Origin of the sequence: Blautia glucerasea, from assembly GCF_020537505.1 — a bacterium.
Taxonomy (GTDB): Bacteria; Bacillota; Clostridia; order Lachnospirales; family Lachnospiraceae; genus Blautia_A.
The window spans coordinates 1-230686 of record NZ_JAJBMO010000002.1 but is presented as its reverse complement, the minus strand read 5'-3'; the positions used below and the strand labels follow the sequence as shown (position 1 = coordinate 230686).

At 44.0% G+C, this 230686-nt stretch carries 233 protein-coding genes, 5 pseudogenes and 1 riboswitch (1 of these 239 cut by a window edge); of the genes and pseudogenes, 182 read left to right on the top strand and 56 right to left on the bottom strand.

Translation table 11 applies throughout. The features are described from left to right. The 3 genes from LIQ05_RS02635 to ruvA all read left to right on the top strand — a co-directional run. A protein-coding gene (locus tag LIQ05_RS02635) for a putative ABC transporter permease (protein WP_226818365.1) crosses the window boundary here: on the top strand, positions 1 to 443 show its 3' portion. Its footprint begins 844 nt before the window's first position; the window shows 443 of its 1287 coding nt (coding positions 845-1287); its start codon lies off the left edge, out of view; it ends in the stop codon at positions 441 to 443. Positions 444 to 542: 99 nt separating this feature from the next. Further along, the gene (locus LIQ05_RS02630) at positions 543 to 1139 is read left to right on the top strand and encodes a YibE/F family protein (RefSeq protein ID WP_226818363.1); all 597 of its coding nucleotides are present in this window, start codon (positions 543 to 545) and stop codon (positions 1137 to 1139) included. A gap of 232 nt (positions 1140 to 1371) precedes the next feature. Next, positions 1372 to 1986 carry a Holliday junction branch migration protein RuvA gene (ruvA, locus tag LIQ05_RS02625; protein ID WP_226818362.1) on the top strand — a complete coding sequence of 205 codons (615 nt, stop codon included), beginning with the start codon at positions 1372 to 1374 and terminating at the stop codon, positions 1984 to 1986. On the opposite strand, the gene LIQ05_RS20540 is transcribed toward ruvA, so the two are convergent. Then, entirely contained in the window at positions 1983 to 2123 is a 141-nt protein-coding gene (locus tag LIQ05_RS20540; RefSeq protein ID WP_416385974.1) for a DUF6783 domain-containing protein, read from the bottom strand. The two genes, ruvA and LIQ05_RS20540, sit on opposite strands and share 4 nt — an antisense overlap. Here LIQ05_RS20540 and ruvB point away from each other — a divergent pair. From ruvB to LIQ05_RS02580, 9 genes are all read left to right on the top strand, one after another. After that, entirely contained in the window at positions 2107 to 3108 is a 1002-nt protein-coding gene (gene ruvB / locus LIQ05_RS02620; protein ID WP_173715981.1) for a Holliday junction branch migration DNA helicase RuvB, read from the top strand. The two genes, LIQ05_RS20540 and ruvB, sit on opposite strands and share 17 nt — an antisense overlap. Positions 3109 to 3301: 193 nt before the next feature. After that, on the top strand, positions 3302 to 3709 hold the full coding sequence (zapA, locus tag LIQ05_RS02615; RefSeq protein WP_226818360.1) for a cell division protein ZapA: 408 nt from the start codon (positions 3302 to 3304) through the stop codon (positions 3707 to 3709). Between the two features lie 137 nt (positions 3710 to 3846). After that, positions 3847 to 6045 carry a peptidase U32 family protein gene (locus tag LIQ05_RS02610; RefSeq protein ID WP_226818358.1) on the top strand — a complete coding sequence of 733 codons (2199 nt, stop codon included), beginning with the start codon at positions 3847 to 3849 and terminating at the stop codon, positions 6043 to 6045. A gap of 6 nt (positions 6046 to 6051) precedes the next feature. After that, positions 6052 to 7425, top strand: a complete 1374-nt coding sequence (locus tag LIQ05_RS02605; RefSeq protein ID WP_226818355.1) for an FtsW/RodA/SpoVE family cell cycle protein — start codon at positions 6052 to 6054, stop codon at positions 7423 to 7425. Continuing rightward, positions 7349 to 8830 (top strand): peptidoglycan D,D-transpeptidase FtsI family protein, encoded by a 1482-nt coding sequence (locus LIQ05_RS02600; RefSeq protein ID WP_226818353.1) that lies wholly within the window; start codon positions 7349 to 7351, stop codon positions 8828 to 8830. Before LIQ05_RS02605 ends, LIQ05_RS02600 begins: the two co-directional genes overlap by 77 nt. A 172-nt stretch (positions 8831 to 9002) precedes the next feature. Next, entirely contained in the window at positions 9003 to 9458 is a 456-nt protein-coding gene (locus LIQ05_RS02595) for an NUDIX hydrolase (RefSeq protein WP_226818350.1), read from the top strand. A 136-nt stretch (positions 9459 to 9594) separates the two neighbouring features. Continuing rightward, a complete protein-coding gene (locus LIQ05_RS02590; RefSeq protein WP_226818346.1) occupies positions 9595 to 9906 on the top strand; it encodes a hypothetical protein in 312 nt (103 codons plus the stop codon). A 4-nt stretch (positions 9907 to 9910) separates the two neighbouring features. Continuing rightward, positions 9911 to 10996, top strand: coding sequence for a DUF2953 domain-containing protein (locus LIQ05_RS02585; protein ID WP_226818344.1), 1086 nt, complete (start codon positions 9911 to 9913; stop codon positions 10994 to 10996). 2 nt (positions 10997 to 10998) lie between these two features. Further along, positions 10999 to 11376: a GerW family sporulation protein gene (locus LIQ05_RS02580; protein WP_226818341.1), complete on the top strand. Its 378-nt coding sequence runs from the start codon at positions 10999 to 11001 to the stop codon at positions 11374 to 11376. 300 nt (positions 11377 to 11676) lie between these two features. On the opposite strand, the gene rpmB is transcribed toward LIQ05_RS02580, so the two are convergent. Further along, positions 11677 to 11862 (bottom strand): 50S ribosomal protein L28, encoded by a 186-nt coding sequence (rpmB, locus tag LIQ05_RS02575; protein WP_118578056.1) that lies wholly within the window; start codon positions 11860 to 11862, stop codon positions 11677 to 11679. Positions 11863 to 12075: 213 nt separating this feature from the next. Here rpmB and LIQ05_RS02570 point away from each other — a divergent pair, with 213 nt between their 5' ends. From LIQ05_RS02570 to LIQ05_RS02540, 7 genes are all read left to right on the top strand, one after another. Then, entirely contained in the window at positions 12076 to 12435 is a 360-nt protein-coding gene (locus tag LIQ05_RS02570) for an Asp23/Gls24 family envelope stress response protein (RefSeq protein ID WP_226818338.1), read from the top strand. Between the two features lie 60 nt (positions 12436 to 12495). Continuing rightward, complete coding sequence (locus tag LIQ05_RS02565; RefSeq protein WP_264292704.1) at positions 12496 to 14142, top strand: DAK2 domain-containing protein; 1647 nt, start codon at positions 12496 to 12498, stop codon at positions 14140 to 14142. 167 nt (positions 14143 to 14309) lie between these two features. Then, positions 14310 to 16364 (top strand): ATP-dependent DNA helicase RecG, encoded by a 2055-nt coding sequence (gene recG, locus LIQ05_RS02560; RefSeq protein ID WP_226818335.1) that lies wholly within the window; start codon positions 14310 to 14312, stop codon positions 16362 to 16364. A 274-nt stretch (positions 16365 to 16638) separates the two neighbouring features. Next, complete coding sequence (locus LIQ05_RS02555; RefSeq protein WP_226818333.1) at positions 16639 to 17118, top strand: DUF6465 family protein; 480 nt, start codon at positions 16639 to 16641, stop codon at positions 17116 to 17118. A gap of 172 nt (positions 17119 to 17290) precedes the next feature. Continuing rightward, positions 17291 to 17467 (top strand): hypothetical protein, encoded by a 177-nt coding sequence (locus tag LIQ05_RS02550; RefSeq protein WP_226818328.1) that lies wholly within the window; start codon positions 17291 to 17293, stop codon positions 17465 to 17467. 64 nt (positions 17468 to 17531) lie between these two features. Beyond that, complete coding sequence (locus tag LIQ05_RS02545; protein WP_226818325.1) at positions 17532 to 18662, top strand: hypothetical protein; 1131 nt, start codon at positions 17532 to 17534, stop codon at positions 18660 to 18662. Between the two features lie 133 nt (positions 18663 to 18795). After that, the gene (locus tag LIQ05_RS02540) at positions 18796 to 18939 is read left to right on the top strand and encodes a hypothetical protein (protein WP_182457014.1); all 144 of its coding nucleotides are present in this window, start codon (positions 18796 to 18798) and stop codon (positions 18937 to 18939) included. Between the two features lie 27 nt (positions 18940 to 18966). Here LIQ05_RS02540 and LIQ05_RS02535 read toward each other — a convergent pair whose 3' ends face one another. The 3 genes from LIQ05_RS02535 to LIQ05_RS02525 all read right to left on the bottom strand — a co-directional run bounded on the left by LIQ05_RS02535 (position 18967) and on the right by LIQ05_RS02525 (position 22302). Beyond that, positions 18967 to 20973, bottom strand: a complete 2007-nt coding sequence (locus LIQ05_RS02535) for a recombinase family protein (RefSeq protein ID WP_226818323.1) — start codon at positions 20971 to 20973, stop codon at positions 18967 to 18969. Positions 20974 to 21159: 186 nt separating this feature from the next. Beyond that, positions 21160 to 21519 carry an SWIM zinc finger family protein gene (locus tag LIQ05_RS02530; protein WP_226818320.1) on the bottom strand — a complete coding sequence of 120 codons (360 nt, stop codon included), beginning with the start codon at positions 21517 to 21519 and terminating at the stop codon, positions 21160 to 21162. Positions 21520 to 21777: 258 nt separating this feature from the next. Next, entirely contained in the window at positions 21778 to 22302 is a 525-nt protein-coding gene (locus LIQ05_RS02525; protein ID WP_226818316.1) for a helix-turn-helix domain-containing protein, read from the bottom strand. A gap of 180 nt (positions 22303 to 22482) precedes the next feature. Here LIQ05_RS02525 and LIQ05_RS02520 point away from each other — a divergent pair, with 180 nt between their 5' ends. The 64 genes from LIQ05_RS02520 (at position 22483) to LIQ05_RS02210 (ending at position 65085) form a co-directional block, all read left to right on the top strand. Then, entirely contained in the window at positions 22483 to 22677 is a 195-nt protein-coding gene (locus LIQ05_RS02520; protein WP_118563254.1) for a hypothetical protein, read from the top strand. A 208-nt stretch (positions 22678 to 22885) separates the two neighbouring features. Beyond that, on the top strand, positions 22886 to 23635 hold the full coding sequence (locus LIQ05_RS02515; RefSeq protein WP_226818313.1) for a hypothetical protein: 750 nt from the start codon (positions 22886 to 22888) through the stop codon (positions 23633 to 23635). 4 nt (positions 23636 to 23639) lie between these two features. After that, entirely contained in the window at positions 23640 to 23927 is a 288-nt protein-coding gene (locus LIQ05_RS02510) for a hypothetical protein (protein ID WP_226818310.1), read from the top strand. Between the two features lie 4 nt (positions 23928 to 23931). After that, the gene (locus LIQ05_RS02505) at positions 23932 to 24171 is read left to right on the top strand and encodes a hypothetical protein (protein ID WP_226818307.1); all 240 of its coding nucleotides are present in this window, start codon (positions 23932 to 23934) and stop codon (positions 24169 to 24171) included. Further along, entirely contained in the window at positions 24168 to 25139 is a 972-nt protein-coding gene (locus LIQ05_RS02500; protein WP_226818304.1) for a hypothetical protein, read from the top strand. Before LIQ05_RS02505 ends, LIQ05_RS02500 begins: the two co-directional genes overlap by 4 nt. Before the next feature lie 63 nt (positions 25140 to 25202). Beyond that, the gene (locus tag LIQ05_RS02495; protein WP_226818302.1) at positions 25203 to 25715 is read left to right on the top strand and encodes a hypothetical protein; all 513 of its coding nucleotides are present in this window, start codon (positions 25203 to 25205) and stop codon (positions 25713 to 25715) included. 12 nt (positions 25716 to 25727) lie between these two features. Then, the gene (locus LIQ05_RS02490) at positions 25728 to 25901 is read left to right on the top strand and encodes a hypothetical protein (protein WP_226818299.1); all 174 of its coding nucleotides are present in this window, start codon (positions 25728 to 25730) and stop codon (positions 25899 to 25901) included. A 438-nt stretch (positions 25902 to 26339) separates the two neighbouring features. Next, positions 26340 to 26597: a hypothetical protein gene (locus LIQ05_RS02485; RefSeq protein WP_117469500.1), complete on the top strand. Its 258-nt coding sequence runs from the start codon at positions 26340 to 26342 to the stop codon at positions 26595 to 26597. Positions 26598 to 26662: 65 nt separating this feature from the next. Continuing rightward, the gene (locus tag LIQ05_RS02480; protein WP_226818296.1) at positions 26663 to 27697 is read left to right on the top strand and encodes a hypothetical protein; all 1035 of its coding nucleotides are present in this window, start codon (positions 26663 to 26665) and stop codon (positions 27695 to 27697) included. A gap of 13 nt (positions 27698 to 27710) precedes the next feature. Then, on the top strand, positions 27711 to 28784 hold the full coding sequence (locus LIQ05_RS02475; protein ID WP_226818292.1) for a phage replisome organizer N-terminal domain-containing protein: 1074 nt from the start codon (positions 27711 to 27713) through the stop codon (positions 28782 to 28784). Continuing rightward, a complete protein-coding gene (locus tag LIQ05_RS02470) occupies positions 28669 to 29532 on the top strand; it encodes an ATP-binding protein (RefSeq protein ID WP_114002380.1) in 864 nt (287 codons plus the stop codon). Before LIQ05_RS02475 ends, LIQ05_RS02470 begins: the two co-directional genes overlap by 116 nt. Continuing rightward, a complete protein-coding gene (locus LIQ05_RS02465; RefSeq protein WP_114002379.1) occupies positions 29529 to 29858 on the top strand; it encodes a hypothetical protein in 330 nt (109 codons plus the stop codon). Before LIQ05_RS02470 ends, LIQ05_RS02465 begins: the two co-directional genes overlap by 4 nt. Then, entirely contained in the window at positions 29851 to 30543 is a 693-nt protein-coding gene (locus LIQ05_RS02460) for a DUF2786 domain-containing protein (protein ID WP_226818289.1), read from the top strand. The genes LIQ05_RS02465 and LIQ05_RS02460 overlap by 8 nt, the downstream gene beginning before the upstream one ends. Positions 30544 to 30568: 25 nt before the next feature. After that, positions 30569 to 31186 (top strand): hypothetical protein, encoded by a 618-nt coding sequence (locus tag LIQ05_RS02455; protein ID WP_226818287.1) that lies wholly within the window; start codon positions 30569 to 30571, stop codon positions 31184 to 31186. Next, a complete protein-coding gene (locus LIQ05_RS02450) occupies positions 31183 to 31614 on the top strand; it encodes a single-stranded DNA-binding protein (RefSeq protein WP_117469505.1) in 432 nt (143 codons plus the stop codon). The genes LIQ05_RS02455 and LIQ05_RS02450 overlap by 4 nt, the downstream gene beginning before the upstream one ends. After that, positions 31614 to 31808 carry a hypothetical protein gene (locus LIQ05_RS02445; RefSeq protein WP_226818285.1) on the top strand — a complete coding sequence of 65 codons (195 nt, stop codon included), beginning with the start codon at positions 31614 to 31616 and terminating at the stop codon, positions 31806 to 31808. The genes LIQ05_RS02450 and LIQ05_RS02445 overlap by 1 nt, the downstream gene beginning before the upstream one ends. Before the next feature lie 16 nt (positions 31809 to 31824). Continuing rightward, the gene (locus tag LIQ05_RS02440; protein ID WP_226818283.1) at positions 31825 to 32088 is read left to right on the top strand and encodes a hypothetical protein; all 264 of its coding nucleotides are present in this window, start codon (positions 31825 to 31827) and stop codon (positions 32086 to 32088) included. Continuing rightward, entirely contained in the window at positions 32063 to 32878 is an 816-nt protein-coding gene (locus LIQ05_RS02435; protein ID WP_226818281.1) for a hypothetical protein, read from the top strand. The genes LIQ05_RS02440 and LIQ05_RS02435 overlap by 26 nt, the downstream gene beginning before the upstream one ends. After that, positions 32875 to 33051, top strand: a complete 177-nt coding sequence (locus LIQ05_RS02430; RefSeq protein WP_226818279.1) for a hypothetical protein — start codon at positions 32875 to 32877, stop codon at positions 33049 to 33051. Before LIQ05_RS02435 ends, LIQ05_RS02430 begins: the two co-directional genes overlap by 4 nt. Beyond that, the gene (locus LIQ05_RS02425) at positions 33027 to 33248 is read left to right on the top strand and encodes a hypothetical protein (RefSeq protein ID WP_114002373.1); all 222 of its coding nucleotides are present in this window, start codon (positions 33027 to 33029) and stop codon (positions 33246 to 33248) included. The genes LIQ05_RS02430 and LIQ05_RS02425 overlap by 25 nt, the downstream gene beginning before the upstream one ends. Next, positions 33238 to 34185, top strand: a complete 948-nt coding sequence (locus LIQ05_RS02420) for a radical SAM protein (RefSeq protein ID WP_226818277.1) — start codon at positions 33238 to 33240, stop codon at positions 34183 to 34185. Before LIQ05_RS02425 ends, LIQ05_RS02420 begins: the two co-directional genes overlap by 11 nt. A gap of 7 nt (positions 34186 to 34192) precedes the next feature. Next, on the top strand, positions 34193 to 34336 hold the full coding sequence (locus LIQ05_RS02415) for a hypothetical protein (RefSeq protein WP_226818275.1): 144 nt from the start codon (positions 34193 to 34195) through the stop codon (positions 34334 to 34336). Next, positions 34333 to 34518, top strand: coding sequence for a phage N-6-adenine-methyltransferase (locus tag LIQ05_RS19635; protein ID WP_264292700.1), 186 nt, complete (start codon positions 34333 to 34335; stop codon positions 34516 to 34518). The genes LIQ05_RS02415 and LIQ05_RS19635 overlap by 4 nt, the downstream gene beginning before the upstream one ends. A gap of 43 nt (positions 34519 to 34561) precedes the next feature. Continuing rightward, entirely contained in the window at positions 34562 to 34768 is a 207-nt protein-coding gene (locus LIQ05_RS20535; protein WP_320051478.1) for a DNA N-6-adenine-methyltransferase, read from the top strand. A gap of 3 nt (positions 34769 to 34771) precedes the next feature. Then, a complete protein-coding gene (locus LIQ05_RS02405; protein WP_226818273.1) occupies positions 34772 to 35047 on the top strand; it encodes a hypothetical protein in 276 nt (91 codons plus the stop codon). Continuing rightward, positions 35044 to 35397 (top strand): Lar family restriction alleviation protein, encoded by a 354-nt coding sequence (locus LIQ05_RS02400; protein WP_226818271.1) that lies wholly within the window; start codon positions 35044 to 35046, stop codon positions 35395 to 35397. Before LIQ05_RS02405 ends, LIQ05_RS02400 begins: the two co-directional genes overlap by 4 nt. Beyond that, positions 35360 to 35596: a hypothetical protein gene (locus tag LIQ05_RS02395; RefSeq protein WP_226818268.1), complete on the top strand. Its 237-nt coding sequence runs from the start codon at positions 35360 to 35362 to the stop codon at positions 35594 to 35596. Before LIQ05_RS02400 ends, LIQ05_RS02395 begins: the two co-directional genes overlap by 38 nt. Positions 35597 to 35600: 4 nt before the next feature. Next, positions 35601 to 35819 carry a hypothetical protein gene (locus tag LIQ05_RS02390; RefSeq protein ID WP_117469511.1) on the top strand — a complete coding sequence of 73 codons (219 nt, stop codon included), beginning with the start codon at positions 35601 to 35603 and terminating at the stop codon, positions 35817 to 35819. After that, positions 35788 to 35973, top strand: a complete 186-nt coding sequence (locus LIQ05_RS02385) for a hypothetical protein (protein ID WP_226818266.1) — start codon at positions 35788 to 35790, stop codon at positions 35971 to 35973. Before LIQ05_RS02390 ends, LIQ05_RS02385 begins: the two co-directional genes overlap by 32 nt. A gap of 115 nt (positions 35974 to 36088) precedes the next feature. Further along, the gene (locus LIQ05_RS02380; protein WP_117503467.1) at positions 36089 to 36538 is read left to right on the top strand and encodes a hypothetical protein; all 450 of its coding nucleotides are present in this window, start codon (positions 36089 to 36091) and stop codon (positions 36536 to 36538) included. Positions 36539 to 36823: 285 nt separating this feature from the next. Next, positions 36824 to 37384 carry a site-specific integrase gene (locus tag LIQ05_RS02375; protein ID WP_114002367.1) on the top strand — a complete coding sequence of 187 codons (561 nt, stop codon included), beginning with the start codon at positions 36824 to 36826 and terminating at the stop codon, positions 37382 to 37384. A 358-nt stretch (positions 37385 to 37742) separates the two neighbouring features. Beyond that, positions 37743 to 38303, top strand: coding sequence for a hypothetical protein (locus tag LIQ05_RS02370; protein WP_226818264.1), 561 nt, complete (start codon positions 37743 to 37745; stop codon positions 38301 to 38303). Next, complete coding sequence (locus LIQ05_RS02365; RefSeq protein WP_114002365.1) at positions 38290 to 40143, top strand: phage terminase large subunit family protein; 1854 nt, start codon at positions 38290 to 38292, stop codon at positions 40141 to 40143. The genes LIQ05_RS02370 and LIQ05_RS02365 overlap by 14 nt, the downstream gene beginning before the upstream one ends. A gap of 15 nt (positions 40144 to 40158) precedes the next feature. Beyond that, entirely contained in the window at positions 40159 to 40398 is a 240-nt protein-coding gene (locus tag LIQ05_RS02360; protein WP_114002364.1) for a DUF6148 family protein, read from the top strand. 16 nt (positions 40399 to 40414) lie between these two features. Next, a complete protein-coding gene (locus tag LIQ05_RS02355; protein ID WP_114002363.1) occupies positions 40415 to 42031 on the top strand; it encodes a phage portal protein in 1617 nt (538 codons plus the stop codon). Next, a complete protein-coding gene (locus tag LIQ05_RS02350) occupies positions 42015 to 43241 on the top strand; it encodes a head maturation protease, ClpP-related (RefSeq protein WP_114002362.1) in 1227 nt (408 codons plus the stop codon). The genes LIQ05_RS02355 and LIQ05_RS02350 overlap by 17 nt, the downstream gene beginning before the upstream one ends. Position 43242: 1 nt before the next feature. After that, positions 43243 to 43632 carry a head decoration protein gene (locus tag LIQ05_RS02345; protein ID WP_114002361.1) on the top strand — a complete coding sequence of 130 codons (390 nt, stop codon included), beginning with the start codon at positions 43243 to 43245 and terminating at the stop codon, positions 43630 to 43632. 15 nt (positions 43633 to 43647) lie between these two features. Further along, complete coding sequence (locus LIQ05_RS02340) at positions 43648 to 44679, top strand: major capsid protein (protein ID WP_114002360.1); 1032 nt, start codon at positions 43648 to 43650, stop codon at positions 44677 to 44679. Positions 44680 to 44697: 18 nt separating this feature from the next. Beyond that, positions 44698 to 45096, top strand: a complete 399-nt coding sequence (locus tag LIQ05_RS02335) for a hypothetical protein (protein WP_114002359.1) — start codon at positions 44698 to 44700, stop codon at positions 45094 to 45096. An 11-nt stretch (positions 45097 to 45107) separates the two neighbouring features. Beyond that, a complete protein-coding gene (locus LIQ05_RS02330; RefSeq protein WP_114002358.1) occupies positions 45108 to 45434 on the top strand; it encodes a hypothetical protein in 327 nt (108 codons plus the stop codon). After that, a complete protein-coding gene (locus LIQ05_RS02325) occupies positions 45431 to 46018 on the top strand; it encodes a phage tail protein (RefSeq protein ID WP_114002357.1) in 588 nt (195 codons plus the stop codon). Before LIQ05_RS02330 ends, LIQ05_RS02325 begins: the two co-directional genes overlap by 4 nt. 3 nt (positions 46019 to 46021) lie before the next feature. Continuing rightward, positions 46022 to 46489: a hypothetical protein gene (locus LIQ05_RS02320; protein WP_114002356.1), complete on the top strand. Its 468-nt coding sequence runs from the start codon at positions 46022 to 46024 to the stop codon at positions 46487 to 46489. Next, positions 46482 to 46745: a hypothetical protein gene (locus LIQ05_RS02315; RefSeq protein ID WP_114002355.1), complete on the top strand. Its 264-nt coding sequence runs from the start codon at positions 46482 to 46484 to the stop codon at positions 46743 to 46745. Before LIQ05_RS02320 ends, LIQ05_RS02315 begins: the two co-directional genes overlap by 8 nt. A 140-nt stretch (positions 46746 to 46885) precedes the next feature. Continuing rightward, complete coding sequence (locus LIQ05_RS02310) at positions 46886 to 48223, top strand: phage tail sheath family protein (protein ID WP_181824098.1); 1338 nt, start codon at positions 46886 to 46888, stop codon at positions 48221 to 48223. After that, the gene (locus LIQ05_RS02305; protein WP_114002353.1) at positions 48223 to 48738 is read left to right on the top strand and encodes a phage major tail tube protein; all 516 of its coding nucleotides are present in this window, start codon (positions 48223 to 48225) and stop codon (positions 48736 to 48738) included. The genes LIQ05_RS02310 and LIQ05_RS02305 overlap by 1 nt, the downstream gene beginning before the upstream one ends. A gap of 19 nt (positions 48739 to 48757) precedes the next feature. Next, on the top strand, positions 48758 to 49162 hold the full coding sequence (locus LIQ05_RS02300) for a phage tail assembly protein (RefSeq protein ID WP_022118243.1): 405 nt from the start codon (positions 48758 to 48760) through the stop codon (positions 49160 to 49162). A 129-nt stretch (positions 49163 to 49291) separates the two neighbouring features. Beyond that, entirely contained in the window at positions 49292 to 53425 is a 4134-nt protein-coding gene (locus tag LIQ05_RS02295) for a phage tail tape measure protein (RefSeq protein WP_226818262.1), read from the top strand. A gap of 15 nt (positions 53426 to 53440) precedes the next feature. Continuing rightward, the gene (locus LIQ05_RS02290) at positions 53441 to 53650 is read left to right on the top strand and encodes a tail protein X (RefSeq protein WP_022119241.1); all 210 of its coding nucleotides are present in this window, start codon (positions 53441 to 53443) and stop codon (positions 53648 to 53650) included. A 3-nt stretch (positions 53651 to 53653) separates the two neighbouring features. Then, positions 53654 to 54919, top strand: a complete 1266-nt coding sequence (locus LIQ05_RS02285) for a LysM peptidoglycan-binding domain-containing protein (protein ID WP_226818260.1) — start codon at positions 53654 to 53656, stop codon at positions 54917 to 54919. 13 nt (positions 54920 to 54932) lie between these two features. Continuing rightward, positions 54933 to 55424, top strand: a complete 492-nt coding sequence (locus LIQ05_RS02280) for a hypothetical protein (protein ID WP_114002351.1) — start codon at positions 54933 to 54935, stop codon at positions 55422 to 55424. 17 nt (positions 55425 to 55441) lie between these two features. Then, positions 55442 to 55831 carry a phage tail protein gene (locus LIQ05_RS02275; RefSeq protein ID WP_022118181.1) on the top strand — a complete coding sequence of 130 codons (390 nt, stop codon included), beginning with the start codon at positions 55442 to 55444 and terminating at the stop codon, positions 55829 to 55831. 13 nt (positions 55832 to 55844) lie between these two features. Beyond that, positions 55845 to 56153 carry a hypothetical protein gene (locus LIQ05_RS02270; protein ID WP_022118182.1) on the top strand — a complete coding sequence of 103 codons (309 nt, stop codon included), beginning with the start codon at positions 55845 to 55847 and terminating at the stop codon, positions 56151 to 56153. Next, the gene (locus tag LIQ05_RS02265; RefSeq protein ID WP_114002350.1) at positions 56146 to 57303 is read left to right on the top strand and encodes a baseplate J/gp47 family protein; all 1158 of its coding nucleotides are present in this window, start codon (positions 56146 to 56148) and stop codon (positions 57301 to 57303) included. The genes LIQ05_RS02270 and LIQ05_RS02265 overlap by 8 nt, the downstream gene beginning before the upstream one ends. Beyond that, positions 57296 to 58201, top strand: coding sequence for a phage tail protein (locus LIQ05_RS02260; RefSeq protein WP_114002349.1), 906 nt, complete (start codon positions 57296 to 57298; stop codon positions 58199 to 58201). Before LIQ05_RS02265 ends, LIQ05_RS02260 begins: the two co-directional genes overlap by 8 nt. 17 nt (positions 58202 to 58218) lie before the next feature. Beyond that, positions 58219 to 58551 (top strand): hypothetical protein, encoded by a 333-nt coding sequence (locus tag LIQ05_RS02255; RefSeq protein WP_114002348.1) that lies wholly within the window; start codon positions 58219 to 58221, stop codon positions 58549 to 58551. 16 nt (positions 58552 to 58567) lie between these two features. Continuing rightward, positions 58568 to 59059, top strand: coding sequence for a hypothetical protein (locus tag LIQ05_RS02250; RefSeq protein WP_114002347.1), 492 nt, complete (start codon positions 58568 to 58570; stop codon positions 59057 to 59059). Then, entirely contained in the window at positions 59059 to 59232 is a 174-nt protein-coding gene (locus LIQ05_RS02245; RefSeq protein WP_181824097.1) for a hypothetical protein, read from the top strand. Before LIQ05_RS02250 ends, LIQ05_RS02245 begins: the two co-directional genes overlap by 1 nt. Beyond that, a complete protein-coding gene (locus LIQ05_RS02240; protein ID WP_114002346.1) occupies positions 59229 to 59588 on the top strand; it encodes a hypothetical protein in 360 nt (119 codons plus the stop codon). Before LIQ05_RS02245 ends, LIQ05_RS02240 begins: the two co-directional genes overlap by 4 nt. After that, on the top strand, positions 59581 to 60642 hold the full coding sequence (locus LIQ05_RS02235) for a hypothetical protein (RefSeq protein WP_226818258.1): 1062 nt from the start codon (positions 59581 to 59583) through the stop codon (positions 60640 to 60642). The genes LIQ05_RS02240 and LIQ05_RS02235 overlap by 8 nt, the downstream gene beginning before the upstream one ends. A 69-nt stretch (positions 60643 to 60711) precedes the next feature. Next, positions 60712 to 61131 (top strand): diversity-generating retroelement protein Avd, encoded by a 420-nt coding sequence (gene avd / locus LIQ05_RS02230; RefSeq protein WP_226818256.1) that lies wholly within the window; start codon positions 60712 to 60714, stop codon positions 61129 to 61131. Positions 61132 to 61485: 354 nt separating this feature from the next. Next, complete coding sequence (locus tag LIQ05_RS02225) at positions 61486 to 62613, top strand: reverse transcriptase/maturase family protein (protein ID WP_226818254.1); 1128 nt, start codon at positions 61486 to 61488, stop codon at positions 62611 to 62613. A 55-nt stretch (positions 62614 to 62668) separates the two neighbouring features. Next, positions 62669 to 62932, top strand: a complete 264-nt coding sequence (locus LIQ05_RS02220; RefSeq protein ID WP_226818253.1) for a hemolysin XhlA family protein — start codon at positions 62669 to 62671, stop codon at positions 62930 to 62932. A 38-nt stretch (positions 62933 to 62970) separates the two neighbouring features. Beyond that, on the top strand, positions 62971 to 63294 hold the full coding sequence (locus LIQ05_RS02215) for a hypothetical protein (protein WP_022119801.1): 324 nt from the start codon (positions 62971 to 62973) through the stop codon (positions 63292 to 63294). A 3-nt stretch (positions 63295 to 63297) separates the two neighbouring features. Beyond that, positions 63298 to 65085, top strand: coding sequence for a glucosaminidase domain-containing protein (locus LIQ05_RS02210; RefSeq protein ID WP_226818251.1), 1788 nt, complete (start codon positions 63298 to 63300; stop codon positions 65083 to 65085). Positions 65086 to 65377: 292 nt separating this feature from the next. Here LIQ05_RS02210 and LIQ05_RS02205 read toward each other — a convergent pair whose 3' ends face one another. From LIQ05_RS02205 to LIQ05_RS02195, 3 genes are all read right to left on the bottom strand, one after another. Further along, positions 65378 to 65548 (bottom strand): hypothetical protein, encoded by a 171-nt coding sequence (locus LIQ05_RS02205; RefSeq protein ID WP_226818249.1) that lies wholly within the window; start codon positions 65546 to 65548, stop codon positions 65378 to 65380. A 103-nt stretch (positions 65549 to 65651) separates the two neighbouring features. Then, positions 65652 to 66104 (bottom strand): hypothetical protein, encoded by a 453-nt coding sequence (locus tag LIQ05_RS02200; RefSeq protein ID WP_114002340.1) that lies wholly within the window; start codon positions 66102 to 66104, stop codon positions 65652 to 65654. A gap of 151 nt (positions 66105 to 66255) precedes the next feature. Beyond that, positions 66256 to 66492: a hypothetical protein gene (locus tag LIQ05_RS02195; protein ID WP_022119795.1), complete on the bottom strand. Its 237-nt coding sequence runs from the start codon at positions 66490 to 66492 to the stop codon at positions 66256 to 66258. Positions 66493 to 66683: 191 nt separating this feature from the next. Between LIQ05_RS02195 and LIQ05_RS02190 the strand changes: the two genes are divergently transcribed. From LIQ05_RS02190 to LIQ05_RS02155, 8 genes are all read left to right on the top strand, one after another. After that, the gene (locus LIQ05_RS02190; RefSeq protein ID WP_022119794.1) at positions 66684 to 66902 is read left to right on the top strand and encodes a helix-turn-helix domain-containing protein; all 219 of its coding nucleotides are present in this window, start codon (positions 66684 to 66686) and stop codon (positions 66900 to 66902) included. Positions 66903 to 66932: 30 nt separating this feature from the next. Continuing rightward, the gene (gene miaB, locus LIQ05_RS02185) at positions 66933 to 68414 is read left to right on the top strand and encodes a tRNA (N6-isopentenyl adenosine(37)-C2)-methylthiotransferase MiaB (RefSeq protein WP_226818247.1); all 1482 of its coding nucleotides are present in this window, start codon (positions 66933 to 66935) and stop codon (positions 68412 to 68414) included. 69 nt (positions 68415 to 68483) lie between these two features. Further along, on the top strand, positions 68484 to 69572 hold the full coding sequence (locus LIQ05_RS02180; protein ID WP_226818245.1) for a GGDEF domain-containing protein: 1089 nt from the start codon (positions 68484 to 68486) through the stop codon (positions 69570 to 69572). A gap of 363 nt (positions 69573 to 69935) precedes the next feature. Next, a complete protein-coding gene (locus LIQ05_RS02175) occupies positions 69936 to 71300 on the top strand; it encodes a GGDEF domain-containing protein (protein WP_226818243.1) in 1365 nt (454 codons plus the stop codon). Then, positions 71297 to 74914 (top strand): ATP-binding protein, encoded by a 3618-nt coding sequence (locus LIQ05_RS02170; RefSeq protein WP_226818241.1) that lies wholly within the window; start codon positions 71297 to 71299, stop codon positions 74912 to 74914. Before LIQ05_RS02175 ends, LIQ05_RS02170 begins: the two co-directional genes overlap by 4 nt. Before the next feature lie 122 nt (positions 74915 to 75036). Beyond that, complete coding sequence (locus tag LIQ05_RS02165; RefSeq protein ID WP_416385973.1) at positions 75037 to 76431, top strand: MATE family efflux transporter; 1395 nt, start codon at positions 75037 to 75039, stop codon at positions 76429 to 76431. A gap of 281 nt (positions 76432 to 76712) precedes the next feature. Beyond that, a complete protein-coding gene (locus LIQ05_RS02160) occupies positions 76713 to 78572 on the top strand; it encodes an ABC transporter ATP-binding protein (RefSeq protein ID WP_320051479.1) in 1860 nt (619 codons plus the stop codon). After that, complete coding sequence (locus LIQ05_RS02155; protein WP_226818237.1) at positions 78572 to 80497, top strand: ABC transporter ATP-binding protein; 1926 nt, start codon at positions 78572 to 78574, stop codon at positions 80495 to 80497. The genes LIQ05_RS02160 and LIQ05_RS02155 overlap by 1 nt, the downstream gene beginning before the upstream one ends. Positions 80498 to 80742: 245 nt before the next feature. On the opposite strand, the gene LIQ05_RS02150 is transcribed toward LIQ05_RS02155, so the two are convergent. Together LIQ05_RS02150 and LIQ05_RS02145 are read right to left on the bottom strand one after the other, a co-directional pair. Next, positions 80743 to 81999 (bottom strand): M56 family metallopeptidase, encoded by a 1257-nt coding sequence (locus LIQ05_RS02150; RefSeq protein WP_226818235.1) that lies wholly within the window; start codon positions 81997 to 81999, stop codon positions 80743 to 80745. A 48-nt stretch (positions 82000 to 82047) separates the two neighbouring features. Beyond that, positions 82048 to 82449, bottom strand: a complete 402-nt coding sequence (locus tag LIQ05_RS02145; protein ID WP_226818233.1) for a hypothetical protein — start codon at positions 82447 to 82449, stop codon at positions 82048 to 82050. A 339-nt stretch (positions 82450 to 82788) separates the two neighbouring features. Between LIQ05_RS02145 and LIQ05_RS02140 the strand changes: the two genes are divergently transcribed. Then, positions 82789 to 83841, top strand: a complete 1053-nt coding sequence (locus LIQ05_RS02140) for a 5'-3' exonuclease (protein WP_226818231.1) — start codon at positions 82789 to 82791, stop codon at positions 83839 to 83841. 187 nt (positions 83842 to 84028) lie between these two features. Here LIQ05_RS02140 and nrdG read toward each other — a convergent pair whose 3' ends face one another. The 3 genes from nrdG to LIQ05_RS02125 form a co-directional block, all read right to left on the bottom strand. Beyond that, on the bottom strand, positions 84029 to 84538 hold the full coding sequence (gene nrdG / locus LIQ05_RS02135; RefSeq protein WP_226818230.1) for an anaerobic ribonucleoside-triphosphate reductase activating protein: 510 nt from the start codon (positions 84536 to 84538) through the stop codon (positions 84029 to 84031). A 119-nt stretch (positions 84539 to 84657) separates the two neighbouring features. Further along, a complete protein-coding gene (gene nrdD, locus LIQ05_RS02130; protein WP_226818228.1) occupies positions 84658 to 86847 on the bottom strand; it encodes an anaerobic ribonucleoside-triphosphate reductase in 2190 nt (729 codons plus the stop codon). Positions 86848 to 87310: 463 nt separating this feature from the next. Further along, positions 87311 to 88123 carry a carbohydrate ABC transporter permease gene (locus LIQ05_RS02125; protein WP_226818226.1) on the bottom strand — a complete coding sequence of 271 codons (813 nt, stop codon included), beginning with the start codon at positions 88121 to 88123 and terminating at the stop codon, positions 87311 to 87313. Between the two features lie 290 nt (positions 88124 to 88413). Here LIQ05_RS02125 and LIQ05_RS02120 point away from each other — a divergent pair, with 290 nt between their 5' ends. From LIQ05_RS02120 to LIQ05_RS02105, 4 genes are all read left to right on the top strand, one after another. After that, positions 88414 to 88671, top strand: coding sequence for a hypothetical protein (locus tag LIQ05_RS02120; RefSeq protein ID WP_226818224.1), 258 nt, complete (start codon positions 88414 to 88416; stop codon positions 88669 to 88671). A 126-nt stretch (positions 88672 to 88797) separates the two neighbouring features. Further along, the gene (locus LIQ05_RS02115; RefSeq protein WP_226818223.1) at positions 88798 to 89727 is read left to right on the top strand and encodes an AEC family transporter; all 930 of its coding nucleotides are present in this window, start codon (positions 88798 to 88800) and stop codon (positions 89725 to 89727) included. Between the two features lie 418 nt (positions 89728 to 90145). Further along, positions 90146 to 92224, top strand: coding sequence for a hypothetical protein (locus tag LIQ05_RS02110; protein WP_226818221.1), 2079 nt, complete (start codon positions 90146 to 90148; stop codon positions 92222 to 92224). Positions 92225 to 92399: 175 nt separating this feature from the next. Beyond that, positions 92400 to 92972 (top strand): hypothetical protein, encoded by a 573-nt coding sequence (locus LIQ05_RS02105; protein ID WP_226818219.1) that lies wholly within the window; start codon positions 92400 to 92402, stop codon positions 92970 to 92972. A 27-nt stretch (positions 92973 to 92999) separates the two neighbouring features. Here LIQ05_RS02105 and LIQ05_RS02100 read toward each other — a convergent pair whose 3' ends face one another. After that, positions 93000 to 93842 carry an AraC family transcriptional regulator gene (locus LIQ05_RS02100; RefSeq protein ID WP_226818217.1) on the bottom strand — a complete coding sequence of 281 codons (843 nt, stop codon included), beginning with the start codon at positions 93840 to 93842 and terminating at the stop codon, positions 93000 to 93002. Positions 93843 to 94122: 280 nt separating this feature from the next. On the opposite strand from LIQ05_RS02100, the gene gnpA reads away from it, so the two are divergent. After that, entirely contained in the window at positions 94123 to 96285 is a 2163-nt protein-coding gene (gene gnpA, locus LIQ05_RS02095) for a 1,3-beta-galactosyl-N-acetylhexosamine phosphorylase (RefSeq protein ID WP_226818215.1), read from the top strand. 127 nt (positions 96286 to 96412) lie between these two features. Beyond that, complete coding sequence (locus LIQ05_RS02090) at positions 96413 to 98473, top strand: hybrid sensor histidine kinase/response regulator (RefSeq protein WP_226818213.1); 2061 nt, start codon at positions 96413 to 96415, stop codon at positions 98471 to 98473. A gap of 426 nt (positions 98474 to 98899) precedes the next feature. Here LIQ05_RS02090 and LIQ05_RS02085 read toward each other — a convergent pair whose 3' ends face one another. Together LIQ05_RS02085 and LIQ05_RS02080 are read right to left on the bottom strand one after the other, a co-directional pair. Further along, positions 98900 to 100219 (bottom strand): sensor histidine kinase, encoded by a 1320-nt coding sequence (locus tag LIQ05_RS02085; RefSeq protein WP_226818211.1) that lies wholly within the window; start codon positions 100217 to 100219, stop codon positions 98900 to 98902. 1 nt (position 100220) lies between these two features. Then, complete coding sequence (locus LIQ05_RS02080; RefSeq protein ID WP_226818209.1) at positions 100221 to 100937, bottom strand: LytR/AlgR family response regulator transcription factor; 717 nt, start codon at positions 100935 to 100937, stop codon at positions 100221 to 100223. A 289-nt stretch (positions 100938 to 101226) separates the two neighbouring features. Here LIQ05_RS02080 and LIQ05_RS02075 point away from each other — a divergent pair, with 289 nt between their 5' ends. From LIQ05_RS02075 to LIQ05_RS01990, 18 genes are all read left to right on the top strand, one after another. Further along, positions 101227 to 101595 carry a response regulator gene (locus LIQ05_RS02075; RefSeq protein ID WP_226818207.1) on the top strand — a complete coding sequence of 123 codons (369 nt, stop codon included), beginning with the start codon at positions 101227 to 101229 and terminating at the stop codon, positions 101593 to 101595. A gap of 30 nt (positions 101596 to 101625) precedes the next feature. Further along, positions 101626 to 103080: a GGDEF domain-containing protein gene (locus tag LIQ05_RS02070; RefSeq protein ID WP_226818205.1), complete on the top strand. Its 1455-nt coding sequence runs from the start codon at positions 101626 to 101628 to the stop codon at positions 103078 to 103080. 60 nt (positions 103081 to 103140) lie between these two features. Continuing rightward, on the top strand, positions 103141 to 103926 hold the full coding sequence (locus LIQ05_RS02065) for a hypothetical protein (RefSeq protein WP_226818203.1): 786 nt from the start codon (positions 103141 to 103143) through the stop codon (positions 103924 to 103926). Continuing rightward, complete coding sequence (locus LIQ05_RS02060) at positions 103917 to 105191, top strand: glycosyltransferase (protein WP_226818201.1); 1275 nt, start codon at positions 103917 to 103919, stop codon at positions 105189 to 105191. Before LIQ05_RS02065 ends, LIQ05_RS02060 begins: the two co-directional genes overlap by 10 nt. Further along, on the top strand, positions 105188 to 106885 hold the full coding sequence (locus LIQ05_RS02055; protein ID WP_226818199.1) for a leucine-rich repeat protein: 1698 nt from the start codon (positions 105188 to 105190) through the stop codon (positions 106883 to 106885). The genes LIQ05_RS02060 and LIQ05_RS02055 overlap by 4 nt, the downstream gene beginning before the upstream one ends. After that, positions 106872 to 107993 carry a DHHW family protein gene (locus LIQ05_RS02050; RefSeq protein ID WP_226818197.1) on the top strand — a complete coding sequence of 374 codons (1122 nt, stop codon included), beginning with the start codon at positions 106872 to 106874 and terminating at the stop codon, positions 107991 to 107993. Before LIQ05_RS02055 ends, LIQ05_RS02050 begins: the two co-directional genes overlap by 14 nt. Beyond that, positions 107993 to 108586, top strand: a complete 594-nt coding sequence (locus LIQ05_RS02045) for a hypothetical protein (protein ID WP_226818196.1) — start codon at positions 107993 to 107995, stop codon at positions 108584 to 108586. Before LIQ05_RS02050 ends, LIQ05_RS02045 begins: the two co-directional genes overlap by 1 nt. Beyond that, positions 108550 to 109224: a polyphosphate polymerase domain-containing protein gene (locus LIQ05_RS02040; RefSeq protein WP_226818194.1), complete on the top strand. Its 675-nt coding sequence runs from the start codon at positions 108550 to 108552 to the stop codon at positions 109222 to 109224. The genes LIQ05_RS02045 and LIQ05_RS02040 overlap by 37 nt, the downstream gene beginning before the upstream one ends. 66 nt (positions 109225 to 109290) lie before the next feature. Continuing rightward, a complete protein-coding gene (locus LIQ05_RS02035; protein ID WP_182437323.1) occupies positions 109291 to 109971 on the top strand; it encodes a DUF4956 domain-containing protein in 681 nt (226 codons plus the stop codon). Between the two features lie 28 nt (positions 109972 to 109999). Then, positions 110000 to 111418: a CotH kinase family protein gene (locus LIQ05_RS02030; protein WP_226818192.1), complete on the top strand. Its 1419-nt coding sequence runs from the start codon at positions 110000 to 110002 to the stop codon at positions 111416 to 111418. Between the two features lie 2 nt (positions 111419 to 111420). After that, on the top strand, positions 111421 to 112521 hold the full coding sequence (gene wecB / locus LIQ05_RS02025; RefSeq protein ID WP_226818190.1) for a non-hydrolyzing UDP-N-acetylglucosamine 2-epimerase: 1101 nt from the start codon (positions 111421 to 111423) through the stop codon (positions 112519 to 112521). A 91-nt stretch (positions 112522 to 112612) separates the two neighbouring features. Further along, positions 112613 to 113656 (top strand): hypothetical protein, encoded by a 1044-nt coding sequence (locus tag LIQ05_RS02020; protein ID WP_226818188.1) that lies wholly within the window; start codon positions 112613 to 112615, stop codon positions 113654 to 113656. Between the two features lie 282 nt (positions 113657 to 113938). Next, positions 113939 to 114325 carry an MmcQ/YjbR family DNA-binding protein gene (locus LIQ05_RS02015; RefSeq protein ID WP_416385972.1) on the top strand — a complete coding sequence of 129 codons (387 nt, stop codon included), beginning with the start codon at positions 113939 to 113941 and terminating at the stop codon, positions 114323 to 114325. Between the two features lie 137 nt (positions 114326 to 114462). Beyond that, positions 114463 to 116349 carry a beta-N-acetylhexosaminidase gene (locus LIQ05_RS02010; protein WP_226818184.1) on the top strand — a complete coding sequence of 629 codons (1887 nt, stop codon included), beginning with the start codon at positions 114463 to 114465 and terminating at the stop codon, positions 116347 to 116349. Between the two features lie 410 nt (positions 116350 to 116759). After that, a complete protein-coding gene (locus LIQ05_RS02005; protein WP_021925437.1) occupies positions 116760 to 117584 on the top strand; it encodes an AraC family transcriptional regulator in 825 nt (274 codons plus the stop codon). Positions 117585 to 117602: 18 nt separating this feature from the next. Beyond that, on the top strand, positions 117603 to 119093 hold the full coding sequence (gene galT / locus LIQ05_RS02000; protein ID WP_226818182.1) for a UDP-glucose--hexose-1-phosphate uridylyltransferase: 1491 nt from the start codon (positions 117603 to 117605) through the stop codon (positions 119091 to 119093). Between the two features lie 346 nt (positions 119094 to 119439). After that, complete coding sequence (locus tag LIQ05_RS01995) at positions 119440 to 119997, top strand: RNA polymerase sigma factor (RefSeq protein ID WP_226818180.1); 558 nt, start codon at positions 119440 to 119442, stop codon at positions 119995 to 119997. Beyond that, the gene (locus LIQ05_RS01990) at positions 119994 to 121442 is read left to right on the top strand and encodes a DUF4179 domain-containing protein (protein ID WP_226818178.1); all 1449 of its coding nucleotides are present in this window, start codon (positions 119994 to 119996) and stop codon (positions 121440 to 121442) included. Before LIQ05_RS01995 ends, LIQ05_RS01990 begins: the two co-directional genes overlap by 4 nt. 94 nt (positions 121443 to 121536) lie before the next feature. Here LIQ05_RS01990 and LIQ05_RS01985 read toward each other — a convergent pair whose 3' ends face one another. Continuing rightward, positions 121537 to 122103, bottom strand: a complete 567-nt coding sequence (locus LIQ05_RS01985) for a folate family ECF transporter S component (RefSeq protein ID WP_118583984.1) — start codon at positions 122101 to 122103, stop codon at positions 121537 to 121539. Between the two features lie 71 nt (positions 122104 to 122174). Then, positions 122175 to 122272: riboswitch (THF riboswitch) on the bottom strand. A 194-nt stretch (positions 122273 to 122466) separates the two neighbouring features. On the opposite strand from LIQ05_RS01985, the gene galE reads away from it, so the two are divergent. From galE to LIQ05_RS01970, 3 genes are all read left to right on the top strand, one after another. Further along, entirely contained in the window at positions 122467 to 123483 is a 1017-nt protein-coding gene (gene galE / locus LIQ05_RS01980) for a UDP-glucose 4-epimerase GalE (RefSeq protein ID WP_226818176.1), read from the top strand. A 244-nt stretch (positions 123484 to 123727) separates the two neighbouring features. Beyond that, on the top strand, positions 123728 to 125098 hold the full coding sequence (locus LIQ05_RS01975) for an MFS transporter (RefSeq protein ID WP_226818175.1): 1371 nt from the start codon (positions 123728 to 123730) through the stop codon (positions 125096 to 125098). 60 nt (positions 125099 to 125158) lie between these two features. After that, complete coding sequence (locus LIQ05_RS01970) at positions 125159 to 126592, top strand: alpha-L-fucosidase (RefSeq protein ID WP_226818173.1); 1434 nt, start codon at positions 125159 to 125161, stop codon at positions 126590 to 126592. 115 nt (positions 126593 to 126707) lie between these two features. Here LIQ05_RS01970 and LIQ05_RS01965 read toward each other — a convergent pair whose 3' ends face one another. Beyond that, positions 126708 to 127598 carry a helix-turn-helix domain-containing protein gene (locus tag LIQ05_RS01965; RefSeq protein ID WP_148463279.1) on the bottom strand — a complete coding sequence of 297 codons (891 nt, stop codon included), beginning with the start codon at positions 127596 to 127598 and terminating at the stop codon, positions 126708 to 126710. A 218-nt stretch (positions 127599 to 127816) separates the two neighbouring features. Between LIQ05_RS01965 and LIQ05_RS01960 the strand changes: the two genes are divergently transcribed. The 32 genes and pseudogenes from LIQ05_RS01960 to LIQ05_RS20240 form a co-directional block, all read left to right on the top strand. Beyond that, entirely contained in the window at positions 127817 to 130882 is a 3066-nt protein-coding gene (locus tag LIQ05_RS01960; RefSeq protein ID WP_226818171.1) for a glycoside hydrolase family 2 TIM barrel-domain containing protein, read from the top strand. Between the two features lie 590 nt (positions 130883 to 131472). After that, complete coding sequence (locus tag LIQ05_RS01955; protein WP_226818169.1) at positions 131473 to 131646, top strand: hypothetical protein; 174 nt, start codon at positions 131473 to 131475, stop codon at positions 131644 to 131646. Positions 131647 to 132487: 841 nt separating this feature from the next. Then, complete coding sequence (locus LIQ05_RS01950) at positions 132488 to 132661, top strand: hypothetical protein (RefSeq protein WP_226818167.1); 174 nt, start codon at positions 132488 to 132490, stop codon at positions 132659 to 132661. After that, entirely contained in the window at positions 132637 to 133200 is a 564-nt protein-coding gene (locus LIQ05_RS01945; protein ID WP_226818165.1) for a hypothetical protein, read from the top strand. The genes LIQ05_RS01950 and LIQ05_RS01945 overlap by 25 nt, the downstream gene beginning before the upstream one ends. Before the next feature lie 112 nt (positions 133201 to 133312). After that, a complete protein-coding gene (locus tag LIQ05_RS01940; RefSeq protein ID WP_226818163.1) occupies positions 133313 to 134260 on the top strand; it encodes a ParM/StbA family protein in 948 nt (315 codons plus the stop codon). After that, a complete protein-coding gene (locus tag LIQ05_RS01935) occupies positions 134257 to 134604 on the top strand; it encodes a hypothetical protein (protein WP_226818161.1) in 348 nt (115 codons plus the stop codon). Before LIQ05_RS01940 ends, LIQ05_RS01935 begins: the two co-directional genes overlap by 4 nt. A 20-nt stretch (positions 134605 to 134624) precedes the next feature. Beyond that, positions 134625 to 134858 (top strand): hypothetical protein, encoded by a 234-nt coding sequence (locus LIQ05_RS01930; RefSeq protein WP_226818159.1) that lies wholly within the window; start codon positions 134625 to 134627, stop codon positions 134856 to 134858. Between the two features lie 22 nt (positions 134859 to 134880). Further along, positions 134881 to 135588 carry a sugar phosphate isomerase/epimerase family protein gene (locus LIQ05_RS01925; RefSeq protein ID WP_226818157.1) on the top strand — a complete coding sequence of 236 codons (708 nt, stop codon included), beginning with the start codon at positions 134881 to 134883 and terminating at the stop codon, positions 135586 to 135588. Positions 135589 to 135948: 360 nt separating this feature from the next. Beyond that, positions 135949 to 136410 (top strand): hypothetical protein, encoded by a 462-nt coding sequence (locus LIQ05_RS01920; protein ID WP_226818156.1) that lies wholly within the window; start codon positions 135949 to 135951, stop codon positions 136408 to 136410. Between the two features lie 24 nt (positions 136411 to 136434). Then, on the top strand, positions 136435 to 136719 hold the full coding sequence (locus tag LIQ05_RS01915; protein ID WP_147422319.1) for a hypothetical protein: 285 nt from the start codon (positions 136435 to 136437) through the stop codon (positions 136717 to 136719). A 138-nt stretch (positions 136720 to 136857) separates the two neighbouring features. Further along, a complete protein-coding gene (locus LIQ05_RS01910; RefSeq protein ID WP_118580693.1) occupies positions 136858 to 137421 on the top strand; it encodes an RNA polymerase sigma factor in 564 nt (187 codons plus the stop codon). Continuing rightward, entirely contained in the window at positions 137411 to 138481 is a 1071-nt protein-coding gene (locus tag LIQ05_RS01905; RefSeq protein WP_226818154.1) for a DUF4179 domain-containing protein, read from the top strand. Before LIQ05_RS01910 ends, LIQ05_RS01905 begins: the two co-directional genes overlap by 11 nt. A gap of 87 nt (positions 138482 to 138568) precedes the next feature. Beyond that, positions 138569 to 139084 (top strand): hypothetical protein, encoded by a 516-nt coding sequence (locus tag LIQ05_RS01900; RefSeq protein WP_226818152.1) that lies wholly within the window; start codon positions 138569 to 138571, stop codon positions 139082 to 139084. 72 nt (positions 139085 to 139156) lie between these two features. Further along, a complete protein-coding gene (locus LIQ05_RS01895; protein WP_173718738.1) occupies positions 139157 to 139414 on the top strand; it encodes a hypothetical protein in 258 nt (85 codons plus the stop codon). An 83-nt stretch (positions 139415 to 139497) separates the two neighbouring features. Next, complete coding sequence (locus tag LIQ05_RS01890) at positions 139498 to 139758, top strand: type II toxin-antitoxin system Phd/YefM family antitoxin (protein ID WP_173718739.1); 261 nt, start codon at positions 139498 to 139500, stop codon at positions 139756 to 139758. Beyond that, a complete protein-coding gene (locus LIQ05_RS20245) occupies positions 139748 to 139951 on the top strand; it encodes a type II toxin-antitoxin system RelE/ParE family toxin (RefSeq protein ID WP_173718740.1) in 204 nt (67 codons plus the stop codon). The genes LIQ05_RS01890 and LIQ05_RS20245 overlap by 11 nt, the downstream gene beginning before the upstream one ends. Before the next feature lie 429 nt (positions 139952 to 140380). Next, positions 140381 to 140932, top strand: coding sequence for a flavin reductase (locus tag LIQ05_RS01880; protein WP_226818150.1), 552 nt, complete (start codon positions 140381 to 140383; stop codon positions 140930 to 140932). A 90-nt stretch (positions 140933 to 141022) separates the two neighbouring features. Further along, a complete protein-coding gene (locus LIQ05_RS01875; protein WP_226818148.1) occupies positions 141023 to 141730 on the top strand; it encodes a hypothetical protein in 708 nt (235 codons plus the stop codon). A 1-nt stretch (position 141731) separates the two neighbouring features. Beyond that, on the top strand, positions 141732 to 142319 hold the full coding sequence (locus LIQ05_RS01870) for an SOS response-associated peptidase (RefSeq protein WP_118580718.1): 588 nt from the start codon (positions 141732 to 141734) through the stop codon (positions 142317 to 142319). Positions 142320 to 142633: 314 nt separating this feature from the next. Next, the gene (dinB, locus tag LIQ05_RS01865) at positions 142634 to 143884 is read left to right on the top strand and encodes a DNA polymerase IV (RefSeq protein ID WP_226818147.1); all 1251 of its coding nucleotides are present in this window, start codon (positions 142634 to 142636) and stop codon (positions 143882 to 143884) included. A 7-nt stretch (positions 143885 to 143891) separates the two neighbouring features. Then, the gene (locus LIQ05_RS01860) at positions 143892 to 144137 is read left to right on the top strand and encodes a hypothetical protein (protein WP_178730423.1); all 246 of its coding nucleotides are present in this window, start codon (positions 143892 to 143894) and stop codon (positions 144135 to 144137) included. Between the two features lie 317 nt (positions 144138 to 144454). Further along, complete coding sequence (locus LIQ05_RS01855) at positions 144455 to 144838, top strand: DUF4313 domain-containing protein (RefSeq protein WP_226818145.1); 384 nt, start codon at positions 144455 to 144457, stop codon at positions 144836 to 144838. Between the two features lie 235 nt (positions 144839 to 145073). After that, positions 145074 to 145196 (top strand): hypothetical protein, encoded by a 123-nt coding sequence (locus tag LIQ05_RS19625; protein WP_264292699.1) that lies wholly within the window; start codon positions 145074 to 145076, stop codon positions 145194 to 145196. Further along, the gene (locus LIQ05_RS01850) at positions 145186 to 145593 is read left to right on the top strand and encodes a hypothetical protein (protein ID WP_195380379.1); all 408 of its coding nucleotides are present in this window, start codon (positions 145186 to 145188) and stop codon (positions 145591 to 145593) included. The genes LIQ05_RS19625 and LIQ05_RS01850 overlap by 11 nt, the downstream gene beginning before the upstream one ends. Positions 145594 to 145611: 18 nt before the next feature. After that, a complete protein-coding gene (locus LIQ05_RS01845; RefSeq protein ID WP_226818143.1) occupies positions 145612 to 146307 on the top strand; it encodes a Cas9 inhibitor AcrIIA9 family protein in 696 nt (231 codons plus the stop codon). 4 nt (positions 146308 to 146311) lie between these two features. Further along, on the top strand, positions 146312 to 146839 hold the full coding sequence (locus tag LIQ05_RS01840) for a DUF7666 domain-containing protein (protein WP_195380377.1): 528 nt from the start codon (positions 146312 to 146314) through the stop codon (positions 146837 to 146839). Between the two features lie 53 nt (positions 146840 to 146892). Beyond that, entirely contained in the window at positions 146893 to 147855 is a 963-nt protein-coding gene (locus LIQ05_RS01835; RefSeq protein ID WP_195380376.1) for a DUF5688 family protein, read from the top strand. 93 nt (positions 147856 to 147948) lie between these two features. Beyond that, a pseudogene (locus LIQ05_RS01830) lies at positions 147949 to 148596 on the top strand (ATP-binding protein); the annotation flags it as partial. Between the two features lie 124 nt (positions 148597 to 148720). Continuing rightward, complete coding sequence (locus LIQ05_RS01825) at positions 148721 to 148837, top strand: helix-turn-helix transcriptional regulator (protein WP_117854322.1); 117 nt, start codon at positions 148721 to 148723, stop codon at positions 148835 to 148837. 288 nt (positions 148838 to 149125) lie between these two features. Continuing rightward, positions 149126 to 149251 (top strand): hypothetical protein, encoded by a 126-nt coding sequence (locus LIQ05_RS19620; RefSeq protein WP_262579799.1) that lies wholly within the window; start codon positions 149126 to 149128, stop codon positions 149249 to 149251. 101 nt (positions 149252 to 149352) lie between these two features. Then, the gene (locus LIQ05_RS01820) at positions 149353 to 149661 is read left to right on the top strand and encodes a nucleoside triphosphate pyrophosphohydrolase (RefSeq protein ID WP_117854323.1); all 309 of its coding nucleotides are present in this window, start codon (positions 149353 to 149355) and stop codon (positions 149659 to 149661) included. Positions 149662 to 149717: 56 nt separating this feature from the next. Next, positions 149718 to 149900 (top strand): annotated as a pseudogene (locus LIQ05_RS20240) (RNase III inhibitor); the annotation flags it as partial. 286 nt (positions 149901 to 150186) lie between these two features. Here the strand turns inward: LIQ05_RS20240 and LIQ05_RS01810 are convergent. After that, entirely contained in the window at positions 150187 to 151224 is a 1038-nt protein-coding gene (locus LIQ05_RS01810) for an AraC family transcriptional regulator (protein WP_226818141.1), read from the bottom strand. 214 nt (positions 151225 to 151438) lie between these two features. Between LIQ05_RS01810 and LIQ05_RS01805 the strand changes: the two genes are divergently transcribed. The 10 genes and pseudogenes from LIQ05_RS01805 (at position 151439) to LIQ05_RS01760 (ending at position 169834) form a co-directional block, all read left to right on the top strand. Next, positions 151439 to 152530, top strand: a complete 1092-nt coding sequence (locus tag LIQ05_RS01805) for an alpha/beta hydrolase (RefSeq protein ID WP_015522070.1) — start codon at positions 151439 to 151441, stop codon at positions 152528 to 152530. Between the two features lie 35 nt (positions 152531 to 152565). Then, complete coding sequence (locus LIQ05_RS01800; protein WP_226818139.1) at positions 152566 to 154830, top strand: glycoside hydrolase family 3 C-terminal domain-containing protein; 2265 nt, start codon at positions 152566 to 152568, stop codon at positions 154828 to 154830. 53 nt (positions 154831 to 154883) lie between these two features. Then, positions 154884 to 156236 carry an MFS transporter gene (locus LIQ05_RS01795; protein ID WP_173717353.1) on the top strand — a complete coding sequence of 451 codons (1353 nt, stop codon included), beginning with the start codon at positions 154884 to 154886 and terminating at the stop codon, positions 156234 to 156236. A 24-nt stretch (positions 156237 to 156260) separates the two neighbouring features. Further along, the gene (locus tag LIQ05_RS01790; RefSeq protein ID WP_226818137.1) at positions 156261 to 159056 is read left to right on the top strand and encodes an alpha-L-rhamnosidase; all 2796 of its coding nucleotides are present in this window, start codon (positions 156261 to 156263) and stop codon (positions 159054 to 159056) included. A 111-nt stretch (positions 159057 to 159167) separates the two neighbouring features. Beyond that, a pseudogene (locus LIQ05_RS01785) lies at positions 159168 to 160412 on the top strand (MFS transporter); the annotation flags it as partial. 18 nt (positions 160413 to 160430) lie between these two features. Further along, positions 160431 to 163061 carry an alpha-L-rhamnosidase gene (locus LIQ05_RS01780; protein WP_215706649.1) on the top strand — a complete coding sequence of 877 codons (2631 nt, stop codon included), beginning with the start codon at positions 160431 to 160433 and terminating at the stop codon, positions 163059 to 163061. A 109-nt stretch (positions 163062 to 163170) separates the two neighbouring features. Beyond that, positions 163171 to 163983 carry an SGNH/GDSL hydrolase family protein gene (locus LIQ05_RS01775; protein WP_082426248.1) on the top strand — a complete coding sequence of 271 codons (813 nt, stop codon included), beginning with the start codon at positions 163171 to 163173 and terminating at the stop codon, positions 163981 to 163983. A 103-nt stretch (positions 163984 to 164086) separates the two neighbouring features. Next, a complete protein-coding gene (locus tag LIQ05_RS01770) occupies positions 164087 to 165463 on the top strand; it encodes an MFS transporter (RefSeq protein WP_055267533.1) in 1377 nt (458 codons plus the stop codon). Positions 165464 to 165486: 23 nt separating this feature from the next. Beyond that, positions 165487 to 167741 (top strand): annotated as a pseudogene (locus tag LIQ05_RS01765) (beta-glucosidase family protein). 26 nt (positions 167742 to 167767) lie between these two features. Beyond that, the gene (locus LIQ05_RS01760) at positions 167768 to 169834 is read left to right on the top strand and encodes an FAD-dependent oxidoreductase (RefSeq protein ID WP_117854335.1); all 2067 of its coding nucleotides are present in this window, start codon (positions 167768 to 167770) and stop codon (positions 169832 to 169834) included. A gap of 251 nt (positions 169835 to 170085) precedes the next feature. On the opposite strand, the gene LIQ05_RS01755 is transcribed toward LIQ05_RS01760, so the two are convergent. Next, entirely contained in the window at positions 170086 to 170277 is a 192-nt protein-coding gene (locus LIQ05_RS01755; RefSeq protein WP_226818136.1) for a transposase, read from the bottom strand. A 193-nt stretch (positions 170278 to 170470) separates the two neighbouring features. On the opposite strand from LIQ05_RS01755, the gene LIQ05_RS01750 reads away from it, so the two are divergent. From LIQ05_RS01750 to LIQ05_RS01665, 18 genes are all read left to right on the top strand, one after another. Continuing rightward, entirely contained in the window at positions 170471 to 170668 is a 198-nt protein-coding gene (locus LIQ05_RS01750; RefSeq protein WP_117854336.1) for a helix-turn-helix domain-containing protein, read from the top strand. Positions 170669 to 170735: 67 nt separating this feature from the next. Continuing rightward, positions 170736 to 172025, top strand: a complete 1290-nt coding sequence (locus LIQ05_RS01745) for a tyrosine-type recombinase/integrase (protein WP_226818134.1) — start codon at positions 170736 to 170738, stop codon at positions 172023 to 172025. A 135-nt stretch (positions 172026 to 172160) separates the two neighbouring features. Further along, positions 172161 to 174770, top strand: coding sequence for a DNA mismatch repair protein MutS (gene mutS, locus LIQ05_RS01740; RefSeq protein ID WP_226818132.1), 2610 nt, complete (start codon positions 172161 to 172163; stop codon positions 174768 to 174770). A gap of 73 nt (positions 174771 to 174843) precedes the next feature. Beyond that, a complete protein-coding gene (mutL, locus tag LIQ05_RS01735) occupies positions 174844 to 177003 on the top strand; it encodes a DNA mismatch repair endonuclease MutL (RefSeq protein WP_226818130.1) in 2160 nt (719 codons plus the stop codon). Positions 177004 to 177074: 71 nt separating this feature from the next. Then, complete coding sequence (gene miaA / locus LIQ05_RS01730; RefSeq protein ID WP_226818128.1) at positions 177075 to 178022, top strand: tRNA (adenosine(37)-N6)-dimethylallyltransferase MiaA; 948 nt, start codon at positions 177075 to 177077, stop codon at positions 178020 to 178022. Positions 178023 to 178067: 45 nt separating this feature from the next. Next, complete coding sequence (locus LIQ05_RS01725; RefSeq protein WP_226818126.1) at positions 178068 to 179345, top strand: aminotransferase class I/II-fold pyridoxal phosphate-dependent enzyme; 1278 nt, start codon at positions 178068 to 178070, stop codon at positions 179343 to 179345. 5 nt (positions 179346 to 179350) lie between these two features. Beyond that, positions 179351 to 180541 (top strand): NAD(P)/FAD-dependent oxidoreductase, encoded by a 1191-nt coding sequence (locus LIQ05_RS01720; RefSeq protein WP_226818124.1) that lies wholly within the window; start codon positions 179351 to 179353, stop codon positions 180539 to 180541. A 121-nt stretch (positions 180542 to 180662) separates the two neighbouring features. After that, positions 180663 to 182261: an NAD(P)/FAD-dependent oxidoreductase gene (locus LIQ05_RS01715; RefSeq protein ID WP_226818122.1), complete on the top strand. Its 1599-nt coding sequence runs from the start codon at positions 180663 to 180665 to the stop codon at positions 182259 to 182261. Between the two features lie 183 nt (positions 182262 to 182444). Next, complete coding sequence (radC, locus tag LIQ05_RS01710; protein WP_226818504.1) at positions 182445 to 183146, top strand: RadC family protein; 702 nt, start codon at positions 182445 to 182447, stop codon at positions 183144 to 183146. 47 nt (positions 183147 to 183193) lie between these two features. Then, positions 183194 to 184207 carry a rod shape-determining protein gene (locus LIQ05_RS01705; protein WP_226818120.1) on the top strand — a complete coding sequence of 338 codons (1014 nt, stop codon included), beginning with the start codon at positions 183194 to 183196 and terminating at the stop codon, positions 184205 to 184207. Positions 184208 to 184228: 21 nt separating this feature from the next. Continuing rightward, positions 184229 to 185203 carry a rod shape-determining protein MreC gene (gene mreC / locus LIQ05_RS01700; RefSeq protein WP_226818118.1) on the top strand — a complete coding sequence of 325 codons (975 nt, stop codon included), beginning with the start codon at positions 184229 to 184231 and terminating at the stop codon, positions 185201 to 185203. Then, positions 185193 to 185720: a rod shape-determining protein MreD gene (mreD, locus tag LIQ05_RS01695; RefSeq protein ID WP_226818116.1), complete on the top strand. Its 528-nt coding sequence runs from the start codon at positions 185193 to 185195 to the stop codon at positions 185718 to 185720. The genes mreC and mreD overlap by 11 nt, the downstream gene beginning before the upstream one ends. After that, positions 185705 to 188602, top strand: coding sequence for a penicillin-binding transpeptidase domain-containing protein (locus LIQ05_RS01690; RefSeq protein WP_226818114.1), 2898 nt, complete (start codon positions 185705 to 185707; stop codon positions 188600 to 188602). The genes mreD and LIQ05_RS01690 overlap by 16 nt, the downstream gene beginning before the upstream one ends. A 94-nt stretch (positions 188603 to 188696) precedes the next feature. Next, on the top strand, positions 188697 to 189479 hold the full coding sequence (gene minD, locus LIQ05_RS01685; RefSeq protein ID WP_226818113.1) for a septum site-determining protein MinD: 783 nt from the start codon (positions 188697 to 188699) through the stop codon (positions 189477 to 189479). A gap of 108 nt (positions 189480 to 189587) precedes the next feature. Beyond that, entirely contained in the window at positions 189588 to 189830 is a 243-nt protein-coding gene (gene minE / locus LIQ05_RS01680; protein ID WP_226818111.1) for a cell division topological specificity factor MinE, read from the top strand. A gap of 4 nt (positions 189831 to 189834) precedes the next feature. Next, positions 189835 to 190995, top strand: coding sequence for an FtsW/RodA/SpoVE family cell cycle protein (locus LIQ05_RS01675; RefSeq protein WP_226818109.1), 1161 nt, complete (start codon positions 189835 to 189837; stop codon positions 190993 to 190995). Further along, the gene (locus LIQ05_RS01670; protein ID WP_226818107.1) at positions 190992 to 192047 is read left to right on the top strand and encodes a D-alanyl-D-alanine carboxypeptidase family protein; all 1056 of its coding nucleotides are present in this window, start codon (positions 190992 to 190994) and stop codon (positions 192045 to 192047) included. Before LIQ05_RS01675 ends, LIQ05_RS01670 begins: the two co-directional genes overlap by 4 nt. Before the next feature lie 218 nt (positions 192048 to 192265). Beyond that, a complete protein-coding gene (locus LIQ05_RS01665) occupies positions 192266 to 192685 on the top strand; it encodes a twitching motility protein PilT (protein WP_226818105.1) in 420 nt (139 codons plus the stop codon). Positions 192686 to 192864: 179 nt separating this feature from the next. Here the strand turns inward: LIQ05_RS01665 and LIQ05_RS01660 are convergent, their stop codons facing one another. From LIQ05_RS01660 to LIQ05_RS01610, 11 genes are all read right to left on the bottom strand, one after another. Continuing rightward, a complete protein-coding gene (locus LIQ05_RS01660; protein ID WP_226818103.1) occupies positions 192865 to 193920 on the bottom strand; it encodes a tyrosine-type recombinase/integrase in 1056 nt (351 codons plus the stop codon). Positions 193921 to 194183: 263 nt separating this feature from the next. Beyond that, positions 194184 to 194630, bottom strand: coding sequence for a D-aminoacyl-tRNA deacylase (gene dtd / locus LIQ05_RS01655; RefSeq protein ID WP_226818101.1), 447 nt, complete (start codon positions 194628 to 194630; stop codon positions 194184 to 194186). Between the two features lies 1 nt (position 194631). Next, positions 194632 to 196083, bottom strand: a complete 1452-nt coding sequence (locus LIQ05_RS01650) for an AI-2E family transporter (protein WP_226818100.1) — start codon at positions 196081 to 196083, stop codon at positions 194632 to 194634. Between the two features lie 217 nt (positions 196084 to 196300). Beyond that, entirely contained in the window at positions 196301 to 196939 is a 639-nt protein-coding gene (locus LIQ05_RS01645; RefSeq protein WP_226818098.1) for an AAA family ATPase, read from the bottom strand. Positions 196940 to 197033: 94 nt separating this feature from the next. Further along, entirely contained in the window at positions 197034 to 197948 is a 915-nt protein-coding gene (locus LIQ05_RS01640) for an RluA family pseudouridine synthase (protein WP_226818096.1), read from the bottom strand. 41 nt (positions 197949 to 197989) lie between these two features. Then, a complete protein-coding gene (gene lspA, locus LIQ05_RS01635; protein WP_226818094.1) occupies positions 197990 to 198538 on the bottom strand; it encodes a signal peptidase II in 549 nt (182 codons plus the stop codon). A 7-nt stretch (positions 198539 to 198545) separates the two neighbouring features. Further along, a complete protein-coding gene (gene aroB, locus LIQ05_RS01630) occupies positions 198546 to 199637 on the bottom strand; it encodes a 3-dehydroquinate synthase (protein WP_226818092.1) in 1092 nt (363 codons plus the stop codon). An 83-nt stretch (positions 199638 to 199720) separates the two neighbouring features. Then, positions 199721 to 200473, bottom strand: coding sequence for an RNA-binding protein (locus LIQ05_RS01625; RefSeq protein WP_226818090.1), 753 nt, complete (start codon positions 200471 to 200473; stop codon positions 199721 to 199723). Between the two features lie 5 nt (positions 200474 to 200478). Beyond that, positions 200479 to 201117, bottom strand: a complete 639-nt coding sequence (locus LIQ05_RS01620) for a cell division protein SepF (RefSeq protein WP_226818088.1) — start codon at positions 201115 to 201117, stop codon at positions 200479 to 200481. Between the two features lie 24 nt (positions 201118 to 201141). After that, a complete protein-coding gene (locus LIQ05_RS01615) occupies positions 201142 to 201837 on the bottom strand; it encodes a YggS family pyridoxal phosphate-dependent enzyme (RefSeq protein ID WP_226818086.1) in 696 nt (231 codons plus the stop codon). Positions 201838 to 201907: 70 nt separating this feature from the next. Beyond that, positions 201908 to 203302: an HlyD family efflux transporter periplasmic adaptor subunit gene (locus LIQ05_RS01610; protein ID WP_226818084.1), complete on the bottom strand. Its 1395-nt coding sequence runs from the start codon at positions 203300 to 203302 to the stop codon at positions 201908 to 201910. Positions 203303 to 203525: 223 nt separating this feature from the next. On the opposite strand from LIQ05_RS01610, the gene lexA reads away from it, so the two are divergent. Further along, positions 203526 to 204146, top strand: coding sequence for a transcriptional repressor LexA (gene lexA / locus LIQ05_RS01605; protein ID WP_226818082.1), 621 nt, complete (start codon positions 203526 to 203528; stop codon positions 204144 to 204146). Between the two features lie 72 nt (positions 204147 to 204218). Here the strand turns inward: lexA and rsfS are convergent, their stop codons facing one another. The 19 genes and pseudogenes from rsfS to LIQ05_RS01510 form a co-directional block, all read right to left on the bottom strand. Beyond that, positions 204219 to 204587 (bottom strand): ribosome silencing factor, encoded by a 369-nt coding sequence (rsfS, locus tag LIQ05_RS01600; protein ID WP_226818081.1) that lies wholly within the window; start codon positions 204585 to 204587, stop codon positions 204219 to 204221. 91 nt (positions 204588 to 204678) lie between these two features. Beyond that, the gene (gene yqeK, locus LIQ05_RS01595; RefSeq protein ID WP_226818079.1) at positions 204679 to 205284 is read right to left on the bottom strand and encodes a bis(5'-nucleosyl)-tetraphosphatase (symmetrical) YqeK; all 606 of its coding nucleotides are present in this window, start codon (positions 205282 to 205284) and stop codon (positions 204679 to 204681) included. Between the two features lie 2 nt (positions 205285 to 205286). After that, complete coding sequence (gene nadD / locus LIQ05_RS01590; RefSeq protein WP_264292702.1) at positions 205287 to 205886, bottom strand: nicotinate-nucleotide adenylyltransferase; 600 nt, start codon at positions 205884 to 205886, stop codon at positions 205287 to 205289. A 19-nt stretch (positions 205887 to 205905) separates the two neighbouring features. Further along, a complete protein-coding gene (gene yhbY, locus LIQ05_RS01585) occupies positions 205906 to 206199 on the bottom strand; it encodes a ribosome assembly RNA-binding protein YhbY (RefSeq protein WP_118580179.1) in 294 nt (97 codons plus the stop codon). A 28-nt stretch (positions 206200 to 206227) separates the two neighbouring features. Further along, complete coding sequence (gene obgE / locus LIQ05_RS01580) at positions 206228 to 207520, bottom strand: GTPase ObgE (RefSeq protein ID WP_226818075.1); 1293 nt, start codon at positions 207518 to 207520, stop codon at positions 206228 to 206230. 63 nt (positions 207521 to 207583) lie between these two features. Continuing rightward, the gene (gene rpmA, locus LIQ05_RS01575; protein ID WP_015542711.1) at positions 207584 to 207871 is read right to left on the bottom strand and encodes a 50S ribosomal protein L27; all 288 of its coding nucleotides are present in this window, start codon (positions 207869 to 207871) and stop codon (positions 207584 to 207586) included. Between the two features lie 5 nt (positions 207872 to 207876). Continuing rightward, positions 207877 to 208200, bottom strand: coding sequence for a ribosomal-processing cysteine protease Prp (locus LIQ05_RS01570; RefSeq protein WP_226818073.1), 324 nt, complete (start codon positions 208198 to 208200; stop codon positions 207877 to 207879). A 12-nt stretch (positions 208201 to 208212) separates the two neighbouring features. Beyond that, a complete protein-coding gene (rplU, locus tag LIQ05_RS01565) occupies positions 208213 to 208518 on the bottom strand; it encodes a 50S ribosomal protein L21 (protein ID WP_117853582.1) in 306 nt (101 codons plus the stop codon). A gap of 219 nt (positions 208519 to 208737) precedes the next feature. After that, the gene (locus LIQ05_RS01560) at positions 208738 to 209970 is read right to left on the bottom strand and encodes a ribonuclease E/G (RefSeq protein WP_226818072.1); all 1233 of its coding nucleotides are present in this window, start codon (positions 209968 to 209970) and stop codon (positions 208738 to 208740) included. 20 nt (positions 209971 to 209990) lie between these two features. Continuing rightward, positions 209991 to 210701: a TIGR03936 family radical SAM-associated protein gene (locus tag LIQ05_RS01555; RefSeq protein ID WP_226818071.1), complete on the bottom strand. Its 711-nt coding sequence runs from the start codon at positions 210699 to 210701 to the stop codon at positions 209991 to 209993. Continuing rightward, positions 210685 to 212556, bottom strand: coding sequence for a TIGR03960 family B12-binding radical SAM protein (locus LIQ05_RS01550; protein WP_226818070.1), 1872 nt, complete (start codon positions 212554 to 212556; stop codon positions 210685 to 210687). Before LIQ05_RS01550 ends, LIQ05_RS01555 begins: the two co-directional genes overlap by 17 nt. Before the next feature lie 663 nt (positions 212557 to 213219). Further along, on the bottom strand, positions 213220 to 214380 hold the full coding sequence (locus LIQ05_RS01545; RefSeq protein ID WP_226818069.1) for a hypothetical protein: 1161 nt from the start codon (positions 214378 to 214380) through the stop codon (positions 213220 to 213222). Positions 214381 to 214409: 29 nt separating this feature from the next. Next, a complete protein-coding gene (locus tag LIQ05_RS01540) occupies positions 214410 to 215513 on the bottom strand; it encodes a tyrosine-type recombinase/integrase (RefSeq protein ID WP_226818068.1) in 1104 nt (367 codons plus the stop codon). 335 nt (positions 215514 to 215848) lie between these two features. Next, positions 215849 to 217207, bottom strand: a complete 1359-nt coding sequence (locus LIQ05_RS01535; RefSeq protein ID WP_226818067.1) for a site-specific integrase — start codon at positions 217205 to 217207, stop codon at positions 215849 to 215851. Next, entirely contained in the window at positions 217185 to 218390 is a 1206-nt protein-coding gene (locus tag LIQ05_RS01530) for a tyrosine-type recombinase/integrase (protein ID WP_226818066.1), read from the bottom strand. Before LIQ05_RS01530 ends, LIQ05_RS01535 begins: the two co-directional genes overlap by 23 nt. Positions 218391 to 218544: 154 nt before the next feature. Next, positions 218545 to 219210 carry an RloB domain-containing protein gene (locus tag LIQ05_RS01525; protein WP_226818065.1) on the bottom strand — a complete coding sequence of 222 codons (666 nt, stop codon included), beginning with the start codon at positions 219208 to 219210 and terminating at the stop codon, positions 218545 to 218547. Continuing rightward, positions 219210 to 220508: an AAA family ATPase gene (locus LIQ05_RS01520; RefSeq protein ID WP_226818064.1), complete on the bottom strand. Its 1299-nt coding sequence runs from the start codon at positions 220506 to 220508 to the stop codon at positions 219210 to 219212. Before LIQ05_RS01520 ends, LIQ05_RS01525 begins: the two co-directional genes overlap by 1 nt. Positions 220509 to 220949: 441 nt before the next feature. Continuing rightward, positions 220950 to 221399: pseudogene (locus tag LIQ05_RS01515) on the bottom strand (transposase); the annotation flags it as partial. Further along, positions 221357 to 222112 (bottom strand): hypothetical protein, encoded by a 756-nt coding sequence (locus LIQ05_RS01510; RefSeq protein WP_226818063.1) that lies wholly within the window; start codon positions 222110 to 222112, stop codon positions 221357 to 221359. The gene LIQ05_RS01510 and the pseudogene LIQ05_RS01515, both read right to left, overlap by 43 nt. A 31-nt stretch (positions 222113 to 222143) precedes the next feature. Between LIQ05_RS01510 and LIQ05_RS01505 the strand changes: the two genes are divergently transcribed. Further along, positions 222144 to 223013 carry an AraC family transcriptional regulator gene (locus LIQ05_RS01505; RefSeq protein WP_195700260.1) on the top strand — a complete coding sequence of 290 codons (870 nt, stop codon included), beginning with the start codon at positions 222144 to 222146 and terminating at the stop codon, positions 223011 to 223013. A 448-nt stretch (positions 223014 to 223461) separates the two neighbouring features. Here LIQ05_RS01505 and LIQ05_RS01500 read toward each other — a convergent pair whose 3' ends face one another. Genes LIQ05_RS01500 through LIQ05_RS01475 form a run of 6 tightly spaced genes read right to left on the bottom strand, consistent with a single transcriptional unit; the run spans position 223462 to position 229802 of the window. Then, on the bottom strand, positions 223462 to 224175 hold the full coding sequence (locus LIQ05_RS01500; protein WP_330633928.1) for a 2Fe-2S iron-sulfur cluster-binding protein: 714 nt from the start codon (positions 224173 to 224175) through the stop codon (positions 223462 to 223464). Further along, complete coding sequence (locus LIQ05_RS01495) at positions 224172 to 225716, bottom strand: FAD-binding protein (protein ID WP_226818062.1); 1545 nt, start codon at positions 225714 to 225716, stop codon at positions 224172 to 224174. Before LIQ05_RS01495 ends, LIQ05_RS01500 begins: the two co-directional genes overlap by 4 nt. Further along, positions 225713 to 226252, bottom strand: a complete 540-nt coding sequence (locus LIQ05_RS01490; protein WP_009203875.1) for a hypothetical protein — start codon at positions 226250 to 226252, stop codon at positions 225713 to 225715. The genes LIQ05_RS01495 and LIQ05_RS01490 overlap by 4 nt, the downstream gene beginning before the upstream one ends. A gap of 10 nt (positions 226253 to 226262) precedes the next feature. After that, positions 226263 to 226781 (bottom strand): DUF6921 family protein, encoded by a 519-nt coding sequence (locus LIQ05_RS01485; protein WP_118608469.1) that lies wholly within the window; start codon positions 226779 to 226781, stop codon positions 226263 to 226265. Positions 226782 to 226797: 16 nt separating this feature from the next. Further along, positions 226798 to 229383: a heavy metal translocating P-type ATPase gene (locus tag LIQ05_RS01480; protein WP_226818061.1), complete on the bottom strand. Its 2586-nt coding sequence runs from the start codon at positions 229381 to 229383 to the stop codon at positions 226798 to 226800. A 59-nt stretch (positions 229384 to 229442) separates the two neighbouring features. After that, complete coding sequence (locus LIQ05_RS01475) at positions 229443 to 229802, bottom strand: ArsR/SmtB family transcription factor (RefSeq protein WP_015512809.1); 360 nt, start codon at positions 229800 to 229802, stop codon at positions 229443 to 229445. 477 nt (positions 229803 to 230279) lie between these two features. Here LIQ05_RS01475 and LIQ05_RS01470 point away from each other — a divergent pair, with 477 nt between their 5' ends. Then, positions 230280 to 230516 carry a DUF6061 family protein gene (locus tag LIQ05_RS01470; protein WP_005337274.1) on the top strand — a complete coding sequence of 79 codons (237 nt, stop codon included), beginning with the start codon at positions 230280 to 230282 and terminating at the stop codon, positions 230514 to 230516. Positions 230517 to 230686: the final 170 nt, after the last annotated feature.

Here is a 230686-nt window from a genome sequence, read left to right as displayed (position 1 = left end):
ATCGGAACCGCTCAGAGCAGTTTCTTTTCTGGATGGGAACTATCCTTGGCGGTGTATATGAATATATCTGCAGTGTTTTCACGGAAATTGTGTTTGGAACTGTATTCTGGGATTACAGCGATATTCCCTTTAACCTTGGGGGCAGAATCAATCTTCTTTACTGCTTTTTCTGGGGCTTTGCGGCAGTGGCGTGGTTTAAGATCTTTTACCCTGTGGTTTCCCGTCTGATCGAGAAGCTTCCGGTAAAACCAGGTAAGGTGATCACCTGGCTGCTCCTTATTTTCATGTTGGCAGATGGAATTGTTTCCAGTGCAGCTCTGGCACGCTATAATGCCAGAAGCAACGGCGTAGAGGCAGCTAACAGCTTTGAGAGCTGGGTGGATGAGCGCTTTGATGATGGGCGGATGGCGAAGATTTATCCAAAGGCGAAAAAGGTGGATTAAAAATCAGGGAAAACAGTTCTTTTAAAGTTTATTACGGAAAGACGGAGCTTGTTTCAGAATATGAGATGGAGGGAAGGTGGCAGTAATAAACGGCGAGAATTGTTAAAACAACGTAAACATTGTAAAGACATGATCGGCGGAACTACCAGGAAAACCATTGCAGCTACTGCTGGAACCGTGGCAGGTGTGGTGATCGCTGGAATTTCCGCCCGGCTGTTCAGCATGGCTTCTGGAATCACAGGCTATAATGTTTCCGATATTGAGACTTTGATGACCTTATGGAACACAAACGGAATCCAGGTAGGCGGCCTCCTTTTTTCAGGACTTCTTATTTCCTGTCTGGGAGCTGTGATGGATGTGGCAATGTCCGTTTGCAGCTCCATGTATGAAATCTATAACCAGAATCTGGCCATGAGCCGCGCCCGGCTTTTTAAAGCAGGAATGCACGTTGCCCGCGATATGATGGGAACTGACAGCAACACCCTGATTCTTGCCATTGCAGGAAGCAGTGTAAGCATGCTCCTTCTGGACTACGCCTATGACCTTCCTTACCAGCAGATCATCAACTCTAATAACATTGGAATCGCCATTATGCAGGGGCTGGCAGGAAGCTTTGGAATCGTGCTTTCGGTGCCGCTGACAGTTCTTATTTGTACAGTTCTTTATCACGGGAAAATCGTAAGAAAAAACTTCTAATTATTTTTACTACCGTTCGGGAAAAGATTAGTTTTAGCCGATTACCAGCGTTGGGACCAGTCATATTCCGCGCGGAGCGCCTGGGCGGTCCGCGTGGAATATGGCTGGTCCTAATTCGCCCCTTTTGAAAAAATACCCGAATGAATGTTTGCTTTTTTCAGCTGGATATGGTATGATGACAAAGAATTTCGAATATAAATTTTTACGATAGATAAAACAGGAGGCCTTCCCCATGCTCTCATTCATCCGAGGAACAGTAGCAGATCTTACAGAGAACTCTGCGATCATAGAATCCAACTGCATTGGATTTGAAATCAATATGACAGGCAATGCCCTGGCACAGCTGCATATTGGACAGGAAGTGAAGCTTCACACTTATTTTCAGGTAAGAGAAGATGCTATGGTTCTTTATGGCTTTTTCAGCAAAGATGATTTACAGGTATTTAAGCTTCTCCTTGGAGTGAATGGTGTGGGACCGAAGGCTGCATTGGGAGTTCTGGCAGGCATTACCGCAGATGAGCTGCGCTTCGCTGTCCTTTCCGATGATGTAAAGACCTTATCAAAAGCCCCTGGAATCGGCAAAAAAACAGCCCAGAAGCTGATCCTGGAGCTAAAAGACAAGCTAAGCCTGGAGGAAGCCTTCGAGCAGAAGCTTGCTAACGAGCAGGCCCAGGCTACTGTAGCAACGGCCGGAGCAGGCATGACAGAGGCCAGGCAGGAGGCTGTAGAAGCGCTGGTTGCACTTGGCTACAGCAGCACAGATGCTCTCCGGGCGGTGCAGAAGGTGACAGACGTGGATCCGACGGATGTAGAGGGAATTTTGAAGGCTGCGCTTAAGAATTTCTAGAGCGTGTCCGAAAAAGGCTTTCTGCAAAATCTCCCACAAAGCGGGGCGTGCAGATTACGGGAATGATTTTTTAGACACACTCTGGGAGTACTTAATTTATAAAATTTCAAGAGGTAAAAAATGGACAATCGTATCATAACCACGGACGTTATGGAAGAGGATTTTTCTTTGGAGGGGAATCTTCGCCCCCAGACCCTGGACGAGTATATTGGCCAGGAAAAAACCAAGAATACCTTAAAAGTATATATCGAAGCTGCCAAACAGCGCCACGATTCCCTGGACCATGTTCTTTTCTATGGTCCTCCAGGACTTGGAAAAACTACCCTTTCCGGTATTATTGCCAATGAAATGGGCGTTCATATGAAAGTAACCTCCGGTCCTGCAATCGAGAAACCTGGGGAAATGGCAGCAATTTTGAACAATCTTCAGGAAGGGGACATTCTCTTTGTAGATGAGATCCACCGTCTGAACAGACAGGTGGAAGAGGTGCTTTATCCGGCTATGGAGGATTTCGCCATTGATATTATGATCGGAAAGGGCGCTTCTGCCAGATCCATCCGGCTGGATCTGCCGAAATTTACTCTGGTAGGTGCCACTACCAGAGCCGGACTTCTTTCTGCACCGCTCCGTGACCGTTTCGGTGTGATCCATCATCTGGAATTTTACAGTAAGAAAGAACTAACCACTATTATTATGCGCTCCGCACAGGTGCTTGGAGTAGAAATAGATGTAAAAGGTGCTGGTGAGATTGCCATGCGCTCCCGGGGAACCCCTCGCCTGGCTAACCGTCTGCTAAAGCGTGTCCGTGATTTTGCCCAGGTAAAATACGACGGAAGGATCACCTATGATGTGGCATGCTTTGCCCTGAATCTTCTGGAAGTTGACCAGTACGGTCTTGATAAGCTGGATCGCCAGATCCTGACCACCCTGATCGTAAATTTCAAGGGTGGTCCGGTAGGTCTTGATACCCTGGCTGCAGCCATTGGGGAGGATTCCGGTACTCTGGAAGATGTTTACGAGCCCTACCTTTTAAAAAATGGCTTCCTGAACCGTACGCCGAGAGGCAGAATGGCCTCTGCTCTTGCCTATGAACACCTTGGTTTTCCTGTTCCGGAAATATAAAAGATAAACTTTTGTAAAAAATCCTATACTTTTCTACAATTTTCGATTATAATAGGAGTGCTTACATAAGTTATAATACGAAAAGAGAAAACAAACAGGCCAGGTTTGCCGGTTATTTGCGGAACTGTCCGTCGGTAATAAGGTAAGGAGAACCTGGGATTGTACAGTATAAAGATACAGGAGGCTTGAACGAATGGCGGTCAAGAATACAGCACAGGTGATCATCGGGGGGAAGATTATTACCCTTGGAGGATATGAATCAGAGGAATATTTCCAGCAGGTTGCATCATATATGAATAAGAAGATAGGAGAGCTGGAGACTGTGCCAGGATATGGCAGACAGCCTATGGAGACCAAGCATATGCTTCTCAGCCTGAATATTACAGATGATTACTTTAAGGCCCGGAAGCAGGTAGAGACCTATGAGCTTGATCTGCAGCAGAAGGATCAGGAGATGTATGACCTGAAGCATGAGCTGATCTCCCTTCGTATGCAGATCGAAGAAGCACAGAAGAACGAGCAGGAAGCTTTGGACGAGAAGAATCTTCTGGAAGGTAAAGTGAAGGAACTGGAAAAAGAACTGGATGAAATGCTGAAATAAAAGCAGGAGGGATTGCCTAGGTGATTCCTCTTTTCCTTTATAAGAGACTGTTATGCATAAAGGAACCAGTTGCGGACCAAGGCCGCTGTTTTCACCGCAGAAACTTAAGACTTTCATATAAAATTGGAGGACAAACTTTGAACCCTAATAATATAGAACTACTGGCTCCAGCCGGTTCCTACGAAGGCTTTGAGGCAGCCATTGGGGCAGGGGCGGATGCCGTCTATGTAGGTGGCGCAATGTTCGGAGCCAGGGCATATGCCCAGAATTTTAACGAAGAAGAGCTTCTTCACGCCATTGATGCAGCCCATATTCATGGCAGGAAGCTGTATCTTACTGTCAATACTCTACTGAAGAACAGAGAACTGAAAGAACAACTGGTTCCTTATTTGGAACCTTACTATAATGCCGGTCTTGATGCAGTGATCGTTCAGGACATGGGGGTATTTTCCCTTATTAAAAAGGAATTCCCGAAGCTTCATCTTCATGCCAGTACGCAGATGACCGTAACTGGCCCGGAAGGAATGAAATTTCTGGCTGACCAGGGAGCAACCCGCGTGGTTGCGGCAAGAGAGCTTTCTCTTGAAGAGCTTTCCCGTATGCACGAAGCCTGTCCTATTGAGATCGAAGCCTTTGTACACGGGGCTCTTTGCTACAGCTATTCCGGACAGTGTCTTATGAGCAGTCTCCTTGGCGGCAGAAGCGGAAATAGAGGCCGTTGTGCACAGCCTTGCCGTCTTCCCTATCAGGTGAAGCATTTCCAGACTAGGGATTATCAGAAGGGGGAGTTTTGTCCCCTGAGTCTGAAGGATATCTGCACCATTGAAATTTTGCCTGAAATCATAGACGCAGGTGTAACCTCCCTGAAAATAGAAGGCAGAATGAAGCAACCTGTTTACACAGCAGGTGTGACAGGAATGTACCGGAAGTATCTGGATCTTCTTTTCGAAAGAGGCCCTGAGAACTATCACGTAACCGGGAAAGATAAAAAATATCTTCTGGATCTGTTTAACCGGGGCGGTTCCTGTACAGGCTATTACCAGATGGGAAATGGTCCCAAGATGATGGCATTTACCAATGAAAAAAAGACTGGTGAGGTTTCCCTGAAACCGAAGCAGCTGAAGGTAAAGATAAAAGGTGAATTAAGTCTCACATCTGGTCTTCCTGCCCTTCTTCACGTATCCTGTAAGGATGCCGAGGCCATGGCGTACACAGGTGAGGTTCAGCTGGCTAAGAACCAGCCAGTAACCAGGGAACGGGTCCTTCAGCAGATGGACAAGCTTGGAAATACTGTATTTACATGGGAAAGCCTGGACATTCAGATGAATGATGCTGTTTTTGTTCCCATGAAGGTTTTGAATGAAATCCGTCATCAGGCTTTGGAAGAACTGACAAAGAATCTTCTAAAAAAATACAGAAGAAACGTGGGATTAGAGCGGATTGCACATGCCCCCCAGCCAAAGATTGGGGATATTGTGATCTGCGACAATGTTCCTCTTGGAAAAGAAGACTTTATTCCCGTTTACGCATCCTGTGAAAGTGAAGAAGCAGCAGAAATCCTTTGCCAGCAAAAGGAGATCCAGGGCATTTACCTGCCTTATGTTTTGATGGAGGACTATTTACAGAAGGGGCTTGCGAATGGAAAGGAAATGTATCTCTCCCTTCCTCACATCACCCGGGGCAATCCCCCAGAGGGATATCTGGAACAGGCTAAGAAGTGGCTGGAAGCTGGAATGACCGGATTTCTTGTGCGGAATCTGGAATCCTACAGCGTGCTGGCACAGATGGGACTGGCAGACAGATGTGTGCTGGATCATTCCCTGTATACCTGGAATGATGAAGCCATCCATTTCTGGAAAGACCAGAAGGTTCTTCGAAATACAGTCCCGTTGGAACTAAATGAGAAGGAGCTTCGCCACCGGGAAAATACAGGCAGTGAGATGGTAGTCTATGGGCGTTTGCCTCTTATGCACAGCGCCCAGTGTGTGCGCAAAAATACTTCTGGATGCAACCACCAGGAGGACAGGCTTGTGCTAAGGGATCGTTATGACAAGGAATTCCCGATAGTATGCTATTGCCGTCCGTGGAAAACAGGAAATACAAAGGAAACAGGTCCATGTTATAATATCATCTACAACAGCCTTCCCTATGGGCTTCTTAAGGAAGCAGGCAAGGTGAAAGAACTTGGCTTTTCATCTGTGCGTCTGTCCTTTACCATAGAAAGCGGGAAAGAGACGAAGAGAATTGTGGAAGACTTTGCAGCTGCATACCATGAAGGCCGGGTATCTGGTGAAGGTGAGTTTACAAAAGGTCATTTTAAAAGAGGAGCCGAGTAAAGGCGTATGATTAATATTGTTGTAGAATTATCCAAATATGTGATCCTGACGCTGATGATCGTGTATACAGTACTATGTTATTATCTGGTGTCAGGCAGGAATGCTTCAGGAAGAAAAGGGCTTTTGAGAAGCCAGATCACGTTAACTTTTTTCCTGGATTTTACAGCGTTTCTGGTAATATTTTTAAAAACCTTTGAGTTTAAGGTGGTAATCTTTTACGCTGGGATGATGACGTATTTTGCAATCATCCTGATCTTATACCGCAGGATCTATAAGAATGCTTCCCTGCTGCTGCTGAATAATATGTGCATGCTGCTCAGCGTTGGTTTTATTATGCTTTGCAGACTGGATATTGCTTCTGCAAACAAGCAGCTTCTGATCGTTGCATGCGGAAGTGCGGTGGCACTTGTGATCCCGGTTATGATCCGGAGAATGAAATTTCTCAAGGATCTTACCTGGGTTTATGCAGGACTGGGAGTGATCCTTCTTGGTGCAGTTCTGGTTCTTGCCCAGACCAGCTACGGTGCAAAGCTTTCCCTGATGGGAATCCAGCCCTCAGAAGTGATCAAGCTTACCTTTGTATTTTTTATGGCGTCTCTGCTTGCCAGAGAGGTGACTTTTAAGAAGGTGGTACTGGCCACGGTTGTGGCAGGGCTTCATGTGGGGATCCTGGTACTGTCAAGAGACCTTGGAAGTGCGGTAGTGTTCTTTGTAGTATATCTGGTGCTGATTTATGTATCTACCAGGAAGTCTGCATATCTTTGTATTGGACTTGCAGGCGGGGCAGTAGGCTCTGTAATGGCGTACCATCTGTTTGGGCATGTCAGACAGCGTGTCAGCGCATGGAAAGATCCTATGGCAGTTTACCAGAATGAGGGGTATCAGATCGTGCAGTCTTTATTTGCAATCGGTACTGGAGGCTGGTTTGGAATGGGACTTTGCCAGGGCTCACCAGAGAAGATCCCGGTTGTTAAGAACGACTTTATTTTTAGTGCGATCTGCGAGGAGCTTGGTGGGATTTTTGCCATTTGTCTGATCCTTGTGTGCATGAGCTTCTTTCTTACCATTGTACAGATTGCGTTGCAGATCAAGAATCCGTTTTATAAACTGATCGCCATTGGTCTTGGTACGGAATATGCATTCCAGGTATTTCTTACGATTGGAGGAGCTACAAAGTTTATCCCGATGACAGGTGTAACCCTTCCGCTCGTCAGCTACGGCGGAAGCTCCATCATGTGTATGATCCTGATGATTGCTATTATCCAGGGCTTATATATTTATAGAGAGGACGAGGACGAAGAAATTGAGAGACATCGACGAGAGGCAGCAAAGAGAGCGAGACAGAGAGCTGCTGAGGCAGCGGCAGAAAGAGATTACTAAAAAGCGCAAAGCCAGAAATAAAGAATATACCTTTGTTTCCATCTTCTTTGGAATCATCTTTATCAGTATGATCGGGTATCTGATTTATTTTGATGGCTTTAAAAGTGATGACTTTATCAACAGTCCCTATAATACCAGACAGGATTCTTTCTCTGACCGGGTGGTGCGGGGCAGGATCCTTTCTTCTGACGGCCAGGTTCTGGCCCAGACCAATGTAAGTGAAGACGGGACAGAGACACGTAATTATCCGTATTCCAATATGTTTTCCCATGTTGTAGGATTTGATTCCAATGGAAAGAGCGGTCTGGAATCAGAAGCGAACTTTACCCTTCTGACATCCCATTCCTTTTTCCTGACACAGATGAAGAATCAGTTCCTTAACGAGAAAAACACGGGAGATACCGTGATTTCTACCTTAAATGCCAATCTTCAGAGTGTTGCCTATAATGCTTTAGGGGACAGAAGAGGGGCAGTTGTAGTGATCGAACCGTCTACGGGCAGGAGGCTGGTAGAAGTGAGCAAGCCGGATTTTGATCCCAATACCATTGCGGATAATTGGGAGTATCTGGTAAATGATGAGAATGACAGCAGTCTTCTGAACAGGGCTACCAATGGCGCATATCCGCCTGGTTCTACATTTAAGGTAGTGACGGCTCTTGATTATTTCCGTAAGAAGGGGACTTTTGAGGGCTACAATTTTCTGTGCGAGGGAAGCATAACCCTGGAGGATCATACCATCCATTGTTATCACAATACCGTTCACGGACAGGAGGATTTCTATTCCGCTTTTGCCAATTCCTGTAACTGTGCTTTTGCGAATATTGGAGTGGATCTTGGCGGTGCATCTCTTCGCGAGACTGCGGAAGACCTTTTGTTTAATAAAAGTCTGCCGTTGAATTCCTACAGGACCAGCAGCTTCTCCCTGGATCGGAATTCCGTGACGCCTCTGGTCATGCAGACTTCCATTGGACAGGGAAATACCCTGGTTTCCCCCATGCATATGGCACTGATCACCTGTGCCATTGCAAATGACGGTGTGTTGATGAAACCTTATCTGATTGATGAGGTGGTAAATGACAATGGGGATTCTGTGAAGAAGACAGAACCGGCAGTTTATAAGAGACTGATGAGCTCCAATGAGGCAAATCTTCTTGGTAAGCTGATGAAACAGGTTGTAGATTCCGGTACCGCTTCCGCTCTTTCCGGAAGAAGCTATACAGTAGCCGGTAAGACCGGTTCCGCGGAGTTCGACGAGGAAGGACACAGCCATTCCTGGTTTATCGGTTATTCCAATGTGGATGATCCAGATCTGGTAGTAGCAGTGATCGTGGAGAACGGCGGTTCCGGCAGCGAAGCAGCGGTTCCTATTGCTGGACAGATTTTTGATGCTTATTATTCTAATTAACATATGACTGGAGTTCCCTTATATTCTGTGCATCGCGAAGCGTGTTACTGGTCAGGGCGTGGGCAGTAACCGGGATTTTAGATAGAATTGACATTCCCTGTTGCCAGTTTTCTGAAAAAGAGGTATACTATATACAGTTTAGAAAACACACGCATTACAGGAGGATTGCAGCATGATAGAAGCAACGAGCTGTGGCGGTGTGGTAATTCATCGAGGTAAGATTCTTGCACTATATAAATCTTACAAAAACCGTTACGAAGGCTGGGTTTTACCGAAGGGAACCGTAGAGCCTGGAGAGACTCATGAGCAGACCGCATTGCGGGAAGTGAAGGAGGAAGCTGATGTGAGAGCCTCCATTGTGAAGTATGTGGGCAAGAGCCAGTATAATTTCACAGTGCCGGAGGACATGGTCAACAAAGAGGTACATTGGTATCTTATGACGGCGGATAATTATCATAGCAAGCCTCAAAGAGAGGAATTTTTTGTGGATTCCGGATATTACAAGTTCCACGAGATTTACCATCTGCTTCGTTTTGCAAACGAGAAGCAGATTGTTGAGAAGGCGTATCAGGAATATCTGGAACTGCGAAGTGCCGGATTGTGGGACAAGCAGCAGAAATATTTCTGACTCATGGGGAGAGAATAAGGACTGCGTAGCTGATTTACGCAGCCTTTGTTGTATAACGATTTAGATTGTCCAAATGATGTTTAAAATTCCCAGGAAAGGGAAATCATTATTATAACAAAGGAGTGTTGTGTCCAATATGCTGAAATGGCGAGAAGACTATTATATAGGGGAAGGAATCAAGGATGCAGCAAAGGCACGAAGGCGAATTGATGCAGGAAAGATGGCTCTTGGTGTCTATCTTGTTACCCTGTCAGAGAATCCGGGGAACCTTCTGGAGATTGTGCCTTCCTATATGCTGATCCAGAAAAGTTATTATGCCAGATGCCCGGAAATCGTTGGCATGGCCAAGGGAAAAGATGAGGCCATTGACATGGCGGTAGATATTGTGAAGAATATTTATGGTGAGACTGGTGCATTTCAGGTAAAAGAATATTTTAAGAACAGGTGAGCGCATGTTACATATACTGTGGATCCTCATAAAATTTATATTGGTCGTACTGGGAATCCTGCTGGGACTTGCGCTCCTTGCGGTGCTTCTTTTGCTTTTCTGTCCGGTACGCTACCGGGCGCAGGCTGTGAAGGAGACAGACAGTTTCAAGGAAACAGAAGCGGAAGCCAGAGTCACCTGGCTGTTTCGGGCCATATGCGCCAGATTTTCCTTTCATAATGGGGAAGGAAAGCTGGTGATCACCCTCTTTGGGGTTTCCGTAGAATCCATAAAAGGCTGGCTGGGAAAATTAAAAGGCAATACCAGAAAGCGTTCAGGCAGCAGATACTCTGGAAGCGGACAAATGAAGAAATCTGTGCAGACGAAGGGAACACCCCAAAAAAATAGAAAAACGAAGCCGGCAGTGAAAGATTCTGCTGGTGATGCAAAAGCAGAGAAGGTGCAGCAGGAAAACAAACCGGCACAACCGCCAGCGCAGAAACAGGTGGAAACCGTACAACTGGAAAATACATCTATAGAATCTCAGACAATGGAGCAATCAGTGCCGGAGCAGGAGAAAGATACAGAAGCGAATCCAAAGCCTGGTTTATTTGCCCGTATCCGGGAAATACTAAGTAAAATAATCTGGCTCCCGGGAAATATCTGGAATAAGATTATTTCAATAATTAGAGGTATTATCGAGAAAATCAGAACGATAAAGAAAACACTTTCCAGCATAACAGGCAAACTTAACTGGTGGAATGCATTTCTCACCAATGAACGCACCAAGGCAGCTCTTTCCCTGGTGTGGAAAGATGCAAAAGGTCTGATCCATCACGTATTGCCAACAAAAGTGGAAGGTGCAGTTACCTTTGGCTGTGAAGATCCATCTATCACAGGCACAGTCTTAGCCATCCTTGGAATGACGTTTCCATTCCATAAGAACCGGATCCAGGTTACACCTCTTTTTGAAGGAGGGAACCAGCTGACAGGAAACGTATCCCTGAAAGGCCGTATCTATGGCATCATGTTCATAAAGGCAGCAATAGAGATTTACTTCAATAAAAATATAAAATACGTTATCAACCGATGGAAGCATAAGGAGGACTAAAAATGGAAAATGAAAACAACTTTAAAGAAACCGTAAGCTCCCTGTTTAAGGGAATGGATGGCTTTGTATCTGCCAAGACAGTAGTGGGAGATGCAATTCATGTAGGAGATACCATTATACTTCCACTGGTGGATGTATCCTTTGGTGTTGGCGCCGGTGCATTCGCAGGCGAGAAGAAAAATAACGGCGGCGGCGGTCTTGCCGGAAAGATGACCCCATGTGCAGTCCTGGTTATCCAGAACGGTACCACCAAGCTTGTAAACGTAAAGAACCAGGATGGTCTTACTAAAGTTCTGGATATGGTTCCTGACTTTGTAAACCGCTTTGCGCCTGGTGGAAGTGACACCGCAGAAGAAACTGTAAATTCTGAAGAGGAATAAGCATAAAATATAGTAAACCAAAGATGCGGGGCTCTATGAATCATGGGAAAAGCTCTTGGCTTTATGCTGTTCTTCATCGGACTAGGCATGGTAATCAGCTTACTTGTCTCCGAGACCACTGCACTTCTAATCACAGCAGCCCTATGTCTGCTGTGCGGCTATCACCTGTTTTGTAAATAAATGGGTATGAGAAGATTAGATTATCGGCTAATCCTCCCATACCCATTTTGTATTGTGCCACCATTATCAGTAACCAGAGCAAAAAAACAGCCCCCACAAAAATGTGAGGGCAGGTGTTTCTTAGGCTCTTTCAACGTTTCCGGATCTTAAGCAGGAAGTACATACGTACATTTTCTTAGCTCCGCCTTCAGTTTTAACTTTAACGGATTTCACGTTTGATTTCCACATCTTATTGGATCTTCTATGGGAATGACTCACATTATTTCCGAAATGAGCACCTTTTTCACAAATTGCGCATTTAGCCATGATAGCACCTCCTTGACGCTTTTTTTCAACAGTTCATATTTTAACAGATGGAAAACTATTTTGCAAGCAAAAAAAAGGAAAATTTTAAAACAATTTAAAATAAATTTGCTATTTGCTTAAATGCGTGCTAAAATTGGACATTGTGTAATGGAGAAAAAAAGGGTATAATATGGTATATACATTTTGAAAACCAAATTAATGGAGGTAAACCATATGAAAGGACGTATAGATTCAGGTCTTGGCCAGATCATTATTGATACGGATGTAATTGCGACTTATGCAGGAAGCGTTGCAGTAGAATGTTTCGGTATTATCGGTATGGCAGCTGTCAGCATGAAAGACGGTCTTGTGAAGCTGCTCCGAAGAGATTCCCTGCAGCATGGTATAAATGTTAAGATCACAGAGGATAATAAAATCCGCCTTGATTTCCACGTGATCGTGGCATACGGCGTGAATATCAGCACGATTGCAGATAATCTTGTAAACAATGTGAAATACAAAGTCGAGGCTTTTACAGGAATGGAGATTGAGAAGATCAACATTTGCGTAGAAGGCGTTCGTGCAATAGATTAGGATTAGAGGAGGAAACTTGTGGTGGATAGACAGACCATAGACGCCAAGATACTTTCCAGAATGTTCCTGGCAGGAGCCAAGAACCTGGAAGCGAAGAAAGAATGGATCAACGAGCTGAATGTATTCCCGGTTCCGGATGGAGATACCGGTACGAATATGACAATGACCATCATGTCAGCTGCAGCAGAGGTAAGCAGCCTGGCAGATCCGGATATGGAGACACTTGCCAAGGCCATTTCTTCCGGTTCCCTGCGTGGAGCCAGAGGCAACTCAGGAGTTATCCTTTCCCAGCTTCTCAGAGGCTTTACTAAGGGAACCAAGGGATATAAGGAGATGGATGCAGTTGTGATTGCAGCTGCTATGGAGAAGGCTGTAGAGACTGCATACAAGGCAGTTATGAAGCCGAAGGAAGGAACAATCCTTACGGTAGCGCGGGAGGCTGCTGTTAAAGCTGCGGAGATCGCGGAAGAGTCAGCCAACCTGGAGCTTTTCTTCCGCGCTGTTTTTGAGCACGCAGAGAAGACCCTTGCACGTACACCGGAGATGCTTCCAGTTCTGAAAGAAGCCGGTGTGGTAGACTCAGGCGGACAGGGTCTTCTGGAAGTTTTCCGCGGCGCATTTGACGGCTATCTTGGCAAAGAAATCGACTATTCCGCATTTGAGAAGGCTTCTTCCGGTCCTGCAGTCACCAAGATCTCCCAGCAGGCAGAAGCAGATATTAAATTCGGATACTGTACAGAGTTCATCATTCTTCTGGACAAACCACTTCCAGATGAAGAACTTCATAGCTTCAAGGAATTCCTGACATCCATTGGAGATTCCATTGTTCTGGTGGCAGACGATGAGATCGTAAAAGTACATGTACACACGAACCATCCTGGACAGGCCTTTGAGAAAGCCCTGACCTACGGTGCCCTTTCCCGTATGAAGATCGATAACATGCGTGAGGAGCATCAGGAGAAACTGATCAAGGATGCCGAGAAACTTGCCAGGGAGCAGGAAGAGCAGGAGAAGAAGGAAGCTGCAGAGAAAGCAGCTAAGGAGCGAAAGAAATACGGCTTTATCAGCGTTTCTGTTGGAGAGGGACTTTCCACACTATTTAAAGAGCTGAATGTAGATTACATCATTGAGGGCGGTCAGACCATGAACCCAAGTACGGAGGACATGCTCAATGCCATCGCTAAGGTAAATGCAGATACGATTTATATTTTCCCGAATAATAAGAATATTGTTCTTGCGGCAAATCAGGCAAGAGACCTTACCGAGGACAAAGAGATTGTGGTAGTTCCTACCAAGTCCATTCCTCAGGGAATTACAGCTTTGATCAGCTTCCAGCCGGAGCTGAACGGGGAAGAGAATCTGGAAGCCATGATGGAGGCTGTATCCATGGTGAAGACCGGACAGGTAACTTATGCAGTCCGCGACACCAGACTGGATGAGAAAGAGATCCATGAAGGCGACATTATGGGAATTGGCGATCATGGAATCCTTGCAGTAGGCAAGGGCCGTGAGAAGGTTGCCAAAGAGATGGTGGCGGCTATGGTTGATGAGGATTCTGAGGTGATCAGCATTTATTATGGTGCCGAGACTACAGAAGAAGACGCTGAGAATCTTGCAGCAGAGCTGGAAGAAGCATATCCGGATTGTGAAGTAGAGGTAAACATGGGCGGACAGCCAATCTACTATTACATTATTTCTGTTGAATAAATAATTCGGCTATAAAAAGAAAAGGGCGGGAGATTTCCGTCCTTTTTCTTTTTAGGGAGCAAGGAGTCAAAGTTCATGTTTGCATGAGGCTTTGACCGCTGCTACAATAACGGGCAAATTCGCAGAGAATGTTAAGTATTCGTTAAATCAGAAAGAGGGGAAAAACAGTGGCAAAACTTCTTCGGGAACTAAAAGGTGTAGGAGAAAAAACAGAAAAACTATTTCAGAAGATCGGTATCACCACAACCGACGATCTGCTTCACTATTATCCAAGAAATTATGACGCATATGAGGCTCCAGAGGAAATCGGTTCTCTGAAGGAAAATTCTGTGGCTGCCATCTGCGGCACCATTACCACTGGTGTTTACGTAAACAAGATCCGCAACCTTCAGGTAATTTCCATTACAGTGGCAGATACCACCGGCAGACTGCCTGTCGTGTGGTTTAATGCGCCCTATTTGAAAAATACATTAAAAAAAGGCAGCTGTTTCATCCTCCGGGGCAGGATCTCCAAAAAGAAAGGCCGGCTGGAGATGGAGCATCCGGAGATTTTTACGGCAGCAGCCTATGAAAAAATCCTTCACAGCATGCAGCCAATCTACGGACTTACGGCCGGTCTTACCAATAAGCTGATCGTCAGGCTGATGCACCAGATCCTGGATGAGCAGAGCCTGCAGACTGAATTTCTGCCAGATGAGATAAAGGAATTTTACCACCTTGCAGACGACAATTACGCCATTTCCACCATTCACTTTCCGGCAAATATGCAGGAGCTTCTTGTTGCCCGGAAACGCCTTGTATTTGATGAATTTCTGCTTTTTATCCTGGCAGTGCAGATTCTGAAGGGCAAGACAGAGGAAGCCCCTAATGCATTTCCCATGAAGCCGGTATGGACGACAGAGCAGATCATGGAAGGCTTGCCTTATCGTTTGACCAGGGCACAGCTGAATGCCTGGCATGAGATCGAACGGGATCTTTGCAGCCACTCCCTGATGTCCAGGCTGGTTCAGGGAGATGTAGGAAGCGGAAAGACCATTCTTGCTTTTCTGGCTATGGTCCTCACTGTGGAAAATGGCTATCAGGCAGCTTTGATGGTGCCTACGGAGGTTCTGGCAAACCAGCACTTTGAGGCCTTTACGAAATTAATGGAAGAGCAGGGAATCACTTCCTGTCATCCTGTTCTTCTCACTGGTTCTGCCACCCAGAAGGAGAAAAGGAGAATTTACGGGGAAATTGCGTCCGGGGAAGCAAATGTGATCATTGGTACCCACGCGCTGATCCAGGAAAAAGTAATGTACGAAAACCTGGGCCTTGTGATCACCGATGAGCAGCACCGTTTTGGTGTGAAGCAGAGGGAAGCCCTGACCACCAGAGGCAATGCGCCTCATGTACTGGTTATGAGTGCCACCCCTATCCCCAGAACCCTTGCTATCATTGTATACGGAGACCTGGATATTTCTATTATAGATGAGCTTCCAGCCCTGCGTCTTCCTATTAAGAACTGCGTAGTTGGCACTTCCTACCGACCAAAGGCTTATTCCTTTATAGAGCGCCAGGTGCGGGAGGGGCGCCAGGCCTACGTGATCTGTCCTATGGTAGAAGAAAGCGAGGGCGCAGATGGGGAAAATGTAACGGACTATACAGCACGCCTGAGGGAGATCTTTCCATTCGATATCACCATCGGCATGCTTCATGGAAAGATGAAGCCCAAGGAAAAAAATGCCATTATGGAACAGTTTGCCAAGGGAGAAATCCAGGTGCTGGTATCGACTACGGTAGTAGAGGTAGGGGTAAATGTGCCCAATGCCACTGTGATGATGGTAGAAAATGCAGAGCGGTTTGGACTTGCCCAGCTTCATCAGCTGAGGGGACGTGTTGGACGTGGAGAGTATCAGTCCTACTGTATTTTTATGCAGGGAAATGAAGAAGAGGAAACCTCTAAGCGACTGGAGATTTTGAATAAATCCAACGATGGATTTTTTATTGCAGGGGAGGACCTGAAGCTCCGGGGACCGGGAGATCTGTTTGGAATCCGTCAGAGCGGACAGCTGGAATTCCGGATCGGGAATATTTATCAGGACTCTGATGTGCTGAAGGCGGCCAGTGATGCAGCTGGCGGGCTGTTGGAGCTTGACCGTGAATTGCAGCTGCCACAGCATGAAAAATTGCGGGAAAGATTAAATACTTATATGAAATATGACCTTGAAAACCTTGGATTATAGGTTTTGCATGGAAATAGGCGACGAAAAAAATAAAGAAAATGCCTCCATTTTTGGTAATAACTGTGCAAAGAAACAAAAATGATCTGGATTTTCAGATTTGAAACTGGGGATTTCTAAAAATAAAATGGGTTTGTTTGTGTATTTTTACCTATGAAGCTGCAAAAAATGCTTGTCAAGGGGGATTTTACCAAAACTTGCAAAAAAAATTAATTCGTAGTATCCTAACGTAGAAGCAAGATCGAAGAATATTTTCACCGTCAAGGAGGCTATTATAATGGCTACAAAGAGAACTACAAAAAAGGCAGAAACTATGGCAGCCAAGAAGGCAGCTAAGAGTGTAGCAGAGGTTAAGGCTACAGCTGCAGCAGAAGTAAAGGCTGAGCCATCCAAGGCAGAGGCTGTTAAGACTGCTGTTGTTGAGACTGTAAAGGCAGCTACTGAGACAGTTAAAGAGGCTGTTAAAGAGACTGCTAAGGCTCCAGTTAAGGCTGCTGCTCCGAAGGCAGAGGCTAAGAAACCTGTTGCAAGAAGAACTAAGAAGGCAGCGGTTGCTGCTGAGGAAGTTTTCATTCAGTATGCAGGTAAGGAATTCACTACTAAGGATCTGGTGGCTGAGGTTAAGAAGGCTTGGACAGAGATGACAGGCAAGAAAGAGGAAGAGATCCAGGATATTAAAGTTTACGTTAAGACAGAAGAGAATAAGGCATATTATGTAGTAAACGGTGAAGCTGAGGGACATTACGTAGAACTGTAATTTCCCGTATATAAAGGGCTTCGGGAATCTGTGAAAGCAGGTCTCCGGGGCCCTTTTTTTGTTGCAGGGCGGCAAATAAATAGCTGGACAAAAGGTAGGAAATACGGTAAAATATTTAGATAGGATTAGCCCCGTAGACCTACAGGGGTTCTTTTTATGAAAGGAAAAAAATATGTTTAATGAAATTGATTTCAGTAAGATAGATACAAGCACCAATCCACCTCAGGACGATACAGACCGCCAGTATTATTATATGGCGAAGCTGGCCACTATGGTGACATTGAAGGAGCAGGAACTGGGACACCCCATCACCTATTGTCTCCAGACTTTTGGATGTCCGACTGTTTAAGAAAACAAGACGTTGCAATCTATTTGAAAATACAAGACTTTTCCGAAGAAAGGAAAAGTGAAAAATGAAAGAATTATCCTTCAAAATTCAGGGCGAATTTGTGTGCCACCTGGCCCGATCCTGGTTCTGGGACGAAAACCGCGAATACGAGAAGTGCGAAGAACTTCTTCTTTCCTGTCTTATGACGGACGAAATATCCGAAGAAGAAAAGAAGAAAATTGTCGTTGAAATCCTGGAAGGCCGGAAGATCCTTGTCGGCGTGAATGAACTTGAACTTGTCGAGGATGGCGAACGGATCCGACCGCTTGCGGATAAATTCAAAGAGTACCAGAAAAAAGAAATGATCCGAAAAATCGAAGAAGACATTCAACGCCGGCCGCTGGCTTATCTGGATCCGTATTCTTGTGACAAAAATATAAATGAATACAAACCGGTTGACAATCTGGTTTTCGACGATGAACGGGACGTTCAGGAAGCTTTCGGCCGCCACTTGACGCCATATCAGGAAGTCAGATTGTGGGCCTATTCTTCCGAAAATTTATGGTATCATGCCAGCCGCCTTCTTCCTGGATTCTGGGACGAAAAGGAACGAAAGTATCTGGATAATGGCCTTTATTTAATTGAGCGGCCGAAACTTGTCTATGAACTAATTGGCGGCCCGGTAACAGATCAGAACGAAGAAAAGTTGTTCACGCTGTTAAAAAATCACTTGAAATCGCTTGTAAATAATGGGTTCGCCACCGGCGAGAAGGCGAAAGAAATCATACACCGCAATATGAAGTATGACGCGGCCATGAAAGAAATTAACCAGGAGCGCCAGGAACAGACAGAAGAAAAACCGAATTCCGATCAGTTGAATAGAACCACATCCCCGGACGATTTTCTTTCCGAATATGGATTGATAGATCCTTCCGGCAATTATTACAGTTGTTCGTTTGCTGGACATCATACGAAAGCGCATTATATTTTAAAGGCCAGGGAAAGAAAGTTTTATGATTTCGACGAAGCCCTGGACAAATTATATTCCGACGGCTGGGCGATCATTCGGAACCCGGATCCGCGCGGAAGTGTATTCTTTGATTACAAGGCCGACAGGCGACCGACAAAACGCCAGATCGACACCGCTTTCGATCACATGATAAGATTTAATGAACGCACACTTCCAGGAATTAAAGAATATCTTGAAAACGAATGAACCGAAGCCGCCAGAAATGGCGGCTTTTCACTTTATAGTGTAAAAAGTAAAGAAAATGTATAATAAATACTTGACATATTACACTATAAAGTGTATAATGTAATCAGAAGTTAAGGAAAGGCGGAAATAAAAAATGACAGTAGCAGAGAAAAGAGCAAAGAAAGCATACAAGGAAGACTTAATCAAACAGGGCATTGATAAAGAGTTAGCCGAAATCATGGCGAAGACCTTCATCGAATACCAGATTGTCAGACCGGTTGTAAACGGTAACTGTTAAAAAAGAAGGGGCGAAAGCCCCTTCCCATCAATCTTTCCCGTTTGGCCCATGTTCGCAAGCGATTAACTGTTCGCCGCAGATCGGACACCGTTCAATTCCACATTTCCAATGGTGCCAGCGGCCGGCCTGGGCGGAACATTCAGGACACACAGCACCGGAGACGCCCTGGAACTTGTCGCCTGGATCCCCGACTTTGATCCGGCGGTATGGCTTGCCGGCAAAATCGAAGGTTCTTGTCCGACATCCGCACGTCGAACCGATACGGCCGCCGCACTTCTGGCAGACTGGAAGATTCGCTGGGGTTGAATATGTGAATTCATGGACAAGACCGTTCACGAACCGGATCGACTGGACGCGGCCTTCCAGAATTTCGATCCTGTCGATTATCTGATCGACAAAATCTTTCAGAATTTCGTTGTCCAGGTCAAGGGCCATCTGGATATAATCGACGTGTTTCTTCGAAACGATTCTTTGAGCGACTAGGAACGCCGACGCCTTCCTGATGAATTCCAGGTCGGCCAGATCGTCCTTGTCGCCCGTCGCCTGGCTGGCTTCAATCTGTTTTTCATATCCGGCGATCTTATTCACAAGATCCTTTTTCTTCTTCGCGAATTCTTCTTTCGTCATGGAATCAGGATCGTAAAGATAAAGATCCGTCAACCGGTCAATCGCGGTCTTACACTTGTCAAGTTCGCGTTTCAGAATGGAAAGCTGTTCGGCCGCCGTGTAATCGTCGTCGCCGTCTGAAAGGTCAATGTCCGGCAGATACGCGCCTTTTCCGACTTCCTGGAAGGCCAGGGCGTCAAACGTCCGGCGAAGGCTTTCTTTGCTGACCTTCATATTTTCGAATTCTGGCCCTTTCAATAGTTCCTTTTCCAACTGTTCCAGGGTTTTAATGTTCTTAAAATTCTTCTGGATCCGCGCCAGGTTCGCCACATAGTTAAAGATAAACGGGCCGATATAGCTTTCGTTTACTGTCTTTGAGTTGTCGCAATCCATCATTCGCGACCGCTGGGCGCAACGGTACATTGACGGCCGCCAGCCGTTCGCCCTGGCTCTATCCTTCGACGCGATCATATTCGCGCCGCACTTGCCGCACACCAGGCGACCGGAAAAGGTGTGAACGTACTTCCTGGCCCGAAGTTCGGACGTGTCGCGGCTGGTTCCGTTTTCATCCATGATCGCGTTGCAACGGTCGAACTGTTCTTTCGTGATAATGGCCGGATGATTATTTTCCCGGACGATCCATTCGCTTTCCGGCTTCAATGGGCCACGACCGGACTCACGCAAATTATACCGGTATGTCCCGATGTAGAACGGATTTCGGATAATATCGCGGATCAGCTTCGAAGTCCACTGGCCGCCGCGCTTCGACGCGATCTGATTGTGGTTCAGATACCGGGCGATCTTCGTTGTGGAACGAACCCGTTCGTATTCGTCAAAAATAAACTGGACGATCTTCGTTTCCTCTGGATCCGGTTCCGGGAATTTGATTTCCGGGTTCCAGCGATAGCCGACCGGCATACGCGCACCGTTCCACAATCCCTGTTCCGCGCGATCCAGCATGATTCCGGTTACACGTTCGGAAGTCATGTTTCGTTCAAGTTCGGCGAAAATCAGAATAATTTTCAACATAGCTTCGCCGATGGCGGTCGAAGTGTCGAACTGTTCGTTCATCGAAATAAAAGTGACCTTGTGGTCTTTTAATTCCTGGTACATCGCCGCGAAGTCCAGAAGGTTTCGGGACACACGATCCACTTTCCAGACGATCAAGTGGGAGAATTCCCCGTCCCGGACGCGCGACATCATTTCTTGAAAATGCGGCCGATCGGTATTCTTCGCCGAATAGCCGTCGTCTTCGAAAATCACAAAATCTTCAATCCCTAAAAATTTACAGTATTCCTTTAATTTTTTACGCTGAAAAGGAAGGCTGTCTTTATCAACCTGATACCTGGTCGAGACGCGGACGTATAGGGCCGCTTTCTTTTTCGACCAGAATTTCAGGATCTTTTTCTTGTTCCTGACATAAGCCATGAAAAGCCCCTTTCCCCAGGAACCGAAAAAAGGGTATAAAAAAGAAAGCCGATTGCATTTCCTGGCCTTCTCTGCTATAATATAGGGTGCTTATTTCCAATATCAGAAGACCTTTTTCGGTTGCCTGGTATTAAAGCCGGTCAGTGATTGCAGTCGTTGACCGGCTGTTTTTATTTTATTATAAAACTACTGAATCAGCCCTTTAATTAAGGCCAGCTTGTAAATGTGCTTACAAGGTAAATGATCGGCCTTGAACGTGCCGCACTGACACATTCCCAGACCACACCAGACTTCTTCCTGGTCGTCCGGCGCCTTCATCCTGGCGAAACACTTCTTTTCACTTTCAAAGTGAACGGAAATGTTTTCTTCTTTTGCCTGGCGAAGTTTTTCTTTCTGGCCCGGTCGCTGGTGGACTTCATCGGCCCACCGGTGAAATGGCGCTTCGTCGCGTTCCTTTCTCTTTTGGCGTTTCAAGTATATGTGGATCTTCCAGGCCCATACGGCAAGGAAGACAGCCACACCGCCGACTATTACTTTCAAAATCATAATTCCCTTTCTGCTATTTATTACCAGTATCTTATATAACTCACAAAAATTATAATAAACAAGCCCGGCCTTTCTGGAAAAGGGGTGGTGCTTATGACAATTAAATACATAGATTACAACGACCGGCGTATATATGCGATCTGCTATCCGGCATTTAAGACAGTGTATTATAATTCAAATTTCGCTGGAAGAACGAAAATATATTTGTTGATCTGGTAGTATAGCTTTATAAGCAGAAGGCCGGGCGCTTTTTAGCGCCTAGCCCGTTTCCTTATTCCGATCTGGCTCTTTGGCCGGGAATTCCTTTTCCAGTTCTTCGGGCGTTTTTGGAGCGTTCACAAACGCCTGGATCAAAGAATCTTCTGAAAATCCAGCGGCGAAGTTTTCCGGGAGTGCCGCCGCACTTGGATCGACATCGCTTTCCAGGATAGCCTTCGAAATATCAAGGAAAAATTCAATCAATTCATTTCTTTTTTCTGGTTTCAGATTTACGAACTTTTCGATCGCTATATAAGAAGCGTTCGACAAATTATATTCGCTTGCCAACTGATCCAGCACGTCGGACGGAGCCGGTTTAAACATTTCACCCTTACCGTATCGAAGCCAGTCTTCGCTTACGTTGAATTCTCTTATCATTAGAGAAATGACGGAATCAACAGGATTGCTTCTTCCTAATTCATATTGCGCGATGGTGTTCCCTTTAACACCGATTCTTTCGCCGAATCTTTGTTGTGTTAGATCTAATTCTTTTCTTATTTTTTTTATTCTGTCACCAATATTCAACTTTTTCACCTCGCTTTCTGACCTGATTATATATCCAAAATTTTGTAAAGTCAATCTTAAAATATCATAAATACAAAAAACTTCATAAATACAAAAATTAAAGGTTGACAAACTTGTATTTATGAAGTATCATGTTCATAGATACAAAAAACACAGCACACACAGAAAGGAAGTGATTTCATGGGTAAGACCAAAAAAGAGTCTTTAACTTCCGAACAGATCACAGACGCTAGACGTTTATGTGAAGTAATCAAAGGCGTTCCTGGTGGTAAACGCCCACTGTTCGAAATCGTCATGCTGGCGTATATGAACGGTATGGAAGCCGGCGCCGCTTATGCGAATGACTTAGCCAAAACTGCAATGGCGGTCAGATAAAGACCGCCAGCACTTCGACATATAGCCAGGAAGCCGACTGCAATCGGCGGCAGATGTTGGAAATAAGCGAAAGGGAAAATTGAATATGGATAACTTTAGAATCTATGACACAATGTTCCGGTTCAATAACGAAACCGAACGACCTTCGGGCGTATGGCGGCGGAACCAGAAATTCGTTCACGACGCGTATTTTTGGAAAATCCTTAATATGCTGAAAGACGAAGGCTTCGACGTACACCACGACGAAAGCGTTTCGAAGATAATTCGAAGGAATTACATCGAAGGAAAACGAAGGGACTTAAAATTCAAGGCCCAGCGATTCCCGGCCGGATTCGAAATTGTTTTCTATCAGGACATTGTCCACGAAAACCCACACGGCGGTTTTTATGATTTTGATAAACGGCGAAAAATGCCGTATCTGATCGGGCTTCAATATGAAAAATATATGAACCTGATTGTCAAGAAATTAAAAACCCTTGTGGAAGTCGAAGACAAATCCAGTATAAGGACAAAGACCGCGGAAGAATGGGTAAAAGCGCGATACGTTGAATCGTGCCACTATCCGCAAACCGACATGAATTTTGATCTTCACGCGCTGGACGGGCAAGGCCACGAAGGCCAGTATGGCCTGGATCGCGACGGAAAAGAAATTCACAACGGCGACGTTAAATACTTCCGTTACTGGTACGACGGCCGGGTGTATCGCGGCCGGGTATATTACGATCTCAACATGAACTGGATTGTTATTTTGAACAAAAAGGACACACGCGTTATTTCTTGTTGGGAATTATTCGACCTTGCGCCGGAAGACAATCTTCACCGGATGAAGGATCCGACGCGATCAGAAGGTTATAAAAAGCATATGGCCCACCTGGAAAAACTGAAAGCCGAAAAGACAAAGGAACTTGTGATTGAGTTAAAACGCCGCGGCTATGCGGTGAAGATAGAAAGGAAATAAGCAAATGACAAGAGAAAAATTCCGGTTCGCCGGACAGACCGTGAAGGTCAGAAACGAGATCCCGAAGTTCGGCGGCGCCGACTTCATAATCGAAGACTACTGGCAGAATGTAACCGGCGGCCTTTCCTGGATGGATAGCAACGGCAACCCGGCCGCGATGATGTACGCGATCCGCACCGGTTCCCAGGGCTTTGACGTCCCGATCGACAACGAAGTCGTTTATGGAAAGATCGGTTCACTGGGTTATCTGTTCCATGTGTCCGAACTGATTCTTCCGAAGGAAGGAGAATAAGAGCATGGCACAGGAAAAGGAAATCAAGAATTTTGTTTTCAACTACACCGACGGCACAAGCGAAACCGTCGAAAAGGGTTTCTTCTGCAAGATCAAGGATGAACCGAACGGCGAATCGACGTTAAGTTTTGAAATGGTCGGCGTATCTGGAAAAGACCTGACACAAATTGTTCTGGGTTGCGTCGAGTTGGGCGCGCGCCTGGGAATGTTCGACAAAAAGGAAAGTGAGGAAATAAGCGAATGAGTAACACAAAGGAAAGCGTTGTTTTGAAATATGACGACATGGGGATTCCATCCATCATGTTAAAGGTTGAGAACACGGCGAAGACGCCGGAAGAAGCCGACAGAATGTTCTTCGTCCGTGGCGTTGAGTATGACGCCGTATATCTTAGCCGCTTCGTGAATTGCGTCCAGAACGGCCGCGCGTATTCGTTGCCGCTGATGGATCCGAAGGTATCTATCGACATGGACGACGCGATCGCGGCTTGTAGAAAGAAGGGCGCCGGCTGGCACTTAATGACCGCCATCGAATGGAACTGGTTAAGAAAGCACACGAACCAGGATGTCCACGGGAACACCTGGAAAGGACATTATTACAATGACGAAACCGAAGTCGGAATCGAAGTCCCGAACACCTGGCGGACACTGACCGGATCCGGCCCGGCTTCCTGGTTCCATAACGGGAACAAAGAAACGGGCGTCGCTGATGTGGTCGGCCTGGTTTGGAAAATGATCGCCGGTATACGCTTAAAGAATGGCGTCTTCCAGTATATGCCAGACAATGACGCGGCACACCCGGAAGCCGACCTTTCCAAAAGAAGCCAGGAATTCAAGGAAGTTCACATTGACGATCTTCCGTTCCCGGATCCGGTAAAGATTGGCCCAGGCGAAGACGGCTTGATGATTACAACGTCCGGCGAAGTGGAAGGCTGGGACGCGGTGAGACGCCGCGACGTGGTTGTAGATCTTCCAGCGGACAAGATCCCGGAGATCTTAAAGGATTTAGGGATCATCACCGAAGGCATGGACAAAGACGACGCCTGGTTCGCGGCTGACGCAGACCTGGACGAAGCGGTGTGTTACGTCTCTGGCAGTTACCTCAGCACTTCGAGCGCTGGCCCTTCCGCGTTGTCCTTGTACGGCCCTCGTTCGCACGTCGGGTCGAACCTCGGCTTCTTCTCCGCTTGTTTAGGGGAACCTGTTATCCGGTAACTGAAATCTGTATTCCGCGCGATAGCGCGTTAATTGGCCCGTAAGGGCCGGAAAGGTGGAACCATGTATAAACCAACGATCAACACGTCCTACAAGGGCGTATGCAGATTATACGAAACGTGCGGCCGTTCTGATTACTGTTTACGCGCCGCCGAAGACATTCTTTTTATTCACGGCTTCGATATTAGAAAAACGCCTGGATATGAAGACCTTACATCCGATCAGAAAGAACTGTTCGCCGCCCATTGCGTAAAGTACATGAACAGTGTCGGAATGAACACGAAAATCACTATGTACCCGAAAGCGGTTCATTTCGTCCGCGAATATCAGTATTGTTCTTTCCCGGAATGGGACGAAGAAATTCAGAAAAACATTCGCTGGCAGATCGGCCGCGAATGGATCATCTTAAAAGCCAACGGCCGGACAAGGAAGTTCAAAAAGTACCTGGACGACGACAGAACCGAAGCCGACATCGACAAGACGGTCACGAAGGAATTTGAATATCTTCGCGTTGACTGGCGGCAGAATGGAACGAATGTCTGGTTCCACGTTACGGCCCCGGATGAATACTATTAAGGCGGTGAGAGTATGAAGAAAACAAACGAAGGCCAGAACGGCCAGGTTGAGAACTTAAAAAGCATTTTAGAGGGTTTCGGAATCAAAACGCCGAAGGAACTTGACGCCGCACTTTCGGAAACCCTGGACGCCCTGACAATCGGCATTATGACAGACCGCGCGATCGGGGCGAAAAATTCAGCATAAAGCAAAGGCGCAACGTCAAAGATTGGAACCCTGACACGTTGCGCCCGATGTTGGCCGCGTTTTGGACACAGCCTTTAATAATTATAGGGGAAACGTGAAGAAATGTCAATCGTTAGAAATACAAGGGAAGCCCCGTATTGCATAGACGGAATCACAAAGGCAACGGATCCATTCTGGAAAGTCTATTGTACTTGTGGTTTCACATTCCTTTCGTGCATTTCAAACGGCAAGTGTCCGAAATGTGGGCGCGTGGAAGGTAAACGAATGTTAGGCGATAGAACTTTCGAAGAAGTCGTCGCGGAACGCGGACAGCCGCGGCCGCTGGAAGAATAAATCAGAATAAATCAGAGTTTATCAGAGTAAATCCGACTTTATCAGAGTTTATCAGAGTTTATCAGAGTTTATCAGAGCAAATCAGAGAAAAAAGGCGGTGAAACTTTGAACAGACTAGGCTTTATCGTTTTGTCAATCCTTTCCCAGAACGGGGCGACGAACAAATTATCTTCAATGTCGGTTCAGGAGATTTCCGACACGGAAGAATTCGGCTATAAGCCGAACACAATTTTCAAAAAAATCAAGGAATTCGAAGACGCCGGATATATCGGCCGCGGCTTGAAAGAAGGCCGGGCGGACACGTTCTTCATCACGGACACCGGACGGGAATTCCTGGAAGGGGCGAAGCATGAAACGAAGTGACGCCAGAACAGAAACGACAACCGGACGGAAAACGTCCGATAATACCACGAAGGGAGAATCAGAACATGAAAAATAAAATTGCTTTTGTAGCGGTCGGCCAGGCCGGCGGCAACATTGGACAGCTTTTCGAAGATCGGGGCTTTAATGTCCTTTACATCAACACGTCCCAGGAAGACCTTGACACCCTGGAACACGCAAAATATAAATACCACATTCCGGGCGGTGAAGGTTGCAATAAGAACCGGCGGAAGGCGAAACAGCTTGTGATCGACGACTTCGACCGTATCGCGGCAGAGATTGAAACCAAAATCAAGGCGGATCTGACGTTCGTTATCTTCGCCAGCGGCGGCGGAACCGGTTCAGGAGCCGGCCCGATGTTGATTGACCTTTTAATCGACGAAGGCCGCGCCATCGGAGCGATCACGATTGTTCCGGGGCAGAATGAAAGCGTGAAGGCGCATATCAATTCTTACGACTGTTTTTCAGAGTTGACAGAAATCGCCGGAACGGCCGCTTGCTTCATCCTGGACAACGACCGGGCGGAAAAATTGTCAATCAATACTTCCTTCGTGGACGACTTCTGTTCGTTCCTGGAAGTGCCGGAGAAACACAAGAGCGTGAAGGGCAATATTGACAAGGCCGAAATCATGGAGACACTAAGCGCCCACGGAATGGCCCTTGTGACGTCCAGAAAGGCCAAAAACAGCGCCGAAACGATTAAGGCTATACAAGATAACCCTTACGCCCCTATCGAGGGCGACAGAGCCGTTAAATACATCACAGCGTCATTGTCGGACGGTGTAACCATGCCGGAACTGGAAAAAGCGATCGGAACCCCGATCGACACCTTCCAGACCTTCAATGACGAAGGAATCACAATTTGTTGTATTTCGGGGCTGACTTATCCACAATCACGTCTGGATATTGTGTATAAAAAAGTGGATGAAAACAAAGAGGTGATCGAAAAGAACCTGACAGCAACCAGAGAAACCCGGATGAAGAAATCAATTAACTTCCTGGACGATCTGGAGCCGCCGAAGAAGGCGGCGGAAGCCCCGAAACCAAAATCAAAACGGGACATTATGAGCAAGTATTTATAAAGGCGGTGTTTTTATGGCGGAAATTAACTGGATCAAACTTCGTGTAGATATGTTTGACGACGATAAAATCAAAATCATTCAATCCATGCCGGAAGGCGACGCGATACTGGTCGTGTGGATCCGTATTCTTGCGCTTGCCGGTAAATGCAACGCGAAGGGTCTTGTCTTGATCGAAGACGAATTCCCATATTCTGACGAAATGCTGGCGACTATTTTTAATAAGCCGCTGGCAACCGTCCGCCTGGCCCTTACGACCTTCGAGAAGTTCCACATGATCGAGAGAACCGAAAAAGGGATCTACATAACCAACTTCGAAGCGAACCAGAACAGCGAAGGCATGGAGAGAATCAGAGAACAAAACCGGATCAGACAGCAGAGACAGCGCGAAAAGAAACGCGCCCTTCTGGGAATGTCACAGCCGGAAGAAAAGTCAGAACCCCAGGAAGAACCGGCGGTTTTGCCGAAAGAAGAAGCTGAAATCGTGACCGATGGCGTGACGCGTCACGTTACATCACGCGTGACAAATCGTGAAATCACGGAACAGAATAAGAATAAGAATATAGATATATATAATATATCTTCTAACGAAGATATAGTCGAAACTTCGGGAAAAAAATCCGAAGTTCCTGACCGCGAACCGGAAAAACCGAAGAAAACGGATCGGTTATCTTATGACCTGATCGTGGAAGACTTTCGAAATACCTGTCCAGCCCTTCCAGGAATCCGCGGATTGAATGATACCAGGAAGGCGAAGATCCGTTCCCTGGTGAAAGAACTGGACAAACTGAAAATCTTTCCGGGGCTGGAACCCGAAAAAAAATTACACATCATTTTCCAGGCGGCACAGAACAGCGACTTTCTTTCCGGCAGAAATGGGAAATGGAACGGTTGTTCCTTCGACTGGCTGATAAATAAAACAAACGCCTTGAAGACGCTTGAAGGCACATATCAAAACAAAGGGGGATCCGCAAATGGAAGAATCAATCCAGGAGACAATGAACAAAATGTTTCCCGACCTGATGGCACGACGAGCGCGGCGCTTGAACGGTTCCGAAGAAACGCCGGACGATCAGACACCGAAATATAATTGCCCGATTTGCCATGATAGCGGCTGGGAAATGGTGACAGGCCCGGACGGGTACGAATTTTGTCGCCGGTGCAAATGCGGAATCTTCGAACGCCAGGCAATCGAAAGAAAGCTGTCCTTCGCCACTATCCCGAAGGAATTTGAAGGCCACACGGTCGAGAATTTCAAAACCGACTGTTATAGCACGAAGGAGAATCGCGAACTGGCCCAGATGGCGAAGGTTATCGCTTCCCGGTACGTGGAACAGTTCGACGAGATCCGGGAAACCGGCAAAGGCTTATATTTTTATTCACAGACAAAGGGATCCGGTAAAACCAGGCTGGCCGTGTCCATTGCAAACGACCTGATCCAGAAAAAGATCATCGCGGCAAAGTTCGCGACCACAATTCAAATTCTGGATCAGATAAAAGCAACCTGGGGCGGCGAATGGAAGAACGAAGAAACCGAACAGAAATTGATCCAGGAAATCGTTTCGGTTCCCGTCCTGGTGATCGACGACATCGGCGTCGAAGCCGTGAAACCCTGGATCAATGAGCGTTTTTATAATATCTTAAACGGACGCATGATCGAAAAGCGTGTGACAATTTTTACAAGTAATTGCCGCATGGAAGAATTGAATTTCGACGACAGAATCATAAACCGAATTATCAAAATGGCGTTGCCGGTGCAGTTCCCGGACGAATCAATCAGAACCGCAATCGCCAGGAAGGAGAACGACGACCTTCTGGATCGTCTTCTGGGGGCGTGATTATAGCGGTTGACTTCGACGGCGTGTTATCCAGTGCCGGAAAGTGGCCGGAAGTCGGGGAACCGAACGAAGCCCTGATGAACTGGCTTTCAGATCTTCGGACTGGCGGCCACAAGGTTATTTTGTGGACGTGCCGCGTCGGGGAAGCACTGGAAAGCGCGGTCGCCCAGTGCCGGGAACACGGGCTTGAATTCGACGCCGTGAACGATAATATACCAGAAATCGTTGAAATGTACGGCGTGAACAGCCGAAAAATAACGGCTGATTACTACATCGACGACAAAGCGGTCGTCGTTAAATTCGAGAAAGGGAAAGAACATGAATGAAGCAGATAACAAGATCATTGACAAGATCGAAAAGCTGATCGCCTTATCCAGTTCGGATAATGAGAACGAAGCGAAGGCCGCCATGTTAAAAGCACAAGAGTTAATGGCAAAGTACGAAATCGAAATGAGCCAGATCAACCCGGACAAGGCGAAGGAACGCCCGGTTGTGTCCTACACGTCACCGTCGTTCCGCGACGACTGGGTGGTCGATCTTGGCTGTCTGATTGCCGGGAATTTCAGGTGTCGGGCGGTTATTTCGTCAAGACGCAGATCCGGCGGCGCGTTCCGGCTTAAATTTTTCGGGTTCGACGAAGACGCACAGATCAGCATTAACATTTTTAATTATGCCGTGAAGGTGATCCGCCGGAGAATGGCGACACTTCGGGCGATTTATGCGGAAGCCGGCCGGGAGTTTGGCCGGAATGAAAAAATGAACTACGTCGAAGGCTTTAACGCCGGACTTCACCAGAATTTCGAAGACCAGAAGAAACAAAGCGAAACCTTCGCCCTGGCTTGCCTGGTTCCGGCAGAAGTGAACGCGTTTGTCGATGAAATCCCAGGAATGGAAGAATACCAGGAACGGGAATTTGAAAGAAGCAGTGAACACGATCTTCTTCGCCAGTATGGCTATATCGACGGGAAGAATTTTCAAAACGCCGGCGACAAGGAACGCCTGGCAGAATAGAAACGGGAAGGTGGTTGAATGAATTTTGTGGAATGTAAAGAAAAGTATTTTATCATTGTGGAAGGCGAGGAAAGAGCGATTATTCGAGGGACAGAGAAAGACGCTGAAAGAAAGCGAAAAAAACTTGCAAAGTACAGCAAGGGAAAGAAAATTTTTATCTTCAAAGCCGTCGAAAGAAACTGACCCGGAAGCGGAGATCTACGAAGCTATTAACCGGATTGAATTTCAGTTCGGAAAGGAAACCCACACGGTCGGCGAAGTGAACTTGTTATTCGCCTATGAAGTCGGCCTTGACATGTTCGCGGTCTATGTGATAGCCCTTTCGGAACATTACGGAGCGATTGTCTTCTACTTGCCGGAAGACCTGACAAGGGAGATCGCGCGGCACTTGCCGCCGGATGAAACATTCCAACGCTACATAGCGAATCTGATCGAACGCCAGGCCGGCCTTCGAAACATTAACACAGTTTTGAAGGGCTTCGGCATGGGTTGCGAAGCGGCCGCGGAAGCATTACTTGAACTATCCGCCGCGGTCGGAAAAGTCATGGACAAGCCGATTGACTACCGGGAAATGCCGAATAACTGGCTGAAAATGCACCACAAACCAATGAGACGAAAAGGAAAGGGGAGAAAAAGCAAATGAACAAATGGCTGGGATCTGGCAGACTTACGGACAATCCGGTTTTGAAATACGACAGCGACCGGGCCGTATTTGCCACATTTACGATTATGTGCGTCCGGGACGGTAAAATCCCGGACGGCGGCCAGGCGGTCGATTTTATCGACTGCAAGTGTACCGGACATAACGCGGAATTCGCGAAAAACTTTTTAAGAAAAGACAAGAAGGTCGAGATTGTCGGCCGTCTGGAATCCGGGCATTATACGGAGCCTGGCGGAAGAAAAATCTATACAAAGACTGTCCGCGTCTATGAAATCAACTTCGCCGAAACGAAGGCAGAGGAAGAAACACGAAGACAGACCAGGGAAAACGAACAGGTTCCACCGCCGGCGCCGGAAAATAGTTCGTTTATGGACATCCCGGAAGGGGACGGGGAATTCCCGTTCCGTTAATGGACGACTTAAAATACAACGGTTCCGGTTATCGTGACGTTACGGCGGAACGCGCGATCCGAAAGACCGATAAACAGCCGCAGGAAGTAACCGATCTTGTGGAGATATTCAGGAAAATTGCAGAATTACAAGGCTATGAGATCCACGGCCGGATCGGCTTCAAGAATAAGCACACCGGCATAATTTACAAATAGCCAGGAAGGAAAAAGAATGATGGTAAAAACAATTTGCACTTGCGACCGGTGCGGAAAGACGTTCGATGAAGTAAATTCAAAGACAATCAAAATAGTTCCGGCTAGAGCGGAGAGAAAAAAGAAAAGTCAGGAATCGAAGAAAAACGGCCTGTTTTGCGGTCTTTTCGACTTTATCAACAGATACACGGTAAAAGATTTTTGCCCGGAGTGTATCGAAGAAATTAAGGGCTTTATCCAGAAAGGAGCGATCGAGAGTGAAAACAGTCCTGATAAGCATTAAGGAAAAATGGTGGAAGAAAATTCTTTCCGGGGAAAAGGAACTGGAAATCCGCAAGAACAGACCGAAGGGGATTGAATATCCCTTCCGGGTGGTCTGCTATGTGACCGGCCGCGGAATCATGGGCGCGTTTACTTGCGACTATATCAAGAAAACCAACGATTACAAGGAACTTTCGGAATGTTCCGGCCTAGAACCTGGCGAATTATTCGAATACGCCAACGGGGCCAACGGGAAAACCGATACTTGTCTTTATGGCTGGCACGTCCAGGAAGGAACACCGGTCGAATTCGACCAGGCGTTCAAGATTGACACGGCCGGAGTTGTCAGGCCGCCGCAAAGTTGGTGTTATATCCAGGAATACACGGCGAACCTGGTCGCGTATAGCTTCGATGGCGAGACTTACGGAGCCACCTATAACAACACGAAAGAAGCCTTGAAGGACGCGATCGCGGAATTTGAGGAATTCAAGAAATATCCACCGAAAAGAGGGATTCCGAATAAGATCTTCGTCGGCCAGTGTGAATTTTATCGTCCGTCGCTTTCAAATTCTGGTTACGACGTGATCGAAGCGGTTCAGTGCCAGGCCCAGGACGAGGGCGGCGAGTGGGCCGACGATTACCTGGACGACGCCACAAAGGAACAGATCGAAGAACTGGAAAACGGCCTTGAAGCTGTCTTCCAGGATTGGATCCAGAAATATAATTTTTACCCGAATTTTTACACGATCCCGGCCGCGGATGTCTACACTTACGACGGCGAACAGCTTATCCAGGAAGGAGACGCGAAATGAAAGCCCTGGTTATAATGGCCGCCGCCGTGGTATTCCTAGCGTTTATCTTCGCACTGGCCGCGGCCGTGTCACGTAAAAGCGACGATGAAAAGAAGGACGAAGATCGGGAACAGGAAGAATGGATCTTGAAGGCCAGAAAGGAAAAGAAATGGAAAATCAACAGGAAAGAATAAATAAATTTATGTCCCTTATGACCGAAGCTAGCCAGGCGACCGGGATCACCTACGCAGTGGAACAGGGACAGGCGCTTGTCGTTTTTGACCTGGTAAAGAATGAACCGGTTGAACTGGAAATCGTTGTCGGAACCGAAGCAGTCCGCGAGAACGGACAGACATCGTTTACAACCTTCGATCGGTCGAATGTCGAGTAAAAAGAAAATCGGTCTGATTGATGTTGACGGACATAATTTCCCGAATATCCCATTGATGAAAATATCGGCATACCACAAGGCACGCGGCGACGATGTTTCGTGGTATCAGCCGTTATTTTCGGGACACATGGATCGGGTGTATATGTCAAAAGTATTCAGCTTTACACCGGATTATGAATATTATATCGACACCGACGAAGTAATAAAAGGCGGATCCGGTTATTGTATTTCTTTGAAGGACGGAAAAGAAGAATTCGACAAAACGAAGGACATTCCGCTTCCGCCGGAAATAGAACATATTTATCCAGATTATGGCCTTTACGGAATAACCGACACGGCTTACGGATTTCTTACAAGAGGATGTCCGCGCGGTTGCGACTTTTGCCATGTGGCCGCGAAAGAAGGAAAATGTTCGGTCAAGGTTGCTGATCTATCCGAATTCTGGCATGGACAGAAAAATATAATGCTATGCGATCCGAATATTTTAGCTTGTCGGGATTGGAAAGAATTATTGCAACAGCTAATAGACAGTAAGGCGAGGATAAATATAAACCAGGGCTTAGATATTCGGCTAATGACCGAAGAAAAGGCGGAAATGATCGGAAAACTTCGCGTCGAAAGCGTTCATTTTGCCTGGGATAAGTACCAGGACAAAGAAACAATCCTTCCGAAGTTCCGCCAGTTCAAGGAAATAACCGGATGGGGAGCCAGAAAAACAAGTGTGTATGTCCTGACGAATTTTGACACCACATTCGAACAAGACCTTGAAAGAATCTATACACTTCGCGATCTGGGCTATGATCCTTATGTGATGATTTACGACAAGGAACACACGAAAGGGAATGATCCGGTTCGGCTTCTTCAAAGGTATGTGAATAATAGGCGGATATTCCGAACAATCAGCCGATTTGAAGACTATGATCCGAAAAAAGGATGATTAAGGAGTGGAAAACAAAGAAAAGAAACCAAAAAACGAAACGGAACCTTCGGGGATCCTGGATGATTACGAATGTGACGGCCAGATGTCAATTTATGACTTCCCTGAATGGCTTCCTGATAGCATGAACACGAAAGGAAAGAATGAATGAACACAAATGTTATGTTTTCCAGCAAAACGGACGCATGGGCCACACCGAAGGCGTTCTTTGCTGAACTTGACAAGGAATTTCATTTCGACCTGGATCCGTGTGCTGATGAATTCAACCATAAGTGCGAAAAATATTATACCATAGCCGACAATGGCCTTTTGAAAGAATGGGGGGGGGCATAGGGTATTTTGCAATCCCCCGTATGGCCGGGAAATAGGAAAATGGGTGGAAAAAGCCTTTCGCACGAATGAGGATCACGGAAACCTTGTCGTTATGTTATTACCAGCGCGAACCGATACAAAATGGTTCCACGATTACATATACCACAAAGCGGAAATTCGCTTCATACGTGGTCGCCTGAAATTCGGCGATAGTAAAAACAGCGCCCCTTTTCCGTCAATGGTCGTCGTTTACGGCCAGAAAGGAAACTAGAGAATGGGAAAGAAAAATAAACGCCCGGAATATGTCATAATTTGCCGGGAATTCAATCGGGCCGCGGCCAGGATTGATATAACAGTCATAGACAAAGGCGTCACCGATCACCTGACGGACAGCCTTATAAAACTTCATTTACGCGATCCACACAAGCGTTATTTTCTGACCTTGAAAAAGGATTTTCAGATTTACGGCGCGGTTTGGAAGAAGCAGATCGAAACGATGGACATTAAGAACAATAAAAGAATTGTTGAACTGGGGGTTGACCTGGAATGAGCCGCCAGAGATCCCGGAGTGTAAAATATTATTGCTGTCCGGTTTGCGGAAAGAATTCGACAGACCGGATCGCAATCGAAAAGCATTACCGGGAAAGACACCCGGTAAAAATCGACGAAGTGATTTACTGTAATATTTGCGGCGCCGGCTGGCGCGTCAACGCATACGGCGACCGCGGAGCCAGGGAACGGGCGGCCGCCTGTTATCAAAGCCATATTGACAACGGGGACATGGACGAAACGGCCGGAAGGGCCTTTTTCCTGTCTGGCGGTTCGTTTGGCTATGTGAATGTAAAGAAAGGGGGCTTACAAGATGGCAAGAAGGAAAAAGAACCAGGAAAACGTGAATGAAACCGAAGATTTCAAGCCGGCACCGCTAAACGATAACGATCCAGAACTTGAAACGGCTTATTTGAATTCTTATTCGGTGGAAACGAAGGATATTCCAAAAGACGCGAAGCTGATCGGAGTTATCGAAGCCCTGGCCTTCCCGGTGGAGATCTACCAGGACGCCGACGGGAATTATATTTCATGTGTACAAGAAAGGTGAGGAAATGAGCAAAGAAGAAGCGGTTCAATTACTGACCGCGGCCGGATATAAAGCGAAAGTCGAAAATTCGGTCGTGATTGCCAGGGTTGAGAATTTCACAAAGAAAGAATTTGAAAAAGTTCGAAAAATCCTGAAAGACGCCGGTTATAATAGCAGTTTCGGGATCAAGGAATCGAAAGGGGAAGAAAAGAATGTCCAGGACGAAGAATCCGCAGAAACTTAAAGCCGGCGACACGATAAAATGTCGGGACGCGGACGACGCGATCAGGATGTCCGAAGAACTTCTGAAAGCTGGGATCTATACCGATTTTCTTTATTACAAAGACGGAAAACGGGGCTTGTGGCTGGAAGTGGTGAAAGATTATGAAAACGGTTGATTTGACAAAAAGATTGTTGTAAAATAAAAGGACGGAACGCCGTTTCCGACTTCTCCGCCCACAAAACCTTTAATAATCATAGCACGAAGCGGCCGTGATTGCAAGGGGAAGCCTAATGGCGAAACCGTCTAATAACAACGAAAGGAACCTTTTTAGAGACATTGACCTTCAAATTATGTTGTGTAATGAGCGAATCAAAAATCACAGAAGGTCGATTGACAAGATCAAAAAAATGTGTGGGTGGAATGGCCCTTCTGGCGTTGGTGGAATTGACTATTCGAAAGAGTCTTCGCCTAGCACTCACATTTCTTTTCTGGAAGGGCTGGAACTGATCCAGCGCGACGAAGCGAACATCCGAACACTGACAGAGGAACGGAAGGAACTTCGCCGGAGCAAAAAGCGCGTGCAAAAGATTTATTCGAGCCTGACCGGCTACGAAGAAAAAATCTATTACAACCGCGTGATTTTGAAAGAGACACAGCAAAGAACCGCCGAAAAAATCGGTCTGTCCGTCCGTCAGGAACAGCGGATCGAAGGGGACATGAAAGACCGCGGCTTGATCTGAAAATGAAAATTTTTTGAAACGAAAATTTTTCAAAAATTTGAACCGGTTTTTGAAAGACCGAAAGTTCGAAAAACCCAGTAAATACACGGGAAAGTGTAAAAATGCAATGTCGTATTTCATGTCGTGTTTTATGTCGTAAAAATGTCGTAAAAGATGTCGTGGAAATGTCGTGTTCCCGTGTGCTATAATGTGTATGTTGATAAGTGGATCAATAAGACCTTCGAAAAGGCGTCGCAGAAATGCGGCGCTTTTTTCATGCCTGAAAAAGAAAGGGGGGCGTAAATGATGAACACGGTCGAACCGATCCGGGACATGGATCTTGTTATGGATCTGGCCGACTATCTGAAATCGAACAACGAAAGAGATTACGTCCTTTTTATGTTCGGAATTTATACGGGCCTTCGAATTTCTGACATCCTAAAATTTCGCGTGCGCGATGTAAAGGGGAAAGACGCGGTTTATATTCGAGAGAAGAAAACCGGGAAGGAAAAGCGTTTCCCGATAAATTCAGAGTTACGGCCAGTTATCGACGAATATATTTCCGGGAAGCGTGACTTTGAATATCTGTTCCGTTCCCCGAACTATCAGAATAAAGCAATCACACGCCAGCAAGCCTATAACATATTATCGGCGGCCGGCCGGAAGTTTGGCCTGGACAGCATAGGAACGCACACATTACGAAAGACGTTCGGCTATCATATGTACCAGCAGACACACGACGCCGTGACACTGAAAGAGATCTTCAACCATGCAGACATAAGCGTCACACTTCGGTACATCGGGATCAACCAGGACAACAAAGACAAACTGATTAAGGGCCTGACCTTCAAGCATGGCCGCAAATAAAAGAACACCCAAACACGCCTTGAAGACGCGCGAAGAATGGGAAGTTCTTTTTCTTTTTACCCTGTACTTGACACAACGGGCGCGTGACAAGTGACGGTGTAGCCTTTTGTTCGCACTATAATGAAAGCGGACGTCCGCCGACCATTTGACACAATAGTAAGATATGACAAGAGAGGGGAGCGACCGACGGAGCGACCGGCCATGATGGTTTTTTGAAAAAAATTCCCGAAAAAATTTTAGGTTCTTCCGCCGGACAAAATTTTGTTGCGGGTCTACGAGGCCCAAAATCTTCCCAGATACAGAAAAAAAATAACGAAAGTTGCCGTTTCCGTTTCGGGCGGCAGAAAGGGGGCCAGGTATGGCAAAACAGGAAACAGAATCAGCGAAAGTCACGGATATAGACAGCCTGACCGTATCAGCGGCCGTCCTGGGGAACATTTTCGGAGTCACCGACCGAAGGATCCGCCAGATGGCAGAAGAAGGAATCATCGTCCGGGCGGCGAAGGGACGTTATAACCTGGTCGATTCCTTGAAGAACTATATTCTTTCGCTGAAACTGGCCGTTGACAGCAACGACGGCGACAATCCAGACGGCGAACTGAACTTCGAAGAAGAAAAAGCCCTTCACGAAAGAGTCAAGCGTCATATTTCAGAAATGAAATTGCAGACCATGAAGGGAGAACTTCACAAGGCGGACGACGTTCGCCATGTTATGACCGATATGTTATCGTCCTTCAAAACAAGAATGATGAACATTCCGGCCAAAGTTGCCCCAGTCCTGGAAGACCGCGACGCCGGTTATATCAAGGAACGCCTGACGTCGGAAGTCACGGAAGCGCTGAACGAATTAAAAGACTACAATCCGGCTGATTTTTATAGTGACGAATACGTGGAAGGTGAAGACGATGAACAAATCTGACCTTCAAATCGACTTTAAAACGGTGAAACTGTTCCGCGAGATCGCCCAGATTGTGGCGCCGCCCCCGATCCTGACAGTTAGCCAGTGGGCCGACCGGTACAGAAAACTTTCGGCAGAGTCCGCCGCGGAACCCGGACAGTGGAACACAGACCGCGCCCCATATCAGCGCGAAATTCTGGACGCGGTAAACGATCCGGCGTGTGAAGAAGTGGTTATCATGTCTTCGGCCCAGGTCGGAAAAACGGAATTGATTTTGAACACGATCGGCTATTATGTTGACTACGATCCGGCGCCGATCCTGGTTGTCCAGCCTACCCTTGACATGGCGCAAGCCTTTTCGAAGGACAGACTGGCCCCGATGATCCGCGACACGCCGGCATTAACGGACAAAGTAAAGGATTCAAAATCCAGGGATTCCGGGAACACAATTCTTCACAAGAAATTTCCGGGCGGTCATATTACAATGGCCGGCGCGAATTCTCCGGCGTCCCTGGCGTCCCGTCCGATCCGAATTGTCCTGATGGATGAGACGGACAGATACCCAGCCAGCGCTGGCGGCGAAGGAAATCCGATCAAATTAGCGGAAAAACGAACAAATACCTTCTGGAACCGAAAGAAAATCAAGGTTTCAACGCCTACAATCAAGGGCGAAAGCCAGATTGAAAAGGAATTTCTTTCCGGTTCACAGGAAGAATGGTGTGTTCCTTGCCCGTGTTGCGGCCGGTTCCAGCCTTACGAATGGGGGCGGATTCATTTTTCCGACGCGACAATGGAATGTTCGTTTTGCGGTGAACACATTTCCGAAATGGACTGGAAACAACAGACCGGAAAATATATCGCGAAATTCCCGGATCGCCGCCGGAAAAGGTCGTTCCACTTAAACGAATTAGCGTCGCCCTGGAAACACTGGGAAGAAATTATCCGGGATTTCCAGGAAGCTAACAAGGAATTGAAGGAAAACGGCGACATAAACAAAATGAAGACCTTTATCAATACCAGTCTGGGCGAAACCTGGGAAGAACGCGGCAAGAGTGCCGACGACGATTCCCTTCTTTCACGCCGGGAACGCTACGAAGCAGAAATCCCGGACGGCGTTCTTCTTCTGACGGCCGGCGTCGATGTCCAGGACGACCGTTTCGAAGTGGAGATCACCGGATGGGGCCGCGGCTATGAGTCGTGGGGGATCCGGTATGAAAAGATCTTCGGCGACCTGGAAAAAGACGAAACCTGGGATCGCCTGGAAGAATACCTTGACCGGGAATTATATTTCGCAAGCGGAACATCCCTTCTTCTGGCGTGTACTTGTATTGATACCGGCGGCCATTTCACAACACAGTGTTATAAATGGCTGAAAAAGATGGAACGCAAGGGCAAGCGCATTTATGGAATTAAAGGAATGGGCGGCCCTGGAATACCACTGATCCACAAGGTATCGACAAACAACCAGTATAAAGTGAAGGTCTTTATCCTGGGCGTTGACAGTGGAAAAGAAATCCTTATGACGAGATTAAACACGGTTGACGAAGGGCCGGGGTATTGCCATTTTCCGATTAACGCTGAACGTGGTTACAATGAAACCTATATCAAGGGTATCAATAGCGAACAGCGTGTCGTTCACATTAAGGACGGCCGTCCAGTCATTAAGTGGGTGAAGAAATCGGGAACCCGAAACGAACCGCTGGATCTTCGCAACTATTCCACCGCGGCCGCGGAAATTCTTCGTCCGAACTGGGACGTTCTGGAAGGAAAAATCAAGGCCGGTATAAACTACATGAAAAAACAGCCGAAAAAGAAGGCTACCAAAAAAACAGGCGTCGCAAGCCGCGGCGTCCAGTTGTAAAGGGGGGTTGATAAGATGGCGTTAAGTAGAGTGAAACAGGAACGCCTGGAAAGACTGAAAAAGCGCTTAAATCTGTACTATGAAGCAGAAGAAGCCGTTTTATTAAACCAGGAATACGTGATCGGAACAAAAAGTCTGAAACGTGCGGACTTATCCACGATCCGGGCAACGATCAAAGACATAGAAAAACAGGTTGAACAGTTGGAAGCCGGCGGAAGGAATTTCGCCGGTCGTTTTATTCCACGGGATATTTGAGAAAGGCGGTGCAAAATTGAATATTTTCGACAAAGCGGTCGAGATTGTCAACCCGTCCGCGGCACTCCGCCGGACACAAGACCGGTTCAAATTGCAAATGATCCGTTCCTTTCAAAATTCCGGGTATGACGAGTCGGGCGCTTCCAGAAATAAAAATTCTATGCGTGGATGGCTGGCAAACAGCAAGACACCACAGGAAGACATCGACAAGAACCTTCCAACCTTGCGGCAGAGATCCCGAAGCCTTTATATGTCCGCGCCCCTGGCGGTGTCGGCCATTAAGACAAACCGAACAAACATCGTCGGCCAGGGCTTACAGTTAAAAAGCACGATCGACGGCGACTATCTGGGAATGAGCCGCCAGGAAAAAGAGCGCTGGCAGAAGGACGCGGAACGCGAATTCGCCTTGTGGGCGGACTCAAAGTTTTGTGATTCTACCAGGGTAAACAATTTTTACGAGATCCAACAGGTCGCGTGTATGTCCTGGCTGATGAATGGCGACGCTTGCGTCCTTTTAGAGTACGACAAGCCCTATAAATTTTACCCGTATGGCCTACGAATTCACCTGATCGAAGCAGATCGCATAAGCACGCCACACCAGACCGGAAACAGCGTGTATTTGTACGCCACGGATCCAAACACCCACAACCGGATTTATAACGGCGTGGAAGTGGACGATTCCGGGAAAATCGTCGCCTATCACATTTGTAGCACCTACCCGAACAGCACACTTCGGGCGGAAAAGAAATGGACAAGGGTAAAAGCCTTCGGAGATAAGACCGGATCCCCGAACGTGCTTATGATTTACGAGACGGAACGCGCGGAACAGTACCGCGGCGTCCCGTATCTGGCGCCGGTTATCGAAGCGTTGAAGCAGTTGACGCGGTACAGTGAAGCCGAAATGATGGCGGCCGTTATCAATGGTTTTTTTACCGTCTTTATTACATCGGAGAACGGGACGTCGGACATCGGGTTCGGCGGCGTTGTGGATGACGAAGACAGTGTTTCCAGTGATCCGACAAGCTATGAACTAGGCCCTGGCATGGTGAACGTCTTAAATCCGGGCGAAAAGGTCGAGATTGCGGACGCGAAACGACCGTCAACGAATTTCGACGCCTTCGTGACGGCCCTTGCGAAGTATGTCGGGGCCGCGCTTGAAATTCCGGTCGAACTTCTGACGAAATCCTTTACTTCCAGCTATTCCGCTTCCAGGGCGGCACTTCTGGAAGCCTGGAAGGCGTTTCGAATGAAAAGAACCTGGTTAGCGGCTGATTTATGCCAGCCGATTTATGAAATATTCCTGACGGAAGCAATCGCAACCGGACGCCTGAAAGCGCCCGGTTTTTTCCTGGATCCGATGATTAAAAAAGCCTATTGCGGCGCACAGTGGAACGGGCCTAGCCAGGGAATGATTGATCCAGTGAAGGAAGTCGCGGCGGCAGAAAAACGAATCAATGTCGGACTTTCAACCAGGCAGAAGGAAACCGTCGAACTGACCGGCGGCGACTTTGAAGCAAATATCGCGCAACTTGCAAGGGAAGGCGAAATGATGAAGGAAGCCGGCCTTGTATCAGTTCAGAGCGCGGAAACAATCACAGAAAAGGAGAAAAAGGAAGATGGAGAAGAAGACTAAACCGGCCCGGTTTACGAACGCCGTTCCGGCCACAGCTTCCCAGGCGAACAACAAATTCTGGAATTTCGTTGATTCCGGCGGTGACAGTGCGGAATTACAGTTATTCGGAACGATTTCGTCCGAAGAAGACTGGTGGAGCGACGATTGTGTCACATACCGGAATTTTATCAACGAATTAAAGGCCCTGGGCGACAAGAAAAACATTAACGTCCTGATCCAGTCGGGCGGCGGCGATGTATTCGCGGCAAATGCCATTTATACCGCCCTGATTCAGAGCAAAGCGACAATCACGGCGACCGTGATCGGTCTTTGCGCCAGCGCGGCGACGATTATCCTTCAGGCCGCCAGTACACGCCGGATCGCAAAGAACGGCGTCCTGATGGCCCACAATCCTAGCGTAACCCTTTACGGATCTTATACGTCCGCAGAGTTGGGAAAGTTGGCAGAAGTCACGGACAAGGTGAAAGAAAGCATTATGTCCGTATATCGCGACCGCCTGGGAAAGACGGACGATGAAATCGAAGAATTGATGAACAAAGAAAGTTGGTACGTCGGCCAGGAAGCGATCGACAATGGTTTTTGCGACGAACTGATCGAAGACAGCTTTCAGAATTCCTACACGGACAAGAATGTCCTGACAGCGAACGGGATCGGATATAATTTCAAGAATTTTGTAAATACATTCGCGCCCGATGAAGTTCGGAAGAAGGTTCAGAATCTTTCTAAAACGCCGCAGAAAGAAACCGGAACTTTTTCAAATACACCAACAACACAGAAAGGAAATAGTGAAATGGGAATGACACCAGCAACGGCGGCGCCGGCTATCCAGGACGCCGCACAGTTAAGAACCGCTTATCCCGATTTTGTAAATCAGATCGTGGAAGAAGCAATCAAGGCAGAACGTGACAGACTCAAAGACATTGATTCTATCGCGAACGGTATTCCGAACGACGTTTTGATGAAAGCGAAGTACGAAGAACCACTTTCCGCCGCAGATCTGGCCCTTGCACAGTTACGCGCAAACAACCAGGCCGGACAGAAAACATTAAACAACCTTACCGACGACCTGGCAAACTCCGGCGCTGGAAGCGTTGGAACCGTTCCGAATGTTGGAAACGACGGCGGAAGCCAGCAGAAGGCCGAACAGAGAGAAGCCAAAGTCGGCGGTTTAGTCAACGCCTTAAAGGGCGACAAGAGAAGGGGGAAATAATATGCAGTTATTCAACAAAAACGAAGGCACATTCACACCGGACGCGCTGATCGTTTCCCCTGATTTCCCGATCCTGACAGGGGGAATCGGCCTGAAACGCGGCCAGGGAGTATTGAAACGCGGAACCGTAATCGTGAAGGGAACTGACAAGAACGGCTATATCGCCGGAACAACGGTTTCTTCCGTGACAATGAAGGCGTTCGGTATTCTTACCGACGACACGGACACCGGATCCGCCGCCGAAGGCGACAATATTCCGGCAGTATGCTATATTACCGGCCATTTCAACCGCGGCGCCGTTGCGGTTAAGGCTGGCGCAACTATCGACACTTACGAGGACGAGTTGAAAGGAATCGGGATCCACCTTGCAAACGTCCAGAAATACGAATAAGGGGGTAAGAAGACAATGCCTGATTATACAACCCGTGAAATGATGGACGCGATCGACCAGACGCCGCCCGTCCGCACATTTTTACAGAAAACCTTTTTCCCTGGCGAGGAAACCCACGTCACCGAAAAGGTAGAATTTGACGTGAGAAAAGGAAAACGCGTCATGGCGCCGCTGGTAAGTCCTAGAGTCGGCGGAAAAGTAATCACACGCCAGGGTTTCCACACAAACAGCTTCACTACACCAAAAATCGCGCCGGAAAGACCGCTGACCGTCGATGATGTTTCTAAACGCGCGATCGGTGAGAATGTTTACAGTCAGAGAACACCGGAAGAACGCGAGGACGAACTTCTTTCTAAGGACATGACAGACCTGGAAGAAGCAATCGCAAGAAGAAAAGAGTGGATGTGCCGCCAGATCCTCTATGAAGGAAAAATCGACGTGGTGGACGAGGAAGAAGGCGTTGACGTTCAGGTCGATTTCGGCTTTTCGAACATTACTGTCCTGGGAGCCGATCAGGACTGGGCGCTTGCGACCGTCAATCCACTTCCTACCCTTCGCCAGATCAGAAAGAAAATCATCAAGGCGACCGGAAAAGCCCCGGACATTGCGATCTTTTCTTCCGACGTGATCGAGAAGTTCACAACGAACCCGTTCGTCGAAAAAGCTATGAATATGCTGAACATGAAGAACATCGTGATCGAACCGCGTGTCGTGGATCCGGCCCTTACTTTTTACGGCCGTATCGCGGAACTTGACCTTGATATTTACACCTACGACGAGTGGTTCTTAAATGACGAGGGCGAAGACGAAGCGATGATCCCGGACGGAACCGTCCTGATGGGCCATTCCGACGGCGAAGGCCAGATCGAGTATGGAGCAGTTACCCAGATGGAAGACAAGAAGTTCCAGACTTACGAAGGACGCCTTGTTCCGAAGCAGTACGCCGACGAGAAAAACGAGGTTAAAATGCTTCGCCTGACTTCCAGGCCGCTTCCGCGTCCGTTTGATGTGGAGTCCTGGGCGGTTATCTATGTAAACAGATCTTAATGAAGGGAGTGTCAACAGATGGCATACAGAACAAAAGTTGAAGTTCGGACAAATGGCAAGGTTTACGCGCCCGGATCCATTCTTCCGACCGATATGTCAAAAATCGACCTGGATTTTCTGAAAAAAAGAAAATTCATCGAGTTAGTGGAGATCGACGAGCGCGTGGCCGCCGCCGATGAAATCGAGGAAGACGACGAGGACGGCGCCGACGGCGATATGTTCGACGAACTGGCCCCTGGCGGCTATAAAAGCGCCGATGAAGTAAGAAAGATCCGCACAAAGAAGGAACTTTACGCTTACGCGCTTTCAATCGGCCTTGACCTGGGCGACGATTACGAGGAAAGAAAAGTGGGCGATCTGGCCGATGAAGTAATCAATTTCCAGGAAGAAAAAGAAGCCGAAGCCGACGCGGAGTAAGGGCCGGAGCCATGAAGTCGTTTAAGGAACAGCTTGAAAAAGACCTTGACAGTGTTTTCTTCAACATGAACGAATTCGCAGAAACCCACATGATCGACGGAAAAGAAGTCCCCATTGTCCTGGATAATGACCGCATTATCGAGTTGAGCATGGGAAAAACCGTCGAGACACGCGGAATCTTCACGGACGACATTCTGTTCTTCGTGCAGAAAAAAGACCTGGATTATGAGCCGGTCGCCGGCCAGCACATGGAATTTGACGGCGAGATATACCCGATTTCTGACGTGAAGGAAGATTTCGGCGGCTACACTATTATTTTAACGGGGAACCAGGATTGATCGTCCAGAAAATCGAAGTCACGGGAATTGAGGACGTCGAAAAGCGTCTGGGAAATCTGAAATCGAAGGCGCCGCTGGTCGTTGCCAGGGCGATCAACCGCGCGACAACCAACGTCAAAAAGAACATGGCGAAGGAAACTTCGGGAAAGTATTTCGTTTCCAGTGGCGACGTGAAGAAAACAATCACGGTCACAAAAGCGACAAAATCCAGCCTGAAAGCCGCGGTTATTTCGAACGGAACCGGGATCGCCCTTTCAAAATTCAAGGTAAGTCCCGGAACACCCGTCCGGTATCGCGGAAAAAACAGATCCCCAAAGGTCTACAAGGCCGGAGTTGAGAAAGCCGGCGGCGTAAAGCCATTAGACGGCGATCCGAAGTCGTTTATCGCGATTATGAAATCCGGCCACAAGGGCGTTTTTACACGTACCAGCGGCCGAAGCCTTCCGATCAAGCAGTTATACGGCCCGTCTGTTCCACAGATGATAAAAAATGAAAAAATTATGAAGGCTATTAACGACGACGCGAACGAAACGCTTCAAAAGCGAATTGACGCGGAAATCGCGAACCTGTTACGGAAGGGGTAAGAAATGCAGACAGACATTTTTTTACAGAAAGCCCTTGTCGATGAAGTGAAGGACGTTCTGAAAGGCTACACCACATTGAACAACGGGGAACCCGTGAAATTCAATGTATATCCGCAGAATTTACCGGCGAAGAAAGGGAAAAATGACGACGATCATTTTCCTTATGTGCTGGTGTGCCTTGATGAAGAAGTGATCCAGGATGAAGACGGCGACAATATTTGTTCGGTTTATTTCCTGGTCGGCCTGAACGACAAAAACGAGAACCGGCAAGGCCATTTTGACGTTGCAAATGTTCTGAATTTGATTTCAGAACGATTTTTGAAGAAGCGGCTGATTTCAGACCGTTTCAGAATTCAATTCCCGGTTTCAAAAAAGTTCCAGGAAGACGACACCTGGCCGAAATTCTTCGGCGGCATGACGACTTTGTGGACGGTAAACAAACCGATGATAGAGGAGACAGAATATGACTAATAAAAAAGTTATGTACATGGGGCCTACTTTGCGCGGCGTGGCAAGAAGCGGATCCGTTTTCGAAAACGGACTTCCGGCGAACCTGTCTAAACTGGCAGAAAAAAAGCCCATCATTAAAAACCTGATCGTTCCACTGGCCGAAACAGTGGAAACAAAGAAAGCAATCGACACGGAAGGAACGGCCGAAGCCGTGGCATACGACAAGATCGAAGCCCTTTCCAGAAGTGAGATTGAAAATATCCTGAAAGGAGAGTAAAAGCAATGTCTAATTACAAACATGGTATTAGAACCGGCCGTCAGGCGACCGCGATTTCAAATCCGGTCACTTCTGACGGCTGTATTCAGTGTGTAGTCGGAACCGCGCCGGTCAACCTGGCCGCCGATCCTTACGACACAGTGAACAAACCGTTCGCGTGTCTGAAAAAAGAAGACGCAGTAACCGCCCTGGGCTATTGTAGCGACTTCGCAAATTACACACTTTGTCAGAGTGTTTACGCGACATTCAACATTTTTGCGGTTGCGCCGCTGATCCTGATTAACGTCCTGGATCCGAAGAAGCACGTCAAGGCGTCTGTTTCTAAGACCTACACGGTCGAGGGTGGAAAGATTGTGATTGATGAAGAAGGAATCCTTCTGGATCAGTTAAAGATCGCGAACGAAGACGGAACAACGACCTACAAGGTCGATGAAGATTATGTCGCTTCCTTCACTTCTGACGGAACCGTGGCTGTTTCCATCGTGAAGACAGGCGCGGCGAAATCTGAAAAGAGTCTGAAAGCGTCCTTCGTTCAGTTAGATCCTTCCGCGGTAACTTACGAAGACGTGATCGGTTCCATTGACGCGGTCACAAAGAAGAAAACCGGCATGGAACTGGTAAACATGGTTTACCCGAAATATGGCTATGTTCCTTCTTTACTTCTGGCCCCTGGCTGGTCGCATATCCCGGCCGTGGCCCTGGCCCTGGACGCGAAGGCGTCTTCTATTTCCAGCCTTTTCACCGGAAAAGTGGTGATGGACGTCGATTCCGCAGAGGGAAAGGCCGATTCCATCGACAAGGTGAAGGAATTTAAGGATAACAACGCCATTTCCAGCCGCGGCGAAATCACTATGTGGCCGATGGTAAAGGTCGGCGACTATAAACTGTACTATTCCGCCATGATGGCCGCGAATTTGCAGTATTTAGCCGCAAACAACAACGGCGTTCCGTCCCGTTCCCCATCCAACAAGGACGCGAAGATCACCGGCTTATGCCTGGCGGACGGTTCCGAAGTCCTTCCTGATATGGACGAAGCAAACGATTATTGTAACGCTTGCGGAGTTGTTACCGCTATCAATATGAACGGCTGGAAGAACTGGGGCAATAATACCGCGGTTTATCCGTCTTCCACAGATCCGATCGACCGCTGGATCAACATTGTAACAATTTTCGACTACATCGAAAACAACTTCAAACTTACATTCTTCGAGAATGTGGACGACCTGACGAATTACCGCCTGATCGACGAGGTTGTTTCCGGCTTCAATATGCAGTTGAACGGTTTACAGGGATCCGACGACATCGCCGGCGGCGAAATCACTTTCAACCACGACGAAAACCCGATCGCAAATATCCTGAATGGTTCTATTAAGTTCCACACGAAGATCGGCGGATATACGCCGGCCGAAGATATTTACAATGTCTTCGAATTTGATCCTACCATCACACAGAACGCACTTGAAGGGGGTGGCGAATAATGGGCTATAAGATTCCAACAGTCTTAAACAACTTCAATAGCTACGGAGCCGGCCACAAGTACGTCGGGGTTTCCAACGAAGTAACACTTCCGAACTTCGAGTATATGACAGAAACCATCGACGGGGCCGGAATTGCCGGCGAAATCGAAGAAGCAATCGAAGGCGCTTTCGGTTCCTTGGAAACGGAAACAAGCTTCGGCAATATCAGCCGCGAATACTTCGATTTCATTACCCAGACCGGACAGATCACTTACCGCGGATCCATGCAGGTATTAAACACCGCAACCCAGACAAACGATTTTGAAAGCATTGTCGTAACGACAAAGGGAAAAGTCAAGGCGTTTGACCTGGGATCTTTGAAGAAGGGCGGCAAGGGCGAACCGAAAGTCACCCGTGAAGTTACTTACTGCAAGATCACAATCGCCGGAAGTACCGTCCTGGAACTTGATAAATACAACATGATCTGGAAGCTGAACGGCGTTGACCGTTTACAGAAAGTAAGAAGCCAGATTTAGGAAAGAGAGGAAATAAGCAATGACAGAGAACAAAGAGCAGAAAAGAGAAGACATGATCGGCGGCGATGAAATCGCAGTCGTTCCGGCAAACGAGGAAATCGCCGACACCCTTCTTCCGAAGAAGGAAGAAGAAGACGAGTTGATCGTCAAATTCAGAAAGCCCTACAAATTCGAGGACGACACGTTCACAGAATTAGATCTTCACGGGCTGGAAGATCTGACCGGACGTACATTGACGGCCATCGAAAAGGCTTTCAACAAGACCGGTGTATCTAGCTTCGTACCTGAAAGCACAACCACATACGCGAAGATCGTCGCTACCAAAGTGACCGGACTTCCGGCGGAGTTTTTCGAAGATCTTCCGGCCGCAGAGATCCAGAAGATTAAAAACGCCGTTGTGGGTTTTTTATACAAAGACGAGTAAGGTACGATTCCGGGGCCGACATTCAAAAAACGGCCGTCCATCTTGCGATGGCAACAAACACCGGAATAGATTTTTTCACAGATCTTCCGCTTGACGAGTATATCGACATAGCAAAGGAAGTGAGCGAAATTGGCAAAGAAAACAAGCTACGAACTGGCGCTTGAAATCGGTGGAAAAATCCAAAGTTCACTCACGAAATCGGTTAGTGGAGTTAATAACAAATTAGATTCAATCGGAAAAGCCGCAAAAACGGCCGCGAAGATAGCAACAGCCGCCTTCGCGGCCGTAAAAATTGGCGATTTTGTCAAAGATGCGGTGGACACATATTCGGAATTTAACCAGGCAATGGCCGAAACGGCCGGTATTGCCGGAGCGACCGAAGATGAATATAAACAGCTTCAAGCGGCGGCCCAGGAGATGGGAAAACGCACGACTAAGACAGCCACGGAAGCCGCCCAGGCATTAGGTTATATGAGTTTGGCCGGCTGGAACGTGAATGATTCTATTTCGGCGCTGGAACCGGTTCTTCGCTTGTCGGAAGCTACTTCGATGGATCTAGCCACCTGTTCGGACTTGGTAACTGACTCAATGAGTGCGTTGGGCCTGGGCGTTGACGATCTGACAAATTACTTGAACGTCGCTGTCCAGGCGAATAACAAATCGAACACAACCGCGCAAGCCTTAATGGAAGCGATGATCGGTTGTGGTGGCGCCGCAAAATCGGCCGGTATGGACTACAAGCAGACCGCCGCGGCCCTGGGTATCCTTGCGAACAATGGTATCAAGGGAGCGGAAGCCGGAACGGCTTTGAACTCTATGCTGGTTCGAATGACAACGAAAGACGTCGCGCAGAAAGCATTTAAGGAACTGGGCGTTTCTATTTACGATAGTTCCGGCGCAATGCGGAATATGCAAGATATTCTTGTGGAATTAAACGGCGCGATGTCTGGATTGTCCCAGGAACAGAAAAACAACTACATGGCGGCAATCGCCGGCACGAACTATTATACCCAGTTCGGCTATTTGTTGGAAGGCGTCGCAGAAGGCGCAGACGGGGCCGCGTCCACCTGGACACAGCTAACGGAAGCCTTCGATAATTCCGACGGCGCCCTGGACGCAATGGCCAACACCATGACGGACACGTTACCGGGAGCAATGGCGATTTTTGGTTCGGCGGTCGATGACGCTAAAATTCGATTGTGCGAGGTATTTGCGCCACTTGCAAAGGACGCAATCAAAGGGGTTGCTGATGTGATCCCGTCGATTACTGACCGCGCGGTCGGCGTTGCACAGTCATTTTATAACACAGTCGTTCCGGCGGCGGAGAATTTCGCGAAGAAAGCAATCGCGGCCTTTAACCAGGCGAAGCCAGCTTTTGACGAAATTCGCACGAAAGCCACGGACGCATTTATTTTTTTACGTGATACGGGAATCACGGCCTTCGAGAATATCAAGGCGAAAATTGAAGAAAACAAGCCAGCGATCGACAAAGTGATCGCGGTCGCCCTGGATCTGAAAGACAAATTGTTCCAGGCATGGGAGATAGTGAAACCGGCCATTTCCCAAATTGCAACGGTCGCAATCCCGGCCGTTATCGGGGCCATGATGAAAGTTATCGGGGCCGCGGCGACAGTTTATCAGAAATTAGATGAATGGGGACTTCTTATCCCGATTATTACCGGAATCGCCGGAGCAGTTGCGGCGGTGAAGATGGTTGAATTCGCAAAGGACACTATGAACACGGTAAAAGCCGTCAAGGCCCTTGTGGTAGTGTTTGGCGCGGAAAAGAAAGCTATGATCGTGAACCTTGCGTTGAAAGCAAAGGACAGGCTGGAAACGGCCTATCTCTACGCATTATACGCAAAGGACGCAGTTGTTAAGGGAATCAGCACAGCGGCCACATGGGCGCAGACGGCGGCCTTGACAGCCTGGAACGCGATTTGTGCGGTCGGAACGGCCGTTACTTCGGCGCTGGGCGTGGCTTTCGCATTTCTAACAAGTCCGATTGGACTTGTATGTGTGGCAATCGCGGCGGTTATTGCGATCGGCGTGTTGCTATATAAAAACTGGGACACCGTGAAAGAAAAGGCGTCACAGTTGGGCGACTGGATCGTCGGCGTATTTAACAACCTGAAAGAAAAGGCTTCGGCCGCAATTCAGGAATTCGCAGACAAATTCCCGGTTGCTTTTGCGTTCCTTTCGTCTGTATTCGAAAGTTGGAAACAGACGATCACAAATATCTTTTCGGGCGTGAAACAGGTCTTCCAGGGCGTCGTTCAGTTTATTAGCGGCGTCTTCACGGGTGACTGGTCGAAGGCCCTTGACGGACTGAAAAATATCTTTTCAGGTGCATTTCGCGCCCTGTCTTCGCTGGCGCTGGCGCCCCTGAACGCGCTGAAAGGCGTCGTCGTGGGTGCTTTTAACGCGATCGACACAGCGACAGGCGGAAAGTTATCTGTAATCAAAAACAAGGTTTCAGACGCGTTTTCGTCCATCAAAAAAACAGCCGGATCCATCATGCAAGCGGCGAAAGATACGATTTCTGAAAAGCTATCGAATATCAAGTCCGCGTATGAGGAACACGGCGGCGGAATTAAGGGAATCGCCGCGGCGGCAATCGAGGGCGTAAAAGGCTACTACACGGCCGGATATACCTTCATAGATAAATTAACGGGCGGAAAATTGACCGCGATCAAGGAGAAATTCTCCAAAATCTGGTCGCAGATTTCCGAAAAGGTAAGTGAAGCCTGGACGACGATAAAAAATATCGTGAAAGTCGGGGTTATGCTGATCGGCGAAATCATTTCGGCCGCTTTTCAGATTATCACGCTTCCGTTCCAGTTTATCTGGCAGAACTGCAAGGACACGATCCTTTCAGCCTGGGAGTTTATCAAATCAACCGTTTCGGACGGAATTCAGAAGGTCAAAGACACGATTTCGTCTTTCCTTTCTCCGATCGTAAACGCGGTTTCGGGCGCCTGGTCGTCCGTAAAATCAGCCACAAGTTCGGCCTGGTCGGCGGTGAAATCCGCGACAAGTTCAGCCTGGACGGCGGCGACCGGTTATATTTCCGAAAAAATTAACGGCGCGAAACAGGTTGTTTCGTCCGTGACTTCAACGATCAAATCAACCGCTTCGGCGGCCTGGTCGTCCGTAAAATCAGCCACAAGTTCGGCTTGGTCGGCGGTATCGTCGGCAACAAACACAGCCTGGACGGCGGCAAGCGGCTATATTTCGAACAAAATTAACGCCGCGAAAGCGACCGTTTCTTCGGTTGCTTCATCCATTCGATCAACCGCTTCGGCGGCCTGGTCGGCGGTATCATCCGCGACAAATTCAGCCTGGACAACGGCGACGGGTTATATCTCAAACAAGATTAACGCCGCGAAAGCGACAGTTTCTTTGGTTACTTCGTCCATCCGGTCAACCGCTTCGGCGGCCTGGTCGGCGGTGTCGTCTGCTACAAGTTCAGCGTTTGAAAATGTCCGGGCAACTATGAGCAACAAAATAAACACAGCGAAGGCGAATGTGTCGTCGGCATTATCGGGAATCCGTTCGGCCTTTTCTTCCGGCTTATCCGCCGCGAAGAACACGGTCACAAGTATTTTCGGGAATATCGTGTCGGCGATCAGTGGAAAGATGGAATCGGCGAAAAACGCCGTATCAAACGCGATCGGCGCATTAAAAAGCAAATTCAACTTTTCCTGGAGCCTTCCAAAGCTGAAACTTCCGCACGTTTCTATTTCGGGCGGTTTTTCAATCAATCCGCCTTCTGTTCCCCATTTCGGGATCAGTTGGTATAAAAACGGTGGTATTTTAGACAAACCGACCATCTTCGGGGCAAGTGGAAACAACCTTTTGGGCGGCGGAGAAGCCGGCAAAGAAGCGGTTCTTCCGCTGACTGAATTGTGGTCGAATATGAAATCCATCGTCGCCGGAGTCGTCCAGGGCAACCAAAACGACGGCGCGGCTTCTATTTTCGACAGAATGAAACAGCTTGTCGGAATCCAGAGCAACGGCCAGCCGGCGGAATCAGTCACGAAACAGCTTTACAACAACGTGACAACCAGCAACACAACCAACAAAACGAAGGAAGATAATTCTTCAACGGATAGTTCGAAATTTGTCTATTCGCCTTCGGTTGTGATCCAGGGCAACGCAAGCAAGGAAGACGTGAACGAAGCCCTTGAAATGTCACAGCAGAAGTTTAATGAAATGATGGACAGATGGAAGAAGGGGAAGGAAAGGACTTCATTCGCATAAAGAAGGGGCCATGATATGGACGAAAAAAGATACTACACAACCGTTTCTGGCGATATGTGGGACTCTATCGCCTACGCTTTTTATGGCGACGTGAAATACATCGGCTTACTGATGGACAGCAACCCCCAACTTCTGGACATTTCCGTGTTTTCCGATGGCACTCCGGTTTATATCCCGGAGTTGCCGGAAGAAAGCGACGAAGACCTTCCAGAATGGAGAGTGTAAGCCATGCAAGCGCGACAGTCTTATGTTTCCGTGAAATACAACGGAAAGGACATCACAAAGAAAATAACCGATTATATAGAAGGCTTCGAGTATGTGGACAACGCGAGCGGTACGGCCGACACTGTTTCCTTGAAATTAAACAACCGAAGCGGCGTCTGGTGGGGCGGCTGGATCCCTATTCAGGGCGACTATGTGGAAGCTACCATCAAGACAACAAACTGGAACAAAGAAGGCGACAACCGAAGCCTGAATTGTGGTTATTTCCTGATTGACGACCTGGGATATTCCGGGCCGCCGCAAATTGCCACGATCGGGGGCATAGCGACACCGATCAACACGGATTTCAACGTCACGAAGAAATCGAAGACCTGGAAGAAAACATCAGTCAAAGGAATTCTTTCGAGCATTGCCGCAACGGCAAAGATCGGCTTGTATTTCTCCGGCCAGGACTATTCGATCGACGAAATGGAGCAATCCGACCAGACGGACGTTGAATTCGCTTTCAGTCTTTGCGCGTCTTACAACCTGGCTATGAAATTATATAACCGGAAAATGGTTGTATTCGATCAGACGGACTATGAAAAGAAGGCGGCCAGTCTTTCACTTGACCGGTCAAAATGTTCTTCCTGGTCGGCCACTAAGAGCATGACGCGGCTATATGACGGCGTTCAGATCTGCTATACAGATTCTAAGAAAAATAAGACGCTGAAATATAAATTTATGATGAGGAACGGATCAAGGATCCTGAAACTGAATGAAACCGCGGAAAGCCTTCAAGACGCGGAAATCAAGGCGAAGGCGAAACTGTTAGAGCATAACAGAAAATGCCAGTCTATTAACGTGAAAACAAGGGGCGATGTGAAGTATATCGCTTGTAAAAATATAAAAATGTCCGGCTTCGGCAAACTGGACGGGAAATATTATATTGACACCGTGACACACACAAAGGACGCCAGCGGCGGTTATACCGTAAACCTTGATATGCACCTATGCGTGATTGTAAACGGCGTCACAGTTGCGACCGTGGAGTCCGGGAACACTACAAAGAAAGCCGCCAGCAGTTCCACGAAGGCGAAGACCTACACTATTGTAAGCGGCGATACCTTGTGGAGAATTTCAACAAAATTCCTGGGATCCGGTGCTAAGTATATGCAGATTTATAACACAAATAAATCGACTATTGAGTCGGCCGCGAAATCACACGGAAAATCATCGTCAAGCAACGGTCACTGGATCTGGCCGGGAACAGTCCTGACGATTCCAGGATAAAGAAAGGGGACGCATGAGCGATATTATAAGAGTTGGCTATATTTCGGCGATTAACTACACGGACGGGACGGCCCAGGTCGTCTATAAAGACCGTGACAATGCCGTTTCGCCGTATATGCCGTTTTTCTCAAATGAATTTGATCCGCCACCGGTTGAAACCCTTGTGTATGTGGTACACCTGGAAAACGGCGGAACGCGCGGCGTGATTCTTCCGCCGCCGTATGCAGAAGGAAACCGGCCGCCGGAAGGCGTCGCCGGGATCTGGCGAAAAGATTTCGGGGACGGAAGCTATATCCGGTACGATAAGAAGGCGAAACGCCTTGATGTGGTATCGGATAGCGTGAACGTCGAAGGATTGAATGTTTCCGGGAATCTGACGGTCGGCGGCAATGCAACCGTAACTGGCAAGATCAGTGCCGGAAGCATTTCGGCAAAATCAATCAGCACGACCGGAAATGTCCATGTGGGCGGCAACCTGACCGTTTCCGGCAGTTATCCGACATAGGAAGGGCGGTGATGTAAATGATCGGATATTTCGGGGACATTATCTTCGAAACCAGCGACAAGAAAATCTGCAATTTCAATGATTTCAAACAGGCCGCTTCCGCGAACTATTCCGAACACAGTCGTTACCGGAAGAAATCGGAACGGGAATTCATCGGCCCGAACAACGAAGGCGTGTCGTTCACAATGAAGATCCGCGCCGGTCACGGTGTACGGCCCCGTATTATGAAGGACAAACTGATAAAGTATTGTGAAAGTGGAAAAGTTTGTCCGCTAGTAATTGGCGGCCACAAGATCGGCGGCGGAAAGTGGACGGTTGATTCCATCGACGCAAACTTTAAGGAAGTGTGGAACCGCGGCGAACTTGTTTCCGTCGAAATCGCCGTAACGGCCACGGAATACTATTAAGGGGGCGCGAACGATGATTGAAATTGACGGCGTACAAATTGTAATGAATAGCGAAGTGGAGCTTTCCCTTCGTCAAGAAATCATGGAAAAGGTGTCTTTTATTTTATCCGTTTTGAAAGGCACTATTCCGATGAACCGGGAAGTCGGGATTGATCCTGATGTTATATCGGCGCCGGCCTACCAGGCCCAGAACCTTTATACCATTTCGGCGATCGAAGTTGTCGAAGAATTCGAAGATCGCGTTTCGGTCGATGAAGTCCGGTTCGAAGCAAATGGAAACGGAAATTTAATTCCGAAGGTGGTGCTTGTATATAATGGCTGATGAAATCCAGAAACTATATGATCTTCCCGACGTATCGTTCATAGACGACATTACATTCGATCAGATCTTGAATGAAAATATTACAAACTGGCAAAATGAATATGAACAGGAAACCGGGAAGAAAAAGATCCTTCGCCCAGGCGATAAAGAATACATTCAGTTAAAGATTGAAGCCGGCCAGTGGTTCCAGATGTATAAACAACTTGACTTTGCGGCAAAACAGAACCTTTTGAAGTATTCAACCGGCGATTTTCTGAAACATTTAGGATCCATGAAAAAGACCTTTATCAACGAACCAAAGGCGGCAGTCACAACGGTTCGTTTTATTTTGTCTGAAATCCGCCGCGAAGTGGTTTATATCCCGGCCGGAACCAGAGTCACCGCCGGGGACGGAATTTATTTTGCGACCGACGACTTCGCAGAGGTCACGGCCGGCGCGGATCATATCGACGTCGATTGTACGTGTGAAACGGTCGGAACGGTCGGGAATGATTATATTGTCGGTCAAATTGAAACCCTGGTCGATCCGGTTCCTTATGTGGCCGAAGTTACAAACATAACGAAGTCAGAAGGCGGAGCCGGAGAAGAAACGGAAGAAAACTTCCGTGAACGAATTTTCCTGGCCCCGTCGTCCTATTCCACAGCCGGCCCGTCTGACGCTTACGAATACTGGGTGAAACAGTACAATTCGGCGGCGATCGAGGATGTGAAGATCTACGAGCCGGAAGACGCGGTTGTGGACATCCGAATTCTTCTGAACGGCGGAGAATTACCAACACAGACGTTTTGCAACGGCTGTCTGGCATATTTGAAAAACAACCCGATTATTCCGCTTACAGACAAAGACCAGATCGCGCCGCCTGACGTCGTGAAATATGATATTAAGGCGACTTATTATATTGGCCGAAGTGACATTAACAATCTGGCGGCCATTAAGAGTGCGATCGAAGCCGCAAAAGATACATATATCGAGTGGCAAAAAACAAAGATCGGCCGGGACATCAACCCGGACACCCTGACAGAATTTGTCAGAGCCGCCGGCGGAAAGCGCGTCGCTATCGAATCCCCGGCGTTCCAGGTTGTCCCGGAAACATCCGTCGCCCAGGAAAGAACGATCGAATTCATTTACGGGGGCGTTGAAAATGATTAGCCTTCACGATTACCGGACAGAAGACGCGCTTCCGGCAGAAATGAAGACACCTGAACGCCTGGCTTCGTGCCGGGTGTTTGATATTCAGAAAAAGAAATTCATGGAACGGTTGCGCCGGGTGTATATCTGGGCGGATCTGGATAAGGTCGAAGACGACAAGCTGGACTTCCTGGCAGTTGAAAGCCGTGTTCTGTTTTATAACACGTCGCTTTCGCCGGAAATCAAAAGAAGTCTGATCCGAAATTCGATTTACTGGTACATGAAACTAGGAACCAGCCAGGCCATGACAGAAATGATCGACACCGTGTTCGGCGACAATAACACATCAGTCGAAGAATGGTACACATACGCCGGAGCGCCTTTCCATTTCCGAATTGCAGTCGGAACGGAAGTGACGCAGACTTCCATAAAAGAATTTCTGAATTATTTGAATAAAGTTAAAAATGCGCGTTCCCGTTTCGATTACATGGCTTTTCAGAACGGGATCACGCTTAAATTTTTCGATAAATCAGAGTACCAGACGTTTTTCTATACCTTTTGCGGTGATTTCGAGTGTGGCACATATCCGGCGGCCGCGGTTGGATTTATCCCGACCGAAGTTCAGCTTTCGCTTGAAGCAGAGGGAGAAGAAGCGTTCGCAGAGTACACGCCAGCCGGAACCACGCCGGACATTTCAACCGGCTTGCATTTATCCGAAGTTACAGTCGATCTTGAAGGCGCCACCGACGGACAGACAATCGTTTATCCGACGGACAGCGACCAGGAAACCGGTTCTTATCCAGATCCGGCGACCGGTCTTGTGCTGGCGGAAAGCGGCGTTTCCGTCGCGCCTGAAAGCGAAGGACTTAACTTATATTATGACAGCACCGCGGAGAAATACGCCGCGGACGAAGAATGAAAGGAGATCGAAACAGCATGACAGAAGGAAACTATATTCCTTTAACGGACGAAGCAATCGACGACGTGAAGGAATATCTGAAAAAGGTTGTAGCTTACGCGGAATACCGTTCCGGGAACACCTGGACAAAAATTCCGATCGACCATGTGGAAACTTTATCCGATGGCCGGATCGCGATCTATGTTATGTTCGATCATAACGCCCCGGATTCTATTACAGGAATTCGCTTCTATCATCGCGGCGGCTTCTTATGGGCCGGCGGTAACGAAAGCCTGAACAAAGAGGAATTCGACGAAGGCGTCATGTATCGTTATACGATCAAAATTGTACAGTCTTCGGGGAATGAGTAGAAAGGAGCGATAAAAGATGTATATTCCGGTTTTTTGGAAAGACCGAATTGTCCAGTACCCTAGACGGGTTTCCGTCGTGGATCTGGGAAACGGTGTGAAAGAATGGACGCCGGCCCCTGGTGAGATCCACCAGAAAGGCACACAGCAGAGCGCGACCAACTTCGGAAACGAAGACATGGGAATCCTGGAAGGAAACCTGATCGCGGCCACGAACGCCATTCACCTTCGACTTATCCAGGAATCAGTTGACGATCTTCGCGGCCAGGTATTAACGGCGACACTCACAAATTCGCTGAAATATCCGGCGACCAATTCCGCGAAGACGATCACCCTTCCGAAGATTGTCAATAAGACCGATTACAAGGTCGATATTGAGGTCGCGGAAGCGGACGGCCCGGTCGAGTATGCAGAAGTATTCGACAAGGCCCTGAACGCCTTTAAGGTGCGTTACTATGGTAGCGCCAAAAATGTAACATTAAAACTTCATGTAATCGGGGGACTGTACTAATGCCAGCAAATGTAATTATTAAATCAGACGAAAGACGCGCCCAGGAATCCGCGATGTTACGCGCCTTCGGTGGCGGCCACGAAGGCAATTCAGCCGCCCAGAATCGCGAATACGCGGAAGAAATCAACGCGCGAATGAATGATGTAAAAAGAGAGGTGGGAATGAGACGATGAAAATTATCGAAGCAAACGAAGGCCAGAAGATTTCCTATTCCACAACGAAAACCTGGCTGAACGTCGGCGATCAGATCATGCTGAATCTGAAAAAATACGAAGCCGACAACGACGTCCATATCGACATTACTTCGGATATGGCCGGCAACCTGGAAACCGGTGTCGGTCTTCTTTATGTGGCACAGGTGGACATTCCGGCCAGAGCCTACACAGAAGAAGAAATCCCGAACCCGGACTATTCCGAAGAAACAGAAAACAGCCAGAAAACAATTATCAAGCGCGATCCGGTTCCGTTCTCTATGGACAACGTGACCTTGACACTGTTCGCGCTGAAAGAAGGTGTGATCTATGAATAATTACCAGTTTGACAGCCTGAAATTCGCCACGGAAGGATTGACTGGCGGCGGTTGTACCATTATTTCGGACGTCAAGGGCCTTCCGTCCTTTATGATCCCGTTTAATAAGCGCACAAACGCCCAGTTATTCGACGGCGGAAGCGAAAAGACGCATTCGGCCTTTGTGGTTGACGATGTGGAATACAAGCGCTTCTTTTTCAGCAAATTTATTAACTGTATTGTGGACGGCCTGGCCTATTCCTGGCCGCTGGTGGATCCGAAAGCGTCCATCAATTACGACGCGTCACACGCGGCTTGTAATGCGAAGGGAACGGGCTGGCATTTAGCGTCAATCCCGGAACGTGCGGTCATTAACCATTTGATCTATAAATCCGGTTTTATTCCGCGCGGAAACACCCAGTACGGAAAACACCACACATACACCTATGAGGTGGGCGAGACAACCGCAACCGAAAGCGACGGATCGGGCGGAACAAGAACAACCAGAACCGCGACCGGATCCGGCCCGGCGACCTGGTTCCATGACGGAACGCGAAACGGTATCGCCGACTACGTGGGCGACGTCTGGAAATGGATGTCCGGCCTTAGAATTTACAAAGGCGAAATCCAGATCTTCGTCGGCAACCTGGCCGCGAAACAGGTTTCACACCTTGCCACGTCCACATATTGGAAGGCCATTCTTCCGAATGGTAGCCTGGTAGAACCTGGAACACCTGGCACCTTGAAATATACAAAGGATTTCAAGATCGCAACCGATACCGGCGCGGCCGGCAGTACCTACACGGCAAACTTCGGAAATCTTGTGGCCGGAACCGGCGTGACAACGATCCCGGAGATCTTGAAGGAATTATTCCTTGCACCGGTAAGCGGCGTCACACATACCGGCGCTTTTTGGATCGACAACCAAGACGAACGCTTGCCGTTTGTCTCTGGCAGTTTCAGCAACCCTTCGGACGCTGGCCCTTCCGCGTTGCACTTGAACAACCCTCGTTCGAGCGTCCGGGCGGGCCTCGGCTTCTTCTCCGCTTTTATGGAGTTGGAATCTGCAATCTGATAGCCGTGTTCTGTTTGGGGCTACGATAGTAGCCCCTATATTTTTGAAACACAAGAAAGGATTGCAACAATGGGAAATATGCGAAGATACGGGGCGCCAGGAAATCCCGAAACCGACGAGGGACGGGAACAACGAAGCGGCCTGATAATTCTTCAAAGGTCAAAAGACCTTATGAAATATCTGTACACTTCTTTTGTGAAATATCCCAGAAGTGAAAAGCTGGGTTTTGTGGCGGACTATAAAAAGTGTCTGTTTCAATTCCTGATTCTTATAATCACGGCACAAAAGAAGTATTTCAAGAAAACGACACTTCAAGACGCGGACGTTCAGCTTAAATTATTGCGAATGTTCAATGATTTGTCGTATGACATGAAATTTGTAGACGAAAAGCGTTACATACTGGTTTCAGAAAAGTTATGTGAAATTGGGCGGCTACTCGGCGGCTGGATCCGATCACAAAAGGAAACCAGCACAAACACCGGAAAATAATTTCCGGCAGAGGGAACAGGTCAAAAACGCTTGCCGATTGTCTCTGGCAGTTACAACAACACTTCGAACGCTGGCCCTTCCGCGTTGAACTTGAACAACCCACGTTCGAACGTCAGGACGAACATCGGCTTCTTCTCCGCTTATCCTTTTAGCCAGACGGGAAAGTTTACGGACTTTTCACAGTGCAAGAAAGGGAAAAGGGATCTGTTTCAGTTCCGGCCATAACGCCGGAGAAATTAAATTTGCTGATAATGCGGTTAGTACCTGGCGAAAGCCAGTGAAGGGCGTAACGATCAGCGCCGCGCCCACGCCGAAAGCAAGGGCGCACAATTCCAACGAAAGGAATTAACCACAATGAAGACTTTCGACATTACGCACGAAGAAATCATCGACCCGTCGAACCTACTTGAAGCGGATCGCAACGCTTCCCAAGGCAAGCACAACCGCGACGAAAACTTGAAATTCTCCGCGCATAGGGAAGAAGAAATCATTGATCTCACGAATCGACTAACATACTACCCGAAAGACGGGATCCCAGGGAATCCGCTTGAATCGTCCTATCGTGTCGGTAAGTACCGCATGAAACAGATTTATGAGCCGAAGCCCAGAATTATCATGGCTTTACAGTACCGGGATCGTGTCGTTCAATGGGCGTATTACCAGAAACTAAACCCTTTATTCGACCGGCAGTATATAACACATAGTTACGGTTGCCGGAAGGGTAAGGGAACCGTCAAGGCAAGAAAACAGTTACAGATCTGGCTTCGGAAGGTCAACCGGAGTCCGAAACACTGGTACGTCTTAAAACTTGACATTGCAAAATACTTTTACCGCGTCGATCACGAAATCCTTATGAAGATCTTGAAAAAGCACATCAAGGACGAACTGATTCTTCGCGACCTGGACAAACTGATAAATTGCGAACATACCGCCTTCGGCCTTCCTTCCGGCGTCCAGCCGGAGTTGTGCAAACAAGAAGACTGGCTATACAATCGCGGTATGCCGATCGGAAACCTGACAAGTCAAATGTTCGCGAACATTTACTTGAACGAATTGGATCAGTTTTGTAAACACGTTTTTCATATCGAAAAATATATTCGGTTTGTAGACGATGTGATCGCACTTTTTGACAGTAAGGAAAAGGCGTTCGCGGCAAGGGATGAAATCGAAAGATTTCTGAATGAAGAATTGCACCTTGAATTAAATAACAAGACATCAATCCGACCGGCTTATCTTCCGGTAACATTTGTCGGCGCCCTTATTACGCCGCTGACAATCCGCGTTCGAAAATCGACACGACAAAGAATGTATCGCCGGATCCGGTTCATTCAGAAAATGTTTGAAATGGGCCAGCTTGCATGGGAGAAAGTCAACAACACTATGCAAAGTTATTTCGGCCTGATAAGCCACTTCACGGCCGGAAACCTTCTCCGAAAGATTATCGACGAATTTTCTTTCCGGGTTCCAGATAACAATTCATAGCCTGGCGTTTTGCCGGGTTATTTTTGTCTAATAATCAGGAAAGGGGGTTCACGGTATGGAAGCAGAATTTGAAAGAGAAGTTCTTGATCGACTTATCAAGATTGAAGGAAAACTTGACGGTTACAATAACGCAAAAGTCAAGACCTATGAGAACGAAAAAGAAATTCTTCAAATCAAAAGCGATCTTGAAGACGTCCAGAAGACCGTCACAGATCTTACTGAATCGAATAAATGGCTTTTCCGAACTGTCGTGGCGGCTATTATCGTCGCGGCCATCGGACTTTTAACAACCATTGTTCGAACCGGCGTCGGATTATAACTGAAAACTATTTTTACACCAGAAGGGAGAAAAACAACATGAACATTGAATTTATCATCGAAAACGCTTCAAAAATTATCCTGATTGTGGCCGCAATCTGTACATTGATTTCGGTTATCACAGAGTTTACAAAGGGGATCGGCTTCCTGGACAAGATTCCGACAAAGTTCCAGGTTCTTATTCTGTCCCTTGTAATTTGCGTGATCGGCTTCTTTGCTTACCTGTCTTACGCGTCAATCGCGTTCGTGTGGTATTACCTGGTAGCCGTCATTTTCGCGGCGTTCATCGTGGCGATCGTGTGTTGTAAGGGCTGGGACTATTTGTTCGAGATCTGGGCCAGATTTTACAGAAAGAAGGACTAATCAATGTCGGAAAAAGATTTTGTTACCAAAATCGCGCCGTATGCCATGAAAGACGCGGAAGCAAGCGGAATACTTGCTTCCGTAACAATGGCACAGGCAATTTTAGAAAGTGGTTACGGCTCTACTGACCTGGCCGTGAACGCGAACAACCTTTTCGGAATGAAGTGTTCTTTAAGTGGGAACACCTGGAAAAGCGTCTGGGACGGTACTTCGAAATATACGAAGACCACAAAAGAACAGAAGAAGAACGGCGAAGAATATTCCGTCGTTGCCGATTTCCGCGCATACCCGGACATTCAGGCCAGTATAAACGATCATTCGCTTTATTTGCTGGGCGCCATGAAAGGAGCCGCAAAGCGGTATGAAGGACTTTCTGGCGAAGCAGATTACAGAAAGGCGATCCAGATCATCAAAAACGGCGGCTACGCCACCGACGTAACATACGTCGAAAAGATCTGTTCCATCATTGAACGATGGGAACTTCACAAGTACGATGTAAAGGAGAGTGAAGACAAAATGAGCATTGAAATCAAAGAAAATCTTTTAACAAACAGCCCTTGTTATAGGGACGGCCGCAGAATCACACCGGCCGGCGGTATGCTTCACAGTATCGGTTGTCCACAGCCAGATCCGAAGGTTATCGCGAATAATTTTTCCGTTTCAACGGGCGCGTGTGTCCATGCGGTCGTCGGAAAAGCCGCGGTCGTTTTACAGCTTTTACCGTGGAACTTCCGCGCCTGGCATTGTGGATCCGGTTCGAAGGGAAGCGGAAATAATTCACTTATCAGTATCGAAATGACAGAGCCGGCAACCATCAAATACACGGGCGGCTCTTCCTGGATTGAAACAGGCGACGGAAGCAATACGAAGGCCCATGTCCTGGCAACCTACGCGAACGCTGTCCAGTTCTTCGCGTACATCTGCAAGAAATACGGCTTCAATCCTGAAAACAGCAATGTTTTAATGAGCCACCGCGAAGGCCACGCGAAGGGAATCGCTTCGAATCACGGCGATCCAGAACATATCTGGAACAAATACGGTCTGACAATGGATCAGTTCCGAAAGGATGTTAAAAAGGCAATGTCCGGCCAGACCGTCACAACCGTTCCTTCCGCGCCAGTAGACAACACCAGCGACGACAAGAGCAACCAGAAGATTAACGCCCTGAACGGAACTGTTACGGTCATTTACAAGGGCGCTGACGGCCTGAATATCCGAAAGGCGCCTAGCTACACAGCCGCCGTCGATCAGATCGTACACGAAGGCGTGTTCACGGTTGTTGGAATTTCCGCCGATGAAAAGTGGTACAAGCTGAAAAGCGGCCTGTTCATTACCACGATCCCGGATTATGTTTCCTTCAAGGCCACCCAGGAACAGAAGGAAAGCACAGCCGGAACCGGCTATTTCCGTGTTCGTAAGTCCTGGGACAAGGCCGACACCCAGATCGGCGCCTTCAAGCAGAAGGAAAACGCGATCGAACTTTGTAAACAGAATAGCGGTTACAAAGTCTTCGACAATTCAGGAAAAGAAATTTATCCTTGCGTTGCCGCCGCGAATGAATCCTTCGTGTTCCGCGTGAAGATTCCTGATTTACGGATCAGAAAAGGCCCTGGCACAACTTACGACTACCACAAGAAAAACGGACAGGCGTTACACACTGGCGTCGGATCCTTTACCATCGTAAAGACGAAGGAAGGCCCAGGCGCGAAGTTGTGGGGCTTGTTAAAGTCCTACGCGACGAACGAAGACGGCTGGATCGCCCTTGACGATGAATACGGTTCACGGGTGTAATACACTTTAGAATTTTGAATTTATAACAAATATTTACAACTTACACTTTACAGTTTATAAAATGTATGATACAATGGGCGCAAGGGAAGGGGGTATAAGGGGGAAACAAAATCCCCGGCCGATTCCCAGGCAGAACAGGCGGCGCGGAAATGCCCGTCTGAACGCGCCAGCCGCCCAGATTTGCGTTTTAATGCCGTAAGTGGACAAATACACAATAAGCCCCGGAAAATCCATTTCCGGGGCTTTTATGCGTTTATGGGATATATTCTGATATTCTCTGACAAACTCTGATTTATTCTGATTTACTCTGATCCTTCTTTTCCAGGGCGGCGTCGTTCACAATTTCGATGAATTGTGATTCCGGAATTCCGGTCGCCTTCGAAAATAAATCAATATACCGGCAATAATCGGCGTGACAGCGTTTGAAGTCTTCCTTGTCATCCGAAAAGATCGCCTTTTCCATTTTCTCATACGCGCCCACCGTCTTTTCGACGGCGGCTTCAAATGCTTCTTTCCATTCCGTGATTCTTCCTTTCCAGGCGGCCGGCCTGGCCGCCCTGTTCTTATTATGCTAATATTTCCGAAGCTACTTGTCTATAATGTTTCTGAATTGCGGTTGACGTCTTCACGGCCTGGCTGTCTTCGCCATAGTCCCAGGCTTCGCGCTGGATCTGATCGGTGAGATCTTCGGCCATCTGGTCAAAGTGTGCGGCAACTTCTGAACGGTCAATTTCGGTTCTGATTTCGATTGTTGCGTGTTCCTTGTTCCAGGTTCGCGCTTCGGCGGCTTTGAACCGGTCGCTGATGAAAATTCCGATCGGCCAGAAACAAAGGTTGTGCTTCGCCTGGCTGATTTTGCCGCGCTTTGAAATCTTGCGAAGGCTATGATCGGAGCCGCACCAGTCAGGATCCCCGGCGGAGTGTTCTACGAAGTAAAGTCCATTATCATTCTTGAAGAAGGCGTCCTTGATTTCCACGACCATTCCTGTTTTGATTTCCATTCCGTTTTTATCTAACATTTTGATTACCTCTTTTCTTTATCTTATGTTTATATTATACACTATAAAGTGTAATATGTCAAGAATAAATGTAAAGAAAATGATTAAAAACAGAAAGAAATATTTTCTATAATACACGGAAAAGTGTAAAAGAAAAGGGCCTTCCGGCCCTTTATAATTCGGTGACATATTCCATTCCGTCGAAGCTGACGAAGCCGCCGGCGTCCAGGATGGATTGAAGCGCCTTCTTTCCGCCACACGGAATATAAGGAACCAGGATCCCGAACTGGTCGCGGTCGTTACTGAAAGCGATCCAGCCCTTACCGGCTTCATAGAGCGCCCAGCCGGTCACGACTCTAGCAATCTTGTTTGTTCCGAATTTTGTATTTTTAAGTCTTTTGATTTCCATATCTACCACCATTTTAACCTTTCTACTGGATGTTTATTTCCTTTGCTTTATGATATTATAATACACTATAAAGTGTAAAATGTCAAGTATAAATGTAAAGAAAACGATTAAAAAAGAAAGAAATATTTTCAACTTGACATTATAGAGTGTATAAAGTAAAATGATACACACAACAGAAAGGGGTTGATCGAATGGATATGAACACGGCGGAAAAGATCCGCTTCCTGGCTGGCCGTCGAAATATGACAATGGGCGACCTGGCGGAAGGAACAAACCAGACGCGACAGAATTTTTCTAACAAAATGACGCGGTGCAATTTCAAGGAATCAGAACTTGCGGAGATCGCCGGCGTCCTGGGTTGCGAACTGAAAATTGTATTTGTAGACAAACAAACAGGCGATGAAATTTAACGAAAATGTAAGACATGAAAGGAAAAGTTTATGTATAATAAAATAGATTTGCGCGAAGTTCCGGCTGAAAGGCTGAAAGAAATTAGTCTGGATCTGGTAGACATTGACGTCAAGGCGCCAGAATTCGAACCGAACAGACAGTTCTATTTCATGGCGAAAGCCAGGGACTACGTGAAGCGGAAGTCCGCTGAATTAGGACGTCCCATGACCTTTTTTACTCAAACATTCGGGTGTCAGATGAACGAGAAGCAGTCTGAGGTTGTTGCGGGAATCATGGATGAGATCGGATTTCAGAGACAGGAGACAGAGGATGCGGATGTTGTAATTTATAATACCTGCACAGTCCGTGAGAATGCCAATCTGAAGGTGTATGGACGCCTTGGCAAGCTGCACAGCCTGAAGAAATCCAATCCGGATATGAAGATCGTCCTGTTTGGCTGTATGATGCAGGAGAAGCAGGTGGTGGATAAGATCCAGAAGGATTATCCGTTTGTCAATCTGGTGTTTGGAACCCACAATATTTTTAAATTTGCAGAACTGTTTTATGAAATGGAGAACCGGGACAGCCAGCTGATCGACATCTGGGAGGGGACGGATAAGATCGTGGAGGAGCTCCCTACAGAGCGTAATTATTCCTTCAAGTCTGGTGTGAACATTATGTTTGGCTGCAACAATTTCTGCAGCTATTGCATTGTGCCTTATGTAAGAGGACGTGAGAGAAGCCGCGAGCCTGAGGCAATCGTGAAGGAGATTGAGGCTTTGGTTGCAGATGGGGTTACGGAGGTTATGCTTCTGGGACAGAATGTAAACTCTTATGGAAAGACGCTGAAGAATCCGGTGACGTTTGCCCAACTGCTTGAGAAGGTGGAGCAGATTGAGGGCTTGAAGAGAATCCGTTTTATGACTTCCCACCCGAAGGATCTTTCTGACGAACTGATCGAATATATGGGAAGAAGCAAAAAGGTCTGCCATCATCTGCACTTGCCAATGCAGTCCGGCAGCAGCCGCATTCTGAAAATCATGAACCGTCATTATGATAAGGAAAAGTATCTTGGACTGGTAGAGAAGATCCGTGCAGCGGTACCGGATATTTCCCTGACTACGGATATTATTGTTGGATTCCCTGGAGAGACCGAGGAGGATTTCCAGGAGACTCTGGATGTAGTTGAAAAATCTGATTTTGATACTGCCTTTACCTTTATTTATTCCAAGAGAAGCGGCACTCCGGCAGCCAGGATGGAAGACCAGGTTCCGGAGGAAGTGGTGAAGGATCGTTTTGACCGCCTTCTGAAGCTGGTTCAGGAGAAAGGAAGAGCTGTTTCTTCCAGATTCCAGGGTGAGGTTCAGGAAGTGCTTGTGGAGACAGAGAGCAAGGAGAAGGGGATTTTCACAGGAAGAACCCAGTACAATCTGCTGGTACATTTCCCGGGAACTCCTGACCTTCTTGGAAAATATGTGAATGTGCGTCTGGATATCTGTAAGGGATTCTATTACATGGGAACCAGAGTATAAGAACAATTGCAGAAGAAGCATAGAGCACAACTACTGTATGAAACGCGCATGGGAAAGGCGGATTTTGTAATGTTTGGAGAACTGTGGAGGAAGTTTTGCTCCCTGTTAAAGAAAGAGGCCGTTCATGAGAACGAACCTCAGCGGATACTGTTGCTTCTTAGAATTATTTTACTGATCCTGTGTCTCTATTTTCTGAGCATACCACTGGTGCTGAGTGCAGTAGGACCAAAGACAGGTGTCTGGATCGGGTATATTTTTGCAGTGATGGCAGTGGCTGCTTTTTGTGCAACCTATCGTCTGAAGGTTCACACCAGTGTGCTCATTTGCGCTGGGGTACAGCTGGCATGGGTGATTGCATTTGTGATTTTGTATGGATGGGACTGCGGTATTCAGCATCTGATGTTTGAGATGCTGGTGCTGGTGTACTTTGCAATTTACAATTCTCTGGGATATAAGATTGGATATACCATACTGTTGTTTGCAGTGCGCTTTGGTCTGTTTTTATATTGCAGGACGGATATATCGGTATTAGCCCTGACAGAGACGGCTACCGTTGTACTGCAGATCATAAATACGGTGATCACCTTTGTACTTATGGCAGTCGCATGCAGTATGTTCAGCTCGAATGTGGAATCTGCGGAGAAGAAGCTGGTGCTGTACAATGCGCAGCTGAAGAAGCAGGCTGGTACAGATCCGCTGACTGGCTTATGGAACCGCCGCCAGATGATGCAGTATATCACAGAGAAGCATCAGAAAGAGCCGAATATGGCATTTACCCTTGGCATGGGCGATATTGATTTCTTTAAGCGGATCAATGACCATTGGGGACATGACTGCGGAGATGCAGTTCTGGTATGGATCACCAGGCACATGAGCCAGGAGCTTTCAGAGCATGCCCGATTGTGTAGATGGGGCGGAGAAGAATTTATCTTCTTTTTCCCAGAGATGAATGGAGACGAGGTTTGTCTCATTCTGAACAATCTCCGCATGAGGCTGGACAACGAGCCCTTTGACTGGAAGGGAGAGTGGATTCCCATTACCATGACTTTTGGTGTGGAGGAGAATGATTTTCATTCCAACATTGATACTTTGTTAAAAAATGTAGACGATAAGCTTTATATGGGTAAAGAACAGGGAAGGGACCGGGTGATTTATTAAACTCACCTGGTCCTTTGCCAAACAGGAATCTGGGACTGCAGGTGTGAAACAGGCTGCTGTGGAAACTGGGAACAGAAACTGTTTCGGAGAAAGCTTGTATAGAATATACAAGTTCAAGGTTGTATTTCTTGTAAAAATCCTTTAAAATCTATCTAACAAAAGCAATAAGCAGGAGAGTCGGACTTATATGTATAAGATGAAGAAATTAAAAAGAAAGTAAAGACAGGGACATGGACCAGAGAGGATACGGCACGCTGTATAGAGGATCTGGAGCAGGCACCTGATCTTACTGTATATACAGAAGAAATCTATTCCGTAAGTTATGGTGTTTTTGCATACAATTTCCGGGAATATGCCTTCCCATTGATCGAAATCTGCCGGGAAGCAGGATTTCATCTGGAGCGTTCTAAGGAGAAATCCAGAATTTATCTTGCCCTGGTAAGACTTTATTTCTGTCTGGGCTTTTCGCCGAAAATTGTGGAATATGGCCTGAAATATGCCAATTCCGGTTTCACCTTAAGATCTCCGCTGAAATCTGTTTACAACACCATTGTTGCAGCGTTTACAGACTGTGGACTGTTCCAGGAGGCAGACCTCTATCTGGAAAAAATGATGGATATTTCCAGACTGGATCCCTGTGGCAGCGGTGTGGACTTCTGGGATTCAGATACCTTAAATGAGCTGGTCTATTATGACAGCAGGGTTTATGTGAAGCTGGGAATGGGAGATCTTGCAGAGGCAGAGCAGGCGGCCGGGAATATGCAGGCCATTCTGGAAGAAAAAGAGCTTCCAGAGGACGGAAAGGCATTTTTCCTGCTTCAGAAGGAATTCACAGATATGTATCTCCGCCTTTACCAGCAGAAGGATAAGACTACAATTGCAGAAGAATTTAATACTTATATGAAGAAAATGGAAGCAGGGGAGGGTGCCAGAGATACTTTAAGCTTCTGTGTCTGCTATTTTGTGGAATTTCTTCAGGTAATGGCAGAGGAAGAACGCTGGGAAGATATCCTGCGGATTGGCAATTATATCAGGAACGCCAAGAATTTCAGCGGAAGCTTTTGCCCGGTATATAAGCTTATGCGTACGGCCGCGTACAGAAGCGATAAAGAAGAGATCCGCCAGCATATCCCGGAGTTTGAGAGGATGTATCTGAAATCCCTGGAGCAGGAGAAGGAGAATTACGATCAGATGGTGCGCCTGCTTGCAAAGGAGGAGCTTCGTATTGAACGGCTGAAGGAATCTATGGAGAAGGACACCCTGACCAGCTGTCTGAATCGCGCAGCCTTTGACCGGAACAGTAAGCGCTTTATCCAGAATCATGGAACTGGCAGTCTGGTATTTATTGATCTGGACTATTTGAAGGAGATCAATGACTGTTATGGACATGAGAATGGAGACCGCTATCTGGTGCATTTTGCAAAGAATGTGAAACGGGTTATAGACAGAGAGGATATGTTATACAGGTATGCTGGAGATGAATTTCTGATCCTGTCTGTGCTTTCCGCAGAGGAAATCCGGAAGCAGATGAATAAGATCCTGGAGGAGAATCCCATCCATTTTCATATTAACGGGGAATGCCGGCACATCAGTTTTTCCTATGGTGTTGTGGCATTTGAAGAAAAAGAGGGAAAGCTTGCGGAGCTGGTGAAAGAGGCAGATAGCCGGATGTATCAGTGCAAAAACCAGAACCACAGACGTATTTCCAAAAGGGGCAAGACGGAATGATCACGAGGGAAAATATTATTCATTTTTATACCAAATATAAAGAGAATCTGAAGAGAGAGGATCATATTCAGGAGAATCTGTTAAAGGCAGATGACCAGGAAATATGGATCGAGAATCTGAAGAACAAATCCAGGGTCATGCGCCGCCTTTATATTGAAAATGAGGCACTTCTGAATCTTTATATCCGTCCGTTCCTAGATGGAGAGGCAAGGCTCAGCGATGAGCTTGCCAGGGAGCTTCTGCATCAGATCCGCATGGCAAATGACGAGGGATACGAGGATAACCTTGCTATGCTGGAGGTGCTGGAGCTTCTGGATGAATATTTCCAGAACAGTGAGGATCTGGATTCTTATATCTGGACACTGAATCTGTTGGGAAATCTATATAACCGTCCCTTTGGCGACGAGGATGGAAAGAAGGGAATGATGTACTATAACAGGATTCGTGCACTTTCTGCCCATTATTTTGAAATTGAGGATTTTGACGTAAGAAAACGAATTCTTTATTCATATTATAACTTTCCAGTGGTAATGATGAATTTTAATCTTGGCACTGCGAAGGAGCTTCTCCAGTGTATAGATGAGGCACTGGTGTTTTATAATGACGGGAAGATCCGGGCGCTGGATGGGGAGCGGTTTGATTTTGACGGACTGATTGAAGAGTTGAATTATGATCTTCTGGGGAATTCTGTCCTTCGCTTTACAGTGCATGAGATCGATCCGGCTCTTCTTTCCAGGGCAACGGATGTATTAGGGTATTATTATCAGCAGGAGCTTGAGAAGAATCCAAATCCTTATGAGATGCTGGATGAAATCTATTGCAATTATAAGTCCTGTTTGTTCTATCAGGGCAAAATTACCTGCACAGAGCTTTTGGAGGATTACCGGAAATTTTGCGAGTACAGCATGGAGAATGATGGTCTGGACAGCCAGGAGGGCGTATCTTTTTCCGACAGCCGTTATTTCCAGGTGGTGATCAATCATCTGCCAACCATTCTGGAGCTGGTGGGAAAATATGGTGATGACTATCATGGAGCCCCGGATATCCGGGAATTCTGTGTGACGAATTATGTGAGCACCATCAGACGGTTATCCCGCACAAAGAACGATACCTTTGTAAATGATGTGGTGTGGCGTTCCCTTGGGGATGTTCTGAAATATGTGACTGGAGATGAGGTGGACACTCTGGTCCTTATGCAGATCATGTTAAGCCGTGAGGAAGGCACCGCTATGCACAGCGCAATGGTGGAGCAGATCGCCAGACATATTTTGAATGCGGTGATAAAGAAAAGGCCGGAGCTTCTCATTGGAACCCTGGGCTATGAGAACGTGGTGGAAGTACTGGAAAACCAGGAGAACCTTCTGGATTTTGTCTCCCAGTCAGCACTCCTTCTGGATCTGGGAATGATCCGGCTGGCTTCCATTGTAAATAAGCAGTCCAGACAGCTGACAAAAAGAGAACGGCAGGATATTCTCACCCATCCTGAGGAAAGTGCCAAATTTATTGAAGAAATCCCCTGTCTTCGCAAATATAAAGATGCGGTTCTGGGACATCACAAATCCTGGGATGGAAAAATAGGCTATCCTGCTGAGTTTGACAATACCAGATCGGATGTCCGTTTCCTGATCGAGATTATACATATTAGTGACTGTCTGGATGCAGCTACCGACTTTATAGGACGGAGCTATAAGCTGGCGAAAAAACTGAATCAGGTTCTGGAAGAATTTTCACAGGGAAAAGGCTCCCTTTACTGTCCAGAGCTGGTAGAGCTTCTGGAAGAGGATGAAGGGCTGCAGGCAGATCTGTCTTATCTGCTTGGTGCAGGAAGGATCCGCACCTGCTATTCTGTATATGGCAAGGCCGTAGATCCAAATGAAGCAGAGACAGCCAGATTTTTCATGGAAATGGAAAGCTGGGATGCAGCCAGTGAAAAACAAAGCGACAATGATGGAGAGACCATTCTTGATTTCCTTCACCAAAGCGGCAGTGAAACAAGGCAGCTTCTTCATGCTGTGGCAAGAAATTCATTGATCATCTTGTATGTGGATATGATGTCCGGAGAATATAAGGTTTCTTACAGGGGAAGCCAGAGACTTCTGGATAAAAAGATTCCGGACGGATATTACGGGGACTTTTTGAAAGAGTATCTGGCACCAAACTGTGAACCCTCCGACTGGGAAAAGGTAAGGCTGAAATTAAAGCTGTCAGAGCTTTCCCATACCTTTCTGGAGCAGGAGGAAAGCTATGAATGTGAGGCGAGGATCAAGGCGAAGGAAGCTTACCGCTGGGTCCGTTTCCAGTTTATCCGTCTGGACGACGAAAATGTTATGCCAGGCATGATGGCTTTGATTGCAACAGATGTGCAGGAGAGCCACAGCCGGAATGAGCAGCTGATGAACAGCCTGAAGGATGCCTACAAATCGGCGGAGGAAGCCAACAAGGCTAAGAGTGTTTTCCTTAGCAGCATGTCACACGACATCCGGACGCCTATGAACGGAATTCTTGGTATGACGCAGATTGCCATGAACCACTTAGATGATCCGGAGCGCATCCGGGACTGCCTGCAGAAGATCGATGATTCTTCCAGACATCTTCTGGAGCTGATCAATGAGGTTCTGGATATGTCCAAGATTGAAAGCGGGGATACAGTCCTCCACGAAGAGCCACTGTCCCTTATCAAGGCAATGGAAATTGTGGATGGAGTCTGCCGTCCTGCAGCTATGGAGAAAAAACAGATTCTGGATATGGATATGGAAGAAATCCGGGATGCCTATGTTCTGGCAGATCCGGTGAGACTTCGTCAGGTGCTGATCAATCTGATCTCCAATGCTGTGAAATATACACCGGAGCATGGACGGGTACGTGTGAAGGTGACACAGAGCAGCAGCCTGATGACAGGCAGGGCAAGGTATACCTTCGTGGTACGGGATAACGGAATTGGTATGTCCAGGGAGTTTCAGGAGAAACTTTTTGAGCCTTTTTCCCGTGAGGATAACAGTATGACAAACGCTACCCAGGGAACCGGACTTGGTCTTTCCATTGCCAAATCGATCATCAGCCAGATGGGTGGAAATATAGAAGTGGCAAGTCAGCAGGGAAAGGGTACCACTTTTATTGTGTGTTTGGAGTTGACCCTGGCAGCGAAGGAGAAAAAGATAGAAGCGGCTGTGGGAGAAACAGAGACCGGGGAAGAAAAGGAACGGGATCTTGCTTTCCTGAGGGGACGCCGGATCATGCTGGTGGAGGACAATGAACTGAACCGGGAGATTGCCTATGAGCTGTTGTCTGAGCCTGGTCTGATCGTGGATGTGGCAGAGAACGGACAGGAGGCCATCCGGCTTCTTGGCAGCCACCCGGAACATTATTATGAACTGATCTTCATGGATATCCAGATGCCGGTCCTGAATGGTTACGAGACCACAGAGAGCATTCGTGCCGGGGAAAGCGATTACTGGAAAAATATTCCGGTGATCGCCATGACGGCCAATGTCTTTCCAGAGGATGAAAACCGGGCAGCAGAGTGTGGAATGAGCGGCTATATTACCAAGCCTATCGATATGGAGGTTATTTATTCCGTGCTTGAAAAATGGCTTCCAAAGAACTATAATAGCTAATGCGTTTGAAAAGGGCTTTCTGTAGAAAGCCCTTTTAGACACGATTTTATGCATTTTCCATACAAATGTGTCTATACGCAGGAGAATGCTGTGGCAGAGAGAAAATTTTGCGGACAGTTTGAATGAGAGATGAGGGAGCGGTAGAGTTGAGTAAGAATAAGTACGAAATCGATATGTGTAACGGGACTATTATGGATAAGCTGATTTCTTTTGCGATTCCATTGATGGTCTCTGGAATTTTGCAGTTGATGTTTAATGCCGTGGATATTATCGTGGTGGGACGCTTTTCCGGCAGCCAGGCGCTTGCAGCAGTTGGTTCTACTACGGCGCTGATCAATATGTTCATCAATCTTTTTATTGGTATTTCCCTTGGCGCCAATGTTCTGGCTGCCAGATTTTATGCAGCCGGGAAACACAAGGAGATGTCTGAGACTGTGCATACAGCCATTACCCTGGCGCTGATCAGCGGGGTGTTTATGGCGGTGTTCGGGCTTGTTTTTTCCAGATTTGCGCTGGAGCTTATGGGAACGCCGGATGATGTAATTGGACAGTCTGCCTTATATATGCGGATTTATTTCCTGGGAATGCCGTTTTTCATGCTTTATAACTATGGTGCGGCGATTCTCCGTGCTGTGGGGGATACCAGGCGGCCGCTGGTGTTTCTGATCGTGGCAGGTGTGACCAATGCATTGATGAATATGTTTCTGGTAATTGTATTTCATATGGGAGTGGCAGGTGTTGCCATTGCCACGGTGATATCCCAGCTGATTTCCTGTTTTCTGGTGCTACGCTGCCTGTATCAGACTGAGAGCAGCTATCAGCTCCGGTTTTCCAGGCTGTGTATTAAGAAATGTTATCTGATACAGATCTTCCAGGTGGGGATCCCGGCAGGAGTGCAGAGTACGGTTATTAATTTTTCCAATGTGCTTTTACAGTCTTCTGTAAACTCTTTTGGGGCCACTGCCATGGCCGGATATACGGCGGCGAATAATATTCTGGGATTTTTGTATGCGTCTGTAAATGCAGTCACCCAGGCCTGCATGAGCTTTACCAGCCAGAATTATGGTGTGGGAAAATATAAGCGAATGGACCGGGTGCTGCTGGATTGTGGGATTTTGTCCTTTGTGATGGCTTTTGTGCTGGGCTGCGGTTCTTATATATTTGGCGGTGAGATTTTGAAGATTTATACAGAGGACGCAGAGGTGATCCGCTGCGGCGTGGAGATCCTTTCTATTACGACAGTGCCTTATTTCCTCTGTGGGATTATGGATCTTTTTCCTGGAGCTCTTCGCGGAATGGGGCATTCTGGTGTGCCTATGATCCTTTCCATTATTGGTACTGTTGGTACCAGGATCCTGTGGATCTTCTGGGTGTTCCCACAGCATAGATCTTTGTATACCCTGTTTATTTCCTATCCGGCCTCCTGGGCGATCACCATTGCAATGCAGGTGGTGTGTTTTGTGTTGGTGAGACGGAAGGTGCATGGGCAGCTGAAAGGAACGGCGAAGGCGGCGTAACCGCTGCGAAGGCCTTGGATGAAAGCCTGTAGAAGGAAATCTGTTTTTGATTAAAAAGTCGGTGGTTTATGGTGGCAAATGTACTGTAAACTGGCGGCTTTTTATATTTATGCGGGCAACGGGGCAAAATTTGCAGAGCATAGTTTGCTGTTATTTGCGGTACTATTTTTGTTATTTCACCAATTGACGGAATTTTTAAACATGGATATAATAACCACGAAAAACTTATTTTTTTATGGGCAAATGACAATATATGAGGAGTGTGACCGAAATTGAACGACATGAAGCGGCTTTTAAAGTATGCCGGACCGTATAAAAAGGATATGATTCTGGGAGCTCTTCTGGTTCTTATTGAGACCTGCTTTGAGCTGTTTATTCCCATTATGATCGCGGATCTCATTGATGTGGGCGTGGCGAACCACGATCTTTCCTATATTTATGGAAAAGGAGTGCAGATGATCTTCTGCGCGCTGATGGCGCTGATCACCGGGCTTTTGTATGCACAATTTGCTGCGAAGGCTGCTTATGGCTGGGGTGCGGAAATCCGAAAAGCGGAGTATGCCAAGGTGCAGCAATATGCGTTTTCCAATCTGGATCATTTTCTGGCTTCCTCTTTGATCACCCGAATGACCACAGATGTGACGGTGCTTCAAAATATGGTGAATGCTGGATTTCGTCCGGTGACAAGAGGCCCGTCACTTCTGGTGATGGGAATTCTTCTTTCCTTCTGGATAAGTCCCAGGCTGGCCGTTGTTTTCCTGGTGTGTATTCCGGTGCTGGGCGTGGTGCTGTTCTGGATCGTGACCAAAGTTGCGCCTATGTATACCAGACTGCAGGGCATTATGGACCGGCTGAACCGGGTGGTGCAGGAAGGCCTGACTGCTATTCGCGCGGTAAAAGCTTTTGTCAGGGATGAATATGAGGAAGAAAAGTTCGGAGAGGTCAATACCAATCTTACCAGTTCCTCGGAGACTACCTTTCATTATGCGGTGCTGAACTTGCCAGCCTTTCAGTCAGTGATGTACAGCGCCATTGTGCTGATCATGTGGTTTGGAGGAAATATGATCCTGAAATCCAATCTGGCGGTTGGTGATCTGACTGGTTTTCTCAGCTATGTCATGCAGATTATGAACTCCCTGATGATGATTGCAAACGTGTTTCTTCTGCTTACCCGTTCTCTTGCCAGTGCGCATCGAATTGCGGAAGTGCTGGATGAGGATGTGGAGCTGACTTCTCCGGAAAATGGAATTGGGGAAGTGGCAGATGGAAGGATTGAATTTGAAAACGTTTCCTTTAAATATCATAAGGATGCCAGAGAGTATGCCCTTTCCGGAGTAAAGCTCCAGATTCCGTCTGGCCAGACGGTGGGAATCCTGGGTGGTACCGGCGCGTCCAAGACAACTCTGGTGCAGCTGATCCCAAGGCTGTATGACGCTACAGAGGGCGTTGTAAAGGTTGCGGGAAAGGATGTACGGGAGTATGATCTGCATGCGCTTCGTGATGCAGTTGGGATTATTTTGCAGAAAAATGTGCTGTTTTCCGGAACTGTGAGGGACAATCTGCGCTGGGGCAACCCACAGGCCACAGATGGGGAAATCTGGGAGGCATGCAAAACTGCGTGCGCAGATGAATTCTTAAGCTGCATGCCAGAGGGGCTTGATTCCATGCTGGAGCAGGGGGCAGGCAACCTTTCCGGTGGTCAGAAGCAAAGGCTGTGTATAGCCAGGGCACTGGTTGGAAAGGCGAAGATCCTGATTTTTGATGATTCCACAAGTGCTGTGGATACGGCCACGGAGAAGAAGATCCGGGAGGCACTGGCGGCACGTAAGGATGTGACGAAGATTATCATTGCCCAGAGGATCACTTCTGTGATGAATACGAACCAGATCGTGATCCTGGAGGATGGAAAAGTGCATAGTACCGGGCAGCATAAGGAACTGCTGGCTCATGATCCAATCTATCAGGAGATTTACAGGTCACAGATGAGGGGGGAGCAGGAAAATGCGATAGAGGAACACGGGCAGTGGGATGAGAAACGACAAATGCCTGATACACAGGAGCGGTTTTTACAAAAGGATGCTTCTTGTGTGGAAATAAAGGGTGGATTTGTCAGTGAAGTTTGCGAAAGGAGGGGAGAATAATGGCAGCGGGAATCTATAGCGGCAGGAAGCCAGAGAATATGAAGAGGACAGTGGGCTATTTTCTCTCCTATATGGGAAGGCACAAGCGGATGCTGTTTGTGGTAGCCGTTCTGGTGTCGGTCAGTGCCTTGTGCAACCTTCTTGGAACCTATATGATACGTCCGGTTGTCAACGGCCTGGCGGATGGAAATGTGCGTACACTGTTAAAAGGAGTGCTGGTGGCTGCTGTTATTTTTGCCACTGGTGCACTGGCCTCCTGGGGATATTCCCAGACGATGGTGAAGGCATCCCAGAAGATTTTGTTTGATATTCGAAGAGACCTTTTTTCCCATATCCAGACCTTGCCCTTGAAATTCTTTGATAGCAACGGACATGGGGACATTATGAGTCTTTTCACCAATGATATTGATACCATTTCCGATGCCCTGAACAACAGCTTTGCCATGGTGATCCAGAGCTTTATCCAGATGGTGGGAACCCTGACCATTCTTTATGTGCTGAACTGGCGGCTTTCCATTATTGTGACGGTGTGTTATGGGATCATGCTGTGGTATATTAAATTCAGCGGCAGCAGGAGCAAGACTTATTATGCCAGGCAGCAGAACAGCCTTGGGGCGTTAAACAGCTTTATTGAGGAAATGATCAGCGGGCAGAAGGTGGTGAAGGTATTTAACCACGAGGATGCCAGCTTCCAGGAATTTTGTGAGAAAAATGAGGTGCTCCGCCAGGCGGGAACCGGAGCCCAGGGCTATGTGGCGACTATGGTGCCGGTGGTGGTGAGTATTTCTTATATTAACTGTGCAATTGTGGCAGTACTGGGAGGACTTCTGGTACTGCAGGGGAAGGCAGACCTGGGAAGTCTGGCCAGCTATCTGGTGTTGGTCCGCCAGGCGGCGCTTCCCATCAACCAGTTTACCCAGCAGAGTAATTTCCTTCTGGCGGCGCTGGCTGGTGCGGAGCGTGTGTTTCAGGTAATGGATCTGGAGTCGGAAGTGGACGAAGGAAAGGTGGAACTGGTCCGGGCAAGGATCCAGAATGGAAAACTGGTTCTTTATGAAAAGGAAAATGGAAAGAGTACGCGCAATGGAGAAGCTGATTCAAAATCTACAATCGATGGTTCTGCTACATTTTCGGAAGTGGAAAATGCAGTTGTCTGGGCCTGGAAGAAGACGGATGGAGAGCTGGTACCGTTGAGAGGGGATGTCCGTTTCGAGCATGTGGATTTCGGCTATGATTCTGAACGGATGATTTTGAAGGATATCAGCCTGTACGCAAAGCCAGGGCAGAAGATCGCCTTCGTAGGCTCCACAGGCGCAGGCAAGACCACCATCACCAATTTGATCAACCGTTTCTATGATGTGCAGGGCGGTTCCGTTGTTTATGATGGGATTGATGTGCGGGAGATCTGCAAAGAATCCCTTCGTCATTCCCTGGGAATCGTTCTCCAGGACACGCATCTGTTTACAGGGACTGTAGCAGACAATATCCGCTTCGGCAAGCTGGATGCTACCCAGGAGGAAATTGAGAAGGCGGCGAAGATCGCCAACGCAGATTCCTTTATCCGCCGTCTGCCCCAGGGGTATGATACCATGGTAACCTCCGACGGCGCCCAGCTGTCCCAGGGACAGCGACAGCTTCTGGCCATTGCCAGAGCGGCCGTAGCCGATCCTCCGGTACTGATCCTGGATGAGGCTACGTCCTCTGTAGATACCCGTACAGAGGCACTGATCGAGCGGGGCATGGACCAGCTGATGGAAGGCAGAACTGTCTTTGTGATCGCCCACAGGCTTAGTACAGTGCGCAATTCCAATGCCATTATGGTGCTGGAGCAGGGCAAGATTGTGGAGCGGGGGGATCATGATGACCTGTTGGAGCAGAAGGGGAAATATTATCAGTTGTATCATGGGATGTTCGAGCTGAGCTGAGGACGATAAGGTTAAGGGATTGGTTGAGGGTGTGGAAAAAAGAAATCTGGAAGCTTCCGGCGCCTTTTCATGGCGGTTAGAACGGTAAGAGCCAGGGAAAAGCGAAACGCTTTCCCTGGCTCGATTTAACTTCCGTTCCCTCTGAGCTTCACGGAAGATACGATATAATTGAGTTTAAATTAAGTTTGATATGATTCTGTCTCCCTCTTTGGCACCAGCTTCCTCCCATTAAAGCGGTGTTGGAGTTATTTGTGTGGGCATTTTACGTAAGTTGTTGTGCTAATTAATTCTAAAAGAACAATATCATTGCATTTTTTGCATCGTTTAGCTTTGTATGTTTTGACAATACAACCACCATTGCTTTTTGACACATGAGTATCGGCAGTACCGCTTTCATATACATGTGTACACAGGATTGCTCGTGGAGAATTTTCAGTGTCAATCATAATAGTTTGGTTAGAAGTATTAAAATAAACCTCTGAATCCTTCCATAAATTCTCTGTTGACTGATTGGACGAAAAGTTTACAGTTTCAATATTTTTGTCAACTGAATTATTCTTTTCAGTTCTTACAGTCTGCATCGGTGCATACGCAAACACCGTACTGCCACTCAGAATCATAGAACCCAATACCGCTGCAACAGTCCCAATCTTAGACACTTTTCTATTTCTTGCCATAATCAATTCCTCTCTCCTTTTTATAGTTTGTTTCTTTCCCCCGAAGTTGCTTCTCCAGACTACAGGAACCTGTCTGGTTTTGCCAGAATGCGTGACGAGGGCGGCTGCATAAGCTTTGCAGTCTTGCAAGGTAAAACCTTCTGTGGCTGCTTCATCTGCAATGTATTCAGAAAATCTGGTGTAGAGTAAAAGCGTAAGCAAAGTTAACGGGTTATAAAAATGAAGGCAAATGGCTAACAAGCAGAGCAGTTTTATCAACGAGTCATGGCTGCGCAGGTGTGAATATTCATGGCGTATGATCATTTCTGACAGCCTGGAATCTTCAAGGCTTTCCGGAACTACGATAAAAGGTCTCACGAAACCAATCGTATACGGTGAGCCAATTTGCGGAGAAATGCGGTATTCCACATCTCCGGTTCCAGGCAGGAAGCAGGTTCTCTTTTCGGTAATTCTTTTCAGCTTTCGCGTGAGCTGATGGTACTTTACGAACTGATAAATGCTGAAACCGGTTAAAAGAAACAGCCAGCATAATACGATCATAAGAGCCCAGTCAGACATCCAAATAGAGATTCCGCGGTAAGAAAGTGCTTCTTTATTGTCAAAATTTACATAGTCCACAATCACATCCAGAGAGTCGGTACTCTCCAGCACATCCAAAGGCATAAAGTATTTAATTAGTTGAAATGGTATCAAATACCCCGCCAGACTCAGAAACACCAGGTTCCGGCCAAGCCGGTAGGAAAAGTTTTTCCGTCTGATCATCATCAGCAGGACACAGAGCACTAATGGCAAAGTGCCTGCTATACCCATACAGATTAAAAGCATGCAAGTCCCTCTCTTAAAATTTGTTACGGTTCACTTTGTGACCAATAACTAAAATTTGTCTATAAATTCTAGTAAGTCCCTCTGCTCATCCTCGCTGAGTTTTCCGTCCTCAGCAAAAGCACAAAACAGACAGGTAAGAGAATCTTTGAACTCCTTGGCTGCTTCCAAAGAGCCCCCGCAGCTGGATTTCTGGTATGCCAGAATGCTTTCCCTGAAATTCCGGATCAGCTGGTTTTTCATTTCTAATTTGCGGTGCAAGTACAAATTATGTGCGAAAAAACCAAAGGCGATCAACGGAAAACCAAAGGATAAGGCAATGGCCTTCACCAGATAAAAGGTTGCAGCTGGCTGCTCAAAAGTTGGAATTCCACTAATCATACAGATCAGCAGCGAGCATCCGGTAAAAATCACAAAGAAAATACCGGACAGTGTTAAAATTATTTTTTTCATTAAGGACCTCCTCATTCTACGTAGAAGCGGGATTGTGAAATAATTTTATTTCTTGCTCCCTTCACTATATATACGAAAACCGGGAGAAGAAATAACACGAAATTTGAAATTTTTTGTAAAAATTTTCGGGAATGGTAGATTTTATGCTATAATGGGCTTCGAAAGGCTGAATTAGGTGTATACAATTAATATCAGAAAAAGATTGTATAGTGGCTGCCTGACTAATAGTCATGTAAAAAAGCAGCATCACAGAACGGGACATTTCAGCCATAAAAAGACGAAAAGCTGATTGCTGCAAGCAATAGCAGCATTATTAATAATGAACAAAGGAGAATTGCAATGCCTAAATTTCTTATTATCGACGGTTCCTCCATGCTGTCTACCTCCTACTATGGAAACCTGCCCAAATCCATTCTTTTCGCAAAGACAGACGAAGAGAAGGAGAGACACTACCAGGAGATTTTACACACCTCCGATGGAAAATATACCAACGCCATGTTTACCATGCTCCGCACCCTTCTGGCAGTCTATAAGAAGGTGAAGCCAGAATACGTAGCATTTACCTTCGATATGACAAGGGACACCTTCCGCCGTACCCAGCTTGGCGCAGATTTTTACAAATCTAACCGTAAGGAGACGGCGCAGCCTTTAAAGGAGCAATTCGTCCAGATGGAAGAGTTCCTGAAGGTCATCGGCTGCCCGGTATTTATGAGCCCGGAGTATGAGGCAGATGACTATGCAGCCTCCCTGGTGGAGAAATTTCAGGGACCAGAGCTTCAGACTTATGTATTGACCAAGGATCACGATTATTTCCAGCTGGTAAGCCCCTATACCCGTATGTGGAGAGTGGTAACCAAGGATAAGCTGGAAACCTTAAAAGATGCCTATGGCCTTTATGGAAAAGATGCTTACGAGGCCCTTCCGTCCAACGTGTTTGAATATACCCCGGAAACTGTACATTCTGAGGAGGGCGTATACCCGGAGCAGATCCCGGTGCTTCTTGCAATCACAGGCGACCCGGGAGATGGTATTCCTGGCTGTAAGGGTGTTTCCTCAGCTGCCGCACCACTAGTGGAAGAGTACAAGACATTGGATGCAATTTACCAGGTAATTGAGGAATGCGAAGGCGCAGCTAAGAAAGAAAAAGAATTAAATACTTTCTGGAAAGAAAATCTGGGAATCAGCAGAAGCCCGCTAAAAGCGCTGAAAACGAATAAAGAGATGGTCTACTTAAGCGAACAGCTTGCCACTATGAAACGCGATATTGAAATCCAGGAAAGTCTGGATGACATGCGGCTGAATATCAATATGGATGAATTAGTGAAACAGCTAAAAGCATATGAAATGAACAGTATTCTGGCAGAAGTTGAGAAACTGAAGACGGAAAGTTAAGAAAAATAAAAAAGAGAACCGAATGAATTACAAGTGGTGTGGCTGTTTATTAAAACAAAATAAAATACACAAGTAATTATTGGGTTCTCTTTTATTTTACGCGAATCCTGCATGAGAATCTGGCGTTCGCTGTGATAACAAGTTTGGTTTGCAATCTTGTTTTGTGGTGCTTATCAAGGTTATAGGGTTATAACCCTTCCTTTACCAATTTCCCATTCTCTAGCTGCAGGATCCTCTGATTACTGCTTCCCCGAAACTGAAGGGAAATGTCCTTCAGTTCCTGAATAAACTCCCCATCCACCAGAATATCAATGCAGGAGAGCATGCGGTCTGTGTACGGTGTGTAAATCCTGCCGCCTGGAATCATATCTTTGTCGAAAAGATAACCTGAATAGCACCAGATGGATTTATCCGGATAAGTGCGTCTGATCGCTTCCAGAAGATCCGCAAGTACCGGCTGGTTCTCCGGCTCAAAGGGCTCGCCGCCAAGAAGGGAAAAGCCCTCGATATAAGACGGAGAGAGCAGTTCCAGAATCTTATCCTGTGTTTCCTGGGTAAATGGCTCTCCGTAATTAAAATCCCATGTAGGGGCGTTAAAACAGCCTTTGCAGTGGTGCCTGCAGCCTGACACGAACAGGCTGACCCGCACGCCAGTGCCGTCTGCGATATCGTAGGATTTGATGTTTCCGTAGTTCATAATTAAGTTCCTCATTTCATCCTATGCTGAGCCGTTAAACATATTATTGCATAAGATGCGCTTTTTATCAGTAAAATTGTATAAAAGAAATTGCTTCGCCCTACATTGCAGAATTTATTTTACAGGTGTAATACGCGGTCCTTGATCTCCTGGGTACGTCCCTGGTTCCAGAACTGGGTGCCAATGTAGCCACAGGTTCTTCGGGCAACACTCATCTTATCCTGATTGCGGTTGCCGCAGTTCGGACACTCCCAGATCAGCTTGCCGTTCTCATCCTCTTTGATCTGGATCTCTCCGTCATATCCGCAGACATCACAGAAATCGCTCTTGGTATTCAGCTCTGCATACATGATGTTATCATAGATAAACTTCATAACAGAGAGAACTGCCGGGATGTTCTGCTTCATATTCGGAACCTCTACGTAGCTGATGGCTCCTCCTGGGGAAAGCTTCTGGAATTCGGACTCGAATTTCAGCTTGGAGAAAGCATCGATCTCTTCGGTAACGTGAACGTGATAGCTGTTTGTAATGTAGTTTTTATCGGTAACCCCTGGAATGATGCCAAAACGCTTCTGCAAGCATTTGGAAAAACGGTAGGTGGTGGACTCCATTGGAGTACCGTATACAGAGTAGCTGATGTTCTCAGCTGCTTTCCACTGGGCGCACTTGTCATTGAGACGCTGCATAACCTTCATGGCAAATGGACGAACCTCCGGATCGGTATGGGGCCTGCCGTACATTCTCATGCACATTTCGTGAAGTCCTGCATATCCAAGTGAGATTGTGGAATATCCATCGTAAAGGAGCTTGTCAATGGTCTCCCCCTTCTTAAGACGGGCAAGAGCACCGTACTGCCACAGAATCGGGGCAACATCGGAAACAGTGCCAAGAAGACGCTCATGTCTGCAGCGGAGTGCTCTGTGGCAAAGCTCCAGACGCTCTTCCAAGATCTCCCAGAATTTATCAAAATTGCCCTCTGAGGAGCAGGCTACATCCACAAGGTTGATGGTAACAACACCCTGGTTGAAACGGCCATAGAACTTGTAAGAGCCGTCCGGGTTCTTCTGTTTCTCTTCAACGGTAAGGAAGGAACGGCATCCCATACAGGTGTAAACATTGCCATTCTTTAACTGGCGCATGATCTTGGCGGAAATGTAATCCGGAACCATACGCTTGGCCGTACATTTGGCAGCGAGCTCAGTAAGATACCAGTACTTGGAATCCTCGTGGATGTTATCCTCGTCTAATACATAGATCAGCTTCGGGAAAGCAGGGGTGATCCATGCACCACGTTCGTTCTTAACGCCCTGCATACGCTGCTTCATTACTTCCTCAATGATCATTGCCAGGTCGTCACGGGTACGTCCCTCCGGAACCTCGTCAAGATACATGAACATAGTTACAAACGGAGCCTGTCCGTTACAGGTCATAAGGGTGATCAGCTGATACTGGATGGTCTGGATACCGCTCTGGATCTCGTCCTTCAGTCTGCGCTCGGATACCTTCTGGATGATCTCATCATCAAGGGACTCGCCGCAGGCCTTGCGCTCCTCGATCACTTTGTTGCGAATCTTCTGGCGGCTGATGTCTACAAATGGAGCCAGGTGGGAGAGTGAGAAGGACTGTCCACCGTACTGGTTACTTGCTACCTGTGCAACGATCTGTGTGGTAACGTTGCAGGCAGTGAAGAAGCTGTGTGGCTTCTCAATCAGTGTCTGGCTGATCACAGTGCCGTTCTGGAGCATATCCTGAAGATTGATCAGGTCACAGTTATGCTCACGCTGTGCATAGTAATCGGAATCGTGGAAATGGATGATTCCCTCGTTATGGGCCTTTACGATCTCCTCCGGAAGAAGAACACGCATGGTCAGATCCTTGCTGACCTCGCCTGCCATGTAATCACGCTGGGTGGAATTAATGGTCGGGTTCTTATTGGAGTTCTCCTGCTTGGCATTCTCATTGATCTGGTCAAGAAGAGCAAGGATGCTGTCGTCTGTGGTATTGGACTTGCGGGTAAGCTCTCGCTTGTAGCGGTAGCGCACATATTTCTGGGCTACCTCGTAGCCGCGCATCTCCATGATCCCGGTCTCAACCATATCCTGGATATCTTCTACATTTACTGCGTGGGAGGATTCCAGGGCACGAGTTGCAATCATGTCAGCAAGTGCCGTGATCTGGTAATGGCTCAGCCGGTGAAGCTTGGGAACCTCCTCATTCGCTTTTTCGACGGCGTTGATGATCTTCGCCTTATCAAAAATAACTTCCACGCCATTTCGTTTAATGACGTTTGCATTGACCTCAGTGCTCATATTGTTAAATCCCTCCATATATTGTGTTCAAAAAATAATCACATACTAGATGTTGTGCACTATCAATATTACAGTATTCTACAGAAAAGTCAAGGTGAAAACCATTGATTTTAAAAATCTGTGAAATGTGCTGAAATTTCATGGGCAGAACAGGGAAATAATCCGGTCATACCCTGTATAGAGTTCCCGAAATGTGTGAATTAATCACGATTCTTCACTATGTGAAATTTTACAGTGTACAATAAAATAGTTACTGTGAACAATGTTCGCAGTAACACAGGAAAAATGCTGCCATGCAGAAAGCCTTTTTCAAACAGGCTCCAGCTGCGGCGCGGTGTCCAAAAGGATATTTGTCGTGCCATGGCTTCTGTTTTTACAGATAGTGGCATGAACAAAGGGCTGCCATGGGCAACCCTTTCTCGCGTCCGCATCTTTCTCTATTATACTTGGAAAAAAATAAAAATCAACCCTTGACACCACCAGAAGTGAGTCCTCCAACAAGATTTTTTTCGATTCCAACGAACAGGATCACAACTGGAACAATTGCATAGAGGGAAGCAGCAAACAGATACTGCCATTCGATCATATTGTAGCCGTTGAAAATATTGATACCAACCGTCAGAGGCTTGAAGGTGTCAGTAGAGATTAGTGTCAGTGCCACGGTATATTCGTTCCAGGCGTTGATAAAGACGAAAATAAGCGCTGTGACGATACCAGGTGCAGCAACCGGCAGAAGGATCCTTAAAAGGGCGTGTACACGGTTACAGCCGTCAATGGTGGCCGCCTGCTCCATCTCCGGGGAGATGCTCAGGAAGGTACCGCGGAGCAGCCAGATGGCAAATGCCTGGTTAAATGCAGCATTGATAAAAATAAGTCCGATAATACTGTTGGTAAGATGGAAAGCCATCATAACCTTGTAAATACCGATCAGAAGTACAACTGGTGCAAACATCTGGGAAACGATAACAAATCCCAGAAAAGCGGTCTGACCTTTGAATTTCATTCTGGACAGGGCATAAGCAGCCGGAATGCCGCAGAGCATAGCCAGAAGAGTGGAGCCGCCTGCAATTACAATGGAGTTCAGCATGTAATTGCTCATTGGTGCCAGTTTCCACACATCTGTGAAGTTGGACCAGATGGCCTTGATGGGGAAAATGGTTCCATTCATGGAGAAAATCTCTGCACGGCTCTTAAGGGCAGTACAGATAGTTACAAAATAAGGATATAACGTAAAGAGACAGATTGCGATGATTACTACATACAGTAAAACACGCAAAATTGTGTCCTTCGTATTTTTTTCTTAAACGTAATGAAATGCAAGAGTACGGGATTGGCAAATGAGGACAAATCTGGACAATCATTTGGTTAAAATGTGGTTTGACATTTTATAGAAAAATATTATACAATGTCATTTAAATGGGAAACTTTATGAGCATTCAGATTTAGAAGGTAAAGTTTTCAAAAGATAATAAAGGAAGGGAGTGTGCAGCAAAGAGAAGTGGCATACAGATTGCGGGAATGATTTTTCAAACACGCTCTAGTGCCCAGACTGCTGCAGATCATAAAATGGAAGAATTATACGCTGCAATTGAGAAAAAAATCAAAGAGTCCGGCTATCCCCGTGAAATTTCCGGCGCAGATGTGTACGATGATATCTGTGACCAGATCGAGGGCAAAGAGAACGGAAGCTATATTCTGCTTTCCAAGTTTGAGGATGATGTGATCTTCGAGTATCATATCACTGTGATGGAGGATGATTTTAACCTTGGTGTGCTCACTATGCGAACACCGGAGGGGGTATTTGAGACAGACTTTGATAAATAAAAAAAGTATATAAAATACATTTAATAGGAAGCTTTTATGTAACAGTTCAGAAGAGGGTATACTGTGAATCGTGTAACGGTGAAGCTGCTGAACAGTTACCATTCTATTATAGAAAGTGTGTAAAAAATGAAAGTATTGGAAATTATTCTGCCTGTATTGGTAATGATCCTTCTGGGAATGGCATGCAGAAGGCTGAAGCTGCTGGACCAGCATGGAATTAACAATATGAAGGTACTGGTAACCCAGATCATGCTTCCAGTGGCAATCTTCCATGCCCTTGCCACTGCCGGGTATAATAAAGAAACTGGAATTCTGGTAGGGATCATGTTCGTTATGCTGGTGATCTCCTTTGGCATCGGATTTTTGCTCCGTCCACTTATGACAGAGCGCTATCGGAAATATCTGCCTTTCATGGTCAGCGTATACGAGGGTGGCTCTATGGCATATCCCCTTTATACCAGCCTTTGCGGAGCGGAGAATCTTTCCCAGATCGCAGTGCTGGATATTGCAGGTCTTCTCTTTGGCTTCAGCGTTTACATGGGAATGCTGGGCCAGGTCGAGAATGGGGATAAGATAGATGGTAAGAAGCTGTTTATCAGTGCCCTGCATACACCTGCCTTTATTGCAAGTGTGCTTGGAATCATCGCCGGGCTTACCGGGGTGGTGCAGAAAATCCTGGCTGGGCCTTTCGCTGGTTCTTATACAAGTGTGGAAAACATTCTGACCACCTCCATAACTTCTATTATCCTTCTGGTGGTAGGATTTAGTATTGAGTTTGAGAGAAAGCTGTTTGGCCCTTGCATCAAGACCATTGTGCTCCGTATCCTTCTTCAGGCTGCCATGATCGCAGGAGTGCTGCTTGCAGTCCATTACATCGTGGGAGATCATCTGCTTTTGAATCTGGCAATCATCAGCTACATGTCCGCACCAGCCACATTCAGTATGCAGACCTTCCTAAAGAGCGAGGATGGAAGCGCTTACGTTTCCACCACTAATTCACTGTATTGTCTGGTATCCATACTGGTTTATGTAATTATGGCAGTTGTTGTATATTAAAAATGTTAAAATCTCTCCGCGGAAACCTTGTTTGTCAGGTTTCCGCAGAGAGATTTTTTTCTGGAAATAGTATCCCCCAAAAATACCATGCAAGTCACGTTATAACTTTACCATTCGTGCTATTTTCCCACGTTTCATGACAAAAGGATTGAATTATTTTCCGATTTTTTTATAATGGGTTCAACAAAGCAGTAAGAAACGGAGGGGATTCTGTGTACGGTATCGCTGTATTGACGGACAACGGGCATGATGGAAAAAGCTATGCAGAGTGTATGAAGAATTACTGCACCAGTGCAGGCATCTTTCCTTTGGTTGAAATATACAAGGATGCGGAAATGTTTTTCCGGAAAATACAGGATACGGTACCGGACCTGGTATTTTTAATGGATATCATACAAACATTCAGGAGGAAAACAATATGAAGAAGAGAGCGTTTATTATTGCCATGCTGGCATGTATGGTTACAGCAACAACTGGGAGCCGTGTAAATATGGCCTATGGGGAAGGGGTTCAGACCGGGGAAAGTGCTGCTGATACCAACGGAGCCGGGCAGGCAGCCGAAACCACGGAGATTCCCATAAAGCCTCTTGCGGCAAAATCTGTGGATGAGAATCCATACATGGCAAAGAGCGATTCCAACATCCATCACGACTGCTACAACACAGACTCCACAGATGAAGTTTTGCCAGTGGGAATTTATTCCGAGATCAATGTTTCTTATGAAAAAACAAATGCAAATGCATCCCCGGCTATCTTTTTTGACACCTATGGACATGCGGTGGTTCCCTTTTTAGGCGGGCTTGCCATCCGCGATATTAATGCAGGGGAAACAAAGACGGAAGGCTATTTTTCCCCGAAAGAGCAGGACGGAGGCGGCTACATGATCCAGAGCTCCTACTCCTTCGTGGACGAGAGCAACCGCCTGGTCTGCCCTACCAGCAACAATCATGTGCTTATGCTGAAGACGACTGATGAGGAAGGAAATGTACTTCCGCAATTCGAAAAAGTACTTGATATTGATGTAAAGGCAGCGGCAGAAGAGGCACTTGGAAAAACACTGGACCAGAATCTTTTGTCTGTAGTCTTCGATTATGAGGGAAATCTCTGGTTTGCAACCGGCGGCTTCCGTATTTATCCGGACCGTCAGCAGCAGGGGGCAATGGGATATATTTCCCGGGAAGCGATTGAGGGAATTCTGAATGGGAAGGAAGTAATCCTTTCTGACTCCGTATTTGTATATGAGCTGGCTCCAGGGGAAGGAGCAGAAAACGGCATTGCAGCGTCAAAGGACGGAGCTGTGATCCTGACCAACCAGAATTGTTATCTGCTTCAGGCAGACAATGGAGTAAAAAAAGTGTGGGAAACACCTTATGAGAGTGTTGGCGCCAAGGAAAGTGAAGAGGGAGATGACACCACAGGCGGCGGTCTTGCGTGGGGCGGCGGCTGCTCCCCGTCCCTGACTCCGGATCTGGTGATGTTTACAGACAACCAGAGCCCGGTCAACCTTCTTGCTGTAGACATGAAAACAGGCGAAGTAGTTGCAAGTGCACCGGTGATGGAGGCGCTTCCCAAGGATGCCCAGGTTTCTGTTGAAAACTCTGCAATCGTCTATGACAATGGGGAAGGAACGGTAAGCACCATTGTATGCAACTGGTTTGGTGCGGGAAGTGCCAGTCTTGGAAATGCAGACAGCGATTCTTCTATACAGAGCTACGCCAATATCTATGATGAAAACTGGCTGAGAAAGGGCAACAAGATGATCACACCAGGAGTGGAACGTGTAGATACCATTAAAACGGATAACGGCTACGAGATGAGGAGCATCTGGTGCAGAAGTGACCTGTCGGATACTTCTATGCTGAAGCTTTCCACAGCCACCGGATACATTTATGGTTATGTGCAGAATCTGGAAACTGGAATGTGGCAGTATATCATGCTGGATTTTGAGACCGGCGAGACGGCATTTGCCATGGATGTGGCCAATAAGCCGGGATACAACAATATGGCCATTGGCATGTATGCGGGAAACAGCGGAAACGCCCTCTATTGTCCGACTGGTTATCTGGAGCTTCTGAGGCTGCAGGACAGATTTGTTTACCTGCCGGAGATGCCCTATCGCAAAGTGGATCTGGATCAGGCGCGGCGAAATGTGCTCAGCCAGGAAACCTTTGAGGCAGATGGTGGTCAGGGAATGGTGGCAGGATGGTTAAATACAGTAACCGTTGAAAATGTCCATCCCAATACTACAGTGGCACTTCGCATGAAGGGGCTTTCTGGAGAAACAGCGGCATTTAAGCTTTATGCATATGGCGTGGACGGAAAGCTGGCAGAAGTTCCGGCCGAGCTGTGGCATATTCAGACAGAGAGCGGTGAGAGACCGGAGGCGCTCTCGGGGGACACTTTGTATGAAGTACATATGACAGTGGAAGATAGCGGCAGCTTTGATCTTAGTGAGACAGAAAAAGAGATCCAGGTATCAGCGGTTCTGGGAAATTAAGAACCTGTATCGATGCAGCGGGTAGGTATCCGCTGCATTGATGGTTTATTACATTTTTGCGAAAAAAGTCACAAATAGGGCAGGAAATATGGTAAAATAGATAAAAATTTGTTGCCGGTGGTTGTGGACCGTAACAAAAATTCAGAGACGTCAGAAGCCGCAGGGAGGAAAGAGCATGGATGTGAGAAAATGGACATTTCGCATTGTGGGAGTAATTGTTGCACTGCTTGGAGGATTTGTGCTGCTGAAAGGCTATGAATCCGTGATCCTGATCACTGTTGCCACGATCCTGATCATTGCAGGCGTTTCACTCTGGATGGCTGCTACCCCGGAGAGTTATAACGCTGGATCCTCAGATATGGTGATGATGATCGGCATGGGCCAGCCCAAAAAGATAGAGGATATTTATGAAGCCTACAAGAATGTGGAAACACCTCTTGGCTCTGCCTGGCTTGGAAAGCTTTATACCATGAGGGCAAAAGCTATGATATTCGGTCCAAACGTCCATGGCGAGTATCTCTATTTCTGGCTGACGAGGAACGGCAAGATTGGTTATCTTGGATATTCCAATCTGGATAACTTTATTAGAAAACAGCTCACCCAGCCTGTCATTCCACTCAAAAAGGGAGCTGGCAATGAGACAAAGGATTATTTTATCATTACAGATCTTCAGAAGGAACTGAAGGGAAATATGGAGTATTACATTAAGACTGGAAAAGTGCTTCCATTTTCCAAAATGAGTTTATAATCATCAGAAAAAGAAGCGGGCCTGTAGCTATTCAGGCTGGCTTCTTTTTTGATGTTTACTGCGGCGGTATTCCATGGCTGTCATACCGCAATATTTCCGGAAACTCTGTGCCAGATAGCTCTGGGAGGAGAATCCTGACAGGTGGGCGATATCGGAAATATCGTGGTCTGTATTTTCCAGAAGATTCTTGCAGACTTCAATCCTGCGGCAATTCAGATAGTTAATAGGAGAAATCCCGTAATACCGTGTAAATTCATGACTTAAATAATATTTGTTCAGATGGCTTAATGCGGCCAGCTGATCCAGATTGATATCCTCCCCGTAATTGTAATCCAGGTAGCGCCTGATCAGAGCGCACTCTTTGCTGGGATGAAAAGACGGCACCAGCTGAAAGCCGGAATCCGTGATCCGCCGGAGCTGGGCGATGAGAATGGATAAGGTATGCCTGCAAATCTCTTCGTAGCCCTCCCTTTTTTCATCTAATTCCTGAAAAAGAGAGTGGAAATAAAACAACAGATCCGTACCTGTTTTCCGGCAGTTAAAGATCCGAAATTCCCTCTGGTCACGGAAGGAAAAACTGATTCCGTCCACCCCGACAGTATAATAAGTAAGAGGCATGGAGCTTTTGGAGGTTTCCGTGTGCGGAATGTGAGGATTTACAATGATCAGATCATCTTTTTCAATGGAAAACCGTTGATCTTCAATAAGAAATTCGCCGCTTCCTCTGGAAACATAAAAAAGCTCTGTGAAGGCATGGGTGTGTGGAATGCTGGGCCAGTCTTCTTCGTATCTGGAGGAAGAGGCATTTACCAGAACTGCTTCTGTGGAGACTGGACTGTCATTGGAAAAAGAAAAAGAACGAGTGCTCATAGCTCCTCCTTGTGTTTCAAAATAAACTGTTGTGAATTATTTTAAGAGTATTATTCATTCTGTTCGCTTTAGATTTTTTACCGGATCTGGCCTGCCAGGGAACTTCCATAGTAAAGATACCATAAAAAAGAAAATACCGCAAGATTTCTAAAAACAATAGCAACAACCCTGTTGAAAATGGAAAGTGAAAAACGTATTCTTATACTATAGGTAAAATGAATTGGTGAAACCAGAGTCAGTTTGAAAATCATAACTAAAAAAGATAAAGTGAGGTCGCAAAATGGAGCAGAAAAAAGGCAGAGTTACAATTCCTACCAATCTGGATGTGATAACGGAAACACTGGATATTATGGACGAGTGGGGTGCAGACGCCATCCGTGACTGTGATGGAACAGAATTTCCCCAGGAATTAAAAGACAGTGGTGCGAAAATCTATGCCACCTATTACACCACCAGAAAGGATAACGCCTGGGCAAAGGCCAATCCGGATGAGATCCAGCAGATGTATATTATGAGTTCTTTCCACACCGCAACATCAGACAAATTAGAGATCCACCTGATGGATCACCTGTATCCGGATATGTTGAAGGTGAATACCCACGATGATATTACCAGGTGGTGGGAGGTCATAGACCGTACTACAGGAGAAGTAGTTCCGGTAAGCCAGTGGTATTATGAAGAAGAGAGCGGAAACGTGGTGATTACACCTGCCAGGCTTTTTCATGAGTATACGGTCAGCTTTCTGGCATATATTATGTGGGATCCGGTACATATGTACAATGCAGTGGTAAACGACTGGAAAGATGTGGAGCCGCAGATCACCTTTGATGTGCGCCAGCCAAAGACAAGAGCCCATTCCCTGGAGCGCCTTCGCAGATTCCTTGACACTCACCAATATGTGGATGTGGTACGTTTTACCACCTTTTTCCATCAGTTCACCCTGATCTTTGATGAGCTGGCAAGGGAGAAATATGTAGACTGGTTTGGCTATTCCGCATCTGTCAGCCCCTATGTGCTGCAGCAGTTTGAAAAAGAGGTGGGCTATCCATTCCGCCCGGAGTACATTATCGACCAGGGCTACATGAACAATACCTACCGCATCCCATCTAAGGAATTCAAGGACTTCCAGGCATTCCAGCGCCGTGAGGTTGCCGCACTTGCCAGGGAGATGGTTGACATTGTCCATGAATATGGCAAAGAAGCCATGATGTTTATGGGGGATCACTGGATCGGCATGGAGCCGTTTATGGATGAGTTTGCTTCTATTGGATTGGATGCGGTGGTTGGAAGTGTTGGCAACGGCGCAACCCTGCGTCTGTTCAGTGATATTAAGAATGTAAAATACACAGAAGGCCGTTTTCTCCCGTACTTTTTCCCGGATACCTTCCACGAGGGCGGCGACCCGGTGAAAGAGGCGAAGGTAAACTGGGTGACTGCAAGACGTGCAATCCTTAGAAGCCCCATCCAGAGGATCGGTTATGGCGGATATCTGAAGCTGGCGCTTCAGTTCCCGGATTTTGTCCGGTATATCAAAGCGGTCTGCCAGGAATTCCGTACTCTCTATGACAATATCCAGGGTGTGACTCCATACTGTGTGAAGCGTGTTGCCGTATTAAACTGCTGGGGACGCATGCGTTCCTGGGGCAACCACATGGTACATCACGCAATCTATTATAAACAGAATTATTCCTATTTTGGAATTATTGAGGCGTTAAGCGGGGCTCCTTTTGATGTCTCCTTTATCAGCTTTGATGATATTCTGGCAGATTCAGAGCTGCTGAAGAAATTTGACGTTGTGATCAATGCTGGAGATGCAGATACTGCACAGAGCGGCGGCGGGTACTGGGTAAATGAGACCATTATCACTGCTGTGAAAGAATTCGTCTATAACGGCGGCGGTTTCATTGGAGTTGGCGAGCCGGCAGCCCATCAGTGGCAAGGCAAGTTCTTCCAGCTGGATGATGTGCTGGGTGTGGAAGAAGAGAGAGGCTTTAACTTAAATACAGATAAATATAACTGGGAGGAGCATAAGGATCATTTTATACTGGCTGATACAGAAGGGGAGGTGGATTTTGGGGAAGGAAAGAAGAATATTTTCGCCCTCCCGGAAACCAAGATCCTGATCCAGAAGGACCAGGAAGTACAGATGGCGGTGAAGACCTTTGGAAAAGGCCGTGGTGTTTATATCAGTGGACTTCCATACAGCTTCAAGAACAGCCGTGTGCTCTACCGGGCAGTTCTCTGGTCTGCATCTGCGGAGGAGGAACTGAACCGCTGGTATTCTACAAACTACAATGTAGAAGTTCACGCTTATGTGAAGAATGGCAAATACTGCGTAGTTAATAATACCTATGAGCCACAGGATACGGTGGTATACAAGGGTGATGGCAGCAGCTTTGAATTACATATGGAAGCAAATGAAATCAGGTGGTACCAGATCTGATAAAAATCAGATTTCAGAGTAAAAGAGATTTGAGACGTATAGAAATTGTAAAGTATTGTGCAGTTTTTCTGGTATTCTTATTTCTTCTATGGTAAAATAATGGGAAATTAATTGAGGAGAAAATATTATGTCTTCAGATAAAGCGCAGTTAACTTTTGAAGAAAACTATTCAAGCTCAAAAGAAAGCCATGTTTTGAAGAAATTGCTGCCAGAATATGTTTCTCTTTACCGGATCGAACTTAATTCCGGCGAATACGATATTTTGCGTCTTGCTTCCAATACAAATGCCAGATATATTGCAGAAAACAGCTCCAATTTTAAGTGCTTTGATGAATATGCAAGGCAGTATGCAGATTCCTTTATCCTGGAGGAAGATAAAAATGAATTCCTGGACTGGCATTTATGTAAAAATATGAAAAAAAGGCTTGGTAAGGATAATAAGATCACGTATCATTACCACAGCGTTTCCAAAGAGGGGAATGACAGTTATTACGAGGCGTATGCGGTAAAGGAAGTGATTACAGGGGATCGTTTTGTCATTTTTCTGGGCTATCGGAACATAGACAGCATTCTTTATAAAGAAAGAGCCATTCAGGAGAAGCTGAGAAAGGCCCTGGAGGAAACCAAACTGCAGAATGAGATTATCTCCGCCATTGCCAAAACCTATCAGTATATTTCCCGGATCGATATTGCAGAAGACTGGTTCGAGGAAATTACAAACAGGGATAAAGTGAATCTGAAGTTTGCAAATTACGGTGTAATGTCGGAGGGAAACAAGAAGGTTTGTAAGGATCAGATCGCAGAGGAATATCAGGAGGCTTTTTTCAGGTTTACAGATCTTTCCACACTGCCAGAGCGAATGAAAAATGAACAGACCATTGACATGGAATACCGGATGAAGGATGGAAACTGGCATAAGCTTCGTTTTATTGAGAAAAAGCGGGATGAAAATGGACGTCTGACCCATGTGCTTTGTGCTATTCGCAGCATCAGTGCTGCCAAGAAAAAGGAACAGGAGCTTTTGTATCAGGTTGCAGAGGCAAGGAAGGACGCTGCTTTAAAAAACAGATTTTTATCTAATATGAGTCATGATATCCGAACTCCTATGAACGGAATCATTGGAATGGTGAATCTGGCCAACCGTTATCCAGATGATCCAGAGATCCAGAAGAATTGCAGGGACAAGATTATGGAATCCTCGAAATACCTTGTTTCCCTTGTAAATGACATTCTAGATATGAATAAACTGGAATCCGGGGATCTGGTGAACCAGGAGATGGCTTTTGATCTGGCAGAACTGCTAAGCCGGACAAATGCCGGAAAACTGACACAGGCAATGGAAAAGAATATTGAATATGTTGTGGATTGGGAGAAGACAGATATCCGGCATGCTTATGTGACGGGAAATCCTCTTTACCTGGAGCGGCTTTTAAATGCCATAGCAGATAATGCAGTTAAATTCACTAATCCAGGCGGATGTGTACATGTCTGGTGCAAGGAAAGTGCGATAGATGATATACATGCGGAATATAAATTTTACTGTGCGGATAATGGGATCGGCATGAACGAGAGCTTTCTGGAACATGCTTTCGATGTATTTTCCCAGGAAAATGAGACCAGCAGATCCACGTATCAGGGAACCGGGCTGGGGCTTGCTATTGCAAAGAGGCTTGCAGAAAGGCTGGGTGGAACCATTGGGATTGAAAGCCACAAGAATCAAGGAACAACTGTGACGGTGACGGTTCCATTTAAAATAGGAGAAGAGAAAAGAATGTCAAGGCTAAAGAGCCAGGATGAGGTAATCCTTACGGGAATGCGGGCTCTGATTGTAGAGGATAATGAACTGAATATGGAAATTGTTAAATTCATGCTGGAAGAAAATGGTATCCTTGCAGAGGGCGCGGGGGATGGCGTGGAAGGCGTTGAGAAATTTGCTGCATCTGCACCTGGGTATTATAACGTAATCCTTATGGATATTATGATGCCAAGGCTAAACGGCTGGGACACCACCCGTAAAATCCGCTCCCTGAATCGGCCAGATGCAGCCACGGTTCCCATTGTGGCGATGAGTGCAAATGCGTTTGCCGAAGATATTATCAACAGCCGGACCTCAGGTATGAATGTGCATCTGGCCAAGCCGCTGGATGAGAAGAAGCTTATGGAGACTCTTCGGAGTTTATTTGTATAATAACTTTGTTAATATTTACGTCAATAAATGATTTAAATATTTCATTCCCTATATCCCTGATTCATTCCCTGTATCCTAAAAAGGATTATTTTTATGTGGCAATGACTTGACAGCCCGGGGAATACTCTGCGTTTCTGGGAGTATTCCTGAAATATAAGGAATAATTACCGTAAAAGCAGGAAAGAAAAAAGCTTACTGCACCGTAACAGTCCCTGGAATTGCCAATGTGAAATCCTCTGCCACCATAAAAAAAGGAACCGCTTATATCACTGTGAAAGCAGGAAGCTTATCCGTAAAATGTAAAGTGACGGTGAAATAAGAAAATATTTTTTAAATACCCTTTAGGAATCGAAATAAACCTAAAGGGTATTTTTCTCTTAAGTGATATACAAGGGAGGATTTGCGTTTGAAAGTAAAAAATGCTGATTATATCCGGAGCATTATTTTTGCAGAGAAAACACCATCCTTATAGGTAAAGTCACAGGCACCGCCGTTTTTGTCGGTAATGTGGCGGACGGATTCGATTCCTATGCCGTTTCCGGAGCGTTTGGAGGATTGGAAAATATTGTTTTTTTGCTGTATTTTGCCATCGAAGGTGTTCTCCACATGGATCAGAAGCAGATGATTATGGTGGGGATAAACCTCCACATTAATCTTTCTGCGGGTGGGCTCTGTTTTTGCGCTTGCCTGGATGGCATTTTCCAGCAGGTTGGAAAATACAAGGCACAGATTAATCTCATCTATGGAAAAATCAGCAGGCAGGGAAACCAGTGCATGAAAAGGAATGTTTTCTCTTTTTGCAAGGGTGGAATAATATCCGAAAACACTGTCAACAGCCTGATTTTCACAGAAATGGAGATTGTAGTCGGAGATTTTTCCGATTGCAGCCGAGAGATATTTTTTAATATTTTCCATGTCACCCTGTTCTGCCAGAGAGGACAGCCGGACAAAATGATGGCGGATATCGTGACGTGCCTGTCGTGCTTCTTCAATGGCCATGCAGAGATTCTCGTATCTTTCCTGCTGAAGGGAAAGAAAATGGTTCTCCCGCTGAAGCCTGGCATTTCTGTTCAGGATGACTGCCATCATAAGAAACATGGCATAAAACAGGAGCAGGATTATGAGCAGTACAAGACTTAAAACAATATAACACTGCAGGACCCGCCCGGTATATAAAGTAACGCGGTATTTAGGAATTATAAAAAGATTCACTCCGATGAAGATTACCGGAAGGCTCCAGAATACATACCAGGTTTTGGCAAAGTTCTCGTCTGCGACCATTGCCTGTACACAGTGGCGGGCAGGATACCAGGCTGCCAGAACAAACAACAGGCAGATGGCATTATAGAAAATCCCGGCACTGGTACGAAACCACAGTTCATTTTCTGCAATATGCAGGTCAGCAGTTATAAGTGCATTGACCGCCCGGGACAGACTGTTGACACACGCAAAAACTGCGAAGACTGCCAGAAAAATACTGACGGATTTCCAGACAGAGATTTTTAATGTTTTATGGTAAATAAGCATAATGACAGGTAGCAGAGGAAACAGGACCCGTCTGGTGGGAAGGCGGAGGGCATAGCAAAACGCTCCTCCTAAAATACAGATTCCAAGAAGAAGCGGAAGAAGCCATGCTGTCAGCTTAAGCGGTGTCTGCCGCAGATAGCTCTTTACAGGCAGATATGCCAGCAGTATACCGGGAATGATTACAGAAAGTTCAAGTACAGGGCGAAGTATGTCAGTCATTTCAGGACCTCCTTTGGAACAGAAATTCCATAAATGTCTGTCTGGCGTTTTTGATCAGCTTCCGGCTGACTGGGATATTGCTTCCGTTATCAAGACGAAAGCCTGATCCGTCAAAATCAACAGCATGCTCCAGATTGATCATAACGCCCCGGTTACACTGATAGAAACGTGAGTCCATTTTCAGGGAGGCTGTGAAGGAATCAAAGGACTGGCGGGTAACCAGTTCCCTTTCACCGGCAGTGTGGATGTGGATCATGTGGGAAAAATGTTCTGCGTAGATTATTTTCCGGAAAGGAATCTGAATATTACTTCCGTTTACCTTTACATCTATGTATTTCCCGGAATCCGGGATGCGGGAAAGGATTTCATCTGCCAGTGCGGAAATATCATTTTCGTTGTAGGGCTTTACAAGATAGTGCAGAGCCCGGACCTGAAATCCCTCTAATGCATGGTCAGTGGAAGTTGTTGTAAAGATCAGCAGACAGTCAGTGTCTGATTTTCGAAGTTCTTTTGCTGTATCAATTCCGTTAGCCCCATTCATATAAATATCCAGAAACACTACAGTGAAAGGGCATTCCTTCGCTGAAGTGAGGAAAGTTTCTCCATTTTCATATTCAAATATATCTGTATGGACATTGCGCCTGGAAAACTGAGATTCCAGTCTGCTTCGTAGCAGTGTCCGTTCTTTTGAAATATCATCAACAATTGCAATTTTCATTCTAAATCTTCCTTATATATATTTATAAAATTCCGTTTGCTGAGACTTTTTCGTAACTGTTCACTGGGTTCCTGGTAACATTTTTTCATCTGTGCAATCGGATTCGCAGACAAGCAGGGGGTAGTTATTTCGAAAACGCTCTGGTAACAGTATATCACAAAATAATACCCAGGAGTTGCAATTCGTGTCATTTTTTGTCGTTTCGTGACAGAATTGTTGAAATAATTTCTGACTTTTTTATAATGAGAATAATAAATAAAAGTACATTAAATGGAAAGGGAGAGGTGTCTTGTATTGTATTGCCATATTGACCGACCAGGAACAGGAAGGACAAGACAGTGCGGAATATATTAGAAATTACTGCACAGAGAAGCATGTTTTTCCGCTGATTGAAATTTATCAGAATCAGGAACAATTTTTTGCACGGACATTGAAAACAGTACCGACAGTAGTTTTTCTCGCATTACCGGGCGTGTCCGGCCTGAATGCAGCAGAACATCTTCGCTCCCTGTATCCGAAATGTGGAATCATCTGGTGCAGTGACCTTGATTTTTCGCTTCATGCGTTCAGGCTGCGGATAGAATATTTTTTTATGAAACCTGTGGAAGAGCAAAAGATAAAAGAAGGACTTTCCATCTGGCTTGAATGTAAAAAATAAGATAAGAAAGACATTCAGGAGGAAAACAACATGAAAACAATCATAAAGTATGAACTGGTCATAAATGAAGCACTTAGATCCGCACTCAATTACCATACACCTGACGAGCAGATTAATGAATTTATCCGCTTTTTCGGCAGACATATCGGTTCTGACAGAATATATATTTTCGAAGATTGTAAAGAAAGGCATGGCACAGACAATACGTATGAATGGTGTGCCGAGGGAGTGGTTCCCGAAATAAGCAGATTGCAGAACGTAAATATGGACATAATAAAATGGTGGTACGATACGTTTTCCAAAGGTGAAAGTATCATTATCACGGATATAGAAGATATCAAAGAAGAACATCGCATATCCTATGATATGTTAAAAGCGCAGAATGTGAGAAATGTAGTGGTATGCCCTTTACGTTATAAAGACGAGATAAGTGGATTTTTCGGTGTGGACAATCCTCCCAAAAGTGATTACAAGGGACTTACTACTTTTCTGGATATGATAGGAACGCTTCTTATCTCATTTCTGAAATTGCGTAATTCATTTATAAAGTCAAATAAAGAGGCAAAGCTCAGCAGTTATTCATCCCTCTCGAAGATCTATATATCTATGCATTTGATTGATGTGCAGACAAAAAGATATCATATTGTAAAAATGACAGATCAGATTGCGGAATGCTTGGGAAATGATTTTAAGAAAATGGGAGAATATGAAATCAGGGATGATTTTTGCGGACATATCAATGATATGGCTGAGAAAATGTGTATAGAATCACAACTTCAGGAAGCACTGGAGTTTGTCGATATCAGTACGCTGGAAGAACGGCTTCTTGGAAAAAACAGCATAACACATGAATTTACAGATAAAATATCAGGCTGGTGCCGAAGCAGATTTATTCCTGTAGACTATGATGAAAATGGAAGGCTTCTGCATGTGCTTTTCTGTATTGAATGTATAGAAGAAGAAAAAAAGCGTGAGAACAGGTTGATTTATTTGGCGCGGACAGATCTTATGACAGGATTATGCAATCGTGGAAGCGGAGAAAAAAGGATTACGGAACTTTTAAAGGAAAAAACAGGAGGATTGCTTTGCCTGATCGATTGTGACAAATTTAAATCCATCAATGACACTTATGGGCATTCTGTGGGAGATAAGGTGATTATAGCCGTTGCGGAAAAGTTGCGGAAAACATGTCGTGACAGTGATGTGGTTTTGCGGCTTGGAGGCGATGAGTTCGCAATATTTATGCCGAAAATGCTGGAGCGGATAGTAGCTGAGAAATTTTTCGAACGCCTTTTTGAAAATGTCCGGCAGATTGACATCATAGAGATGCAGGGAAAGAGTATAGAAATAAGCCTGGGTGCGTGTTTTTATGATGAATATGAAGAGGTTTCTTTTGATCAGCTATACAGAAAGGCTGACAGGGCAATGTATCAGAGCAAAAAGCAGAAAGGCTGCAGTGCTGTAATTTATAGGGAGGAGATGTGAAAAATTCTGGAAGATTCCCGGTTATGAGCTGTGTGGCGAAACAGAAAAAAGGAGGGGGCTATGAAAGAAAAAAAAGTAATTGATTACACCAGAACCTATCGAAGAATTGAGGTAGATAAAAAGAAATGTACTTTGTATATTGTCATACTGCTCCTGCTTGGTTTTCTGCTTATGTGGACTCAGATTGATGATCTGACCAGGATGATCTGTAAGATATGTGCCGGTGTTTTAAAGAAATATGAACCGCATATGTATGTAGGAATTCGTTCAGAAGCTTATCCTCTGTTTGGAAAAATCAGCTATCTCAGTGCAGAAACCGTATATCCGGGAATACAGATAAGCCTTATAAATACAGGAATTTCTCTTGGGGCAATCATTCTGCTGGCAGGACTTCCATGGAAGGGCCGCCCTCTTGCCATTTATCTGATCCTGTGCAGTGCGGTTCATCTGATAAACAGTCTGTGGTTTGTGTTTGGGGAAAAATATTTTCCGTATACTTTAACCGTTTATTCAAATTTATATATGCTTCAGGAAGTTGGCATATGGGTGATGTTTTTTGTCATGACAGTTATAGTTACCGGAATTATAGGAGACCGGGGAGTGATCTATAAGCTTTTGACACTTCTTGCGGTAATGCTGTATTCCATTGTATTTGGAACTGTTCGCTATGTGATCTTTATCTGGCTGTTGTACCGATTCTCTGTGATCTATATGGCGTTCTTCTACTTTATGATAGGTCCTATGTTTGACTTTTTATATCTGGTTATGATTTATGCAGTGTTTGTTAACTGCATGATCGGTGTTTACGATTCAAGGAAGGGAAGGGAGGTATGGAAATGGTCGTAGCTATTATGAAAGGTTATACTATTTTTGTGATTATCCTGATGCTTCTGTACACAGCCAGACATTTTTATTTTACAATTGTAAGACTTCTGGGCAGGCAGCGCCTCTATTACAATGATATTCTTACCGACAGGATGAAAAGTATTTCCGTACTGATCCCTATGCATAATGAGGAACAGGTGCTTTCTAATGTTCTGGATTCTCTGCTGAAATGTGAGTATGACAGGGACAGACTTGAAATTATTCCGATCAATGATAATTCTACAGACCGTACAAGGGAAATGCTGGATGAATATCATAGAAAGTATGAGTTTATACGTCCCCTTCACAGAGACTGTCCGGACAGAGGAAAACCGGTAGGTCTGAATGATGCAATGAAGCTGGCAAAAGGGGAAATCATCATTGTATTTGATGCGGATTACAGACCTGCCAGAAACATGCTGAAACAGATTGCACTTGGATTTGAGGATCCGCAGGTAGGTGCAGTTATGGGGCGGGTGATACCGTATAATACCAACACAAATATGCTGACCAGACTTATTAATCTGGAACGGTCCGGAGGATATCAGGTAGATCAGCAGGCACGATATAACCTGAAAACAATTCCGCAGTATGGTGGGACAGTAGGGGGATTCCGCAAAGATTTTCTGTTAGAAACAGGTGGCTTTAATCCAAAGGTTCTGGCAGAAGATACGGAACTTACCTATCGGCTTTTTACCAATGGCTGGAAGGTTGTATACGCTAATTCAGCAGAATGTTATGAAGAGTCTCCGGAAAGCTGGAATGTGAGAGGCAGACAGATCCGACGCTGGTCAAGAGGCCATAATGAAGTATTGTTCCGCTATCTGATCCCTACGATCACAACTCCTTATATGGGACTGTTTCAGAAAATAGATGGCTTGTTTCTGCTTTTTATCTATTCAGTGCCGGTATTTCTGCTTCTGGGTTGGGTAGTTTCCCTTGGATTATTTTTCCTGGGTGAAATGCAGCTGCTTAGTGGCTGGTGGGTTATATTGTTTTTGGGAATCTATAATTCCCTCGGAAATTTTGCACCATTTTTTGAGATAGGTACCTCGCTGATCATAGACGGACTTCCCGGAGAGGCATTGCTTCTGCCTCTTATGATGTTTAACTTTTTCTTCTACATGTGGAATATCTCTCTGGGCTTCTGGGATGCAGTGGTAGATACTGTTACCGGAAGAGGTGTGAAATGGGATAAAACAGTGCGGTTTACTGTGCAGAAAACGGAAAAGGAGGCTGAAAAATGAAAGTATGGATTTTGATTTTTGTCTGTATGTTCGCTATGCCTCTGTTGGCCGCAGTATTGTATTTCTGGACGAGAAAAGGGCAGATCCTGAAAATAAAGCAGGATTATGTGAAAAAAGCCAGATATTTTGGCCGAAGCTTCTCTTCCCTGGTGGAAAAAGCCCTTCCGGAAATGAAGAATGGTATGATCATGCTTTCAAGACAGGAAAAGGTGTTGGAAATAGATGGAAACCAGGAGTTTATGCAGCCTGACATTGAAGATCTGGTCATTGCCAGAAATACCATCTTCTGTCCGCAGCAAGGGGATTTACATTTCCAAAAAGAAATCTACAGTGAAAAGGATGCGTTGTTTGTGAAAGAGAACATACAACTCCGGGCTGTATACAGCAAAAAAAGACTGCTTTTTGGAAATAAGATCCGGCTTCTCAGATGGGCGGACGCAGAACATGCGGTTGCAGTTTATGATGGATGCGATCTGGGTGAAAGGGTATCAAGTGGAGAACAGCTTGTGATAGGCTTTGATAATATTTTTCATAGTCTGTATGCACCTGTGATCCGTCTGGGACAACGTCCGGAGGAACCTGACCGGTTTATGGAGGGACGTGATCCCAGGATATTTCGTATGCCGGTAGTGAACAGTCATGAATATAACAGGCATTACATAGATGATGATATGGTTACGGAAAGTGGGACAGTCCCGTATACGCTTATTTCCCGTGGGAATATAAAGGTGATAGAGGACATTATCCTGCAGGGAGATATCCACAGCGATGGGGCTGTGAGAATCATGGAAAACGCATCGGTGCTTGGAAATATTTTCGCAGAGAAGGATATACTTCTGGAAAAAAATTCAACCGTGCTTGGCAACATTTTTACACAGGGTAACATTATATTTGAAGAAGGTGCCAGTGCAGGTCAGCCGGATAAGATTGCTTCAGTTATTGCCCGCGAAACAATAACATTTTATGGCAGTAATTATGTTTATGGATATGTGGCTTCAGAGGGCGGCGGAAAAATCCTGAAATCAGACAGGGAGATGTTGGGAGAGTATTGTTTTCCAAAAGAACCTGTTCATGAAGAAAAGATTACTTTCCATGATCTGTCGGAATATGAAAATGTTGATTTTCAGGGATTTCGGGGAGATATATATGCAAAAGAAGCAGTTATTCCTGAAGGTGCATCAGTTATTCCGAAGAGTCAGTTTTTTGGATGCAGAAGTCTTGAGAAGGTGTATCTGCCGGAGAGCGTTTCTGTTATTGAAGACTATGCATTTGCTGACTGTCATGTATTAAAAGTATGGGAGAGTATGGAAAAGCTTTCACTGAAATCAGTAGGGATATCAGCTTTTGAAAACTGTTATGCACTGGAATTTATAAGTCTTCCGGATTCCCTGACTGTGATTGAAGGAGCTGCATTTGCGGAATGTGTGTCCGTTAACAAACTGATATTTTCAGATACCTCGCTGTTAAAGAAAATAGGGGATCATGCTTTTCGCGGGTGCAGGAATCTGAAAGAGGTATACCTGCCGGACAGTGTGGAATATGTGGGAGTCAGTGCATTCAGGGATTGTATTTCTCTTGAACAGATTTCTGTATCAGAGAAAATAAAAAATCAGCCGGGTATTGCAGAACTGGAGAAAAATTGTCCAAAAGTAAGAATCAGGTTCAGGGAGGTGGATTCAGTTGAAAAAGAATAAAACCGCAGAACTGTTTCTTGTTTTGCTTATTTTGATCGTAATGTCTGCCGGAATGCTGATCCTCCAGAATGGAATGGAAAAATTGCAGAGTGTTAAGCAGCAAAGCGTATATGTTCCGGAAACAAGAGATTTATATAATAATTATGGCTTAAAAAATGACCAGACTCTTTCAATAACCAAAATCCTGGAAACACAGGACCAGGTGATCTACACAGACCGAATCTTTAATATTAATCAAATCTCTGAGGATCATATTTCATATGCTGCAGATATTATGAAAGCATTACAGAAAAAGAGTGGAAAAGATACTTATATTATGCCGATACCGGAAAGAGCAGTATTTGAAAACGGATATGAAAATGAGAAGGAAAAATACAGTGATTTTATAGAAAAACTGGAAGCCTCTTTTTCAGATTCTTCTGTAGTTTTAAATCCGCTGTCTGAACTGGAGAAGCATCAGTATGAATATATTTATTTCAGAACTGAAAATAGCTGGACAATGCGTGGGGCATTTTACGGGGCGCAGGTGCTTTTGGGAGAACTTGGATATAATAAGGAGAACCTGGATGCTTATCGGGAGTATGTTTTTGGAGCTTTTGAGGGAAACCTTCTTTTGGAAGCGTTACAAAAGTGTACAACAGACGAAATTAAGAAAGATATAGAAAACATGGAAAAGGAACCATTCTATGTTTATATCAATGGTTCAAATCCCAATCGCGAAGAATTAACCTTTGAAAACAAAGAAGGGCAGCTGCAGACACTAAAAAGACAAATGATACAGTTTAATAGCACCGGAAGCCATGCAGTCATTGGTTCAGATTATGAGCATAGTGTAGTTGACGGAAGAGGAAAAGGACAAACAGAAGGAAATCTTCTTCTTATTGCAGATACAAGAGGGAAGCTGATGATCTCTTATCTTTCAGAGATCTTTGAAAAGGTTTATGTGTCTAATATTTATGAGGATGCAGATCTTATACAGAATCTGGATGAAATACTGGAAAAATATAATATAGAATATATTGTATGGGTACAGGATGCTGCTGAAACAGGAAATATATCCTATATGAGAGCATTGAATCCACTTTTAAAGGAAGGAGGGAATGCCTGATGTCGGAGCTGATTCTTAAGGGAACTGACCTGTTTATGGAAAAAACAGGAAGCGCAGACAAGCTTCCTATAAGCGGAAACACAGAAAGAATGCTATTTCTGTTCCTGGGGATTCTGCTTGTTTTTGCAGGAGCTAAGGTGTACCGTCTGATCGTTTCCTTCATAATGTTCTGGGGAGTGACGATTGTATTGTGTACTGTTATGAATGGAAAAACCGGATGGGGGACGATCGTAACTGCATTTACGATACTTGGATGCCTGATGGGATATATGGCATTCAAGTGGAAAACAGCAGATTCCATGATCCTGTCTGCTATGACTGCTGCGGCAGTTGTATGGATGTGTTATCCGTTCTGGTGGGCTGCAGTTATTTTCGCTGCAGGAGCTGCAGCTGCAGCAGCCTTTTTTCCTCTGGAAGGAGCAATCCTTTCTTCTATTGCAGCAGGAATGTTTCTTCTTCATGAGACGGGAGCCAGATATGTGGTTTTGCTGACAGTATGCGGACTCCTGCTCCAGATCGTTCTGTTTGAACGAAAATCAGAAAGGGGGCGTAAGATTTGGAAACGGTTTTTCGTAAGGAAATCAAATATCTGATCAGCCGCAGAGAGGCCCTGATTCTTCAACAGAAGCTGGATGGCATTATGGAAAGAGATATCCATGGAGAAAATGGCAGATATTTTATCAGATCTCAGTACTATGATTCCATAGACGATCAGGATTTATGGGATAATCTGGATGGAATGTATGAAAAAAGGAAGATCCGTTTAAGAATTTATTCACTGAGTGATTTATCTGCAAAGCTGGAGTTTAAATGCAAAAACGGATCTGACGGAGTGAAATATTCCATACCTGTCAGTCGTGAACAGGCACTTCGGATGGAACAGGGAGATGCGTCATTTCTTCTGGAATGTGAAACAGAGCTGGCTATGAGATTATATTTGCGGATCACACAGGGCTGTTATCGCCCAAAGACGATCATAGATTATCAGAGGCTGGCATTTGCTTATCCTGCAGGTGATGTAAGGATCACTTTTGATACGGACATCAGAGGGGCTTTATATCCATATGGGCTGTTTGAGGAGGTTGGAACAGATGCTTTGGGCAGTACAGAACAGGTACTGATGGAAGTAAAATACACAGGATTCCTGCCGGATATGATCGCTGAGACATTGAAAGAAGCGGATGAACTGTCAACCAGCCACAGCAAATATTCCAGAGCCAGAATGATGTGACTGTAAGTTTTACATACGGCAGACCGGAGACCGATAGTAAACCGGATGCCGGGATTGGAGAGAAATATGAGAGAATTTATCGTAGAAAATCTGACAAATACAGAAGCACTGAGTGTGACTGTAATCTTAATGAATAATGTGATCGCACTGATCGTTGCCTTTTTTATCATGTTTACTTATAAAATTTCTTATGCAGGACCTGCATACAGCAGGAAATTTAATATTTCAATCGGATCGATCACCATCATCACAGCTATGATCATGAGCATTATCAGTAATAATATTGCATTGTCCCTTGGTATGGTCGGTGCTCTTTCTATCATAAGATTTCGTACAGCTGTAAAGGATGTAAGAGATGCCACTTATATTTTCTGGGCAATTGCGGCAGGCATTGGCTGCGGTGTGTCTCAGTATGCGCTTATTGTTATTGGTTCCGCTTTTTTACTTCTTTTTCTTATTATTACAAGAAAGGGCTTCACATCCTGTAATAAGCTGCTGGTTGTTCAGGGAAAACCTGAATGCTTACATAAAACAGAGGCAGCAGTGGATACCTTTTTTGCAGGAAAGGTACATGTTTCTATGAGAAATGTTACAGAAAACAGCTTTGAACTGGTTTATTCTATCGGAGAGGGAATTCTGTATAAAGCTGCAAAAGAAAATCAGATGGATATTTCAGAGAAACTGATCAAAATCGACGGTGTGAAAAGGGTAAATATAGTTGACCAGAAGGATGAACTTTCGCAGTAAAAAGGCTGACTGACTGAGAGGTGTTGCTATGAAAAGGATAAGGCGTATCCTTTTGTGTATTCTGATGATAACAGTTCTCTGTGGAATATCCATTGTGGGAAATTTTGTTGTAAAGTCAGAAAATAAGTCAAAGGAAAAAAAGAAAACAGCTATCACGAAAGAAGAAATGAAGGAGTGGGCTGCGCCGGACGAGGAGCTGCTGGAATACTATGATCTGGGAAAATTTTCTACTACATTTCCAGTAGTCTATATGAATACGAAGGGGCAGCAGATCCTGAAGGAGAATGTGATCTGGGGAAATATTGCTCTGCTGGATAGGAACGGAGAGGAGCAATCTGTTTTCTCTGTCCCCAATTCGATATACCGTGCTACGATCAAATACAGAGGAGCATCTTCTTATAGCAAATTTGATAAAAAGCAGTATCGCATTAAATTTTATAAAAATGAAAAAGACAGTGCAAAAAAAGTGTCACTTGCAGGAATGGGAGCAAACAGTGAATGGGTGTTAAATGGTCCTTATCTTGATAAGACACTGATCAGGAATAAACTGGTATATGATCTGGCAGGGGAATTAAATGGATGGGCTCCAGACACCCGATTCGTGGAACTATTTGTTGATGGAGAATATCAGGGAGTTTATCTGGCAGTGGAACCTGTAACAAATGGAGAAAGCAGACTGCGTCTCTCGGAATTTGGTTTGTTGTCCGGAGAAACTGCATATGTTGTAAACAGAGACAGAATTGATACAGGAGCTGAAGCACTGGAAACCTGGGGTAAGACGGAAGGTTATACATATAACGCTCTGTATATAAGATATCCATCAGAAAATAAAATAACGGAAAAACAAAAAGAATATATAAAAAATGATATCTCTGAATTTGAACAGATTTTATATGGGAAGAATTTCAATAACAAAAGAATCGGCTATCAGGCATATATAGACATGGATAACTGGGTGGATTATTTTATTATCAATGAATTTGCCATGAATTATGATGCTGGTAATCTTTCTACTTATGTGTATAAAGAACTGGGAGGAAAGCTACAGCTTGCTGTATGGGACTTTAACAATGGATTTGATAATTATCAGTGGTTTCGTACAGAAACAGATGTACTTTATACTGTGAAGAATTCATGGTTTGAAAGGCTGTGGCAGGATAAAACCTTCAGAGAACATGTCTGTGAAAGATATAGACAATTACGAAAAACGACTCTCTCCGATGAATATATCTATAACAAAATAGCATCTTATCAAGAGGAACTGGGAGATGCTGTGGACAGAAACTTTAAAGTGTGGGGATATTCTTTTGAGGAGAATTTGCTGGTAGGAAAAAACAAAGCCGGAACGTCGAGGGATATCGGAAGTTATGAAGATGCTATGAAGCAGCTGACAGATACTATCCGCGAAAGACTTGCGTATCTGGATAAAGAACTGGGAGAAAATTAAGAATGAAAAAAGTACTGGTGATTTTTGGAACAAGACCGGAGGCAATTAAAATGTGCCCTCTTGTTCTTGAACTGAAAAAAAGTGAAAAACTGGAAACTCTGGTGTGTGTCACAGGACAGCACAGGGAAATGTTGAAGCAGGTTCTGGATATTTTTAAAGTGGTTCCGGATTATGATATGGCAATCATGAAAAAAGGGCAGGATCTTACGGATGTGACAACGGCCATCCTTACCGGAATGAGGGAAATCCTGAGAAAAGAAAAACCGGATATTGTGCTGGTCCATGGAGACACGTCTACCGCATTTGCCGCATCTCTGGCCTCATTTTATCAGCAGATTCCGGTAGGACATGTGGAAGCGGGACTTCGTACTTATAATATGAACTCTCCCTATCCGGAAGAATTTAACAGGCAGGCCATTGGACTTACTGCCAGCCTGCATTTTGCACCGACTCAGAAAGCAGCGGATGCACTGCTGAAAGAGGGTAAGGATCCAGCGCAGATTTTTGTCACAGGAAATACAGGAATTGATGCTTTGCACTATACGGTGCGAAAAGATTTTTATCATCCGGAGACAGAATGGGCAAAAGGCAGCAGACTGATTGCTGTGACAGCACACAGAAGGGAGAATCTGGGAGAACCCATGCGTGATATGTTCCGGGCTATACGCAGGATCGTGGAGGAATTTACAGATGTGAAGGTTATTTATCCTGTACATTTGAATCCACAGGTCAGAAAAATCGCCGATGAGGAATTCGGTGGATGTGAGAGAATACATCTGATTGAGCCACTGGATGTGGTAGAATTCCATAACCTGATGAAAGCCAGTTATCTGATTATGACTGACAGTGGCGGAATCCAGGAAGAAGCTCCTGCACTGGGAAAACCTGTACTGGTCATGCGAGATACAACAGAACGTCCGGAAGGTGTGGAAGCAGGAACCTTAAAGCTTGCAGGCACGAAGATGGAGGATATTTACAGAGAATGCAGGCAGCTTCTTACAGAGCCGGAGCTTTATAGGAGGATGAGTGAGGCCAGAAATCCTTATGGTGATGGGACTGCAAGTATTAAAATCAGAAAAATCCTGGAGGATATAGATGCATGAGCATAAACACAACCAATGCAGAAGAAAAGTGAAACATCGAAAGAACGCGATGAAACTTATTATATTTTGCATAACTGTGGGGATTTCACTTATGTTCATTTATTATCAGAACCTGAGAAAAGAAATATCTGCCCGGCAGAAATGGCTGGAAACAGTCCTGACCGGAGAAAAAAAGTGGATTCTTGAGAATCAGGGCCCTGAGGGTGAATTTTACATGAATGGAAGTAAAGCCGGAGATGTTAATCCGTACTTTGCATGTATGGCTGCACTGGGGCTTTTGGCAGAAACCAAGAATTACCCCATTACTGAAACAGAGAAAAAAGCTGTTGGCAGTTATCTGGACTGGCATACCGGGATTTTGCTGGAAACAGATGGTAAAATGGGAATCTACAGGAAAGAGAGTGGGAAACTTATTTATAAAGAAAAGGCTGATTCCGAAGACGGGTATCTTGGTATGTATCTTTTTCTTATGGGAAAATATCTGGAAAAGACAGAAAGTACAGATCTGCCGGAATACTGGAAAAAGGGAATCAGCCTTGCATTAAAAAAGATTCAAAGCCTGATGCAGGATGGAATTACACAGGTCTCAGAAGAAAATACAACAGTTTATCTGATGGATAATCTGGAAGTATGGAAAGGCCTGTACGAATTGGAACTTGCAGGGCTGGAAGATACGCAGGCAATCAGTGAAATTCGTAAAAAACTACAGGCACAGATAGAAAAGACATTCTGGGATGATGCAAATCAAAGATGGAGAATTATTGAAAACAGTGATCTTTATCACCAGAAGGAATTTTATCCGGAAGGAGTTGCTCAGATTTATCCTCTGATCTATGAATTTCCAGTAAAAGAGAAGAAAAAGCAAAAGATATTATATGATCAGTTTACGGAAATGTTTCAGTGGCAGAAGCTGAATAAAAAAAGAAATGGCTTTTTGTGGGCAATGACAGGAATGGCTGCTGCGCAGATGGGAGATATCAAGAACCTTGTGGAATTAATAAGAAATTATGAAGCAGAATACTGTGAGAACCGAAAATATCCGCTATACACAGGCGAAGCAGGATGGATATGTACGGAATGCGAGAAATTGTATAGTTTATATGAAATAAAAACAGGATTTATACTGTGTGCATGATCTTGCGCAGAAGATTATCTATTCTCAGCGACAATGGATAGTTGTCTTTTTGGGGTCTGGGCATTTGAATCATCCTTTCTCTTCGTAGTCAGCTTTGCGTTCTTCAATGTACTTTTTCAATGCAACAGTAGCATCTTTCAAAGTAAATGCAACGGGGTGTTGAGTTTACTTTGAAAAATTTCTTACTACTTTATAAAGGCGTTCTTTCCGGCGAAACTCTTGACACGACTAATCACCCTCTTTATAATGAACTTATATTTCGTTCGAGATTGATAATCGTAAATGGGGGAAAGTTTTTTGACAAAAGAAGCAATTTATAAGTACGTAAAAGAGCAGTACGGGACAGAGCCAGAATATCTTTGCAAAAGAGATCCAAATTCTGCTGTACTCAGACACAGAAACAGGAAATGGTATGCTGTGTTTATGTGCGTAGAGGGAAAATATCTCGGATTACGAGAAAAAGGCAAAGTCGATATCATGAATGTGAAATGTGATCCCGAAATGGTTAGTCTGATCACACAGACTTATGGTCTTTTGCCTGGATATCATATGAACAAAAAGCACTGGATCAGTGTTTTACTGGATGATTCTGTGGGAGAAGCCAGGATACTTGACTTTCTGGATATGAGTTATGATCTGATTGACAATGAAAAAATGAAGAAAAGGTAGGCCGGGCAGAATAAATCTGATCTGGCCTCTCATTTTGTCTATATTTCCAATTATTCTGTTCATAGACAAAAAGAAACATGCTGGTATATACTAAAGCAGATTTACTAGAACGTAACGGCAAAAGGAGAAAAAAGGCTATGAAGATTTCGTTTGCACCTTCAGTTATGGGATGTGAAAAACTAAAGGCGGGAACAGAGGCATTACTGGAAGAGATGAAGCAGATTCCGGAGAACCTGGAAGTAAGGGTTGAATTTAACGAGAATCCACAGCTCACTGCAAAACGGGTGGGAAACCAGGTTCAGATTACTTGTAAAGAATCAGCCCATTATTATAGGGGACTGAACCAGGTGCTGCATCATTTAGACACAGATACATATGAAAATCAGGAAACGGTATATTTTGAACGGAACGGATTTATGCTGGACTGCTCCAGAAATGCTGTGTTTACAGTAGAAAAAGTAAAATTTGTCATTCGGACACTTGCCAAAATGGGAATGAACGTACTGATGCTATATACAGAAGATACCTACGAAGTACCGGGAGAACCCTATTTCGGCAGCTACCGCGGACGCTATACAAAAGCTGAAATCCAGGAGATGGATGCATACGCTTCCATGTTTGGAATCGAGCTGGTTCCCTGCATTCAGACACTGGCGCATCTGCATAATGCTCTGAAGTGGCCGGGTAAAAATGAAATTAAGGATTCCACGGATGTTCTTATTGTGGGAAAAGAAGAAACCTACACATTTATTGAGGAGCTCCTTCAGAGTGTAAAGAAAGCGTTTTCTACACGCCGGGTACATCTTGGCATGGATGAAGCTGTTCTTCTGGGACTTGGAAAATACCTAAAAGAAAACGGTTATGAGAAAGGTTCTGTTCTTATACGGGAGCATTGCAAACGTGTGCTTGCCATCTGCAAGAAGCTTGGCCTGGAGCCTATGATTTGGAGCGACATGTACATCACAGCCAATACAAACGGCGGATATTACGAAGTACCTGCTGATGCAGATTGCTCTTCCTGGGAAAAGCCGGAAAAGGGGCTTGGTCTGGTATACTGGGATTATTATCATGATGATGAGAAATCCTATGAAAAGATGCTGAATATTCACAAGCAGTTATCCGATGATGTGATCTTTGCAGGAGGGTCCTGGATCTGGAATGGAATCGCACCAAATTATTCCAAGACATTTGCCTGCACAAAGGCTGCCCTTCAGACCTGCAAAAAATATCTGATGAAAGAGGTGCTTTGTACCGCATGGATGGATAATGGCGCAGAAACTCCGGTAGATGCGGTATGGCCAGGCGTGGCGCTGTTTGCACATCTTGGCTTCCATTTGGAATACAATGAAAAAGTATTAGAAGAAGAGTTTAAGGAGTGTGTGGGTGGAAATCTGAAAGATTTTATGGCTTTGGATGCTTTCGACTCATTGTTCTTAAATGGAAAGGCAAACCAGGAAGCACAGAATCCATCCAAATATCTTCTATATCAGGATCCCCTGGCAGGGATTTTTGATCAGGAGGTGGTGAAGAGCGGCGTTGACACTGGTGCCTACTATAAGAAATTAAAGAAGATGATGGAAATCTGCCAGGAGAATTCCCCGGAATATGCTGCTCTATTTGCCTATTATGAAAAGCTGGCAGCAGTGCTGGCAGATAAGGCAGACCTTGGTGTCCGTATGAAAGCAGCTTATGATAAAAAACAGTTGCTGGCTTTAAAAGAAATCTGCGAAAAAGAAATTCCGGAGACCATTCAGAATTTAGAAGAAATGAAGGTCTTAAGAGAAGACCTGTGGATGTCAGAGGCAAAGCCCTTTGGCTACGAACTGATGGATGTGAAACTTGGAGCTGTGATTACCAGACTTAACAGCACCATCCGGAGAACAAAAAAGTATCTGGATGGAGGCATCCCATGCCTGGAGGAACTGGAAGAAACGCGACTTCCATACTTTGAGAAAAATGCGGACAAACGTGAAAACCGCTGGAGCCAGATCATTAGTGGAAGTGATCTGATTGATACCATCTAAAAAGCAGACAGCCCGATATTTTCGGGCTGTCTGTCATTGGATTAAGGAAAGATATGAGGCAGGAAATACAGTCATTTTTTGCAGCATATCTTTTTTTGTATCATTTTGTCTATATTTTAAAGAATCCTGTTCATGTACAGGGGTTCATCAGTTGGTTATACTAATAAAAAGCGGATGTGATAGTTTATGCAGAAGAAAATCCGGCCGAATACCGGAATTTTCTTCTGGCATTAGCGGCAAACTTTATAATAGTTTGCGTAGAAATTCATCACATATAAGATATAAGCTTTTAAATTTTTCATTTCGTTCACCTCTTTTCTTAACTTACAAGTGCATTATAGATCACCTGAAAGCGGATTACGTGCCAAATGAAAAGAAAAAACAGACAAAATTTGCAGAGGAGAGAAATTATGTTTCCGGTTTATGAAGAGAAAAAAGAAAACCTGCATTTACATTCCCGCATTGCCAGACATGAATCCCCTCATCTGCACAATTCAGTTGAATTCATCTATCTTACAGAAGGATGCTTGGAGCTTGGAATGGGCCAGGAACTCTTTCACATGGAGGAAGGTGATTTTGCAGTCCTTTTTCCGGAAGTGATCCATCACTGCCAGGTCTTTTCAGGAGAGAATAATAAGGCATGTTATCTGTGGGCGCAGCCCATACTTTGCGGACAATTTGCTTCTGTTATGCAGAAATACTGTCCGAAAAATCCTGTAATTAAAAAGCCGCAGGTCCACCGGGATATTGTAAATGCAATTCGGTGCCTGAAGCTCGATAAAAAGGAGCAAAATCCTAACCTTGTTGTGGAACAGGCTTATGTGCAGATCCTTTTGGCCAGAAGTATCCCGGCATTTAACTTACAGGAAAAGAGCAGCGTGGAGAGCAATGATATCATTTATCAGACGGTCTCCTATATTGCAAAACATTTTAAAGAAGAAATGTCCCTGGAAAAGATGGCAAGAGATATGGGAGTAAGTAAATTTACACTTTCGCGTGTCTTTTCCGGAACTTTTCATAGAAATTTTAACCAATATTTAAATGAACAGAGATTAAACTATGTCTGTGTTCATTTAGAGTGTACTGACAAAAGCATTACGGACATTTCCATGGATGCAGGATTTGAAAGTCAGCGGACTTTTAACCGGGTTTTCAGGGAACGCTACAAAATGACACCAAGAGAATACCGGAATCTGTACAGAGAAAAGTTTGTTCTGCAAAATGAAATCATATAGAAAAGAGAGGATAAAAATATGCTGAGTGAGAGTATTGCAAAACTGGTACAGTATGGAGTCGAGACGGGACTGATACCAGAATGTGAGAGAAATTACACAACAAATCTTCTGCTGGATGTATTTTACGAGGATGATTACACTGCACCGGAACAGGAATTTCAGAACATTGAACTTGAGAAGGTTCTGGATGAACTGTTAAAAGAGGCAATTGATCGGGGATTGATTGAAGACAGTGTTGTCTATAAAGACCTGTTTGATACCAGACTGATGAATTGCCTCATGCCACGACCTGCAGAAGTACAGACAACGTTCTGGAAAAAATATGGGGAGAATCCAAAAGCAGCGACGGATTATTTTTATAAACTGAGTCAGGACAGCAATTATATTCGTCGTTACAGGGTAAAGAAAGACCAGAAATGGACAGTAGACAGTGAATATGGAAAACTTGATATTACCATCAACCTTTCAAAACCGGAAAAGGATCCAAAAGCAATCGCAGCAGCCAGAAATGTAAAATCCGGAAGCTACCCGAAATGTCTTCTTTGTCCGGAAAATGAAGGCTATGCCGGAAGAGTCAACCACCCGGCAAGACAGAATCACAGGATCATTCCGATTACGATCAATGACAGCCCATGGGGATTCCAGTACTCACCCTATGTATATTATAACGAGCACTGCATCGTGTTTAATTCCTGTCACACCCCCATGAAGATTGAACGGAACACATTTGTGAAGCTGTTTGATTTTGTAAAACTGTTTCCACATTATTTCCTGGGCTCCAATGCAGACCTTCCAATTGTAGGCGGTTCTATTTTAAGCCATGACCATTTCCAGGGAGGACATTATACCTTCGCAATGGCTAAGGCACCGATTGAAAAGCATGTGACCATTCCTGGATTTGAGGATGTGGAAGCGGGAATTGTAAAGTGGCCGTTATCAGTGCTCCGTATCCGTCATAAAAATCCAGAACGGTTGATTGACCTTGCAACACATGTGCTGCAGGCATGGAGAGGCTATACAGATGAAGCAGCCTTTGTATTTGCCAATACGGACGGAGAGCCACATAATACCATAACCCCAATTGCCCGTAAAGTGGAAGATGTATACGAGCTGGATCTGACACTTCGCAATAATATTACGACGAAAGAACATCCACTTGGTGTATATCATCCACATGCACAGTACCATCATATTAAAAAGGAAAATATCGGACTGATCGAGGTAATGGGGCTTGCAGTTCTTCCGGCCCGATTAAAAGAAGAGCTGGAGCTTTTAGAGGAATACATTTTATCTGGAAAAGATATTTCTTCAAATGAAAAAATAGCAAAGCATGAGGAGTGGGTGAAAGAATTGCTGAAAAAATATCCGGATATTAATGCAGAGAACATTCAAGCAATTCTTCAAAAAGAAGTAGGACTGGTGTTTGTACATGTGCTGGAAGATGCCGGAGTTTATAAATGCACACCAAAAGGAAGAGAAGATTTTATGCGTTTTGTGGACAGTTTATAGGACGTATTCTGACCGTGATTATAATGAATGCTGTAGTATGAAGTACAAAACTACAGAACAAGAAAATATTTTATAACAGCAGTTGCAGCCGGTATCTCATGATATATAAAATGAGAATATCGGCTGCTTTTCATTATTTTTACCCCTAAAAGGTAATCTTCTGAAAACCAAAACTGTAGTTTGGATCTCAACTGAAAAGAATTAAATTTTTTTGTTACCATCCACTATTTTTTACGATATATAATATGAATGGAAATTTTTTTATTCAAAAAGGCGCCTTATCTGTTGCTGGTCAGATTATGAACAGTGACTTTTATCTTAAAGAAACCCGGAGGACAACCTGTAAATGAATGATGATGAAATTATAAATCTGTTTTTGAAAAGAGATGAGAATGGAATTATAGAACTGAGTACTAAGTATCATCCCTATTGCTACAAGATTGCCTGGAATTTATTAGCGAATAGAGAAGATGCCGAGGAATGTCTGAATGATACCTGGTTTTCAGTATGGTCACAGATTCCTCCTACGCATCCTCCTGTATTGGCACACTTTTGCGGACGGATTACAAGAAATCTTAGTATTGACCGTTTAAGGAAAAAGTTTGCAGGCAAGCGCCCGGATGTTCATATGGTAGATGTTATAGAGGAAATGGATCAGCTAAATGTAACTTATACCGTGGAAGAACAGCTGGCGGAAAAAGAACTGATGGAAATCATAAATCTTTTTTTGGAAGAAATGTCTCCAAAGGACAGAAATATTTTTGTACGAAGATATTGGTTTTTAGATCCTGTTTCTGCAATATCCAAAAGGCATCATATGTCAGCGGGAAGCGTGAAAATGAATTTATACAGAAACCGGAAAAAGCTGTTGAAACTGTTGGAAAAAGAAGGAGGACGCATATGAAAAAGTTTGATTTTTCAAAAGAATTTGGTAATATTGATCCGAAATATATAGAGGAAGCAGAGCGGGAATGGAGTGAAAAAAAGGAAAAACGGAGACCGAAAGGGTGGAGCAAAGCAGCAGCTGCCTGTGTGATCGTCGCCTTGGGTTCTGTTATCTTTTCTAATCCACATATCCAGGCTGCAATAAAAAATATTACATTGTCCATAGGAGAAACCCTTGGTTTCCCAAAAAGCATTGAATCTTATACGGAAGTGTTGAATACCGCTAAGGAAGACAAAGGAATTACTGTAACATTAAAAGAAGTTGTTCTGGATAATGGGGTTCTGTTAACAAAGGTGCATGCAGAAAAAACATCTTCCGGGCAAAAGGGCACGGATGATGTCCAGGATGCCTGGACCTTTGCCAATACACAGCTTGATATTGATTATCAGAAAACTACAATAAATGGACAGAAAATTGAAGAATACGAAAGCGGACACTATCTGCCGTATTCGGATGAGGATTTGCTAAATACTGGACTGGATGAAAATGTCTATGATGCTGTTCTGGAATCCCGATTTTCCCTTGATGGTGAGCTGGGAGAAAATCCGGAAGTACATTTGGTACTTGGTGCCTATCAAAATGAAAATCTTGGCGAAGATTATTTTGCAAAGTTTGAGTTTGATTTTTCTATTCCCCATGCGGAGCTTATGAAACAGACAGTTCATAAAAAGCTGGAAGATGTTTCTGTTAAAACAGAAGAAGGAACCGTAAAATTAACAGATTTTTCCATGAATAAACTGCAAAGTATAATTACGGCAGAAATTCCGGAAGAACTTGAGGAAAAGCTGTATAATGGTAATGAGATGATGCTTATGGGGACAGACAGTAAAGGAAATCAGGTACAGTATGAACTGCGCAGTAATTCAGCAGATGGTAAATCTCAATGGAGTTTTAAAACCAGTTTCTGGGGCATGTATCAGCTGGATTCTGACGGTCCGGTTCTTTTACTCCCGGATATTGACAGCGATTATCTGGAATTACAGCTTTATACCAGAGAACCTTATATGGCTGCTGCAGACACTGTCTGGGTTGATGACGATTTTGTAGAAATTGGTGAGACTACAGAAGAAGTAGAAGAAGTTCCAGAGGATACTTTGGAGGGAGAAAATCCGTCAGATGCAGAGGAGCCGGTTGAAACTCAAATTATCGGAGGGGCAGCAGGTCCCACAGAAGTAAGGCTTCAAGACGATACAGACCAGAAAGAAAATACCGACGCAGCAGATAAAACGGATGAAGATTATGGAACCGAAGAAAGCGCATATGATGGAACTACAGGTGAAATCACTGCAGAATCTGACTGGACACCTGTCGGTGAAAAAATAAGGATTCAGATCGTGCGATTTGACCAGATTGTGGGGAAAGCTGTTGTAAGATACTATCCTTCTTTTAAGTGGTTAGGATAATAAGAAACGCGAATATCAGTGGCTTATTAAGTACTGGAGTATTCGCGTTTTTTATTTGATTTCACTAAAATCTTATATTTTCAAATATATGTAATCAGTTGGCAGCCGGTTTCCTAAAAAGATTAAAAATTCCTGTCTGTTCAATCAATCTTGTGATGGTAAAGAAGATAAAGGAATCAATTGGCCACATGATCAAGTTCTTTACAGTACGCATTGGGAGGATTGCAAGGAATCCTTTTCCGTAGAGCATGTCCAGCCATAAGGTATTTAACAGAACATTTACAATCAGAACGACAACCAGTTTTGCAATCAGCACGCGACGGAAAGTGAGCTTATGTTTGTAGTAAAAACATCCATAAATAAATGCCGCGAGCATTGCGTTAAAGGTGAACCCAAAGAAAAATGGACCATCAGGGCGGATAAAGAATTTCACAATATCCAGCACACCGGCAAACAGACATCCGGTAATGGGTCCAAACAGATAATCAGCAATCTGGTTTGGGATACCGGAAAATCCAATTTTTACATAGGGACCGATATTGATAGAAGCAACTGAATTTAAAATCAGTGCCAGGGCAGCAAGCATTGCACAGACTGCCAGTGTAGAAGTGGTTTTCAGCTCTTTGGCTGAGGTGAGAAACATGTTCTTTGTTTTCTCCATAAAAAAATTACCTCCTTTTCTTTTTTCGCTCACAATAGGAGATAATTTATGGATTCATATTTATCTTCTGTTGCAGCGAGAAGCAATCCACGAACCGCAAGATTTCTCTTTTCGTCCTCCGGCAACTCTCCATCCGGAAGGCACTTTACGCTCATGAATTTACTCTGCATTACTTTACATGGGGCAGTATATAGCAGATTATTGGAAAAAGCAAGAAAAAAATATATAAAAATATAAGTTTTTGCAATTAAGAAAACAGACAAGAAATCGTGGCATTTTCTCCATATTTTCTAAAACTTTGTCCATATGTTTTTACAAAAATCAGACTATAATAAAAGAAAAAACCGTTCAGGAGGAATCATTATGGCAGTTTTAGTTACAGGTGGTGCTGGTTATATTGGAAGCCACACGGTAGTGGAGCTTCAGAATGCAGGATATGATGTTGTGGTACTGGACAATTTAAGCAATGCAAGTGAAAAAGCACTGGACAGAGTATCAAAAATCACAGGAAAACCAGTGAAGTTTTATAAGGCAGACATTCTGGACAGAGATGCTTTAAATGATATTTTTGATAAGGAAACTATTGAGTCCTGCATCCATTTTGCAGGTTTGAAGGCAGTTGGAGAATCTGTGGTTAAGCCCTGGGAGTATTATGAAAATAACATAGCAGGCACTTTAACTCTGGTTGATGTAATGAGAAAACATAATGTAAAAAATATTATTTTCTCTTCCTCAGCAACTGTATATGGAGATCCGGCACAGATTCCGATTACAGAAGAGTGCCCAAAGGGACAGTGTACGAACCCGTATGGCTGGACAAAATCCATGCTGGAGCAGGTACTTACCGATATCCAGAAAGCAGATCCAGAATGGAATGTTATGCTTCTTCGTTACTTTAATCCAATTGGCGCACATAAGAGTGGAACAATTGGAGAGAACCCAAATGGCATTCCCAATAACCTTATGCCATATATTACACAGGTAGCAGTTGGTAAGCTGAAGGAACTTGGTGTATTTGGAAATGATTATGATACTCCGGATGGAACTGGTGTAAGAGACTATATTCATGTTGTGGATCTGGCAAAGGGGCATGTAAAAGCGCTTAAGAAAATCGAGGAAAATCCTGGGCTTGCGATTTACAATCTGGGAACCGGAAAGGGCTATAGTGTTCTTGATATTGTAAAGAATTTTGAAGCTGCAACTGGTGTGAAAATTCCATATGTGATCAAACCTCGCCGAGCCGGAGATATTGCAACTTGTTATTGTGATGCATCTAAGGCAGAAAAAGAGCTTGGCTGGAAAGCAGAAAACGGTATCCGTGAGATGTGTGAAGATTCCTGGAGATGGCAGTCTAATAATCCGCAGGGATATGAAGAATAGGATGTATATTTAAAATAAGAGAGCTGTAAGATGCAGCCCTCTTATTTTTTTGAATAATTGACCTTATGTTATAAATGAACGCATTTTTTATCATGAAATGTTCTATTTTTTAAAATTCTACAATTTTGTGCATGTTTTGTTAAATGTTGTTTATGTAATTTTGGGAAAGATAAAGATATAATCATATTCGGATTAAGGAAGTACGAAAATAAACCTGAAAAAACAGGAGAAAGAGAAGGAAAACATGGAAGAAAAAAGATATTTGAAATGGTACAACAAAGTCGGATACGGTTCCGGAGATGTGGCTGGAAATGTGGTATATGCATTCCTTTCCACCTTCGTAATGCTCTATCTGACCAATACTGTTGGATTGAACCCGGGTATTGTAGGAACATTGATTGCAGTATCAAAACTGTTTGATGGAGTGACCGATATTTTCTTCGGCTCTATGATTGATAAGACAAAAACAAAAATGGGAAAAGCAAAACCCTGGATGCTGTATGGTTATATCGGCTGTGCAGTTACTTTGATCGGTGTATTTGCAATTCCGGAAAGTCTTGGACAGACAGCGCAGTATGCATGGTTCTTTATTGCATATTCCCTGTTAAATGCAGTGTTCTATACAGCAAATAACATTGCATATTCAGCTCTTACAGCTCTGATTACCAAAAACAGCAAAGAACGTGTAGAAATGGGATCTTACCGTTTTATCTTTGCATTTTCTACCAGTCTTTTGATCCAGTCTGTTACTATCAAGTTTGTTGAGATTATGGGAGGGGGAGCTGCTGGATGGAGAATTGTAGCAATCATTTATGCCATCATTGGACTTATTATAAATACAGTTTCTGCATTATCTGTAAAAGAGCTTCCAGAAGAAGTCTTAAACGAAGATGCATCAAGCGCAGTAGATGAAAAATATAGCCTTATTGAAGCTGCAAAACTGTTATTTTCCAACAGATTTTATATTATGATCTGCGTAACCTACATTCTGCAGCAGATTTATTCCGCAATGCTCAGTATGGGTATTTATTACATGATGTATGTATTGAAAAACGAGGATCTGTTCCCGGTATTTTCCTGGGCAATCAATATCCCGTTAATCATTGCACTGGTTATTACACCATCTTTAGTAGCAAAATGGAAAGGGTTATATAAGCTGAATCTGGTTGGATATGCCATTGGAACCATTGGACGTGCCCTTGTAGTAGTTGCTGCTTATATAGGAAGCGTACCGCTTATGATTGCCTTTACAGCCGTTGCTGCATTTGGTATGGGACCATGGCAGGGTGATATGAATGCGGTGATTGCTAACTGTTCAGAGTATACTTATCTGACAAAGCATAAACGTGTAGACGGAACCATGTATTCCTGTACTTCCCTTGGTGTGAAACTTGGAGGAGGACTTGGAACTGCGATTACAGGCTGGCTTCTGGAATTCAGCCACTTTAACAGTTCACTTGCTGTACAGCCGGATTCCTGCCTTAGCATGCTTCATACTATGTATCTGTGGATTCCAGTTGTGATTTGTGTAATCATTACTTTTATTATGTCACAGATGAATGTAGAAAAGGCAAATGAAGAATTAAAGAACAGTAAAATGCTGGAAACAAAATAAGCATTAAGATAACGAAATATAGCAATGGGATGTAACAATAAAAATGTCTAGAGGATGATTATGAACTATAGCGACTTAAAAGAAGACAAAAGATTAATTGAAGCAGTACCGACCGCAAGACAGATTGCATATGAAAGCATGGAATTTTTCTGTTTCATTCATTTTACAGTAAATACCTTTACCGGAAGAGAATGGGGCGATGGAACAGAGCCGGAATCTATTTTTAATCCGACAGAGCTGGATGCAAAACAGTGGGCGAAAACAGCCGCAGAGGGCGGTATGAAGGGACTGATTCTTACCTGCAAACATCACGACGGATTCTGCCTGTGGCCATCAAAATACACCGAACACAGTATCAAAAACTCTCCATATAAAAATGGAAAGGGTGATATTGTAAGAGAAACAATGGAGGCTTGCAGAGAATATGGCCTGAAGTTTGGTGTTTATCTTTCTCCTTGGGACAGAAACAATGAATCCTATGGAAAAGGAAAAGAGTATGATGACTATTATGTGAATCAGCTTACAGAGCTTCTGACAGAGTATGGTGATATTTTTGTAGTATGGTTGGACGGTGCCTGTGGGGAAGGCGCAAACGGAAAGGTACAGAAATATGACTGGCAAAGATACTACCAGGTAGTTCGCAAGCTGCAGCCAAATGCTGTGATCTCTATTTCTGGTCCTGATATCCGCTGGTGTGGAAATGAAGCTGGTGAGGTACGCCCAAGTGAATGGAGCGTGGTAGCAGCAGATATGAAAGATCCGGCTCTGACCGCAGAGTTAAGCCAGCAGGAGGATAATGAAGAGTTCCGTGAAAGACCATTGGATGAAACACAGTCTGATCTGGGAAGCAGGGAACGTCTTGCAAAGGAAGAACGACTTGCCTGGTATCCGGCTGAGACAGATGTCTCCATCAGACCGGGCTGGTTCTATCACGAAGAAGAGGATGATAAGGTACGTTCTTTTGAGAATCTGAAGGATATTTACTTAAAATCAGTTGGTGGAAATACTACACTTCTGTTAAACATCCCTCCGATGAAAAACGGAAAGATCCATCCAACGGATATTCAGAACCTGAAGCAGTTAGGTGACTTTATCAAAGAAAGCTTTTTCAATAATTTAGTGGAAGAAGCTGGTATTACAACCATTCCACCACTTGACTGCCGGGAGATGTCCCCAGAAGTTCTTAGAACCGATGATTATGAGACTTATTTCCTGAATGAGGCTGGAACCAATAAACTGGTTATCAAGATCAAATGGATTGAAAGAAAAAAACTACATTATCTTGTTCTGAAAGAAGCAATTCCGCTTAGCCAGAGAGTTGAGGCATTTAATGTCTGCTATGAAGAAAACGGCAGCATAAAAAAATGCTATGAAGGAACAACTATCGGATATAAGAGAATCGTCGATTTGAAGGGAATCCATACAGATAGTCTGGCAATCGTAATTGAAGATTCCAGAGTTGCACCTGCGATGGCATTTGTGGGAGTATATTAAAATAGAAGAATAAGAAGTACATATGACTAGGGGAGAGCGTATGTAGAATATTAGTAATAAAAATAAATCAATTAAAAGCCCAGGCAGTTTTTGAACCTGGGCTTTCGTATACAGATCATTTCTTTTCTGGTTCAGTCATCTGATTCTCTTCATTTTGCCGCAGTTGTTTCCGAAACTGTGACGGCGAAGCGCCAAACTGTTTCCGGAAAAAGCGGCTGAAATATAATGGATTTTCATATCCAACCAGATTGGAAATTTCTGTAACATTGTAGTTTGTGGTTTCCAACAGAGATTTCGCATTTGAAAGACGCAGGTTCTGTATGTACTGGGCGGGTGTTGTATTCGTATATTGTTTGAAGTTCTGGATAAACCAGCTAACACTAATATTTTTCGAAGCTGCATATTTTTCAATATTAATCTGTTTATTGTAATGCATTCGGAAATAATCAACTGCCTGCGCCATGTCATCCATGATCATCGGATTCTTCTTGTGAGGTTTTACAAGAATCTGGCGGTGAAGAAGGATTAAAAGCTGCATAAAGTAATACACAAGAAGCTCTTCATAGTCTTCTTTCCGCAGCTGCAGTTCTTCAATCATGTTCATGTACAGATGCTTGTATTCCATGGAGACTCCGGAATAAATCACATGAACGCCATCTGCAATGCCGTATTTGCGGAGGATATTTTTGACGTTATTCCCAGTAAAATGAACCCAGTACACTTCCGGATGGTCGGCACCATAATAGTAGTAGCGCTGTTCTTCTTTTGGACGGTACAAAACCATGTTTCCAGCAGAAACAATTTCCTCTTTTCCATCAAAATAGAAATGTGCTTTTCCAGAAGCAACGTAAAGAAGCTGGTAATCAAGCCGACCTCGCGGCCGGTGCGTTGGCAGCTTCTTTATTGTGTACAGACGGTAAGTACCGCAGCTCCCTATAAAAATAGGATGTTTTTTATCTTTAAAATCCAAGCGTGTCTGGTGCCAGTAAGCGGAGTTTGTGTACAATATAAATTACCTCCTTGTAAATATGCACGATTTTTATCGGAACAGATTGTACATATTTCAAAATTAATAAAAAAGTGTATATTTTTGTGTCTTTACTTGTTAAATTATATCATTTTGTGCATGTTTTGTCGAACAGAGTTTATGTAATTTTTTTTAAAAACAGGTATAATCATATCAGATGTTAAAACAGAAAAATATATAATATTGGAGGAGCAAATATGATCGTACCAAAACACTACGAAAATCTGAATGTGTTACATGAAAACACCATGCCCCATCGAGCATACTACATGCCTGCATCAAAGGATATGGGATCTCTTGTACATGACAGAGAGAAATCTGACCGTATGGAGCTTTTAAATGGAAACTGGAAATTCCAGTTTTATAAGAGCATTTATGATCTTCAGGAAAAATTTTACGAAGCAGGTTATGACACTAAGGGCTTCGACGAAATTCCAGTTCCGGGAATCTGGCAGAACTATGGCTATGACAGCCATCAGTATACCAATGTCCGTTACCCAATTCCGCTTGATCCGCCATATGTACCACAGGAGAATCCTTGCGGAGCGTACGTACACCAGTTTGAATATAAGAAAGATTCCAAAGCACCAAAAGCATACTTGAATTTTGAGGGTGTAGATTCCTGCTTCTATGTATGGATCAATGGTGTCTATGTAGGCTACAGCCAGGTGGCTCATGCAACCAGTGAATTTGACGTGACCGATCATCTGAAAGAAGGAACAAACACTTTAGCGGTACTTGTCCTGAAATGGTGTGATGGAACTTATTTAGAAGACCAGGACAAATTCCGTATGACAGGAATTTTCCGTGATGTATATCTGTTAAAGCGACCAGAAAGTGTACTGTATGATTATTTTACCACTACATCTATAGGGGAAAATGGTGTAGAAATTGAAATTCGTGCGAATTTTCTTGGGGAGAGCAATGCAGCAGAAAATACTAAAATTGTAATCCGGAATCATGAGGCAAATACGGTGGCTACAGGTACATTTAAGAAATGTGACGATGAAAATTTTGCTTACAAAGCGGTATTAGATATCACAAACCCTGTACTCTGGAATCCGGAACAGCCATATCTGTATCAGGTGCTTTTCATTTCCGAGAATGAGGTGATCATAGACCGTATCGGTATCCGTGAAATCCACTGTGAGGGAAGCGTAATCTATATTAATGATGTAAAAGCAAAATTTAAAGGTGTAAACCGTCATGACTCCGATCCGATAACCGGTTCCGCAGTAAATATGGAGCAGATAAAAAAAGATCTGATCATGATGAAACAGCACAACTTTAATGCAGTCCGAAGCAGCCATTACCCGAATTCTCCTTATTTCTATCAGCTTTGTGATGAGTATGGCTTATTTGTGATCGCAGAAGCTGATAATGAGAGCCATGGAACCCAGACACAGTACTTGAAAAATTCAGAGTGGGAAAATGTAGTTGAGCAGTGGAATAAAAGAATTGCAAATAACCCGGATTTCATTCCGGCAACCATGGATCGTACCAGACTTTGTGTGGAAAGAGAAAAAAACCGCCCATGTATTGTAATGTGGTCTATGGGTAATGAATGTGGATATGGATGTACCTTTGAGGAATCCTTAAAATGGACCAAGGAATTTGACCCAACCCGTCTTACGACTTATGAGAGTGCATTCTATCAGAGTACAGACCGTGAGTATGACTATTCCAATATTGATGTAGTTGGAAGAATGTACCCAGCTTTTTCTGAGATTGATGAATACATGGAAAAGAATCCGGATAAGCCTCTACTTCTGGTAGAATATTGCCACGCCATGGGAAATGGACCTGGAGACCTGGAGGATTACTTTGAACTGATCCAGAAGTACGACAGTCTTTGTGGAGGTTTCGTATGGGAGTGGTGTGATCATGCTATTTACAAAGGCCAGGCTGAAAATGGCAAGGGAATCTATTATTATGGAGGAGATCATGGCGAAGAAATTCACGATGGAAACTTCTGTATGGATGGACTGGTTTATCCTGACAGAACACCACATACTGGGTTAAAAGAATACAAAAATATATATAGACCGGTAAGGGTTCTTTACTATGATCAGGAAACTGGAGATATGGTTCTTCATAACTATATGAATTATGTTGATCTTAAAGATTATATTTATCTTATATATGAGGTGAGCGTTGACGGAGAAGTTGACTGTGTAGGACAAATTGAATTAGATGAAAGTATACCAGCTCATGAAGAAAAAACAATCAAACTTCCTGTTTCAATACCAGATAGTGGAAAATGTTACCTAAAAGTATCTTATTGTTTGAAAAATAATACTCAGATTTTACATTCGGATGAGTCTCTTGGATTTGATGAAATCCTTTTAAAGAACATAGATGGAAGAAATCAGAAAGCCATTGAACTTCTTGCTGAAATGAATACTGATAATATTTTTACTGTGGAAGAGTGTGACAGATACTTTACAATTCATGTAGGGCAGGAAAATACTTATCGCTTCAACCGACTGACAGGATTATTTGAAAGCATTACTGTAAAGGGAAAAGAACTTCTGACTCGTCCTATGGAATTAAATATCTGGAGAGCACCAACTGACAACGACCGGAAAATCAAATTAGAATGGATGAATGCTCATTATGACCAGAGCTATGCAAGAGCATATGAAACTTCCTGCATTACCAAAAATGGGAAACTACACATCTTAGGAACGTTAAGTGTTTCTGCACCTACCGTACAAAAAATTCTTGATGTGAAGTCAGAATGGATTATTACTTCGGATGGCGCAATCCAGGTAAAAATGGATGTAAAGAGGGATTTGGAATTTCCAATGCTTCCGAGATTTGGAATCCGTTTATTCCTTAACAGAGATTTTGACAACGTAGAATATTACGGAATAGGACCTGAGGAAAGTTACGTAGATAAGAGAAGAGCCGGCAGTCATGGAAAATATGATGCTAATGTACTTGAAATGCATGAAGATTACCTGCGTCCACAGGAAAATGGAAGTCATACCGACTGTGACTACCTTATCTTAAAAGGAAAGGAAAATACTTTTGCAGCAGCAGGAGAAAGGACATTTTCCTTTAACGTATCACCATATACTCAAGAGGAACTGACGGCAAAAAGACATAGCTATGAATTACAGCCTTGTGGAAGTACGGTCGTGTGCCTGGATTATGTCCAAAACGGAATTGGTTCTAACAGTTGCGGGCCTGAGTTGTCAGAACGGTATCGTCTTGATGCAGAACAGTTCAATTTTGAAATTAAAATGATAATTAAATAATACAGAATAAAGAAGCTGCCAGCTTAAACGGAGCAGGCTATGGCAGCCATTTCCCAGAAGGAAATCCGAATGACTATTACTGTATTTGCTTCTCTGCCAATCTTCGCACTGTATCCATTCATGCAGAAGTATTGTAAGCGCTTAGATCTTGGGTAGCTTTACTGTCTGCGTTTTTAAACTCATAATGATAGTAAATAGATTTTTACTACACTCCGCTTGATAGGAGATAGAAATTTACTACATTTGGAGGTTTCATTATAAGTAAGAAACCTGGCTCAATAACCAGTCAGAACATGGGGGAATACCTGCGGCTAAAAAAGAAAACAAAGCACTTATTATCGAAAGTCCAAGAGGGCTGCTTTCTGTAAAGGAAGTTTGTGAATATACAGGACTTTCTGAAAAAAACAGTAAGATCTTCGTTGATGCATGGAAATGGATTAATGGTTAAAATTGGGCGAAGGACGCTTATCCATAAAAAAGCGTTTGAAAAATGGCTGACTGCACAAACCGGAAGAATATAAAAATATAATCTTGAAACTCGTTTTTGGGCATGTTATTATAATGCCGTGCTGTGTTTTCTTAGGAGAAACATGGGAAAAGGATTAAATGGAAAAGAACTAGGAAAAGGAATTCGCCAGCGAAAAGATGGAAGGTATGAAACCAGGATATATAATCCGGGGACCCAAAAATATGTGTCTCTTTATGATACAAACCTTCAAAGACTGAAAAAAACAAGAGATGATGCATTATTATACGCATATTGAAGATGATTTTATGAAGAAAGAATATACGAAATTTACGAAAATATATACGGAAGAAAGAGGAAATTAAATTGCCAACAAAGGAAATTACTCAAAACATCAATCAGAAAACAAATAGGGGTAATATAGGGGTAGAAAACGCTTCCGTAAAGCCGGAGATCCGCATAAACAGCGGGTCTCTGGTTAATACTACCAAGTTATCACCGATGATGAAGGGGTATTATTTATAAAATCTGAGTATCATTAAAGTGTAGAGTTTTCAGTACTTTGGAGATTAGTAGGAGATTTCTAAGATGGTACAGAATGGTATGGAATAGTATGGAATTATCTCAAAAAGGGTGTCAACGTGGGTGGCAAAAAACAACCTAGAAAAATTTTTTTAAGACCAGATTTCAAGTACTATCTGGTTGTAAGAACATAAGACCAGACTGATTTTAATGTTCTTATTTTGAAAAAATTGAAGGTAAAAAAGGTGATTGACAAGAATAAATGCGCCTGTTACACTTCGTGTAACAGGGATAATCATTAAAGTTTGTGGCGAAGTGTTATGGAAAATCACTTCGTTTTTTTTTATACAAAATTAGTTGTACAAATTATGCGAACTCTAAAAAATTTGTATTATAATTTGATCACATCTGTATAAAACGAATGCAAAGCATGTATATACTTTTTTATTGCACTGATGTATTGAATCCATTTCTTATTAGTTTCTTTTCAAAATCGAAAAAATCTTAAAAAAATCGCAATTTTTTTCCATCTTTTTACACATTTCAATATTTTTTTCCATTATTTATTATAGGAGAGTATAGTACCACTCCATAATTTAGAAACGGAGGAATCAAAGATGTGGTATTTTTGGCTCTTTTTCTTGGTCTTGCTGGCAGTGGCTATTGTACTCATGTATTGCTGCCTTGTTAGAGCCGGAAAAATGGACGACGAGATGGAGGAGACATTTAGAAAACTAAGTGAAAAAAGAAAGGATGAGACAGAGCTGTGGCAAGGGGAAGATCAGGAGTGATTTCGAAGGAGTATAAGGGGGAAGAAAATACTGCCTATCATGACGTAATAAAACTATTTAAAATTTACCGGGCGGTAAACTGGCAGATGCAAATAAAAATCAATCAGGTTAAACGGCGTTTCCATATGGAGTATGGTACAGATGTAGATGAATTTTTAGATAGTATTTATCAAGCTGGAATGGATGTGGAAAGAGATTTGGCATCAGAGAAGGAACGTGTTGAGGCAATCAACCGATCCAATCAGTATTTGCGTTTAATTGATGAAGCCGTAGATCTTATGCGAAGGTATCATCCGCAGGGCGAGCGATATTATTGGGTACTCTATTATAGTTATTTATCATCGACGAAACCAGAGAACATTGATGAAATTCTGGATAAGCTGGAACCACATTTTCCACAATATGCCAGGATTCATAGAACCACATATTTTCGGTGGCGTGAACAGGCTTTTGGGGCTGTAGGAAGCATATTATGGGGCTATGAGGGAGAAAGTGAACGTGTACTGAAGCTGGTTTGCGAAGATTACGAAGAAAAATAATTATTTCCAAAATCCTATTGACACAGATTTTCCAAAATCTCTATAGTGAAATTGCAAGGACGCAAAAAAGGCGTATAGCAATACTATATTTGGATTTTGAAAGGAGAAATATATGATTATTTCAGTGGATACCGGTAATAAACACATGAAAACAGAGAACTGTGAGTTCAATTCTGGAGTGGAAATTTTGGATACACTGCCAGGAGAGTTGGAAGAGGTGATTGAGTACGAAGGAAAATATTATATGACAACGAATAGAAGAATCTCGTATATGGAAGATAAGACCGCAGATGATCGGTATTATATTCTGACATTATTTGCCATTGCAAAAGAATTATCTTACCGCGAAAAAAATGAAGGTCTGCTTCCGCAAAATCTGCAGGAGATTGAGCTTCTGATAGGACTGCCGCCTGCGCATTATGGGAAACAGCGAAAAAAATTCAGGGAGTATTTTTATCGGAATGGGGCAGTAGTTGAATTTTGCTATAAAGGCATTTCATACCGAATTGTTTTCAAAGAAGTAAAAGTTTATATACAGGCATATGCCGCATATTGTCTTCTTGCTGTGAAGAAACAGTTATCGGTAATACCAAAAATTTTATTAATCGATATTGGTGGCTTTACCGTAGATTATATGGTTTTAAGATTTGGACAGCTGGAAATGGAGTATGTCGATTCATTAGAAAATGGTGTCATTCGGTTATATAACAGTATTAAAGCTGCGATAAGACAAAAATACAGTATTCTCTTGGATGAAGAGGATATTGACAATATTATATTGGAAAGAGGTGGTTGCTATAAACCAGAGTTAAAAGAACGTGTACGTGAGGTTGCTATCGGATATGTGACAGAATTACTTGGAAAGTTTCGTGAGCTTGGAATTGATTTCAATACGACACAGACAGTATTTCTTGGAGGAGGTTCTATTTTATTGGCAGATTTCATCCAAATTGTATGGAAACGGTTCGGTGTAGAATACAATATTATCAATGATACAAAAGCAAATGCAAAAGGGTATCGCTTACAGTATCTGGTTGAGAAAAAGGAGGAACAGAAATGAGTAAGAAAAATGAGTACCGTTTCAATCTCCGTTTTGATGAAACCGATGAAGATCATCGGAAAGTCTGCCAGTTTTTGAATGATTACTGTGGTAGCAGGAAAAAAGCCAGATATATTGTTAAAGCAGTACTGGCCTATTGGACAATCGAAAATAAATCAATTGAACAGATAGCCCAAAAGCCGGTTTTTTCTGATCAGCCAAAGGAACAAACAGTTCCTTTGGCACCAGAAGATAAGAATGTGGAGGATCATTTTGTAAGTATAGATGGAGAGTATGAAGCGAATGATGCGGAGGTTTCTTTAATGCTGAAGAATTATAAGCTGTTTGATAATTCTGAGGAATAGACAGGGAGGTGCAAAAAGTGATGGAACTTAAAATATTGGGGAGCATTTGTTTTCTGGAGGCAGTAGGGACTGTCGGAAACATTATGGGATATCATTTGGGAGCAGGAATCTGCCTGGCAGGAACAAGTTTGCTGACAGTATATACAGTTTATCTTGGAATGGAAAAAACACATAAGAAAATCTGTCCGGAATGTGAGTGTGAAATTCGGAAGTCGTATAGAATCTGTCCGGAATGTGGAAATGATATATATTAGCCATTTAGTTTTAGATGTTGACATGAAGGCATTGGTAAAAGAGTATGGAACTGGAATCGAGAGCATTGATTTTTCCATTTCCGAGAATCTGGACCGGCTATCGGATTCCATAAAATTGTACAGGGAGAAAATGAGAGATATAGGAACCAGGAGGCTGATCCTCCATGGCCCGTTTCTGGATGTGAACCCCTGCGCATACGACAGTCTGGTGCGGGAAGCTACCATGACAAGATTCAACCAGTGCTATGAGGCAGGGCTTCGCCTTGGCGCAAAAAAGATTGTTTTTCATTCTGGAATGAACCCTTATGTTTATTACAAAGAATACTGGGCGGAGCAGGTTGCCAAATTCTGGCAGGAATTTATGAAAAACAAAACAGAACTTGAAGTCGTGCTGGAAAATGTATTTGATGATGATTGGCGGCTTCTTTTGGATGTTTATGAGAGGGTGAACCAGCCAAACTTCAAGCTGTGCCTGGACATCGGACACGCGCACTGTTATTCTTCTTTGGATGTCAGGGAGTGGGCGAAAAATCTGGCTCCCTATGTAAGTCATGTCCACATCCACGACAACTGCGGAGACCGGGATTCCCACATCGGGCTTGGAAGCGGAAACCTTCCCTGGGAGGAAGTGCTTGGCTATCTGCCGGAAACAAAAGAACGTACATGGACCATTGAGTGCATGCAAAAAGAAGATATAAAAAGATGCCTTGACAGCCTGGCTGAAAAATAAGTTGTGGAACAGCACTATTGATAAATTGCTTTATATCGTCAGGAGAATATGGAAATTATGATGAGATGAGGGATAAGCCCCCGATAGTATGGATCTTTGGAACTATGCTGCCGGGGGGCTTTTGATTTACGGCTACTTATAAAACGCCAAGACACAGATTATAAACGGATCCTGTTTGTGTGCCAAATTAGGGCTGGAGGTTTTGAGAATAAAATAAATTATTTTTAGCAAGGATGCAACGGATACCGAAATTTTACGTGATATATAGTGAAAAAGGAATAACGAAACTTTGAAGGGAGGGCTCTAAAAATTTTTATTTACAACTTATAGGGAAAAATTTAAGAAAACGAGGTAAAAAGGATGAGTGGATTAAAAAAGTGGATGGCAATTATTATGACAAGTGTTACAATTATGGGAAATATGGCAGGGCAGGGTATCTCTGTAATGGGTGCGGAAAATGAAGCGCAGGAAGTAATTTCCAGTGGAAACATTTATGTAACAGAAACTGGTGCTAAGGAAAGAATTGTCAGAATAAATGAAGATGGATCTTTTGTAACAGAACCAATTGAAGCGATTTCTTCCTATGCGACAAATGCGCCATGTGAACATCCGGCGAGATATTTAGAAGCTGTTGGTAAAAAGACAGATTTTCGAACAGTTGGAACAGCTGGAATCTGTTACAAAGAACGGCTGATTATCTCAAACAAATGTAATAAATGCCATCGTAGGGGGATAAAAACTTACACTCCATGGACATATTGCAGTAAACATAGTTATCCGTTTTTGAAGAAGACCTGTAGTATTTGTGGATATAAAAAATAATCACGGTTAAGAGAAAGGAGCAGCATGATGAAACGAAAAAAGTTTTGGATTGGAGCGGCAGCGTGTATGCTGATTGGAACAGCTTCAGTGGCTGCCAGTTCTGGAGTTGAATTACATGAATTTTTCAATGCAAATGGAGAGAGGGTAATGTACCCGCTGGCCACATTTGACGAAGATCCGGATTTAAGCACCAGCGGACCACAGGATCAGGTATCAGTGGGGCAGATTATTGAAACAGAAGACGGAAAAGAAATAGTTACTGCGGTAGATGGTCAGGGAGCTTATATGACAGAAGTAATTGACCAGTAAATGGAAATGCAGAAAAGGAATTAGGAACGAAATATATTTCATTTCCTTTTCTGCAAAAAAAATAAAAAAATTACATTTTTCATGCGACCAATTAAAATAAAATACGTGATATAAGGTGAAAAAGGAGGATAGCTTAGGATGGATGATGCACAGATCATTAATTTGTATTTTGCCAGAGATGAAAATGCAATTGTAGAGACCAAAAATAAATATCAAAATATGTGTTATATAGTTGCACACAATATTTTATACAGCAGGGAGGATTCTGAAGAGTGTGTAAATGATACATGGCTTTTTACCTGGAACAGCATTCCTCCAAGAAGACCATCTATTTTGTCTTCCTTTGTTTCAAAAATAACAAGAAATACAGCAATCGACCGTTATCGGAAAAGAAATGCGCAGAAACGGGTGGATTCACATATGGAAGATATTGCTGGGGAAGTGGAAAAAATTGGAAGTGCAATTTCTTCTGATATTGAAATTTATTTAAAAAAGAAAGAACTTGTAAAATTATTTGACCACTTTTTATCAACGCTTTCGGAACGTGACCGGGATATTTTTATTAGACGCTACTGGTATATGGATCCTGTAAAAGCGATAGCAGACCGACATGCCTGTGGGGAAAGTAAGATCAAGTCAGTTTTGGCTCGTAGCAGGAAAAAACTTTATGGTTTATTAAAGGAGGCTGGCTATGAGGGATAATAAAGGATGGGATTTTTTAACGGCATTTGAGGATATAGATGAGAAATACATTTATCAGGCGGCGAAACCGTGGAAAGAAAATAAAATCGTAAGAGTCAAGCGCTACATACGGGTTGCAGCAGCCTGTATCATATTAGTGGCTGCTATTGGTGGTGGACTTACACATCAGAATGAGGTAAAAGCAGCCTGGTATAAAATGACTTCTCTTATTGGCCGGATTTTGGGAATTGAGAAGGAAACAGATGAATATGTGAAAACAATTCAAAAGACAATCGAAAAAAATGGGATTGCGGTTTCGTTAGAGGAAGTCGCTGCGGATGCAAAAAGCCTTTGGATTGCATATTCCCTGACGGATGAAAAAGGCGAAAATGATATTTCCATGAGCAGCATTCAGGTCGCAGTTGATGGCGAGTCATTAGCGTTAGAAAATCAATATTCGCTTGATAACAGTAGCGGATCAGAAAAAGTGACTTCCAAATACTTTGCAGCGAAATTTAATCGAAGTAGAGCTGATCATTCCCAGAAATTTGAAATTCAAATAGGAACCTTCCAAAATCAAAATGAGCAGGTTGAAGAAAGGGATGTATATAGTTTTTCATTTACAGCAGATCCAGAAGCACTGCAGGCAGACACAAAAGAAATTGACATTCAAGTGTCTATCCCAATTGAGAAGGATCAGACGTTTTTGATTTCAGAAATGAAATATAATATTTTCGGATGTACCATTTCTGGATCATATTCCGATATGACGGAGGACGACGAATTCTGGCTTCGCGGGAAGGACGATTTGGGAAATGAATATGTTTTTAATCTCACTTCCTATGATAAACCGAATCTAATTTTTGAATTACAAGATTGGAGAATTTTGGATCATGCAAAACAGTTAACGCTGCAGCTCTATCACTATTCAGGAACTACAGGAAAAACGGTTTCCTATGAGCAGAAGGAATCGGAAGATGCTTACATAGAAGAAATAGGAACAGTATATGATGAAGACCAGGCACCGGAAGACCTGGCGGTTCCAGTTGGAGATGGTATTACTGTTGATTTACAAAATTAAATCGGAAATGTAGTGGGAATGGGAAGGAGGGGAGAAAAGAATCCATTTCTCGATTTAAAAATAGGATAATTACAAAGGAGGCTCTTTATGAGAAAAATGAAAAGTTTGTTGTGTGTATTATTAACCATGATTATTTCCCTTGGTAGTATGGTGACGGTAAAGGCAGATACTGAAATCAAGCCATATGAAAATAAGGAAAATGCCGTTTTACTGAAAAGGGAATACATTGATCTTGATGAAGATACGGTGATTGAAATTGAGTCTTATGAAGAAAAAATTCCGTCTCTCGCAAGAGCTGGATGGAAAACCACATCAGCTACAAAGACTTACCGGGTAAAAGATAAAAATACGAATACGGTGTTTGTAAAATATATTTTGAAGGCTACTTTTAGATATAATGGAAAAAAGGCAGAGTGCACAAATGCAACTCCTGACTGCAAGATTCTTGTACCTAATGTTTATAAGGTGATTACAAAAGATGCTTCAAAAGCAGGTGATGTTGCGCTTGGATATTTTTATTGCCAGCACATAAAAACAGGAAAAGGTGCTGGAGGAACATTTTCAATTAAGTGTGCCGCAAACGGATCAGTCACTATTAGTTGACGCAGGAGAAAATAAATTTTGTTTCGCTGTTATATAAAAATATAATGAAACATGTAACGGAGAGAAAGATGGTTGTCGTTAGCCATCTTTTTTTCTTTTATGATAAGAATGCTTTATGCAACTTCGGAAAAACACGAAGGCTACATTGCAATTACCACGCCGGATTCCAAATATCCATTAAAAAGTATTTTAACATTTATCCGTGAAGTGGTTGAAACAGATGAGAAACTGAAATGTGATAAATACTGCCATCTTGGAGTAATGCTGGTGAATAAGAGAGAATTTGGAGATGACAGATATGGGTATGGAATGATTTGTGAGAATCCGTAAACTTGTATGATATATTTTTCTATCAGCAATTGTTGCAATGTCATAATTATGGTATGATAATCCTATCAAAGGAGGCGCCTTATATGCCACAGATTATTCCGATTAAAGACTTGAAAAACACAGCAGAGATATCCGAACTTTGCCATAGAAGTGAGGAACCAGTTTATATAACCAAGAATGGATATGGCGATATGGTGATTATGAGTATTGAAAATTATGAAAGAGCCATGAAGAAGCTAAGAATGTATCAGGCGCTGGAAACTTCCGAAAGGCAGATTAAAGAGGAAAGCGTAAAAGATGCCAGAGAATCGCTTAGCGCAATGAGGGGGAAATATGGTTTATAAACTAATTGTTACAGAGCGTGCGGAAGAACAATTAGATGAATGCCTATATTATCTTGTATATCGGCTGGGGAATAATATAGCGGCAGAACATTTGCTGACATGTATAGAAAAAGCATATGATCGCCTGGAAGAGAACCCATATCAATTTCCAGAATGTCGGGACGCATATCTAAAATCCTTAAAATACAGGTAAGTTATTCTTACGGATATGTCCTACTTGATGATTGTCAAAGTAGTTGATTTGGAGGTATATATTATTGGGATATTTCTTCAACTGGAGGATTACCGGAATAAATTATCATAAAGAAAACATGTTTCGTGAAAAAAACTGATTCGTATTGGAATATATAGCAAATTTTGGGAAGTGTTGAAGAGATAGCACTTCCCTTTTTGGTGGAACATCAGAGTAAGCGCGTTATGAATTTTTTCCAGAAACATGTAAACCGGATGGAATTGATGGAAAACTTATGAAGGCAACTACTCTGGTTTATATGGCGGTGAAAGAAGTAATATGATTCCGTCCGAAAAATTGCAAGAAAGTCTTGCGCCATTATTGGTAGATTGATATTCTAATAGTAAGAGAAACAAATTTTCATAAAATAGACAGAACCGGAGGGCTGTTATGCAGGATTATAAAAGGAAAGAATACAAGGTATTTGAATTATTTGATAAGAAATGGGCGCTTGTGACAGCTGGGAATATACAGCATTATAACTGTTGTACGGTAAGCTGGGGAAGCCTTGGGAATATCTGGGGGACAGCTGGGAACAGTAGGTCTACGGTAACCGTATATGTTCACCCTGCCCGTTACACAAGTGAGGTATTAAAAGAAAGTGATATTTTTACTGTCAGTTTTTATCCGGAAACCAGCCGTAAGGCATTGGGATATCTTGGATCACACTCCGGACGGGATGAAAATAAAATAGAAGCAGTAGGTTTTACACCTGTAAAAATGGGACAGGGTGTCACGTTTGAGGAAGCAGAGTGTACATTTCTTTGCAAGAAGCTGTATCAGCACCAGTTCTCAAGGGAAGATTTAGCCCCGGAAATCCAGGAATATTATGCGGCAAAACCAGAAGTCTATCCGGATTTTAAGGGTGGATGGCAGCCGCATTATGTATTTGTGGGTGAAATCATAGATGTAAGGAAAAAAGAAGAAAATCATGTTGAATAATGAGACATTTATGAAGTTGCCATTTTTTATATAAGGAAATGGGAAAACGGTTACTAAAAGACGATAGGTACAGGTTGAGAGGGAGAAAAGATGCTAAAGAAAATATTAATGCCAGTAACTGCTGCCATGTTGCTTTTGGTTTCACCAGTGACACTTTATGCTGCCGATAATACATCTGTTGGTGAAGTGCCAGCGAAATTTAACTTAGAAAGAGATTCCATCTTAGAGAAACCTAAGATGGATGGAATACAGCTTACCAGTGAGGATCTAAAAGGGCATTGGCTGGCAGCAGAGGTAGAAGATTTTAATGCGGCAGATTTTGATTCGAATGGGGACTGCCATATTACGATCTTCCAGAATGGAAAAAACAACGATCTTTGCATTCATCCAGATGGATCTTATGAATCAGAAGAAATAGAGGATGAAAAAATTGATCAGTTTCAAGTCCTGAAATCAAATGATTTTATTTTTTACTATAGTTTGGTTGACGATTCTTATGGTGGATTTCTGTTTATGAATGGGGAACAGTCGGACCGGGCGTATGTGATTGAGGCGGAATCAGATTTGTATTTGTCTGAAGACAAATTTATATTGATTGAGAATCAGAAGGCCTACGATTATGAACTGATCGAGAATACCATTCTCTGCCTGGATGAGAATGAAATTATGGGACTGGAAGTAATTGCCTATTCACCAGATCTGGTTGTGTGTAGAGATATTCAAACGAAAACAAGTGGAGTTGGGGAAATGAGTGATCTTATAGTATTTGTTCGGGAAAACGCTCTGGAGGCAGAATAAAATGTGCGGCAGGTATTATATGGATGAGGAAACTTATTTGGATATCCAGAAAATTGTATCTGAAGTAGAGGTATCTTTTGGGCGAGAACTGATAACTGGCGACATTCATCCCACAGAAGCTGCACCTGTAATTGTAAGCCCCGCTCATAAAAAACTACAGTTGTGTAAAAAAGCCTGGGGGTATCCTGAATGGCAGAATAAAGGCGTCATTTTTAATGCCCGGGTGGAATCGGTGACAGAAAAAAGAATGTTTCAAAATGGAATCCATTATCACCGGACCGTGATTCCTGCTGCCGGATTTTATGAATGGAGTAGGTTAAAAGAAAAAAATACATTTTACCGGAAGGATAGAACCCCTCTTTATTTGGCTGGATTTTATGATCGGTTTGGTAAGGAAGATCGGTTTGTGATTTTGACCACTGCAGCGAATGCTTCCATGAGCCCTGTTCACGATCGGATGCCCCTGATTCTGGAAAAAGACCAGATTATCCCCTGGCTATGGGATGAAAAATGTGCAAAAGAAATTCTATCCCAGACACCGGCTCTGCTGGAACGGTATGTCCCCTATGAACAGCAGAGGTTATTTTAAATAAGAAAATACGATTTTAAAAGTGGCTGCTATGCGATAAAACCAGGATAATCAAAGTTCTTGAGGGTTTGCCCCTCACGAAGAGAGACCCTCAACAAGTTTGATTATCCTAAAACCAACCTGGCATAGTAGCCTTTTTCTATGTATTCGTAACGATCGGAGCGAAAAAAGAAATTAACAGGTGTTGTTTAATAGGTTTTGTCCCGATATTCGGGGCTAAAGGGATTTTGGAGAAGATTACCACTTTACATTCTGCCTTGGAGTAGATATAATAAACAAAAAAGAACAAACGTTCGAGAAAAGAGGCGGGAAGTGTGGAACGTACCATCTTACACAGTGACGCAAATTGTTTTTATGCCAGCGTGGAAATGTTATACCACCCGGAGTATGCCGGGCATCCCCTTGCAGTAGGCGGGGATCCGGAAGCAAGGCATGGGATTATCTTGACAGCCAATTATACAGCAAAGAAAAAAGGGGTGAAGACCGGAATGGCGCTCTGGCAGGCAAAAATGGCATACCCGGATCTTATTATTGTACCGCCACGGATGGATCTGTATCTGAAGTTTTCTTCTATGCTAAGGGAAATCTATGGAGAGTACACGGATCTGGTCGAACCGTATGGATGTGATGAAGCCTGGTTAGACGTTACAGACAGTGCGATTTTAAAAGGGGATGGAAGAAAAATAGCAGAGGAAATCAGCTGGCGGGTGAAAAAGGAACTGGGAATTACAGTTAGCATCGGTATTTCCTGGAATAAGATCTTCGCAAAGCTGGGAAGTGATTATAAAAAGCCTGATGGGATTACAGCGTTTTCAAAGGGAAATTATAAAGAATTGCTCTGGAGACTTCCGGCTGCGGATCTTTTGTATGTCGGACGTTCTACCAGGAAGACTCTGGATCGTTATGGAATTAAAACAATTGGTGAGCTTGCTTTGTCGGATCCTGAGTTTTTAGAGCGTTTATTTGGAAAAATGGGCCTGGTTCTTTATTCTTTTGCAAATGGATGGGATGACTCTCCGGTATCGTCCCAAGGGTATGAGGCGCCTGTGAAGTCTATTGGCAATAGTACGACTACGCCAAGAGACTTAGTAAACAACCTGGATGTGCAGATTGTATTGATGGCGTTATCAGAAAGTGTTGCAGCAAGGCTAAGGAAACATGGTTTTAAATGCAAGGTGGTGTCCATTACAATCCGGGACAGCGGGCTGTTTTCATTTTCCAGGCAAAAAAAGCTGGAGTGCCCTACGGATATTACAAATGAAATTATGGCTGCTGCCAACGCGCTTTTTATAGAACATTATAACTGGCAACATCCGATCAGAAGCCTTGGTATCCGCGCGGAAAAACTGGTACTGGCGGATATACCAGTACAGCTTGATTTGTTTATAAGCGAGGAACAACGGGAAAAGCAGGAAAAAATGGACCAGGCTGTAGATGAGATTCGCAGAAGGTTTGGGTATTTCAGTATCCAAAAAGCGTTTGTGTACCAGGACAAAGCTCTGGCAAGCTTGGATGCACAAAGTTCCCACACGGTTCATCCGGTAGGCTATTTTAATGGGAGGTGATTGGTAAATGGAAAATGCAAAAGTATATGTAGAGGTTCTGGTGAGTTTTGATAAGGACGGAACTATGAGTCCAGTGGAATTTATCTGGGAAGATGGAGAAAAATATCATGTGGACCGTATCCTTGCAAGGGAACGCTGTGCAAGCCGAAAAGCAGGCGGAACCGGGATCCGTTATACGGTAATGGTGAATGGGAAAGAGAGCCACTTATATTACGAATTTGATAAATGGTTTATGGAGAGACGCTGTTCCTAATAGATTGACTGAAAACAGGATAACACACAATATATGGAAATATAACGTTGACACACACTATATATTGTGCTATCCTATAATCGAATTATCGTTTATGCATAGCACCCTATGTAGAAGAATTTAGTCCTGGCAAAATACCGGGAGCAATCATTTGAGACAATAGATCTGAGAAATATAGGAAGACATCAAAAACCTGGAATGGATTTTTGGTGTCTTTTTTTGTTGTCAAAAATTTCAGAATCTAGGCAAAGGGAGCAAATACGAAAGAAAGGAGAAGAGGGATAGTTCAAAAAATAAAAGATTATCGGAGGATGAACGTGGAACAGAAAATTTTGCAATATGAAAGCGAGTTTGGCAAGGAAGAAATCATGCTGCAAGTGCGTCCCTATGGGTCTGGAAGCAGACTTTATATTGGAATGGCAAAGCCGGGCGAGGAAGAGGCGTCATATGGTGATTTAACGGTAAATTTACCATATGAATCAATAGAGGTGAATGAAGCATTCATTTCAGACGCTTCTTGTAAGCATAAACTTCAGTTTATCCGCAAGTATAAGCTGGGAAAAGTCCTGCAAAGAGTGGGGCGTTCCGGATATTGTGCTTACCGCCTGGTTCAGTTTGATTTGAAAAAACTGGCAGAATACGATCCGGAAGGCATGGAGAAGTTTCTTGCTGAGCATGAAAAAAAGGGAGGACAAGCATAAATGGAAAATGCCGGAAACCGAAAAATGTTAGAACTATAAAGAAGGTGATGGCATAAGAAATGAAGAGTATGCAGGCTATTATTGCCTGGTACTGGCAATCGTGTGTGGGCTGAACGCGGCGGAGGCCTGGAAAATCTATCAGTATGGACCAGACCATCCACTAAGCAAAAAGATACTGAAGCGCAAAATCAGGGATTCCTCCCTGAAAAGGATGAAGAAAAAAGAGCAGGAGAAAATGATGAAAAAGCTGTTTCTGGAAGGCTACAGTAAAAACGCAATTGCAGATGCGTTTGAATGCTTACCGGAAACTGTAACAGCGAGAATCAAAAGAGCAGAGGAGGACATGAATGGAACGTAGAAATATAAATACAGTTGGAACGATATTTAATGACTTTTTAGGTTTGTACACAGGAGAAAGACCAGTTGGGATCCGTGAGCTGATCCAAAAATATGACAAACATCCGGTCCTGATGGGATTGTTGTCCAATGTGGATTCTATTATCTACGTGGATGTCAAAAAGGCCATGTATGAGATTTATCCGCTTTATAAGAAATATAGACATTGTGCGTTGGACGATGAAGCATGGAAAGCCATTGTGGAGAGTGCGGAGGCGCTTGAAAAGAAGTGGAATGGAAACCTTTGGGTACGCCGGGTAATCCTAAATCTGGTAAATGAGCTGGATAAGGAATCTAAGGAACTGCAAAGAGCGGCAGCTGGCGGAAATGCAGAAAATCACGCCTCCAAAGCTGCATAATGACGGGAGGAGTTTTATATGCTGGAAAAATTAGCCAAAAGCATAGAGGAAATAAATGTCCTGGCGGAACATTACCGAACCTGTCATAATGTAGCGGCAATTGAAAGTCTTGCAAAAGAACATTCCATATCCAAAGAGGACATGGATGCTTTTATAGCGGGAAAAAGGAATTTTCTGCTGAAGGTTTTGTTAACCCGGCAATCTGCGTCTGCAACCGAAAAGCTGACAGAAGAAATGCTTCTTTTGCAGGATCCTGGGTATGCGACTGTGATTGGCACGTATCTTTTAGACCTTGCTAGAAAAGATCCTGTTATGAAAGAGGTGATCCTCCAGCACCATAAGACGTTGCGGCGCTGTATCGAATATGTCCATGAAAAGGCATATGAGACGGCACTTAAAAAGGCAAAGAAAGAGGGAAAAGCTGGTGTGGGGCAAAATACTGGTATTGCGATTGGCTCTACAGAGGTATTTGCCTGGGTAATAGACTATTACCTGTTGGATGACCGTAAGGATATGGAGAAAAAAGCGCAGGAAGAAAAGGATACAATAAAGAAAGCCTGGAAGAAAGCGGAATCTATCAGGGCATTGTCAACAAAATCAAATGATTCAGATACAAAGAAAGATGTTTCGGAAGAGGCGCTGGTGGCAGCAAAGCCAGTAGCGAAAAAGAAAGAGGAACCGGAGCAGCTTTCTTTATTTAATTTAGGGGCATGAGAAAATGATTGCGTATAAAGGCTTTGGAAAAAATCTGGTGTGTCTGGGTTACCAATTTAAACGATATGGGATCAATGAGACAACGGAGGCAAATTGCAGACAGAATGGATTCCATTGTGCGGAAAATCCGCTGGATTGTCTTGTTCACTATCCGAATTGGAGAAACTCCAGGTATTTTGTAGTGAAAGCATTTGGAGATCTGGATGAAGATGACCGGGATACCAAAATCTCGTGCACAAAGATGGAACTGAAGGAGGAACTGGATTTTTCAATGCTTTTACTACGGGGAGCTGCGTATATGGCAATACATCCGGACCGCCCATGGTGCAGCCTGGTTTGCAAAGAAACAGGTGTGGGCAATAATGGATTCGTAATTGTACGCGGCAAACAACCAAAAGCAAAAGGAAGGAAAAATGATCTTCTTATTCTTGTCCAGGAAGAGCCTGACAGCAATGAGATTATATATGTAAACCAGCTCTGTGTGGATGGCATAAGATATAAGGAAAATGAATGGTACGGAATTGCAGATTGAAAATTGGATGCTGGATCAGCGGTCATAGAGAAGCCGCAGAAAGGATTATTACGATGAAGTTAGGATATTTGGAATTTGTTGAGGTATTAAGAAAACAGCTTTTAAATGCTTTGCATTTACAGGAACAGCAAATATTTTTTAAAAAGAAAGCCATAGATAATAAGGATCGCTTATTTGTGGAGGCATTTGAAAATTCAAGTGGAAAACAACTGTGCGGTATTGACGTGAAAGATTTATATGAGCGTTGTATGGAAGGGAGTTCGATGGAGTCAATTTCATATTCTGTACAAGATGAAATCGAGAAACTGAAAACGGTTGGCATGTTAGAGGGCGAGATGACTCCAGACAGTTACCAAAAAATCAGAAAATACCTTTTTGTAAAACCGCTAAACAAGAAAGCGCATTCGCTTGAGTTGGAAGATGCAGTGCATAAGGATGTTGGAGATATCGCTTGTGTCGTGTATATGATGCTTAGTAATACGAACGAGTATTTTTGCGTGAAGATAAAAAATCAGCATTTGAAGCAATGGAAAATGACAAAAGAGGCTGTTATGGAAGAGGCGTTAAAAAATACCTGCCAGATGACACCCCCTTTCATTTATACAAATGGTAAGAACAAGTCGGGAGGATCCTTTATGGACAATGGAGCATTTTGCTTATCGAAAAGTGATAAAGTTATGGGGGTTCAGCTCTGCACCAATGCAAAAGAAAATGGAGCGGTTTCCGTATTTTTCCCTGGTGTCCTTCAAAGACTGGCACAGCTTATGGAAAGTGATTTGTACATTTTATTTACAAGCAGAAACGAAAGTTCAATTTACAGTGTAAATGAGAGTAATTTAGAAGATATTAAGGATGAACTCCATATAATGGAAACCGACTATGATAATGGTATTTGGTATGAAGATTCATTGTCAGAAGAACTCTACTACTATAGCAGAATCGAAGATAAGCTTTCTGTATATATGGAAAAAGTAAAGGTTAACTTTACTACGGTTAATTTAAAGGAAGCGCACTGATTATTAGAAAGGTAGATAAGGCTGTGTAATAGTTAAGTGGTAAGCAGTATCTGTATAATCCTAACGAAAGGAAATGAAAATACTATGAGTGAAATTATTAAAACACCTCTTACGATTGTACGGGGAAATGCAGAACTACTTTCAGAGACTGAACTGACCACAGAACAGAAGAATAATATCACTTATGTTTTGAACGGCACAACACAGATACAAAGTTATGTAAAACAGTTGATAGATGTCACAAAATCATGGAATTGCAGTGATGTTACCTATACAACGGTGAGGTTAGAAGATTTTTTCGCAGATATAAAGGAACAGGCACTCGGACTGGCAGAAATCTATCACCAGATAATAGATTGGAAGGCGGGACAAAGTGATAAAAAGGTAACGATTGCTTATGATCCAATGTTTCGAGCCGTAATGAATATGATTCAGAATGCAGTGGAGCATACAAAAGAAAATGGAATCATTTATATTGACGCAAAGGAGCAGGATGAACGGCTGACATTCATTGTGGAGGATAGCGGATCAGGATTTACAAAAGAAGCATTATTGCATGGCACAGAGCAGTTTTTTATGGATGACACAAGCAGAAATGGCGAAGCTCATTATGGGATGGGGCTATTTTTTGCAAAAACTGTGGCTGAAAAATATGGTGGAGGTATTAAACTTTCAAATTCTGAAAATACAGGTGGGGCGAGGGTAGAAATATTTTTCCTGAGTAGTCAAAAAACAGGCTAAATAGACCACAATTAAGCTATGTAAAAGAAATTTTATATGCTTTTATCTAATATGTAAAAGCCTTTTGATAGACGTTACTACTACGTTTGCTGTAATTTCATGGAAAAAAGAGGTATACAGAAATATGATAGCTGATAAAATTAAAAATGCTCGTACTATAAAGAAACTTACACAGGAACAGGTTGCTGAAGACCTCAATGTTTCCAGGCAGACTATTTCTAACTGGGAAAATGGTGTTTGAGTTATAATAGGACCAAGTTAGATGAAAGCCAGTAAAATCAAGGGGTTATGCCTAATTTAGTCCTTATTTTTATACCAATTTAGCGGTAGATTAAGGCAGCGCTGTTATATCAAAACCGAAAATCCAAGTCAGTATCACAGATGTCCGCAATCAGTCTGAGAGTGAATCTGTGTGCTTAGATTAGGTACAATTTTATATCAAAACATTTAGTGAGGACTAAATTAGCACTTGAGATGGAATATTCCATCAGCTGGTTTGCTCCTCTTTTTATTTGAGAGGAGTGGTCGAATGGGCAAAGTGTTAATTTGGTTCGTAATCATTATTAGTACAGTGGTACTCTATTGTCTTATGAAAGTTAAGGCAGAGAGTGATGAACTGTATGAGGAATTAATCGTGTATATCGGGAAGGCCTAGAATATAATGAATTTACAGGCCAATTGAAATCTATCATTATGCCAGTATACCAATCCGCACAAAATTGTGGTTTTGGAAACTGGATTTACGAGGTGAGCTAGATGAAGGTACATAACAAATTAGTTAGAGATAAAATACCGGAAATAATAGAAAAAGACGGAAAGACTTGTGTAACTCATATTCTCTCAGGCGAGAAATATATAGTAGCATTGGAGACGAAGCTTAACGAAGAGGTGGCAGAGTATCAGGCTGATAAGAACCTTGAAGAAATGGCTGGTGTACTTGAAGTTCTTCAGGCGATATGCGTGGCAAGAGGTTATAGCTTGGATGAGCTTGAGACGATGAGAGCAAAGAAAGCTGATGAACGTGGTGGATTTAAGGATAAAGTATTTTTGGAATATGTTGAATAATGGGGAATGATTATGCATGAGCAGGTTGCAGGCTTTAAGGACATTCATACAGATATGCATTTCCTTCAATATCAACGGGAATATATAGTTTTCCTGTTGAGTTGGCAGCAAAGATTGCGGTACATACAGTAAACCGGTTCTTGCAGGATAATCCGGATTGTTTTGACCTGGTGGAATGGGTGCTATTTGATACTCATACTGAATCAGTGTATGAAGATGAGGTTGATAAGATATATTAAAAGATTAATCGGTTTAAGATTGGTTTGATTTACTCTGCTTAAACCGATTATTTAACCAATCAAGACTCCAAACTGCTATAAAATAGGGCTTATGATTGGTTTAATAGGGTCAAATTTAACTGATTTAAAAAGTTGCAATCTATTTACGGATGAAATAGGACATTTCTTTCTAAAAATAGTATGTTTATGGTATACTAGTATAATCCACTTTAGATAACAAACTATTTTAATACATATTCCTATTATGGTACAATTGAACCATCGGAGGTGCCAATTATGCCACATATCACATATTTGGCGTATCAGAAGCATGAAGCATGTTTCGATATTCCATAGGCGTACATCCGTATTTCTTGCGGAATAGCTGAAAGAAAAAGCTGGTATTCTGATATCCGACGGCAAGGCTGATATCATTTGTGGAAAGTGCGGTGCTCCTTAACAGTTTTGTCGCCTGAGAAAGCCGCTGTGTCTGGACCAGCTCTTTGTAAGTGGTTCCGGTATGCTGGCGTATGTAGGAAGAGAGATAGTTTGGGTGCATATTAAAAAACTCAGCTGTAGAAGAAAGGGTACAGTCCGCAAAGTTTGTTTCGATATATCGGAGTATGGTATAAATCTGATCCACTGAGGAGTGATCCAGAACCATACCGTGCTGGAACAGATTGATCATCTCACAGGTGATCAGTGTAAAAAGACTGTCTAAAAAAGGCCCGGATGTTACGGACGGAGAATAAAATTCACAGAGAAACTGGTTGGTAAGATCTGCCAGCCGGTTTTGTTTTTGTTCCGGGGAAAAGACAATATACCTGCTTTCCTGCATCGTGGTGTTCAGAGCCTCAATGAAAAAGTGTGTAAGGTAATTATCCTGAGACAGGCGTTCAAAAAAAGTACCGTTCAGATATTCGCGCGTCAGCAGAAAATTGATGATAATATCATTTTCTGAACATCTTTTGACAGAATGAGGTGCATTCTGGCTGATCAGAACCATCTGCCCGGATTTTAGCCTGAATGTAGTCTTATTTATCGTCATTGTGCAGGCGCCAGAATAAATATAACTCAATTCCAGCCACTCATGGATATGCAGAGGTACGTTTTCAAAACGATCCTGTTTTACAACAGCGAAGTTGTAATAACTCGGAAGAACTTTCTTTGAAAGAAATAAAGAACGCAGATCTTCAAGGTTCGTATCAAAACGGTAACAGGGTGTATCAAACTTACCTCTGGCAACAGGAAATTGTGAATAATCTTTCTTTACACCGTTCAGACGCTGGGTTTCTTCGGGAGTGTGCTGCTTCAGAAATTGATTCAATGCAGATAATGTCATCATATATATTCTCTCCTTTTCAAGATATGAATGAACTGTGATTATAGTCATCAGCAGTTTATTTAACCTGTCTAAAATATACCATATTGGGGGCAAAGGTGTACAGAGTAATCTCGGATATTTATTAAGTTTGGTCGGTAAATCACTTATGTTTCGTTGATGTAATTTTAGTCTGTATAATGTAAGATATCAGTAAGAAAAGGAGGCATAGGTTAGGATGAAGATATTTTTTGCAGTAGTGGTGATTGTTTTATTATTTGTAATCGGTGCGACATTATATGTCTACAAAAAAAGTGCCATGTTTTTACCGGCACTTCTTGGCATCTGCGGATTTCCAAAAATAAAGGAAAGCAGCTATTACGATGAAAACGGACATTTCCGTCCGGGAACGGGGGAGGACAAAGTTGGATTTTTCATGCAGCATCCGGTATTCGGCGGTTTTAAACATATGTTTTTCAATGTGGAGGACAACGTGCTGAAAGCTATTGCGCCTGTAAAGTATAAGGATTTTTTAAAGGCGCAGGGTCGTGAGGAACAATTGGATGCAGCCTTGGAATCTTTCAATTATCTAACCGGACTTGTTGAGAAAGGTCAGGCAAGGCTGGTGCCGGATCTGTATCCTGCGGAAGCAGTGAATAGTCATCCGTACAGGTCACATCTGACGGGAATGTTTTATCAGGGACAACAGGGAAAACCACTTGCCATTGTAGTTCCGGGAGGCGGATTTATCAGTAATGTAACTGATTGCGAGGGGTATCCTGTGGCGATGAAGCTGCATAAAATGGGATATTCTGTTTTCGTCGTAAGTTATCCGGTCGGCAGACAGCTGGGTGAGACAGAACAGGTAAAGCAGGGACAGGCTGCCGCGAGGGAACTGACACAAGTGATCCGATATCTGACGGAGCATCAAAAACAGTTTTCTGTAAACATGGATGATTATGCCATCTTTGGTTTTTCAGCAGGAGGACTTATGACCACGGCGTATTCATTTGCCAATTATGAGGACTGCTGCCACAAGAATCATCTGCCAAGACCGAAGGTGATCTTCCCTATGTATGGTCTGGACTGGGATATCAAAGCTTTGCCGGAGGACAAGGGACTGGCGGTATTTTCTATCGTAGGGCGGGATGATGAGTTCGGTTTTGCAAATGTGGAAGATAAACTGCCGGAATTAGAGAAGGTACTGGGCAAAGAAAATGTGTCGGTCAGAATCGTTGACGGACTGGGACATGGATTTGGAATAGGAAATGAAACAAAAGTGAAAAACTGGCTTCAGGAAGCAGTCATCTTCTGGGAAGCCCACAGATAGGAACAGATAAGAATTTATTTAAGGAGGATTTCATAATGAGCAGAAACCTGAAAGAATTGATCAGACAGATGACACTGGAGGAAAAGGCAGAACTTTGTTCGGGAGCGGATTTCTGGAACACAATGGGGATCGAAAGGTTAGGGATTCCTTCCGTTATGATGACAGACGGCCCGCACGGTCTGCGCAAACAGGAAGGAACGGCAGATCATCTCGGCCTGAATAAAAGTGTGAATGCAGTCTGCTTTCCGGCAGCCTGCGCCACGGCATCCAGCTTTGACGTGGAACTGATGGAACGTATGGGACAGATCCTTGGGGACGAGTGTCAGGCTGAGAACGTGAGCATGCTCCTCGGCCCTGCAGTTAATATCAAACGCAGTCCTCTCTGCGGAAGGAATTTTGAATATATGTCCGAAGATCCATATCTGACAGGAAAGATGGCGTCTGCATATATCCGGGGCGTACAGTCGAAAGGCATCGGAACCAGTATGAAACACTTCGCCGCGAATAATCAGGAAACAGACCGTATGCAGATATCGTCGGAAGTATCGGAACGGGCTTTCCGGGAAATTTATCTGCCGGCTTTTGAGGAGGCGGTGAAGAAAGCGCAGCCAAAGACTGTGATGTGCAGCTACAATAAGATCAACGGAGTATTTTCTTCAGAGAATAAGAAACTTCTGACAGATATCCTGCGGGATGAGTGGGGATTTGAAGGATATGTGGTCAGTGACTGGGGAGCTGTAAATGACCGGGTGAAAGGACTGAAAGCCGGTCTTGACTTGGAGATGCCGGGATCAGGAGGATATAATACAAGAAAGATTATTCAGGCAGTGGAGAATGGAGAACTGGAGGAAGAAATTCTTGACAGAACGGTGGAACGCATACTGAAAGTAGTCTTCTCCTACACAGATAACAGGAAAGCGGAGACTGTATTTGACAGGGAAAAGGATCACAAAGCAGCGGCAGATATCGAAACAGAGTGTGCCGTACTTCTGGAAAACAGGGGAGTGCTGCCGCTGAAAAAAGAACAGAAAGTAGTCTATATCGGGGAATTTGCAAAGAAACCGCGATACCAGGGCGGGGGATCGAGTCACATCAATACGGACAGCGTAGTGTCGGCTCTGGAAACTGCGGTGAGAAAAGGCAGGGCAGTGGAGTACGTGAAAGGCTTCTCGTCAGAGCGTGACGAGATGACAGAAGAGGAGCTGAAACAGGCGTGTGAAGCAGCAGCAGGTGCAGATGCGGTTGTAATTTTTGCCGGACTTCCAGACAGTTTTGAGTCGGAAGGATATGACAGAAATTCCATGGAACTACCAAAGTGCCAGAACCGTCTCATAGAGGCTGTGGCAGAGATACAGAAGAATGTGGTTGTGGTTCTTCATAATGGAAGCCCCGTAGAAACTCCATGGGCGGAGTCTGTAAATGCCATTCTGGAGATGTATCTGGGAGGAGAAGGCATTGGGGAGGCCAGCGACCGGTTGTTATTTGGGGAGGCAAATCCGGGAGGACGTCTGGCGGAGTCGTTCCCATATCGTCTGGAAGACAATCCGAGTTACCTGAATTTCCCTGGAGACGGCAGGACTGTTCTCTATGGAGAAGATATCTTTGTCGGATACCGTTACTATGATGCGAAGAAAGTACCGGTGCGCTGGGCATTCGGCCATGGACTGTCATATACGGAATTCAGCTACAGCAATATGAAACTCTCTTCTGCGGAAATGAAAGATGGAGATATTCTGAAGGTGAGCATTGATGTGGAGAATATAGGAAAGAGACCAGGAAGTGAAGTGGTTCAGCTCTATGTCAGCGGCAAAAACAGTACAGTGCCAAGAGCAGTGAAAGAACTAAAAGGGTTTGCGAAAGTATTTCTGAATCCGGGTGAGAAGAAGACTGTTACAATGGAGCTTTGCGCGAGAGATTTTGCTTACTACGAGACAAAGATTCACGACTGGTATACTCCGTCAGGTACATATGAGATCCAGATCGGGCATGCCAGCGATGAGATCAGAGAGGCTGCAGAACTTACATTTACCACTGATGTGCTGCTGCCGTTCACTGTGGATATGACCACTACAATGGGGGAATTGATGAACCACCCGAAGACAGCAGGGAAAATGATGGAGTATCTTGAGGGAATATCACAGGGAGAAGAACCTAAGAAAGAAGATGGGGAGGTACAGCTTGTGACTCCGGAAATTATTGCGCAGATGCCGCTGAAATCATTTTTAAGCGTTATTCCGGGCGAAGCGATCGAGCAGATGATCGTGGAGTTAAATGCTCTGTGTGCAGAAGAGGGAAAGTGAGAATAAAATATGAATCAAGATAAGATAAAAATGAGAGAAAGTGAGAATAAAATATGAATCAAGATAAGATAAAAATGAGAGAAAAGCTGTCATTTGCAATGGCAAACTTTGGAAACATTCCGGTTATGACACTGATCAACGGATATTTACTAATTTTTTATACCAATATATGCGGCTTGAGTCCTGCTGCATGTGCGACACTGTTCCTGATCGCACGCTTTCTAGATGCCATTAACGATCCGTTAGTTGGATTTATGATCGACCATCTTCCGACCAGAAAGATGGGACATTTCCGACCAACATTGATTCTGGGAACAATTCTGTGTAGCGCCAATTTCCTTCTACTTTGGTTTGGACCTATGTTATCAACATCGGGGAAACTGGCAATCGCATATGTATCGTATATTCTGCTTGGTGTGTTGTTCCCAGTCATGGATATTTCGCTGAACAGTCTTCTGCCGGTTATGACAGAAGATATGAAAGAAAGGAACAGCTTAAGTTCAATCAAAGGGCTTGCATACGTGATCGGGGCGCTTGTAATCGGTGTGGCAGCTCCACTTATTCTTGGAGATACTTCTAACAAACAGGGATATATTAATCTTGTTCTGATCATGACAGCAGTGATTTTTTTCTTCTCTATTATAGGAACCATGGGAGTAAAAGAACGTGTAAAACCACAGATGGAGAACAGCTATTCTGTAAAAGAATTATTCAAGATTCTCAGTCAGAAGCCGGTGTACATTACATTCCTTGCTGTACTGTTATATTCGATTGGAAGCAATATCGTGAATGCAGCAAATACATACTTTTATACATATATTTTTGAAGATCTGACGTTGGCGTCTATTATTACGCTTATTACATGTGTTACTGTTTTTCCGGCTACAATGGTCATTGGTAATCTGATTGGAAGGTTTGGAAAGAAGAAAATGTATGCGATTGGACTTGCACTTGCAGGACTGACACCAATCATCCGTCTGTTGGATGTGAGGAGCATTCCCCTTCTTATTGTCTCTGTATTGATTGCAGGAATAGGAGCCGGCTTTGCAGCACCTCTTAATTATGGAATACAGGCAGATAATACAGATTATATCGAAGTGTCTATGGGAATTAGGGCAGAAGGTGCTGTCGCATCTCTTTCCAGCTTTGTCTCCAAGTGTGCAATGGGAATCGGTGGTGCGATTCCGGGGTATCTGCTGCAGTTAGCAGGATTTGACAGTAAGGCGGCAGTACAGAATGACGATGTGATTAATATGATCGTCCTCTGTGTGCTAATATTGCCGGCAATCGTAAATGTGGTGGCCATTGTGATCTTCTCAAAAGGTTATCCTATTACCAAGGAAAAATTGAATGAGCAGATATGTCTGATGAGGGAGAAACGGTCAAAAGCGGGTATAAGTGAATAAGAATGATAGAGAAGGAGTATCAGCATGGGAAAGATTTATGCAGCAAAAACAAATCATATCACAAACCCTTTAGGGTTTTATCTGAAACCGTTGGTATTTTCATGGAAAGTGAAAGGATGCAGAGGACAGGAACAGAAATATGCAAGGATTGTAATCAGCAAGAACAAAACCTTTACAGATATCTGTTACGATACAGGTGAAACAGAGTTGGACAGCCTCTCTACAAGAGTAGAATTTGAAATACAGCCGTATACAAGATATTACTGGAAGGTCATTGTGACAACAGATGTAGAGGAAGTAATCGAATCAGATGTACAGTTTTTTGAGACTGCCAAAATGGATGAACCATGGACTGGAAGATGGATTACCTGTGACAGCAGTCAGGAACGGCATCCGATTTTCTCAAAGAGAATTCGTCCGGCAAAAGAAGTGAAAAGCGCAAGACTGTACATTTGCGGCCTGGGATTGTATGAGGCATATTTTCTCGGGGAAAATAAAGAAAATCCGGAGAAAATCGGTGATGAGTATCTGACTCCGTACTGCAATAATTATGACCAGTGGATCCAGTATCAGACGTATGACATCACGAAACAGGCAGAACAAGGCGGTGTGCTGTCTGTTCTTCTCGGAAACGGCTGGTATAAAGGCAGGTTCGGTTTCAATGATCCGGAGCGGGAAGCATATTACGGTGACGAGTGGAAGCTGATTGCGGAGATTCACATAGAGTACAAAGACGGAACGAAAGATGTAATCAGTTCTGATGAAACCTGGTCAGTTACAAGAAGCAATTTGTGGTTTTCCAATATCTATGACGGTGAGAGAAGAGATGATACGCTGCCACCGGTAGAGGAGTCTCCTGCGCGGATCGCAAAGGTTCCGAAAGGCCGGCTTATGGAACGGTTATCTCTTCCGGTTAAGGTACAGGAGGAGATGAAGCCGGCAGAACTGATCCATACGCCTGCTGGAGAAGATGTATTTGATCTGGGGCAGGAGATCGCAGGGATCTTCCGACTGCGTGTACATGAGCCGGCGGGGACAACTATCAGGATTCAGACGGGAGAGGTGCTTCAGGACGGATGTTTCTATAACGAGAATTTAAGAACTGCACTTTCGGAGTACATTTATGTTTCTGATGGTACAGAAAAGGTGATTACACCTCATTTTACATACTATGGCTATCGATATGTGAAAGTGACCGGGATTAGGGATCTTTCATGTGAGGATTTCACGGCGCTTGTTCTTTACAGCGATTATGAGAGCATCGGGGCAATCGAGACAGGGAATGATCTTGTGAACAAATTGATCTCCAATATCGAATGGGGGATGAAAGGAAACTTCCTGGATGTGCCTACAGACTGCCCGCAAAGAGATGAGAGAATGGGCTGGACAGGGGATACACAGGTATTTTCTGCGACTGCAAGCTATCTGGCTGATACCTACGCGTTTTACCGGAAATATTTATATGACATGTATCAGGAACAGCTTCTGGCGGACGGAATGGTTCCGGAGATTGTCCCCACATTCGGACCGACAAAATGTTCCTGCGCATGGGGAGACGCTGCGTGTATCATTCCGTGGAACGTATATCTGTTCAGCGGGGACAAAACAATCCTGGAAAGCCAGATTGAGAGCATGAAGGCATGGGTTGATTATATTCGCAGGATTGACGGAGATCATCACGGATGGAGACAGATCTTCCATTATGGAGACTGGCTGGCTCTCGACCGTACAGGCGCTGCCGCGAACAGTGTGTACGGGGCGACCGATGAAGCATATATCGCGGATATCTACTATGCGGCAAGCGCCCAGACAGTCGCAAAGGCGGCGGACGTGCTTGGACTGGAAGAAACGAGACAGGAATATCAGGAAATCGCAGACCGTCAGTGGCGGGCAGTGAAAGAAGAATATTTTACTTCCACAGGAAGATGTGCGGTGAAGACGCAGACAGGGCTTATCCTTGCGCTGAAGTATCATCTGTCTGAAAATGAAGAACTGACAAAGCAGATGATGAAAAAACTCCTCCGGGACAACAAAAATAAACTGAATACCGGGTTTGTGGGTACGCCGCTTCTGTGCAACGTGCTGACAGACCACGGGATGACGGATGCGGCGTACCGGCTGCTTTTGAACGAAGAATATCCGGGTTGGCTTTATGAAGTGAAGCTGGGGGCAACGACCGTGTGGGAGCGTTGGAATTCACTGGATGAGAACGGCCATGTCTCCAGCACGGGAATGAACAGCCTGAATCATTATTCATATGGCGCCGTACTGGAATGGATCTTCTGCCATGCGGCCGGGATTGATGTGACGGAACAGAGTCCGGGAGGCCGGGTGATGCGGATCAGCCCGAAAGTGAATCGCGGACTGGGATATGTAAAAGCGGTTTATGATTCAGCATGCGGATGCTATCAGTGCGGTTGGGAGATATTAGGGGATAATAAAATCACTGTCACTGTTACAGTTCCGTTTGGCGGAAGGGCAGAAGTGGTTCTTCCACTTGCGCCGGAATCTGTATATGAAGATAAAGAAAACCCACTGTTTGAAGATGTAGAAAACGGAATTTGCCGTGTGAAAGCCGGAGAATATGAAGTCGCTTATGAGGCGTCACAGCCTTTAAAGAGGAAATACAGCATAGATTCGACAATGGAAGAACTGCTGAACCATCCGGATATTCGCGCGTTTCTTTCTCAAATGATGGAAGTGGATATGATTCCGGATATTGCATATGGACTTTCGCTTAGAGATGTCGCGAAAACATTCGCAGGAGAAATCAAACCAGAGGAAGCACAGATGCTGGATATTGCACTGGCAAACTTCTAATAAGGAGCAGAGAGATGAAGAAAGAAAATCAGAAAGTAAAATTATCTGAAAAAATAGGGATGTTGATGGTATGTGCAGGAAACATACCGCTTATGACACCTTTTATCCGTATATTTTATGATCTATTACACAACTGTGGTGGGACTGGATCCCAAGGCGCTTGCGACCTTGTTTTTAATCTCTAAGGTAATGGATGGAATCAGCGATCCTGTCATGGGCTTTATTCTGGATAGATTTCCCGTAACAAAAATGGGAAAATTTCGCCCTATGCTGATTCTGGGAACCATTATCTGTGTCATAAACTATATTCTGCTGTGGTTTGGCGCTGTCTGGAGTCCTGTAGGAAAATATGTGATCGTTTATGTTACCTATTTGCTGTTGGGATGGACCTTTGATATCATGGACATCTCCAAAAACAGTCTTCTTCCGGTTATGACTACAGATGATAAAGAAAGAAACAGCCTGTCTCTTTTCAACGCATTAGGATCGATGATTGGAGGAGCGGTGATTGGAGTATTAGGACCTGTTATAGTAGCAGATGGAAAACTGGAAAGTTATTATGTATTAATCTTCGGATCTATGGCTCTGACGCTCGTTCTTTCCATCTCAGGTGCACTCAGTGTTAAAGAACGTGTGGAGTTCAGGGAAAATAATGAGGAAAAGTACAGTTTAAAAGAGATGCTTCAATTTCTGAGATACAAGCCTATATGGGCAGCGTTTGCAGCTACTTTAATAGTAGGGACAGGAAGTTCAATAGCTGGCGGAGCAGGAGCATATTTTTATACATATGTTTTAGGGGATATGAAACTGATGTCGGGAGTTTCTGTTATTGGCTTAATTGCATCACTGGTTGGAATTGTGATGGGACCATATCTTGCCAATCGGTTTGGGAAAAAGAAAGTTTACCTGACCGCGGTCATAATATCGACAGCGCTTAACCTGCTTCGACTGCTGGATGTGACGTCTATGATTTTAATATATATCAGCGCTCTTATCGGAGGCGTGGCAGGAGGATGGATGGTTCCGGTCAATACCAGCATACAGGCGGACAATACCACTTATGTACAGTATAAAACGGGTAAACGGGCGGAAGCAGCCATCGCTTCACTCACATCCTTTGTCAGTAAGGTCGCGCAGGGGCTGGGAGGAGCAATTCCAGGGTATGTGATCGCAGCATATGGATTTGTTACCGGCGCATCTGTCCAACCTGAGAGTATCAATACAGGCATTATCCTGTGCGCATTGATCCTGCCGCTGATATTTGGAATATTAGGGTTGCTTATCTTTGGCACACAGTATACGCTGGATCAGAAAGCAGTAATAGAGATGGACGCTAAAATCAACAGGAATAACTAATCCGGCAGGGAGGTTGCTATGGAGCTTACAAGACTTAAGGTAAACAGTCAATACAGACCATGCGTGGACGAAGTACCTTATTTTTCATGGGTGATCATCAGTGACAAAAAGAATGTGATGCAGACATCCTATCATATTACAGTGACAAGTCTGGGAGAAGTAGTGTGGGATTCCGGGGTGATAGAAAGTGATAAAAGCACTTTTGTAGAGTACAACGGGAAACCATTGAAAAGTCTCAGTGACTATAGCTGGACAGTGAAAGTGACGGTTAATAACGGAGAAAAGGCGGCGGCATCCTCATCCTTTGAGACGGGATTTATGAAGAAAGAATGGACGGCCGAGTGGGTGAAATCTCCGTTCCCGATGAAAAAGGTAAAACCTGGAACCGGCGGGCAGAATCCGGCAGAATATTTCCGCAAAGAATTTGACGCACGAGACGGTATAAAACGGGCACGCGTCTATGCCACATGCCACGGAGCATATCAGCTCAGCGTGAACGGAATACGTCCGGACGACAGAGAGTTTGCTCCGGAATTTACCGTCTATTCTAAATATCTGTGTTACCAGACTTATGATGTGACTCCATTCTTGAGAGAGGGAAGAAATGTCATAGGAATGTTAGTGGGGGACGGCTGGTATGACAGTGCGAACTTTAAACCGAGAAGCAGGAAGTTTAAAGCCGAACATTCTGTGTTATTTCAGATAAAGATTGATTATGAAGACGGAACGAGTGAAATTGTTCTGTCCGATGATGCTGTGAAGGTTTCGGAAAGTCCGGTCCGGTCTTCCGATTTGTTTGCAGGCGAACTCTATGACGCACGGATGGAACAGGAAAACTGGAACTGCTGCGGATTCGATGACAGCAGCTGGAAAGCAGGTATCCCATGCGGAAAATCTTACGCGAACCTGGTAGCTCAGTACGGGGAACCGGTGCGCCCGGTAAAGGAAGTACCGGCAGTCGGAATGACAGTCAGCCCGAAAGACGAGACGATCATTGACTTCGGGCAGAATCTGGCGGGGGTTCTGCGCGTAAAAGCGAAACTGCCTGCCGGAACAAAAATGGTATTAGATCATTTTGAAACTCTGGATCAATATGGAAACTATTTCAATAATATTTTCATGTCAGAGAAAACAGGACACAAACAAAGCGATATTTATATTTCAAACGGGAAATTTACAGAATATATACCGCATTTTACATATCACGGTTTCCGCTATGTGAGAGTGACATGCGATCAGCCGGTGAGTCCGGAGGATTTCACAGCGATTGTCCTGTCTTCTGACAATGAGGATCTGGGAACTTTTGAGACGTCCAACGAAGATATAAACCGGCTTTACGAAAATACAAGATGGTCTCAGCGGTCGAATCTGTTCTCAATCCCCACGGACTGTCCGCAGAGAGAAAAAGGCGGATGGACCGGAGATATCCAGATTTATGCAAGAACAGCCATGCTCAACGAAAATGTAACCCCTTTTCTGACAAGATGGCTGCGTAATATGACCTGCAGCCAGCAGAAAAACGGAGCGATTCCCAATGTGATCCCCCTTACCGGAATCTATGAATTACTGGAGAAACTGAATCGGATCGTATACCGCAATTTTGAACCGGTGGGAGAAGCGGGATGGGGAGATGCCGCTTGTATCGTACCGTGGAGCATGTATCAGCTTACAGGAAATATCAGGATACTGAGAGAGCAGTATGACACAATGAAAAAGTGGTGCGACTATATCATCAACACTGCAAAGAAGCGTAGAGGCAAGATGAAACATCCAAAAGAAATTGACCAGTATCTGTGGAATACAGGACATCAGTACGGGGAGTGGCTCATACCGAGCCAGACAGTAGACGGAGCAGACCAAAGCGCTGCAAAACCTATCAATACTTCTGTATACTGCGCGCCAATCTTTGGATGGAATTCCTGTCGGATCATGGCAGATACAGCAGCACTCCTCGGGCATACATCAGACGAATTATACTATGATGACATTGCGTCCAGAATGAAATCTGCCATTCAAAAAGGACTGATCGATGATGATGGGAAGATGCCTCTTGATTTTATGGGCAGTTATGTGCTGGCAATCGCATTTGATCTTGCTCCTGAAAGGAAGAAAAAAAGTATCGCTGGACATTTGATCCGCAAGATAGAAGAAAACGGGGATTGTCTGGATACAGGATTCCTGACGACACCGTATCTGCTGGATGCACTCTGTAAGATCGGCAGGATGGACAAGGCATATAAAATCCTGCTCCAGACAAAGTGCCCGTCATGGCTTTATGAGGTGAAGCAGGGAGCGACAACAATCTGGGAAAATTACATTTCTTACAAGGAGGACGGGTCTCCGGTTATGACAAGCCTGAACCATTATGCCTTTGGATGCGTGGACGACTGGATGTTCCGGAAGATAAGCGGCATTGATATGGCTGCTTCCGGATTTAAGAAGATTGTGATTGCGCCGGAGACGAATAATGCGTTTACAAGTGCAAAACGTACCTATATGAGTGAGTACGGTAAAGTAGGGGCAGAGTGGAGTATGGAAGAGGGGAAATTTAAATTGAAAGTGGAGATTCCCTGTAACACAACTGCCACTGTAAAACTGCCGGATGGCAGATTGTATGAGGTGGGGAGCGGAATATATCAGTTTGAATAAAAGTATCAAAGGAAATAAAATGACAGTATTTGTGAGAACTGACCGGCAAAAGCAGACGGTCAGTTTTTCTTAATACGAAAGTTGAAAATAATACGAGGAGTTTAGGATTATGAAAAAGAAAATATTGAAGATTACCTTAAGTGTCGTTTTAATTTTGATTCTGGCTGTGGGTCTAGGTCTGGCATATTTAGTAGGGGCGGCAGGCGGTGGTGGACCGTTTGATTTTGTTTGGAAGAACAAACTGAAAAAAATGCCAGGAAACGCAGAAAAATACAGTCTGGAAAATATAGAACCGTTAGAAAACAGCCCTCTTGGAGGGAAGCGCATCTGCTACCTTGGATCATCTGTAACATTAGGTCTGTACTCAATGGATGTTTCTTTTGCAGATTATATCTCTTACAGAAATGGCTGTGAGTATGTAAAAGAAGCCGTCAGCGGCACTACTTTAGTAGATAACGGAAAGACGTCTTATATCCAGAGGATGAAAAATAATATCGGTACAGATGAGAAATTCGATGCATTTGTCTGCCAGCTTTCCACGAATGACGCGTCGAAGGAAATGCCGATAGGAGAACTCAGCCGTTCAGAAAATTTGGAAGATTTTGATACACAGACGATAACAGGAGCAATGGAATATATCACTGTATATGCAAAGCAGACATGGAATTGTCCCGTGATCTTTTATACTGGAACAAAATATGACAGTAAACAGTATCAGCAGATGGTAGATGTATTATTTGAGCTTCAGGATAAATATGGAATAGGCGTGATCGACCTTTGGAATGACGAGGAGATGAATGACGTTTCTGAAAAAGAATATGAAGTTTATATGGCAGATCCGGTTCATCCGACGCAGGCAGGATATCTGGAATGGTGGACGCCTAAGATGGAAGAATACTTATATCAATTTTTAGAAAGATGATTATTATATTAAGTTTCGTCGGTAAACCGCTTATATATCGTTGGTGATTTGCCCTTTGGGATTATTTATAATTGAATCAAACAATGAAAGGACGGATAACGAAATGGAAAATGCAGTTACAAAAAGAGAAAAAATCAGTTATGGTTTGTATTTTATGGGACAGAATGTATTCTATGGACTGATAGGATATATGACTACATATTTTACAGATATCGGCATAACGGCAGCATTGGTTGCAATCGTGGCGCTGATCACGAAAGTGTGGGATGCCATCAACGATCCGATCTTCGGTATGATCATGGATAAGGTAAATTTTAAGAAAGGGAAATTCCTGCCGTGGCTTCAAATATCTGTCATAGCGATTCCGGTGGCGACCATTCTTCTTTTTACAATACCTACCGGGATTCCCATGATGGCTAAAATCATATGGGCAACACTTGCTTATATGTTATGGGATACAGCCTATACCCTTTGTGATGTGCCGATTTTTGGTATTGTCACCACGATGACAACGGACCAGAAGGAACGTATTTCACTAAACAGTATAGGAAGGATGTTTGTTATTTTTTCAGGTATTGTTACAGGAATTGTCCTGCCGTTGGTACGGCAGCGGTTAGGCGGCTGGGCGACAACAGTAATTGTGTTATCTCTTTTGTCAGTTGTTATGATGATTCCAATCTGTCTGTTCGCAAAGGAGAGAGTAATTGAAAAAGAAAGAGCACTGGACGAAGGGGCAGAAGATAGTTATACGTTGCGCGATATGGCAGAATGTCTGCGAAAGAACAAATATTTATTGATTTTCTTTGCGGCTCCGCTCATCAGCAGCCTGCTTAATGTTGGTGCAAATTGGGGCTTATATGTTGCCCGGTACTGCCTTGGCGGTGAAGAAGCTGCCTCATATGTTTCGATGACGGTGATTATTCCGACCTTAATCGGTGCGGTTATGGCAGTAGAATTATGCAAGAAATATGACAAATTTAAAGTCTTCTATATTTCATATGTTTTCGCTTTACTTCTGGGAATTGTAAGATTCATGGCCGGGTATGAGAATATGACGGTGTATGTGACTTTAAATGCCTTAGGAGGAATTCCGCTGGGAATAGCAGTTATACTGCAGTATCAGTTTACGCCGGACTGCTACGAGTATGGACAGTACAAGACAGGATTAAAAATGCGTGGTGTAACGTTTGCAGCGCAGACATTTTTTACAAAATTAAATGGAGCGATCGCAACAGCAGTCAGTGTGTTTGCGTTAACTTTAATCGGCTTCCGGGAAGGAGAAGGCGTTGTTCAGGCGGCAGGATTTGCCGATAAATTATGGACATTCAGCTGTCTTGGCAGCATTATCGGGGGTATTTGCACTCTGCTTATGCTTCGCCTTTACAAGCTTAATGACCATGATGTCCAGCTGATGGCAAAATGCAACAATGGTGAGATTAGCCGTGAAGAGGCAGAGTCACAGATGATCAATCAGTATTAAGAAAAGAATGGAGGACTTTTGCGATGGACAGAATAAAGGAACTGATTTCAAAAATGACGCTGGAAGAGAAGGCAAGTCTCTGCTCGGGCGCTGATAACTGGCATACGAAAGAAATCAAACGACTGAACATTCCGTCAGTTATGATGGTGGACGGCCCTCACGGACTGAGAAAGCAGGAAGGGGAAACGGATCATCTGGGATTGAATGAAAGTGTGAAGGCCGTTTGTTTCCCAGCAGCCTGTGCAACAGCCTCCAGCTTCGATGTTGACCTGATGGAACGGATGGGAGAGACGCTGGGAGCGGAGTGTCAGGCCGAGAATGTAAGCATGCTGCTTGGCCCGGCGGTGAATATTAAAAGGAGCCCGTTATGCGGGCGGAACTTTGAGTATCTGTCGGAGGATCCATATCTGGCAGGTAGGATGGCATCGGCATATATCCGCGGAGTACAGAGTCAGGGCGTGGGGACAAGCATTAAGCACTTCGCACTGAATAACCAGGAAACACTCCGTATGACGATATCTTCCGAGGTGTCAGAACGTGCGCTCAGGGAAATCTATCTGCCTGCGTTTGAGGAAGCGGTGAAAGAATCAGCTCCAAGAACCGTCATGTGTAGCTACAACAAAATAAATGGAGAATATGCTTCGGAAAACAGATATCTTCTGACAGATATCCTGAGAAAAGAATGGGGATACAAAGGCTGCGTCGTCAGTGACTGGGGCGCTGTAAATAACCGTGTGAAAGGACTGCAGGCCGGACTGGATCTGGAGATGCCTTATTCCGGAGGATACAATGACAGACAGATTGTGAAAGCAGTACAGGAGGGAAGACTGGACGAAGCTGTGCTGGATGAAGCGGTGGAGCGGGTATTGAATGTTGTATTTGCCGGTGAAGAGCAGCATTGTCCGGAAATTATATCTGATAAGGAAACAGATCATAAAAAAGCAGCGGATATTGAGACGGAATGTGCGGTCCTGCTAGAAAATAACGGTATACTTCCGTTGAATACAGACAGAAAGGTTGCCTATATAGGGGAATTTGCCGAAAAGCCGCGGTATCAGGGCGGCGGCTCCAGCCATATCAATCCGTTCATGGTTGTTTCGGCATTAGATGCTGCCGGAGAAAAAGGGCGTAGCGTGACTTATGCAAAAGGATTTTCTATGGAAAATGACGCGATGACGGAACAAGAGCTAGAAAAAGCGCTTCGGACTGCTGCAGAAGCAGACGTCGCGGTGATCTTTGCCGGTCTGCCTGAGATATTTGAGTCGGAAGGGTATGACAGAACATCTATGAAGTTGCCCCAATGCCAGGACCGTCTGATCGAAGAAGTGTTGAAAGTACAGCCTAATGTTGTAGTTGTACTCCACAATGGAAGCCCGGTAGAACTGCCCTGGGCTGATAAAGTAAGCGCGATCCTTGAAATTATCTCGGAGGTCAGGGCGTTGGCGAAGCCTGTGACCGGCTGTTATACGGAGAAGCGAATCCGTCCGGCAGGCTGGCGGAGATATTCCCGTACCGGCTGGAAGATAATCCGAGCTACCTTCATTTCCCAGGAAATGGAAAGCGGGTGTTATATGGTGAGGATATCTTTGTCGGGTACCGCTATTATGATACAAAGAAGGTTCCGGTGCGGTATGCATTCGGACATGGGCTGTCTTACACGGAATTTGCTTATGGGGACTTGAATTTGTCATCGGCTCAAATGACGGATGAGGATATCCTGACGGTCTCCTTCAAGGTGAAAAATACAGGAAAGACAGAAGGAAAAGAAGTCGTACAGCTGTACGTGGCTGACCTGTGCGGCATATCGGAGAGACCGGTCAAGGAATTGAAAGGATTTGCCAAAGTTCATCTCCTGCCGGGAGAGGAAAAAACGGTGTCGATGGAAATTTTGGCGAGGGATCTTTCCTATTATGAAGAACGTCTCGGGGACTGGTATGCGCCATCCGGAACATACCGGATCCTGATCGGCCATGCTTCTGATGACATCCGATTACATGCTGATATTGTATTTGAAACACAGAAAGAACTGCCCCTTCGCGTAGATTTCACAACAACGTTCGGAGAATTATTGGATCATACGAAAACCGCTCCCGTTATTACGGAACTGCTGGCTCCATTGGCAGCAGCAGCCGCATCAGCAGAAGGTATGAGTGACGAATACAAGAAGCTGGGAGAGCAAGTTATCCGGGAAATGCCGATGAAATTTCTGCTGGGACAGATGCCGGGAGAACAGGTGGAACAGCTGATCGGTCAGTTGAATTGCTTACTTGCACAATAGGATAATTGAGGAAGGATGTTCAAAAAATGAAAAAAGAACACGAAATTTTATTTGAACCATTTAAAATTGGAACGGTAATGATTAAAAACCGTTTTGTTTTGGAACCAATGGAAGGTACAAACATGATAGACTGCTTACCTATTTTTAAAATTGGTGAGGATATCTATGATTATTATGTGGAGCGTGCAAAGAATCATGTAGGTTTAATTATTCCCGGAATGGTTACTCTGCGTAGTATGGTGGGGAAACAGTGGCTTTATGAGCAGAAAGAAATATTCGAAGGACTAAAGCCGCTTTTAGCAGAAATTCATAGTTACGGTGCAAAAGTGTTTTTGCAGATTGGTGCAGGATGGGGACGAACATTTACCATGCCGCTGGCATTAAAGGAACTTTATGAAAAAGAGAAGGAAACCGGACAAAAGTCCATGTTTGACTGGGATAATCTTCTTGTAGCCCCTAGTGAACTGCCTAACCGTTGGCTTCCAGAAATTATACATAGACCACTGACGGAAGGAGAAATTCTTGAGTATGTGGATGCCTATGGTAAGACAGCCAAACTTTGTATGGAGACAGGGTTTGACGGTGTGGAAGTGCATGCCGTGCATGAAGGCTATCTGCTGGATCAGTTTACAACGAAGTATACGAATCGGAGAACAGATCAGTATGGGGGGACTTTTGATAACCGCTACAGGTTTGCGAAAGAAGTTGTAGAGGAGATTAAGCGACAGTGCGGTGACACATTCCCTGTATCCCTTCGGTATTCCGTAACCAGTAAGACAATCGGCTTTGGTATCGGGGCAGTTTATGGTGAGAAATTTACAGAAGCCGGCAGAGATCTTGAGGAAGGGCTGAAAGCCGCAAAATATCTTCAGGATGCAGGATATGATATGCTTAATGCGGACAATGGGACTTACGATTCATGGTACTGGGCGCATCCGCCTGTATATATGCCTTTAAACTGTAACATGGCGGAGGTGACACGATTAAAAGAAGTGGTAGAAATTCCTGTGGTATGTGCAGGAAGAATGCAGCCGGATGAAGCTTCAGCATCTATATCAGAAGGAAAACTGGATGCTATGGGAATCGGACGTCAGTTCCTGGCGGATCCGGAATATATTGTAAAACTGGAACAGGAGAAATTTAGTGACATTCTTCCTTGCATTGCATGTCATAATGCATGTCTTCCGATTTATCATTATGAAGGCGTTGGCTGTGAAATCGATGAAGAGGATGGAAAAACACAAGGGCATTGTGCGTTGAACCCTAGGACATTCTGTGAGCAGAAATATGATTTTGAGAAAAAAGCAGCTGTAACGAAAAGTATTGCGGTCATCGGCGGGGGTATCGCTGGGATGACTGTAGCCCGAATTGCGGCAATACGAGGTCATGAGGTAACTATTTATGAAAAGAGTGACCGGCTCTGTGGTGTGTTTAATGCTGCAGCAGCACCTGAATTCAAAGAAAAAGATAAAGAATTTATAAGATGGATTCAACAAGAAATAGAAAGCCTGCCGATTAAAGTGGAATACAACTGTGAAATTACAACTCTGGCTGAGCTGACAGAAGATGAAATTATCATTGCTACGGGCGCAAAACCTAGAAAGCTAGATGTTCCGGGACAGGAAAAAGCTATTGAAGCAACGGAATATCTGCTGGGGAGAAAAGTAGGAAAGGACGTCGCTGTAATCGGCGGAGGTTTGACGGGCTGCGAGATTGCCTATGACCTTGTGCTGAAAGGAAAACGACCGGTTATTGTGGAAATGGCAGACGATATTTTAAAGACCAAGGGACTCTGCATGGCAAACTCCAGTTGTATGAGAGACTTATTGCGGTATTATGAAGTTCCTATTTATAAAAACGCAAAGCTCTTAGAAATCATTGAAAATGGAATTGTTATTGAGACAGCGGAAAAGACAATACAGTTGGAATGCGACGACGTGATAATGAGCTGTGGTTATATGCCAGACACGAGGCTTGTTGACGGCGGAACACAACAGGGGAAAACGAATATTCATATAGTCGGCGATGTTAAAAAGGTTGGAAATTTGAAAACAGCAATCTGGGAGGCTTATGATTTAGCATTTTCTTTGTAAGATTAAACTCTTAAGCGGACAAAGAGGCTTTTAATATATTATAGAAACACTGCTATAAGAATTATTGATACCATTAGGCTGTCGATTTTTGAGGGATGTCATATACAGAATTATACTGACTAATATTAAGTTTTAATCGGTATTTCAATTTGTGTGATGTAATCATCAAAGGAGTCAATGAAGAGTTCATTGATTCCTTTTTCATATGCAAAATCGCAAAATGTAATACCATGCTTGTTGGGCCGGCTCTATCAAAGATGATAAGCCCTTTTTCCTGTCTCAGAAACCTGGATAGGACTTAGATTTCTTACCCAGTTTAAGATAGTTGACTTTGCTACGCCATATTCACTTGATAACTGAGGAAATGAGTAATTTCCTGTATTGTACAAATCCACAATTTGTTGCTTAAACTCTTGTGTGTACTTCTTTTGGTTTTTTGCCATGTTGAACAGCTCCTTTACATTATTATGATTATTATAGGCTGTTCAACTTTTTATGTCTATGGTTATATACTAACACCAATAAAAGCCAAAAGAGAAGGCATAACAAGACAGGAAGCAATAGAAAAAATATTGGCATTACGGGAGAAAGGTACATTGTAGTAGTTGAATTTGATATGTGAAAGGAAATGTAGGTATGAGAAAAAAGAACGATATAAAGGAGGAAAATGGGAAACTTCTTCTTTCAGTAAAAGAAACCTGTGAATTAACTGGGTTATCTGAAAAAACAGTTCGTACTATAATGGCTGAAAATGATTTCTGCGTCCGAATTGGGCGCAGAACACTTGTACACAGAAAAAAATTTGAACACTGGTTGGAGGAACAGGACACTTGAATATTTTTTTAGAACGTGTTAATATTCTGATGTACTTGAAATCTGGCCTGGAAAGGATGAATACAGTATGGGAAAATCTTTGAAAGGCAAAGAATTAGGAAGTGGACTTTCGCAAAGGAAGGACGGACGTTATCAAGCCAAATATTATATACCCGGTTCCCCGAAACCCAAATATTTATATGATAGAAATTTGGCAAAACTAAAGAAAAAACGTGATCTGGAAAAAGCAAAATACATTCTGGGTTATAATGATAAAGCGAAAAAATATAAAGTTTCTGAATGGTTTGATGTATGGATGAAACTTTACAAAATTGGGCGAATTAAAGCTAATACGGTTCGTGGATATGTAGATGGATTTGAGCGGGGTGCAGATTTTATTGGCTCTGTGAGGCTTGATTGCCTCACACCTTCTCATATCTACAATATGGTTGAAGGAATGCAAAGCGATGGCTATGCGGAATCATCAGTTGTCCATACTTTATCAATTGTAAAGCAATTACTTCAAAGTGCGGTAGATAATCAAATGATTCCAATGAATCCCTGTAAAGGGATTGCAATAGAAAAATCCGAAAAAGTAACAGTTGATCCAATATTGGAGGATGAAAGCAAAATACTTCAACCAGAGGAAATTAAAACATTTCTTGATGCAGCAAAAAACACGAGATATTATGAACTATTTTATATTATTTTGAATACTGGAATGCGTATTGGCGAAATTACAGCACTTTGCTGGTCTGATATTGATTTTGAATGTCATCGAATTCGTGTATATAAAACACTGAATAGAACGACGATTTATTTTGATGAAGGAAAAAATCGATTAGAAAAACCAGAGTCAGTTAAACAGATAACGACGCCTAAGAAAAAGGCAAGTTATCGTTGGATTCCTATGACAGAGGGTGTTGAATTGGCATTTCACTCTTGGGAGAAAAAGCAGATTGCGGATAAAGAAAAAAGCGGATCATCATGGGGAAAGGAAAATCCTTTCCTCAAAGATTTTCCGGATCTTGTATTCACAACACAACCAGGAGGGGTTTTTCTTCCTCAATATGCAAACGCGGAATGTTCACGTATTATAAGCATAATTGAAAAAAAAGAGATCGAATTAGCTGAAAAAGAAAATAGGGAACCTCGTCTTTATGAGGTATATCCCCATAAATTTCGGCATACGTTCGTCACCAAACTGAATGAGTCTAATATGTCTCCATTTACGGTGAGTAAGATTGTGGGACATACAAGCGTAAATATGACGAACTATTATACACATCTGGAACAGGATTATGTGGCAGATGAATTTAGAAAATTTGCTGCAAAATACGATGAGGGAAAAGTTCCGGCGGTGCCAGAAAAAGAATAAAGGAAAATTATGAAGAATACTACTGATAACATACAAAATACTAACCGGGGGTCAAATGGGGGTCAAACTACTATTTCAGGTGCTTCAAACCCGCATAAATTAAGGGTTTCAGCGCAAACCATGAAACTATCACCCATGATGCAGGAGTATTGTAAAACGAAGGAGAACTACAAGGATGCTATCCTTTTTTACAGGCTCGGGGACTTCTATGAAATGTTTTTTGATGATGCGCTTTTGGTGTCTAAGGAATTGGAGCTTACGCTTACGGGTAAGGATTGCGGTCTGGAAGAGCGTGCACCTATGTGCGGAATCCCCTTCCATGCAGCCGATACTTACATCAACCGTCTGATCGAGCGTGGACATAAGGTTGCAATCTGTGAACAGGTGGAGGATCCCAAGAAGGCAAAAGGGCTTGTAAAACGTGAAGTTATCCGTGTGGTTACTCCAGGAACTACCCTGGATGCCACCTCATTGGATGAATCCAAGAACAATTACCTGATGTCAATCGTCTCCATAGCAGATCATTTCGGTTGTGCCATAGCGGATATTACCACAGGTGACTGCTTTCTTACAGAAGTCCCAAACAGTCAGAAGCTGGTTGATGAGATCAACAAATTTGGTCCGGCTGAGATCATATGTAATGACTCCTTTTTTATGAGCGGTGTTGACACAGATGACTTAAAAGAACGCCTTGGAATCTGTATTTTCTCATTGGACGCCTGGTATTTTGACGACGATACCTGCAGGAAGGAATTAAAAGAACACTTCCATGTAACCAATCTGGAAGGCCTTGGAATCAGCGATTATGACAGTGGAATCATTGCTGCCGGAGCGCTGTTTTTGTATCTTAAGGAAACACAGAAAACGGCTCTTTCCCAGATGACGGCGATCCGTCCATACACAGCTGAACGTTATATGCTCATCGACAGCTCCAGCCGCCGGAATCTGGAACTGGTAGAAACTCTTCGGGAGAAGCAGAAAAGAGGCTCCCTCCTCTGGGTACTGGATAAGACCAAGACAGCCATGGGGGCCCGTACCCTTCGTTCCTTTGTAGAACAGCCTCTGATCGATGCCCTGGAGATCAACCGCAGACTGGAAGCTCTTGAAGAATTAAATGAGAAGCCAATGCTCCGCGATGAGATCCGGGAATATCTCAATCCTGTTTATGACCTGGAGCGTCTTGTCAGCCGTATCAGCTTCAAATCTGCCAATCCTAGGGATATGGTAGCATTTGCTTCTTCCCTGGAAATGATTCCTTATATCAAACAGGTTCTGAAAGATTTTCAGGCTCCCATCTTGAAGGAAGTTTATGAGGAAATGGACAGCCTTGAAGATATTACAGATCTGATCAAGCGGGCCATTGTAGATGAACCTCCCCTTGCCCAGAAGGACGGAGGCATTATCCGTGAAGGCTTTAACGAAGACGTAGATAAATTCCGCAGCGCCCGTACCGACGGAAAAAAATGGCTCACAGAGCTTGAAACAAAGGAACGGGAGCGTACCGGAATCAAATCCCTGAAAATCAAATACAACCGTGTATTCGGCTACGCCCTTGAGGTTACCAATACATTCAAGGATCTGGTACCGGAGAACTACATCCGCAAGCAGACACTTACCAATGCAGAGCGTTATATTACCGAGGAACTGAAAAATCTTGAGAACATGATTCTTGGAGCAGAGGATAAGCTCTATGCCCTGGAATATCAGCTGTTTTCCGATGTCCGTGATAAGGTTGGGGAAGAAGTCGTACGGATCCAGCGTACAGCCAAGGCAATTGCTGGTCTTGATGTATTTGCATCCCTGGCTCTTGTGGCGGAACGGAATCATTATGTACGCCCGAAGGTAAACGAAGGCGGCGTGATCGACATCAAAGGCGGCCGCCATCCGGTTGTAGAGCAGATGATCGACAATGACATGTTCATCGCCAACGATACATATCTGGACAGCAATAAGAAACGGATTTCCATTATCACCGGTCCAAACATGGCAGGTAAATCCACCTACATGCGTCAGACGGCGCTGATCGTTCTGATGGCGCAGATCGGAAGCTTTGTCCCGGCGGATAAAGCTACGGTGGGAATTGTAGACAGGATCTTTACCCGTGTGGGTGCATCCGACGACCTGGCCAGCGGACAGAGTACCTTTATGGTAGAAATGACCGAGGTGGCCAACATCCTTCGAAATGCCACTGCAAAGAGTCTGCTGATCCTGGATGAAATCGGCCGCGGAACCAGTACCTTTGACGGACTTGCCATTGCCTGGGCGGTGATCGAGCATATCAGCAATACCAGGCTCTGCGGTGCGAAGACCTTGTTTGCCACTCATTATCACGAGCTGACAGAGCTGGAGGGAAAGCTTTCCGGAGTTACCAACTACTGCATTGCCGTAAAAGAAAAAGGGGACGACATTGTTTTTCTCCGCAAGATCGTACAGGGCGGTGCCGACAAGAGCTACGGAATACAGGTGGCGAAGCTGGCAGGTGTGCCGGATTCTGTGATCAATCGTGCGAAAGAACTGGTTGAAGAGTTAAGTGATGCAGACATAACGGCTGCGGTAAAGGACCTTGCTTCTCCAAAGAAGAAGCCAAAGGTCGAGATGGATATGGCACAGATGTCTTTATTTGACACTGTGCAGGATAATGATATTATTGAAGAACTGAAAAGCATTGACATTGGGAATCTGACTCCGATGGAAGCTTTAAATACTTTGTACAATCTTCAGAATAAGATAAAGAACAGATGGTGATTGGTAGCTGCTGTTTATGGGAAAAGCCTGTCAAACAGCAGCAGTCAGCCTGCTTTTATATGGAGAGAAAAACTTGAGAAAAATCGCAGTTTTAGACAAACATACCATTGATAAAATTGCAGCAGGTGAGGTGGTGGAGCGTCCTTCTTCTGTTGTAAAGGAGCTTGTAGAAAACTCCATTGACGCTGGTGCTACCGCCGTAACTGTAGAGATTACAGATGGGGGAAAGAAGCTGATCCGTATTACAGACAACGGAGGGGGAATTGAGGCTGCTCAGGTACCTACAGCATTCTTAAGCCACGCCACCAGCAAAATTGAAAAAGTAGAAGATCTGGAAAACATAGCCTCACTGGGATTTCGTGGTGAGGCTTTGTCCAGTATTGCCGCAGTTTCCCAGGTGGAACTGATCACAAAGACACCTTCTGCCATCAGCGGTGTGCGTTACGTGATCGAAGGCGGCGTAGAGCAGAGCCTTGAGGAAATGGGAGCACCAGATGGAACGACGTTCCTGGTGCGGAACCTTTTCTATAATACACCGGCCCGGAGTAAATTCCTGAAATCCGATTCCTCAGAGGCCAACTATATTGGAATCATGATGGAACAGCTGGCTCTTTCCCATCCGGAAATTTCGTTTAAATATATTCAGAACAAACAAGTGAAGCTGCATACCTCTGGCAATTACAATGTAAAAGATGTGATCTACAATGTATATGGCAGAGATATGGCAAAAGCGCTTCTGGAGGTTTCCTACGAAAATGATTTTATGAAAATTGAGGGATATGCCGGTAAGCCGGAGGTTTCCAGAGGAAACCGGAGTTTTGAGAATTACTATGTAAATGGCAGATTTGTGAAGAATAATATTATTACAAAGGCCATTGAAGACGCATATAAGGGCTTTGTGATGCAGCATAAATTCCCCTTTGTGTCTTTACAGATTCAGATGACGGGAAATGATCTGGATGTAAACGTTCATCCCCGAAAACTGGAGGTCCGTTTTGCAAGAGGTGCTGAGGTTTATGATGCCATTTATGAGGCGGTGCACAATGCGCTTCTCCATAGAGAGCTGATCCCGGTTGTTTCGGTTGGAAAAGAAGAGCAGGAATCAAAGACGGCAGCAGTGAGCCGCGGTGCAGTTCCGGAGCCTTTTGAGAAAAGCAGGAGAATGGAGTTTGGCCGTGGAAATGTGAACGGAAATGGTTCTGCACAGACTGGAAATTCATTTTACCAGAATGCGGGTAAAACTGGAAATTACAGCAGCACTTCCAATTTTCAGGCAGGCAATATGCTCCGGGAACAGGCAGTTTATCAGCCCAAAACGTTCAGCAAAGAAGAGGATGCTCTTTTTGCAGGAACTTTGAAGGCTGCTGTGGAAGCGGATGAGAAAGCTGCTGCAAAGAGCGCAGGAGAGGCTGGAAATCAAGCTTCCGCTTTATCTGCGGCAGGGAATACAGAATCATCGGATACTGAATTTGAACCAAAAGAATTAGAAGGGGTACAGCCTTATGGTGAGAATTCAGCACAGGCGATTCGGCAGGACATGGATGTACAGGGAACGCAATTGCAACATGAAGATACTGGGAACACAGTACAAAATAAAGAGAAACCGCCCCGGCAGCTGGAACTTTTCCAGGAGAAGCTTCTTGCCCCGGAATCCAGAAGCCGCCACAAGCTGATCGGACAGCTGTTTGACACGTACTGGCTGGTAGAATTTGAAAACCAGTTTTATATTATTGACCAGCATGCTGCCCATGAAAAAGTAAACTATGAGCGTTTTGTAAAGCGTTTTAAAGAACAGTCTATTGAATCCCAGTATTTAAATCCGCCTCTTGTAGTAACCCTGAACATGGACGAACAGGCGAAATTAAAAGCCAATGAAGAATATTTTACAAAATATGGTTTTGAGATTGAACCCTTTGGCGGACGGGAATACTGTATCAGTGCAGTTCCAACCAATCTGTACGGCTTCCACGAAGAAGAACTGTTTCTGGAAATGCTGGATAGTCTGGGCAGCGAAGGCTCGAAGGATGCATTTGATCTTTTCACAGCGAGACTTGCTACTATGGCCTGCAAATCCGCGGTCAAGGGAAATCACCAGATGTCCGCCTTGGAAGCAGACAGACTGATCGACGAGCTTCTCACCCTGGACAATCCATATAATTGTCCCCATGGACGTCCGACGATCATTGCCATGACGAAGACGGAAATTGAGAAGAAATTTAAGCGAATTGTGTAACTGCTTTGCAGAAAGTGCTTCGTGAAATCTGTAACGATGAAGAAATTGAAGTGTTTAGTTTAGGAGAGATTATGAAAAAACCTCTTATTGTTCTCACCGGTCCAACCGCTGTGGGAAAAACCAAACTGTCTATTTCCCTGGCAAAAGCAGTTGGCGGGGAGATCATATCTGCAGATTCTATGCAGGTTTATAAATATATGGATATTGGCTCTGCGAAGATCATGCCAGAAGAAATGCAGGGAGTTCCCCATTACCTGGTGGATGAGCTGATGCCAGAGGAAGAATTTCACATTGTGCGTTTCCAACAGATGGCAAAGGATGCCATGGAAAAGATTTACGTCAAGGGACACATTCCCATTCTGGTGGGGGGAACCGGCTTTTATATTCAGGCGGTGACCAGAAACATTGATTTTACCCAGGCCGGGCAGGATGACGGATACCGGGCCGGTCTGGAGGCACTTGCCCTGGAAAAGGGTGCCGCATATCTTCATCAGATGCTGGCAGAGGTGGATCCCAAAAGTGCCGAAGCGATTCACGAAAACAACACGAAGCGTGTAATCCGCGCGCTGGAATTTTATCATCAGAACCATAGCCCTATTTCCGCACACAATGAGGAGCAGCAGGAACGGACCAGCCCCTATAATCTGGCATACTTTGTGCTGAATGCACCCCGGGAGCTTTTATATAAACGCATTGATAAGCGGGTGGATGAAATGATGGCCAGCGGTCTTGTGGCAGAAATCCAGAAGCTGAAGGACATGGGTTGTCACAGAGGTATGGTTTCCATGCAGGGCCTTGGGTATAAAGAAATTCTGGCCTATCTGGATGGAGAAATGCCGCTGGAAGAGGCTGTGCGGATCTTGAAGCGCGACACCCGGCACTTTGCCAAACGCCAGCTCACCTGGTTCCGCAGAGAGCCGGAAACAGTGTGGGTGAATAAAGATGAGTTCGGGTATAACGAGGAAAAAATGCTGGAGTATATGCTGGGCATTTGCCGCGAAAAGGGAATGCTTAGCTAACACAAAAAATGGAGGAATACCGTCAGACAGACGGAAAGAATTATTATGAAAGAACTATATCAGCAGCTGGGAATTTCTTCCCAGGTTTACGATTTTTGCCATGAAATAGAGGAATCCTTAAAGGAGCGTTTTGAACAGTTTGATAAAACTGCGGAATACAACCAGATGAAGGTTCTTCTGGCAATGCAGAAAAACCGTGTCAGTGAGGAGTGCTTCGGCTCTTCTTCCGGATACGGCTACAACGATTATGGCCGTGACACTCTGGAAAAAGTATATGCAGATACCTTCCATACAGAGGCTTGTCTGGTGCGTCCACAGATTGCCTGTGGAACCCACGCCCTTGCCATTGCCCTTTTTGGAAATCTGCGCCCAGGAGACGAAATGCTGGCACCGGCAGGAAAACCATACGACACTCTTGAAGAGGTGATCGGCATCCGTCCTTCTAAGGGATCTCTTGCAGAATATGGGGTTACTTACCGTCAGGTAGATCTTCTGGAGGATGGCACCTTCGATTATGAAAATATCCGCAAAGCCATCAACGAAAAAACAAAGCTGGTGGAGATCCAGCGTTCCAAAGGCTATATGACCCGTCCATCCTTTTCCGTGAAGCAGATCGGTGAGCTGATTGCCTTTGTAAAGAGCATTAAGCCAGATGTGATCTGTATGGTAGACAATTGCTATGGCGAATTTGTGGATACCATCGAGCCAAGTGATGTTGGAGCGGATATGATAGTTGGTTCCCTGATCAAAAACCCAGGCGGCGGACTTGCTCCTATCGGCGGTTATATTGCCGGAACCAGAGAATGTGTGGAAAATGCTTCCTACCGTATGACCTGTCCGGGACTTGGAGCAGAGGTTGGTGCTTCTCTTGGAGTAAACCGTTCCTTCTACCAGGGATTTTTCCTTGCTCCTATGGTAACCAAGGGAGCGTTGAAGGGCGCTGTTTTTGCAGCCAATATTTATGAGAAGCTTGGATTTGATGTGGTTCCCAACTCGACAGAGCCAAGACAGGATATTATCCAGGCTGTGACCTTAAACAGTCCGGAAAGACTGATCGCATTCTGTAAAGGTATTCAGGCTGCTGCCCCGGTTGACAGTTATGTGGATCCGGAACCATGGGATATGCCAGGCTATGACAGCCAGGTCATTATGGCAGCAGGTGCATTTGTGCAGGGATCTTCTATTGAGCTTTCAGCAGATGGACCGGTAAAAGAGCCGTACGCTGTATATTTCCAGGGGGGACTTACCTGGGAGCATGCAAAACTTGGTGTCATGATGTCTTTACAGAAACTTGTAGAGCAGGATTTAGTGAAATTACCGTGAAAAATATGGAAAAAAAACGTGTGATCATAGTTGGCGGCGGAGCATCCGGCCTGATGGCTGCCATTGCAGCTGCCCAAAATGGAGCAGCCGTAACCTTATTGGAACAAAACGAAAAACCAGGGAAAAAGATTTGTGTCACCGGAAACGGCAAATGTAATTTTACCAATATCCAGGAGCAGGCGGATGCTTACCGGGGCGAAAATCCAGATTTCTGGCAGGAGGCTCTGAAACGGTTTCCTGTGGAAGCTACCGTAGCTTTTTTTACAAGACTTGGAATTTATCCTGTGAATAAAAATAACGGGTATTTGTATCCTCACAGCGGGCAGGCCGCAAGTGTTGCAGAAGTATTATGTATGGAAGCCCGAAATCTTGGAGTTAAGATTAAGACCAACCAGAAAGTGCAGCGCGTTTTTCGGGAAACGGATATCTGGAAAATCCAGGTGGAAGGCTGGACATATGAAGGAGATGCCGTGATCCTGGCAAATGGTTCCAAAGCATCTGCAATTTCTGGTTCCGATGGCAGCGGCTATGAGCTGGCTGCTGCATTAGGACATAAGATCATAGAGCCTCTTCCGGCTTTGACAGCCCTGAAATGCAGGAATACCGGTTTTTCCGGCTGGGCAGGGGTTCGTACAGAGGGCAGAGCCACCTTACTTGTGGATGGGAAAAAGACGGCAGAAGAAACAGGCGAACTGCAGCTTACGGATTATGGCGTATCTGGAATTCCGGTATTTCAGGTCAGCCGCTACGGAATCCGTGCACTGAAACAAGGGAAGAATGTGATATTGAACCTGAATTTTCTGCCGGAATTTTCCAGGGAGCAGCTGAATACATTTTTGAAAATGCGGAAGGAAAATTGTCCATATAAAGGCAAAAAGGAATTTCTGACCGGACTCTTCCCAGACAAGCTAGCCAAGGTGCTTTTGGCAGCAAAGAACCTGGAGGAAGCTATCTTCAGCTATTCACTTAGAGTAACTGGCTATCAGTCTTTCGAGCAGGCCCAGGTGTGCTCCGGTGGTGTTGATACCAGGTCGGTTGACAAAAGGACTCTGGAATCCAGAAAAAATCCAGGCTTATATTTTGCTGGAGAACTTCTGGATGTAGATGGAAAATGCGGTGGTTACAATTTGCAGTGGGCATGGTCCAGCGGTTATGTGGCAGGAATCAATGCTGCCAGACAGCAGAAAAATACTTAAAAGTAAAATGATCAGTAACTATTCAGCGGCAGTATTCCGCCAAGCGTATAACTTTGAAGGCACTGAACAGTTGCAATTACCAGATGTTACATATATGCAATCCGGAAAAAAGGAGAACAACATGATCCGAATTACCCAGCTGAAGCTTTCAATCAATCATACCCAGGAAGAGCTAAGCCACAAGATTCACAAGGCGCTGCGCCTGAAAAATGAGAGCTTTACTTACGAAATTGTGAAGCAGTCCCTGGATTGCCGTCATAAAGATGACAAGAAATTTGTATACACAGTGGATGTGGCTTTGCAGGAAAAAAATCTAGAGAGTAAGATTGTCCGAAAGGTTCACGATAATAATATTACGTTAACCGAGAAAAAAGAATATAAATTTCCACAGCCTGGGGAAGCCCGGCTGAAGCATCCTCCAGTGATCGTAGGAAGCGGTCCGGCTGGAATTTTCTGCGCATGGTATCTGGCAAAAGCCGGATATCGTCCTTTTGTTCTGGAACGGGGAGAGGAAGCCCATGTCCGTCAGAAAACTGTGGAAAATTTCTGGAAAAACGGAGTTCTGGATCCAGATTCCAATGTACAGTTCGGAGAAGGCGGCGCTGGTACTTTTTCCGATGGAAAGCTGAATACCCTTGTGAAAGATCCTTCCGGAAGAAATCACGAAGTCCTGAAACGATTTGTACAGGCGGGTGCTCCGGAGGAGATCATTTATCAGCAGAAGCCTCATCTTGGTACGGATGTGCTGGTTGGGGTTGTAGAAAAGCTTCGCCATGAGATTGAAGAAATGGGTGGCAGCTTCCGATTCCGCAGTAAAGTCACAAACCTGTTTTTTGAAAATGACCAGTTAAAAGAAGTGGAAGTGAATGGGGAACAGCGGATTTCGGCAGAGGTATGTGTGCTGGCTGTTGGACACAGTGCCAGAGATTCCTTCTTTATGTTTGAAAAGAAGGGCATCTATATGGAGCCGAAATCCTTTGCCGTGGGTGTGCGTATGGAACATCCACAGTCCATGATCAACATGGCCCTTTATGGGGAAGAGGAAAACGAAAGGCTTGGAGCTGCTGCATATAAGGTTACCCATACCTGTGAAAATGGCCGTGGAGTATATTCCTTCTGTATGTGTCCGGGAGGCTATGTGGTAAATGCTTCCTCAGAACAGGGAATGCTTGCTGTAAATGGCATGAGTTACCAGGCCAGAGACAGCCGCAATGCCAATAGTGCACTGATCGTGTCTGTGACACCGGCAGATTTTCCAGAAGAAGGTCCATTGGGCGGCGTTGCCTTTCAGCGCAGCCTGGAACGGGCGGCATGGAAGGCTGGAAATGGCAAGGTTCCGGTACAGCTGTTTGAAGATTACCAGAAGCATAAACCAAGTACAACCCTGGGAAAAGTGGATCCATGTATCAAAGGTGCTTATGCTCCGGGAGATGTGCGCAGTATTTTTCCAAAAGAGATCGGGGACTCTATCGAGGAAGGGGTTCTGGCATTCGGCAGGAAGATGAAAGGCTTTGACCGGCCTGATGCTGTGTTGTCCGGTGTGGAGAGCAGAACTTCCTCCCCAGTACGTATTGTCCGGAATAAAGAATCTCTGGAGGCAAATTATGGGGGAATATATCCATGTGGAGAGGGCGCTGGCTATGCAGGCGGTATCACTTCAGCTGCTATGGACGGCATAAAAGTAGCGGAAGCTATTTCTAAAAAGTTTAGAAATTTTTAGGAGAGAGTGTACATCTCTCCTTTTTTATGCTAAAATGAGTCTGCATTGTGAAGAACAATGCAGGATAAAAGTTGTAAAACTGTCTGTCTGCCCCGGGGAATAAGCGAAATCCGTTTATTGTGGTATACAGGCAGCATCCTACCTGTCAGCCCTGGAGAACTGCAGGTAAAATAAATGAATGAAATGAAACAGACAATCAGAGAATTGCCAGAGTCCTCCCGTCCTTATGAGAAATGTCTGCAGTGGGGACCATCCGTGCTCAGCGACAGTGAGCTTCTGGCAGTGATCCTGAGAAGCGGCGTACAGGGAACCAACTCCCTTGTACTTGCCAACCAAATCTTAAGTCTTACGAAAGATACCTCATATCCGGGACTTCTGGGACTTTTACATATGTCCATTCCAGATCTGATGAAGGTGAACGGAATCGGGAAAGTCAAAGCCGTCCAGCTGAAATGTATCGGGGAACTTTCCAAGCGGATGGCGTCTGCTGTTGCCAGACCAAGACTTTCTTTCAATGAACCCATCACCATAGCGAAATACTATATGGAACATCTCCGTCACGAAGAACAGGAGGTGCTGATTGTTATGCTGCTGGATGGAAGAAATCATCTTCTGAAGGAAGAAACGATTTCCAGAGGAACCGTAAATGGTACATTGATCACTCCAAGGGAGATTTTTATGGAGGCACTTAAGTATCATGCGGTAGCTGTGGTACTGGTCCACAATCATCCCAGCGGTGATCCGACGCCAAGTGAATGTGACCGGGAAATTACAGAGCGCGTCTATACATCCGGAGAGCTTCTTGGGGTAAAGCTTCTGGACCATATTGTGATAGGCGACCAGAAGTATATAAGCTTCCGGGAACAGGGAATGCTTGACTACTGATCCTGTGAGGACACCTTTATGTAGGAGAATGATGAAGGGACAGATATATGCTGTTTGAAAAAACATATGGAATAGACCTTGGAAGCAGTTCCGTCAAGGTTTATTCCATGATTCGAAATAAAAGCTACATTGAGAAGAACATGATTGCGGCGAAAGACCGCAAAATCATAGCCGTGGGCAACGAAGCGTATGAAATGTTTGAAAAAGCACCATCTGACATTTCCGTAAGTTCGCCGATGGCTTTTGGTATGATAGCCAATCTGGAACTGCAGGAAATTGTACTTTACAGTATGATGAGAAAAATTGATAAAATTTTAGGAATAGGCTCTGTTATGTATTTTGCCGTTCCCCTGGACATGACTGCTATCGAGAAAAGGGCTTATTATCAGGTGGCGAACGGCCACTGGCTTCGCAAGAACCGTGTTTATATGGTGGAAGCGCCCATTGCGGATGCGATCGCCATGGGGGTGGATCTGGAGAATAATGCGGGCAGCATGGTGGTAAATATTGGTGCCCAGAGCACGAATTTCTCTATTATCACAGGTGGACGTATTATCATCAGTAAGAAGATTCCCATTGGCGGACGTCAGATGAATGAGGCGGTGTGCAGCGAAGTGCGCAAGCGCTATAATCTTCAGATCGGTACCCGTACCGGGAAGCGCCTGAAGCTGGTAATGGGACGTCTTGCCGACCAGCATAAGCAGGCACGTAAGGTTGTGGGAATCGACAGTGTATCCGGTCTTCCGCGGGAGGAGATTATTTCCGCTTATGTGGTAAATGCAGGGATCATGAACTGTGTCAATGAGATCGGTGCCCAGATGAAAGTTTTCCTGGAGCGTATTCCCCCACAGATTTCCTATCACATAGCGAAAGAAGGAATTTATCTCACTGGAGGAAGTACCAGGATTCCACACATTGATACATATCTGGCAGGTTATACGGGATATTCCTTTAATCTGTCGGAGCTTTATGAGACTTCCGCAGTGAAGGGGCTTGAGGAGGTCATCCATAACAAAGACCTTCGCAAGTGGGCTCAGCCGATCAAACAAAGAAAATTATAAATTTTTTAGGGGTGCTATTCCATGAAAAACCTTAAGAAAAAATTTCGGTTTCGAATAAATCTGAAAAGTAAGCATTTGCTGGCAATTATGACTCTTTTCTGCTTGAGCTGCATTGTAGCCACCTTTGCATCGGGGATTTCCACAGCTCCTTTGCAGGAGACTGCCGGAATTGTCATAGTTCCATTTGAAAAAAGCATTGAAAAGATCGGATCCATGGTCCGTTCTGTAAGTGACAGCTTTAAGGACAAGCAGGATCTGCTTTTCGAAAATGAAGAACTGAAGGCAGAACTGGACAGTCTGACCACACAAAACAACAAGCTGATCCAGGATCAGGGAGAATACCAGAGATTAAAAGAGCTTTATAATCTGGATCAGACCTATGAGGACTATCCCAAGGTAGCTGCGACCATCATTTCCAAGGATCCGGGAAACTGGTATGATACGTTTATGATCAATAAAGGATCAAATGACGGAATCCGTGTTGACAACAACGTAATCGCAGGAAAGGGCCTGGTAGGAATTGTAACAGAGGTTGGCTCCTCCTGGGCGACTGTGCGTTCCATAATTGATGACAACAGTAGTGTCAGTGCCATGACGGTGAGCACCTCTGACAATTGTATCGTAAATGGTGATCTGGAACTGATTGATGAGGGAAAACTCCGCTTTGAGCAGCTCTACGATCAGGAAAATAAAGTAACTGTAGGAGAACGTATTGTTACTTCCAATATCAGTGAAAAATTTGTAGAAGGACTTTTTATCGGTTATGTCAGCGAAGTACAGGTAGACAGCAATAACCTGACTAAGACTGGTACCATTGTGACGCCTGTAGATTTTCTTCATCTGAAGGATGTGTTTGTCATTACCGTGAATAAGCAGGATATGATAGAGGGAACAGCTGTCACAGAAAGTGCATCTGGCAGCGGCAGCTCCAGTGATGGTACTTCCCAGGACAGCAGCGCTGCCATAGATGGACAGGAGGGTGCAGATGAAGAGTAAGATCGTATTTTTTCTTACCATTGTGATATGTTTTCTTCTGCAGTGTACCGTAATGAATCTGATTTCCATTGGATCAGTAACTCCCAACCTGATGCTGGTCCTGTGCGTTTCCATGGGCCTTATGCGGGGGCGCAAAAGTGGTTTGTGGACAGGCTTTTTCTCAGGACTCTTTGTGGATCTGTTTTTTGGATCCGTGTTTGGATTTTATGCTTTGATCTATATGTATATTGGTTATCTGAGCGGGTATGCACACAAAATTTATTATGATGATGACGTGAAGGTCCCCATGTTTCTTACGGCAATCGCAGACCTTTTATATAATTTATCGGTTTATGGACTTCAGTTCCTTTTAAGGGGAAGGCTGGGACTACGGATTTATCTCTACCGGATCATCATACCGGAAATGTTTTATACGGTATTTATTACCTTGATTGTATATCGGATTTTCCGCCACATTAACTATCACTACATGAACATAACCAGGAAAGAAAGTGAGTCAATTTGGGTACTAAAATAAAGCGAATTTTTAAGAAAATTAGTTTAAAACGAACATCGGTTCTGATTCTGGCATTTGTGGTAATGTCCGTGATCCTGGTCCGCAGACTGTTTGATCTTCAGATTATCCAGGGGCAGGATTATATCAGCAAATTTCAGGCGAGGACAACGAAAGAGCGCGTGATCAAGAGCACCCGTGGAAATATTCTGGACCGGAACGGTGAAATTCTGGCTTCCAATGTGCTGTCCTATTCCCTGACGCTGGAGGATAATGGAACCTACACTTCCACCAGGGAAAAGAACCTGACTTTAAATGGTGTGGCGTACCAGGTGCTGCAGATCCTGCACCGCAATGGAGATGATATTACCCATTCTTTTCATATTGTTGTTGACAACAATGGGGAATATGCCTTTGATGTTGCAGAAGGCTTTACCCTGAACCGTTTTCGTGCAGATATTTATGGAGAGGCATTGATCGATAATCTGACAGAGGAGCAAAAAAATGCAACGGCTGCCCAGATGATGGAGTTTCTTACAGGCTCTGATAAATTTTCTATTGTATTAAGCGGAGACGGAGCGTACACAGAGGAGGAGCTGACCGCTCACGGTCTGCCACTTACCCTCACCAGGCAGGAAATGCTGGACATTGCTACCATCCGTTATGAACTGAATACCAACAGCTTTAAGAAATACATGCAGGTTACCATTGCTACAAATGTAAGTGAGGAATCTGTTGCTGCGATCATGGAGAATAAGACTGGCCTTCAAGGAATTGACGTTGTAGAGGATTCCATCCGTCAGTACATTGACGATGAAAGCATGGCGCCGATCCTGGGGTATACAGGGAAGGCTTCTTCCGAAGAGCTGACAGAGCTTCGCAAGCAAAATCCAGATTATTCCAATGATGCAGTTGTGGGTAAAGCGGGAATTGAGCAGTATATGGAGCTGACTCTTCAGGGAACAGACGGTAAAGAGACCGTTTCTGTAGATAACCTGGGAAAAGTCCTGAAAATTGATGAAGATACCAAAGTGGAGCCTGTTGCAGGAAATGATGTGCAGATTACCGTTGATACAGACTGGCAGTCTGCAATTTATCAGATCCTGAAGCAGCGTGTTGCCGGTGTGCTTCTGACGAAAATTGATGCTGTGAAGACCTTTGACTATTCCAGTGTTACCGATGCCAGCCAGATCCGTATTCCAATCTATGATGTATATAATGCGTTGATCTCCAATAGTGTCATTGATATTAACAAATTCAGTAATGAAGATGCTTCTGACGTAGAAAAAAATTTATATGCCAAATTTCAACAAAAGCAGCAGAGTGTTTTTGATACAATAAGCAAGAAGCTGAATGGATCCAATCCACCTGCCTACAAGGATGAGGATGAGGAAACCCAGGAATATCTTTCCTACATCTGTAATGATCTTCTTAGGGATACTCTGGGAATTATTTCCAGAGATGCAATAGATACTTCAGATGCCACCTATAAGGCATGGACAACGGATGAGAGCGTCAGTCTGAAGGATTATCTGACTTATGCTACAAGTCAGGGCTGGATTGACATCAGCAGCTTTTCACCAGAGGGAGAATATCTGGATTCAGAAGAAATCTACCAGGCTTTGACAGCCTATATTATTGATTATCTCAGCACAGATACCGGATTCTCCAAGCTTTTGTATAAGTACATGCTCCTCGGAGATACCATTTCCGGTCAGGAGATCTGCCTTGTCCTTTACGAGCAGGGAGTGCTGGACAAGAACGATGGCGTATATGAGAGTCTGGCTTCCGGCGCGATCGGGGCGTATGATTTCATGATCAACAAGATCTATACCCTTGAGATTGAGCCTGCACAGCTGGCATTGATGCCATGTTCTGCTTCGGCAGTAGTGGTAGATGTAAAGACAGGAGATGTAGTAGCTCTGGTTTCCTATCCGGGATATGACAATAACCGTCTGACTAACGACATGGATACAGAGTATTATGCGAAGCTGGCACTTGACCAGTCTAGTCCGTTCTTTAATAAGGCTACCCAGCAGACTACAGCGCCTGGTTCTACCCTGAAGCTTCTTTCCACCATTGCCGGTATGGAAGAAGGGGTTATTGACGAGAATACTTATATTGAATGTACCGGAACCTTTGATTATGTGGATCCGCCTATTAACTGTTGGGATAAGAATGGTCACGGGGGGCTTGATATCCGTACAGCTATTGAACAGTCCTGTAACTATTTCTTTAACATGATCGGTTTCCAGCTTGGAAAAGTTGGGGATAATGAATTTTCTGAGGTACAGAGCTTAAGCAAACTTCAGGAATATGCTTCTTTGATCGGTCTGGACCAGAAAACAGGAATCGAGCTTTCCGAAGCATCTCCCAAGGTATCAGATGCGAAAGCAGTTCCATCCTATATGGGACAGGGAAATAACCTGTTTACAACCACAGAGCTTGCACGTTATGCTACTGTGATGGCTACCTCCGGCAATATTTTCAAGCTGACGCTTTTGGACAAGGTAAGCAATCCAAAAGGTGAAGTGATCCAGGAATATGAACCAGAGATTCAGGATGTGGCAGACATTTCTTCTAATATCTGGGATGTGATCCATGATGGTATGCGCCGTGTAATTCAGACACATACACAGTTTGATGGCCTTGGTATAGAAGTGGCAGGTAAGACCGGTACAGCTGAGCTGGATCTTCGCCATCCAAACCATGGACTTTTTATTGGATACGCACCTGCGTCCGATCCAGAGTATGCCATAGCAATCCGTATTGCCAATGGTTACAGTTCTGGTAATGCATGTCTGGTTGCTAATGATATTTTTAAATATATGTACAATCTTGCGGATAAAGATTCTATTCTCACCGGTGTTGCTTCCACAGATACCAGTGATGTATCGAATGACTAATACTGTTTATGCCTGCCAGGAGTGCCCTGGCAGGCATATCCATAAGAGAAATACCAGAATTTTGGAACATTTTGTTTAGGAGGAATCAGAAGAAATGGGTGAAGTCATTGTCATTACATCCGGAAAAGGCGGTGTAGGAAAAACTACTACCGTTGCCAATATAGGAACCGGATTGGCTATGATGGGTAAGAAAACAGTAGTTGTGGATACCGATATTGGTCTTCGCAATCTGGATGTTGTGCTTGGACTGGAGAACCGGATCGTATATAATCTGGTGGATGTGGTAAATGGAAGCTGCCGCATGAAACAGGCCCTGATCAAGGATAAGCGTCATCCGGAACTGTATTTGCTGCCCTCAGCACAGACGAAGGATAAAACAGCAGTATCTCCGGAACAGATGATCAAATTAACAGATGATCTTCGGGAAGAGTTTGATTATATTCTGCTGGATTGCCCAGCCGGAATCGAACAGGGATTCAAAAATGCCATTGCAGGTGCGGATAAGGCTCTTGTAGTGACAACTCCGGAGGTGTCCGCGATCCGTGACGCGGACCGTATCATTGGTCTTCTGGAGGCAAATGATCTTCGGGATATTCATCTGATCATTAACAGGCTGCGGCCGGATATGATTGCCAGGGGAGATATGATGTCTGTTGATGATGTGACAGAGATTCTGGCAGTGGACCTGATTGGAACTCTTTTGGATGATGAGCAGATCGTAGTAGCCACCAACCAGGGAGAGCCGCTTTCCGGAAAGAATTCCCAGGCAGAGGAAGAATACCGCAATATCTGCAAAAGACTTATGGGAGAGGATGTGCCTTTTGTAGAGATCAAACAGAAGAAAAGTATGTTCTCAAGATTGTTTAAAAGACATTAAATGAGATTTCGCCACACTGCCAGATATCTGCTGGAAATAGATTATGAAATGTATAGTTGTCAATAATAATGTTATGTAAACAAATAATCGAAAACGGAGGGATTTTGCATGAAACCTTTTTTTCACGATAAAAGGCGTTCGGCAGGATATGCCCGTGACAGGATGAAACTGCTCCTGATCTCGGAACGCATAGAGTGCTCTCCACAGATGATGAAAATGTTAAAAAGTGATCTGGTACATACAGTAAAAAAGTATGTAACCATAGAGGAGAATAAAGTAAAAATACAGATATCACAGGAACCGCCGGTTTTGATGGCATATATTCCGGTGATAACGAAAAAGGACAGATAAATTTATGATTAAACAGTATAAGCTTCGTTTTTACAATTTTAAACTGGTAATTCTCCTGACTGCGATCAGTCTGTTTGGAGTACAGCTGGTGGCCAGCGCTTCACCGGATTTAAGAAACAAACAGCTTTTGGGGGTGGTGATGGGACTTGTGATCCTTGTGATCCTGTCCTTAATGGATTATTCCTGGATATTGAATTTCCAGTGGATTATGTATGGCTTTAATCTGCTTATGCTTATTGGTGTGCGTTTGTTCGGAAGTGAGGCTGGTGGTGCCTCCAGATGGCTGGACATTGGAGGCTTCCGTTTTCAGCCTACAGAGCTTTCCAAGATCATTATTATTTTGTTTTTCGCTAAGTTTTTCATGGATCACGAGGATGATATCAATACCTTTAAGATACTGGCAGAGTCTGTACTTCTTTTGGCTGTTCCGCTGGCGTTGATCTATGCACAGCCTGATATGAAGAATACCATTACAGTAACCATCATTTTCTGTATTCTTCTGTATGTGGCCGGATTGAGTTATAAGATCATTGGGGGTGCGATCCTGATCGCTGTTCCGCTGCTTATTATATTTTTGTCCATTGTTGTGCAGCCAGATCAGACACTGATCAAGGATTACCAGAGACAGCGTATTATGTCATTCCTTTATCCAGAAAATGAGGAGTATCAGGATGATATTGAACAGCAGAATAACTCCAAAACTGCAATTGCTTCTGGAGAGCTGGTGGGAAAGAAGCTTTCAGGGGATGATCAGGTTTCTTCCGTAAATGCAGGAAACTTTGTTGCAGAGAACCAGACTGACTTTATTTTTGCAGTTGCAGGAGAAGAGTACGGATTCATAGGATGTATCACTTTGATTGTTTTGCTATTGCTGATTTCGGTGGAATGTATCCGGATGAGTCTGCGTGCAAAGGACCTTGCAGGAAAAATAGTCTGCTGTGGAATTGGCAGTATTGTGGCGATACAGAGTTTCCTGAATATCTGTGTTGCCACAGGACTGGCACCGAATACAGGTACACCCCTTCCATTTGTAAGTTATGGTCTGACTTCTCTTGTCAGTCTGTTTATCGGTATGGGACTGGTGATGAATGTAGGTCTGCAGAGCAGTGCTTATAATAAAGAACTTAAGAAAAAAGAAATCGATAAGAAAGAGGAATACTTATGACAGCCGCAAAGAAGAACAGTTCCAGGCGCAAGTCTGCAAAATACCGCAAAGCAAGAAGGTGGAGAATAAAAAATACCATTCTTTTGCTTCTGCTTCTAATCATACTAGGTGGTGTGGGAATCGGAGCAATTTACCTGCTTCGAAGTGGAAGCATTTTTGGCAAATTGGATGAGCCATACACCGCATCCAAAGAATTTTCCGGAGGGCTAACAGATTCCGACAATCTTAGAGCAGATGGATTCGCCAAGAATTTATGCGTGGTGGTATCAGATGTTCCTATGGATGGAGTATCCCTTGGGGAAGAACAGAAAGGGCTTCTTCTGGATCTGGATGACCGAAAAGTCCTTTATTCAAAACAGGCTCTTCAGAAAGTGTATCCGGCAAGTATCACCAAGATCATGACCGCTATGCTTGCTCTGAAATATGGGAATATGGATGACGTAGTGACGATTACACAGGAGAACCTGAATCTGGAAGAAGGTTCCCAGGTCTGTGGTTTCTGGGAAGGAGACCAGGTTACCATGGATCAGCTTCTACACTGTCTTCTGGTGTATTCCGGCAATGATGCTGCTGCAGCCATTGCAGAGCATGTAGGTGGTTCTACAGAAGGGTTTGTGGAGATGATGAACAGCTATGCACAGGAGCTGGGCTGCACAGGAACTCATTTTACCAATCCCCACGGTCTGCAGGATGAGAATCATTATACCACTCCTTATGACATATATCTGATGTTAAAGGAGGCTTTGAATTATCCGGAATTTACCAATATCACCCAGCTAGGATCTTATACGGTAGAGTACACACATGCTGATGGAAGCAGTGCAAGCACTACTTTAACTGCTACCGATCACTATCTTACCGGAGAAGCTACCCCGCCAAAGAATGTGACTATTTTAGGTGGCAAAACCGGTACCACAGACAATGCAGGAAACTGCCTGGCCCTGCTCAGTCAGAATGCCTACGGAAAACCCTATATTTCCATTGTAATGGGAGCTGCCACCAAGGATGAGCTTTATCAGCAGATGTCTTCTTTGTTGCAGAACATTAACTGAGGGGGAGATAATACGGTCTGTTAGAGGTGTTTGCCTGACTTGTGTTGTTCCTGTGATATTTTACAAGGAATCCGGAATCGTAGCCACAATTGAGAAAAATAGACAGAAATATTAAAAAAACTCTTGTGTTTTTAGAAAAATTATACTATAATATGAGACATATTAAACAAGGTTTTTGGTAAAAATTTAATATCATATTGTCTAAGGAGGAAAACATCATGGTTGAACTGATCGTAGGAAAGAAAGGCAAAGGCAAAACAAAAGTGCTCTTAGACAGAGTAAACAATGCAGTGAAAGAAGCTAACGGAAGCATTGTTTATCTTGACAAGAGTACCAAACACATGTATGAGCTTAACAATAAGGTACGTCTGATCGACGTTTCCTCTTATCCATTGAAGAATGCAGATGAGTTCGTAGGTTTTATCTGTGGTATTATCTCCCAGGATCACGATCTTGAGCAGATTTATCTGGACAGCTTCCTTAAAGTATCCAAACTGGAAGATGCAGACGTTACAGATACTCTCGGACAGCTCGATAAGATTAGCGAAAAATACGGTATTTCTGTAGTTGTTAGTATTTCCCTTGATAAAGAAGAATTACCAGATGCATTACAGGATAAGATTGCAGTAGCATTATAATCTCAGATGATATGATATTGCAGCTATAAATTATTCAGTAAAACCAAAAGAAAGTACATAAGGACATGACTCACAGATTGAGTTATGTCCTTTTCTTGTTGTTATCGCATACAATAATTAAAATCCGTAAGATATGTCATGTTAACCATAATAATATTATGTAAATAACTATTAAGATGCTAATCCTCGCGCAGTTTTACGGCAGTGGCCGCCTGACGCCGTCTGGAGTCGTCTAAGGCCGCATAATGCTTCTTGGTAGTATTGACATCCTTATGACCTAAGACGTCCGCTACAAGGTAAATATCGCCTGTTTCCTGGTAGAGCGCGGTACCGTATGTACTGCGGAGCTTATGCGGGGTGATCTTTTTGGTTGTGGTAACCTGTCTGGCGTATTTCTTGACCAGGTTTTCCACAGCCTGGACACCGATCCGTTTCCGCTGGGTAGAGTAGAAGAGAGCGTGCTCGTGGCCTTCTACAGGCACAATATTCTTGCGAACCTCCAGGTAGTTTTTTAAGGCCTTTTCGACTTCAGGACCAAAGTATACAACCATTTCATTTCCACCCTTTCGGGTGACTTTGATTCCATTATTTTTGAAATCTACGTCCTCAATGTCAAGCCCCACGCATTCTGAAACACGAATACCTGTTCCCAGCAGGAGAGTAACAAGAGCGAGATCGCGGTCCTTGGTTTTTTCATAATAGACTTTTTTCTGCCCGGTAAGATCGTCACCTCCATGTTCAATATAATCCAGCAGCATAGCTACTTCATCAGCCTCCAGGCGGATAATGCTTTTCTGATGAATCTTAGGAACATCTACAAGAACCGTTGGATTGGTATGGATCATTTCCCGTTTAAAATAATAAGCGTAAAAGCTTCGCAAGGAAGACATTTTTCGTTTCAGCCCACGTTCACCATTGGTTTCAGTTTTTTCCCCAGCCTGGTAAACCTTCAGATATTCTTCGTATTCCTCGAGATCAAGAGCTGTGATCTGATCCAGAACATCGACGGTAAAGGCATCCATAGACCAGTCCCTGAAGGCTGGATTTTGCTCCAGAAGAAACTGGAAGAAAATCCGAATGTCATAGGCGTAGGAAATGCGGGTCTTGGTCGTGGTGCGTGGTTCGATGGCACGAAAGAAATCCTTACAAAAAGGTGGTATGGTTTTTAGAACGTCGCGGAGACGTAAAGTATTTTCAACATCAGTTTGTTCGTGGTAGGTAATTTTTTTATCCATGAAGAATCTCCTTATTTTTGAGTTAAAACTTTAAACAACAGGATGAATTGGAAATTCATGCATTTAAACAATGTAAATTTGTTATAGGTTATAAAAGGTGGTATATAGTGAAAATCCTGGAAAATCCATGAATTTCGGGGGAAGTGGCTCCTTTCCACAGCCTATCTATATGAAAAACTCGGGTTTGTCGTATAGATCCAGATGCGGGATATAACGCCGGATCAGCCACTTCTTCCGGGCAGTTCCGGCGTTTTTCTTAATTATCACATAATTGATTCATCCAGCATTACGGTAAAAGGTCCGTCGTTCTCCAGTGAAACCTTCATATCAGCGCCAAACATACCATGCTGGACAACTGGTACAACCTTTGCAGCTTCCTTCAGCATATACTCATAAAGCTCATTGGCTGCATCTGGTGCGCCTGCCTCTGTAAAGCCTGGTCGGTTTCCCTTCTTGCAATTTGCGTACAGGGTAAACTGTGAAACCATTAAAAGCTCCCCATTTACATCTGCCAGGGAAAGGTTCGTTTTGCCGTTTTCATCTTCGAAAATACGAAGCCCAAGCATTTTTTTCAAGTATTTGTCTGCAATCTCCCTGGTGTCGTTTTGCCCTACACCGACCAGAACAAGAAAACCTTTTCCAATGCTTCCGATCATTTCGCCATTTACCTTCACATTTGCGTGGTTGACACGCTGTATTAAAAGTCGCATGTTAATTTCCGTCCTTTTTACTATTCTGTTTCTCTTTTATCTTCTGTTGGTACTCTTCTACTAATTGTCTGACTTTTTCAAAAATTATTATGGAATACTTCTTAACAAAAGCCCAGATGGCAATCAGAATCCGCTGGATTGTTTTAAACAAAGTAAGAGTAAATTCCAGCATTGCAGTACGCCTTGGTGTTTCTTTTTTTACGGGCTCTTCCACCGGGAAAAGAATCGGTTCGTGTGTGTCTGGATCCAGGCAGTCAATATTGGTATACTTCTGTTCTTCATCTGGAACCTTTTTATAAATCAGGCTGATATGGACCAATTTGTCAAGTGCAGCATAAAGTACTGCGAAAACAGGTACTCCAATGAGCATACCAGGGATTCCAAAGATACCGCCGCCAATAAGGATCGCTACAATAACCAGGAAGCTGGAAAGTCCAGTAGATTCGCCAAGAATCTTTGGTCCAAGGATGTTACCGTCAAACTGCTGCAGAATCAGAATAAAGATGGCAAAATAAATGGCCTGTAGTGGATTAACCAGCAAGATCAGAAAAATGCTTGGAATCGCTCCAAGGTAAGGTCCAAAGAAAGGAATTACATTGGTCACACCGATGATCACACTAATTAAAAGTGTATACGGCATATTCAAAAAGCTCATGCCAATATAGCATAGAACTCCGATAATTGCAGAATCCAAAATTTTTCCTGTGAAAAATCCAATAAAAGTTTTATTGGTAAAGCGCATGGAATGAATAATAAAATTGGCATGCTGGGTGTTAAAAACTGCGTAGGTGAGCATTTTTGCCTTAGCAGTAAAGCCTTCCTTATCTGCCATCAGATACAGGGAAACAATTGCTCCGATCAGGAAATTCTTCAGAAAATTGATCAATTCAAACACACCTGCTGAAATATTCTTAAGCATCTCCTGCATCTGAGGAAGGATATTGGTAGTCAGATACTCCTGTGCAGTTGTAATGGACTGGTTTAAAGTGTTCAGTGCATCGCTGTTTAGATTCCATTTTTCAATAAAGGACTCCAGCCACTTCTGGATAACCTTCACATAGGAGGGAAAACTGTAGATCAAGCCCATAACGCTTCGTATCAATTCCGGCAGAATCATCATAATAAGTGTATAGATAAGAGCAAGGAAAAGAGACATACATAAAATGACACATGCCCAGCGGATTGCCTTGCGTCCCTTCTCTCCTACGAATACTTCTTTCTTGGCAAGAAGAGGATAAATAATTTTTTTTTCAAAAAAATTTAGTAGAGGGGTAAGTAAAAATGCGATCACAACACCATAGATAATTGGTGTCAGAATCCCCAGGAAAGTCTGGATTCCAGTGATCAGTGTTTTCATATGGAAAACACCGTAATAAAAAAGCATACTGGCTGCAATTACCAGGAAGGCAGTCACTCCCCAGCGAACATGTTGGTTGTCCCAGCGTAATTTCATATTGTACTATCGTCCTCCTGAAATATGAATGCATAATGCGTGTTGCTGTTTACAGCCTGCACAGTAACGAATAAGTATCTGTGCTGTTATCTGTCTAACAGCAATTTCCTTTTATTATAGCACAGTTTCTTCATAATGTCTTATTAAAAAAGTATAAAGTGGTAAAAATAAGGAGCTCTCTTTCGAGAACTCCCTACTCTTACATAATCTGTATAAATTATTTCTTAAGGTCATCAAAAATATGTATGGTATTGATAATCGCCTGTGCAGCACCCTCAATACCAAGTACACTGCTGTCAACGCTTAAGCTGTAGCCTGTTGCTGCGCCCCATTTCTTATTGGTGTAGTAGTTATAATAGCTTGCACGGCTCTTATCTGTCTTGGAAATCATATCCTTGGCTTCCTTGGGAGTCTTATTGTATTTGCCTGCAATACGTTTGATTCTCCAGTCAAGGTCTGCGTGAATGAATACGCTGAAACAGTCTTTGTTATCTGCAAGAGCATAATCTGCGCAACGTCCAACCATAACACATGGACCCTCTGCTGCTAATTTCTTGATCGCTTCAAACTGTGCCAGGAAAACCTTATGGTTCATAGGCATGTCTGTAAATCCAGCAGAAGAATATCCAAAAGAATAAGTATCCATTACAAGAGAATACAGGAAGCTGTTTGTTGGCTTCTCGTCGTGATTCTCAAATAATTCCTTGCAAATACCGCTGTCGTTTGCGGCATGCTCCAGAAGCTCTTTATCGTAGCATTTGATTCCGAAATATTTGGCTACTTCCTGGCCAATCTGTCTGCCGGCACTTCCATATTCACGTCCGATGGTAATAATTGAACTTGTTGTATTGTTCATATCTGCCACTCCCTTCTGCAATTCCTTTACTGTGAATGGCATTTCACAGATAATTTGTAAAATTATTATACACTACATCAGGGTGAAATGACAACTATTTTCTTAATTTTTCTAACAAATTGAGAAAATATTCTGGCAAAGGAGCGGAAAACTCCATATACTCTCCTGTCCTTGGGTGGATAAATCCCAGAACCATTGCATGAAGGGTCTGCCCCTGCAGGTGATACGGGTTTTTACCAGAACCATATATTTCATCACCAAGAAGGGGGTGTCCAAGACTTGTCATATGGACACGAATCTGATGGGTTCTGCCAGTTTCCAGGCGGCACTCAATGTAGGTGGCATTTCCGAAACGCTCCAGTACCTTATAATGAGTGACAGCGTCTTTTCCATTTTTATAATTGATGGCCATTTTTTTGCGGTCAATGGGGTGACGGCCAATGGGGCCTTCCACAGTTCCCTCGTCTTCCTTTAGATTTCCAGCTACAATGGCACGATACCGGCGTTTGATGGTGTGATCCTTCAGTTGCTGGGCAAGATCGCGGTGTGCAGTGTCGGTTTTACATACCAGAAGAGCGCCTGTGGTATCCTTGTCAATGCGGTGGACGATTCCTGGCCGCATAACACCGTTAATGCCGGACAGGTTCCCCTGGCAATGGTACATAATGGCATTTACCAGAGTTCCGCTGGTATGTCCGTTGGCGGGGTGAACAACCATTCCCTTTGGCTTATTTACTATCAGTACGTCCTCATCCTCATACAAAATGTCCAGAGGGATATTTTCCGGAAGAATATCCGGTTCGGTCAGATCAGGCAGGGTTGTCTGTACCAGATCCCCTGCCTGTATTTTATAATTTGCTTTTACTACTTTCCCATTTACAGTAACGCTCTGATCCTTCAGAAGCTTCTGTAGGTAAGAACGGGAAAGCTCTTCGTATTTATCAGAGAGGCAGCGGTCTATACGCACCCCTGCCTCATCTGCTGTTGCTGTAAATTCCAATTGTTCCATATATTGGTAAAACTCCTCTCTTTTAAGAAAGTCTGCTTCGATTATTTCGCAGATTTATGCCCTGGCTTTAAGAAGTCAAAATCATCCTCTTCCTTGTAACGGAAAAACAGGAGAAATACCAGCGCTGCAATCCCGCAGGTTACATAAATATCTGCTACATTAAAAGTAGGGAAATCAATCAAGGAAAAATAAATAAAATCTACCACATACCTACGGAAAACACGGTCAATAAAGTTTCCCATGGCTCCGGAAAACACCACGGCAGCGGTATAAAGCAAAGGCCTGTAATAAACCGTTGCAGGTGTTTTTATAAAAAGATAAATAATAGCTGCAAAAAAAAACATACAGATCAGCACCAGAAAAAGAATCTTATTCTGAAGCAGTCCAAATGCCATGCCTCTGTTTTCCAGGTAACGAAGTGTCAATACCTGGTCAATAAGGGGAATTCCTGAGGTTCCCTTTAAATATAAGATGGCCAGATATTTTGTCCCCTGATCCAGAAGCACCAGAAAAAGAATAAGCAGAAATCCCTTTATCCTGGGTGCCTTCAGAGGCGTATCAATGTGGTTTGAAGATGTTGTCGTCTGCATGAATCAATTACCTGCAGATGGCCCGGATTCCAACAAGAAGCTCCTGGTCGGTAACTGTCTTGTCAATAAAGCTCTTTCCAAGACCATCCATAAGAATAAACTTAATCTGTCCCTGTTCCATTTTTTTATCTTTTTTGGTGGCTGCTAGAATATCTTCGGGTGAAAGACCTTCTACATACAAAGGCAGATGATAGACTTCAAGTCCATGGCAGATCTGCTCATACTCTGCATCTGTAAGAAGACCTCGTTCCCGGGAAATGGCAGCTGCAGCTACCAGTCCGATTCCTACGCACTGTCCGTGAAGAAGATGAAAGTCCATCAGCTTCTCTACGGCATGTCCCACCGTGTGACCAAGGTTTAGAAGTGCCCGCTCGCCCTGCTCCTTAGGATCACGCTCTACAACCCCTGCTTTGATGGCACAGCATCTGCGGATCATAATGGCAAGCATTTTAGGATCCATTGTGCGTATAACTTCGTAATTGGAGCATACAAAGTCGAAAAAAGCCTTATCGCAAATTAGTCCGGTCTTCAGGATCTCGCCCATTCCACAGCAAAATTCACGCTCCGGAAGGGTCTGTAAGGTGGCCATGCTCATATAAACCAGCCGTGGCTGATGGAAAGCGCCGACCATATTTTTGAACTGTCTGAAATCAACGCCAGTCTTACCGCCTACGCTACTGTCAACCTGTGCCAGAAGTGTGGTAGGAATCTGGATAAAATCAATTCCCCTAAGGTAGGCTGCTGCGCCAAATCCGGATAAATCCCCTGTTACGCCGCCACCAAGGGCGACCACAAGGCTTTTGCGGTCAAGCCCATTTTCAATCAGGCACTGGAAAAGATCCTGAATAGTATCCAGGTTTTTATGGGCCTCTCCAGCTGGGAAAGTGAACTGGCATACCTGATCAGTAACTTTCAAAAGTTCTGTCTTCACCTGGTCTGCATAGAGAGGTGCGACTGTGGAATCGGAAACGATACACATGTTTTTCCCTGCAAGCCCCTCATCCGATAAAGCCTGTGGAAGAAAAGAAAAGTCATTTTCAAAATAAATGGGATAACAGAAATCCCCGTCACGTTTTACAAGTAATTTTTCTTCTGCCATAGTTAAATCCTCTCCCGTTTTATTATTATTTATGCGTTGATATGCAGTTCAGATATCTGCAGTTAAGCATCATAGAAGTTTATTTATACGTATTTTCTGAGGCGGACGCCAAGCCGTCCTTTCCTGGTCTGTCTGGAAACGCCGTCAAAGATAAAGCGTCCCTTGCCGCGGACAGAGATAATATCCCCCTCCTTAGGCTCATATCCATTGGAGGTAATCAGCTTTCCATTTATGAATACAAGACCGTTTTCAATGAAAGTTATCATACTGCTCCGGGAAGTCTGGAAGGCCAGTCCAATGAGAGCATCCAGTCTTACAGAAGCACAGGTGCCGTTTATCATCTCAAACTCAGGTTCAGGAATCTCTTCTGCCTGATCGACTCTGGAAACAAGCACTGTAGTATGTCTTACCCGAATCAGGTTCTCAATGAAAAAATCTGACATCTTATGAAGACAAAAAAACCAGGCTTCTTTATTCTTGATCAGAATATCTCCCACAACGCTGCGGTCAACACCAAGGTTCAGAATTGCTCCAAGATAGTCCCTGTGTCCCAGATCTTCGGAAAAACGAAGAGCTTTAGGCTCTATTTTCAGGCAGTCAATGGGATAATCCCAGGAAAATCCAAGACTTTCCGGACAAAAGGCTGCCATCTGGCGTTCTGCGTGTTCATAGCCTCCAAAAAGCTTCACATCCACACCCATCTGATGAAGCTTCAGGGTAGCCAGCATATTTTGTTCGTTTAAGTTAAGAAAATCCGTAAAGGTGACAATATCTCTCTGGTAAGAGAGATTTGCCAGCTCCCGGATTCTCTTAAGTAAAAATTCATCCTTATCCATAAAAATTAATATCCAGCTCTTACAGAAGGGGTAGCGCCGCCAAGAATATTCTGGAGATCGCCTGTGATATCAACAGAAGAAGGTCCAAGTACGAAGATATAGCTGGAGATCTTCTGAAGGGAACCATTCAGGGAATAACATGCACCGGATGCGAAATCAATGATACGCTGTGCAAGCTCTACGTCGATACCCTCCAGGTTCAGGATTACAGTTGCATTATCAAGCAGGGTGTCTGCAATCTCACGGGTGTCTTCCATGGATGTTGGCTTGATCACACAAACCTCCATAGAAGAAGCCTGATTGGCACGACGGCTGCTTCTCATAGGGGTAATCTTGGAAGAAGTGACTGGGCGCTGTTTCTCTTTCTCAACAGGCTGTTTCGCTGGAGCCTTGGCAGCAGCTTTCGGTGCAGCGGCTGTATGTACTGGTTCTTCGTCGATATCCTCTGGCTCAGCAGCTGACTCTTCTTTCCTACGGCCAAATTTTTCAAAGAATTTTTTCTTAGGTTTGTCATCCATCAGGTCGTCATCAAAGAAATCGCCTTCTTCGTCATCATCCATCAGATCTTCATCTAAGTAATTATCCTCATCGTAATCGTCGTCATTCAGCTTAATAGAATCTAATAATTTATCAAAAACGCTCATTTTCAATCTCCAATCTTCGTCTTCTTAACGTGTGGCATAATTACGCTCACCGAAAATTCCGGTGCCCACACGTACCATGGTTGAGCCTTCCTGGACAGCAACCTGATAATCTCCGGTCATACCCATACTCAGAACACTCATATTAACATTATTAATGTTTTTGGCGCTAATGTCAACACTTAATTTCTTTAATGTGCGAAAAACTTCACGATTTTCTTCTGGATTTTCAACAAATGGAGCAATTGTCATAAGCCCCATTACTTTGATATGGGAAAATGTGCTGATTTCCTGTAAAAGAGGAAGAACTTCATTTACCTTTAAGCCAAATTTACTCTCCTCTTCTGCAACATTTACTTCCAGAAGAACAGGCATGATAAGATCCTTTTTGGCAGCCTCCTGCTCAATAGTCTGGGCCAGACGCAGGGAATCTACTGAGTGGATCATGGCAACCTTGTCAATAATGTACTTTACTTTATTGCGCTGAAGATGGCCAATCATGTGCCACTGGATATCAGAAGGCAGCTGGTCGTATTTATCCATAATTTCCTGAACCTTATTCTCGCCAAAGACACGGGCACCGGCATCATATGCTTCCTGAAGCATAGATACTGGTTTGGTTTTGCTTACCGCAATCAATGTAACCTCGCCTGGGTTACGTGAAACAACTGCACAGGCTTTTTCAATATTTGCATTTACCTGCTGTAAATTTTCAGCTAACATTCATAAGCCTCCTTAAATTTGTATATCTGAACAGAGTATCTCTTTCATTTACCGTAGTGGGGATCTCCTGTTATTTCACCTGGGAAGAATCCCTTGCAATACGGTCATATCTGGAAAGTCCGTAAGAAGTATTGCTGGAAATGATGGCATATTCTTCGTTCTGATCCAGTATTTCAACATGCCGGAATACTGCATACCCCTGATTTACGCAGTAAACACCCTCAAGGGAATCTGTTTCACCAACGATAAAACGTTGATTGGAATTATCCTTTATAATGGCATCTCCCTCTAGGAAAATACTCTTATCTACATAATAATTGTAGGATTCATCCTCTGGATCATCGGGATTGGCCTTTACCTTGCCGTATATGGTGGCGTTGACAAAGGTTTTGACATTATTGCCATCAGAATCCCTGGAAACCTTGTTGAAACCTATATTTTTGCTGTCTGGATCTTCAGTGGCGTATTCAGCAGGAATTACGTAAAAATCTTGAAATACCACCGCAGAAAGCGGAATTTTAAGACCGGTTACCGTATTGGTTACCAGTTCAATATCAAGAAAACGATCGGAAGCATAGCGGATCAGCCCACGGCTGAAGTCTATTTTGCCATATTTTTGCCCATCAATTTTGATAATGGAAAAGTCGCCGCTCTGCGTCATATCATCCTTGAGAAACTTTACACGAATAGTAGAACGGCCTTCCAGCTGGGTTGCCTGTTTGTTGCTGAGTGGAATGACCAGACTCCATAATTCACTGGTAATATTGGTGTAAATATTATCTCCAGCCTGTACCTTCCCATCTGTTTTCAGGTCAGTTTCGTGGTATGCTGTCTGATCAAAATCCTCGGCTGTAAGATTGTCTACAGTTTTATTCTCATATCCATCCATGGAATACAAAATAATACCATCTGTCTGTGCTTTACTGATATTCTGCCCACCGATGGTCACAAATTGGGAACCTGCATTTCCGTCAGTAGAGATTCCCTCATATTGAAGAATGCTTCCTTCCAGCTGATTCTTAAAGCTGTAAGTATTATTAAATTTGCTGCTTGAAAAGCTTTTGGAAAAGCTGAGCATGGAGCTGCGGATTTTGGAAAGCTCTTCAGGGGTTAATGCAGTAACGGAATCAGCAACCTTACCGGAACTTAATCCATAAACAGCGCCCCCTGCATTAATCTTACTTCCTTCTCTGGCGTAATAATTCACATATCCGGAAGATTCAGCTTTATAAACACTTTCTTCCCGGAGGGAGATTCCTGTATAGGTTTCATTTCTTGATAACGGGCTGGTTGTTACCTGGTAAGATTCGATATGGGTAGAGGTAACAAGCAGAACCGCGGTAAAAATCATATATAATAACAATACACCAAAAGCAACGGTGGCGATATTCAGTCCGAATATTTTCTTCAGCTGCACAAAAAGTCCTGCCATTTTGCCAGGTCTGTTGGATTTCTTCTCGGACAAGCAGATTCCCCCTTTGTTTTTGAGTCAGGCTCTGAATTTTTCATACCAAACAATTGTACCATTTTTTGCCTGGGAACACAAGGAAAACAAAGAAGAAAACTCTGTAATAAGTCTGTGAACAAAGAAAGAAAAAACGAACATATTTTCAGAATATTTGTTTGCTTAATTCAAAAAAATATGGTATGATAGAAAAAAGTTGAATGAATTTTGGAGGAAAACTCTTATGACATATGGTAAAATCAGCAAAAAACAGCAGGAAATCCTGGAATATATAAAAAGTGAAATCTTAAACCGTGGCTTTCCGCCAGCAGTTCGTGAAATCTGTGAGGCTGTAAACCTAAAGTCCACATCATCTGTTCACGCCCACTTAGAAGCTCTTGAGAAGAACGGTTACATCCGCCGTGATGCTACCAAGCCTAGAGCCATTGAGATCATCGACGACAATTTTAATCTTGTCCGCCGTGAGGTAGTCAATGTACCTTTGGTAGGTACTGTAGCCGCTGGACAGCCTATCCTCGCTGTAGAGAATGTAGAAGGCTATTTCCCTATCCCATCCGAATTTATGCCCAATGAACAGAGCTTCATGCTGAAAGTAAAAGGCGACAGTATGATCAACGCCGGAATCTTTGACGGTGACCAGGTTCTGGTGAAACAGCAGCCTACAGCAGAGAACGGCGATATCGTGGTTGCCCTGGTAGAAGACTCCGCCACAGTGAAGACCTTCTATAAAGAGGAAGGCTACTATCGTCTCCAGCCTGAGAACGATACCATGGATCCTATCATTATCACGGGAGAGATCCAGATTCTGGGTAAGGTATTCGGCGTAATGCGTTTCTATCAGTAAATAAAATCCGAATGTGCAGCGAAGCCCCAACACCCGCCTGGCAGGCTTGGGCGTTGGGGCTTTTTAATAAATTTATTTTTCTAAAAATTCATCCATCTCCAGCACTTTTCCATCTCTCCAGATTCTGTCCAGATCATAGAAAAGTCTGTTTTCCTCATCGAATACATGTACGATTACATCGCCATAATCCATAAGGATCCAGCTGGAATTGCGGTTTCCTTCAATCTGCTTAGCCTCAAAACCGGCACGTCCAAGCTGTTCTTCCACATTATCTACGATCGCCTGAACCTGATTGGAGTTTGTACCGCTTGCAATTACAAAATAATCTGCAATTACAGAAACATTGTGAATATCAATCACCTTGATATCCTGTCCCTTTTTATCGTCAATTGCCTTGCAGGCAATCTGTGCCATCATTTTCTCTGTACTTTCTGTACTCATTCTGATCTGCTCCTTTCCGAATAATGCCTATACTGCTTCAAAAGATTTTATTTAACAGTAAAAAAATCAGTTGTCAGTACATGGCGGAGTATTATTTATCAGATACGTTATTACGTTTATTATGCAATTTTTTATAATAAATATAAGCCTCCTTAGAAGTTGGCTCAATATCATCTGCAGAATCCTCTTCCAGATACTCCAGAGTATCCTTCAGGATTTCATACATACACTCATCCAGATCCTCAAAAGCCAGCTTGCGAATCGCTGGCAAACGGCTTGCCTTATAGCGCATAGGCTCAATATAATCCGCAATATAAATAATCTTTTCCAGAAGGCTCATCTCCTGTCTGCCAGTTGTGTGGTAGTTAATGGCGGAAAGAATCTCCTGGTCTTCAATCCCGTATTTCTCATGGGCAATATAAGCTCCAAGCCGGGAATGAAGAAGAAACGGATGCTCTTTTTCGAAATCAGAAACCGGAATATTGTGTTCGCTGCACATTTTCAGTTTCTTTTTATTAGGGATACATTTGGCACAGTCGTGAAGAAGACCAGCCACCTGTGCATCCTTGATGTCATATCCGTGAACCATAGCCAGACATGCGCTGGTGTACATAACGCCCATGGTATGCTGGAAACGGTCCTCGTCCAGATATTTAGCAAGCTTTTTCTCTATTTTTGCAAAATCGTAATCTGCCAAGGTTAGACTTCCTTCTTTCTGTAAATTCCATTCTCTTTCATGTAAGAGATAACTGGATCCGGAACGTAATACTTCAGACTTTTTCCTTTAGAAACCCAGCTGCGGATCTGATGACTGGACACATCAATATTCATAGTGTCCAGAAGGGTAAAGCGTCCCTCATATTCCGCAGAAAGACGCTTGATTTCCTGGTTTAATTCATCAGAGGACGCATGATCACGGACAGCCACAACAAGGGTGCAGGCCCTGCAGATACGTGCCGGTTCCTTCCATTCATCAAAGGTGAAAAGGGAATCCGCTCCAATGATAAAGTAATAGTCTGTATCCGGATTTTGTTCTTTTAACTCTTCCAGAGTCCGGTAGGTATAGGTATACCCGGTCTCATGCATTTCTGCAAGAGACAGCTCAAAATGGGGATTATCTTCGATGGCAAGCCGGACCATATCCACACGCTGGCCATCAGAGGCTCTGCCAGCCCGGTTCCGCTTATGAGGCGGGTTACCGGAAGGCATAAACAGAACCTTGTCCAGGTGAAGCTGTTCGAAGCTCTGTTCACCAAGGATCAGATGTCCCATATGGATGGGATCAAAGGTACCGCCCATGATCCCGATTCTTTTATGATTATTTTGGCAGTTCAATTTTCTTCTTCTCTTTTTTACCCTCGCGGTATAATACGATCTTCTTACCGATTACCTGTACAACCTGGGAATGGGTACGCTCTGCAAGTACCTGCGCCATTTCCTTAGGATCCTCCAGACAGTTCTGAAGCACGCTGATCTTGATCAGCTCTCTTGCTGCAAGTGCCTCGTCAACAGCCTTGGTGTTCTCCGGTGTAAGGCCGCCTTTGCCAAGCTGGATGATGGCATCCATTTTCATTGCCAGGCTTTTTAAATATGCTCTTTGCTTACTTGTCATAATTTATCTCCTGAATCTTACAAAACGATTACTTATAATAATCAAACTCAAATCCATACATACGGACGGTATCGCCCTCCTGGATTCCAGCAGCCTCTAATTCCTCCAGAATGCCGCCCTCCTTTAAGAAACGTTGGAAAAATGCAAAGCCCTTCTCAGAATCCAGATTGGTATAGCCAAGCATTTTTTCAATACGCGGTCCCTCTACGATGAATACAGACGGATCTTCTTCATCTGCCTGAACGGTAAATGGAAGGCTCTCATTGATCAGCATATCTTCTGGGAAGAACTCCTGCTCAAATACAATAGCCTTTTTCGGACAGCTGTCCAGAAGCTCTTTAATATGGAAAAGAAGCTCACGTATACCCTGTCCGGTAACTGCGGAAATCGGGTACACCTTGATACCTTTTGGCTCAAATTCCTTACGAAGCCTATCTACCGGATCCGCCTGTCCGTCGTCAAAAATACAGTCCACCTTATTGGCTGCGATTACCTGGGGACGTTTTGCAATCTCTGGATTGTATTTCTCTAATTCCTTAGTGATCTTATAAATATCATCAATAGGATCCCGTCCCTCTGTGGAAGCTGCATCCACAATGTGCACCAGAACTCTGGTACGCTCAATGTGGCGAAGGAACTCATGACCAAGGCCAACTCCCTCAGAAGCGCCCTCGATCAGTCCTGGGATATCTGCGATGATAAAACCGCCATTCTCCGTATCTACAACGCCAAGGTTCGGACTTAAGGTTGTGAAATGATAGTTGGCGATCTTCGGCTTCGCATTTGTAACACGGGAAAGGAATGTGGACTTACCAACATTAGGGAAACCTACCAGCCCCACGTCTGCGATCACCTTCAGCTCCAGGAGCACCTCAAGCTCCTGGAATGGCTGTCCCGGCTGGGCATATTTGGGAACCTGCATGGTAGGGGTTGCATAATGCTGGTTTCCTTTACCGCCGCGGCCACCCCGCAGAATCACCTGACGGCGATTGTCGCCGGACATGTCTGCAATTACCTTGCAGGATTCTGCATCCATGATAACAGTACCTTCCGGTACCTTTAATATGATATCGGCTCCATCGGCCCCGTGGCAGCGCTTCTTGCCGCCCTCCTGACCGTCCTCAGCCTTATATTTTCTCTTATGACGGTAGTCTCCGAGGGTATTCTGTCCCTCGTCTACCTCAAAAATAACGTCTCCGCCCTTGCCGCCGTCACCGCCATCTGGACCGCCGTCAGGTACATATTTTTCCCTGCGGAAGCTTACATGGCCGTCGCCGCCCTTGCCGGAACGGATATATATGGTAGCTCTGTCTGCGAACATTAAATCTCCTTTATAAGAAAAGGCTCCAAACCTTTATAGATTTGAAGCCCCTTGCTCAACTAATTACTCTGCCTCTACTGGCACGATAGAAACCTGTTTCTTATCGCGGCCTTTTCTGGTGAATCTTACAACACCATCGGTCAGTGCAAATAATGTATAGTCTTTTCCGCATCCTACGTTCTCGCCTGCATGGATCTTAGTTCCGCGCTGTCTGTAAAGGATGTTGCCGGCTTTAACAAACTGTCCGTCTGCTCTCTTCGCACCTAATCTTTTGGACTCGGAGTCACGACCGTTCTTTGTAGAACCAACTCCTTTTTTATGTGCGAATAACTGAAGGTTCATCTTCATCATTGTTGTTACACCTCCTTGACTCTTACTGTCAAATATCGATTGTTATAACTATGCTCAATTTCTGTTAATCCGAGAATCAGGGAATCCATAAGAAGCTTCCCTCGCTCAGTATTAGGATTTGTTTTAAAATGGATGGATACATAGCCGTCATCCTCTCTCACTTCAATCTCTTCCTCTGTAAACTCGTCAAGGGAATTTACTGTAGTGACGATCAAAGCAGATACGGCAGCACATACAATATCCTGTCCCTCTTCGGCATAGCCTGCATGTCCTCTGGACAAAAAATCCAGATAAGAGCCATTTCTCTTCTTAACTGTAATATTGATCATAACAGCACCAGATTAAGCGTTGATCTTTTCGATTTTAACTTTGGTGTACTGCTGTCTGTGACCGTTTTTCTTGTGATATCCAGTTTTTCTCTTGTACTTGTAAACGATGACTTTTTTAGCCTTTCCGTTTTCAACTACAGAAGCGGTAACACTGGCATCCTTAACGTCTTCTCCAACTTTTAATCCCTCATTGCTAACTGCAATTACGTTATCAAAAGTAACGGTTTCACCAGCTTCAACTCCGAGCTTCTCAACTCTGATTACGTCGCCTTCAGCAACTTTGTACTGTTTACCACCTGTTGCAATAATTGCGTACATTTGTGGCACCTCCTATAGACTTTACTCGCCAAATATGGTGGCCTCTCGGCTCTTAAACCTCTTTGTGCGGCATACTCGATTATAATAACAGGGAGATTTGGTTTCGTCAAGAGGTTTTGAAAAAAAAATTGTAAAAAAATAAAAATGAAAACCCATGTTTCTGGTTTGCTGTTTGTAATAATTTCGAAAATACGAAAAAGGAATTTCTTATAGTTTTACTTAGAGCGAATTCGAAAAATCTCCTGACTGTATCTGCCTGATTTCCTCTATAACTGGTCTTCTGACCTTCTTGCGTGTCATCTCCAGAATGTGAAGCGGCGTAATATCTATGGCTTTGCATTTCACCGGATCCTTCCTCAGATATTTCTGCAATACATGAAAAAGCTCGTCATTATGATCCGGGTTTGTCATATTAATAAAATCGATAAGAATAATTCCGGACAGGTTGCGAAGCCGTAGTTGTCGTGAAATTTCCTTAGCTGCTTCCAGATTGACTTTTCGATAGGTTTCCTCGGCTTTCTTTTTTCCAGTAAATTTCCCGCTGTTTACGTCGATGGAAACAAAGGCTTCTGTCTGCTGGATTACAATAAAGCCTCCGCTGTTCAGCCAGATTTTTTCCTTCTGAATCTCATCCAGCGCGTTTTCCAGGCGGGAAAGCTTGTATAGTGGAAGAAGCTTGTCCTGATAAAAACGGGCTTTGCTTTCTTCCTCCGGACTTGTTTCCTTCAAATAAGAAGTGATCTGCTGAAAAATTTCAGGATCATCTGTTACAATGTCCGTAAGATTTTCGCTGTAAATATCACGAAGAGTGGTAAGGTAAACCGGTTCTGTTTCGTAGAGAAGGCTGAAACAGGTGCGGCTTTTACCGTTGACAGCAACTTTTTCATACAGTGATTTCAAATAAAAAAGCTCCTGAAGGATTTCAGCCTTTTCAGCCTGGGCTGCGTTAGTGCGGACAATCAAGCCATAGTCCTTATCCGGACGTGCAGCCTCTGCTTCCAGCCAGCTGGATAAAATGTGGCGCTCCGTACCGGAGAGTTTTCCAGAAAGTCCAAATTTTTTTTCTCCTGTGGTGAGCACCAGATACTTACCTGTAAAATTTAAGTTTGCAGTCAGCGCGGGCAGCTTGCCCTTCATGGCATCACGGCTTACCTGTACCAGAATCTGGTCACCTGGACGCAAGGGACTGCCAGGTGCCTTCCCGGAGGCATAGATAACCTGCTCTGCTTCCTGAAGAGGAAAATAGCCGCGTACGCCAGGTGCAATAAGAACAAATGCTGCCTGGATATTAGAAGCAATATTTTCTACCTGACCCACATAAATATTTCCAAGAATGGACTGTCGGGCGGCTGTTTCCAGGCGAAGCTCCATAATCTGACCTTCTTCCTCAATTGCACAGGCATGGCATTTGTTACCGATAAGTTCCATGGTTGTTAGAATTAATTTTGTCACTTGATTCACCTGATTTAAGTCTATTGAACTTCCACGCCAAGGGATTCCAATGATACAAATTTATGTTTTTTCTCATTCCCAAGATCTGCATATACTTCCAGACGATGAATCATGCAGGCAAATTCTGGAAGCTCCTGTCCAAGCCAGGCGGTAAATGCATCAATTACGGCATCTGGTTTGGTATAGTTGGCACTTGCAGAAGCAAGACTTAAGAAAATGCGGTTGTTATTCTGTAAATTCATTTTGTAAATAAAAGGTCTGATGTCTACCTGTTTTTCGCCTTTTTTTGTTTCTTTTGTAACAAGGATCTCAGGCTGCTTTAAAAATTCCGTAATTCTTGTCTGCCATCCATCTGCCGGTGCTTTTCCAGGACGGAACTCTACCAGATAATCAGCTGCTGCCACCAGGGACATTGCCTTGCTTGCTTTTCCATCTTCCACCTGACGGGCACTCAAAACACGAATACCATCTACCATCTGGCTGTTAAGACGCTGACAGATTTCATCGGTTGGAATCGTAACGGTAAGCTCCATATCGAAATATTCCCCTGTGCTGGTCACGCCAACTCCAAGAGGGGCAGCAAAGGACATGATCATATGAGGGCTGTAACCTCCTGAAAAAGCAATTGGAAGCTCAGCGCGGCGGATGGCTTTCTGGAAATAGCGCATGGTGTCAAGATGACCTACAAATTTCATAGGCCCTTCTTTTGTAAATTTAATTCTTACCTTCATAACATACGCCTCCTTCATAACGTCTTGCTCCGCAGCCTGCACATTTCTGACGGCAGTTTGGTGTAACTACTTCGCCTTTTGCCTGTTTCCACTCACGGATCAGGAACTCCTTGGTAACACCTGCATCTATGAAATCCCATGGGAGAATTTCATCCGTGCTTCTCTCTCGGAGTGTGTAGAATTCAATGTCAATTCCTGTTTCTGCAAAAGCCTCTTTCCAGATGTCGTAGCGGAAGCTTTCTGACCAGGCATCGTAGAGGGCACCTTTTTCATATGCTTTTAAGATAACTTCAGAAGCACGGCGGTCACCTCTTGCAAGGAAGCCTTCCAGTGTAGTTACATCCGGTTCATGCCAGTTGTACTTAATACTCTTCTGGTTCAGCTGTGCACGGATTTCTTCTTTTACTACTTTTGCCTTATCAATAAAATCCTGTTCTGTATACATTGGAGCCCACTGGAATGGGGTAAATGGCTTTGGCACAAAGAAGGAGGTGCTGACTACGATCTGAACCTTTCCATGGCGTTTTTTCTTGGGAACGGTATCGTAATATTCTTCTGCAATGCGCTCAGCCAGGTGTGCGATTCCCTTCATATCTTCTTCTGTTTCGGTAGGAAGTCCCAGCATAAAGTAAAGCTTTACACGGTTCCAACCGCCAATGAAGGCTTCTTTCGCGCCGTGGAGGATCACTTCCTCTGTAAGCCCTTTGTTAATTACGTCACGAAGTCTCTGGGAACCTGCTTCCGGGGCAAAAGTAAGGCTGCTCTTCTTAATATCCTGTACTTTGCTCATAACATCCAGGGCAAAAGCATCGATACGAAGTGACGGCAGGGAAATATTTACACCTGCGGACTTAAATTCGTCAATTAGAAAGTTTACCAGCTCTTCCAGGTGTGTGTAATCGCTGGAACTTAAGGAACTGAGGGAAATCTCCTCGTGACCGGAGTTCTTCAGCATGGCTCTTGCAGACTCTTTCAACTCCTCCACGTCACGTTCACGGAGCGGTCTGTAGATCATACCTGCCTGGCAGAAACGGCATCCACGGATACATCCACGCTGGATTTCCAGAGTGACACGGTCCTGGGTGGCCTTGATAAAAGGAACCACTGGTTTCTCAATTGGACAGTATCCCTTGTCCATATCCACGATCAGCTGCTTCTGGACCTTCTGGGGAACTCCTGGGCGGTTGGGAGCAAAGGAAGCAATGGTACCGTCTTCCTTATAGGCAACATCATAAAAGGCTGGAACATAAATTCCCGGAATCTGAGCTGCTTTCATAAGGAAGTCTTCCCTGCTGCCTCCTGCTGCCTTATTGGCCTTATATGCGTCAAAAAGAGCATCATAGACAGTCTCACCCTCTCCAATATAAAACAGGTCGAAGAACGGGGCCAGTGGCTCTGGATTATATGCACATGCACCGCCGCCAATGACGATAGGACATGATTCATCTCGCTCCTTTGCCATAAGCGGAATCTGGGAAAGATCCAGTGTCTGCAGCACATTGGTATAGCACATCTCGTATCCAAGTGTAATGCAAAGGAAATCGAACTCTTTCACCGGATCCTGGGACTCCAGGGCGAACAAGGGGATCTTCTGCTCCCGCATGATCTTGTCTAAATCAAGCCATGGGGAATAGACACGCTCACACCAGACGTCTGGGCGTTTGTTGAACATATTGTAGAGTAGCATCATGCCAAGGTTAGACATTCCTATCTCATAGACATCCGGGAAGCTAAATGCGACTCTAGTGGTCACTTTATCCTTGTCTTTCATAATAGAGTTGACTTCCCCGCCGATATAGCGGGCTGCTTTGTCAACACTAAGCAATATTTCGTCACTAAGTGCTAATTTTCTCATACTATTCCTTTCGATAATTGTGCATATACAACAATAAAACCATGAATTTTTAGGAAATGTAACTTGCTGTAATATGCGTTTTAGGACTCAAAAATCTGTCTTTTCGTTCTAAAAATCTGAAAAACAGAGGGGCACTTTTAAGCCGGTTTTTTGGTTAAAAATGGGTTTGGTCACTTTTTTCTATTTTCAAGCAAAAAAATAACCTCAGCATCTGGAAATGCGTGAGACCATTTTGATACCGGAAAACAGGACCATTAACAGTGTTTTTATTATAAACAGAAACGCTTAGAAGTTCAAGTATATAATTTTTATTCGGGAAAATTCAGAAAATCATGGGATTTTTCGCATTGAAATGACCATTATATAGAAAATCCGGCTAGAATAACAGGAAAAAAGTATAAAATATCGGGTAGTATCAAGGAATGCTATAAAATGTTATTTAGTGCTATTTCGTGTTATTTCGTGTTATTTAGTGTTATTTATTATATCTTGTTAGGATTGACGGAAATTATAAAATTCCTGTTTGGTCACTTTCCTGCTGTAAATATTTATTCCTATATTATGAAGAAAAAAATGAAAGCCATCCCTTTTAAACACGCATGATGAAATGCGGTAGTTTTCAAGAGATGGCTTTCATTTTGCTTTCATATATTGGCTGGCTGATTATTTCATCAATTCTATCAGGTCACTTCTGTCAATTGGAATTTTTGGAATCTCGCGTGGCTGAGGCTGTCCGGAATTTTCAGCCCCAAGGGTTTCGGCAAATCGTTTCATGCTGCTGGCTGATAACTTTATTCTTCGAAGTTCTTTCCACGGAAAGGTAGGAAACGGACATTTGGCGCAGATCCTGGCGTAAGGCTTGTTGATAAAATTATTTTGTCTCTGGAAACCGTTTCGTCCCCAGATCAGGTATCCGGAAGGATTGAAATCCGGGGCTGTTTTCTGACAGGCTTCCAAGCGTTCCCTCTGGAGCCGGATCTCGTCCATCACAAAATCGGCCAGGTATACCATTTTCGTGTTTTCTTCCGGGATGGTGATGGTATCCGTTCGATTGGGAAGATCATCTTTTACGGGAAGCTGCAGGCAGATGGTCTGGTTGTAAAAATGAATATCCCGGAACGTGACCGTAAGGATTTCTGAAATCCTCAGGCCGGCAGTGGATGCCAGAAGCATGGGAAGATAGAGAACCGGTGTTTCCAGTTTGCAGATCTGCAGCATTTGGAGAAGCTGCTGTGGAGAATAGGTACCGGAAGGGACTTCGTAATAATTATGCAGATCCTCTTCTGCTTTTTTTCTTTCTTTCATTATGCGGACTGCATCCGCACTGTTATCCTGCGTTGTACAGTAATGGTTCCGTGCATCCCGGAAAAAACAGGTTACAGCATCACATACCCTGTAAAATTCGGAAGATGGAACTTTTGCAAGGATATCCATCAGATCGCTGGCAGTCACGTTGTCCATGAAATGTTTTCCGAGGACCGGAAGAATATAAGCTGCAATAGACCGGTTGTACGCATCGTCAAAACAGTAGGAATGAGTCCAGTATGCATGGAATTCCTGTACGGTACACTTAAAAACAGTAATCCGCTTTTCTTCCACCTGTTTTTTGTAAACTGGATACATAGCCTCGGCTTCTGCTTCTGTATCGTAATATTTCGTCTGAACCATTTTGCGGCGTCCTGATTCGAAGGTGCAATTCATACGGTAACAATACTGGTTTCGGGCGGTAATGTAAAGCGGATGGGCTGAAAGCGTTGCCAAGACCAGGTTTCCGTTTGAGAAAATGTCTTTGAGTTTTGTCGGGTTGATCGTGTTCTGTGGCATTTTATCATTTTCCTTTCTGTTATGGATTTTTATGAGGTCCCTAAAAAGCGTTCCATTTTAACCCCTCCGGTAAGCTTTTGGATTTCTTCCCAGGGGCAGTCTTTTTCTAACAGGATCCAGACAAACATATCACGGAGATCATACATGGTGATAACGGGAAGTCCATTCTTTTCCGTGACGTATTTTAATCTTGTATTAAGGGTTTCCAGGGTTTTTACTTTCCCACGGCTGCTGATGCAGAAGTTATCATTATCCTTTTTATCCGGATGGGTGCGAAAGAAACACATATTTTTTTCCTGCCGGAGGACAAGTTCCTCACAGACAAAATCCGGGATCTGAAAAGAACGGTACCGGTCTCCTTCCAACTTCTTACAGCTGTATTTGGAATCTGCTGATTCAGAAGGAAGGCGTCCATCTTTTGTATATTGTTTATGGATGTTTAAGGTTTGGGTGCTGGAATCGAAGTTGTTATAAGTAAGTCCAAGGATCTCACCAGGACGCAGTCCGCAGAACAGTGCCAGAAGAAACTCCAGGCGGTGTGCATATGGATCTTCATGTATGGCATTCAGGAATAATTTCAGCTGTTCTTTGGTATAAATACGAAGGCTGGATTTCGGTTCTTTGCGTTCTGTGATGTCAGATGCCAGGTATGTTTCAAGGAATCCCTGGTTCCAGGCAGAATAAAGAATCCTGTATAATAATTTATAGACGGCATATTCTGCACTTGCACAATAGTTCCTGCAGGATTCGATCAGGTTTTCAATGTATTCTGCATCTGCATATGGAAGAAGCGGATCGGCAGTGACCCGGGGCAGAATAATATGGTAGATGATCCAGTGGTATTTTACTTTTGTGCTTCCACTGGTACTCGCCGGGACGTAGAGCTTTTCATACCAGTGTTTGAGATATTCCGTGAAAGTAAATGGACACGGGCTGGATGCTTTCAGCTTTGCAAGCTCTTTTGGGAAAAGGCGGCTGGTTTTCTCATACGCTTTTTCTGCATTGTCCCGTGTCAGAAATCCTGTGCGGGTACGGTGTTCAATGGTCTTGGCGTTAAAGTTTACAACCAGAGTATGGCAGCACCATAAATTTTTGTGTGAGAAAAATACATTCTCTTCTGCTTTTTTCTGCATAAAGGACCTCCTGCTTATATAAGGCGTAAAAACATCAGTGCCGACTGATGGCTGGCATTCGAACCAGTATTTTTCTGCCTTTATTACTATTATGTCGGATTTTGAAATCCTGTTTTTGGAAAAAAATAATTTAGCTGATTTATCTTTTTAAATAAAATCATTTTATAGACATATATAATATGTATGAAAATGATAGAAAAGGCTTATTTTTATAAGAAAACATTGGAAAAACTAAGTTCGGCTGAATTGGAGTCAAAAGCGCCTGTTTATACAGAAGAAAAAGACACACAATATAACAGATTGTTACACTGTGCGTCTTATAAAGAAATGAAAGTTTAAATTTTATCCGAAAAATATTTCATATATGCCGAGTCGTCCGGAAGGGCATACATCTTACGGCTTCTCTTTGCAGGGGATTCTGGCAGAAGTCCATAAAGTAAGACATACTCTTCCATCTGTCTGCTGAGGTCATAGACCAGTGGCTGATGCTCTACATATACAGTATTGGTAAAATCCGGACTGGAATGCCCAAGGTTTTTTGAAATGGCTTTCATGCTGACTTTTTCGTTGGCCAGGATGGTAGCATTGGAATTGCGCAGTTTTCGCCAGTCGATCTTTGGAAAATTGTATTTCTTTAACAGACGCTGATACGGCTTTTTGTAAAAATTTTGTCCATAGGGCAAACCATTTTTGCGGCAGCAGACATAGCCCAGATCACAGAAATCCGGTTCTGTGGCCCGGTTGTGTTCATAACGCTGCCGTTCCAGCAGGATCTCTGTCAGGACATAATCAGGCAGTACAATTTTCCTGCGGCTGTTTATCGTTTTCAGCTTCTTTTCCTGGAATTGCATGGAGTGGTAGTTTTTATCAGGATCTGCATCCTTTGTGCGTCCAAGCTGGGTTTCGATAGATGCGCATTTGTTCAGAAAGTCAATATTCTCATATTTCAGGGCCCTGAGTTCCGAAACCCGGAGCCCGGTTGCAGTCGCCAGCAGCATGGGCAGGTAAAGGGATGGTTCTTCCTGCCGGCATACATTCTGGAAACGGCTCAGCTGCGCAGAGGAATATACTTTTGCAGCCTGTTTCCTGGCTGCGGGTGTGGACAAAAGACGCTGCTCTTCTGCCCTCTTCAGCCGGTTCACTTCTGCGGTGATTTTCATGGCAATGTTACAGGAAATATAATTTCTGTCCCTGGCAATCTGCATGGAACTGCTGACAACCGCACAGGCGAGCCTTCGCACATTGGGGGACGGAATCCCAAGCAGAACCTGGATGAGATCTTTCCGTTTCAGGGAAGGCAGGGAAATGGTACCCAGTGCAGGATCAATATAATTCAATATTATGTTCCGGTATGTCATATAGGTATTGTATGAAATATCTTTTTCGTCCCACATATAATACCAGAGCCAGTAATTATAAAATTCTTTTACGGTATAAGAATACGGGACAAACTGCTTCCGGCAGATCTGAATGAGTGCTTCATCTCTGGCAAGCTGGGCAGCTTTCCGGGTGGGAAAGCCACTGCGCTGGATCGATTTTGAAACTCCCGACTGGAAAACAAGTTTAAAACGGAAACTGTATCTTTTACGGGACTTTATATAACTTATACTTCCTCCGGGAAGACAGGAGACAACGCTTCCTAAAAAGAAGGTATCTTTCACAGATGGTTTTTCAATGTATTTTCCCTTGGGCATGGGAAACCTCCTTTCCCAGACTGCCCTGGATTTCAAAAACCGGATCCAGGGTGTTGTTTAATGCGTTTTCAATTTCATTATTTTCATCAGTAAAATCGCAGCAGAATGCGATGGTGGAACTGAGTTTTGTGTGTCCAAGGATATGGGAAATGTTTTCGATATCCACTCCCATTTCTGCCAGTATATAGGCAGACATATGGCGGAGATCGGTCATACTAAGAGCTGGCAGAAGGGCCGCCCTTGTGATGTCTCTAAGTGCTGCACCTGGGGTAGAGGTGGATTTTATTCTGGCAGTGGCGCCAAGGCAGACATAATCCTGAAATTCTGTTGTATCAGGATTGGCTTCCAGGATCAGCCGGTTTTCTTTTTTACGTTTGGAAAGCTCCTGGAAAATGAAATCTGGTATTTTCAAGGTTCGGTTCTGGGCAGTTCCAAAAAGGTTCTTAAATGTTGGATTGTCAAGATGAGCCCTGTTATCGGTACAGAGCCGCTGAATAGTTAAGGTATGTTCTTTGGAATTGAGGTCTGAATATTTCAGTCCCAGGATTTCTCCTGTAGAAAGTCCGCAGAAAAGGGCAAGGAGGATTTCCAGATAAGAGGATGTTGTGGAAGCCTGATCAAGCAGTTTCCGGATCTGTTCGGTGGAAAGGAATACGGATTTATGCTGAGGATTCGGATAGTGTTTTAGCTTGGGAAATTCTTTTTCCGGAATATAATTATTCTGGTAAGCGGACCATAAGATGATATTTAAGAGTTTGTAGGCATAATAGCCTCCATTCTGGCAGTATCCCTGGCAGGAATCCAGCAGTTTATTCAGAAACTCCTCGCTGACGCAGTCCAGGAGTATGTCATTCTGAAGATGTGGAAGGATGATCTGGTATAGGACCCAGCGGTATTTGAATAAGGTACTTTTGCTGGTGGAATAAGGGGTATAGACTTCACGGAACCAGTAGTCCAGATATTCAGAAAAGGTAAACGGGATCTTCCGGGACTTTTTCAGCTGCTGGATCTGGCTGGAATAGGCCTCCAGGGATTTCTGGTAGCTTTCTTCTGCTTCTTCTTTTGAAGGAAAACCGGAATGGCATTTGTATTCGATGGTACAGATAAGGGGATTTACTGTCTGGGTGATATGTCCCCATGAACCGTCTTCAGCCTGGAATACAGGTGTTCTTTTTTCTTGCATTGTTTTGCGCTTCTCCTATGTGTATTTTTATGTAAAGGAAAAAGGACGATAAATAAAAAATGTATAGTGCAGTGGGAACACTATACATTTCAAAAATTCCTTTTTCGCCAAACATACTTTGGAAATTTGGGAATATGTTACCAAAACCATTCCTTCAGTTTTCCTTATTTTCCAGAAATTCAATGGCTTCAAAAACATTGGAAAAGGTCATACATTTTCTGAGCAGCCACTGATTTCGTATGTCAGTATCTTCTAAACATGGCATACCTTCATCCAAAAGTCTTGCCAAAGTCTTTTTGGCATATTTCACTGCAATCGGATAATCTTTTGCAATCTTTGCAGTGATTTCTCTATTTCCCTTTTTATATAAAGGCTCTTCTAACTTTAGGTCAGAAATCACTTTCTCTTTCTCAGCAGTAGTTTGCAAAGAAGGCGTATAATATCTGCGGTGCAGCATGAACCAATATTCAATACACCCCGTTGTCATTAGCAGACGAACACGCGTATTCTTATTCCTGCCAAATTTCCTTAAGCGTTTTATTATTTGATACCGTTCATTTACTTTATCAATATCCTTTGTTTCAACATCAAAGAAGAACCAAATTTCGTTAATAACCTCTTTATAGTCTCTGTACAATGGATCTTTAGCAAAACGATCACTTGCTCTGTCAAATAGCCCAGTTTCTTTCGGATACTCAATTACAGCCACATCACTGAATTTATGCTTCAAAAATTCAGTATATGCCTGTTCACTTTCTCCTTCACAAAACACTCTGATAATAACTTTACCAGATCCTCTGCCTCCAGTTTTTCTTGCCATTATTCTACCTCTTCAATCTCAATGTTAGGAGTGGCACCATATTTTCCAACCAAATAGCCTTTCCGGATATTATCGGTTGTCTTGGTAACAAAATCAGTCACGCTGTAAAGCTCAGATGAGCCATCAGACCTTTTTTTATCTGCAAAATAAATCTGATCTTTTCTCATAAACTCTAAATTCATAAGTTCAGTGTTATGCGTGGTGAAAATAATCTGGCCACCATTGGGATTGCTTTTTTTGCTTTGAAACTTTGCAATAATGAAATTAACAAGCATAGGGTGTAATTCCCTCTCTAATTCGTCTACTAATAAAATGCCTCCTTTATTAAGGACAGACTCAATTGCAGGTGCAATTGACATCAATTTCCTTGTTCCATCTGATTCATCCTCCAATTCCAGATGATATAGTTTGTCCTCACCTGCAGCATTAATGCCCTTATGCCTGGTTTTCGCTTTTACCTGGCTCATTTTCAGCTGTCCTTCCGAATTGTTGGAAGTCTCAGACAAAATCTGGATAAATGATGTCAGCGCAGCCTTCATGCCTTCTGGAATATCATCAGGAAATTCAAGATTGTTTCCAATTTCCTTGTTTTCTACCTCAAACTGCATCTCTTCAATTCCAAAGTCTGCTGTTTTTGCATAATCCGAAATAGCTTTAAGCATATTGCTGTCATTGTAATATTCCAGCAGCTGCCTCGGAATGTCGGTATAATCCCTGGAAAAGAAAATATCTTCCCGAAACCATTTCATTGCATTAATACATATCGTATCATTCATTGTACACGCAACTGAGAAAAACAGCTGGTTTTCAGCTACCGTTTCACTTATTAATTTTCTCCTTGCTTTATCCTCAGTAAACGTAAATTTCTGTCCTTCTCTGACAAATACCTGGGCTTTTTGTCCTTTGGGTGCATGATATAAAGACTCTCTTACTATTTTTTGCTTCGTTGCAGAAAATGAATACCAATATTTTATACCGCCATTAATATAATCAAATTCAAACTCTGTTGGTTCATTTGCAGAATAATCATTGAGTGCAAAAGGTACTACGGGAACCGCAGCTTTTTCATGCTGTGTTCTCTGTGCATTTCGAATAAACTGAACAGCTAACCAAAATGCCCGGATTACGTTACTCTTGCCTCCACCATTTTTTCCATAAATGGCTACACCTGGTAATACCTTCATATTATTTTGTTCGATCAGACAGCTTTTAAACGATGCAAGTCCAACTGCCTCCATAGAAAGAATAGCTTCATCCCTGAAAGATCTATAATTTTTAAATCGAAATTCTACTAACATATTTTTGCACCTCCGATATTATTATATCCATAATATGCAGGAAATTCAATTTAAATTATTATTATTTTGATTTTTTTCGCCTTGATTTCTTAGATTTTTCTTTATAGTTGTTCTCTTCCTTCTTCCATAATATTTGTTGCTGAATTGGAATCCGAGCTTCCAGTTTGCAAGTTTAAGTTCAGATTTAGCTAATCGCTTGCAAAAGTAAATTCTGGCAAATCAAAATATCATGATTTTTATGGAAGTTAGTTTTGCAAAGTTCTTCAAAACTGGAATTTACTATTAGAAACAAGTTGTTTTATGCTTCATATGCTGATATTCTTTTTTGAGATCTTAATCCTCTGAAAAAAGAGTCACGTTAAGCGGAGGTCGAATTTTATTTCTTTTTTCGCAAGATCAAATTCCACCCCTCATTCGGTTCAGTATTTCTTCCGAATGGCGCTACGTTTTCTTATTTTTCAGTAATAGAGATGTAAGGCTAATCTCGTTAGCGGGAATGGATTTTATTCCTAACTTGTCAAGAATATCCCCGCCATTAATGAAGCTGAACAACTGGTGTGCCGACTGGTTATTCAGTTTTTTTCTGTTATATGAGTTGATATGACTCATCATAAGATTGATATCATCCTGAGTTAAGTTATCAAAAGAGGTTTTCTTCGGAAGCACACGACGAATCATCTCATGTGTAACTTCACAACCACCTTTTTGATCAGAACGCTGTGGATCACAATAAAAGATATGTGTTCTGCGACCATTGCCCTTATTAAATTCGATTGCCAGCGGGTTAGTAAATTCACTTCCTCTGTCTGTCAAAATCACCTGGAAGAGGCTAGTGAATACTTCATGTCTTAACTGTTCATACAACCAGTCAAATATTTCTGTAGCTGCTTGTTTTTGATATACTGGTGATGGATTTCCAGCACACGGGTACAGGGAGTGAAGTCTTTATAGGTAAGGCCAAGTATCTCTCCTGTATGCAGGCCGCAGAACAATGCAAGAAGGAATTCCAGACGGTGAGGGCAGGAACTGCTGTATACCGCATTCAGAAAAATTTTAAGCTGTTCGCTGGTATAGAGTAATACGGTTGTTTGGGGCTTTTTATAAGCGGCAGGTGAAGGTGCGGGATTGCAGCTGACTTCTCCGTGTTTCCATATATCATCTGAAAAAAGCTGCAGCAGTTTGGCTACGGCATATTCGGTACCTTTGCAATAAGCTTTGCAGGCATTGATCAAATCTTTTAGATATTTGGCATCGACATTGTGAAGAAGCGGATCTGTTGTAATGTTGGGATCGATTAGGTTGCGGATGACCCAGCGATTCCTTATAATTTCATTTTTGCTGCAATTATATGCAAGGTATATTTTATAAAAATAATAGCTCAGGTATTCGTTGAAAGTAAAAGGGCAATGGTTGGCACTTTTCAATTCCACAAGTTCCTTTGTAGAAATACGTGCTGCTTCTTCGCAAAGTGTTTCAGCTGTACTGCGCTGCAAAATGCCGTTATGGGTAACGGAACGGATTGTCTGCGATTTAGGGTCTACTGTTCTGGTGCGATAGCTCCATAAATGTTCATGTGATAAAAATACGTCTTCTGTTCGGTTCATAAAATCCTCCTGAAAAAATAGATAAGACAAAATGTTCAAAGGTAATCTGCGGCAGGCTGCCCAGGCAGGAAAACGTGTTGCCTTCATCATAAATATGTCTGATCATGACTTTTTTGAAATGATCTTCGTCCAGAGCGGAGGCTGTATCAATTATATCTTCGACCGTAATATTTCCATGCAAACAGGAGATATCTGTATTATGGCATCGGATATTACCCATTCTTTAAGTGCTTTCCATGATAAAGACGTCATTATGAATATTCTTATACGAAAAAGCACTTTTGAACAGTCGTTTTTCGGACTTCTGGATGATAATACCATTCTTTCTGACTTCTTCAAAAGAACTTTCTATCAGACTTCAGAAATTCCCTATCTTCTTTTTCATACAGGAAAAGATTCCGTTCTTTCTGACCTCATTGACCGTGCATATACGGAATGTGCACAGCCAAAACGATATAGAAAACAAATGGTCAATACTCTGCTTTCTCTGTTTTTCATCAATCTATTTCGCCGTCATGAACAACATACAGAGCTTTCTGGTATCCATCCGAACTCTTCAGAGAAAAATCTGATGTATATTCTCCGTTATATGCAGGCTAATTATAAGACAGTTTCACTGAAAGAACTTTCTTCAATTTTTAACTACAGTGAACGTCAGTTACAGCGTATTATTCAGAATGCTACCGGACATACATTTATTGAAAATATTCAGAATCAGAAAATGAAACAGGCCGCTGATCTTTTACAAAACAGTACACTTCCTGTTTCAGAAATCAGCGAACGAACAGGTTTCCAGTCCTTGAATAACTTCAGAAAAATTTTTTTCAAATATTTCAATATGACACCATCTGAATACAGAAAAACGTGCACCACAAAGCACACGTTATCCATAAGTTTGTAGAAAAATCCTATAGCAATAAACAAATTAATAGAAAGATATTGCTTGCAACGTTCCTGCAATTTCAGATCACCGGAAAATATCCGCACCGACATGGATTCGTTGCGACTACGAAATTGATACAATTTAACGGTGCACACCCTTGTGAACACCCCTGTTCGCCTTTCGTTAAATAATTAAAATAGGCTACTCTTTTGCATATTTCTGATCAGCCTGTTTCTTCCATAAAAAAAGAGACATTGACATAATTTGATCAATATCTCTTCTGCTGCTTTGCTGAGACATGTTCTTCCGACTGGATATACTCTCTCAGGGAAGCATCAAATTCATCCTTGACGGAATCCAGTCCATAATAAAACCGCTACCACACCGAAACAAAGGATATGTCTCTATTTTTGGTAAAACCATAGATGTAGGTTAATCATGTTTTTTTTAATCAGCGTTTTGATACTCACTGTCTTCCCCAAATAGCTACCGAATTTGACCTCACGATCAATTCTTCGACAGGCAGACCAATCGGGCAAATGTTATGGCAAGCTAATGATTTCCCGCATCCCTCAAAATAATTTTCCTTATATTGAGTTGAAACCTCATTCCGATGGCTTATTTCCTGTTCTTCATTCAGAATCCGAAAAGCGTTGACCGCTGCAACCGCTCCAGCAAAAGTACCCTTTGAAGAAAAGTTTGGACAAACCTCAAGGCAGCACCCGCACATCAGGCAGCGAGCCGACTGATACCTCGGTTCGTGTGTAAATTCAATCATATAGGCTTCGCTTTCCAACCAAAGGTTTAGTTTCTTCAAGTTCTCAAACAGGAATGACCGGTCAACAATCAGATCCCTGACAAGAGGAAACTTACTGAGTGGTTCCAGTGTAACGGTACTGCTCTTTAGCATATTCAAAAATGTAGAGCAGGCCAGCCGGGGAAGTCCGTTGATCAGCATGGCACACGCTCCGCATTTACGTACCATACAACCGCATTCCCATCCAATAGGAGCAGCCGTATTCCCACATGCATCTGTCAGTGGGCTACGACTATTCAATTCGTTTAAGACAGCGGCAATAGAACTATTTTCACTTCCGCCAAACTCAAATTCCTGCCAATAGCTGTCTGATTTCTGATTCTCTTGTCGCCGAATCCGTACTTTATATACCAAGTTAATCACCGCCTCTCTGGAACAGACATAAAGGAAATTTGTATCTGCTTTCCGTCAAATCGTGCCACCGTCGTTTTGAGAAAATCCCTGTTGTTGCATTCAGGATAATCCTCCCGCCAGTGCGCTCCCCGGCTTTCTTTTCGGGCAAAGGCGCTTTGGAGAACTGCAAGACCAAGCAACGGCAGAGTTCCTTTTAGTTCCTGCACTTTCCGAATCCCTTTTAACAGGGAATTTCCATTTCTAACAACCCCAAGAGAATCCTGCATAGCCTGATTTAATTGTTTTGTTCCCACAATTTCCTGCACTGGTGGAATATCTATCTGCGCCGCACAAGATAAAACTACGCCGTCAGCTTGTTCGCAGGCTGACTTTGCCGCAACACGTCCTCCGTACAATGCGCCCAACAGGGAATTACCACCCAGACGGTTTGCACCATGATATTGGGCACAGCATTCCCCGGCAGCATAAAGATTCTGAATCGACGTTCTGTGCTGTTCATCCACAAGAATACCACCCATGAAGTAGTGGATTCCTGGCAAAACAGGCACCGGTTCCTTCCGGATATCCTTATGCAGATATGTCATGCAGTCATCTGCTAAGCCAGACAGCTTATTTGAAATGACCTCCTTCGATATTTCCGTCATATCAAGAAATACCTCGGATTCATGGCTGACCTTCCATATTTCTCTGGCGGTAATATCACGGGGCATCAGATTTCCAAGCTCCGGGTATTTTTCCTCCATGAAATACCACGGCTGATTGTTTCTGAGAGCAAACAGCCTGCCGCCTTCCCCTCTAGCTGCCTCGCTGATAAGCATACGTTTCCCGCCGCATTCCACAGTAGTCGGATGATACTGGATCATTTCACCATTTGCCAGAGGAACACCAAGCCGGAACAATTCTGCGGTTACTTCTCCCGTATTGGACAGCGAACCTGTTGTATTCCCAAACAATCCGTGCATACCACCGGAGGCAACAATGACCGCATTCCCCGGTAATTCCACAATTTCCTGACTGTATTCATCCCTGATTACGCAGCCACAACAAATATTGCCACACAGATGAAGTGTTAGGAAAGAATGATGGCTGAACCGTTCTACCATACCAGATGCTTCTTTCCTGCGAACAGCGTCTATCATAGCTGTCATAATCTGCTTCCCGGTATCGCTCTGTGCAAAAGCAGTCCGTTTCTTTTTCTGCCCGCCAAAATTCCGCAGATCCACATCATCATAGCCACTCATGTTAAATTTAACTCCAAGTTTTAGCAGCCAGTGCACCAGCTCCGGTGCTGCCTGTGTCATTCCCCAAACTGCATTTGGATCTGCCAGACCACATGCTGCCTTTATTGTATCTGTAAAATGTTCTTCGGGACTGTCGTTTTCATCTTTTGTATTCAAAGCTGCGTTGATACCGCCCTCCGCCATAACAGACTGTGCCCGCTCTGACGGAAGGGAGGAAACCAGTTTTACATTGCATCCATTTTCCGCTGCCTGCAAAGCCGCTGAAAGTCCTGCCAGTCCAGCACCTATAATAATAATTGTCTTACTCATAGATATTGCCACCCAATATAATATAAAATAACCGCTCCCGCTATAAAAAGAAGAAGCACCGAAAGGATCAAATAAATATCACTCCTTCGTTCTTTATAACTGATGATTCCCAGTGATACGAGCAATGGGCGGATATTGATAAAAATATGGACAAAGATTGCCGCTACGAACAAAAGCTGAGTTACCATCTTTACAGTTGTAAAAGGGAACAAAATATATGTCCCATTCTGCACCTTTCCAAACAAGCCAATATGGAATAACAGCAGAATCAGTATTGCCATCCCACTGGCTCGTCTCGCCCAAAATATGACGTTTTGTTTCAGATACATTTTTCCTGATTGCTTCGCTGTCTGTAAACTCTGAACTGTCAGGATGACACCAATCACCGTATGCACAACAAGAATACCAACACCAATCCATGCAAGAAGTTTCCCTGCACTACTTCCAACTCCGTTCAGCATAAAGCTGCCCATGATTCCATGAATCATAAAAATGAGAAGCATTAAAACAGACAAAATCGTATTCCATTTTCTCATAAATTCCCGCTCACCTCATTTCTTCGCTGTCCATGATCATATAGTCCATCTGTGTTAGCGTTGTAACGTCAATAAAATCATCCGATGCCAGGAATACATCATACTTTCCACTTACCACTCTTGATAGCATCATTGTGTTACTGTACTCTTTCAGATCTACGGAAAAACCGGCCTGTTTCAACCTGTCACAGAGTTTCTTAGCATAACTGACAAGCGGATAATCCGTCTCAGATACATATAACCGAAAACTAATGTCCGTTTTCATGAGATCTGTTTCATTTGTTTCTGAATCGTCCAGTGCCAATTCTTTTAATTTATTCCGGGTGTTCTCGTTGTCGAGACCATCTGACATCATATTAATACCGAGAACATAAGAGCCTTCCAACTGTGCGGAGGCTTGAGCCGCCTTTTTTGACTTCGGTGTTGCTCCTGTGATTGCATCAATCATAGAGGGCGGTGAGTGCAAAAGTGCACCGAAACCTGCAAGAAAAACAATTGTAACTGCTAACAGAATCAATTTCCGTTTCACATTGCCACCTCGTTTCTTATTTTTTCAAAATCCTCATTGCGTTCAAGACGGCAATTATGGTAACGCCTACATCACCAAATACAGCTTCCCACATTCCAGCTATACCCAGAGCACCAAGGATCAGGAACACACTCTTAATTCCAAGGGCAATCACTATATTCTGCATGACAATTTGCTTTGTCGCTTTTGCCACATCAATCGCATCCACCAGCTTAGATGGTTCATCTGTCATCAGAACCACATCCGCAGCTTCAATGGCCGCATCTGAACCAAGACCACCCATTGCGATACCAACATCCGCACGAGCAAGGACAGGAGCGTCATTGATACCATCACCAACAAAAGCTAATTTGCTTCCCTGTCTCTTTTTACTGTCTAAAAGCTCAACCTTTTCCACTTTTTGATCGGGAAACAGTTGTGCATAATATTCATCCAACTGCAATTCTTCCGCAACAGCCTTTCCGATTTTTTCATCATCACCAGTAAGCATGACTGTTTTTTCCACACCGATATGTTTCAAATCAGAAATTGCTTTTTTGCTGTCCGGCTTTACTTCATCTGTTATCAGAATGCATCCGGCATATTGACCATCTACTGCTACATAAACCTTTGTACCAACTTTTTCACAGGCTGTGTACTCCACATGCTCTGAATCCATAAGTTTCGTATTGCCGGCATAAACTTTCTTCTTTCCTGCCATGGCACTGATTCCATATCCGGAAATTTCCTTGTAATCAGAGATAACTGATTGGTCAATTTCTTTTCCATAAGCAGAGAGAATGGATTTTGCAATAGGATGGTTAGAAAAGCTCTCTGCCTGGACCGCATACTCCAGAACCTGTTCTTTTGAAAATCCATTTGCAGGCAGAATATCAGTCACATTGAAAACACCCTTTGTAAGTGTTCCAGTTTTATCGAACACAATAATGCTGACATTATTAAGCGCCTCTAAATAATTACTTCCTTTTACAAGAACACCTCGTTTAGATGCCGCACCAATACCTCCGAAGAAAGTCAGCGGGATTGAAATGACCAATGCACATGGGCAAGATACCACAAGGAAAACAAATCCTCTGCGAATCCACTCTGTCCAACCTCCACCAAGAAGGATCGGTGGCAGAATTGCCAGAATAGCTGCTAAGATTACAACAATAGGAGTGTAATAACGTGCAAATGTAGTAATGAAATTTTCTGTTGGTGCTTTTCTACTGGACGCATTCTCCACAAGATCAATAATCTTTGAAGCAGTAGATTCACCAAATGCTTTCGTTGTCTTAATCGTTAAAACACCCGTCTGATTCATACAACCGGAAAGTGCTTCGTCTCCTTTATGAACGCTTCTCGGAACCGATTCTCCAGTTAAAGCCCTCGTATCCAGCATAGAATCTCCATCCAATACCACACCGTCTAATGGGATTTTTTCACCAGGCTTTACAATAATAATTTCACCAATGGCAACACTTTCAGGAGATATGGTAATCAATTCTCCGTTCCTTCTGACTGTAGCACAATCCGGACGTATATCCATTAAATCTGATATAGATTTTCTGGAATGCTCAACAGCCAATGATTGGAAAAATTCACCAACTTGATAGAACAGCATAACAGCAACTGCTTCCGGATATTCACCAATGACAAAAGCACCAATCGTAGAAACGCTCATCAGGAAATGTTCATCAAACACACGTCCCTTTGAAATATTCCTCACAGCTTGCCATACAACATCCCCGCCAAGAATAATATAGGAGACAATAAGAAAAACTAACTCGACAGGCAGTGGCACTTTCGCAAAAACTGTCAATGCCATACCAATACCATAGATTGCTGCGCCAATCGCTAAACGAATCGTCAACTTCTTGTCCTCATTATTATAGGATGTATTGGTATCCTGTTTTTTTGCAGGTATATAGTATTCCTGTGCAATTTCGGAAACTTCTACATCTGGCTCATGGCTGTGGACAATCGTTTCAATCTGACTGGCTATTGTATTTGCGGCAACTGGAGCAACATTGATTGTCAGCGTCTGCTTCATCAAATTTACAACTGAGGATTGTACTCCATCCAATTCTCCGACTTCTTTTTCAATTTTTGCGGAGCAGTTCGGACAGTCCAACCCTTTTAACAAATAACTCTTTGTAACGGGGATAATTGTTTCTTCCTGAACCTCCACACCCGGCTCATGGCTGTGGACAATCGTTTCAATCTGACTGGCTATTGTATTTGCGGCAGCTGGAGCAACATTGATTGTCAGCGTCTGCTTCATCAAATTTACAACTGAGGATTGTACTCCATCCAATTCTCCGACTTCTTTTTCAATTTTTGCAGAACAATTCGGACAATCCAATCCTTTTAACGAATAACTCTTTGTAACATTCATAACGGTTTCTTCCTGAACTTCCACATCGGGCTCATGACTATGAACAATCGTTTCAATCTGACTGGCTATCGTATCTGCGGCTGTCTGAGTAACATTGATTGTAAGCGTCTGCTTCATCAGATTTACCACTGAGGATTGCACTCCATCCAACTCTCCGACTTCTTTTTCAATTTTTGCGGAACAATTTGGACAGTCCAACCCTTTTAATAGAAATATGCGTTTCATGATAATCTCCTTATAATTTGTTTAATTGTTCAATTACTCAACTATAATATTAAAAAATATTATTTCTGCCAAAGATGCTCAAATCCCTTGTCAATAATCTCTTTCACATGATCATCTGCCAGCGAGTAGTAAACTATCTGTGCTTCTTTACGGAATTTTACCAGATTCGCTAGGCGTAATGCCTTTAACTGATGCGAAATTGCAGATTTTGTTACCCCCAGTAGCACTGCAAGATCACATACACACATCTCACTCTGTTCTAGAGCGTGTAAGATTTGTACTCTAGTTCCATCTCCAAATAGCTTAAACAAAGAAGCCAACTGGATATAATCATCTTTTGGCTGCATCTTGGATTTCACATCATTCACAATATCCTCATGAATTACATCGCAATTACAAATATAAGACGTTTTTGACATATATTCACCTCCAAATAATAGTTGAACAATTACTCAACTATTATTATACTTATTTTTAAATTAATGTCAATAAGCTGATGTTAGTTCCCCATAAATTTTACAATTAAAACCAGCTCTTTATTCTTTTCTTAATCTTTTTTTCCCAGTATACCGTTTTGGCTTTCTTGTCACACTTCCTGTAAATTCCGATTGAGATTTCACCTGTTTTAAGAGATTTAATAACTGTTATATTTTGTTATTAAATTCACTGTAAATCCTTGAAAACACTGGATTTATCGCAGGTGAGCTTTCCCTTATTGTTTCCCTTGTGTTATATCTTCCCGTATAAGTTTACGAACTCTGATAAGGGAAAATACAAGGGCAAGAAAAATCTATAAAACAGTATAACACAAAATAAAACTGACATGGTGAACTGATTGAAATGCTTCTTAATTTTTACAATTAATGGTTGATTGAATAATAAGGAGATGGGATACGATGAGAACAATATTTGCAGAATACAATCCACAGTGCAACAGTATTGATGTTTATACCAGTGCCGGCTATATGCTTCGCATTGACTGCTGGGAAGCTGAAAAGAATTTAAAGACTACACCTGGATCAGAATGTGCTTTGACATCTCTTGCAATTGATGAGCCATTAGAATATGCAAGGTTATATCTTGATGGAAATTTGCAGATGTGGGTAGATGCGGAAGATTCACTTGAACTTTAATATTTCGAGACTGTGAGAAAAAGTCTGTAAATAAGATTCTTCTATGATATGCAAGGGTGGTGAGCTTACAGTTTGAGCTTTTCACCCTTGTTTTATATATAACAGTTGTTGAATGGCATGTCAAGAGCAGGCGGTTTTCCGCCTGTCTTGATCGTCGGTTTACTCGTTAT

Excerpts from the sequence above, each read along its gene's own strand:
- LIQ05_RS01495 (WP_226818062.1), bottom strand. The coding sequence starts at position 225,716 with ATGAGTAAGACAATTATTATTATAGGTGCTGGACTGGCAGGACTTTCA.
- LIQ05_RS01475 (WP_015512809.1), bottom strand. The coding sequence starts at position 229,802 with ATGTCAAAAACGTCTTATATTTGTAATTGCGATGTAATTCATGAGGAT.
- LIQ05_RS01975 (WP_226818175.1), top strand. The coding sequence starts at position 123,728 with ATGGAAGAAAAAAGATATTTGAAATGGTACAACAAAGTCGGATACGGT.
- LIQ05_RS01995 (WP_226818180.1), top strand. The coding sequence starts at position 119,440 with ATGAATGATGATGAAATTATAAATCTGTTTTTGAAAAGAGATGAGAAT.
- LIQ05_RS02065 (WP_226818203.1), top strand. The coding sequence starts at position 103,141 with ATGAAAGAAAAAAAAGTAATTGATTACACCAGAACCTATCGAAGAATT.
- dtd (WP_226818101.1), bottom strand. The coding sequence starts at position 194,630 with ATGCGACTTTTAATACAGCGTGTCAACCACGCAAATGTGAAGGTAAAT.
- LIQ05_RS02190 (WP_022119794.1), top strand. The coding sequence starts at position 66,684 with ATGGATATGAACACGGCGGAAAAGATCCGCTTCCTGGCTGGCCGTCGA.
- LIQ05_RS01990 (WP_226818178.1), top strand. The coding sequence starts at position 119,994 with ATGAAAAAGTTTGATTTTTCAAAAGAATTTGGTAATATTGATCCGAAA.
- LIQ05_RS02450 (WP_117469505.1), top strand. The coding sequence starts at position 31,183 with ATGAACAAATGGCTGGGATCTGGCAGACTTACGGACAATCCGGTTTTG.
- LIQ05_RS01825 (WP_117854322.1), top strand. The coding sequence starts at position 148,721 with ATGATAGCTGATAAAATTAAAAATGCTCGTACTATAAAGAAACTTACA.
- nadD (WP_264292702.1), bottom strand. The coding sequence starts at position 205,886 with ATGGGCGGTACCTTTGATCCCATCCATATGGGACATCTGATCCTTGGT.
- LIQ05_RS02275 (WP_022118181.1), top strand. The coding sequence starts at position 55,442 with ATGATCGGATATTTCGGGGACATTATCTTCGAAACCAGCGACAAGAAA.
- LIQ05_RS01715 (WP_226818122.1), top strand. The coding sequence starts at position 180,663 with ATGATCCGAATTACCCAGCTGAAGCTTTCAATCAATCATACCCAGGAA.
- LIQ05_RS01750 (WP_117854336.1), top strand. The coding sequence starts at position 170,471 with ATGAGAAAAAAGAACGATATAAAGGAGGAAAATGGGAAACTTCTTCTT.
- LIQ05_RS02590 (WP_226818346.1), top strand. The coding sequence starts at position 9,595 with ATGCTGAAATGGCGAGAAGACTATTATATAGGGGAAGGAATCAAGGAT.
- LIQ05_RS02035 (WP_182437323.1), top strand. The coding sequence starts at position 109,291 with ATGAGAGAATTTATCGTAGAAAATCTGACAAATACAGAAGCACTGAGT.
- yhbY (WP_118580179.1), bottom strand. The coding sequence starts at position 206,199 with ATGACAAGTAAGCAAAGAGCATATTTAAAAAGCCTGGCAATGAAAATG.
- avd (WP_226818256.1), top strand. The coding sequence starts at position 60,712 with ATGGGAAATATGCGAAGATACGGGGCGCCAGGAAATCCCGAAACCGAC.
- LIQ05_RS01480 (WP_226818061.1), bottom strand. The coding sequence starts at position 229,383 with ATGAAACGCATATTTCTATTAAAAGGGTTGGACTGTCCAAATTGTTCC.
- LIQ05_RS02395 (WP_226818268.1), top strand. The coding sequence starts at position 35,360 with ATGGCAAGAAGGAAAAAGAACCAGGAAAACGTGAATGAAACCGAAGAT.
- mreD (WP_226818116.1), top strand. The coding sequence starts at position 185,193 with ATGAAGAGTAAGATCGTATTTTTTCTTACCATTGTGATATGTTTTCTT.
- LIQ05_RS01910 (WP_118580693.1), top strand. The coding sequence starts at position 136,858 with ATGGATGATGCACAGATCATTAATTTGTATTTTGCCAGAGATGAAAAT.
- LIQ05_RS01810 (WP_226818141.1), bottom strand. The coding sequence starts at position 151,224 with ATGATGACATTATCTGCATTGAATCAATTTCTGAAGCAGCACACTCCC.
- rsfS (WP_226818081.1), bottom strand. The coding sequence starts at position 204,587 with ATGAGTACAGAAAGTACAGAGAAAATGATGGCACAGATTGCCTGCAAG.
- LIQ05_RS02420 (WP_226818277.1), top strand. The coding sequence starts at position 33,238 with ATGTCGAGTAAAAAGAAAATCGGTCTGATTGATGTTGACGGACATAAT.
- LIQ05_RS01870 (WP_118580718.1), top strand. The coding sequence starts at position 141,732 with ATGTGCGGCAGGTATTATATGGATGAGGAAACTTATTTGGATATCCAG.
- LIQ05_RS02120 (WP_226818224.1), top strand. The coding sequence starts at position 88,414 with ATGGAAGAATTATACGCTGCAATTGAGAAAAAAATCAAAGAGTCCGGC.
- LIQ05_RS01615 (WP_226818086.1), bottom strand. The coding sequence starts at position 201,837 with ATGTTAGCTGAAAATTTACAGCAGGTAAATGCAAATATTGAAAAAGCC.
- LIQ05_RS01760 (WP_117854335.1), top strand. The coding sequence starts at position 167,768 with ATGAAAAAAGAACACGAAATTTTATTTGAACCATTTAAAATTGGAACG.
- LIQ05_RS02375 (WP_114002367.1), top strand. The coding sequence starts at position 36,824 with ATGAACACGGTCGAACCGATCCGGGACATGGATCTTGTTATGGATCTG.
- radC (WP_226818504.1), top strand. The coding sequence starts at position 182,445 with ATGAAACAGACAATCAGAGAATTGCCAGAGTCCTCCCGTCCTTATGAG.
- LIQ05_RS01660 (WP_226818103.1), bottom strand. The coding sequence starts at position 193,920 with ATGGATAAAAAAATTACCTACCACGAACAAACTGATGTTGAAAATACT.
- LIQ05_RS02115 (WP_226818223.1), top strand. The coding sequence starts at position 88,798 with ATGAAAGTATTGGAAATTATTCTGCCTGTATTGGTAATGATCCTTCTG.
- LIQ05_RS02220 (WP_226818253.1), top strand. The coding sequence starts at position 62,669 with ATGGAAGCAGAATTTGAAAGAGAAGTTCTTGATCGACTTATCAAGATT.
- LIQ05_RS01705 (WP_226818120.1), top strand. The coding sequence starts at position 183,194 with ATGCTGTTTGAAAAAACATATGGAATAGACCTTGGAAGCAGTTCCGTC.
- LIQ05_RS01920 (WP_226818156.1), top strand. The coding sequence starts at position 135,949 with ATGAGTGGATTAAAAAAGTGGATGGCAATTATTATGACAAGTGTTACA.
- LIQ05_RS01745 (WP_226818134.1), top strand. The coding sequence starts at position 170,736 with ATGGGAAAATCTTTGAAAGGCAAAGAATTAGGAAGTGGACTTTCGCAA.
- LIQ05_RS02475 (WP_226818292.1), top strand. The coding sequence starts at position 27,711 with ATGGCGGAAATTAACTGGATCAAACTTCGTGTAGATATGTTTGACGAC.
- minD (WP_226818113.1), top strand. The coding sequence starts at position 188,697 with ATGGGTGAAGTCATTGTCATTACATCCGGAAAAGGCGGTGTAGGAAAA.
- LIQ05_RS02315 (WP_114002355.1), top strand. The coding sequence starts at position 46,482 with ATGACTAATAAAAAAGTTATGTACATGGGGCCTACTTTGCGCGGCGTG.
- LIQ05_RS01530 (WP_226818066.1), bottom strand. The coding sequence starts at position 218,390 with ATGCAAGAAAAAAGAACACCTGTATTCCAGGCTGAAGACGGTTCATGG.
- LIQ05_RS02170 (WP_226818241.1), top strand. The coding sequence starts at position 71,297 with ATGATCACGAGGGAAAATATTATTCATTTTTATACCAAATATAAAGAG.
- lspA (WP_226818094.1), bottom strand. The coding sequence starts at position 198,538 with ATGCAGACGACAACATCTTCAAACCACATTGATACGCCTCTGAAGGCA.
- LIQ05_RS01775 (WP_082426248.1), top strand. The coding sequence starts at position 163,171 with ATGAAAAAGAAAATATTGAAGATTACCTTAAGTGTCGTTTTAATTTTG.
- LIQ05_RS01620 (WP_226818088.1), bottom strand. The coding sequence starts at position 201,117 with ATGAGCGTTTTTGATAAATTATTAGATTCTATTAAGCTGAATGACGAC.
- LIQ05_RS01905 (WP_226818154.1), top strand. The coding sequence starts at position 137,411 with ATGAGGGATAATAAAGGATGGGATTTTTTAACGGCATTTGAGGATATA.
- LIQ05_RS02365 (WP_114002365.1), top strand. The coding sequence starts at position 38,290 with ATGAACAAATCTGACCTTCAAATCGACTTTAAAACGGTGAAACTGTTC.
- LIQ05_RS02405 (WP_226818273.1), top strand. The coding sequence starts at position 34,772 with ATGGGAAAGAAAAATAAACGCCCGGAATATGTCATAATTTGCCGGGAA.
- LIQ05_RS02520 (WP_118563254.1), top strand. The coding sequence starts at position 22,483 with ATGGGTAAGACCAAAAAAGAGTCTTTAACTTCCGAACAGATCACAGAC.
- LIQ05_RS01835 (WP_195380376.1), top strand. The coding sequence starts at position 146,893 with ATGAAGTTAGGATATTTGGAATTTGTTGAGGTATTAAGAAAACAGCTT.
- minE (WP_226818111.1), top strand. The coding sequence starts at position 189,588 with ATGAAACCTTTTTTTCACGATAAAAGGCGTTCGGCAGGATATGCCCGT.
- LIQ05_RS01780 (WP_215706649.1), top strand. The coding sequence starts at position 160,431 with ATGGAGCTTACAAGACTTAAGGTAAACAGTCAATACAGACCATGCGTG.
- LIQ05_RS02290 (WP_022119241.1), top strand. The coding sequence starts at position 53,441 with ATGGACGAAAAAAGATACTACACAACCGTTTCTGGCGATATGTGGGAC.
- LIQ05_RS01955 (WP_226818169.1), top strand. The coding sequence starts at position 131,473 with ATGGGAAAAGGATTAAATGGAAAAGAACTAGGAAAAGGAATTCGCCAG.
- LIQ05_RS20540 (WP_416385974.1), bottom strand. The coding sequence starts at position 2,123 with ATGATACGATTGTCCATTTTTTACCTCTTGAAATTTTATAAATTAAGT.
- LIQ05_RS02320 (WP_114002356.1), top strand. The coding sequence starts at position 46,022 with ATGCAGACAGACATTTTTTTACAGAAAGCCCTTGTCGATGAAGTGAAG.
- LIQ05_RS01535 (WP_226818067.1), bottom strand. The coding sequence starts at position 217,207 with ATGCCCAAGGGAAAATACATTGAAAAACCATCTGTGAAAGATACCTTC.
- LIQ05_RS02490 (WP_226818299.1), top strand. The coding sequence starts at position 25,728 with ATGAAGAAAACAAACGAAGGCCAGAACGGCCAGGTTGAGAACTTAAAA.
- LIQ05_RS01970 (WP_226818173.1), top strand. The coding sequence starts at position 125,159 with ATGAACTATAGCGACTTAAAAGAAGACAAAAGATTAATTGAAGCAGTA.
- LIQ05_RS02510 (WP_226818310.1), top strand. The coding sequence starts at position 23,640 with ATGACAAGAGAAAAATTCCGGTTCGCCGGACAGACCGTGAAGGTCAGA.
- LIQ05_RS02245 (WP_181824097.1), top strand. The coding sequence starts at position 59,059 with ATGCCAGCAAATGTAATTATTAAATCAGACGAAAGACGCGCCCAGGAA.
- LIQ05_RS02140 (WP_226818231.1), top strand. The coding sequence starts at position 82,789 with ATGCCTAAATTTCTTATTATCGACGGTTCCTCCATGCTGTCTACCTCC.
- LIQ05_RS02105 (WP_226818219.1), top strand. The coding sequence starts at position 92,400 with ATGGATGTGAGAAAATGGACATTTCGCATTGTGGGAGTAATTGTTGCA.
- LIQ05_RS01820 (WP_117854323.1), top strand. The coding sequence starts at position 149,353 with ATGAAGGTACATAACAAATTAGTTAGAGATAAAATACCGGAAATAATA.
- LIQ05_RS02300 (WP_022118243.1), top strand. The coding sequence starts at position 48,758 with ATGACAGAGAACAAAGAGCAGAAAAGAGAAGACATGATCGGCGGCGAT.
- LIQ05_RS01915 (WP_147422319.1), top strand. The coding sequence starts at position 136,435 with ATGATGAAACGAAAAAAGTTTTGGATTGGAGCGGCAGCGTGTATGCTG.
- rplU (WP_117853582.1), bottom strand. The coding sequence starts at position 208,518 with ATGTACGCAATTATTGCAACAGGTGGTAAACAGTACAAAGTTGCTGAA.
- mutS (WP_226818132.1), top strand. The coding sequence starts at position 172,161 with ATGATGCAGGAGTATTGTAAAACGAAGGAGAACTACAAGGATGCTATC.
- LIQ05_RS02595 (WP_226818350.1), top strand. The coding sequence starts at position 9,003 with ATGATAGAAGCAACGAGCTGTGGCGGTGTGGTAATTCATCGAGGTAAG.
- LIQ05_RS02005 (WP_021925437.1), top strand. The coding sequence starts at position 116,760 with ATGTTTCCGGTTTATGAAGAGAAAAAAGAAAACCTGCATTTACATTCC.
- LIQ05_RS02605 (WP_226818355.1), top strand. The coding sequence starts at position 6,052 with ATGATTAATATTGTTGTAGAATTATCCAAATATGTGATCCTGACGCTG.
- LIQ05_RS02570 (WP_226818338.1), top strand. The coding sequence starts at position 12,076 with ATGAAAGGACGTATAGATTCAGGTCTTGGCCAGATCATTATTGATACG.
- LIQ05_RS02150 (WP_226818235.1), bottom strand. The coding sequence starts at position 81,999 with ATGCTTTTAATCTGTATGGGTATAGCAGGCACTTTGCCATTAGTGCTC.
- LIQ05_RS02360 (WP_114002364.1), top strand. The coding sequence starts at position 40,159 with ATGGCGTTAAGTAGAGTGAAACAGGAACGCCTGGAAAGACTGAAAAAG.
- LIQ05_RS02340 (WP_114002360.1), top strand. The coding sequence starts at position 43,648 with ATGCCTGATTATACAACCCGTGAAATGATGGACGCGATCGACCAGACG.
- LIQ05_RS01675 (WP_226818109.1), top strand. The coding sequence starts at position 189,835 with ATGATTAAACAGTATAAGCTTCGTTTTTACAATTTTAAACTGGTAATT.
- galE (WP_226818176.1), top strand. The coding sequence starts at position 122,467 with ATGGCAGTTTTAGTTACAGGTGGTGCTGGTTATATTGGAAGCCACACG.
- nrdD (WP_226818228.1), bottom strand. The coding sequence starts at position 86,847 with ATGAGCACTGAGGTCAATGCAAACGTCATTAAACGAAATGGCGTGGAA.
- LIQ05_RS01890 (WP_173718739.1), top strand. The coding sequence starts at position 139,498 with ATGCCACAGATTATTCCGATTAAAGACTTGAAAAACACAGCAGAGATA.
- LIQ05_RS01770 (WP_055267533.1), top strand. The coding sequence starts at position 164,087 with ATGGAAAATGCAGTTACAAAAAGAGAAAAAATCAGTTATGGTTTGTAT.
- LIQ05_RS02030 (WP_226818192.1), top strand. The coding sequence starts at position 110,000 with ATGAAAAGGATAAGGCGTATCCTTTTGTGTATTCTGATGATAACAGTT.
- LIQ05_RS02265 (WP_114002350.1), top strand. The coding sequence starts at position 56,146 with ATGGCTGATGAAATCCAGAAACTATATGATCTTCCCGACGTATCGTTC.
- LIQ05_RS01725 (WP_226818126.1), top strand. The coding sequence starts at position 178,068 with ATGAAAGAACTATATCAGCAGCTGGGAATTTCTTCCCAGGTTTACGAT.
- LIQ05_RS02505 (WP_226818307.1), top strand. The coding sequence starts at position 23,932 with ATGGCACAGGAAAAGGAAATCAAGAATTTTGTTTTCAACTACACCGAC.
- nrdG (WP_226818230.1), bottom strand. The coding sequence starts at position 84,538 with ATGAACTACGGAAACATCAAATCCTACGATATCGCAGACGGCACTGGC.
- LIQ05_RS02015 (WP_416385972.1), top strand. The coding sequence starts at position 113,939 with ATGGGGGAAAGTTTTTTGACAAAAGAAGCAATTTATAAGTACGTAAAA.
- LIQ05_RS01540 (WP_226818068.1), bottom strand. The coding sequence starts at position 215,513 with ATGCAGAAAAAAGCAGAAGAGAATGTATTTTTCTCACACAAAAATTTA.
- LIQ05_RS02180 (WP_226818245.1), top strand. The coding sequence starts at position 68,484 with ATGTTTGGAGAACTGTGGAGGAAGTTTTGCTCCCTGTTAAAGAAAGAG.
- LIQ05_RS01845 (WP_226818143.1), top strand. The coding sequence starts at position 145,612 with ATGCTGGAAAAATTAGCCAAAAGCATAGAGGAAATAAATGTCCTGGCG.
- LIQ05_RS02380 (WP_117503467.1), top strand. The coding sequence starts at position 36,089 with ATGGCGAAACCGTCTAATAACAACGAAAGGAACCTTTTTAGAGACATT.
- LIQ05_RS01940 (WP_226818163.1), top strand. The coding sequence starts at position 133,313 with ATGATTATTTCAGTGGATACCGGTAATAAACACATGAAAACAGAGAAC.
- LIQ05_RS02010 (WP_226818184.1), top strand. The coding sequence starts at position 114,463 with ATGAAGATTTCGTTTGCACCTTCAGTTATGGGATGTGAAAAACTAAAG.
- LIQ05_RS01470 (WP_005337274.1), top strand. The coding sequence starts at position 230,280 with ATGAGAACAATATTTGCAGAATACAATCCACAGTGCAACAGTATTGAT.
- LIQ05_RS02530 (WP_226818320.1), bottom strand. The coding sequence starts at position 21,519 with ATGATTTTGAAAGTAATAGTCGGCGGTGTGGCTGTCTTCCTTGCCGTA.
- LIQ05_RS01625 (WP_226818090.1), bottom strand. The coding sequence starts at position 200,473 with ATGGATAAGGATGAATTTTTACTTAAGAGAATCCGGGAGCTGGCAAAT.
- LIQ05_RS01505 (WP_195700260.1), top strand. The coding sequence starts at position 222,144 with ATGTTCAAAGGTAATCTGCGGCAGGCTGCCCAGGCAGGAAAACGTGTT.
- LIQ05_RS02555 (WP_226818333.1), top strand. The coding sequence starts at position 16,639 with ATGGCTACAAAGAGAACTACAAAAAAGGCAGAAACTATGGCAGCCAAG.
- LIQ05_RS02470 (WP_114002380.1), top strand. The coding sequence starts at position 28,669 with ATGGAAGAATCAATCCAGGAGACAATGAACAAAATGTTTCCCGACCTG.
- LIQ05_RS02285 (WP_226818260.1), top strand. The coding sequence starts at position 53,654 with ATGCAAGCGCGACAGTCTTATGTTTCCGTGAAATACAACGGAAAGGAC.
- LIQ05_RS01985 (WP_118583984.1), bottom strand. The coding sequence starts at position 122,103 with ATGGAGAAAACAAAGAACATGTTTCTCACCTCAGCCAAAGAGCTGAAA.
- LIQ05_RS02215 (WP_022119801.1), top strand. The coding sequence starts at position 62,971 with ATGAACATTGAATTTATCATCGAAAACGCTTCAAAAATTATCCTGATT.
- LIQ05_RS02585 (WP_226818344.1), top strand. The coding sequence starts at position 9,911 with ATGTTACATATACTGTGGATCCTCATAAAATTTATATTGGTCGTACTG.
- LIQ05_RS02145 (WP_226818233.1), bottom strand. The coding sequence starts at position 82,449 with ATGAAAAAAATAATTTTAACACTGTCCGGTATTTTCTTTGTGATTTTT.
- LIQ05_RS02110 (WP_226818221.1), top strand. The coding sequence starts at position 90,146 with ATGAAGAAGAGAGCGTTTATTATTGCCATGCTGGCATGTATGGTTACA.
- LIQ05_RS01665 (WP_226818105.1), top strand. The coding sequence starts at position 192,266 with ATGGTTGAACTGATCGTAGGAAAGAAAGGCAAAGGCAAAACAAAAGTG.
- rpmA (WP_015542711.1), bottom strand. The coding sequence starts at position 207,871 with ATGATGAAGATGAACCTTCAGTTATTCGCACATAAAAAAGGAGTTGGT.
- galT (WP_226818182.1), top strand. The coding sequence starts at position 117,603 with ATGCTGAGTGAGAGTATTGCAAAACTGGTACAGTATGGAGTCGAGACG.
- LIQ05_RS01795 (WP_173717353.1), top strand. The coding sequence starts at position 154,884 with ATGAATCAAGATAAGATAAAAATGAGAGAAAAGCTGTCATTTGCAATG.
- LIQ05_RS02045 (WP_226818196.1), top strand. The coding sequence starts at position 107,993 with ATGTCGGAGCTGATTCTTAAGGGAACTGACCTGTTTATGGAAAAAACA.
- LIQ05_RS02100 (WP_226818217.1), bottom strand. The coding sequence starts at position 93,842 with ATGAGCACTCGTTCTTTTTCTTTTTCCAATGACAGTCCAGTCTCCACA.
- LIQ05_RS02390 (WP_117469511.1), top strand. The coding sequence starts at position 35,601 with ATGAGCAAAGAAGAAGCGGTTCAATTACTGACCGCGGCCGGATATAAA.
- LIQ05_RS19625 (WP_264292699.1), top strand. The coding sequence starts at position 145,074 with ATGATGAAAAAGCTGTTTCTGGAAGGCTACAGTAAAAACGCAATTGCA.
- LIQ05_RS01935 (WP_226818161.1), top strand. The coding sequence starts at position 134,257 with ATGAGTAAGAAAAATGAGTACCGTTTCAATCTCCGTTTTGATGAAACC.
- LIQ05_RS01900 (WP_226818152.1), top strand. The coding sequence starts at position 138,569 with ATGAGAAAAATGAAAAGTTTGTTGTGTGTATTATTAACCATGATTATT.
- LIQ05_RS02445 (WP_226818285.1), top strand. The coding sequence starts at position 31,614 with ATGGACGACTTAAAATACAACGGTTCCGGTTATCGTGACGTTACGGCG.
- aroB (WP_226818092.1), bottom strand. The coding sequence starts at position 199,637 with ATGGCAGAAGAAAAATTACTTGTAAAACGTGACGGGGATTTCTGTTAT.
- LIQ05_RS20245 (WP_173718740.1), top strand. The coding sequence starts at position 139,748 with ATGGTTTATAAACTAATTGTTACAGAGCGTGCGGAAGAACAATTAGAT.
- LIQ05_RS01520 (WP_226818064.1), bottom strand. The coding sequence starts at position 220,508 with ATGTTAGTAGAATTTCGATTTAAAAATTATAGATCTTTCAGGGATGAA.
- ruvB (WP_173715981.1), top strand. The coding sequence starts at position 2,107 with ATGGACAATCGTATCATAACCACGGACGTTATGGAAGAGGATTTTTCT.
- LIQ05_RS01510 (WP_226818063.1), bottom strand. The coding sequence starts at position 222,112 with ATGAACCGAACAGAAGACGTATTTTTATCACATGAACATTTATGGAGC.
- LIQ05_RS02155 (WP_226818237.1), top strand. The coding sequence starts at position 78,572 with ATGGCAGCGGGAATCTATAGCGGCAGGAAGCCAGAGAATATGAAGAGG.
- LIQ05_RS01720 (WP_226818124.1), top strand. The coding sequence starts at position 179,351 with ATGGAAAAAAAACGTGTGATCATAGTTGGCGGCGGAGCATCCGGCCTG.
- LIQ05_RS19620 (WP_262579799.1), top strand. The coding sequence starts at position 149,126 with ATGGGCAAAGTGTTAATTTGGTTCGTAATCATTATTAGTACAGTGGTA.
- LIQ05_RS02080 (WP_226818209.1), bottom strand. The coding sequence starts at position 100,937 with ATGAAAATTGCAATTGTTGATGATATTTCAAAAGAACGGACACTGCTA.
- LIQ05_RS02195 (WP_022119795.1), bottom strand. The coding sequence starts at position 66,492 with ATGGAAATCAAAAGACTTAAAAATACAAAATTCGGAACAAACAAGATT.
- LIQ05_RS02460 (WP_226818289.1), top strand. The coding sequence starts at position 29,851 with ATGAATGAAGCAGATAACAAGATCATTGACAAGATCGAAAAGCTGATC.
- LIQ05_RS01555 (WP_226818071.1), bottom strand. The coding sequence starts at position 210,701 with ATGAAGGTAAGAATTAAATTTACAAAAGAAGGGCCTATGAAATTTGTA.
- LIQ05_RS02210 (WP_226818251.1), top strand. The coding sequence starts at position 63,298 with ATGTCGGAAAAAGATTTTGTTACCAAAATCGCGCCGTATGCCATGAAA.
- LIQ05_RS02260 (WP_114002349.1), top strand. The coding sequence starts at position 57,296 with ATGATTAGCCTTCACGATTACCGGACAGAAGACGCGCTTCCGGCAGAA.
- LIQ05_RS01790 (WP_226818137.1), top strand. The coding sequence starts at position 156,261 with ATGGGAAAGATTTATGCAGCAAAAACAAATCATATCACAAACCCTTTA.
- rpmB (WP_118578056.1), bottom strand. The coding sequence starts at position 11,862 with ATGGCTAAATGCGCAATTTGTGAAAAAGGTGCTCATTTCGGAAATAAT.
- LIQ05_RS01925 (WP_226818157.1), top strand. The coding sequence starts at position 134,881 with ATGAAGGCATTGGTAAAAGAGTATGGAACTGGAATCGAGAGCATTGAT.
- LIQ05_RS02430 (WP_226818279.1), top strand. The coding sequence starts at position 32,875 with ATGAAAGCCCTGGTTATAATGGCCGCCGCCGTGGTATTCCTAGCGTTT.
- mreC (WP_226818118.1), top strand. The coding sequence starts at position 184,229 with ATGAAAAACCTTAAGAAAAAATTTCGGTTTCGAATAAATCTGAAAAGT.
- LIQ05_RS02020 (WP_226818188.1), top strand. The coding sequence starts at position 112,613 with ATGTTCATTTATTATCAGAACCTGAGAAAAGAAATATCTGCCCGGCAG.
- LIQ05_RS01800 (WP_226818139.1), top strand. The coding sequence starts at position 152,566 with ATGAGCAGAAACCTGAAAGAATTGATCAGACAGATGACACTGGAGGAA.
- LIQ05_RS01840 (WP_195380377.1), top strand. The coding sequence starts at position 146,312 with ATGATTGCGTATAAAGGCTTTGGAAAAAATCTGGTGTGTCTGGGTTAC.
- LIQ05_RS02085 (WP_226818211.1), bottom strand. The coding sequence starts at position 100,219 with ATGACTGACATACTTCGCCCTGTACTTGAACTTTCTGTAATCATTCCC.
- LIQ05_RS01490 (WP_009203875.1), bottom strand. The coding sequence starts at position 226,252 with ATGAGAAAATGGAATACGATTTTGTCTGTTTTAATGCTTCTCATTTTT.
- LIQ05_RS02540 (WP_182457014.1), top strand. The coding sequence starts at position 18,796 with ATGACAGTAGCAGAGAAAAGAGCAAAGAAAGCATACAAGGAAGACTTA.
- LIQ05_RS02565 (WP_264292704.1), top strand. The coding sequence starts at position 12,496 with ATGTTCCTGGCAGGAGCCAAGAACCTGGAAGCGAAGAAAGAATGGATC.
- LIQ05_RS02500 (WP_226818304.1), top strand. The coding sequence starts at position 24,168 with ATGAGTAACACAAAGGAAAGCGTTGTTTTGAAATATGACGACATGGGG.
- LIQ05_RS01880 (WP_226818150.1), top strand. The coding sequence starts at position 140,381 with ATGCAGGATTATAAAAGGAAAGAATACAAGGTATTTGAATTATTTGAT.
- LIQ05_RS01960 (WP_226818171.1), top strand. The coding sequence starts at position 127,817 with ATGATCGTACCAAAACACTACGAAAATCTGAATGTGTTACATGAAAAC.
- LIQ05_RS02160 (WP_320051479.1), top strand. The coding sequence starts at position 76,713 with ATGAAGCGGCTTTTAAAGTATGCCGGACCGTATAAAAAGGATATGATT.
- lexA (WP_226818082.1), top strand. The coding sequence starts at position 203,526 with ATGACATATGGTAAAATCAGCAAAAAACAGCAGGAAATCCTGGAATAT.
- LIQ05_RS02055 (WP_226818199.1), top strand. The coding sequence starts at position 105,188 with ATGAAAGTATGGATTTTGATTTTTGTCTGTATGTTCGCTATGCCTCTG.
- LIQ05_RS02425 (WP_114002373.1), top strand. The coding sequence starts at position 33,027 with ATGGAAAATCAACAGGAAAGAATAAATAAATTTATGTCCCTTATGACC.
- LIQ05_RS02280 (WP_114002351.1), top strand. The coding sequence starts at position 54,933 with ATGAGCGATATTATAAGAGTTGGCTATATTTCGGCGATTAACTACACG.
- LIQ05_RS01545 (WP_226818069.1), bottom strand. The coding sequence starts at position 214,380 with ATGCCACAGAACACGATCAACCCGACAAAACTCAAAGACATTTTCTCA.
- LIQ05_RS02165 (WP_416385973.1), top strand. The coding sequence starts at position 75,037 with ATGAGAGATGAGGGAGCGGTAGAGTTGAGTAAGAATAAGTACGAAATC.
- LIQ05_RS02515 (WP_226818313.1), top strand. The coding sequence starts at position 22,886 with ATGCTGAAAGACGAAGGCTTCGACGTACACCACGACGAAAGCGTTTCG.
- LIQ05_RS02255 (WP_114002348.1), top strand. The coding sequence starts at position 58,219 with ATGACAGAAGGAAACTATATTCCTTTAACGGACGAAGCAATCGACGAC.
- ruvA (WP_226818362.1), top strand. The coding sequence starts at position 1,372 with ATGCTCTCATTCATCCGAGGAACAGTAGCAGATCTTACAGAGAACTCT.
- LIQ05_RS02330 (WP_114002358.1), top strand. The coding sequence starts at position 45,108 with ATGAAGTCGTTTAAGGAACAGCTTGAAAAAGACCTTGACAGTGTTTTC.
- LIQ05_RS02070 (WP_226818205.1), top strand. The coding sequence starts at position 101,626 with ATGAAAACAATCATAAAGTATGAACTGGTCATAAATGAAGCACTTAGA.
- LIQ05_RS01755 (WP_226818136.1), bottom strand. The coding sequence starts at position 170,277 with ATGGCAAAAAACCAAAAGAAGTACACACAAGAGTTTAAGCAACAAATT.
- LIQ05_RS02550 (WP_226818328.1), top strand. The coding sequence starts at position 17,291 with ATGTTTAATGAAATTGATTTCAGTAAGATAGATACAAGCACCAATCCA.
- LIQ05_RS02385 (WP_226818266.1), top strand. The coding sequence starts at position 35,788 with ATGTCCAGGACGAAGAATCCGCAGAAACTTAAAGCCGGCGACACGATA.
- LIQ05_RS02235 (WP_226818258.1), top strand. The coding sequence starts at position 59,581 with ATGAATAATTACCAGTTTGACAGCCTGAAATTCGCCACGGAAGGATTG.
- LIQ05_RS01645 (WP_226818098.1), bottom strand. The coding sequence starts at position 196,939 with ATGAACAATACAACAAGTTCAATTATTACCATCGGACGTGAATATGGA.
- miaA (WP_226818128.1), top strand. The coding sequence starts at position 177,075 with ATGAAAAAACCTCTTATTGTTCTCACCGGTCCAACCGCTGTGGGAAAA.
- LIQ05_RS01525 (WP_226818065.1), bottom strand. The coding sequence starts at position 219,210 with ATGGCAAGAAAAACTGGAGGCAGAGGATCTGGTAAAGTTATTATCAGA.
- LIQ05_RS01570 (WP_226818073.1), bottom strand. The coding sequence starts at position 208,200 with ATGATCAATATTACAGTTAAGAAGAGAAATGGCTCTTATCTGGATTTT.
- LIQ05_RS01850 (WP_195380379.1), top strand. The coding sequence starts at position 145,186 with ATGGAACGTAGAAATATAAATACAGTTGGAACGATATTTAATGACTTT.
- LIQ05_RS01875 (WP_226818148.1), top strand. The coding sequence starts at position 141,023 with ATGCTAAAGAAAATATTAATGCCAGTAACTGCTGCCATGTTGCTTTTG.
- LIQ05_RS02440 (WP_226818283.1), top strand. The coding sequence starts at position 31,825 with ATGATGGTAAAAACAATTTGCACTTGCGACCGGTGCGGAAAGACGTTC.
- LIQ05_RS02200 (WP_114002340.1), bottom strand. The coding sequence starts at position 66,104 with ATGTTAGATAAAAACGGAATGGAAATCAAAACAGGAATGGTCGTGGAA.
- LIQ05_RS02205 (WP_226818249.1), bottom strand. The coding sequence starts at position 65,548 with ATGGAAAAGGCGATCTTTTCGGATGACAAGGAAGACTTCAAACGCTGT.
- wecB (WP_226818190.1), top strand. The coding sequence starts at position 111,421 with ATGAAAAAAGTACTGGTGATTTTTGGAACAAGACCGGAGGCAATTAAA.
- LIQ05_RS01640 (WP_226818096.1), bottom strand. The coding sequence starts at position 197,948 with ATGGAACAATTGGAATTTACAGCAACAGCAGATGAGGCAGGGGTGCGT.
- LIQ05_RS01930 (WP_226818159.1), top strand. The coding sequence starts at position 134,625 with ATGGAACTTAAAATATTGGGGAGCATTTGTTTTCTGGAGGCAGTAGGG.
- LIQ05_RS02535 (WP_226818323.1), bottom strand. The coding sequence starts at position 20,973 with ATGGCTTATGTCAGGAACAAGAAAAAGATCCTGAAATTCTGGTCGAAA.
- LIQ05_RS02335 (WP_114002359.1), top strand. The coding sequence starts at position 44,698 with ATGGCATACAGAACAAAAGTTGAAGTTCGGACAAATGGCAAGGTTTAC.
- LIQ05_RS02545 (WP_226818325.1), top strand. The coding sequence starts at position 17,532 with ATGAAAGAATTATCCTTCAAAATTCAGGGCGAATTTGTGTGCCACCTG.
- LIQ05_RS02580 (WP_226818341.1), top strand. The coding sequence starts at position 10,999 with ATGGAAAATGAAAACAACTTTAAAGAAACCGTAAGCTCCCTGTTTAAG.
- LIQ05_RS02250 (WP_114002347.1), top strand. The coding sequence starts at position 58,568 with ATGTATATTCCGGTTTTTTGGAAAGACCGAATTGTCCAGTACCCTAGA.
- miaB (WP_226818247.1), top strand. The coding sequence starts at position 66,933 with ATGTATAATAAAATAGATTTGCGCGAAGTTCCGGCTGAAAGGCTGAAA.
- LIQ05_RS02370 (WP_226818264.1), top strand. The coding sequence starts at position 37,743 with ATGGCAAAACAGGAAACAGAATCAGCGAAAGTCACGGATATAGACAGC.
- LIQ05_RS02495 (WP_226818302.1), top strand. The coding sequence starts at position 25,203 with ATGTATAAACCAACGATCAACACGTCCTACAAGGGCGTATGCAGATTA.
- LIQ05_RS02090 (WP_226818213.1), top strand. The coding sequence starts at position 96,413 with ATGTCTTCAGATAAAGCGCAGTTAACTTTTGAAGAAAACTATTCAAGC.
- LIQ05_RS02270 (WP_022118182.1), top strand. The coding sequence starts at position 55,845 with ATGATTGAAATTGACGGCGTACAAATTGTAATGAATAGCGAAGTGGAG.
- LIQ05_RS02225 (WP_226818254.1), top strand. The coding sequence starts at position 61,486 with ATGAAGACTTTCGACATTACGCACGAAGAAATCATCGACCCGTCGAAC.
- LIQ05_RS02345 (WP_114002361.1), top strand. The coding sequence starts at position 43,243 with ATGCAGTTATTCAACAAAAACGAAGGCACATTCACACCGGACGCGCTG.
- LIQ05_RS02350 (WP_114002362.1), top strand. The coding sequence starts at position 42,015 with ATGGAGAAGAAGACTAAACCGGCCCGGTTTACGAACGCCGTTCCGGCC.
- LIQ05_RS01805 (WP_015522070.1), top strand. The coding sequence starts at position 151,439 with ATGAAGATATTTTTTGCAGTAGTGGTGATTGTTTTATTATTTGTAATC.
- LIQ05_RS01650 (WP_226818100.1), bottom strand. The coding sequence starts at position 196,083 with ATGAAATTACGCTGGGACAACCAACATGTTCGCTGGGGAGTGACTGCC.
- LIQ05_RS01860 (WP_178730423.1), top strand. The coding sequence starts at position 143,892 with ATGGAAAATGCAAAAGTATATGTAGAGGTTCTGGTGAGTTTTGATAAG.
- LIQ05_RS02480 (WP_226818296.1), top strand. The coding sequence starts at position 26,663 with ATGAAAAATAAAATTGCTTTTGTAGCGGTCGGCCAGGCCGGCGGCAAC.
- LIQ05_RS01670 (WP_226818107.1), top strand. The coding sequence starts at position 190,992 with ATGACAGCCGCAAAGAAGAACAGTTCCAGGCGCAAGTCTGCAAAATAC.
- LIQ05_RS19635 (WP_264292700.1), top strand. The coding sequence starts at position 34,333 with ATGAACACAAATGTTATGTTTTCCAGCAAAACGGACGCATGGGCCACA.
- LIQ05_RS02400 (WP_226818271.1), top strand. The coding sequence starts at position 35,044 with ATGAGCCGCCAGAGATCCCGGAGTGTAAAATATTATTGCTGTCCGGTT.
- LIQ05_RS02060 (WP_226818201.1), top strand. The coding sequence starts at position 103,917 with ATGGTCGTAGCTATTATGAAAGGTTATACTATTTTTGTGATTATCCTG.
- gnpA (WP_226818215.1), top strand. The coding sequence starts at position 94,123 with ATGGAGCAGAAAAAAGGCAGAGTTACAATTCCTACCAATCTGGATGTG.
- obgE (WP_226818075.1), bottom strand. The coding sequence starts at position 207,520 with ATGTTCGCAGACAGAGCTACCATATATATCCGTTCCGGCAAGGGCGGC.
- LIQ05_RS01950 (WP_226818167.1), top strand. The coding sequence starts at position 132,488 with ATGTGGTATTTTTGGCTCTTTTTCTTGGTCTTGCTGGCAGTGGCTATT.
- LIQ05_RS02240 (WP_114002346.1), top strand. The coding sequence starts at position 59,229 with ATGAAAATTATCGAAGCAAACGAAGGCCAGAAGATTTCCTATTCCACA.
- LIQ05_RS01550 (WP_226818070.1), bottom strand. The coding sequence starts at position 212,556 with ATGAGAAAATTAGCACTTAGTGACGAAATATTGCTTAGTGTTGACAAA.
- zapA (WP_226818360.1), top strand. The coding sequence starts at position 3,302 with ATGGCGGTCAAGAATACAGCACAGGTGATCATCGGGGGGAAGATTATT.
- LIQ05_RS02305 (WP_114002353.1), top strand. The coding sequence starts at position 48,223 with ATGGGCTATAAGATTCCAACAGTCTTAAACAACTTCAATAGCTACGGA.